This is a genomic window from Pedobacter sp. AC379, from assembly GCF_979258145.1.
In genome coordinates this window covers 288,358-519,043 of the sequence record NZ_OZ409839.1, presented here as the reverse complement: position 1 = coordinate 519,043, position 230,686 = coordinate 288,358, and the positions used below count along the sequence as shown (strand labels likewise).

The window sequence follows — 230,686 nt, the reverse complement described above, 5'->3', positions numbered from 1 at the left end:
AAATAAGCATAAACAGGTCCTTTTTGCTCGTAAGTTTTAAAGTTTTCACTCAAACCACCAACATTTGTTGCCACATGACCCATATAACGGTTAAACTGGCCAACAATTTCAGTATAAATTTCTTTTAAATCGCTGTAATCTTTACCTTTTTGATATGTCCATTTTTCTACATTAGGGAGAATACGTTTTAAGTTTGCAATACCATAAGTACTTGCTTTCATGGCATTGTCACCTAAATCTTCACTTTGTAAGCGTGGATCTAAAGAAGTTCCCTGGCGGCCATAGAAATATAAAGGGTTACCTGCATTTTTTAAAGTCCATTGGTCTAAAACTTCTTTTTCCTGCTCGGCAGTTTTATTTCCAGGAATCCATGAGTAGCCCCATTTTACAACCCATTTATCATATTCGCCAATTTGAGGATGAAGCTTGGTTACGCCATCGCCTGGTTGTGCGATATAGTTAAAACGGGCATAATCCATGATTGATGGTGCGGTACCATGTTTATCTGTAAAGGTTTTAGATCTTAAAGAATCAACCGGATAAGCATAGCTAGAACCAAAGTTGTGTGGCAAACCTAAGGTATGGCCAATTTCATGTGAAGAAACAAAACGGATCAATTCGCCCATTTGTGCATCTGTAAACTGCGCTTTACGTACTTCGGGGTTAATGGCTGCTGTTTGTACAAAATACCAATTACGCAATAAGTTCATTACGTTATGGTACCAACCGATGTGTGTTTCTAAAATCTGGCCGGTACGAGGGTCGCTGATGTGCGGTCCGTATGCATTGGCAATATCAGATGCAAAATAGCGCACAACCGAATATCTCGAATCTTCTACGCTGAACTGAGGATCTTGCTGCGCTGTTGGTGCTTCTTTACCTATTATGGCATTTTTGAAACCTGCGGCCTCAAACGCTACCTGCCAGTCGTTAATTCCCTGGATTAAAAACGGCACCCATTTTTTTGGTGTTGCCGGATCAATGTAAATCACAATCGGTTTTACAGGTTCTACCAGTTCGCCACGTTTATAGGCGTTGGTATCTTTCGGTACCAAATTCCAGCGGTGAATGTATGCGGTACGCTCTGCTTTTTGTGCATTGGTTCCATAATCTATTTGCGATTGACCAAAGAAACCTACTCTGTTATCCATTATTCTGGCTTTAACAGGTATTTTCGGCAACAATAACATTGAGGTATTAAACTCAAAAGTAACAGCGGCATTGCTGTTATCAGTTGGCGATTCGGCCGCACGATAAGTTTTCGCAGTTTTTACTTCAAGGTTTATCGGGAAAGTTTTAACGGTATCGATGTATGAACGCGTGGCATCGTACACGGTAACTTTATAGGCTTTACGCATCTGATCGGTTGCACCGATTGCCATTATATCACCATTATAAAAATCGGTAACATCAATCACTACACCTGTAGTATCTTTATTATAAGCTTTAATTTCAAAACTGGCTAAAATTTGCGCCAGATTGGAGTTTTGAACCGATTCGTACATATCGCTGTTCGGATCTGCTTTGGTTGAGTAACTTGGTACGCGGATATAAACCTGCTTGCCTCTACGCTCCCATTTCCAAACCTGTTCGTTCAGTTCTTCACCACCATATTGCTGGTTGCCCACTTTAACGCCTGCCGGTACTTTTGCCAAACGTGTAACCACAAGCATTTCACGGTTAATCATCGAATCTGGTATTTCAAAATACCATTTATCATCTACTTTGTGTGTTTTGAACAAACCGTTTGTTGTTCTGGCTTTTGCAGTAATTACCTCTGAAAATGGTTTAATTCCTTCTTTTTTAGGTGCTGCTGCTGTGGTGGCCGGAGTAGCTGGTGTGGCTCCTTTTGTGGTTTTAGACTTTTTCTGGGCATAGGCGGAGTTTGATCCGGCTACACCAAGTGCTACGATACCCGCTAACGCAAGTACCTTAAAGTTTTTCTTCATGTGTTTATAAAGTTAGTTTGCTTGGCAATAAGAGGTTAAAGTTAAAATCTTGTTACACCACAATTCTTTTGTAACAGGAAGATTACCTCTGTTAAATCCTCTTTTCGAGCCTTACTACTTTAAAAAAAACTTGTTTATCTCTATAAATTTCGAAAATTAAGCTCCGATCTGCTTTTGATTTAAATAATTCGGTAAGATCGTTTAACGAATATGCATCTATTCCCTTAAAGTTTACACCAATAATTTCATCATCGGGGCATAATCCGGCTTTTTCAGCAGGGCTATCTTCATCTATTTCTCCAATAATCAATCGTTTATAATCTTTTTGATCAAGGTAAATAACCATCCCTACCATATCGTGCTCAAAAGGAGTTTTACTCGCGCCATTGGGTTTAACGTAAATAAAACCATCCTGGTAATTGAACTGGATATTGAATTTCCGAAGCAGATCAGCCCCTAAATTTCCATTCCTTTTTGATAAATCAATTTTATTGGCAATCGTTTTAAAATCCGGAAAACCTGCAACTACATCTTTAAACACAAAACCGCCTACATTAAGTTTACTCAAACGGCCAACATAGCCTTTAATCTGTCCACTCAGGCTCATTCCGAGATTGGCTTTAATTTTTTTTTCGGGCAGAGGAAATTCTGTTCCGTTCAGCATTTCCATCGATAAGGCATGACTGGCACCTGTATCCATTAAAAACCTGGCTGTAACGGTTCCGCTATCTGGTATTTCTATACTTGCCAAAATATAGGGTTTCTGGTTTTCTATCTGGATGGGGATTTTTTTCCCTCGATATTTTATTTTCGCCTCATGATTGTAAATAATCAGCCTGTTTTCGCTGTACCGTACATCAACAATAAAACTGTTAAAAAAGCTGTAACCCAATAAACCATAAATTTTTAATCCCAAATGTCCTGATAAATTAAAGAGATCTTCTTTTAAAATTGCTGTTGGTATACGCTCTATAGCCGTATTGCCCACTTTAACATCCAAACTCTGCGATACATAGGCCTCTACGCTTTCTATGCCCAGGCCCGAAACCTTAATTTTACGGAGCATGCTAAAGTTTAACGAATCAATAATTGAAGGATCGGTTATAATCATTGGTCCAACACCGGTATCCAAAACAAAATCAAACGGGCCTTTGCCGTTTACATAAACCGGAATTACCATTAGGTTTTTAATGCACTTAAAAGCAATGGATTGTTTCTGCCGGTTTCTTTTGAATAAAAACTCCTGAGAGAAACCCGAAAATGCAAGAAATAAAAAACCCAGGCAAATGGTTAGTTTACGTAAACAGATTATTACACCGGGGCTATATTTGGTTAACATTAAACTAAATTTAATAAATTAGTTGCTTATTATTCCCACTAAATTTAGAACATGTTCAAGTTTAAAAATCAAAATTTCATTTTTCTGTCGTTTACGCTATTTATTTGTGTGTTAACCGGTTGCTCAACCAATAAAATTATTTCGAATAAGGTGGCGAAAGAATTTAAAAACTCACAGGTAATTAAACAATATCAGGTTGGTTTTGCACTTTTTAATCCTACTGATAAAAAAATGATTTTTGAGAAAGATGCCGACAAGTATTTTACTCCTGCCTCTAATACAAAACTCTATACTTTTTTTGCAAGCATGAAAATGATTCCTGATTTAATGCCTGCACTAAAATATGTTGAGCGGAACGATTCTTTAATTTTTTGGGGAACAGGCGATCCGGCATTTTTACAGTTTGCTGTAAAAGATAAATCGGCCTATAATTTTCTTTTGGCTTCTAACAAAAAACTGTTTTTTGCGCCGGGCCGCTATGCAGGTAATTTTTTTGGCGATGGCTGGGCCTGGGATGATTATGATTATTACTACCAGCCGGAAATTACAGAAATGCCGATTATGGATAATATGGTTACTTCTACCTATGCCTCTCCAAACAAAATTAATATAGAGCCAAAGGTTTTTGCACCTTGTTTCGAAATAGATTCTACAAAAACTACAGGCAATTTTCAAGTAACCAGAGATTTTTTAACCAACCGGTTCCATTATCCTGCCGTTGCTGTAAAACCAGGTTATAACCAACAAAATCCGTATAAAACCAGTACACAGGTTACCGTAGAAATACTTGCAGATACTTTGCATAAACCTGTAGGCATTATAAAGTATAAAATGCCAGCTGATGCTAAAACTTTACCTGGCGCAAAACGCGATTCGGTTTTAAAACATATGATGTTACCCAGCGATAATTTTATTGCCGAACACTTATTATTGGTTTGCTCAAACCAGATTGGAGATACCTTAAGCACAGCAAAAGCAATTGAGCACATTACAAAAAATTACCTCTCCTTTTTACCGGATCAAGTAAAATGGGTAGATGGCTCTGGTTTATCCCGTCAGGATTTGTTTACGCCCCGCGACAATGTTTATTTACTGGATTCTATTTATAAGATGGTAAATAATCCCGAAAAATTATTCGATATGCTTCCTGCGGGAGGAAAAAGCGGAACCTTAAAAAATGCCTACCCTAAAACCGACAAACCTTTTGTATATGGCAAAACAGGTTCGCTGGGCGGGGTACATAATCAAAGCGGGTATGTACTTACCAAAAAAGGCAAAACCTATATCTACTCTTTTATGAACAATAATTTTATAAAACCAACAGCAGAGGTACGGGCAGAAATGGTGAGGATAGTAACTTATATACATGATAATTTTTAATGCCAGATTTTAAATCCATTACCCAGCCTTTTTCTAACAGCATCAATATTGATGGTAAATCGTATTTATATTTTGGCGGAACTGCTTATCTGGGTATTCCTCAAAACAAGCCTTTTATCGATCTTTATATTGAAGGAATTAAGAAATATGGTTTAAATAACGGTACAAGTCGCACAAACAATATTCAACTGGGCATTTATGATGAAGCAGAAAATATAGCCGCGGTGAGGTATGGTACAGAAGCAGCATTAATTACTTCAAGTGGATATTTAGCAGCTCAGCTCACGGTTAAAGCACTATCCGAATCTTCAGAAGTGGTATATGCCCCAGGTAGTCATCCTGCGCTTTGGTTAAGCGAAAATCAGGTCAAAAATTTAGGTTTATTTAGTGATTGGGCGGTAGAAACGACTGAAAAAATAAATTTATCCGAAGAGAAAAATTGGGTTTTGATCAGCAATTCGATGAACAACCTCATCCCTGAAATTTATGATTTCAATTTTCTAAAAGAGATCCGAAAAGATAAAAATATTACCCTCATTGTAGATGATTCGCACGGGATTGGCGTAAATAACAATGGGATGGGTACGATCAAAAACCTCCCCAAACAAGAAAACATCCAAAATGTAGTGGTTGCCTCAATGGCAAAGGCATTGGGTGTTGATGCTGGTATTGTTTTAACTTCAAATTCAGTAATTAATAAACTTAAAAGTTCTAATACTTTTATTGGGGCCTCCCCATCCAGTGCGGCGGGGCTTTATGCATTTATCCATGCTGAAGAAATATACAACAAAGCATTAAACAAACTGAAAAACAACATGGCAATGTTCGAAACGGTTTCAAATCTTACTTGGAAATGTGAGCCGGGTTTCCCTGTGTATCTACTGGGTGATGTAAATTTTTCACAACATCTTTTGCAAAGGCAGATCCTGATTTCGTCTTTTCCCTATCCGAACCCTACAGACAAAATTTTAAACCGTATAGTGCTTTCCTCCTGGCATGAAAAAGAGGATATCGAAAGGTTGATAACAGCTATAAATTTTTAACCTTTCCTTATCCGATTAATTTTTCAATATTTATAACATGAAAAAACTGTTCCTATTCTTATCGTTAACGCTTCTACTTGCCAACATTGTTTCTGCACAAACCACTACCGTGTGGATTGTTAGACATGCTGAAAAAGATAAATCTAACCCACAAGATACCAACCCGAACCTTTCGGATGAAGGAAGAGTAAGAGCAGGAGATTTAGCCACTTATTTAAAAAAGGTAAAATTCGATGTTGCTTTTGCTACGCCAACAAAAAGAACGCATGAAACATTAGATTCATTGGTGATTCCGAAAGTAATTGATTATAAAGACATAAAATCGCTGGTAGATAGCATTAAAACAAATTACCTGGGCAAAACGGTGATGGTAGCAGGGCATTCCAATACCGTACTTGAAATTATTGAGGCCCTAGGTGGCAAAAAACCAAAAGAAGAATTAACCGATGATGATTACGACTATATTTTTGAATTATCAGTTAAGGAAGACAAAGCAAGGGTTAAAATGGAGCAATACGGCAGGCCACATCATTTGTAGTTTTGTGTTTTTGATAGGCGCTATTTCCAGCCCAAAGCACCAATAACTATTGAAAATAAATTGCTATAACTTTTCGAAAGGAATATCCATTAAATTGTAATTCCTCCAACCAGAAAAATCATAGTGCCACCACTCATTTTCCAGCACATTCATTTGGTATTTGGCCATAATCGCAATCAGGAAATCTCGGTTTTTCTTTGCCTCGGGTGATATATTTTGATAATTTGCAGCTGCAGCAGCCGAAAAACTATCATATGGTGTTGGCATCACCAATTCTTTCCCTGTTTTTAAATTAATTAATGTTAAATCTACTGCACAACCCCTATTGTGTTTAGAACCTTTTGCCGGGTTGGCTACAAAATTTTTGTCGCTTGCCTTTTTGTAAAACTCTACAGTAATGGCATACGGACGGTAACCATCGAATATTTTTAATCCGTAACCTTTTTTATTTAATTCTTTTTGGATTTTCTTTAACGATTCTACCACAGGCTTTCTGGCAAAGGCCCTTGCCTGTTTGTACATCACTTGTTGCATAAAGTTATTTTTGGTAGCGTAACGAATATCCAACTTAATATTTGGAATTGCTTTCTTAATTTCTATCAGTTCATTATCCGGATTTGTTTTTATTGATGCCAGGTATTGAGTATAAGAATTTACAACAACCAGTTTTTGCTCAGGTTTTGAGGTAGTTTGAGCAACCGCAAATAAAGAAAACGACAGAAAAAATATAAGGCAACTAACTTTCATAACAGAATTGGCTTGAGTTGGTCGTAATTACTGATTCGAAACCACCAATAATTCAAGATCTTTAAATGGCAGGTTAAACATATCAGCCAGGTCTTTATTGGTGCAGTTTCCCTGATAAATATAAAGCGCTTCACGTATACCCGGATTATTCCAAACCATATTCACTAAGCCCCCAAATTCGCCAATATCCAATAAAATAGGCGCAAAAATATTTGTCAGCGCATAAGATGCCGTTCTTGGCACGCGCGAAGCAATATTAGGCACACAATAGTGAATTACATCATATTTCCTGAAAACCGGATTGGTATGGTTGGTTACTTCTGAGGTTTCAAAACAACCACCCTGATCAATACTGATATCGATAACCACCGAATGTGGTTTCATCCTGGCAACAGTTTCTTCCATCACCACGCAAGGGCTGCGGCCATGTGTGGCGCGTATGGCACCAATCACTACATCGCAAGTTATAATGGCTTTATTTAATACAATTGGCTGCATTACCGAAGTAAATACCCTGCTGCTGCCCAAATTATTCTGTAAACGGCGTAAACGGTAAATAGAGCTGTCGAAAACTTTAACCTCGGCTCCTAATGCCAAAGCCGTTCTGGCCGCATACTCGCCTACAGTGCCGGCACCTAAAATAACAATTTCAGTCGGCGGAACGCCGGTAAAACCACCAAGCATTAAACCCTTGCCACCCGTAACATTGCTTAAATATTCTGCAGCAATTAAAATGGAGGTAGAGCCAACAATTTCACTCATGGCCCGCACTACACTCAATACATTACCCTCATCACGCAGGTTTTCAAAACACAGTGCATTAATTTTTTTATGCATCAACGCTTTTAAATAATCCTGTTTTAACGTTCCGGTTTGTAATGAAGAAATAAGCGTTTGGCCTTTGTGCATCATTTCGATTTCTTCCAGCATTGGTGGTGCAATTTTCACTAGAATATCGGCCTCGAAAACTTCTTTTTTATCGTATGCAATTTTTGCGCCCTGCTCGGCATATTCCGTATCAGAAAAATTTGCAGCTATTCCTGCCCCAGTTTCCAAAACAACCCTATGCCCATTGTTTACCAATAAGGCCACAGATAATGGTGTTAAGGCAATTCTATTTTCTTGAAAGGAAATTTCTTTTGGTATACCTATGTATAGATTATTTTTTTTATTTCGGGTTTCCAGCTTTGCCTCTTGTGTTTGTAATAAACCCTGACGAGCTATATCGGCCATTCCTTCGCGTAATCCTGTAGCCATGTTGAATTAAAATTTTGATAGTTTTAGGTTGTTCAAGGTAAGGAAAATCTGTTAATTTATTGATAACTAATTGTTATACCTTTGAAAGCCTGAATAATCTGCGGTTTTCATCCAGTACATTTATCTGTACTTTAATATAGTTTTCCGGTAAGATTTCCGCTACCCTTTCCGGCCATTCTATTAAACAGGTTCCATCACCATAAAAATATTCCTCGTAACCTAAATCATACGCTTCGTGAATATCTTTTATCCTGTAAAAATCGAAATGAAACACTGAACCGTTAGCACTTTCATACTCGTTAACAATAGAATATGTAGGACTCGAAACCACATCATCAACCCCCAGGTGTTTACAGAAAATTTTGATGAAAGTTGTTTTTCCTGCACCCATTTCGCCCTCAAAAATAAAAACCTTTTGGTTGCCGGCAAAATCTGAAAGCTGTTGGGCAACAGCAGGTAAATCGGCTAAATTATTTACATCAATATCCATTTTAAAAAAATAAAGGCAAAAGTAATACATAATTGCATTGCTTTTGCCTTACTATTTGTGATTTGTCAGCCTGAGCCTGTAGAAGCCCCTACCATCGCAACAGATCCTTAAACATGTTCAGGAAGACGATCCTATTGAAAATGAACGGCCTCATGTCTCAAATCTAACATCCAATCTCTAACACTATCTCGGCGAATACGTTACCACCGGAATAATCATTTCTTCTAACGAAATTCCGCCATGCTGAAAGGTTTCGTTATAATAATTTACAAACTGGTTGTAGTTATTCGGGTAAACAAAATAACTGTCTTCACGGGCAAAAATATAACTGCTGCTGATATTGATTTTCGGCAATAAAGCATCGTGCGGGTTTTTAATCAAAAACACCTCTTTGGCATTAAAATTAAGGTTTCTACCTTGTTTATACCTTAAATTCGTATTTGTACTCCTATCGCCAATTACTTTAACCGGTTTTTTAACACGGATGGTTCCATGATCGGTTGTAATGATCACTTTTACCTTTTTCTGTGAGATTTTTTTAAGCAAATCCCAAAGCGGAGAATGTTCAAACCACGATAGTGTTAACGAACGGTAAGCAGCATCATCATTAGCCAATTCCCTAATCATCTGCATATCGGTGCGGGCATGGCTTAACATATCAACAAAGTTGAATACAATAGCGTTAAAATCGTTCTGCAACAAATTATTGGTTTGGTCAACCAGATCTTTTCCCTGTTCGAAAGTTAGAATTTTATTGTAGCTGAATTTACAGTCTTTTCTTAAGCTGCGCTTAATGTTATCGGCCAGAAAAGCTTCTTCGTGCATATTTTTTCCACCTTCATCATCATCATTTTGCCAAAGTTGAGGAAAACGTTTTTCCATATCCAAAGGCATCATACCCGAAAAAATTGCATTACGGGCGTACTGTGTGGCTGTTGGCAAAATGCTGGTATACATATCTTCCTCATCAATTCTGAAATATTCTGAAATTAACGGGTTGATAATTTTCCATTGATCGTAACGTAAATTATCAATCAGGATAAAAAATACCGGTGTATTATCATTAATATGAGGAAATGCCTTTTTCTTCAACAACTCATTCGAAAGCAAAGGTGCTGTATCCTTATTCTTAATCCAGTCTAGGTAGTTTTCTTCAATAAATTTAGTAAACTGTGTATTCGCCTCTTGTTTTTGCATGGTTAAAATTTCATGCATCTGCGGATCATCCAGTTTTTCCAACTCAAGTTCCCAGAAAACAATTTTTTTATAAACATCAACCCACTCTTCGTAATTTAACCTGTCGCCCAAAGTCATCCCCAAACGGCGAAAATCCTGCTGGTAAGCCATAGAGGTTTTTTCGCTAACCAAGCGTTTATTATCAATCAGCTTTTTAATGGTTAATAAAACCTGTTTCGGGTTTACGGGTTTAATCAGGTAATCATCAATTTTGCTGCCGATGGCATCTTCCATCAGGTTTTCTTCCTCACTTTTTGTAATCAAAACAACAGGCACATCAGGATTTAAATTCTTAATGGCAGATAATGTTTCGATACCGCTCATTCCCGGCATGTTTTCATCAAGAAAAACCAGGTCAAAATGCGCTTTTCCAAATGCTTCGAGTGCGTCGTTACCGTTGGTAAATGTAGTTACATGATAACCTTTATCATTTAACAATAATATATGTGGTTTTAGTAAGTCGATTTCATCATCGGCCCATAATATCTTAGTTTCTTGCATGTTTTTGTAAAAATAGGTAAGTATTGCCTTTTAATTTTGGCAGGTAAATCAAACTATAAATAAAAATAGCAATTTTTGTACCGTATCTACCTATTTAACTATTTTTAACGATTGAATAAGAAGAAAATAATAAATGATCCGGTTTACGGTTTCATCAGCATTCAGTCTGAATTGGTATACGATGTAATTTCACATCCGTATTTCCAGCGTTTGCGTTACATTAAACAGCTCGGAATGACCCATTTGGTTTATCCCGGAGCTTTACATACCCGCTTTCATCATGCTTTAGGTGCGATGCACTTAATGAGTTTGGCCATTAATCTTTTAAAAAGCAAAGGACATAGCATTACACCCGGCGAAGAAGAAGCCGCCATTTTGGCCATTTTGCTGCATGACATAGGCCACGGACCTTTTTCTCATGCATTGGAACATTCGTTAGTTACCGGCATCAGACATGAAGATATTTCGGCAAAACTGATGCAGGATTTGAATGCACATTTTGATGGACGTTTAACACACGCCATTGAGATTTTTAACGGCACCTACCCTAAAAAGTTTCTACATCAGTTAATTTCCGGTCAGTTGGATTTAGACCGGATGGATTATTTAAACCGCGACAGCTTTTTTACCGGCGTAAGTGAGGGTGTAATCAGTTTCGACCGGATTATTAAAATGTTTAATATCTATGATGATAACCTTGTAATTGAAGAAAAAGGTATTTATTCAATAGAGAAATTTTTAATTGCCCGAAGGCTGATGTACTGGCAGGTTTATTTGCATAAAACAGTAATATCAGGCGAAATGATTTTAGTGAAATTACTGGAACGCGCAAAAGAATTATCGGTTAACGGAGAAAGTTTGTTTGCTTCACCATCATTAAATTATTTCTTAAAAAACGACATCAACGAGGCCAATTTTTTTGCTCAACATGAAAATTTGGAGCACTTTACCAATCTTGATGATCAGGATATTTACGCTGCAGTTAAAGTTTGGGCCAAACACCCCGATAAAATTTTGTCTACGCTGTGTAAAATGCTTACTTCCAGAAACTTGTATAAAGTAGAAATGGGTAACGAAAAAGCAAATAACGACCGCGTAAACTTTTTGCAGGATGCAGCCGTTAACTTATTGGAGGTTAACCCGGCAGAAGCCAGGTATTTTGTTTTTACGGATTCGATCCAAAACCGTGCATATAATGCCGGGGTTGGAAATATTAAAATTTTAATGAAAAATAACGATATTGTTGATATCGCAAAAGCGTCGGATTTATCAAACCTGGAGTCGTTGCAAAAAACAGTAGAAAAATATATCCTCTGTTACCCCAGAGGGATTTAAGCTTATTTAACAAAATATTTAACTTTTACTGCCGTTTTAAGTCTTATTATTGTGTAAAATATACACATCTTAACCGTAGCAGGTTTTTTTGTTCATATCAATTTAACATATACCTTTGTACGATGCAATTTACTGCCACGCAGATAAGTCAGTTTTTGAACGGTTCCATTGATGGCAACCCAGATGTAGCCGTTACCGAACTTTCCAAAATAGAAGACGGGAAAGAAGGCTCTTTGTCTTTTCTTTCTAATCCTAAGTACGAAAACTTTCTGTATTCTACCCAGGCGTCAGTTGTGATCGTATCTAAAGATTTCGCTCCTACCCAACCTTACACCAGCACATTAATCAGGGTAGAAAACCCATATAGTGCTTTTACCATTTTACTGGATAAATACAACGAGGCGATGAACGCTCATGCCGCACAATCTGGCATTGATAAGCTCGCCTTTGTGCATCCAACAGCAAAAATCGGTAAAAATGTGTTCATTGATGCTTTTGCATATGTTGCTGAAAACGTAGAAATTGGCGACGGTTGTAAGTTAAATGCACAAACATTTGTTGGTGCAAACTCTAAAATTGACGAAAACAGCACTTTTTTTCCTGGGGTAAAAATTTACCATAATTCAGTGATCGGTAAAAGAGTGGTTATCCATTCAAACACTGTTATTGGTAGTGATGGTTTTGGTTTTGCACCTCAAAAAGATGGTACTTACAATAAAATACCTCAAATCGGCAATGTAATTATCGAAGATGATGTAGAAATTGGTGCAAATACTACTGTAGATCGTGCAACAATGGGATCAACAATTGTAAAAAAAGGTGCAAAAATTGATAATTTGATTCAGATTGCGCACAATGTTGAAATTGGTGAAAATACCGTTTTGGCCGCACAATCAGGAATATCAGGAAGCACCAAAATTGGTCCCAACAGTGTTGTAGGCGGCCAGGTAGGTATTGCCGGACACCTCACTTTAGCCAAAGGCACGCAAATTGGTGCACAGGCAGGCATTAACTTTAATATTACAGAAGAAAATAAACAATGGCATGGCAGTCCGGCGCAACCTTTACGCAATTGGATGCGTGCCTCAGTAATTTTCAAGCATCTTCCAGATGTAGAGAAAAGAATAAACGCGCTCGAAGACGAATTGAAAAAGCTTATAGCTGAACTGGAAAAGAATACAATACACAATGAACGTTAGACAAAAAACGATTAAACAAGAAATATCGGCATCTGGTGTTGGTTTACACACAGGCGCTAATGTTACTTTAACATTTTGCCCCGCTCCCGAAAATCATGGCTTTAAATTTCAGCGTATTGATTTAGACGGACATCCGATTATCGAAGCCGATGCAGATAACGTAACCGATACTTCACGCGGAACAACACTTACCCAAAATGGTGCAAGCGTAAGCACCGTTGAGCATGTAATGGCATCTTTAGTAGGCATGGATTTAGATAACGTGCTGATTAAGTTAGATGGACCAGAAACACCAATTATGGACGGTAGCTCAATCCAGTTTGTTGATTTACTGGAGGAAGTTGGAACAGTGGAGCAAAATGCAGATCGCGAATATTTTACCATTCCACATAACATTACCTATACAGAAGAAGACAGGAAAGTAGAAATTGTGGCAATGCCGCTTGATGATTATCGCTTTACCTGTATGATCGATTATAACTCTCCTGTTTTGGGCAGTCAGCATGCTGGCATTAACACCATTGCAGAGTTTAAAAAAGAAATTGCTTCTTGTCGTACATTCTGTTTCTTACACGAATTAGAGTACCAGTTATCGCACAATTTAATTAAAGGCGGCGATTTAAATAACGCCATAGTAATTGTAGATAAAGAAGTTACCAAAGATGAATTGAGCCATTTGGCGAAGTTATTTAACCGCAAGGATATCGATGTTGCCCCACAGGGAATTTTGAACAACATGGAACTTCGTTACCAAAATGAGCCTGCGCGACATAAATTACTGGATATGATCGGCGATTTGGCATTGGTAGGCATGCACTTAAAAGGCCACATTATGGCTGCACGCCCCGGCCATGCGGCAAACGTTGCTTTTGCTAAAAAGATTAAAGCTGCCATTAAAAAAGAAAAAAACAAAAAAATACAAAAGGTTTACGACCCGAGTGCAAAGCCATTATATGACGTAGTTCAGATTATGGATATTTTGCCTCACCGCCAGCCATTTTTATTTGTAGATAAAATATTGGAACTTTCTAAAAATCATGTTGTTGGCGTTAAAAACGTAACCATGAATGAAGAGTTTTTCAAAGGGCATTTTCCGGGCGCACCTGTTTTTCCTGGCGTAATCCAGATTGAAGCAATGGCCCAGGTTGGGGGTATTTTAGTTTTAAGTACCGTTCCAGACCCTAGAAATTATTTAACCTACTTTTTAAAAATAGATAACGTACGCTTTAGAGCACAGGTGCTCCCTGGCGATACTATTGTTTTCCGTTGCGATTTACTTGAACCGATCAGAAGGGGTATTGCCCAAATGAAAGGTGTAGGTATGGTTGGCGAAAAAATCGTTGTAGAAGCCGAAATGATGGCGCAAATTTCAAAAATTAAACAAGCAGAACCCACGCAATAATGATACAACCGCTAGCATACATACACCCCCAGGCTAAAATCGCCGAAAATGTGGTGATTGAACCCTTCGTAGTGATACACAAAGATGTGGTAATTGGCGAAGGAACCTGGATCGGATCGAATGTAACCATTATGGATGGTGCACGCATTGGTAAAAATTGCCGCATCTTTCCTGGTGCTGTAATTTCGGGTGAGCCGCAGGATTTAAAATTTGCCGGTGAGGTAACCACTGCAGAAATTGGGGATAATACCACCATACGCGAGTGCGTAACCATTAACCGTGGTACAAAAGATAAATGGAAAACCACCATTGGCAGCAATTGCTTAATTCAGGCTTATTCACATATTGCACACGATTGTGAAGTAGGCAATAACTGTATTTTTTCCAATAGTACCACACTAGCTGGCCATATAACCATTGGAAACAATGTGGTTTTGGCAGGTTTGGTTGCCATACATCAATTTGTTAAAGTAGGTTCTTATGCTTTTGTAACCGGTGGTTCATTGGTGCGTAAAGATGTTCCTCCTTATGTTAAAGCGGCCCGCGAACCACTTTCTTATGCAGGAATTAACTCTGTTGGCTTGCGGAGAAGAGGTTTTACCAACGAACAGATTGACGAGATTCAGGAAATTTACCGTGTGCTTTTTGTAAAACATAATAACGTAACCAAAGCTTTGGACATGATCGAAGCCGAATTTAAACCAACTGAAATCCGTGACGAAATTGTAGATTTTATCCGTAATTCTAACCGTGGTGTAATGAAGGGTTTCGGAATGGGCAGCTAATCATAGAGCAGCAATACCAAGCTTAAAGCAAAACAAATATTCATGAGTGAGTTAACACTAGTCAGAACCGATTCAGATAATACCGATTTTAAATCATTGGTAGCATTGTTAGATCAGGATTTGGCGGTTAGGGATGGTGAAGACCATACTTTTTATGCTCAGTTTAATAAGATTTACGCCATTAAAGCTGTAATTGTAGCTTATCATCATGAAAATCCGGTTGGCTGTGGTGCAATAAAACCTTTCTCAGCAACAGAAGCCGAGGTTAAAAGAATGTTTGTGCACCCCGATTACCGAAAAAAGGGCATCGCGGCTAAAGTTTTAAACGGTTTGGAAAGCTGGGCTGCCGAGCTGGGTTTTGCTTCATGTGTTTTAGAAACTGGCAAAAAACAACCAGAAGCCATATCTCTTTACCAAAAATCCGGTTATCAGGTTACGCCAAATTATGGTCAATATGTTGGTATTGATAACAGCGTTTGCATGATTAAACCGCTTAACGCAAAATCTTAAACGGCCCGGCAAAAATGAAAATCTCATTAAACAACGTAGGCAGAAGATTTAATAAAGAATGGATTTTCAGAAATTTAAGCACTGAATTTTCTTCAGGCAGCAGTTATGCCATACTAGGGCCCAACGGCTCGGGCAAATCTACTTTATTGAGTGTTTTAACGGGCAGTTTATCACCCTCTGAAGGTGAGATTTCATTCTCTGAAAGCAAAGAAATTCCTGTAGAAAACATTTACAAATACATCGGTTTAGCTGCGCCGTACCTCGAACTGGTAGAAACCTTTACTTTAAAAGAAAGTATAGATTTTCATTTTAAGTTTAAAAATTTCGCCTCTGGGCTTGATGCCAAAAAGCTGATCGGCATATTGGGTTTGGAAAAAGCAGCAAACAAACAAATCAAGTACTTTTCGTCGGGAATGAAGCAAAGAACCAAACTAGGTTTGGCTTGCTGTGCCGATACGCCAATATTATTTTTAGATGAGCCAACAAGTAATTTAGACGTTCAGGGAATTAGTTGGTACCGCGAACTGATCGAAAATTTTGCAAAAGACAGGCTAACAATTATTGGCTCCAATCAAATACAAGAATACGACTTCTGCACAAATCAGATACAAATATCAGATTACAAGTAAGTTAAACATGCTTTAATCACATAAAGCTAAGTCTGTTTTGTCATACATTTGTATTATAAATATTTTTTTAAAAAAATATTTTTTAGTTCAATAAATATACTTACCTTTGCACCACCAAAAAGAGAAACAATTATTAATTTATCTCTTCATTAAAAGATCATATTTTCGGTTAGTCCGAAACAAAATATATAGCCCGTTAAAGGCAAAGAGTTTTTCATAGTTTAGTTTGAGGTTTAGGTTGATTATGCCTTTGGAGTGGTTCCCAAAGGCATTTCTTTTATACGGCCTTTTTCACCTCCCCTGGCCATATTGTAAACAAAAAACAAATCAATATAAATGACCCATGGAACAATGGATTACAGTTTTTCCTTTCCAAATCATGATTGATTTTTTTAACTTTGATATTTAAAATTAACAAAACATTATTTCAACATAAATGGCAAAGGCATCAGAAGTAAAAAGCGGAAATGTGCTTCGTTTTAACGGGGAGTTGGTAAGTGTAGAAGAATATATACACCGCACCCCCGGAAATTTAAGGGCATTTTATCAAGCCCGAATGCGCAATGTAAAAACAGGAAAAATTGTTGAGTACCGTTTCCGAACAGACGAGGAGGTAACCATTTGCCGTGTAGAAACCAACGACTACCAATATCTTTATGAAGATGGCGATTATTTGGTAGTGATGGATAACAATACTTTTGAGCAGTACAACATCCCAAAATTGCTTTTCGGAAATTCTATTAAATTTTTAAAAGAAGGAATGAATGTAACCATCGCTTTTGAAAGTGATGAACCAATTGTTGCGCAACTGCCCAATAGTGTAGAATTAGAAATTACCTATTCTGAACCTGCTGTAAAAGGCGATACCTCTACAAGTGCGCAAAAATATGCTACAGTAGAAACAGGTGCCGAAATAAGGGTTCCTCTATTTATTAATCAGGGTGATAAAGTGAAGGTTGATACCAAAACCGGCGAATACATGGAAAGGGTAAAATAAAACCATCCCGAATTCTAAAAATCCCCTCAATTCCCTAGGCCTTATCCCTTAAACCTTTATAGGTTTTTATCAAAATAATTTTACCTTTGCCGTCACGAAAAAATGAAATATAAATCCAATTTAGGATAACACAATATGGCTAAAGCATCAGAAATTAAAACAGGTAACATCCTTCGTATAAACAACGAACTGGTTACTGTTGACGAATGGAATCACCGTACACCTGGAAAAGGTGGAGCATTTTACACTGGTAAATTCCGTAACATTAAATCGGGCAGAATTGTTGAAGCACGTATGAATACCGACGAAGCTGTTGAAATTTGCCGCGTTGAAACCAACGATTATCAATATTTATACGAAGAAGGCGATTACCTTGTTGTAATGGATAACAACAGCTACGAGCAGTTTAACGTAGAGAAATCATTATTTGGTTCGGCCATCAAATTTTTAAAAGAAGGCATGAACATTATTGTTTCTATGGAAAGTGAAGAAGCAATTATGGCTCAATTACCAAACTTTGCTGAGTTTGAAATTACCTATTCGGAGCCAGCGGTTAAGGGTGATACCTCTACAAACGCTTTAAAAGCAGCTACTTTAGAAAATGGTGTTGAAGTTAAAGTTCCGATGTTTGTAAACCAGGGCGATAAAATTAAAATCGATACGCGCACAGGCGAATATGTTGAGCGTGTAAAATAGTTTAAACAAATTACTTAAAAGCCTCTAAATTAATTCTTAGAGGCTTTTTTGTTTCTTTATTCTCGGCGTGATGTAAACCTCGCAGATTTTTGAAACCGACGGGCTTTTAAAATATTTATCTTTGCTATTATGCTAAAAGCCGAAATCAGAAAGCAGGCGTTAAAAGACAGATTATTACTGAATGCCGAAATATATGGAAAACTTAATAAAGCTCTTTTAAACCAATTCAAATCGCTTGATTTCAGCAAGATTAAGACCCTTCATATTTTTTTGCCGATTGTAGAAAAAAAAGAACCTGATACATTTCTGCTGATAGAATGGCTGAATAAAAATCATCCGGAAATTAAAATTATCGTCCCTAAAGCTGATTTTGAAACGGCGTTGATGACAAACCATGAATACCTGGGCATTGATGACCTTCAGAAAAACCTTTATAATATTCTGGAGCCACAAAAAGGAAGCTTGCATAAAGGTGAAGTAGACCTGGTGATTGTTCCACTTTTAGCATTCGATAAAGAAGGTTATCGCGTAGGTTATGGTAAAGGCTTTTACGATCGCTTTCTTGAAGGCTTAAATGCTCAGAAAATAGGCTTATCTTTGTATCCTGCTATTGAAAAAATCGACAATGTAAATGAACATGACATTAAGTTGGATTTTTGCATTACACCTACAGAAATTATAAAATTTTAAGTTTACCGGCATGCCACAAGAAATCGTTATCAAAACTGAAAAACAATACGAAGACAATATGATTGCGGTGTTCGAATTACAGGAAAAGGAAGAATTAACAGCAGAAGACCTAAAGCAGATTGAGCTGATGTTGAAAGCCGGAGAAAAATACGAAGCCGAGCATTTGTAGAATTTTCTACTTATGAATCGTCATCCTGAATTTGTTTCAGAACCTACATTTCAAGACATAATCATTCAACTATTAAGAGAACAAGAAAGATGATGAAACAAGTTCAGAACCACGCAAAACAAGAAATATTCGGTGTTTCTGTGACTCCTTGGCTAAACCTAAGAAGTATATGCCTTTACAAAATCGCTCACCAAATAAGCAATTAATTTAGCCGTCAACCTACTTACCCTTCCATCAAGCATCCGCGTTGCACCTTCGCATATGTGCAAATAGGAAAATTTTTTAGCGGTAGTCAAAATTAGTTTTCTAATCTCATTAACGGTAAAACCTGAAGGTGTTTCAGCACTCGAAAGCACATTTTCAATACAATCCAAATCAATTTCCAGGCCAGCTGTTTGTCCAAGATTATTAATTAATCCGCTATAATCTGCTCCTGTTAAAATATCATCAAAAAACACCGCTTTCAATTTAGGATTCGTTGTTATCTGGTTTAAAATTTCTTCATTATTATAGCTTTGATGCAATCCATACATGAAATAGTTATCCAGGTAACTTTCATTTAAGGCATAAGAAAACGCATTGCCACTGTGCCTACCTTCAAGCTTTCTTAAATCAGCATGGGCATCTACATTCCAAACATCTATTGGTTGTTTATTTGCTAATGAAGTGCCTTTGATTATCGGATAAGCATTATTATGCCCCCCGCCTATTACAATCGGAATTTTACCCGCAGCAACAATTTTTTCAATTACCGGATAAACCAGGTTGTCAATTTCAGCTACTTTGTTCCTTAAACCATTTATAGAAGGATCTTCTGGCTCATTGATTTCAAAATGGCCCAAAACCAAAATTTCTTCACCACTTAAAAAACGATTGCTTTGGATATTAAGAAAAGCAACCAAACTTGTTCTCCAGGCGGATGCAGCACCAGCAATACCGGCATTTGCCCGCACGCCAATATCTTCAGGAATACCTAAAAACACAAATTTCGCATTGGTGTGCTCCAAATTGTTCCACGATGAAAAAACAGCAACATGCTCGCCAATTTTGCACTCTCCATCCCTCCGGATAATCAAATGATCAATGTCGCTTTGCGAATATATTTTAAGATTATCCATTATAAATTTTACCGTTTATAATCACAGTTTCTATTTGCGTTTCGCCAAAACTATAAGGTAAATAGGCAATAGAGGGCATCGGTTTTGTGATGAATAAATTGGCCCTTTTTCCAATTGCAATGCTTCCAAAATCCCTGCTTATTTCCATCGCCGCAGCACCATTTAATGTAGCTGCATTGATGGCCTGTTCAGGAAGCATTTTCATTTTAATGCAACCTAACGATACCACAAAATTCATGTTTCCTGATGGTGTTGAACCTGGATTATAATCTGTAGCTAAGGCAACAGGCAAACCTGCATTAATAAAGCTTTTGGCATCCGCAAATGGAATACCCAGGTAAAACGAACAAGAAGGCAATAAAGTTACAATGGTTTGGGAATTTTGTAACGTTCGAATGGTTTCTTCATTACTTTCTTCCAGATGATCTACAGAAACTGCTTTATTTTGTACTGAAACTTCTATAGCTCCGGAAACTGAAAGCTGATTGGCGTGTACTTTTGGTTTAAGGCCGTATTTTGCTCCCGCTTTTAATACCTGATCGGTTTCTTCGACAGAAAAAAATCCTTTCTCGCAAAAAACATCAATGTAATCAGCCAGTTTTTCTTCGGCAATTTGCGGCAACATTTCGTTGATAATTAAATCGATATATCCCTGGTGGTTATTTTTAAACTCAGCCGGATATGCATGAGCAGCTAAAAAAGTTGCCTTGGTTGGAATCGGGAAATGATTTTTCAGCCTTTTTATTACCCTGAGCATTTTAATTTCACTTTCAGTTGTTAAACCGTAACCGCTTTTAATTTCTACAGCACCAGTTCCCTGAAAAATCATTTGCCTTAAACGATTTGCTGCACTTTGGAACAAATCATCCTCGGATACATTTTGAAGCTTATTGGCAGAATTTAAAATTCCACCGCCCGCAGCTGCAATTTCCTCATAACTTTTGCCCTGTATTTTCATGGCAAATTCTTCCTCACGTGGGGCTGCAAAAACAATATGGGTGTGGCTATCGCACCACGAAGGGAAAACAAACCTGCCCTTGGCCGATACTTGAGCAGGAAGACTTGAAATATGAGGCGGGATAGCATCCATCATACCAAAATCTGTAATCACATTATCTTCAATTAAAAGCCAGGCATTTTGCAAAACAGGCAATTGATCCAATTCACTTCCGCGGAGCACCAATTTATCTTTAGGATGCACGCCTACCAGGCCTTTTATATCTGTGATTAACATTTGGTTAGGTTGAAGGTTAAAAATTTAATCTGTGTAAATTGCTAATTGAATTACAGTTAACCGATAAAAAATTAACCAGCTAACTCAATCCTTAATCGATTTCTAGAAGAACCGGACAATGATCGGAATGGATGGCGTCAGGCAAAATCCTTACGTTTTTCAGGCGATGCTCCATTGGTTTGGTGGCCAAATGATAATCGATGCGCCAACCCAGGTTTTTTCCTCTCGAACCCGCACGGTAGCTCCACCAGGTATAATGATGCGGATCTTTATTAAAATGACGAAAAGTATCAATGAAACCATTATCTAAAAATAACTGCATCCATTCCCTTTCCTGAGGCAGAAACCCCGATGAATTGGCATTTGATTTAGGATTATGAATATCTATCGGGGTATGGCAAATATTATAATCGCCACTCACAATTAGGTTTGGGATTTCTTTTCGCAATTCATCAATATACACATCAAAGAAACGCATAAATTCATACTTTTTAACCTGGCGTTCATCCCCGCTAGAGCCTGATGGCATGTAAAGGCTCATTAATGAAAAGTTATCAAAATCAGCCCTTAAAATGCGTCCTTCCTTATCAATCCATTCTTCTCCGCAGCCAAATTCTACATGATTGGGTTTAATTTTGGATAAAATGGCAACTCCGCTATACCCTTTTTTCTCTGCCGGAAACCAATAATGGTGATACCCTAATTGCTCAATTAACGCAATAATTTCAGGTATTTGAGATGGCAACGCTTTTACTTCCTGCAAACATACCATATCAGCAGCTGTAGCCTGAAGCCAACCGAAAAAATTCTTGGTACTTGCTGCCCTGATCCCATTAACATTATAGGAGATAATCTTCATTCCGTAAATTTCAATTGTTGTGGGCGGTAAATTTAGAAATTAATTAAATAAATGCTTAGTAATTGAGATTTGCTTTCGTTAAATTTGTTTATGAGCATTGAGGAATTAAAAATCGAGATTGCAAAAAAAGTTTTTGAAACGGACGATGAAAATCTTTTATCAGAGTTGGAGATGCTTTTAAACTACAATGAAAAAGTGGTGCTGGATGAATTACCAAAACATGTACAGGAAGGGATTAAAAGGGGACTAAAGCAGGCCGAGGAGGGCAAGTTAATTCCTTATGAAGAAGTTAAAAGGAGACTTTCTGAGAAATGGCATTAAACATTTCTTTTTCAGAAGAAGCCTATGAAACACTACTTTTAATTGGGATTTTTATTGAAGAAACATGGGGATATCATCAAGCCGAAAAATTTATCCAAACCGCTTATAGAAAAATTGATTTAGTTGCCATTCAGCCTTTCATTTACGAACCCATTTCGCTAAAATAAACAAGTGAGAAAAGGTGTTATTTCAAAATATACTTCTTTTTACTATCAGGTTTATCAGGAAGAAATTAGAATCCTATTCTTTTTTGACAACAGACAGGATCCTTTGATTACATAACCATTTTATCTTTCAACGATCCCTGCAGCAATTGTTTTTCCAACTTTTTTGCCTCTCTCCTTTTCAAAATAGTGATTTCCATTTTAACATCCTGTTTTGGTCGGTTATTTTTATCCGTCGCTAAAACAGCTATTTTATCAACCATATCCAAACCCACAACAATTTCGCCGTAAACGGTATAATTTCGGTCTAAATGTGGCGTACCGCCTAAGGTTTTATACACCACACGTTGCCACTCAGGAATTTTAAATTTGAGCCGCTTTTCTTCTACATTATTCAATTGCTGTTCGGTAAAAACCTTTCCCTGTACCAGGTAAAACTGGCTACCACTTGATGCTTTAGCTGGGTTAACATCATCGCCTTCTCTGGCCGCGGCTAAAACACCTTTTTTATGAAATAAACTATCATTAAACTCCGCAGGAATGGTATATTTTGGTCCGCCGTTGCCCAACAATGAATCTGGCTTGGCATTTTTAGAGTCTGGATCTCCACCCTGAATCATAAAATCTTTAATCACACGATGAAACAGAACGCCATTGTAATACCCTTGTTTGGTTAATTTTAAAAAATTATCGCGGTGTAATGGTGTTTCATTATACAACTTAATAATACATTCTCCGAATTCAGTTTTAATGCGTACGTATTGATTTTTAGGCTTAGCCGCAAAAGCAGAAAGCACAGAAAAAGCACATAGAAATAGTAATAGTTTCTTCATTTAAATTGGTTTGACGCTAAATTAAGCTAAAAAATGAAATTCAATAAATAAATACTGGCATTATTCGGTTTTTTTTCCTTTACCTTTGTATTAATGAAGTTAAAACAAAAAATAGCACTTTCTTTAGCTGTATTCTATGCAGTTAGTGTTATGGGTTTGGCTTTAAGTCTCCATTTCTGTGGAGGCAAACTAGAAAATGTTAAGCTTTTCAGCAATGAGTTATCGTGCAAATTCTGTAAAGATATTCCTGCAGAAAAGAAAGACGACGGTTGTTGCAAAAATACCCAGGTAACGGTTAAGGTTAAAGATAGCCATCAAACAGAGGCACAAGTACAAATGCCGAAGTTGTTTTCGATTCAGCTTTTTCTCCACCCTCCTGTTTTTGAGTTTCTAAGCAACATTTTTCCAAAGTCTTTTAGTAAAATTTCAAACAAGGCACCGCCTTTATCTTCGCGGATTGCACTTCACGTTTTCAATTGCATTTTTAGGAATTAGGATTTAAGCATCAGCTCGTCAATGCACGTTTTAGCGTTTTGACTGGCTCAATGTGACATTTTTTTAAAATTCTAATTCAAAAAATCATGAAAACAATAAAAATTTTCAGCATTCTTATGCTATTCTTCGCCGTTAGTGTTTCGGCGCAACAAATATCTTCAGCAGATTTACAGGTAACTGGTTTAACTTGTTCCATGTGTTCAAAAGCAACACAAAAATCTTTAGAAACATTAAATTTCATCAGCAGTGTGAAGCCAGACTTAAACAAAAATATTTTTGTTTTAACATTTAAAAAAGATGCCAATATCAATCTTGATCTCGTTCGTAAAAAAGTTCAGGATGCTGGATTTTCGGTAGGCAATTTAACAGCTAGTTTTAACTTTAACGATGTAAAAGTTGATGATAAAGGCCAGGCTATTGTTGATGGTAATGTGTACCGTTTTGTAAACGTAAAAGGCAAAACGCTTAGCGGCACAGTAAAGGCAAGTGTGGTTGATAAAGATTTTATTTCGGGTGCTGCATTTAAAAAACAGGCCAAAACAGCTAATTCAGATGCTTATGCTAGTGGCGCAGGTGTTGTAAATGGCAAAAAAACACGCATTTATCACCTCGTTCTTTCTTAAAATGAAACGGATATTAATGTTAGCGCTGGTATTTATCGGCGTTTATAATCTCGCTCATGCGCAAGAATTATATGTATTTACGGAGCCGGCGAGCAATATGCCCACCAAATCAATCGGTGTTAGAATTACCAATGAAGGGATGTTTAATTACCCCGGCTATGTGAGCAGAACGATTCCGGAGGTAATGATCGGCTTTAACAAAAACTTAATGATGCATGCACAAGCTTTCCTGTCTGATATGGATGGAAAATACCGTTTAGAAGGTGGAAGTTTGTATGCAAAGTATCGGTTTCTATCATTGGATGATACACACAGCCATTTTAGGGCCTCAGCATTTGGCCGGGCAAGTACCAGTAGAAGACCTACCTATACGCACGACATAAATTTGGAAGGCGATAACAGTGGTGTGCAGGGTGGATTAATTTTCACTCAGCTTTTGCACAAATTAGCACTTTCGTCAACTTTGGGTTATGCACACGCATTTGAAAATAATGAGCGGCAGATTGCCGGAATGCCTCAGCCGAAAAACATGTTATCCTATAGCTTGTCATCAGGTTACCTGATTTTACCTGTGGTTTACAAGGATTACAATCAGCCAAATTTTAATGTATATCTCGAATTGCTAGGCAAAACAGATCCTAGCAGTGGCCAATCTTATCTGGATATAGCCCCTGCCATACAAATGGTTTTGAACAGTAAAACAAGGATCGATTTAGGCTATCGTTTTCAGGCTACCGGAAATATGGAGAACCGATATACCAAAAACATGTACCTGCTACGTGCAGAATTTAATTTCTTTAATGTTTTAAAATAATAAAAAGATGAAAAAAATATTAGGATTAGTTGCCATCATAACAATCGCAACAACAGCTTTTACCTATGCACAAAGCAAAACAGATGCAGAATTAAATCAAGTACTAACGGCTTATTACGATGTAAAAAATGCATTGGCAACAGATAAGAAAGACCTTGCGGTAGAAAAAGCAAAATTTTTATCAGAAAAAGTGAATGCAGTCAATCATAAAGATCTTCCTGCCGATCAACATAAACTATTTATGGATCAAGCAGCCATTATCAAAAGTAAAGCAGCACAGCTTGCGGGATCGAATGATATAAAAACACAAAGAAAAGCTTTCGAAGGAATTTCTTATGCCATGATTAAGACTCTTAAAGGCTTAAAATTTAATAGCCAAACGGTTTACATTCAACACTGCCCGATGGCTAAAGCAAGCTGGTTAAATGAAAAAGAAAATATCGAAAATCCATATTATGGAAGTATGATGTTTGATTGTGGTGATGTTTCTGAAACCATAAAATCTAAGTAATGAAACTGCATATCAAAAATATGGTATGCAACCGTTGCAAAATGGTGGTTAAGGCTGAGCTGGAGCAGCTCGGCTTTACACCATTATTGGTTGAACTTGGTGAAGTTACGCTTGCCTATTGCATTTCAGCGGAAGATAAAAGCAAAATAGGGCAGAATTTGAGCCGTTTTGGTTTCGAATTGCTTGAGGATAAGAAAATGCAGGTTGCAGAACAAATTAAAACGACGATTATTAATTTGGTGCATTACACCAAAGAGCCGCTAAAAATTAATCTCTCTGTGTACTTAAGCGAGCAATTGAAAATGGAGTACAATACGCTCAGCACTGCGTTTTCGGAAGTGGAAAACCAGACAATTGAAAAGTATTTCATCGCACAAAAAATAGAGAAAGCTAAAGAAATGCTTACTTATGGCGAACTTACATTAAGCGAAATTGCTTATCAGCTAAATTACAGCAGCGTAGCACATTTATCGGCACAATTTAAAAAAGTAACTGGCATTACCCCTTCTGTTTACAAAGGTAACTCAACAGATAGCAGGAAAACACTTGATGAGGTATAATGCATAAAAAAATACATTGGTTATTGGTAAGATAGATCATGGTTGATGGCCTATTAGCTACCGTCAGTCAACTATAAGACTATTAACCAGTTAAAAGTTTTCAGTTAACAATTAATCCTCCGATTAACCCAACTCTAAATTTCTTACCATAAGTCAAGATTGATCGGCCGATCCTTAACTACATTTGTACTTAATAATTCACTAAATTATATCCTGATGAAAAAATTATTCTTATTTCTGATCGCTACATCTATCAGTGTGGCCTCATTTGCACAAACAAGTTGGAAAATAGATCCAATGCACTCATTTGTTAACTTTTCGATTAAACACATGGGCATTTCTTTTGTTGATGGATCATTTAAAAAATTCGACGGAACAGTTACTGCTTCGAAACCAGATTTAACAGATGCTAAAATCAACTTTACGGTTGATGTAAACAGCATTACTACAGGTGTTGAAATGAGAGATAATCACTTAAAAACTGACGATTTCTTTAACGCTCAGAAATTTTCAACAATGAAATTCGAAGGCACTTCTTTCAAAAAACTAAGTGGTAATAATTACGAATTAAGTGGAAAATTAACCATCCGCGACGTTACAAAAGATGTAAAATTTGCAGTTGTTTATGGCGGTACAGCTAAAGATCAACAAGGCAATACCAAAGCGGGTTTTGGTGCAACAACTACCATTAACCGTTTAGATTATAACATTAAATATGATCCAACAGGTGCTGGCGTTGCAAAAGATGTTGCCATTAAATTAAACCTTGAATTTGTTCAGGCAAAATAACACAAGATCGTCATTTAAAAAAAAGCTGTCACATTGAGTCTTTCGAAATGCACATAGGCACTTCGAAAGGCTCAGCATGACAAACATAACATTATGTCAACCTTATCTCAATTTAAAAACTTTACTCAGCGTTTGCCTCAAACCGATTTGATGCCAACCATATTTATTGGCCATGGTTCGCCCATGAACGGTATAGAAAACAATGAGTTTAGCCAGAGTTGGGCAGAATTGGCAAAAAATATTCCTGTGCCGAAAGCGGTATTAGTGGTATCGGCACATTGGTATACACATGGTACTTACATTACTGCAATGGATTTTCCGGGTACCATTCACGATTTTGGCGGATTCCCGCAAGCACTTTTTGATGTGCAGTACCCCGCGCCTGGAGATCCAGAATTAGCGAAAGAAATACCTGATTTAATTCATTCAACTCCAGTAGGCTTAGATCACGATTGGGGTTTAGACCACGGCACGTGGACAGTAGTAAAACACATGTATCCTGAGGCCAATATTCCTGTTCTTCAATTGAGCATTGATTATACAAAATCGCCGGAGCAACATTACGAAATTGCCAGGGAAATTTATGCCCTGCGTAAAAAAGGCGTTTTGGTGTTGGGTAGTGGAAATATGGTACATAATCTTCGCATGTTAAGTTGGGAAATGATTAATGGCGGAGGTTACGATTGGGCCAACGAAATGAACAATAAGTTTAAAAATTTAATTGCCAACGGCGATCATAAACCGCTGATTAATTACCGTAGCCTCGGTACAGATGCGATGTTGGCCATCCCTACGCCAGAACATTATTTACCACTCATTTATACACTCGGAATGAAAAATGATAAGGAAGAGGTTTCTTTTTTTAATGATAAAGCGGTTGGAGGTTCTTTAACCATGACTTCGGTTTTGGTAGGATAAGCTGGGGTTTAGGCAGAGTGAATCGTTAAAAGCCTGATTTTATTCTTTTTACCACCAATAAACTTTAATTTTCTTAACTCTTTAATTGTCAAAAGCCTATTTAGATAATTACCTTAAGGAAATTCAGGCTATTAAGGAAAATGCTATACTACGGATTTCTCCATTACAGTCAATATAACGACTGATTGCAGAATCACATTGGCTCAAAATTCTATAAAACTTTATGATTATTCTGTAACGCTTATCGCCTACCGAAGCGGTAAATTTGTATAAAGAATTCATAATCATGACACATACCTATCAACTTACCGGCATGACCTGTGGCGGTTGCGAAAATAAAGTAAAAAACAACCTGCTCCTTTTACCTGATGTTACTGCTGTCGAGGTTTCAAAAGATAGCAATTCTGCTACCATCAGCATGGATAAACACATCGGCTTAAACACCCTTCAACAAGCCTTAGGAGGCACAGAGAGTAAATATCAAATTTCTGCGGCACAACATAGCGAAACACTTGAAGAAGCAAAATCGTGGGCCGAAACGTATAAACCTATTTTAATAATTTTTGGATATGTTACCGCAATTGCCCTTATAGTTTCGTGGCAAGGCAAAAGCCTTAATTATATGGCTTTTATGCGCATTTTTATGGCAGGCTTCTTTCTTACATTCTCCTTTTTTAAAATGCTTAATTTAAAAGCCTTCGCCGAAAGTTATGCCATGTATGATATTGTTGCGAAAAAATTTAGTGCCTGGGGATACATCTATGCTTTTATCGAACTCGGTTTAGGCCTCTCTTTTGCATTAAACTTATCTCCAACCATTATTAACTGGGTTACACTTATTGTAATGACCATTAGTATTTTTGGTGTTTTGGAAAGTGTGTTAAACAAGAAAAAGATTCAGTGTGCCTGCTTAGGTGCCGTATTTAACTTACCCATGAGTACCGTAACCATTGTTGAAGATGCCTTAATGATTGCGATGAGTGCTGTAATGCTGATTTTGATGTAATGTTTATTGGCGTTTGTACCTAAACTCCGATTTTCGGCTTTTACCATTAAGCTCGCCTTCAATCCAGGCGAGCATTTCAATTTTTCCCTGATCCTGATAAACTATTCGCTGCGGAAAATCGTGTGTTTTATTTTCAAAAACATAGACTTTATCCTTAGATGAGATCAATTTAAAACATGTCTCTTTTCCTTCATTTTGTTTGGTTACAATTGAGCAATAGAAAGTTTCTTTCCCAATTTTTTTAATCTGAAGGGTTTCAGTAAGCAAGCTATCTCCCTTTGCATTTACGCTGTAGCTTTTACCGCTAAGGGTTTTATCTGGATTTAACTCCCAATGTTCAACAATTTTTCCTTTTGATGTTTGCATTTCCCATGAGCCAAGTACAAAAGCGAAAGTTTGCGAAAGATTTTTTTGTGCTTGTACATTAGTGTAAAAACAAATAAAAATTAAGATCACAAAACTGAAGTATATTCTTTTCATTTTATAATAGTATTTGTAATGTGCGCCAAATGATGTTTTCCGTGCCAGGCATACATCCCTAACATATTTGCCAATGTGAGTTCTTTATTTTGTGCCGGATGAATATATTTTCTTTGGTAATCTTCTACTTTCAATGTTTTTAAAAAAGCTACCCAGCGCTGATGCAAACCAGTTAATAAATCAATTGATAATTTAATGTCACCATTTTTAGCTTCTTCCGTTTCGGCCCAACGTTCTTCGTAATAGGGTCTTATTACCGGAATATCTTCGGTAAAGGCTTGTTTAAAACGGATGTATGCATTAAGGTGACTATCTGGAATATGATGAACCACCTGCCGCAAGGTCCACCCTTCGGGGCGATAAGTCTGGTTTAATTCGTCATCAGTTAGATTATTTGTCGCATCTTGAATTTGCCTTGGTAAAGCTTCGATTTCTCCAATCCAGGTATCAATTTGCTTTTGATCAAAAACTTTAGGCATTGAAAACTGACCGATCGGGTATTTAAGTTGTTCTAAATCCATGACAGCAAAATAGTTATTTTACAGAAATAATGAGTGATGTTTTTGACGCAGATAAATAGACGGAAATTTAATGCAATTCCGTGCAACCTACGCATCCTTGGCATTTATATGTTACCGCACAATTACCTCTATAAAGTTGTTATTAAGCCACAATTCTTACCACTTTATGTTATAAATCGAGTTAAATTGTAGTCATTTCATTAAAAATTCATTCATTTAAAGCATATTGCAGCAAAATTCAATAATAAAGGATGAAAAGATTGTTTTTTGTTGCCGCATTCATAATTCCCCTGGTTATTCATGCACAAACCATAAAAACAGATGTACTGGTTATCGGCAGTGGTGATGCTGCTTATTCCGCATCGTTTCAATCCTTTAAATCGGGCGTAAAAACACTTCTGCTCAATCAAAAAGATCAATTGGATTTAAATAAAATTGCTGGAACAAAAAAAACCTTACTGCCATTTTATCAAAGCTTTTTAAAGCGTGAAACTGAAAATGCGAAAAGCCTTGATATCCCCAAGCCCAAGCCAGATAAAAAAAAGCCTGTAAAAGTTATTGTTGACAGCACACAGCTTTTAAACGTAATTAACAACACCCAATATACAGCGATTCAGCGGTCGGGAAGTGGATGGGAAGTAAAGCTTACAAAAGAAAAAAGCATTAAAGCGAAGATTCTGATTATGGCTGATGATCCGGGGAAATTAATCTCTTCGCTAAAAACAACCAGCTTAAAACCTGCAACTTTAAGTGTATTAAATTACAGCGAAAATTTATATCGAACCACAATCGCAAGTAATTTCCAGCAAGGTGCTCACTATTTATCCTTATATAATTTGTTGATTCCTGATCAGGAAAACCTTTTATACATTCCCGCAGATCAATATGAAATTGGACCACCAGCAGGTGCAACCGCAGCATATGCATCATTTTACAATACCAAAACGAGTTTGTCAAATTTAAAAGGGATTCAGGGCGAGTTATTGGCCTACAAACATCCTTTAATGCCTTTTGATGATGTAAAACCGACAGACTCCAATTGGTTGGCCATTCAAAAAATAGGCATAACAGGCATTATCAAAGCTGAGCTTGAACAAAACAAAGCCTATTTTAAACCTGAAAAAGAAGTTACATACAACGAAATTAAACAACCAATTAAAGATTATTATTATAAGGCACAAATTTGGTTTGATGATCATCAGAATATCCCCATCGATTTGGAAAATACCATAAACATGGTTTGTTACGTAGGAAATAAAGCTGTTGATGCAACTAAAGCCGATCTTCAAAAAAAATGGTCTAAAAATTATAGGTTCACTTCTAAATACGACCTTAAAAAAGTGTTAACCAGGCGAGAATTTGCCGTAATCATTAACGAATACCTCGAACCATTTGATAGAATAAATGTAGATAAAACCGGAAGAGTAATCCGCTAATATTTAAGCATTGATTGGTACAGAGGTGATAGGTAATTTCAAAATTTCATCTCTGATAAATTAAAAACGACACTTGTAACATTTCCATTTCCTGCTAAAATTGGCCTGTCCATTCGTTAAATTGCAGGCAAACCAAAAATTCATGAAGAAATATTTACTTTTTCTTTTGCTCTGTACGGGCGAATATACTTTTGCGCAACAATTGGCGCCCTTAACTGTAGAAAAAATTATGCGCGATCCAAAATGGATGGGTATTGCACCCACCAACTTCCGTTGGACCGCAGATAGCAAAACGCTGTATTTTAACTGGAACCCGGAAAATAAAATTAAAGAGGATTTATTTAAGGTTTCGGCAACATCGTCCAAGCCGGTTAAAGCAGCGGAGAAAGAAGACGAAAAACTTTTGAGTTTAAACTATGCCTACAATAAAGATCAATCACTTGGCTTAATCGAAAAAAGTGGCGATATCTACCTGCAAAATTTTAAAAACAAAAAAGAAACCCGGTTAACCAGTACGCAGGAAAGAGAAAGTAACCCTATTTTTTTAACCAATGGGAATATCGTTTACCAATTAGGCGACAATTTATTCGAAGTTGATTTAAAATCAGCTGAAACTAAGCAGTTAACCAATTTTGTGAAGGGTAAAAAAGCCGGAAGACCGGAAACCAAATCTGTTACAGAGCAGGATAAATGGCTTAAAGCCCAACAAACGGAACTGTTCGATATTATTAAAAAAAGAAATGCAGAAACAAGGAACGGCACACGCGGAGGAAGAGGCCGCTCAGGAGCCGCTACTGGCGATACAAAACCGCTAAAAGAACTGTATACAGAAGATAAATTTTTAAATAGCGTAACCATTAGTCCCGATGGGCATTACATCACCTATAAATTAACAACACCTGCGCAAAACAACCACAGCACCATTGTGCCAAACTACATTACTTCTTCTGGTTATACAGAAGATATTCCTGGCAGAACAAAAGTTGGGGAAAGCGAAAATACCGCTCAGGGTTTTATCTACGATACCCAAAAAGATTCTGTTTATGCCATTCAAACCGCTACCATACCAGGTATAAAAGATCTTCCGGATTACCTGAAAGATTACCCAAAAGAGCTGGACACTTTAAAAAAGAAAAACGCAGATCGGCCTGTAAATTTCTTTGGCCCACTTTGGAATGATAACGGAAGTACAGGAATTGTTGTGGCCACATCAACCGACAATAAAGACCGTTGGATTTTAAAGTTAGACGCTTCAACAGGTAAATTCACTTTAATTGATCGCCAACGCGATGAAGCCTGGATTGGTGGCCCCGGCATTAGTGGCTTTTATCAGGGAAGCACCGGATGGATTGATAACAACCGCTTTTACTACCAAAGCGAAGCTACCGGATACTCGCACCTTTATGTAGTTAATGTAGCCACGGGAGATAAAAAACAGCTTACTTCAGGCAAATGGGAAGTACAATCAGTTCAGCTTTCGAAGGATAGAAATACATTCTATCTTAAAACAAATAAAGAACACCCAGGAATTACCAATTTATTTAAAATCAGCGTAAATGGTGGCGAGCTGGTTCAAATTACAACCATGAAAGGCTTGAATGAACTTACCCTCTCTCCTGACGAAAAATACATTGCCATTAATTATTCTTACATGGATAAACCCGGCGAACTGTATCTTCAACCTAATAAGGTGGGCGCAAAAGCCGAAAAAATAACACAATCTACCTCTGCAGAGTTTAATTCTTACAAATGGCGTCAGCCGGATATGGTAAGTTTTAAAAACCGTTATGGCGCCGATGTGTATGCAAGGGTGTATAAATCAAGCAATCCACACCCAAACCACCCTGCTGTGGTTTTTGTTCATGGTGCTGGCTATCTTCAAAACGTACATTTCGGCTGGAGCACTTACTTCCGCGAATTCATGTTCAATAACTTACTGGCAGATAATGGCTACACTGTAATTGATATCGATTATACCGGAAGTTCTGGTTATGGCCGCGATCACCGTACGGGAATTTACCGCCATATGGGTGGAAAAGATTTAACCGATCAGGTTGATGGCGTAAAGTTTTTGGTTGATAAATATGGCGTAAACCCTCAACATGTTGGGTTATATGGCGGTTCGTATGGCGGTTTTATTACCTTAATGGCCATGTTTAACGAATCGGATGTTTTTGCAAGTGGTGCGGCGTTACGTTCGGTTACCGATTGGGCACATTACAATCATGGCTATACTTCGAACATTTTAAACGAACCTTTTAACGATCCGATTGCTTACAAAAGAAGTTCGCCAATTTACTTTGCCGATAAGTTAAAAGGTAACTTATTAATGGCCCATGGAATGGTTGATGTAAATGTTCATTTTCAGGATATTGTACGCATTACACAACGCTTTATAGAACTTGGTAAAAACAACTGGGAACTTGCCGTTTATCCGGTAGAAGATCATGGCTTTATTGAGCCTAGCAGCTGGACGGATGAGTACAAGAGAATATTTAAGCTTTATGAAACTACGTTGAAGAAGTAACCTTATCATTTATCTGGCCGTCATTTATAATAACCAAACAAAGATGTTTCGTGCCTCAGCATGACAGCAGAAAACTGAAATAGAAGCCAATTATAGTTGCCTAAAACAATATAGTTTTCATCTATATCGTTATCAATAAATACAATAAATAATGAGTAAAACAGGGTTGATTGACTCCTCATTAAGCCTTACCTTTGTGCCTTAAAATTAAAGACAAAAATTATGGCAATAGTAGGTAAAAAATTCCCGAGTGTTAGTATTGATGCAATGTCAGACATGGGTGACGACTTGAAAATCAATGTATTTGAAGAAGCTGTAAATAAAAATAGTAAAGTGTTATTATTCTGGTATCCAAAAGATTTTACTTTTGTTTGCCCTACAGAATTACACGCTTTCCAAGCTGCTTTACCTGAGTTTGAAAAAAGAAATACAATTGTAATTGGTGCATCTTGCGATACCAACGAAGTTCACTTCGCATGGTTAAATACACCAAAAGATAATGGTGGTATTGAAGGTGTTACTTATCCAATTTTAGCAGATACACACAGACAATTGTCTGGCATCTTAGATATTTTAGATCAAGAAGTTAACTATGACGAAGAAGGAAATGAATCATTCTCTGGTTCAAATGTTTCTTTCAGAGCTACTTATTTAATTGATGAAACTGGTAAAGTTTTCCACGAAAGTGTTAACGATATGCCACTAGGTAGAAATGTTAAAGAATATTTACGTTTAATTGATGCTTATGCCCACGTTCAAAAACATGGCGAAGTTTGCCCTGCAAACTGGGAAGAAGGAAAAGAAGCAATGAACGCAAACAGAACTGGTGTAGCTGAATATTTAGCTGCTAACTAATTAAGCAAAACGTTATGTTTTTAGAATTAACAGAAGATAACCTTCAACAATATTTAGCCGATAACTCAAAAGTTATGGTTCAGTATGCTGCATCCTGGTGCGGTAACTGCAGAATCATGAAACCAAAGTTTAAAAAATTGGCTTCAGAAAATGAAGATGTGGCTTTCTTGATCGTTGATGCCGAAAAACTTCCAAACTCACGCAAATTTGCGAACGTTGACAATTTACCAACTTTCGCAGCTTTTGAAGGTGGCAGTTTGGTAGATCAGGTGCAAACCAACAAAGCAGAAGGCTTAATAGAACTATTTAACAAGATAAAGTAATGAAGATTCCGGTTATAAGACAATTATTTCAAAACACCACTCCAGCACAACTGGAGACCACTTTAGAGGTTTTAGAGGCTTTTTGCGAATTTAGAGGCGTTAGTGAGCACGAAGTGGATGTTGCAGGTGAAATGATTACCAATATTTGTGGTGCGCTTGAAGTTCACCAAATGGTAAGTGAGGGTGCAGCCGAAAAAGATGCATTAAATGCTTTTGGCCAAAAAGTAATGGGTTCGATTGATCGATAATCGTTTTTAAGCTTTAATCTGACTTTTTCAAATAAAAAATCCCTTGTTGATCAAATCAGCGAGGGATTTTTTTCTTCATTGCTAGGAGGAACTATGAAGCAATCTTTTATGCTATTATCAATTCTTGTTTTTTTGGAAAGCAAGGGCTGGTTTCCCTCCCGCCGATAGAAAACCTGTGAAGCAAGCATAACACAAGTAAATAAAAACAGATAATTAAATCGGCATCCGTCCAATCAGGTTTAGACGGCTGGGTTTTGTAATTCTGAACGAAATAAAACCCAATGCAATGAGCATAAATGTGATTATTAAAAATATTTTGATTCCGAAAGCTTAGAAATTTCTTAAGAGTTTAACTTCAACATGTGCTACTACGTGCAGACTCTTTTGTGGGGACACGGGCCTTGGTACTTAACCTTACATTAAAGAAAATAACTGCCAGAAAGCCAGCGTAAAACTTAAGCAAAAGCCAACTGTGGACACTATTTTAAGTAAATTTCCTTTTCTGGTTTGAACAAAAAATATTCCTGAAATAACCAAAAATACAATTGCGATACCGGTTAGTAATAAAGGATTTTGTAAAAAACCAGGAAATACTGAAAGGTAATTCTGTTTGATAACTTCAAATGAATTATCACTATCCGTTGCCCGGAACCACCAAATCATATCTACCATAATAACGGTGAGTAAAACCGATGCTATTATAAATTTTGTTTTTAGTTTCATATTTACAGATTGTTATCTTTTTAAATATAGCGAATAACAAAAGAAAATAAAAAAGGCCTTTACGGATACAGACCTTTGAACAATATTTTTATATCTCGCAGGTTTTAAAAACCTGCGAGGTACAAATGAAACTTTAAGCCAAATTTCGTCCCGCATTTACAATACCGAAAACCGTTCTTACCGCAAGTTTTTCTAAAGCATGCTGGTCTTTCTCGTTTTGATCATGCTGTAGTTTTTCTAAAGCAAAATGCTGAATCAATACCAATGGCAAAATAATTTTTTCGCGTGTAGCAATCGATTTTTTATCTACAGGATAATTCGCCATTAAAGTTGGCTGTCCGGATAGTTTTAAAAGCATCTCCTTCGCTAATTTGAATTCGTTGTGTAATTGAGTCCAAAAAGCACCAAACTCTTCATCTGCCGCCAAATGTGCTGTTATTGTGAAGTCTGATTTACTCATACTCATCATACAGTTATCTACAATGGTTTTCAAGTAATCAGAATCCTGGTAAACTTTAACTACTTTATCCCAATTGCCTGCATTTTCCTGGCTTTTCAGGGCCGTTCCCATTCCATAAAAACCGGGTACATTCTGTTTTAGCATACTCCAGGCGGTAACAAAACTAATGGCCCTTAAATCTTCAAGTTTCATTTCGCCTCCGCCATTTCTTTTTACCGGACGGCTGCTGATATTAGCTTGCGATAATAGTTTTAAAGGAGACAATTTCTCTAAATAACTTACAAATAATGGATGCTCACGGAGGTCGACAAAAGCCTTATAACTTTCTTCGGCCATTTCATCAAGCAGGGTTTTATTTTCAGGATCTAAAAGAATATTATGTTTTTCTTTCAGGCCTGATGTTAATCCGGCGTTTATCAATTGCTCAATATTAAATTCAGCACTTTCTACAGATCCGTATTGAGAACTGATGGTTTGCCCCTGAACAGTTAGCTGCATGTTCTTATTGGCAATTTCCTTACCCATCGAAGCATAAAAACGGTGAGTTTTACCTCCTCCACGGGCAGGCGGCCCTCCGCGGCCATCAAAAAATGCCAATTGAATATTGTGTTTAGCAGAAACCGCTGACAATGATGTTTTACCATTAAAAATAGACCAGTTGGCCATTAAATAACCGCCATCTTTGGTACTGTCAGAATAACCAAGCATAATGTCCTGCTTGTTTCCACGGCTGGCCAAATGTGCTTTGTAAAATGGGTTGCTATAAAGCTTATCCATAATTGCTGCAGCACCTTTTAAATCATTAACGGTTTCAAAAAGTGGTACAAAATCAATTGTTAACGATTCTTTACTCCAGCCATTCCAAAGGAAAAGCTCAATTAACTGCAAAATATCACTAGCCTGCTGGCAATTGCTGATAATGAAACGGTGACAGGCTTTTTCGCCATTACGCCTTTGAATACCTTTAATTTCTTTAATTACCTCGATGGTATCTTTTGTTAACGCATCAGGTTCTGTAGCGTAAACTACGGTTGCTTCTTTAAAAGAAATAAGGTTTAATTTTTCTTCTTCAGAAAGATTATCGTAATCTGCAGGATATAATGAAGAAATGGGTTTATTTTGGCGACAGTAAGCATGAACACTTCTTAACACGCGGCTATCCTGGCGGATATCCAAAGAAGCGAAGTAATTGCCATATAAATCTATTTTGCGGATCAAATCATTAACCAGATCAACAAACAGGCCTTCATGCTCGGCCAAAAGCGTTTCTTTAATTTTATTCAGGTTATCTCTTAACTCATCAGAAATATCATGTAATTCGCAGGTTTGATCAAAAGCATTCTGATAAAGTACATCGTGTAATTTTGCAATATTTTCCTCCACACCCCTAAAAGTGATGCGGCGTTTAATCACCCTGAAATCGCGGTAGTAACAACGGAACAGGATTTGACGCAGCATTTTAGATACTTCCAGAGTAGTATCTGCATGAATATTAGGATTCCCGTCACGATCACCTCCTGGCCAGAAACCCAGCTCAAGAATTTTTTTGGTTTCAAGGTTATATTCATCCAGATTCTGATCAATTTCTTCCTGGATATTTGCCGCAGCGAAATAAAAAGTATTTTCTAAAAACCAGGCAAGGTTTAATGCTTCATCAACTGGGGTTGGCGATTTTTTATTAAAAAATGGTGTTTTACCCAATTGCTGTAAAAGCGAATTCATCGAGGTAAGGTCGTTATCTCTGATGGCTTTGGTTAAATCGGTTATAATAGCCAATACGCTCCCGGGATAAAACTGCGTTGGGTGGGCGGTTAAAACCAGGCGAAGCGAAAGTTCATCAATCAGTTTCTCAATTTTAGCTAAAACAGGTTTGTTATCTGCATTTTTCTTTAAAATAAAGGCTAAGGTACTTTGCTCATCAGTAGTATTGAGTTTGGTAAAAGAAGCATCTTCTACGGCATCAAAAAGCACCACTTGGCGCTCTATATATTGGATAAAGCGAAAAAGCAGGTCAACAATGTCTTTACGATCGGTATAACTTGTATACTTAGCAAAAAACTCTTCGATAACCTGTGCGGGTTTTTCCCCATTTGCAATACCTTCTTCACAGCTTTTAAAGAATAGCGGAAGCAATGTTCCGGTATCTTTTATTTTATAAAAAGGTAAGGTGAGAAATAAACTGTTAAATAGTTCGAATTTTGAGATGACCTCATTATTAAAAATAGATTCTCGTTGCGTAGTTAAACGAAGTTTGGGCATAGCTTATGCGATAGTTTTGTATACCGTAATACTACAAAAAATGCATAAGGTATTAAAATTCTAAGGCTTACAATTTGGATAATTGTAGAATAAATTTTAATTTTAGAATCTTATTTGGTCACTATGTGGTTAAGTAAGAACATTTGCAATGTTTAAGGGCATTGCATTGATTGTTAATTTTTTGGGTTAAAACAGCCGATGTAATAAAATACACCGGCTGTTTTTGTTTTTTGCCAATATTTAGGCAATTTCTTTGCAAATTTTAGTGTGCATCTGTCACAATGTTTGCATTCTTCTTAAATTTTTGAAGATATAGCAAAGGTATTGAGAACAACATGATCAATCCGGCAACCCAATATGCATCGTTATAAGTGAGCAACATGGTTTGTTTAATTACCGAACCTTCAATCGCTTTCATTGCCATTAATTTCGCATCCATTAATGATGAACCTTTGGCCATAAAATTATGCACTAAGCCATTTAATTTAGCGGTAAAAGTTGGATTGTAGTCGTTTATGTTGGTAAGCAGATTATTTCTGTGGAAACCCGAACGAATGTGAATCAGTGTTGTTAATGCTGCGATACCGAAAGAACCGCCCAACTGCCTGCTCATATTATTTAATCCGGAGCCTTGTCCAATTTCCGGACCTGATAAGTCTTGCATGGCCAGGGTTGTTAACGGCACAAATAATAAGGCCATACCGAAACCTCTAATTACTAAAGGCCAGAAGAAATCGCCGGTTCCTGATGCAAGTGTTGATTTACTCAGCATCCAACAGAAAACGAAGAATAAAAACATTCCTCCTGTAGCCATAAACTGCGCCGGAACACCTTTTTTAAGCATGATACCGATAAAAGGCATCATTGAAATGGTACAAATACCACCTGCAATAAAAAGCTTTCCGGTTTGTAAAGGCGTAAAGCCTAAAAGGTTTTGCGCAAAAACAGGGAAAACGAATACCGAGCCGTACAATCCGAAACCTAATATAAAAGAGGTAAACATCCCGATTGAGAAACTTCGCTTTTTCATAATCCGAAGATTAACAATTGGGTACGCTGTGCTGGTTTCGCGCCAGATAAACAATAACAAACCAAATATAGAGGCTACTGCTAATGCGATAATGTAAGGTGTAGAAAACCAATCTTCGCTTTCGCCTTTTTCCAATAAGGTTTGTAAACTTCCAACCGCCACAGCCAGTAAACCAATCCCCCACCAATCAACAGGTTTTCCTTGCCCATCCTTGGGCGTCTCTCGAATAAAGGTGATGGTACAGTATGCGGCGAGTATCCCGACGGGAATATTTACATAGAAAATCCATGGCCAATCTGCTATTTCTAAAATATAACCTCCAATTGTTGGTCCTACGGTTGGTCCTACAACCGCACCTAAACCAAATAAGGCTGTTGCAATCCCCACATCTTCACGTGGCCATGTTTCAATTAAAATAGCTTGTGCTGTTGATATTAATCCACCCCCGGCCAAGCCCTGAATAATCCTAAATAAAATAAGTTCATTCAATGAAGTGGCGTTTCCACATAAAAAAGAAACTAAGGTGAAAACGATAATAGAGGTTAAGAAATAATTTTTCCGCCCAAAACGACTGCCCAACCACCCCGACATAGGCAGGATAATTACATTCGCAACGGCGTATCCAGTGGATAACCAGGCCACATCCTCCAGGGTTGCGCCCAGGTTTCCCTGTATTTGAGGGATTGCTACGTTTACGATTGTTGTATCAATCAGCTCCAATAATGAAGCTGTGATTACCGTAAATGTAATGATCCACTTTTTTAAACCTACTTCGGCCATTTTGAAATTATTTAGTAGATACTGATGCTTTAACGCTCATTCCTGGACGTAATTTGGCCAACAGCTCTTTTGATGGATGAATTTTGATTTTCACTGGTATACGTTGTACAACCTTAACAAAGTTACCAGTGGCATTATCAGGAGGTAGTAAAGATCCTTTTGCGCCAGTAATTGGAGAGAAATTATACACTTCGCCCTGAATTTTATCGTCTGGATAGGCATCAACTTCAATTTCTACTTTAGAACCTTCTCTGATTTTTTCCAATTGCGTTTCTTTAAAGTTTGCAGTTACATAAATGCTTCCGTCGTTAACGATAGAGAATAAAGATTGACCTGCCTGAACCAATTGTCCTTTTTGAACATTCTTTTTAGAAACAATACCTGTTGCTGGCGCTTTAATATCAGTATATGATAACTGAAGTTTAGCAAAATCAATATCACTCTGGCGTTGGCTAATAACATTGCTGCTTACAGCCAATTGCGATTGTGTAGTACCAACCTGTTTAACCGCAGCATTGTATTGATCGGTTGCTGCCTGGTAAGCTGCCTGTGCAGATTCTTTTGAGGCTTTAGCCTGATCGAAAGCTTGTTGGGTAATTGATCCGTCTTTTACAAGGTTTGCATAACGGTCATAATCTTTATTGGCCAGGTTTAATTTAACCCTTGCCGCAGCTACATTTGCTTTTGCAGTACTGGTATTTGCCTGGGTTGCGATAATTTGCGATTGCGCTACTCCAACACCTGCACTGGCTCCTTTTTGGCCAGATTGTGCCTGCTCTAATTTAACTTTATAATCATTATCATCAAGCTTAACTAAAACCTGACCTTCAGTTACATGCGTATTTTCTTCAAAATTAATATCCTTTACATAACCACCAACACGCGCAACAACAGGACTGATATCACCATCAATCTGAGCATCATCCGTATCTACGTGTTTGCTATAATAATTCCATTCTGTAATTCCGAAAATTACACCTATTACTAGTAAAACACCTAAAATGATGGGTACTACTATGTTCTTTTTTTTCTTTTCAGTTGTCATTGCTGTATTTATTGCGTTATTTTTCCTGTTGATTTTAATAGTGTATAGTAAGCCAAACCTGCATCTGCCTTAGCTATTTCTAAATTTATTTTTGCCTGGTATAGTAAGGTTTCTGCGTCGATACGGTCGGTTACAGAAGCTACATTGTTTTTGTATTTAGAGGCCAATAATTTATCGTTTTCTGTTGCCTGTGCAATAGAGGTTTCCAATACCTGGATTTTATTCATCGCTACCTGGTAACCTTGAAAGTTTTTATTGATATCTGTTTTTACCTGATCTGATAAAATATCTTTCTGAATGGTAATTTCGTTTTGCTGAATTTTAGCTTCGCTTACTTTATTTTTATTGGTCCACAGGCTACCGATATTCCAGGATACCGTTGCACCTAAGGTAATCGGCATTAAATATTGGTTTGCTGGTGGTATAAAGTTACCACTTGGATTTATGTAATATAAGTTTGCGCCAATACCAACGGTTGGTAATGTATTTGCTTTAATGGTTTTAATGTTAAAATCGGCAACTTTGTTTTGCACGTCAAGTTGTTTCAGCTCCTGGCGGTTAGCCATTGCCATACCGATATATTCATTTAAAGAATTAGCGCCTTTTAAGCCTAAAGTAGGATCGGTAATTTTAACTTCTGTATCTTCAGGCAAACCTAAAAGAATATCGAGGTTGTAATTGATTACTTTGCGGTTGCTTTCGATATCCATTTGCGTTAATGTAACATTAGCTTGCTGCAGCTGGAAACGCAATACATCATTTTTGGTAACTATACCTTGTTCGAAAAAACGTTGCGCCTGTTTAATCTGTGCTGCGATAGACTCTAAATTCTGATCAACCACTTTTCTGCTTTGCGATACCTTGTATAAAGCGTAATAGGTACTGATTACTGCATAAGTGATTTCTTCTTTACTTTTTTCGGCATCTAAACGTGCAACATCAGCCAAAAGTTTGGTTGATTCTTTTGCATATTTTAATTTACCACCTCCATACACCAACTCTTGTACTGCTGCAGTACCAACAAAAGCATCGGCTCTTTTAGGCAACTGTAAAGATGAGCCTCCGCCGGGTAAAGTGAAGGTTGTGGTAGGAATTTCAGCGTGGTTGTATAAAAAGCTTGCGTTTGCTGTTGGCAACACATTGTCTTTAACAACTTCTAACTGGGCAACAGCCTGATCGATTTTGTTTTGAGAAAGTTTTAAGTTTTTACTATTGGCTATGCCAAGTTCTATTGCCTGGTTGATATTTAATTCCTTCGTACTCTGTGCAAATAAAGCAGCAGGAATTAATGATGCCGCAAGCATTAATCTAATTGATTTGGGTATCATTTTTTTGTTGTTAAATAAACTGTTGTTAGATCTTGTAAGTGAGCTATTGCCCTGTCTTTAATAATTTTTTTATCTTTCGGATTGTTGAGGTCGAAGTTTGAGCAAGATATTACTTTATGGGGAGCAATAACAATATTGGTTATCGTACCCATAATGGTCGCAATTACCATCCTTACATCAACTTTGTTAAAACTACCATCTTCAATTCCATCCGTAATAATGCGGTCTATAAGCTGCATGTTATGACTCATTGCATCTTTAATCTTATCATACATTTCGGGCCTTTGGGTTAAAGAAAGTTCGCGATGCATCATTTTATGAAAAGCAGTGTTATTCAGTATCCTGTTTACATAACCCTCTATAACTCTGTGCAGTTTTTCTAATGCTGAAATCTTATCTTCATTGATGATTTTTAACTGAGATGCGAAACCTGCAATACGCTCGTTCATAATCTCTACAAAAACCCCTTCTTTTGAACCGAAATAATAATTTATCATCGCCATGTTCGCTCCAGATTCTTTGGCAATCTGGCGGGTAGAAGTTCCCTCGTACCCAGTTTCGCAAAACAGCTTTTCAGCTGCGTCGAGTATGGCCTGTCTTTTATCTACTTTTTCTGTTTTCATTTCTTTTTTGACGCCACAAAATTAATCAATCGTTTGATTAATTTCCAAATGTAAACACACTTCTTTTACATTATCTTGATAAAACCCTAATTTTAAGTGAAATAATTAACCTGAGAATGAAAATAAGATCAACTATGGTTGAAGATTTTGAAAATAATACTCAGATTTATATTTATGATAATAGAATGTGCATCTGACTACAATTAACAAATGCACATTTATATTGGCCGGAATTGATAATAAATTGGAATATTGAGGAGAATGACAAATTAAAATTTAAAATAAATATTAACTTTGCCTCCAAATAACAAAAACATGAGTGTACAAGAGAACAGCAGCAATAATTTCAACTGGTTATATTATGCTTTAGGCTTATTCTTCGGAGTTTTTACCGGAGCAGTAATTACGCAAAATTATATTTTCGCTTTATTAGGTGGTGTTTTAGGTTTGTTAACTGCAGGCTTATTTTTAAATGCTATCGTAAAAGGCAGAAAATACTAGTTTATTTTTACCGTTTACATCCCATTTTAGGATAAAAAATAATTTCATAGCAAATGAGAATTTGTGATTTTACCCATTGGTGTAGAAACATAATTACTCCATTGCCACAGAAAACAAAAATTTACAAATGAAAAATATCTTCATTGTTGTTTTCGCTCTTTTTTGTTTCAGCGCAAAGGCTCAGCAAGCCACTACTGCTGATGTAAAATTTCCTGCTGCAGATCCAAGTCCGGCAGATATTGTTTATTTCCCGCTTAATGCACCTAAAGCAAAGGCTGGAGATTTAGCAAAGCCGGTTATAAAAATTGTTTATTCGCGGCCACAGAAAAAAGGACGTGATATTTTCGGTGTTTTAGAACAGTATGGCAATGTATGGCGTTTCGGCGCCAACGAAAGTACCGAAGTGCGTTTCTACAAAAAAGTAACCATCGGTGGAAAAAAAATTAAAGCAGGTAATTATAGCTTATTCGCCATTCCGAATAAAGATACCTGGACTATAATTGTAAATAGTGAAACGGATAAGTGGGGCGCATTTACTTACGATCAATCAAAAGATATTGTTCGCGTAAATGTTCCGGTTAAAACCTTAATCAAGCCAATCGAGTATTTTTCTTTAACCTTTACCCCAAGTACTGATGGCGCTAAGTTGATTATTGGTTGGGATAAAACCCAGGTTGAACTGCCAATCATTTTTTAAGATAAAAAAAAATTAAAATCTAGAGTCCCGGCCTAAAAGCCAGGACTTTTATTTTTTCAGGCATTTGAGGTCAGTTTCTTGGCTTCGCCATCATAATCGATCGCTGAAAAACCAACTGCAGCTATAAGTCGGTTAAAGCGGAATGTGATTAAATAAGAAAAAAGAAATAATAACGCAAAAAAGCAAACTCCAATCCTGGCAGTTTGCTTTTTTAATCATTATTAACCTAAACAGGAAAAAACTTCTACAAATTGTCCTGCAAGAGCTTCAAAATTAGTTTCATCCTGATATAGAAAATATGCAAAAATCACTATTTATATTTTAATTTAACCTACCTTTCCTATAATGGTGAAGTGTTAAATGTTGCTTAAATAACCTGATGATGGACTGGGGCACCGAAACCTACCAGGCCCATCATTTCACGTAATGGATAACCTGTGCATTGCAAAAGTTATTTTGCCCGGTGCATCTGCATCATTTAATTGCTTAACGTGCACATAAAAGAATCTTGCAAACTTGCCCATTACTTCAATTAGTTGTATGCTGTAAAATTAACCTGAAATTGAACTCAGAGAATCACCCAAAAAGGGTGATTTTAGCATTATTTTTTAGCAAGGCATTGCTACAGGTTAGATAAACCACTTTTCTTTTGCTGTTTTTATAGCTTCTGATTTAGAATTTACATCCAGTTTGATATAAATATTTTTTACATGGCTTCTCACTGTTTCCTGATCAATAAAAAGATCGGTAGCAATTTGAGATTTCGTTTGCCCGTTTGCAATCCTATCCAATATCTCCGTTTCTCTTTTGGTTAAGGGCGAATTAAGGTTTTTTTGAAAAGATCGCATTACAATTCTGGCCACATTGGTACTCATTGCTCCGCCACCTGTACTTACTTCTTTAATTGCATCTATAATTTTTGCTGCACTCGAGTTTTTGGTGAGATAGCCCCCAGCTCCCAGGGTTAAAGCTTCGAAAACCAACTCCGGTGAATCGAAAACAGTTAAAATGATGATATTTGCCTGTGGCAGAGCTTTTTTAATAAAAGGCAAGGCTTGCAGTCCATTGGTTCCAGGCATTTGGATATCCAATAAAATCACATCCGGACAATCTGCATCGAGGTGTTTTTTAGACAAATCGTACGATGCGTAAGCATTTACAACAACAAAACCTGCTACATCATTTAACAGCGATTCGTAACCCATTCTTAAAATATCATCATCTTCAATTAAAACGATTCGTATATTTTGGCTCATTGTGATATTGGTTTTAGGTTAAGACGGATTTTAGGCTATTTTGTAACAGGAATTTTTGTCGAAATTGTAATGGCGGTTCCTTTCCCTGTAATAGAAGAAATCTGGAAGGTAGATTTTATGCGCTTACATCGGGTTTGAATGTTATTTAGTCCCCTTCCCCGTTCTACCGATTCAAGGTCGAAACCCGCCCCATCATCCGTGGTTAAAATGTTAATGGTATTATAATCCGTTTCAATAACCATTATCAGAACCTGTGTTGCTTTGGCATGTTTAAGTACATTATTCAGCATTTCCTTAAAAATCAGCGTTAGGTTTCTGTTAAACTCCATTGATAGATGTAGCTTTTGATATTTAACAAGTACACCCTCCATCTTAAAATCAATGCCTGTATTATGGAATAGATCTATCCCAAAATTTTTGATGTGCATTAAAATTTCAAAAAGATTATCGCTCTGCGGATCCAGGGCCCATAGAATATCTTTCGTTCCGGTATACAGCAAACCTGCATTTTCTCTAATAAGCCTAATCAGTTCTTTCTGCTCTTTCTCCGTTTCATTAACTTTTTTGTCTAAAATCTCCGATAACACATTAATCCGCGTTAATTTGTTGCCTATATCATCATGAAAATCCTCCGCCGTCTGCTTTCTGATCTTTTCCTGTTCTTTGAGCTTAACTTTTTCAAATTGATATTTCTTTCTTTCCCTGGTTTTAAAAATGAGATAAAAAATCAGCCAGATTAAAAAGATCAATACCAGAAAAGCCACGATTTTAAATAATATGGTATCGTAATATGGTGGTACAATAATAAAGCTAAACTGCCCGATGTTAGATTGCTGTCCATTTGCAATGGCATAAACCTGGAAAGTATAGCTTCCCGGCCGTACAGCAGAATATTCGATCTCGGTATTGGGTACTGGTTTACTAAAATCATTATCTATCCCAACCAGTTTGTACCGATAAAGTACACTTTCAGGATTGGTAAGGTAAACACCTTTAAAACTTATTGCAATGTGGTTTTGGCTATAATCTAATTTATAAAAACTGTTTTTTTGATTATTGATGTCTATAGAAAAATCTTTAGAGCGGTCGCTTTTATGGTAAACAATAACCTGTTGAATATGAATAAACGGACTGTTTTTATTCTCATTAGGTGCCACTATTTTACACTGTATCAACCCACTTATGGTACCCACCAAAATGCTGTTTTTATAGTTAATAATCGCATTTTGATTACACTCTACAATTAAAGGATGATCTCTGAAAACTTCATAACGCTGCTGTGTTTTATCAAACGTTAGTTTGTTTATTCCACGTCCGGTTCCTGCCCATAAATTATTTTTATGATCAGTTGCAAGGCTATAAATGTCGTTAGAATTTAAGCCATCGGCCACCACATAACGTTTAAAAGCTTTTGTTTTGAGGTTCCACGTTATAATACCATCACCAAGGGTTGCAAAAACCAGATTATCACCATGTTTGATGATACTTAGAATATGTATTTTGTTGAGCGGTTTAAGATGGAATGTTGTATCTACTTTTCTATTTCTGATCAGGGTAATGCCATTCGAAGTGCCCAGCAACACACTATCTTTGTTTAGCGGGAATGGAAAAATACAGGATGAATACTCATCAAAGCCTGTTATTCTCTCAACTTTTCCATCTTTTAAATAGGTTGATGATTTTAACCCATTGATCCATATTCCCCCTTCGTTATCCTCCGCAATAGCACTGTTATCATATCTTTCAGCTTTTAATATTTGAGAAAATTTTTGTCCGTCATACTTCCAAACGCCATTCCCATAGGTAGAAATCCAAATGTTTTTTGCCTTATCTGCAAATACAAAAAATATTTTTTTATCCTTAAAAAGAGGATTGTCAATAACGGTCAGGTCTTTTCCATCGTACTTAAAAATACCTTTATTGTAGGTACCGAACCAAAGGTTTCCTTTTTTATCGGCTGCAATTCCACTTATCGGATAGCCAACATTTTTGCCTTTAAATTTATTGTAATGAATAAAGGCATCTCCTTCATACTTATAAATTCCATCACTGAAACAGGAAATCCAGATGTTATTTTCTGCATCTTTAAAAATTTCATTAACCTGGTTGTCACTAAGTCCGTTTTCACCATTAAAATTTGTAACCAAGCCATTATTCCGGATCAGGTAAGCCCCTTTTTCAGAGCCAACCCAAATATTGCCCTTATCATCCTGCTCTAAAGAATAATAGGTATCAATATGAGGATTTTTAAAAAATAATTTCGTAACCCCTCTTTCCAATACATGTACTCCACTCCGGTACGTTAGCAGATAAATTTTATTTTTAACTTTTCTATCGAATAAAATCTTCGAAACTGATAATGCACTCAGTTGTTGCGGCAATTTCTGATAAATGATCCATTTGCCGTTTTGAAGTTGATAAATGCCTTTGTCTGTAACCGAAGCATAAAGGTTTCCAGATTGGTCTGTGTTAATGGTGTTAATGCTTTTATCCCCTATGGAATAATAAATAAGCCTTCCCTTTTCTACTTTAAAAAGTTTCCGCTCGGTTATTCCCCAAATTATACCCTGTTTATCTTTAAGTAAATGGCTAACTGGTTTACCAGAAAATAAGGTGCTTATTTTTCCTTTTTTTAAGATGTTGATTCCAGCTTCCGTACCAAAATAAACCTGGTTAAGGTTATCTTCCAGGATAGCGTTAATGGAGTTGGATGATAATCCATCGGCCTTGCTGTATGAAGTAAATACCTTGCCATCAAAATTACTTACACCCCCGTAAGTACCGAGCCAAAGTGTTCTATCTTTTGCCTGATAAATTACCATCACCTGAGATTGTGGCAGGCCATCTTTCAGGTTGTAATTGGTAAAATTATAGCTTTGAGCAAATAGCTTTAGGCTTAATAATAACAGTAAAGAAATTAGGAGATTTATCTTGATTATAGACAGTTTACTGTACATGTAATACAAAATAAGGATAATTACGTTCAAAAGCTATCCCCCGTTTTGGGGGATATTTTATGCATTGCCCATATACGGATCGGTTTGGGTAATTTCTCCTGTTTCTATTTTACCGGCATAACGTTGTTTAAAAATGCTATTACCTGGTTGCACGATGCTGAAATCGTACCAGTTGGCATTTTTAGCCAGGTTAAAAGCAACTTTATTGGTGCCTTTAGGTTTAATGCTCACTGTTTTTATCCCTGATTTATACTTATTATCTCCTATTTGCAACGTAATTACTGCTGTACCTTTGTTTTCTATTGAAAAAATTAAGCTTCCGCTAAGTTTTTTTGTAACCAGGCCAATCTGCTCCGGATATGCCTTAACCACAATTAAAGGGTTCTTTTTATTGCCTGAGAAAGATCTGTAAAAGCCATTTGGCCCATTGATAAACAGCTCATAAGCTTCGCTGTCAAAATCTTCTATATTGATGTTGTCTTTTAACACATCGCCTGCTTTAACTGCATAGGCCCAGGTTTTACCCACAACGCCTTTAAATTTACCGATGGTATTCATATTGAAAGGTGCACCAACCGTTTCTGTTTCACTACCAAACAATGTTTTTGCTGATTGAAAAGTCAGTTCGATTTCGTTGTTTACCACATTGGCATCAACCATTAAATGGTAAGGCAGTGCGCAGGCATTTTTGGTTCCACTTTCTTGTTTAGGTGCATGCGCTGATGTTTCAGAAGAAAAGGCTTCAAACTTATTAATTTTTGCTACTTCTGTTTTATTCAAAGCAGTTGGACCAACCTGTGCCGGTTTATTTTTTGCATTACCGATATTGGTTACTACGGCATCCCTTTTTAATGGCTCAGGAGATTTAATTTCTTCTCCATTATAAGGCCTGAAAACAGAAGTTAAATCACCGCAAATGTTTCTTCTCCAATCGCTGATATTATTGCTTTTAATTGCCTTTCCTGTTTTTTTAGCGAGCCATTTCTCTACAAACATTAATGATGAGGTATGATCAAAAACCTGCGAGTTTACAAAACCTCCTTTGCTCCAGGGCGAAGCTATTACCAGTGGAACCCGGTAACCCAGGCCTATAGGACTTCCTTTTTTTGCTTCAAAATCGGTAGCATAGTTTATTCCATTAGATACTTTTCCGCTGGCGGGATCATCTGGATTTGGAACTACAAACGGGGGTTGATGATCAAAATAACCATCATTTTCATCATAGGTTAAAACGAAAATTGTTTTTTTCCAAACTTCAGGGTTCTTGGTTAAAATATCCAAAGCCTCGCTTACATACCAGGTTCCGTATAATGGCGAGCTGGTATGATCAGAAAAACGCTGAGGCGCAACCAACCAGGAAACTGCAGGTAGCTTTCCACTGTCCACATCTTTTCTGAATTGATGAAAAATATCGCCTTTCGGAATGTTTACTGTTTCAGACTGGCCCTGATCATTTTTAAAAGTAAATGGTTCAAGATCAAGGTAATCCTTTTCAGATATATTTGTTGTAAAGGCTTTATCTATTAAGTTTTTCTCTTTTTGAGATAGTTTATCGTATTTCTCCTGAACTTCTTTAGCAGTTAAGGCCGGTTTAACGGTATTATCGCCATTTTTTCTAAAATAAGCCGATAATTTAACATTATGCCGGCTAATGTATTCTACAGGATTATCACCATAATTACCCAACCAATCATCTATTTCGCCCTCAGGGAGTTTTGATGTCCAGAGTTCATTTTGGTAAATTCGCCAATCAATGCCATTATCTTCCAGTGTTTCCTGAAAGGTTGGCCAATCTACAAATACATTATTTTGCGATTCTGCCTGGTCGTTATTTACTACAGCAATGCGGTTAGCACTCTTTTCTCCACGGATCGTTCCTGTAAAAAAGAACAGTCTGTTCGGCGTTGTTCCGGTAAGCGACGAACAAAAATGCTGATCACAAATGGTAAAGGCATCAGCCATGGCATAATAAAAGGGAATGTCATTCCGATCATAATAAGCCAAAGTCATCGGTGATTTTACAGGCAACCATTTATCATAACGACCGCCATTACGTGCAGCCACCTGATCGTTCCACGAATGTGGCAAACCACCTTGCCAGGTAATTTTTGTTTTGTTAATGTCTACATGAAAAGGTGCATAGGTATAACCCTGACCATCTTTTTGTAGCCAAACTTTGCTGCCATCAGGCTGAATGTGTGGGTGTGGATCATTAAAGCCGCGTACGCCTTTCATTTTACCAAACATGTGATCGAACGACCTGTTTTCCTGCATCAAAAAAACAATGTGTTCTGCATCGTAAAAGGTACTGCCCGGTTCAGGGTTAATAGACATGGCTTTTAGTACCGAACTGGGCAATGTATTGGCCATGCCCGTGGCTCCGGCAAATAAGGCCGCCTTTTTTAGAAACTCTCTCCGTGAATCCATAAATTATACAATATAGCTTAGATAACGCAAGTTAAATTTTTCAGTTGGCAATAAGCAATTTTCAGTTGGTGTTAATTATTTTCAAATTAGTTGCAAATTGCTTAGTATAAAACCATCAGGCAATATGCCCAACAATAAATCACTGCAAAAAACATTTAATTTGTTCTATTTCAGTTAATTAATGAAACAATTAACCTTTATAACATCCAATTGCGGTGAACTATACAACAAAATTATTTTTGAAAAACCCTCACATAATCAACCTTCATTGTTGCAGGAAAAATAGCATCATCTACCCCTTTTTTTCCGCCCCAACCGCCGCCTACAGCTACATTTAAAATTACATGGAAATTTTGATCGAACGGCCAGTCGCCAGAACCTTTTTTGGTATTTTTAAAGCTGAGGTATTTTTGATCATCAATAAAAAAATCAATGCGATCTGCAAACCATTCTATGGCATATATATGGTATTGGGTATATGGATTTTCTACTTTTAACGCCTTACCAACCTGGGTTTTAATTACATGGTTAAATTTTTCGGTATGTACCGTTCCGTGCACACTATCCGGTTCGTAACCCACATGCTCCATAATATCAATTTCGCCGCTTTTTGGCCAGTCGCCATATTTCCAATCAGTCGGCAATGCCCATATTGCAGGCCATAAGCCCCTGCCCTTTGGTAGCATGGCCCGAACTTCTACCCTGCCATATTTAAAATCAAATTTATTTTTGGTTACGAGCCTGGCCGAGGTATAATGGTTATTTTCTTTGTCGGCTTTTATTGCGGTGATGTTCAGATTGCCTTTTTTAACCACTGCATTCGCCGTATCGGCATCGGTGTAATATTGGAGTTCGTTATTTCCCCAGCCTTTTCCGCCAACATCGTAACTCCAGTTTTTAGCTAAAGGTAATCCTGCATTATCGAACTCATCAGCCCATTTCAGCTTCCAGCCTGCTGCTAAAGGAGTCTTTTTGAGCTCTTCGAAAGTTAATTCAGGCTCATTGGTGGTAATGTAATCAACCTGGTGTGCTAAAAGCCACTGAATTTCAGGAACAGTATTCACCGTCCAGGCGTTCACCGTTAAGCCCAATTTGTGGGCATTTTCAATCCATCCATCTTTTTGGTATATGCTGTAATGGTAATCAACACCCGTTAATTTATCGGCTTTCATTTGTTCTGCACTGATCTCACCCCTTAAATATGCAACTTTTGCATTTGGCAGCAGCTCCAAAACGCGTTTACAATAATCGTAGTCAAAACTAATGTACTCTGTCCATTCTACTACTTTCAGTTTCTGAACCATTTCGATACACTTATTCGTAACTTCAATACCACGTTCTTTGCTAATTAAAGAGGGTTTGATTTCTAAAATGAGCTTCGTTTTTTTCTGTTTTTTTCCTTCCAGTAAATAGGCTTCTAACGTTGGTATTTTTTCACCATTCGTCATGGTTTTAGTCAACAAATCCGCATATTTTACTTTCTCAATCGTTAAACCCTGAAATTCAGGATCATGATTAATCACCAAAACCCCATCAGCCGTCATCCATACATCGAATTCTGACCCATAGCAACCAAGTTTTACGGCTTCTTTTAAAGAAGCAATGGAGTTTTGTGGGAAATTATTTTTCTTCCACGCACCGCGGTGGGCAATTACCTGGTTTTTGTTCCAATTAAACTTTTGGGCGAAAGAAGCAGTAAAAATGAACAACATCAGTGTAGAAATAAGTACTCGTTTCATATTTAACATGATTATACAAAAAATCAAAAGTAGATTTTTATCAGAATACTCGTTTAAAATCTATGTAACCTTTGTATTAATAAAAACAAGATAATGGTTTTTAAATTAACTTAGTTATACGCAGAAAGACTATACTGAAAATGTAAATTATCACAAGTCAATATCCAATTATTTGTAAATTGATAGTGAATGATAAACATTATGAAATAAACGCGTTACCTTACTATGGTTTCTTTCAATTGATTAGAACTATTTTTACATTTACAGTGATATGGTGAGCAATAACTATAGTGAATTACTTAGAAAGATAGATGAGTTTATCCGCAAATTTTACCTGAATAAAATTTTGCGTGGTAGTATTTACGCTGCAGCCATTCTTTTAGCCTTGTATCTCATTGTTTTTTTAGCACTTTATTACCTCAATCCAACTGCTGGTTTTAAAACCTTTATCTTTTTTGCTTATCTCATCACCGGTATTTTGCTTGTAGGTTTTTTAATTGTTAAACCTTTGCTTGCAATGTTAAAGCTGGGCAAACACCTCACTTTTGACGAAGCATCGGTTATCATCGGAAATCACTTTTCCGATATTAAGGATAAATTACTCAACACCTTACAGCTTCATCGTTTATCCGAAAACCAACCCAATAACAATCACCTGATCATTGCTAGTATTGATCAAAAAATACTCGAACTCAAACCTGTTCCATTTTATACCGCAGTAAGCATTAATGATAACAGGAAATACTTAAAATATCTTTTTGTTCCGCTATCAATCATTTTGCTCATCGCTATTATTGCACCAGCCATTTTACGCGAAGGCACAAACAGTTTTTTTAAATACGACGAATACATTGCACCAAAAGCGCCATTCACTTTTGCAATTCTGAATAAAAGTTTAACCGTTACCCAAGGCGATGATTTAAGTTTAAACCTTAAATTATCAGGAGATGAGCTTCCATCCGAAGTTTATGTTGAAGATGGAAAAAACACTTATAAACTCCTAAAACAGAGCATTAGTAAATTCAATTACAGCATAAAGAACATACAAGCCGATAAAAAACTGATTTTTAAAGGAGGAGGCTTCAGTTCTTCTGTATTTACTATAACGGTACAACCCCGCCCTGAACTGTTAAACGCCACAGCAACATTAACTTATCCTGCTTATTTGGGCAAAAAACAAGAATTGATTGCCAATGTTGGTGATATGCTCTTGCCTGAAGGCACCAAAGTTACCTGGAACTTTAAAACAGGGCAAAGTACAGCCCTTTTGTTTGTTTTAAATGGGAAAGAAAACAACTTAAAAGTAACCGATAATGAATCTGCTTTTAATGCAACCATTAGGAGCAATTCTAAATATAGCATTACCCCTAAAAACCAATATGTTACGCTCAGAGATTCCTTATCACACCAAATTACTGTGGTAAAAGATCAATCTCCGGCAATTGCTGTAGAAGAAAAACCAGATTCAGTAAGCAATAAAGCCCTTTACTTTAACGGACAAGTTACCGATGATTATGGATTTAGCCGCTTAAGTTTCAAATACAATATTAAAGAGAACAGGCACATTGTAGCCACTGTTACCAAAAATATAGCCATTAAAAGCAATGCAACAGAAAATTCTTTTTTCTATTTCTGGGACTTAAAAACCGCTATGACCAAGCCGGGTCAGGAAATTGAATATTATTTCGAAGTGGCCGACAATGATGCAGTTAACGGCGCTAAAGTTACCCGATCTGAAATTAAAACGTTTAAACAGCCAACAAAAAAGGAAACTGCAGAACAGGTAAGTGCCAGCAACCAGGCTTTGAAGCAAAAAATGCAATCGGCTATCCGTTTGGCAAATACAATCGAAAAAGAAAGTAAAAAAGTAGCAGAAAGCCTGATTGATAAAAAACAAATCTCTTTCGAAGATAAAAAGCAAATTGAAGCCTTATTAGACAAGCAAAAGCAGCTTGATGAAGCTGTAAAAGAAATTAAAGAACAGAATGAAAAAAATATTCAGCAACAGGACGATCAGCAACAAAACGAGGAACTTTTAGAAAAGCAAAAGCAGATAAAAGATCTATTCGACAATGTTTTGGACGAAAAAACCAAAGATCTTTTACAGAAACTGCAAAACCTGATGAATGAAAAAAATAAGGACCAAACGCAAAATGAACTTTCAAAGATGCAGTTGGATAACAAAACCCTTAAAAATGAACTCGACAGGATTTTAGAACTCTACAAGCAGTTAGAATTTGAACAAAACCTTCAAACGGATATCGATCGCTTAAATGAACTCGCTAAAGAGCAAAAGGAACTCGCTGAGCAAACTAAAGATAAAAAGCAGGATAGTGAATCGTTAAAGCAGAAACAGGATGCACTGAACAAGGAGATGAAAGACCTTAAGGAAGACCTTAAAAAGCTTGAAGAAAAAAATAAAACACTGGAAAGACCAAATCCATTCGAAAATCCAGAAAAAGATGTTCAGGATATTCAAAAAGAGCAGCAAGACAGCAAAGATGCTTTAGACAAAAAAGACTCAAAAGGTGCCAGCCAGAAACAGCAAAAAGCCGGTGAGCAGATGGAAAAGTTGTCTAAAAAAATGAGCGATATGCAACAGCAAGGTGAGGAAATGGAAAACAACCTGAATGCCAAAGAGTTGCGCCGCTTGTTGGAGAACTTATTAACAACTTCTTTCGATCAGGAAAAGGTAATGCTTGCCTTAAAGAAAATGACTGCAGCTGACCCCTCTTATATCAGCAATGTTCAAAAACAGCGCAGCATTAAAGATAACCTTAAAACAATTGCCGATAGTTTATACAGCCTCAGTAAACGTGTACCACAAATAGAATCGACTGTAAATGAGGAAATGAACAAAATCAATTTTAACCTTGATAAAAGTTTAGAGCGCTTAGGGGATAGAAGAACTGCCGAGGCAAACCGTTTTCAGCAGTTAACTATGACATCGGTTAACAACCTCACCTTAATGTTGAGCGAAGCACTGAGCCAACTGCAGAATATGCAAAAAAATGGCAAAGGTGGTAGTGGAAAGAAACAAAAGCAAAGCATGAAACAGCTTTCGCAGATGCAAGACCAGCTGAATAAAAGTATGCAAAAGGCCCGTGAGCAGATGCAGAAACAAGGAGGCAACCAAGGTACTGTTGGCAAAGGGCAAATGAGCCAGGAATTCGGTAAAATGGCACAGCAACAGCAAATGATCCGCCAGGCTTTAGAAAAGATTAACCGCGAAGAAAATAAGGATGGTTCTGGAAAGATGGGCAACCTTAATGAAGCGATTAAAGAAATGAAACAGACGGAAAGTGATCTCGTTAACAAGCGTTTACAACAAGAAACTTTAAACCGGCAAAAAGAACTGTTAACCAAATTGTTAGAAGCAGAAAAAGCAGAACGCGACCAGGAAGAAGATGCTAAACGCGAAAGTAAAGCAGCCAGGGAATTTCCGCCATCCTACCAAAAAATGGTCGATCAGTTTAAAAAACAGCAACAAAATGGTAATGATATGTTGCAAAAACTTCCTCCAAGTTTAAATTACTACTATAAAAACAAAATTGCCGAATATTTGAAATCACTTAATATGGTACAATGATGTTTGGATTTACGATAGGGTTAGGTAAATCGTCCCGTCATTTCGAGCGGAACAAAGTGGAGTCGAGAAATCTTTTAACCTTGCCTACAATCTTTTTAATTAAAGATCTCTCCATTCCGTTGCACTCCAGTCGAGATGACGACAACTACTATAATATTTCTTAAATTTGCAGCAAATACCCCCTTATATGCCAGCAATATCCTTCTTCACTGAATCAGTAAGCTATAATCTTCCTCAAAAACTTAAAGTAAAAAAATGGATAAAAGCTTCAATTGAAAAAGAAGGATATCAACTACAAGAACTTAACTTTATTTTCTGTAGCGACGAGTATCTTTTAAGCATCAACCAACAGTATTTAAATCATGATACTTACACCGATATCATCACTTTCGATAATTCTGATGTCGAAAAACTAATTGTAAGCGATATTTTCATCAGCATTGAACGGGTCAAAGAGAATGCTAAAACTTTTAAAACATTAGAGTTTGATGAGGTTTGCCGTATAATGATTCATGGAACACTACATTTATTAGGCTATAAAGACAAAGAAAAAACCGCCAAAACCCTAATGACGGAGAAAGAAGATGAATATCTTGCCTATCGGGCACAAATTGGCTTAGTTTAATCTCTATAAACTCTTCAAGAATTAATAATTCTATTTTCCGTATTATCTACAATGCTGAACTTGTTTTAGCAAAGCTCCTGCTACCTTTCCATCTCAATTATTTAATGGCGTTCGTCTAAAAGTTAACGCTGTTCGTCGACTATTACCCCCTACTGGTATAATTAAGCAATATTTTGTGCAACATTTATTGGCTACAGCAGTCTTATAACAAAAAATAACACCAAGATTTAAAATTGATGATTGCAATCCAATCATCCTCGAAGATAAAGTTTAGTTTTAGTTAATGATTGAAGCAGCGGCGGAGCGATTCTAGCCGCTGTTTTCTTTTATAGATTGGCTTACTAATGATATATGAACTAAAACATCAATATTCTGCCATTTTTAACTGATACAGAAGCCCTTTACAATTTGATTATGCCGTTCCAAATATTTTATACTTACTTTTGCACTAATTTTCCTTTATAAAACCGAAATACAAAAAAATTGAGCACACTAATTGCGGCAGAAGGCTTAGGTCATGGTTATCATGACGAATGGCTATTTAAAAATTTAACCTTAGGTATTAACTCCGGTCAGCGTGTTGCGTTGGTGGGAATTAATGGTGCAGGTAAGAGTACACTTTTGAAACTATTAGCAGAAAGGTTCCCTCCGCTTGAAGGTAAAATTGTTAAAAATAAAGCTGTTAAAATTGGTTTTCTCGATCAAGAACCACAGTTTACTGAGGGTTTTTCAATCAGTGACCATATATTTTCTCTAGAAAATAAACAACAGCAGCTCATTAAAGAGTATGAGGAATTAATTGAGGATCCCAACCCGGATGAGAAAACACTTAATCGTTTATACGAAGAATTAAGTGAGCATAACGCCTGGGAATATGAGCATGAGATCAAAACCATTCTAAACAGAATGGGCATTACCCATCTTCAACAAAAAATTTCTACCCTATCCGGCGGACAAAAGAAACGTTTGGCCCTGGCTAAACTTTTAATTGAAGATCCGGAAATCTTGGTGCTTGATGAGCCAACCAACCATTTGGATATTGATACCATTGAATGGTTGGAAAAATTATTAACCACCGGGCAAAAAACAATACTATTGGTTACCCACGACCGTTATTTTTTAGATAATGTTTGCAACACCATCGTAGAGTTAGATAGAGGAAAAATATTTAACTATAACGGAAACTACGCCTACTTCCTGGAAAAGAAAAGTGAAAGAGAAGCTTTAGACGCAACGGTTTTACATAAAAACCAACAGCTATTAAAGAAGGAATTGGAGTGGATGAGACGCATGCCACAGGCACGTGGAACAAAATCTAACGCCAGAATCAATGCTTTTTACGATTTAGAAGAAAAATCAAAGAAAAAGACTGATAATCAGAGTATTAACCTCCAAATGAAGATGTCGAGGCAAGGTGGGAAGATTATTGAAGTAGAAAACATATCAAAAGCATTTGATGGCAGTGCTATTATAAATGATTTTAGTTACACCTTCAAAAAAGGAGACAGAATTGGTTTAGCCGGAAAGAATGGAACTGGAAAATCAACTTTGTTAAACATTATAACAAGCCAACTTACGACAGATTCAGGAAAAGTTGATACTGGTGAAACTACTGTATTCGGTTATTACAAACAAGGCGGCTTAACATTCGATCCAAAAGAAAGGGTAATCGATATTGTGAAATCGGATGCTGAATATATTAAAATGGCAGATGGTTCTGTAATCACTGCTTCTGCCCTACTTACGCTTTTTCTCTTTCCTCCAAAGAAACAACATGGTATGGTTGAGAAATTAAGTGGTGGAGAGAAGAAGCGTTTGAACCTGATGAAGGTGTTGATGCAGAATCCAAATTTTTTGATTTTGGATGAGCCTACCAATGATTTAGATATTGATACTTTAAATGTTTTGGAGGAATTCTTAGAAAATTTTCCAGGTATTTTAATGTTGGTTTCCCATGATAGGTACTTGCTCGATAAAATGAGCGATCAGCTATTTATTATGGAGGGCGAAGGAGTAGTTAAAATATACAATGGCAATTATTCGGAGTACCGTTTGAGTTTGGAGCAACCAAAAGTTAAACCAGAAAACAAGAAAACCACTGCTCCTATTGTTGAAGCTACACCTACCAAAGTAGTAAAAAAGTTGAGTTTTAAAGAACAAAAAGAATTAGAAGATAGCGAAAAAAGTATTGCAGATTTAGAAAATAAAATTGCTTTGCTTAACGAAAATCTAACTAAAATCGATGCGGCTGACTATGTAAAAATTCAAGAGGTTTCGAATGAGATAGAAATCCTTCAGTCAAAACTCGATGAGTTAACGCTGCGTTGGCTTGAGTTGTCAGAATAAGAAAAATATAATTTAAAGGTAAATTGAGTGTAGGTGTTTCACGTGGAACATATTATTTCACCAAATAAATAATTTGACTAGGACATGCGTATTCATTTATCACTATTGAATGAATTCATATAAAAATAGCCTTATTTTATATAATTAAATAAAGACTTAAAACAATTGTTTCACGTGGAACAATTAAATATACAAAAAAATGTTTGCAAAATACGATTTGATTGTTGTTGGTGCTGGTCATGCAGGCTGTGAAGCTGCCGCCGCCGCCGCCAATCTAGGATCTTCTGTTTTACTAATTACAATGAATATGGGTACAATTGCCCAGATGAGTTGTAACCCTGCCATGGGCGGTGTAGCAAAGGGACAAATTGTTCGTGAGGTTGATGCTATGGGTGGTTATTCAGGTATTATATCCGATAAATCAACCATACAGTTTAGAATGCTAAATAAATCTAAAGGACCTGCAATGTGGAGTCCGCGTGCTCAGATTGACAGGATGCGTTTTGCTGAAGAATGGAGGTTGGCTTTGGAGCGTACTCCGAATGTTGATATGTGGCAGGATAGTGTTGTTGGTTTGTTAGTGAAAGACAATACCGTTTATGGTGTTAAAACATCGTTAGGAACAGAGATAGAAAGTACTGCTGTTATTCTCACCAATGGAACTTTTTTAAACGGTGTAATGCACATTGGAGAAAAGAAATTTGGAGGAGGCAGAACTGCTGAAAGAGCATCAACAGGAATTACTGAACAACTGGTACAATTGGGTATGGAGGCAGGCAGAATGAAAACAGGTACTCCCCCACGTGTTGATGGTAGAAGTTTAGATTATTCTAAAATGGAAGAGCAATGGGGAGATGAAAATCCTGGCAAATTCTCTTATACTGACACGACGGTTTCAACTGATCAACGGTGTTGCTGGATTACTTATACCAATGGAGATGTACATGAAACACTGAAAGAAGGTTTTGAAAAGTCGCCAATGTTTACGGGTAGAATTAAAGGCTTAGGCCCAAGATACTGCCCATCTATTGAAGATAAAATTAACCGCTTTGCTGAACGCGACAGACACCAAATTTTTGTTGAACCTGAAGGATGGAATACCTGTGAAATTTATGTAAATGGTTTTTCAACTTCACTTCCTGAAGATGTACAATTTAAAGCGTTAAGATTAATACCGGGTTTTGAGCAAGCAAAAATGTTCAGACCAGGCTACGCTATTGAATATGATTTCTTCCCACCTACTCAGCTATCGTTAACACTGGAAACTAAACTGATCAACAATTTATTTTTAGCCGGGCAAATTAACGGAACAACGGGTTATGAAGAAGCGGCTTGTCAAGGTTTTATGGCAGGAATAAATGCGCATCAAAAAATTACGGATAAACATGAGCTGATTATGAAACGATCAGATAGTTATATTGGTGTTTTAATTGACGATCTTGTTACCAAAGGAACGGAAGAACCTTACCGCATGTTTACTTCACGCGCCGAACACCGCTTATTGCTACGACAAGATAATGCTGATATCCGCCTCTCTCCTATTGGCCATGAATTGGGTTTAATTTCTGATGAGCGATTAGACAACGTAAATCAGAAAATTGCTAAAGCTGATGCTTTAGTTAAATTTACTAAAAACCAAGGTATAGAAATGGCTGATGCCAATCCGATGCTTGAAAGTTTAGGATCAAGCCCGTTGAATCAAAATGTAAAAATCCATAGCTTGGTAGGCAGACCGCATGTTGGTTTACCTGATTTGATTAAAGTGAGTAAAGCGCTTGCTGCAGCAACCCAGGATTTAGATAACGAAACAATTGAGCAGGCGGAAATAAAAATCAAATACGAAAGCTATTTCGAAAAAGAAAATGAGATTGTAGCTAAAATGCTTAAAATGGAAGACAAGGAAATTAAGTCGGATTTTGATTATAATAAATTGGTTTCTATTTCAAAAGAAGCGCGTGAAAAATTATTTAAAATAAAACCACGCACTTTAGGTCAGGCTTCACGAATTTCTGGGGTATCACCATCAGATATATCAGTTTTAATGGTATATATTAATAAGTAGTTGATTATCAGTATTTTAATAAAAACAACCAAAGCTTTAAATAAAGCGATATAAGACAAAAAAAACATTTTTTAATATTACGATTCCAAAAAGTATAAAAATTCGTCAGAACGTTTAAAATATGCCAAATTTAAAAGCTCAGTATTTTAACCTTGCAAATTTAGTAGTTGTATTTACGCTTCTCCTATTTTTCGGTTGCGCTAGTATCCAAACTCCTCAGGGTGGACCAAAAGATAACAAGCCGCCGAAAGTTTTGAGTATGACTCCAAAAAATCAAACCAGAAATTTTAATGCTAAAAAAATCATTATTGAGTTTGACGAATATTTTAACATAAAAGATGAGTTTAAAGAATTCTCCATTTCTCCAGATCAGGAAAAACTTCCGGTTTTAAAGAAGCGCCAAAAAAGACTTGAAATTGCGCTTCAGGATTCCCTGGAGAAAAACACAACTTATACTTTAAACTTTGGAAAATCTATAGCCGATGTAAATGAAGGAAACGTTGTTAAAAACCTTTCGTATGTTTTTTCAACTGGTCCGGAAATCGATTCATTATCCATTAGCGGAAAAGTAATCAACTCGCTTAGCGACGAACCTGAAAAAGAAGTTACCGTATTTATTTTGCCTTTAGAAAGGGATACTATTTTTGGAAAGAAGCGTCCATCTATTTACACCACAACCGATAGTGCCGGAACTTATAAACTCAATAATTTAAGAAAAGGAACTTACAAAGTATATGCTGTAAAGGAAAGCAGCGGTGGAGGTGATAAAATATACCAGCAGATTTCTGACGAAATAGGATTTATAAAGGAACCTGTTGTTATTGATAAGAATTTAGAGAACATCAATCTTCAGATATTTAAGGAATTGGCACCAGAATTTCGTGTGTTAGACCGAAAACTGAACAATGATGGAAGTATATCAATTATCCTTAATCAGCAACTTAAAAGCCCTAAAATTACTGTTACCGATCCTCCTGCTGTTGATGTTGGAAAGTTTGTACACTTTACAAAAAATAATGACACTGCTAAAATATGGTTAAAAGACCTGGGCTTCGACTCGGTTAAGCTAGCCATCCAGGACCAAGGCAAAGTTTTACAGACTTTGAACTTTACAAAGGGCAGAAAAGATACTTATACGAGGGATGTTACCATTGCCGATAATTTATCAGGAGGTAAGCTAAATCCATACCAGCAATTAACATTAATATTTCCATTTCCCATCACAGTCGGAGATCCGTCAAAAATAATCCTGTTGGAGGATTCTGTTAAACGAACAAATTTCGAATTGGTAAAAGACAGTGTCGATTTTCTTAAATATTACATAAAATATCCCTGGAAGAATAAAAAAAGTTACGATATAAAATTAGGTGCAGGTGCATTCACAGCTATTTTTAATGCTAAAAATAAGGACGTTAATAAAAAATTCACTCTAGAAAGCCCTGATGCTTATACCACCCTTATATACAATGTAACAGTGCCTGATACATCTAAAAGTTATGTAGTTCAGTTCCTGAATGAAAAAAAGGATATTGTTAAAGCGTTTTCTATTAGTAAAAATTCTAAGATTACTTTTTCCAAATATCCTGCTGGCAAATACATGTTAAGAGTGGTTTACGACGATAACAAAAATGGAGTCTGGGATACCGGAAGTGTAAAAGGTGGCTACCAACCTGAAAAAGTTTGGTACCTGAAAGCTTTAATGGACCTTAAGCCAAACTGGGAACGGGAAGATGCATTGGTAATACCTCCACCACCAAATAAATAAATAAATAAAAGTCGTCACCCTGAATTTATTTCAGTGTCTTTAATAGCAAATAAGATGCTGAAACAAGTTCAGCATGACGGATACTATGTGGTAAACCAGCCCGAATACATGATGTAATTATCTGGCAACTTATTTAATAAAGCCCTTTGCTCTTCAGTAATGGGCTTTATTTTTTTAGCGGGCGTACCAGCATATAAATAGCCAGTTTCGCAAATTGTATTTTCCAAAACCACCGAACCTGCAGCTATAATGCAATATTGTTCTACTATGGCGTGGTCCATTATAATGGCTCCCATCCCGATTAAAACATTATCCTGCACAGTACAACCATGCACAATAGCATTATGACCAACAGATACCCGGTTACCAATGTGTGTAGCTGCTTTTAGGTAGGTAGCATGAATTACTGCACCATCCTGTATATTAGATTCATTTCCAATCGTAATGGCGTTTACATCGCCTCTAATTACGGCATTAAACCATACCGAGCATTTATCACCAATTACCACATCACCAACGATAGTGGCATTTTCAGCAATAAAATTGTCAGCCCCAATTTGAGGATATTTATCTTTTACGGGGAGTATTAATGGCATAACATGATTTTACGTCACCCTTAATTTATTCGGGTTCTTTTTAATTATTGTATATCTAATATTGCTGAAATAATACAGCATGGTGAGATCTTATTAAAAAACAGTATCTACCAATTCTTTAGCATGCTCCGGATAATCAGTAGTATAATGTAAGCCCCTACTCTCTTTTCTTTGCATGGCAGATTTAATTACAAGATAGGCAGTTTGAATTACATTACGCAACTCGCAAAGTTTAACTGATACCTTATTCTTTTTATAAAATTCTTCAGTTTCTTGGTATATTAAAAATAATCGGCGATGTGCCCTTTCTAAACGAAAATCAGAACGCACAATACCTACATAATCGCCCATCACCTTTTGTAACTCTCTTAAATTATGGGTCACCAATACGTCTTCATTGCTTTGTGTAACTCCTTTAGAGTCCCATTCAGGAATATGGTCAGGGATAACATTATTTTTAAATTTTTCTATAGCATCCTGATAAATGCGGTGTGCAAAAACAGTAGCTTCAAGTAATGAATTGGAAGCCAATCGGTTAGCTCCATGTAAACCCGTTGAAGAGCACTCACCGCAAGCATATAGATTTTTTATTGAAGACCGTCCGTATTCATCAACCAAAATACCACCACACATATAATGAGATGCAGGTGTAACCGGAATATAATCTTTCGTCATATCTATACCAATAGATAGGCACTTAGCATATATATTAGGAAAATGCTTTAAAATATCGGCTTTCTTACGCATGGTAATATCAAGATACACAAACTCATCACCCGATTTTTTCATTTCATTATCAACAGCGCGTGCTACAATATCACGTGGTGCAAGCGATTTTCGTTCATCGTACTCATGCATAAATTCTTCTCCATTTTTACGCCTTAAAACCCCACCGAAACCTCTTACCGCTTCTGATATTAAGAACGATGGATATTCTCCCGGATGATACAAAGCTGTTGGATGGAACTGAATAAACTCCATATTCCTAACTTTTCCTTTAGCACGATAAACCATCGCCATACCATCACCTGTTGCAATAACAGGATTTGTTGTGGCAGAATACACGTGGCCGGCACCACCCGAAGCCATCACAGTCACATTTGCCACAATCTTTTCCACATCGTTAAGCTCTGTGTTAAAGGCATATATACCATAACAGTTAATATCTTCTGTACGTTTATCCACAAACTCACCAAGGTGATGCTGGGTTATTAACTCCAGCGCAAAGTAATGTGTTAATATCTCTATGTTGTTATTCTCATGAATTTCTTTTAGCAAAACCCTTTCTATCTCATATCCGGTGATGTCTTTATAGTGTAAAACACGGTGTTCTGAGTGCCCTCCTTCCTTGGCCAAATCATAAAAACCGGCATTATCCTTATCGAAATTTATACCATAGTCAATGATCTCCTGGATGCGCTGAGGCCCCTCTTTTACAACGATTTCCACAATTTTTTCGTCGCATAATCCATCCCCGGCAATCAAAGTATCATCAATATGTTTCTCAAAAGAATCACCTTTATCCACAACAACTGCAACGCCGCCCTGGGCATATTTCGTGTTCGATTCGTCTTCATTAGACTTGGTTACAATTAATACCTTGCCAAACTTGGCAGCCTTAAGTGCAAAACTTAAACCTGCTATCCCTGAACCAATTACCAGAAAATCTACTTTTCTCATTAATAAAAACATTTACTTTATCCACGATGTTAACAACTAGTTAATAAATGTTAACTCCATGTCTAAATTATCCTAACAAATAAATTTGAATGTTTAAAGCTACTCTAAAAACACAATTTGCCACAATCTTTTGCGCAATTTTTAACCACCTTTACTTAAGTAATTAACTTTTTACCCACTTATAAACAATTAACATTCCGGTATTGATAAAATTTGAAAGGATTTTCGATAGTGCTGTAAATCAAACTTATGATATTAGATAAATGTAATCTAAATGTTAGTAAACGATTAATAACTTATCTAAACGAAAGAAATTTCTAAACTTGCCAACAATATTAACACACTAATAAACAAACAAGATTTATTTATTTAAAATAACTTATTAATTATTGAGACGTGGAAAGCTTTATCTTTGGCCAACGTCAAAATTCAAAAAAGGAAAATTTAAAAATGAACATAGATGTCTTAGAAGAAATCAACAAAAAAGGTTTCGCAGAAGAGGAAATTGATCCAACACTCGATCTTTTTGCGGAGATTGAGAAGTTGAAAAAGGAAAAGAATGCCATAATTCTTGCTCATTATTATCAAGAGCCTGACATACAGGATATTGCAGATTATATTGGCGATAGTTTAGGGCTATCGCAAGAAGCTGCAAAAACAGATGCTGATGTGATTGTGTTTGCCGGTGTGCATTTTATGGCAGAAACAGCCAAGATTTTGTCGCCCAATAAAACAGTTTTATTACCTGATGTAAAAGCAGGTTGCTCATTGGCAGATAGTTGCCCGCCACACCTGTTTAAAAAGTTTAAAGAAAAATATCCAGATCACCTGGTAATTACTTACGTAAACTGTACGGCCGAATTAAAAGCTTTAAGTGATATTGTTTGCACGAGTACCAATGCTGTTCAAATTGTGGAGAGTTTACCTAAAGATCAAAAAATCATTTTTGGTCCTGATCGTAATTTAGGTGCTTATGTGGCTAAAAAAACCGGGCGCGATTTAGTGCTGTGGAATGGTGCCTGTATGGTACATGAAATTTTTTCGCAGGAAAAAATTACAAAGCTTAAAGAACGCCATCCGAATGCTAAATTTATTGCGCATCCTGAATGTGAAGAAGTGGTTTTAAAGATGGCCGATTATGTAGGTTCTACTACAGGTTTGTTAAAATATACCATTACCAATCCGGCAACTGAGTTTATTGTAGCTACCGAAAGTGGAATTATCCACCAGATGGAGAAAGCAAATCCTACTAAAACTTTTATTCCTGCACCGCCTAATAACAGCTGTGCCTGTAATGATTGCCCTTATATGAAAAGAAATACTTTAGAAAAACTATATTTATGTATTAAAAATGGTTTACCGGAAGTAACTGTACCTGAGCATATTATTGAAAAAGCACGTAAGCCGATTCAACGTATGCTTGATATTTCTGCAGAATTGGGCTTGTAGAAAATAAATTGTCATTGCCGGAAGGAACGAGAGCCTGCCCCAACTTTTTTGGGAAGAAATCTTAATTAGTTTGCTGGTAGCAATAGTGTAAGATTGCTTTGTAACCCGCAATGAAGAAAAAATGAGTATATGGAAAAAAACAACATTCTTAAAAACTACTCCGGCTTATTATGGCTTTTGGCAGGTATAACTGTTGGAAGTATAGTAGGATTAATTTTTGGGAAAAGTGTTGAAAGTATAAAACCTTTGGGTGATATATTTTTAAACCTGTTGTTTACTGCTGTTATACCATTGGTATTTTTCGCCGTTTCATCTGCAATTGCGAATATCGATAGAACAAAAAAACTGGGTAGATTATTAACCATAATGGTATTGGTTTTTCTATCAACTGTTTTAATTGCCGCAATTTTGACCTTGGCAGCAACCTGGATTTTTCCGATCCACCAACAATTGGGAAATGCTGTTTTACCAGATGAACCTGAAAAAATACAGTCGTTTGGTGAGCAAATGACCCAACTTTTAACCGTAGGGGAATTTTTTGAACTAGGAAGCAGAAAAAATATGCTTGCATTGATTATTTTTTCAGTTTTGGTAGGTTTTTCTACGCTATATGCTGAAAAAGAAGGTGATGGTTTTAAAAATTTCCTCGTTTCTGGCAATGAAGTGATGAAAAAACTCATCATTTTAATTATGAAACTAGGCCCGATTGGTTTAGGTGCATATTTCGCTTATCAGGTTGGAGTTTTCGGACCACAACTCTTTGGTACTTATGCCAAAGCTTTAGGTTTATATTATGGCGTTGGGGCATTTTATTTTATCGTTTTTTTTACGCTTTATGCTTTTGTAGCGGGTGGATTTAAAGCCATAAAAGTTTTTTGGAAAAATAATATTGTACCCTCTTTAACTTCAATCGGAACCTGTAGCAGCATTGCCACTATTCCGGCAAACTTAGAAGGGACAACAAAAATGGGCGTGCCTGCGTACATCACCAATGTAACCATCCCTTTAGGATCAACATTACATAAAGATGGCTCCAGCATTAGCTCAATTATAAAAATTGCTGTAGTTTTTGCAATTTTCGGAAAAGATCTGGTTCACGTTGATACCATTATTTTGGCTTTGGGCATTACTGTTTTGGTTAGTATTGTTGAAGGTGGAATTCCGAATGGAGGTTATATTGGCGAATTATTGATGATTTCGGCATACCAATTACCACCAGAAGCCTTGCCACCGGCCATGATTATAGGTACCTTAGTAGATCCAATGGCTACCTTGTTAAATGCTACTGGTGATAACGTTGCAGCAATGTTAATTGCCAGGTTTACAGAGGGTAAAAATTGGATGCAAAATATTAAATAAATAGATTCGTCGCCCTGTCCCGATTTTACATCGGGATCAAGGTCTTATTTGTTAAGTTGCTGAAACAAGTTCAGCATGACGATAAATGAAATATAACTTATGTTTGAAAATAAAGAACGCACAGATATTAATGAATTAGGAGAGTTTGGTTTAATTAAACACCTCACCACTAATTTTAAAATTAAGAATGATTATTCGGTTAAAGGTGTTGGCGATGATGCGGCTGTTTTAGATGCTAAAGGAAAACAAATTTTAATTTCTACCGATTTATTGTTGGAAGGAATTCACTTCGATTTGGCTTATGTGCCTTTAATGCACCTGGGTTATAAAGCGGTGCAGGTAAACCTGAGTGATATTTATGCGATGAACGGAAAAGCCAGTCAAATTACTGTTTCGCTGGGTTTATCGAGTAAATTTCCATTAGAAGCTGTAGAAGAAATTTATAAAGGCATTGAACTGGCCTGTAATAAATACAACATAGATTTGATAGGTGGCGATACCTCATCAAGTAAACAAGGTTTGGTGATCAGTATTACCAGTATTGGTTATGCCGATGCGGATAAAGTTGTATATAGAAATGGCGCTCAGGAACATGATTTATTGTGTGTATCGGGTGATTTAGGAGGTGCTTATTTAGGTTTGCAAATTTTGGAGAGGGAAAAACTAATTTATCTCGAAAATCCACAGGTTCAGCCAGATTTGGAAGGTAAAGATTACATCATAGAAAGGCAGCTCAAACCAGAAGCACGGATGGATATTGTGGCACTTCTAGATGATTTAGGTATTAAACCAACCTCAATGATTGATGTTTCTGATGGTTTGGCATCTGAAATTTTACACCTGGCAGAACAATCTGATAAAGGAATAACCATTTACGAAGAGAAAATTCCTTTGGATCCTATGACTTATGAAACTGCACGTGAATTGGGGTTAGACCCAACAGTTTGTGCTTTAAGTGGTGGTGAAGATTACGAGCTATTATTTACGATCAGTCAGGAAGATTATAAAAAACTGAAACACGATGTAGATATTACGGTGATTGGCCATGTTACCGATAAAAATTCGGGCTGTAAAATGGTTTCTAAATCAGAAAAAGTACACGAGTTGAAAGCCCAGGGCTGGAATGCTTTTAATAAATAAAATTTATCAATAAAGAGTAAGTCGTCATTTCGAGCGAAGTGCAAAGTAGTCGAGAAATCTATATTAGCAGATCTCTCCATTCTCCTGCGTTTCGGTCGAGATGACGATTTTACTTTGTAAACATCATTGCTAGGAAAATATGAATTTCTTTAGCAATGACTATTTTTGCAAATGAGTCTTTAATTATGAAAATTATTTTTTAGCTCTTTTATAACGCTATCGTCATGCTGAATTTATTTCAGCATCTTTTCTGCAAGATATACCCTGATGCCGATGTAAAATAGGGACAGGGTGACGGCTCTAAGTTTAAATAATTACTCTACTCACTAATAAAAGCTAAATATTCTAGTCTTCGTTAACATCCAGATACTTCGTATCAATCTGTTTGGTGGTCTTCGCTCCCAGTTTTTTAATCTTTTCAGACGTATTGGTTAAATTTCCTGATCCTACTGAGAGTTTATTAAGCGCTTTATCATAAGCATCCTGTCCGTTTTTAATGTGTTTGCCGATATTTTCCATATCCGTAACAAAACCCACAAACTTATCGTACATACTACCGCTTAAACGGGCAATTTCCATTACGTTACGGTTTTGTCGCTCCTGTTTCCACATGCTGGCAATTGTGCGTAAAGTAGCCAATAATGTAGATGGACTCACAATAACCACTCTTCTATCCCAGGCAAAATTGAACAATTCTGCATCTTTTTGTACTGCAATACTAAAAGAAGATTCAATTGGTACGAATAACAAAACAAAATCCGGAGAATTAATTTTATATAAATCCTGGTAATTTTTAGAAGATAGTTCCTGGATGTGATTCTTAATGGAGGCCAAATGCTGTTTTACATATCCTTCGCGCTCTTCGTCGGTGTCGGCTGATACGGAACGCTCATAAGCAACCAGCGATACCTTAGCATCAACGATAAGATGTTTATCATCTGGAAGGTCAATCACCACATCGGGTTGGTATCTGCCGCCTTCGGCGGAGGTATGCGAGGCCTGAATGCGGTATTCCTGATCGCGCACCAATCCGGAGCGTTCCAAAACCTTTTCTAAAATTACTTCCCCCCAGTTTCCTTGCTTCTTACTATCGCCTTTCAACGCTTTTGTTAAATTATTGGCATCTTCCTGAATAAGTTTGCTTTGAATCTGCAACTCTGAAATAACACCTTTTAAAATATTCCTTTCGTCAGATTCAGCTTTGTAAACTTTTTCAACTTTATCTTCAAAAGCTTTAATGTTTTCTTTCAGCGGATTTAAAATGATGTCCAGATTGGTGCGGTTCTGCTCAATAAATTTCGTTGATTTTTCTTCGAGGATTTTATTAGCTATCAATTCAAAATCTTTATTCAGTTTTTCTTGTGATTGCTCGTAACTGGCCTTTTGCTCTGCAAGTTTTTCTTTCTCTGCCAGGTAAAAAGATCTTGTACTTTCGAGTTCTCGGTTGGCATCAGCCAGGCGGTCGCGTTCTGCCTGTAACTCCTCAATTAAACGTTGTTGCTCCTGCTTAAGCAATATGGTAATGTGTTCTTTTTCAGTCGATAAATTAGAAACACGCTCGTCTGCTTTGGCTAAACTGATTTTCAATGATTCATTTTCGCTTTTTGTTCTTTCAAAATCTTCTATCGAAACAATTGAAATGGCTGCCTGAGGATTCTTTAGAAATAAAAGAACCAAAACAATTAATATAACGATTAGTAAAGCAATACCGGCAATCTCCATAATGATAAAAATTTTAGCAAAAATGAAGATTTAAAATAGATATACCAAAAAATTTTAGTTATTATGAAAAAGGGATAACCGAAAAAAATTTCTATAATTGAACATTAGTATTTTATAAATGAACGCATTAACAGTCCTCATATCCTGCCCTGATCAGGTAGGTTTGGTTACCAATATCACCCGGGTGCTTGCAGCACACCAGTTTAATATTATTGCCATGCGCGAGTTTGTGGATGAGGTAAATAAATCATTTTTTACCCGCATTGCCTGTACCGGAATGCTCGAAGATGCAGAAAAATTAAAGGAAAAACTTTTAGAAAATCTTCCAAATGCCGCTGAAGTAAATTTAATAGCAGAGCAAGAGAAAAGGATTGCTGTTTTAGTAACAAAAGAATACCATTGTTTAGCAGAAATATTGATCAAAAACCAATTTAAAACCTTGGGGGCTAATGTACAATGCGTTATAGGCAATTATGAAAGCTTAAGAGATTTTACCGAAAAATTAGGTATTCCATATTTTTATGTAGATCACAGCGGTAAGGATAAAAGTGTATTTGAGGCTGAAATAAAAGAAATTATTAATCAGTTTGAAGTAGATTATTTAGTACTTGCTAAGTTTATGCGGATTTTATCTGCTGATTTTGTAAAAGATTATGCAGGTAAAATTATCAATATCCACCACTCGTTTTTACCCGCTTTTATCGGTGCAAATCCTTATCGGCAAGCCTTTGAACGTGGTGTAAAAATTATCGGTGCAACAGCTCATTTTGTTACTGATAATTTGGATGAAGGACCGATTATTACACAACATACCAATCATGTTGATCATAATTTCGGGGTAAAAGAAATGATTAGGGCGGGAAAAGAAATTGAGAAAAAGGTTTTGTTAGAGGCTCTGGAACTTATTTTCGAAGATCGTGTGTTTGTAAGTGGAAATAAAACGGTTGTGTTTAAATAAAAGTATTTTAATAGATTAAAAAGACGTCATTTCGAGCAGACCTGATAGCTATCGGGTGCAACGCAGTCGAGATGACGATGCTTTTTATATAGATCTTTAAAAAACCTAACTCAATGTTCTATGTGGTAAAAAACAGCTATAATTTATTCAACAATAAATTCGCCACATCCTCGCCTGTTTGCGCACCGATTGCTATTCCCATACCATTACAGCCGGTGGCACAAAATATACTGGTACGGACTTGGCTGATCGTCGGCTCCAGGGTTTTACCAAAAGCCATGATACCGCTCCAGCGATAATCGATTTCATAATTAACCTGAGGTAGAATTACATTTTTGAGTAAACTTTCCAGCGCTGCGTGAATTTGATCAGTTTGGCCAAATGAGGTTGTTTCTTCTGCTTTAAAATCAATATTTCTGCCACCACCCAATAAAATCCTGTTATTGATATTTCTAAAATAATAATAGCCTTTACCGTAATGAAACGTACCTTCTATTTTAAGGTGTTTAATCGGTTTGGTAATTAAAACCTGCCCCCGGCCCGGAACAATATCAATATCAGGCAATAAGTTTTTTATAAAGGCATTGGTGGTCATAACCAAATTTTTGCATGAAAAGGTTCCGTGGATTGTTAACAGACGCGTAAAATTTGTTTCCTCCTCAATTTTATCTACAGGGCAATTATTTAGTATAGTAATACCCAGCTGTTGTGTATATTGCAGTAGTGCGAACATCATTTTACCGCTATCAATCTGTGCTTCATATTGGTTTTCGATGAGTGTTGATGCGCCCTTTAAACCAAATAAACTGATTTTATCATCACTGCGCTTAAAAACATCCATCCCAACAATACCATTGATAATATGGTTATAATGTTCAATTTTAGATACACATGTAGTGGCCAACAAATCATCTTCGCTCTTAAATAATTCATAACCGCCTAAACATTGGTAATCAATGGTTTTATCACCCAGTAAGTTGCGCAGCTTAAGCAGCCCTTTCCATCGTCTTTCAATCAGTGTAGCAAGGCGGTCAGTATCAGCCATTTCTTCCTGCTCAATTAGTTCAGAAATGCTTCCAAAGCACGCAAAACCTGCATTTTTGGTGCTTGCCCCTGTTGGTAAAAAACCGCGTTCGAGTACTGCTATTTTTAATGAAGGCAATGAATTTTTTAGGTGTATTGCTGCATTTAAACCAACAATTCCACTACCAATTATAATGACATCAAAATTAAAAAACGATTCTTTTTCCCAGTATGAAAACGTGTTTGGCATAGCATAAATGTAAGTTTTTTAACGCTCAAATAATATAGGAACGCTTTTTGATATAGGCTAAATGAAAAACATACATAAGAAAATGGGAGTTTATTTAATATTAATCATCCCGGTATTATTGTTGAGCATGTTTGTACAATGGCGATTTAGAAATAAGTTTTCTAAGTATGCCGAAATGCAATTAAGCTCAGGTTTATCGGGCAAAGAGGTGGCAGAGCGAATGCTGCATGATAATGGGATATACGACGTGAAGGTGATGAGTACCGAAGGGCAATTAACAGATCATTACAATCCATCAGATAAAACCGTTAATTTAAGTACAGATGTATATTACAGCCGAAGCGTAGCAGCAGCAGCTGTGGCGGCACACGAATGTGGGCATGCCGTACAACAGGCAAAATCATATCATTGGCTACAGTTGAGAAGCAGCATGGTGCCGGTGGTGAGTATTTCATCCAATCTGTTACAGTGGGTTTTATTAATTGGTGTTTTGCTGATTGGCTTTACCGGAAACCCGATTGTTTTAGCAATAGGTGTGGTAGGACTGGCACTCGTAACCATATTTAGCGTAATTACCTTACCGGTAGAATTTGATGCCAGTAACCGCGCATTGGCATGGTTAAAAAATAATAACGGTGTAATGCAAACGCAGGAAGAAAATGCTCAGGCTAAAGATGCACTCTGGTGGGCAGCTATGACGTATGTAGTGGCAGCAGTTGGTGCATTAGCCAATTTATTGTATTACGCATCGATGCTTTTTGGTAGAAGCAGAGATTAGCGATATTTTAATTAGAAAAACACATGGCGGCCAGGATTATTTCTGGCCGTTTTTGTTCATTAGAGTTTACTAACTTGTTTCTAAAGAAGGTGTGATTTAACACCAAATTCCTGCTGAATTTATTTCAGCATCTTTTTAGCCAGATAGACCCTGAAATATATTCAGGGAGACGACGCTATTGGAAATTTTTATTAGGAAAACCAGTTTGTTGTATATGGGTAAGTTCCCTCTCCCGCTACTATTGGTAAAGATTTTTTACTTTTTTAAACTCAACGTCCTGCTGAATTTATTTAAGCATCTTTTTAGCCAGATAGACCCTGAAATAAATTCAGGGAGACGACGCTATTGGAAATTTTTATTAGGAAAACCAGTTTGTTGTAAATAAATAAAGTCCGCTCCGCTACTATTGGTAAAGATTTTTTACTTTTTTAAACTCAACGTCCTGCTGAATTTATTTAAGCATCTTTTTAGCCAGATAGACCCTGAAATAAATTCAGGGAGACGACGCTATTGAAAATTTTTATTAGGAAAGCCAGTTTGTGGTAAATAAATAAAGTCCGCTCCGCTACTATTGGTAAAGAATTTTACTTTTTCACACGCTAACGTCCTGCTGAATTTATTTCAGCATCTTTTTATCCAGATAGACCCTGAAATAAATTCAGGGAGACGATGCTATTGGAAATTTTTATTAGGAAAACCAGTTTGTTGTAAATGGGGAAGTTCACTCTCCCGCAGCCATTGGTAAAGATTTTATTTTTTCACACGCTAACGTCCTGCTGAATTTATTTCAGCATTTTTTTAGCCAGATAGACCCAGAAATAAGTTCAGGGAGATGACGCTAGAGATTAATATTTGTAAATTAATTCAGTTTATAAGGTGCTACCAATTGAAACTCTGGTATATCAACATCAAATTCTGAATCATCAATATCACGTTTCATAAGGTAGGTACCCTTCATGCTGCCCATATCCGTTTTTAAATTGCAGCCAGAAACATATACGTGGGTTTCGCCAGGTTGAATAACAGGTTGCAAACCTACAACACCTTCTCCTTCTACTTCTCTGCGGCTGCTGTTAGAATCGAAAATTAACCATTGACGGCGCATTAACTGTACAGCATAATCAGAAAGGTTTGAGATTTCTACGCGATAGGCAAACATAAAATGTTCGTTGGCCGGATTTGAATATTCTGGCTGGTAAAGTGTTTCTACCGAAACTTTAACCCCGTCTGTAATAGCTGTAACCATGATGATTTACGAATGTATAAAAAAACCTTTCAAAAATCAAGCCAGTACTTTAGTGGTATCATAGTCGGCAAATTTCTCTGCCACTTCTTCTAAAATACTGTAAATGTTGTTAATATCCGGCTCTGCAACCAAACGCATTCTGTAAGGTTTAAAATCTGGCAGGCCTTTAAAATAGTTTGCATAATGGCGGCGCATCTCAAAAATTCCGGTTTTAGGTCCCTTCCATTCCAGCGATTTATCCAAATGTGTACGGCAAACTTCAATTCTTTCTTCGATAGTTGGTCCGGCAAGATGTTCGCCGGTTTTAAAAAAGTGTTTTACTTCGCGGAAAATCCATGGATAGCCAATGGCAGCGCGACCAATCATAATGCCATCTATTTCATATTCCATACGCCAGTTTGCAGCTTTTTCCGAACTGTCTACATCACCATTGCCAAAAATTGGAATTTTTATCCGGGGATTGCGTTTAATTTCGCGGATGAGCGACCAATCAGCTTCGCCTTTATATAATTGTGCCCTGGTTCTGCCATGGATGGTAAGTGCTTGAATACCTACATCCTGCAATCTTTCTGCAACTTCATAAACATTTTTAGTATTATCATCCCAACCAAGGCGGGTTTTAACGGTAACAGGTAAATGAGAGGCCTTAACTACAGCATCAGTCATTTTTACCATTTTATCAATATCCTGAAGCAAGCTTGATCCCGCGCCTTTGCATACTACATTTTTTACCGGGCAGCCGTAGTTGATGTCAACAAGATCGGGCCCTGCAGCAGAAGCGATTTCTGAAGCTTCGCGCATATGTTCAATATCACCACCAAAAATCTGAATCCCGATTGGTCTTTCGTATTCGAAAATATCAAGTTTTTGAATGCTTTTAGCTGCATCACGGATTAAACCTTCCGAAGAAATAAATTCGGTATACATCATATCTGCCCCGTTTTTTTTGCATACATAACGGAAAGGCGGATCACTTACATCCTCCATTGGAGCCAACAGTAACGGGAACTCACCTAAATCTATATTTCCTATCTTAACAGACATTTTCTATCTTCAACGATTAATAAAACATACAAAGGTACAAATAATGAATTTTGTAACACCCATCCGAAAGGAAAGCCACCCACTTTTACAGATATTTTTACTTTGCCTTTACTGGGCTGCAGGAGCGGTAATCTGCACAGTATTAGGCTTTATTGTAATTGCAATGGTATACGGCACCTCCGTATTTGGTGAATTTGGGATGATTTTAAATGGTGACCCTAAGTTTATTACAGCATTAAAAATCATTCAGATTTTTAGTTCTACCGGGATGTTTATATTACCTCCTATCGTTTTAGCCTATACAGAAGGGCGAAAGCCAAGTACTTTTTATGGTTTTAATAAACCCTCTTTTCTCCTATTGATATTGGTTTTTATTATCATGATTGTGAGTATGCCTGTTATGGAATGGACAGCTGTACTGAATCAGAAAATGGTGTTGCCAGAGTTTTTGAAAGGACTCGAAAATTGGATGAAAATGAAGGAGCAGCAAGCGATGAAAATGACGATTCAGCTGATAACGGTAAGGAGTAATTGGGATTTTGTAGTCAATTTAATCATGATTGCCGCATTGCCGGCAATTGGCGAAGAACTTTTTTTTAGGGCCGGACTTCAGGGTTCGCTACAAAAAATGCTTGGCAATCATCATGTTGCAATCTGGAGTACTGCAATTATTTTTAGTGCCATTCATGTTCAGTTTTATGGTTTTGTACCGCGTATGCTTTTAGGTGCAGGCTTTGGTTATTTATATTATTATAGTGGAAGTATCTGGTATGCCATTTTAGCCCACTTTATAAATAATGCTTACGCAGTTTGTGCAGCTTTTTACATGCAGAAACACCATATGCCTTTAGATAAAGCTGACCAACCAATCGGTTTTCCGTGGTATGGCTATTTAATTAGTGCAATAATTACCATAGCTTTGTTCAAATTTTTTAAAGATAGCGCAACACGTGAGCGAAAATTGGGTTAAAGTATATACCACCAGCGATGCCTTTGCGGCAGAGGTATTAAAACAGGGGTTAACAGAGGCTGGCATCCCCGCGGTAACAATGAATAAACAGCTCTCGGCATATAATATTGGCGAAATAAATGTTTTAGTAAGTAAGGTCGATTTTGATAAAGCCATAGAATATATCGTTGAAAACGAAATTGATTAGTAAAAACATGACCTTATCCCCTACACCTTTTACCTCCTATCTTAAATGAAAACCAGGGCAATAACCGCTTTCTTTTTTACCATTGTAATGCTTGGCTCTATTTTTTTAGGGAGTTATACATTTTCTATTTTCTATCTTGTTTTAAGTGTTTTATCCTTATTCGAGTTTTATAAACTGATCAAAAATTCGGGGATCAGGCCACACCGTAACATTGGTTTAGTAGCCGGTTTCCTGATATTTTTAATGGCTGCAGGCTTACATTACCTTAAATATGATGTTAAATATTTGCTGCTGTGTATACCTTTAATTTTCTCTGTATTTATTACAGAACTTTATAAAAAGAATAAAATTCCTTTTGCCAATATCTCTTACACTTTTGTGGGCTTTGTTTATGTAACCATTCCATTTTGCTTTTTCCATGCTTTAGGGTTTTTAAAAGATTGGAATGAATATAATTTTCATTTTCCACTTGCATTTTTATTAATGCTTTGGGCAAATGATACAGGGGCTTATCTTTTTGGTGTAAAATACGGTAAAAGCAAACTGTTTGAGCGCCATTCGCCAAAGAAAAGCTGGGAAGGCTTTTTTGGAGGCATGTTTACCAGCGTTTTGGTTGCTTTTGCTTTATCGTTTTGGTTTACAGAAAATCCTGCCTGGGTTTGGGCTGGCATGGCCGTGTTAATTGCCAGTTTCGGTACTTTGGGTGATCTTGTGGAATCGATGCTCAAACGCAGCTTGGATACAAAAGATAGCGGAGGGTTATTACCAGGGCATGGTGGTTTGTTGGATCGTTTTGACGGCTTGTTACTGGCTGCTCCAGTTGTTTACGCTTATTTGTATTTAATTTTGTATTAAAGGTTTATCTATCGTCCTCGTTTTTAACGATAATGAATGAGATTCACATTTAAAATGTAGGTTTTTTTTATTAGCGATACAATCGCTATTCTCGCTAATCCTCGTTACTATTATTTGTTTCTTATGCTTTAGCCATTACTACGTAATATTCCCTTTCTACCTGGCCGGATGTTTTACTTTGAACCTGTTCTAACTTTTTAATAGAATCTTTAATTGTAAAACCTGCATTCTCTAATAAGTCTATTACGGTTTTTACCTCATATAGTGTAAATCCATAAGGGGTAAAAGGAAGGTTTTGCATAAAGGTTTTATCCGCAAAACATATAGTTAAAGTCCCTTTAGGCTTTAATACACGCTTAATTTCGTTCAGGTATTTGCTCGCATCAGGCCAAAAATAGATCGTATTAACAGTAAAAACTTTATCGAACATATAATTTTCAAATGGCAGCGTAACGCCATCGCTTAACTGAAAATGAACTTTTCCATTTGTAATATAATGCTGGTTGATCTTTTCGGCCTCAGCAATCATCGTTTCCGAAATATCGGCTCCGTAATACGTTATATTTTCTGCTTTTAATAATAATTGAGCGATATGACCGCCATTACCATGACCAATTTCTAAAACGGTTTCATTGCTTTTTAGCTGTAATGCATTAATTGCAGCATTAGTCATTCCGATGTTATTGGCATGCATCATCTCCCCTGTTTTAATGCCATGCTCACTTTCAGGGCAACTTAATTGTTTTGCAATATTTTTTAGCTCTTCTACTGAATGTTGATGTTCCATAATCAAAGCTAAAAATTAAGAATGGATGATTTTTACATCTTTTTAGATTATTTAATTACCTGAACAGGCTTTTTATTTTCATCGATGGCTACAAAAGTAAAATCGCCATGTACCGCCAATTCTCTTCCCTCGGCATACATTTGCTCAATATAAATCTCTACATTAACTTTTAAACTGGTGTTTCCTACATGATTTACCTTGCCAATAAGCTCTACAATGGTGCCCGCAGGAATTGGTTTTTTAAAATCTATTCTGTCGCTGCTTACCGTAACCATAATTTGGCGGCTGAAACGCGTTGCAGTGATAAAAGCTACCTCATCCATCAGGTGCATGGCAGTACCTCCGAAAAGGGTATCGTAATGATTGGTTGTATTAGGAAAAACGGCTTTAAAAATACTGGTTTTAGAGTTTTCTATTCTTTCTTCTAGAGTCATGGGATAAATATAGGGGCTGAAAAAAGCTTTGACAACTTTCTAATAAAGAAAGTTGTCAAAGTATAGCTTGGCCATAGAAAACAGAAATATAAAAACGCGTGTTTTCTGTGTTTCCGTGGCCAAATTTGATTAATTCGCCTGAAGATCTGCAGCCAAAACTTCTTCGGCTTTACGCATTTCTTTAGCAGCATCAACCATTTCTATTAAGGCTTTTTTAGTTTCGTCCCAACCCCGGGTTTTTAAGCCACAATCAGGGTTTACCCATAACTGTTCTGATGGAATAACAGCCTTTGCTTTTTTGAGTAACTGAACCATTTCTTCCCTTTTCGGAACCCTTGGAGAGTGAATATCGTAAACACCCGGACCAATTTCGTTTGGATATTTAAAATCGGCAAAAGCATCCAATAATTCCATTTGTGAACGTGAGGTTTCGATGGTAATAACATCGGCATCCATATCGGCTATGTTTAGGATAATATCGTTAAATTCCGAGTAACACATATGTGTATGGATCTGAGTAGCATCTTTAACGCCACTAGCCGAAATTTTAAAGGCTTTAACTGCCCAGTTCAGGTAGGTTTGCCAATCTGCTTTGCGTAAGGGTAAACCTTCCCTAATGGCTGGCTCATCAATCTGAATAATTTTTATACCAGCATTTTCAAGGTCGCAAACTTCATCGCGGATAGCAAGGGCAATTTGTGTACAAGTTTCTGATCGTGGCTGATCGTTACGCACAAACGACCATTGTAAAATCGTTACCGGGCCAGTTAACATACCTTTCATGTACTTTGAGGTAAGTGACTGAGCATAAGCGGTCCACTTTACCGTCATCGGTTCAGGTCGGGAAACATCACCAAAAATAATTGGCGGTTTTACACAGCGTGAACCATAACTTTGTACCCAGCCGTTTTTAGAAAAAGCAAAGCCATCAAGTTGCTCACCGAAGTATTCAACCATATCATTGCGCTCAAATTCGCCATGTACCAGTACATCAAGGTCTATTTCTTCCTGCCATTTTACCGCTTTTTCGGTTTCCAGAGCGATCAAATTATCATATTCATCAACCGTAAAAGTTCCGTTTTTAAGTTTGGCTCTCCAGCTCCGTACTTCGGCTGTTTGCGGAAATGAGCCGATGGTTGTAGTGGCATAACTTGGTAAATTAAGTTCCTGCTGTTTAATTTTTCTAGCAGAAAATGGACTTAAGCGTTCAGCATCCTGCTCTTTTAATCCTAAAACACGTTGTTTAACTTCAGGATTGTGGATGATTTTAGAAACTTTACGGTTACTGATGGCAATTTTGTTTTCCTCCAATTTTTGTTGGGTAGATGCAGGGTTCTCGTTGGTAATCAGTTTTTTTAAGGTAGCAACCTCTGTAATTTTTTGTTTCGCATAGGCTAACCATTGTTTAATTTTTGCCGATAAATTTTTTTCGTTGGTTTCATTGTCTAAATCAACCGGTGAGTGGATTAAAGAGCAAGATGGGGCAATCCAGATTTTATCCAAACCTCTTTTTTCTATGGCTTGATTAATGATGGAAATAGATTTTTCGAAATCATTTTTCCAGATATTTCTTCCATCTACCAAACCTAAAGAAAGAACGGTTTCTTCTTTTAATGAAGTTAAAACATCCGTTAACTGATCTTCAGCACGTACCAGATCGATGTGTAAGATATTTATAGGTAATGAAGTTGTTAAAGCTAAATTATTGCCCAAGCCCTCAAAATAGGTGGCCAAAACAATTTTTAACCGCGGAAAAGCTTTTCTGATCTCTTTATAAACGTATTCATAAGCCTTTTTGTCTTTTTCAGTAAGGTCTAACGTTAAAAAAGGCTCATCAAACTGAACATATTCTGCATTTAAAGCATCTAAGCGTGATAAAATTTCTATATAAACCGGAAGGAGGTTTTTAATAAGATCAATTTTTTCAAAACCAGCTTCTTTTTCCTTACCTAATAAAAGGTAGGAAACAGGGCCGATCAAAACCGGCTTTGTAGTAATCCCCAGCTGTTTTGCCTCATAAAACTCATCAATAATTTTGGTCGAGAAGAGTTTAAATGGCTGGTTTTTATAAAATTCAGGTACAATGTAATGGTAATTGGTATCAAACCATTTGGTCATTTCCATTGCCACCACATCCAAGCCTTCTTTTTGATATCCCCTTGCCATGGCGAAATAAAGATCGAGTTCTTCGTTTCCTTTTTTCAGAATCACCTCGTTATACCTTTTAGGAATCGACCCAAAAGTTAAGGAATGATCGAGCACATGATCATAAAAAGAGAAGTCGTTCGATGGAATAACATCAATTCCGGCTTCTTTTTGAAGTTTCCAGTTTTCGTGGCGAATGTTTTTGCCCACCTGAAGTACGTTTTTGTACCCAGTTTTATCTGCCCAATAATTTTCGCAGATTTTCTTTAATTCCCTTTGACTACCTATTCGCGGATAGCCTAGATTTTGCGTTAGCATCTCTTTTAAAGATTAAGTAAATAAATCGTTTAAAAGCTCAGATCAGTATTTTAATGGGTTTCTATTTATAAATAAAAAGGAAAGGTTACGGCACAGCCTGCCCGCTATCAGCAAAAAGCTTAAAGCAAGCATATAAAATTTAATTTTATTGTGTACAATCAGACCTGACCAATTACTTTATAACGCGAAAGCACCGTCAATTCAATATAGGCAGGTCTCCTGACTTATTCCCGATTTTACCGCCTTCCCATACCGGTTAAACGGCACAGTGGCATGAATGGTAAAACCGTTGTCTTTTTTATAGACAGAATTTACAGTTGCGCGACAGCTCGTGATTTGCACACGATTCCCTATTAATCCCGGGTGTATTTCCGGGAACCTGTATCGGTTGATGAAAAATAAAGTTAAGAACTTACATCAAGGCAAATGTATGGATTAGGATTTAAAACTTGTAACAAATTTACAGCAAGCTGTTTTTAGCACTTTTTCTCTATTATATTTGATTACCAACTAAACTTCTTATTATGATAAAAAACTACTTTAAAGGGCTCTGTTTAGCTTTTTTAATGGTAAATGGCCTCGCTGTGTTTTCGCAGGAGGTACCCACGCCAAAATCTCATTTTGGTTTTGATATAGGCGATGATTATCAGCTCGCTAATTATACTCAAACAGAAACTTATTTTAAAAAACTTGCCGCAAACTCCAACCGCATCAAATTAGTCGATATAGGTAAAACTGAAGAAGGCAGAAGCCAGTATATGCTCATTGTTTCCTCTCCGGAAAATCTAAAAAAATTAGATCGGTATAAAGAAATTGCGCAACAGCTGGCACATGCCGAAATTACGCCGGAGCAAGCAAAATCATTGGCACAAGAAGGTAAAGCCGTGGTATGGATAGATGGTGGTTTGCATGCAAATGAAGTGGTGGGTGCGCATCAGTTAATTCAGACTATTTACGAATTTGCTTCAAGGAATGATGCTGAAACAACACGCATTCTGGATAATGTGATTATTTTGTTTACGCATGCCAACCCGGATGGGCAAGAGTTGGTGAGCAATTGGTACATGAGGGATAAAGATCCTAAAAAAAGAACTACTTCTGGATTGCCCGTTCTGTATGAAAAATATGCAGGACATGATAATAACCGCGATTTCTTTATGTTAAACCTCAAAGAAACTCAGAATATCGGCCGTCAGCTCTTTGTAGAATGGATTCCGCAGATCATGTATAACCACCACCAGGCTGGTCCGGCAGGTACAGTTGTGGCAGGCCCACCCTACCGCGACCCATTCAATTATGTTTTCGATCCAACCATATTAACCAGTTTAGATGCTGTGGGTGCTGCCATGCACAATAGAATGAATGTAGAAAATAAACCTGGCTACACCCAGCGTGGAGGATCGGTTTATTCTACCTGGTACAATGGAGGGTTAAGAACCACAACTTATTTTCACAATATGGTTGGGCTTTTAACAGAAATTATAGGTAATCCTACCCCATCTGAAATTCCCCTGGTTCCATCGCGTTTATTACCTAGTGGCGATTCACCAAACCCGATTACGCCAAGAAAATGGTATTTTAAAAATTCGATCGATTATTCAGTTTCTTTAAATTATGCTGTTTTAGGCTACGCACAGCGTTATCGGGATGAATTATTATACAACATTTACCAAATGGGCCGAAACTCAATCGAGCGTGGTAAAAAAGATACCTGGTCTTTCTCTCCTAAGAAAATTGAAGCCATTAACAATGCTGCAAAAGGCACCTCCGTTGCAGGTGGAGATGCAGATTTTGGAGCAAGAAGGCAAATCAGTATGAAAGCTTTTGATACGGTAATGAAAGCCCCTTTAAACAGAGATCCTTATGGTTATATTTTATCTGCAGATCAACCTGATTTCAATACAGCCATCAAGTTTTTAAATGCATTGATCAGAACGGGTATTGTGGTGCAAAAAGCAACCTCATCTTTTAGTGTTGCCGGAAAAAATTATCCTGTCGGAAGTTATGTGGTCAAAACCGATCAGGCTTTCCGTCCGCATGTTTTGGACATGTTCGAACCGCAAGATCATCCAAACGATTTTAAATACGAAGGCGGTGCGCCAATTCCACCATATGATGCTGCTGGATGGACATTAGCGTATTTAATGGATGTGAAATTTGATCGGATTCTTGATGATTTCTCAGGTCCGTTTGAGAAAAATCCCTACGGACAATTATTAAAGCCTGAAAATAAATTAGTCGACGAATCAAGCTATGTATTAAGTGCGGCACAGAATGATTCTTACACGGCAGTAAATGATTTATTGAGAAACAAAGTTGAGGTTTACCGCTCCACAGAAAATGGCGATTTTTATGTTTCATCAGCAGGAAAATCGGTATTGGAAAAAGTAAATGTCAAACTAAAAATTGCTGCGGCTCCAAAAAGCAAAGTTAAAATATCAACTGCCAGAATTGCCTTATGGGATACTTATGGAGGTTCTATGGCTTCGGGCTGGGTTCAATTTTTAATGGAACAGTACCATTACAATGCAAGCGTAATTTATCCTCAGGATATCGATGCAGGCAATTTAAAATCAAAATATGATGTGATTATTTTTGTTGGTGGTGCAATCCCAGGAGTACAGGGAGGTGCCGGAAACAGATCTTTTGGCCCAAAGGCAGACGAAGTTCCACAAGAATTCAGAAACCGTTTAGGAAGAATCACTTCCGATAAATCGATTCCTGAATTAAAGAAATTTCTGGAAGCAGGAGGAAATATTGTAACCATTGGCAGCAGTACAAATTTAGCTTATCACTTAAATCTGCCGGTGCGGAATGCAATGGTCGAAATTGTAAACGGGGAGGAAAAGAGATTGCCTGCTGAAAAGTATTATGTTCCCGGAAGTGTTTTAAATGTTGGTGTAGATACAACCTTGCCAACCAATTGGGGAATGGAAAAGGAAGCTGATGTTTATTTTGATAACAGCCCTGTTTTTAAGCTCACTGGCGACGCCATTGCTTCTGGTAAGATAAAACCATTATTGTGGTTTGAAAACGCCTCACCGTTGCGCAGCGGATGGGCATGGGGGCAAGCGTATCTTCAGGATGGTGTAACGGCTTTTGAAGCAAAGGTTGGCAAAGGTAAGCTGCTTGCTTTCGGGCCTGAAATTGCTTTCAGGGCTCAAACACATGGTACGTTTAAACTGATATTTAACCAGTTGTATAAATAGTTATAATTGATTGACAAATCAAATATAAAGGTCGTCATTTCGACTGAAGCATAGTGAAATAGAGAAATCTTTGAACTGTTAAAGATTTCTCCACTGCGGTCGAAATGATGATATCTTGAGATGAAAATTTTATTAAGACACTAGGGCCACTATACTAAACGATAGTGGCTTTTTACTTTGGCTTTACTATAGTCAATTATTATCCACTTAATTTTGTGCTATGAAAGTAGAAATCTGGTCGGACGTAATGTGTCCGTTTTGCTATATTGGGAAAAGACATTTTGAACAGGCAATTGAAAAATTACCGTTCAAAAATGAAATTGAAGTAGATTGGAAAAGTTTTCAGCTCAACCCTGAGTACCACAATACCAACAATGAAACAATTTACGATTACCTTTCGAGAAGCAAAGGTATGCCCGTTGAGCAAGCCAAACAGATGACAAAACAGGTTGTTGATATGGCTGAAAATGCTGGTTTAACGATTGATTTTGATACAAATATACCTGCCAATACTTTTAACGCACATCGATTGATTCATTTGGCATCTAAACATAAACTTCAGGATTTAGCAGAAGAAAAATTGTTTGAAGCTCATTTTGTAAAAAGCAAAAATATTGGTGAAACCGACGTTTTGATTGATCTTGCCGTAGAAATTGGCTTGGATAAAGCAGAAGCCATGTCGGTTTTAAATGGAAATGAATTTGCAGAAGCTGTACGTTATGATATTTATGAAAGCCAGAACTTAGGAATTAGAGGGGTTCCTTATTTTGTTATGGACCGCAAATATGGCGTTTCCGGTGCGCAACCTGTACAGGCTTTCACAGATGCGCTTACCCAAAGTTTTACCGAATGGAAAGAAGCACAACCTAAAACTACAATAACCTCATTAAACAAAAATAATGATGCGGTTTGTGATGAGAATGGTTGTGAGATATAAATTTGTTTCCTAAAGATTAGTAGATCAAAGCAGATCTTTTTCTGTAAAGTTCCTTTAGATCTGAGTGACTTTTACATGAAAATACATAGAAAACCGTCATCTCGACTGAAGCAGCGCAATGGAGAGATCTATTCAAAACGGTCGTCTTTCCCGCGCAGGCGGGAATCTTAATGCAACCTCCGACCCTACTAAGGCATTACGATTCCCAATCAAGTTGGGAAGGACGATTCCTCTATACCTGCCACCATCACTTTTTGGTTCGGGAAGACAATAGCCCGGAATAAATGTTCCCATAAACCTATCATTCTTACTTACCGATTCTGATTTTTTAAAGGCGTTAACAGGTATTCTAAACCATTTACCCGTATTTCAAACATAGTAGCCATTAAATCGCCCAGTTTTCCTTTCGGAAAGCCCTTATCCTTATACCAAAGCAAGTAACTTTCAGGAATATTGCAGATCAGATAACCTTTATATTTTCCATAGGGCATTTGCATTTTCACTAAATCGAGCAATAAAGTAGGGTCTAACATTTTGTTTTAAAATAAGTGCTCATAATTGAAAAAACATTAATTCAGTCAACAGACTGACTCAATTAACGTTAATTCAGTCAATGAACTGACTGAATTAATGTTTTTTAATCAATCAGCTCTAAAGTTTCAATCGCTTCCTCAACGGTTTTTACATTATCGAAAGCAATCCTTAAGGTGTTTTTTACCTCTTTTAAATTACACATCCGTGGATGATTTTGTGCAAAAGTTAAAATTCTGGTAAAAGTATTTGAATCAAAATAAGCTGATTGTTTGTCGCTCAAGAAATATCCGCGCAAGCTGTTTTTCTTGAAACTGATTTTTTCAAAACCTAATTTTTTACCTAACCACTGTAACCGTACCACGCTGAGCATGGTTTTTACCTGAGGTGGAACAGGTCCGAAACGATCGGCTAAATGTTTTTCAAAAATAGCAAGCTCTGTTTCGTTATCAAGTTTAGAAAGTTCGGTATATAAATTATAACGTTCAGTTATGTTAGTAATGTAAGCATCGGGGATATACAATTCCAGATCCGTATCTACTTGCGTAAAGCCCACAAACGGCCGGGCAGGTTCATTTTCAAAAAGGCCCTTAAACTCTGCTTCTTTAAGTTCCTGAATGGCTTCATCCAGTATTTTATGGTACATCTCGAATCCGATTTCGGCAATAAAACCACTTTGCTCAGCACCAAGCAGGTTCCCGCTTCCTCGGATATCTAAATCGCGCATGGCCACATTGAAGCCACTTCCAAGATCAGAAAATTCTTCAATTGCACTTAAACGCTTCCGGGCTTCAGATGTTAGCGTAGATAATGGTGGCGAAAGTAAATAACAAAAAGCTTTTTTATTGCTCCGGCCCACCCTGCCGCGCATTTGATGCAGATCGCTCAAACCAAACATATGTGCATGGTTAATGATGATGGTATTTGCATTCGGGATATCCAAACCAGCTTCGATAATGGTAGTGGCCACTAAAACATCTTTTTCTCCATTAATGAAATCGAGCATTACATCCTCGAGTTGATCGCCATCCAATTGCCCGTGCGCAATACCAATCCTTGCTTTCGGTACCAATTTCTGGATCATTCCACCCAATTGCATCAAGTCGTTTACACGGTTATGTATAAAGAAAACCTGTCCGCCACGGTCTAACTCGAACTGAACAGCTTCCTGGATCAGTTTATCGTTAAAAACATGCAATTCGGTACTAACGGGTTGCCTGTTTGGTGGTGGCGTACTAATAATGGATAAATCTCTTGCGCCCATTAATGAAAAATGCAGCGTTCTTGGAATCGGAGTTGCTGTAAGTGTTAAAGTATCAACATTTACACGCACGGCTTTCAACCTTTCTTTTGCTGTAACGCCAAATTTCTGCTCTTCATCAATAATCATGATGCCGAGGTCTTTAAACTTTACATCCTTGCTCAGTAAACGGTGTGTGCCGATCAAAATATCAACTTTACCTGCTGCGGCCTCGGCTAGCGTATCTTTAATCTGTTTATTGGTTTTAAACCTGTTAATGTAATCTACCGTAACCGGAAAATCTTTTAAACGCGACGAAAAAGTTTTAAAATGTTGTAAAGCTAAAATTGTGGTAGGCACTAAAATAGCGGCCTGTTTGCCTTCAGCAACGGCTTTAAATGCTGCACGGACTGCAATCTCAGTTTTTCCGAAACCCACATCGCCACAAACCAAACGATCCATCGGGTGAGGCGATTCCATGTCTTTTTTTACATCCTGGGTAGCCTTTAACTGATCGGGAGTATCTTCATAAATAAAAGAAGCCTCCAGTTCGGTTTGTAAATAGCTATCTGGCGAAAATGCCGTTCCGGCCTGGGTTTTACGCAATGCATAAAGCTTAATCAGGTCTCGGGCAATATCTTTAACTTTTTTTTTAGTGGTTTTTTTTAGCTTGTCCCAGGCATCGGTACCCAGCTTATTCATCTTGGGCACACCACTATCTTTGCCGCTGTATTTGGCTATCCTGTTTAATGAGTTGATGTTTACATAAAGAAGATCGTTATCGGCATAAATCAAACGGATCATCTCCTGTGTTTTACCATTTACCTCAACCTTTTCCAGTCCGGCATATTTGCCGATCCCGTGATCGATGTGGGTAACATAATCGCCGGATTTTAATTCCCTTAAATCTTTTAGGGTAATGGCCTGACTTTTCTGATAGCCTTTTTTAAGCTTATATTTATAGTAACGGTCAAAAATCTGGTGATCAGTATAAAATGCAGTCTGAATCTGGGAATCTATAAAACCCTCGCGCAGCATGCTATTGATCGGTGTAAATTTGGCCGTTTTGTCAATGTCTTCTAAAATGGCATATAAACGTTCAACCTGTTTCGGTGAATCAGTAAAAATAAAGTTAACAATGCCTTCTTTTTCGTTTTCCTTGAGGTTATGAATTAACAGATTGAAATCTTTATTGAATGATGGCTGTGGCTTTGTTTCAAATTCAAAACGGTGATCTGTTTTATAAAAAAACTGCTTTCCGAATTCGATGATGGGAAAATCCTGAAGATGATCACCTAATAATTTCTCATCGGTAAAAGCAAATTTAGGATCAATCCATTCGGGATTTTGATTTTTATCTGCAGCAGGAAGCGCTTTCCATAGTTCGACAGCTTTTTTAAACCCGGCTTTTACAATATCCAAGGTAAACTCAACATCCTTAAACCAGAGTTGTGTATCCTGATCGATGTAATCGAGGATGCTGATATTGCTTTCGGTTAAAAATTTCGCCTGAACGTTCGGCACAATGGTAAGCGATTTTACATCGGTTACTGAAAGCTGACTTTCAATTTCAAAACTTCTGATACTTTCTACCTCATCACCGAAAAATTCGATCCGGAAAGGCAGATCAGAAGAAAAAGAAAAAATATCTACAATACCGCCGCGGATAGAAAACTGACCTGGTTCGTAAACAAAATCTCTTCTGTCAAAGTCGTAATCAATTAAAAATTCATTTATAAAATCGATACCAAGCTTAGCACCCAGGCTTATTTCCAGTGTATTCTTTTCTAAAGCCGATCGGTCGATTACTTTTTCTGCAATGGCTTCCGGATAGGAAACCACAATTTTACCATATTCAGAATCGTGGTTCAATTCATTCAATACCTCTGCACGGGCCAGTACATTAGCGGTATCTACCTGGGTAAAATCGAAAGATTTTCGGTATGAAGATGGAAACAGTAAAACCTGTTTATCCAAAACACTTTCCAGGTCGGATTGAAAATAGGCCGCTTCTTCCCTATCTGGTAAAACGAACAAAATAGGTTTGTGGAGTAAAAAATAAGAAGAAAGTGCAACAATAGCATCGGCAGAACCCACCAATCCCTTTAATTGTATCTTTGGGTTTTTGGTACTGTTTAACGCTTTGGTAAACTGGCTTACCCTATCGTCGGTTTTGTATCTGTTTATTAAATCGCGAATGTTCAAGGCACAAAAATAAGCTTATCTTTTAATATTAACCCGCAATTTGTGTAAAGGTTTTTTTAACTAATTTTGGCAGGGTTGCAGGTAAAAATCAAAAGACGAAAAAGAAATAAATTCTTTTTGTTAGATTCCATTACTCATTTGGTCGAAATATATGCCCTATTCGTCGATTAAGGGCAAAATGATGTAACAAAGGTAGTCGTATAGCCTCTAAATTGTATAAAAAGTGAAACAATGAAGCTATTATGATTTCCATTTAAATAAAAATAAATCGTAGGAACTTCATCACCAATGAAAATAAATGATCACCAATGAAATACATTAAAAGCTTTCCTATGGAACTATTTTTCTGGGTAGCAGCTTTGGTATTACTGGCAGCAGCAAATGGCCACGAGCATCATTTTACACTTTGTCCATTAGCCAATTTAGGGTTTGAGGATTGGTGTCCGGGATGTGGCATAGGCAGGTCGATCAGTCATATTTTACATGGCGAATTTACCGAAAGCTTTTCGGAGCATTGGTTTGGGTTTCCGGCACTTTTAATTATAGTTTACAGAATATACACATTGATAAAAAATAAAAAAAGATTTAAAATTTCAACCACTAATATATAGAAACCATGGATATATTTCAATCACCTCTAATGTCGTTACCAGGTATAACGCCAGAAGAATTTTCATACTTACAACAAGCTACTACCGGGTTAACGGAACAGCAGTTGCGTAATTTCTTAATGGTTTACAGCAGCAAAAGGAAAAACCCCTCAGATATGTTAATTTTCTGTTTAATCGGTTTATTTGCAGTTCCCGGCCTGCAACGATTTATCATCGGCCAGATTGGAATGGGTATTTTATACCTGGTAACCGCAGGTTTATGTTTCATCGGATCAATTATCGATGTTGTAAACCATAAAACACTTGCTTTTGAGCATAACCAGAAAATGGTTTTCGAAAGCTTGCAGATGGTTAGAATGGGCGGGTTTCAGTAAACCCCTCATTTTTAATGAGTCTTTTTTTGGGAATACATACAGAACAGCTTTAATGTTCATCCTGCCATACACTATAAGTCCGCACCCATGAAAAACCGGGTTTGCGGACTTTTTTTATCAGTTTAGATGAAAAAACACAATAAACTGCTAAAACCTCACACCACCACGAATAGATAGAAAGCTTGTATTTTGTGTAATTTGAATACCTACTTTCGCATATGTGCTAAGTTGTGGAACAAGGTGATAATTTAACCCAAAGTCAAATTCTCCAAAAGTTGAGCTCTTTTTTCTCCCCATATCATTTTTCAGAAAACTTTGACCTAATTTTAAATTGAAGAGTGGACTCAATTTTTTTTGATTCGCTAAAAGTTCAACATCTAAGCTAGGTGCCACTCCATTGGCATTGTTTAATTTAAGATAGCTTAAACCTATACCCATAAATAAAAAACGATTAAGAATGATACCGTTAATCAGGTTAATTTCATTTCCTCCACTTTTGCCAGTCAAGAAATCAGAGGTACTAGGTTCTACTCTCTCGTATCTTATGAGTTGCGAGCCATAATAAAGATGACCAAATTCTGCTTTGGCACTATATCTAACCTGACAATAACTATTGCAGGCTATCGAAGTAAATAATAATACTAGGAATGAAATTTTAAACAATTTTATTTTCATCGATGTGAGGGCGTTATCTAATTTAGATCACTAATTTAATTATTGAAAACATATTGCCAAGTTTAAATTTTCATTTTTAACACAAACGCCATTTTTTCTATCTTTAGAAAATGAAATTAGCTGAAATTACAAATTATCTCGAAAGCATTGCACCATTGAATTACCAGGAAGATTATGATAATTCTGGCTTAATTGTAGGCGATCCCAATATGGAAATTCGTGGCGCTTTGGTGGCTTTAGATTGTGTGGAGAAGATTGTTGATGAGGCGATTTCGACAGGTTGCAATTTGATTATTACCCACCACCCAATTGTTTTTAAGGGTTTAAAAAAGCTAAATGGTAAAAATTATGTAGAACGTGTGGTGTTAAAGGCAATCAGGAATAACATTGCACTTTACGCCATTCATACCAACCTGGATAGTATCCACACAGGTGTAAATGCAAAAATTTGTGAAAGATTAGGCCTAACAGGAACCAAAGTACTTTCGCCGAAGGCGGGGTTATTAAAGAAACTGGTTACGTATTGTCCGCAGGCCCAGGCAGAACAGTTGCGGTCTGCACTTTTTTATGCAGGTGCGGGCAACATCGGCAATTATAGCGAATGCAGTTTTAACGCTGATGGCTTTGGTACATTTAAAGGAAATGAAAATTCAGATCCTTTTGTAGGTGAAAAAGGTGTTCGCCATCGTGAAGCAGAAGTTCGTATTGAAATGGTTTACCCTACACAGGCCGAGCGTAAAATTTTGGTAGCCTTGTTTGAAAACCATCCTTACGAGGAAGTGGCCTACGATATTTATAATCTCGAAAACAAGCATGATTTAGTTGGTTCGGGCATGGTGGGCTGGCTTGAATATGATATGGATGCTTACGATTTTTTACATTTGGTAAAAGACCGCATGCAGGCTAAAGTGGTTAGGCATACCGAAATTATAGGTAAAAGGATAAAAAAAGTAGCGGTTTGTGGCGGATCAGGAAGTTTCCTTTTAAAAGAGGCGATTGCTGCGGGGGCTGATGCTTTTATTACAGCAGATTTTAAATATCATGAGTTTTTTGATGCGGAGGAAAAACTGATCATTGCCGACATCGGACACTTTGAAACTGAACAATTTACCTCAAATTTATTGCTTGAAATTATTCAGAAAAAATTTACTAACTTTGCAATCCGTTTAACGGAGCAAAATACAAACCCCATAAATTACTTGTTTTAATGGAACAAACCGTAGAACAAAAGCTAAAGGCTTTATACGAATTACAAAATATCCACACAAAAATTGATAAGATCCGCCAGGTACGTGGTGAATTACCAATGGAAGTTGCCGATCTTGAGGATGACGTTTTAGGATTAGAAACTAGAATTGCAAAAATCAAAGGCGAACTTGATGATCTTGAGGATTCAATCGTAACCCGTAAAAATACAATTAAAGATGCGCAAGCTGCCATCAAAAGATACGATACTCAATTAAAAGAAGTTAAAAACAACCGTGAATACGATGCTTTAACTAAAGAAATTGAGATTCAAGGTTTAGATATTCAGGTATCTGAAAAGAAAATTAAAGAACATGGTTTCGAAATCACTTCTAAAACAGAAATCTATGAAGCTGCCAAAGCTGAATTAGATGGCAGAAAGAAAGATTTAGAAGTTAAAAAAGGTGAATTGGATGTAATTACTGCCGAAACTGAAAAAGAAGAGCAAGATTTACAAAAGAAAGCTGACAAAGCGGAGCCTCAAATTGATGAGCGTTTATTGGTTGCTTACAAACGTTTGCGCAAAAACGCAATTAACGGTTTGGCTGTGGTAACCATCGACCGCGATTCTTGCTCAGGTTGTTTTAACCAGATTCCGCCTCAACGCCAGTTAGATATCCGTCAACGTAAAAAAATTATCGTTTGCGAACATTGTGGTCGTATTTTGGTAGATGAAGCTTTAACTCACGAAGTAACCGAAGCTTAATCCGAATCATAAAATTATTAGAACGTCCCGATTTAATCGGGACGTTTTTTATATACGCCCATTTTTTGTGTACACAAAACAAGAGTACATTTTTAGCGTTTTAGTAAATAATTGATGTTAATGTGAAAGCCCTGTTGCTTTGTGCGCATAATTAAACCGAAATAGAATCCCGAATGAATAAAAGCTTCCGTTTTTTTGTAACCTCTGCCCTGCTCATTTCTCCTCTGTTTTCATTTGCAAACTTCGATTTTAACAGCAATTGCCTAAATGCCTATAAAAGCATCTTCGAACTGAAATTGGGCAATGCCAGGGCATATATCTCTACCGAAAAAAAGCAACATCCAAATAACTCCATCATTCCGCTTTTAGAAAATTATGTAGATTATTTTACCGTTTTAACATCGGAAAGCAAAGCTGATTTCGACCGCTTGAAAGTGAATAAATCTGCCCGTTTGGATCAAATCAGCGATGATGATAAAAATTCGCCATATTACTTATATGCACAGGCAGAAATCAATCTGCAATGGGCTTTAATAAGGGGCCGTTTTGGAGAATATTTTAATGCGGCAATGGAAGTAAAAAAAGCGAACAGCCTTTTACAGGAAAATAATAAGAAATTCCCCAACTTTCACCTTAACCTTAAAGGATTGGGTTTAATTAATGCCGTTTTAGGTAATTTACCAGATGGTGCCCTTAAAACAGCACTTTCTACTTTTGGCATAAAAGGCAATCTCCAAAATGGACTGAATATGTTCGAAAAACTTGCCGATAACCTGCCTAAATCTTCCTATGAGCCATTTTATGAAGAAGTGGTGTTTTATTATGCCTATGTATTAACTGATGTAGCGCATAGCCCCCAAGCCTATGCCAAAACCATAAAATATACCGAAAGGATTGCCGATACCAGTTTGTTAAAAAGCTATTTACAAAGTTATGTATGCATTAAGAACGGCCACAGCGAAGAGGCCATCTCCATTTTGGCCAAGCGGCCTGAAGGTGGTGTTTATCAACCTTTCCCATATTTAGATTACCTTGAAGGTATTGCGCATTTGAATAAATTGGATCTTAATGCAGCTACGTATTTTAACCGCTTTTTACAAGCAACCAAGGGCGTTAATTTTGTTAAAGACGCTTACCTGCATCTCGGCTGGATAGCACTTCTGAAGGGAGATAAGGCCGGTTATACGGCCTTTGCGGCAAAGGCTGTTAAAAATGGCTATACCTATATGGAAAAAGACAAGCAGGCCAAAAGCGAAGCTGCCGCCGGAACGCCTACGTTAGATCTTTTAAAAGCCCGGCTTTTATTTGATGGAGGCTATTTAAGCAGGGCACTGCAAACGCTCAATGATAAGAAAGCAAGTGAACATACGAATGATAGAGATAAAACAGAGTTTAATTACCGCTTGGGAAGAATTTATGATGATTTAGGTAAGGATGACCAAGCTTTAGCTGCTTATCAGGAAACCATCAATGGAGGCAGAAACCTGAAATATTATTTTGCTGCAAATGCTGCATTGCAGATGGGTAAGGTTTACGAACGGAAGAAAAATACCGCTAAAGCAAAAGAGGCTTTCAATACGGCCATAAGCATGAAAAATCATGAATTTGAAAGCAGTATTGAAAGCCAGGCAAAAGCCGGGTTAAGAAGATTGACGAATTAAAAACGGTGTACAAAAGCATTGATGTGCATCCCTGCTCCAACTGAAGCAAAAACCGCTACATCACCAGCTTTAACTTTATAACCTTCTACCTGTTCTTTTAAAACCAGATCCAACAAAGTTGGTACAGTTGCTACTGAACTGTTTCCCAACCACGAAATCGTCATCGGCACTAAATTTTCTGGTACGGTATCTTTACCATAAAGCTTAAATAAACGCTTCATAATGGCGGTATCCATTTTTCCGTTGGCCTGGTGCACAAACACAATATTTACATCATCTACAGTTAAGCCAGCTTTATCAATAGCCTTTTTAATCACCTGCGGCACCTGAATTACTGCAAACTCATAAAGTTTACGGCCATTCATTTTTAAGTAAAGGTTTCCATTGGTTTCCTCCGGATGAGCACTTTTGCCCATGATTAAAAGGTTGCCGTGATTCACCGCATGGGTTTCGGTTTTATGGGCCAGAATACCTTTCTTTTCGTCTGATTCTTCTGCTTCAAAAATTACAGCTCCGGCACCATCCGAAAAAATCATGCTATCACGGTCGTGCGGATCGATAATGCGGCTTAAGGTTTCTGCTCCAATTACCATTACCCGTTTTGCATCGCCACTTTTAATGTAATAATCAGCCTGTATCGCACCCTGAACCCATCCCGGGCATCCAAAAATGATATCGTAGGCAACACAATCAGGGTTTTGGATGCCTAATTGTTGTTTTACTTTCGCTGCTAAAGCGGGTAAAACATCTGTACGGTTACTTCCCAACGGGATATCGCCAAAATTATGGCAGAAGATAATATAATCTAAGGTTTCTTTATCGATACCGGCGTTTTCTATAGCTTTTTCTGCAGCCTTGGCACCAATATGGTTGCTTAACTGCTCGGGGCAGACGTAGCGTCTTTCAACGATCTCGGTAATTTCAGAAAACTTATTAATGATTTCTGAATTCTCCTTCTCCAATCGGTTTCCATTCTCAAAAAATGTAGAATTTAAAAATTCACTACCTGAAATAATATTCTGAGGAATATAACTTCCGGTGCCGGTAATTACCGTATTTATTGCTTTGCTCATAATTATAATACCGCATACTAAAACGGTATGTAGTATAAAACTATCAATTATATTCGATAATCGAAAATAAATTTATTTTTTTAACAGCCCACCCTGTCATTTAACCAGAAAATGAAGATACTATTTTTTAAAGAATCATTAAAGCATATTTTGAGTTTTGCCAACGATACCTATAAATTTTTAAAATACCTGAATTGCAGTTTGAATCGAAGAATAGGCCACCACTAATGGCACTTTAATTTGATGTAGATTTTGTAATAACCTGATAAGAAGCGAGGGCATATCAATTTTCAAAGAAGACTGGATAAAATTTTTAGTGATTAATATATTTCTTAACTAAAATCATCAATCAAAAACACAAAAAGCTCTTTTGGGCCATGCGCTCCTAAAACCAATGTTTTTTCAATATCGGCAGTTCTGCTGGGGCCAGTAATGTTGCTGATCATTGATGGGATTTGGTTGCCATATTTATTCTTCAACAGCTGAAAAGCATCTTTTAGGTCTAACACCAACTGACTTGTTCTCGCGATTACAATGTGGTGGTGTGGGAAAATACTGAGCCTTCTTCCGGCGGCACTCTGGTTAGTTACCATTACGCTTCCGTTGCGGGCAACAAGTGCTTCGCAAAGGGTGATACCCACCTCTGCCTGTTCGAAATCTTTATCTGTTTGGTAAAAAGGAAATTCGTATTTGCTTAAAAACTGTTGGAGTTCTGGCTCCCAGCAATATATTTTGCGCCATTTAAATTTATCGGCCAGCTGAAGGATATTCTCAAAAAAATCGATCCCATCCTCGCAGAAAATGAAATTACCCGAAATGGCAGTAAGCTGTTCGGCAAACAATACCTCCAGCTCATCTGTATTTTTTTTATACAGTTGACTTTCTTCTAAATTTGGATAAGGGTTTTCGCGTTTCTCTAATAGTGCTTTCCTTATCTTTTTTAGTATTTGTTCCTTCGCTGTCGTATTATCCTTCATTATAAAAAAAAAGCTACCCTAATGATTAACTAGGGTAGCAAATGTAATAATAGAAATTATTTATTTATGCCTCTACCGGAGTAATATGTCCGGGAGTTCCATTTTCGCCTTGATTTTCGAATAAACGTTTACCAAAAATCACTTCTAAATCATCTTTAAATAAAACTTCTTTTTCGATCAGGATATCAGCAAGTTGAATCAATTTATCTTTATTTTCTTCCAATAAATTGATTGCTCTTTGATATTGACCTTCAATCAGTGCCGAAATTTCTTTATCAATGGTTAAAGCGGTATCTTCTGAATATGGTTTAGAGAAATTATATTCATTCTGACCCGACGAATCGTAGTAAGTAATGTTTCCTAATTTATCGTTTAAGCCATAAATGGTAACCATCGCTCTTGCTTGTTTGTTCACTTTCTCCAAATCGCTAAGTGCGCCGGTAGAAATGGTATCGAACATTACTTTTTCGGCTGCTCTGCCACCCATTGTTGCACACATTTCATCAAGCATTTGGTGCGGACGAACAATCAAACGTTCTTCTGGTAAATACCAGGCTGCACCCAGGCTTTGTCCGCGTGGAACAATAGTAACCTTAACAAGCGGTGCCGCATGTTCCAACAACCAGCTTACGGTAGCATGACCAGCTTCGTGAATTGCGATGGCACGTTTTTCACTTGGGGTAATAATTTTATTTTTCTTTTCTAAACCACCAACAATTCTGTCTACAGCATCTAAGAAATCCTGTTTATCAACTGCCGATTTGTTTTTACGTGCAGCAATTAAAGCGGCCTCATTACAAACGTTGGCAATATCAGCACCCGAAAACCCTGGAGTTTGTTTGGCTAAAAATTCGGTATCTAATTCTTCTGATTTTTTAAGTGGAGTAATGTGTACTTCGAAAATCTGTTTACGTTCAATAACATCTGGTAAATCAACATAAATCTGTCTGTCAAACCTACCGGCCCTTAATAAAGCTTTATCTAAAACATCAGCACGGTTGGTTGCTGCCAAGATAATAACATGTGTATTGGTGCCGAAACCGTCCATCTCAACTAAAAGTTGATTTAAAGTGTTTTCGCGTTCATCATTACCACCCATCACGCCGTTTTTACCACGGGCACGACCAATTGCATCAATCTCATCAATGAAAATGATACAAGGCGATTTATCTTTTGCTTGTTTAAATAGATCACGCACACGTGAAGCACCTACTCCAACAAACATTTCAACAAAATCAGAACCTGATAAAGAGAAGAATGGAACCTGAGCCTCGCCTGCAACAGCTTTAGCCAATAAGGTTTTACCAGTACCCGGCGAACCGACCAATAAAGCACCTTTAGGGATTTTCCCACCTAAATCGGTATATTTTTTAGGGTTTTTAAGGAAATCTACAATTTCCATTACCTCAGTTTTAGCTTCTTCTAAACCGGCAACATCATTAAATGTAATGTTCACCTGGCTTTCTTTATCGAATAATGTAGCTTTCGATTTTCCGATGCTAAAAATCTGACCGCCGCCGCCGGCTCCACCGCCCATTCTGCGCATCATAAAGATCCAGAAACCGATTAGAAGTAGTACCGGAAGAATAATGCTCAGGAACCAGCTAGCCAATGGATTGCTGCGGCTGGTTTTTTCTGCCAAAATACGTGGCTGGTTTGGAGGTAAACTTACTTGCGATTCTGCCAATTGTTTATCAAGACCGTCCATTGTACCTGCATTGAAATACACCACCGGGCTTGCATTACTGTTGTTTACATTAAAAGTGCTATTGCTTTTATAAGCATCATACAGCTTCTTTTTCTCTAAACTATCTTTCTTGATATAAACCTCTACCCGTACTAAATCATCTGATTTATAGGCAACAACTTTTTGAACGTCGCCTTTAAGCAACATTTGTTGTTCGAATTTTTGATAGGTAACTTCTTTACCACCATCGGTAGTAAATAAAAATTGTGCGGCAATAATGGCTATAATAATTGCTGCATAAACCCAAAAAATATTAAATTTCGATCCCTTTTGTGGTTTCTTGGGGATATTGGGTATTCTTTTCCCTTGTTTTTCGTTGGTATTTTGATTGTCGTTCATTTGTCTTTTTCAAAATGGTTCTAAAGGTTATGCGCTCTGATAATTTGTGCTTTCCGCATCCCCCCAAAGTTCTTCTATGCCATAAAAGTGGCGCTTTTCGGTTTTAAAAATGTGCACAACCACATCAAAATAATCTAGAATAATCCAATCTGCAGATTCGAAACCTTCTTTATGTCTTGGGTCGGCCTGGGTGGCCTTATATATTTCTTTTTCTACACTATCGGCAATAGCTTTAACCTGGGTGCCTGAGGTGGCACTTGCAATGATAAAGTAATCTGCTACTGAAGTATGAATATTTCTAAGATCTAACCGCACTATATCTTCTCCTTTTTTTCTTGAATGCCGTGTACGGCTAACTCAGAAAGGTATGTAGAAAGGGCTACTATTTTCTTTTTTACCATTAAAATGCTTTAATTTTGGAATTACAATATTATAAATTCAACACTTGCAAAATAACACTTTTTCGACACTATTTGTTGGTCAAAATTTAATCAAATTAAAAGAGGTTGATTCTACCAATAACTTTTTAAAAGATTTGGTGTCAAAATCCGAGCCATTAGCCGAAGGGACTGTAATTATGGCAGATAATCAGTTTGCCGGTAGAGGACAGCAGGAAAGCGTTTGGCAAACGCAGGCGGGCAAAAACATTAGTACCAGTATTTATCTAAAGCCATCCTTCCTGCCGCTCGATAAACAGTTTTATCTTAATATTGCCGTTAGTTTAGCGGTTAGCGATGCTTTATTATGTTTTGTGCCGGAGGGAATAAAGGTAAAATGGCCAAACGATATGTATTACCTGGATAAAAAACTGGGTGGAATTCTCATTGAAAATACACTGACAGGTTCTTCTATTAAATCATCAGTTATTGGCATTGGGTTAAACATCAATCAAAAGGAATTTCCTGATAACATCAGCCAAAGGGCTACCTCCGTCATTCAAATTTTACAAAAAGATGTGCTTTTAATGGATATTATGGCGAAAATCTTCACGTTTCTGGAGAAATACTACTTAATTTTGAGAGCAGGGAAATATACTATTTTACAAAATGATTACCTTGCCAAGCTTTATAACTTAAATGTTTGGGCATTATATAAACAACACGGCGAGGTTTTTGAAGGGAGAATAACAGGAGTTGAAGAAAATGGCAGGTTAACTGTTGAAACTAAAGACGGATTAAAGGCTTTCAACTTTAAAGAAATTGAATTTACACACACAAAATAAACACATAATGAAAAAAATCACCCTAGTGCTTTCGATGGTTCTTTTTACCATTGCAGGTGCCTTCGCTCAGATCGAAAAACCAGTAACCTGGGCTTATTCTGCAAAGAAAATAAGTAAAACAGAAGCTGTAATTTATTTAAAAGCAACAATTGAAGATAGGTGGCACATCTATTCTCAAAATGTTAAAGATGGCGGACCGGTTAAAACTACTTTTACTTTTTCCCCATCAAAAGATTTTAGCCTGGTTGGAAAAACAATAGAACCCAAAGCGATTGTTAAGTACGAAAGCACTTTCAAAATGAATGTAAGTTATTTCGAAAAATCAGTAATTTTTCAACAAAAAGTTAAATTAAATAAGGCAACAACAGTTGTAAAAGGAGTGGTAGAGTTTATGGTTTGTAACGATAAACAGTGTCTTCCGCCAGAAGAAGTTGAGTTTAGCATTCCGGTTAAATAGTTGAACCTCAAAATATTTACAAGCAGTCCTGAATTTTCAGGACTGTTTCTTTTTAAAGTAAAATCTGCGTGCTGAGGTGGTTTAAAAAAAACCGTTTATAAAATTATTCTTAATTTCACGGTTTCAAACACACACACACTTAAACACACAAATGAAAAAGGTTTTATTATTGTTATTAATGGCCACAATGTTTATTGCATTGCCCGCTGTTAAGAGTTACGCTATTGTAACCCAAGATACCACATCAACCGCTCCTCCCGATGATATTGTTTTTACCGAGGTTGGTTCTGCACAGGATAGTGCGGCGAATCATCTTGTAAAAGACACTGTAAAAAAAGATACAACGAAGGCAACCACCTTAAAGACAACAAAAACCACTGATTCTGAAAAACTAACCCTTTGGCAAACTTTTCTTAAAGGTTTATTTGGTGGGTTTTTGGCTTTTTTAATGCCATGTATATTTCCAATGGTGCCATTAACCATCAGCTATTTTACAAAAAGAGCAGGGAGTAGAAAAAAAGGGATAGGACAAGCAATAATCTATGGTATTTCGATAATCGTTATTTACGTCGTTTTTGGATTACTGATTACTTTAATTTTCGGTTCTGGGAAATTAAATGAATTGAGTAGCAGTGGATGGTTTAATTTTGCTTTCTTTATCCTGCTCATCATATTTGCCATTTCTTTTTTCGGCGCATTTGAAATCACATTGCCAAGTTCTTTTGTAAATAAAATTGATCAAAAAGCAGATTCGAGTAAAGGTTTAGGCGGTATCTTTTTTATGGCCGCTTCTTTAGCACTGGTATCATTTTCTTGTACAGGGCCAATCATCGGAACTTTACTTGTTGAGGCTAGCTCAAAGGGAGCTGTGCTCGGCCCTGCAGTAGGAATGTTTGGCTTTGCTTTGGCTTTGGCATTACCCTTTACCTTATCTGCAATCTTCCCAGGCTTTTTAAATACGCTCCCTAAATCTGGTGGTTGGTTAAATAGTGTAAAAGTTTGCTTGGGCTTCCTAGAACTTGCGTTAGCTTTAAAATTTTTATCTGCCGCAGATTTGGTATGGCATTGGGAGTGGTTTGATAGAGAGATCTTCCTTTGTTTATGGATCGTTATTTTTACTTTAATGGGCATTTATCTGCTGGGTAAAATTAAGTTTTCTCATGATAGCGATTTACCTTTCGTATCAGTGCCCCGATTATTTTTCGCCATTTTATCATTCTCATTTGCGGTTTACATTTTACCCGGATTATGGGGGGCACCAGTAAATGTATTAAGTGGATTAGCTCCTCCTCTTAATACACAAGATTTTATTTTAGGCGGCAACACTCAGGCATCAAACAGTTCTTCCAATTTTCCTGCTTCTGTAAAATATCAGGATGTTTTACATCCTCCACATGGCTTTAATGCATTTTTTGATTTGGAAGAAGGATTAGCATTTGCAAAAAAAGTAAACAAACCAGTGATGATCGATTTTACCGGACATGCGTGTGTGAATTGCAGAAAAATGGAAGATAAAGTCTGGATAAATTCAGAAGTAGGACGTTTAATTAAAGAAGAATTTGTTTTAATACAGCTTTACGTTGATGAAACATCAGTTAAAGTGCCGTCTAATCAAGTTCATTATTCTTCTATTTTGCGCAAAAACACAGAAACTTTAGGCGCGTGGAATGCAGATTTTCAGGCAACGAAGTATAATTCTAATTCTCAGCCTTTTTATGTACTGGCTGGTCATGACCTTAATGCTTTAGTTAAACCAGAAGGAGCAATCTTTGATGCAAAAGAATATGCACTATATTTGCAAAGCGCCTTAGATATTTTCAAAGGAAAGAAACAAACAAATGAATAAGATTAAGAATATTGGTGTTTTAACCTCTGGTGGCGATTCGCCAGGCATGAACGCCGCAATTAGGGCCGTTGTTAGGGGCTCTATTTATTATGATATTGAAGTAACCGGTTTTATCCGTGGCTACGAAGGGCTGATCAATAATGATTATATCTCTATGGACCGCAAATCTGTAGCAAACATCATTCAGCGAGGTGGTACCATACTAAAAACCGCCAGAAGTGAAGCTTTTAGAACCGCAGAAGGTAGAAAAACCGCTTATGCTAACCTGAAAGCTTTAGGAATTGATGCCCTGATTGTAATAGGTGGGGATGGAACATTTACGGGTGCCAATATCTTTTCAAAGGAATTCGATTTTCCTATTGTGGGTTTGCCTGGTACGATTGATAACGATTTGGCAGGTACTGATTTTACAATTGGCTATGACTCTGCCATTAATACGGTTATTGATGCTGTAGACAGGATTAGAGATACTGCAGAATCACACGACAGGCTTTTTATTGTTGAGGTAATGGGGCGCGATTCTGGTTTAATTGCTTTAAGAAGCGGTATTGGTGTAGGTGCCGAAGCCATTATGATTCCTGAAGCAAACATGAATGCAGACGATATTTTGCACAAACTTGAACATAGCCGTAAAGATAAAGCCTCAAAAATTATTATTGTGGCCGAAGGAGATGATACCGGTGGTGCTTTTAAAGTTGGCGAAATTCTTCAAGAGAAATACCCGCATTATGATACGAAAGTGTCGGTTTTGGGGCATATCCAACGTGGAGGAAAACCAACCTGTATGGATCGCGTATTGGCCAGCAGGTTGGGTGTTGCTGCTGTAGAAGGCTTAATTAATGGCGAAAGTGGTGTAATGGCTGGTCAGATAAACCGGGAAATTGTATTTACTCCTTTCGATCATGCTATTAAACACATTAACGCTGAAAAAGTGAGCGCAAAATGGTTGAAGCTAATTGATATTCTTTCGTTTTAAGCGAAAAAAATGAATTATAAAAGAAAAGTCTTTCCCGCACCGGAAAGACTTTCTTGTTTTTGCTTAGTTTTTCGCGATAAGCAATTTCTTAATCTTCTAAAATTACAGCTGTGCCATTGGCACTTACCATTAACATGCTGCCACCGCTCCCAACGGTTTCATAATCCAAATCAACTCCAACAATTGCATTTGCGCCTAACGCTGCTGCATACTGTTGCATTTCGTTAACAGCTGTATCTTTTCCCTCTCGTAAAACGCGTTCATAGGAACTCGATCTCCCTCCTACTATATCTGTTATCCCAGCAAATAAATCCTTAAAAATATTTGCTCCAATAATCGTTTCGCCGGTAACTAAACCGATATATTTTATAATTTTTCTGCCCTCAACTGTAGGCGTTGTGGTTACTAACATAGTTTCAGTTTTTTAATTAGAACAGCTTCTTTAAGAAATGTTACATTTTTTCGAATGTATTGAGAAAGATCTTTGAAAAATAAATTTATGTAATCGGGAAAGTTTTTGCATCAATATTAAAAATCAAGTTATGAGCGCATCTAAAACCTTCCTCACCCTCCTTTTACTTTTGGTTTCATTTTTTCTTCGGGCGCAAATGCCTGTATTAAAGGTACAACAGGCCGAAACCAGCGATCAAAAAGATGTGGTTAAACTTAAAAAGTTAGCCATTGATGTGCAGATTACCGGAAACATAGCCACAACGGTAATGACAATGACTTTCTACAATAACAGCAGCCGCATTTTAGAAGGCGAACTTACTTTCCCTATGCCAGAGGGCGTAAGCATAAACCGTTATGCTTTAGATATAAATGGAAAAATGCGTGAGGCGGTGCCGGTAGAAAAAGCCAAGGCAACAGAAGTTTTCGAAAGTATTGAGCGGCGCAGGGTTGATCCAGGCTTACTGGAAAAGGTGGAAGGAAATAATTTCCGTACCAGAATTTACCCATTGCCTGCTAATGGAAGTAGAACAATTATTGTGGGTTATGAGGAAGAACTGGGTTTTAGCAAAGGAAATGCTTTAAAGTATCATTTGCCTTTGGATTATAACCAAGCTATAGAAAACTTTACTTTGAAAACCACTGTGTATGAGAGTATTGTAAAGCCGGAGCTTGGTGAACAGCCCGATGGAAGTTTTGATTTAAAAGTTAACGGAAATACATATGTAGGCGAAATTAATAAAAGCAACTATAAACCAAAAAAGGGGCTCACAATTAATCTTCCAAAAAGGAATAATCTGCCAGAGGTACAAATGCAAAAAGCTTCATCTGGATATTATTTTCTTGTTAATGTTTTTCCTAAAATAGAAAGCCGCAAAAAGCAATGGGCAAACAATATTGGTTTAATCTGGGATGTATCGTTAAGTGGCCTTCAACGAGATACCGAGAAAGAAATACAATTGCTAGATTTAATGATCAGCCAAAAACAAAACTTAACAATACAATTGGGCCTGGTTAACAACGGCTTTAAATATGCAGGAACTTTCATTATCAATAACGGAAATTGGACTGAACTGAGAAACAAATTAAAAAGTTTAGTGTACGATGGCGGTACAAATTTCAGTGCGATAAATACGAGAGCTCTCCAGGCCGATGAGTATATTTTATTCAGCGACGGGCTATCCACCTTCGGTAAAAACACGGTAGCATTAAATAAACCCATTCATTGCATCAATACCGCGCTAAAGGCTGATTACAGCACTTTGAAATTCATCAGCATGAAAACTGGCGGACAATTTGTTAATCTGAATTCCATTTCTGTTGAAGATGGATTTAAACAACTGAACCAGCAAAATCTACAGTTTTTAGGAATTAAAAACGGCAGCAACGTTAGGCAAACTTATCCATCATTGAGGGTAAACGTAAACGGTCATTTTTCGCTTGCAGGTATTATGAACGAATTTAATACTGAGTTTATTCTGCAATTCGGCTTTGGAAATACGGTGGTTTCAGAACAGGCAGTCCGTTTAAACCCTACAGAACACACTTTAAGCAGTATTGATGTAAGCCGCGTTTGGGCACAAAAGAAAATTGCAGAAATGGATATCCGTTACGACGAAAATAAAGATGATATCAGTATTTTGAGTAAACAGTTTGGGATCGTTACACGGAACACCAGCCTGATTGTATTGGAAAATCTAGACGATTATATACGTTATGACATTACGCCTCCAGTTGAACTTCAACAGGCTTACAATGCTGTTTTAAAGCAACGCAGAACAGCCATTTTGGAGCGAAAGGAAGATTTGATAAATGCTGCCGCCGCCATGACAAAGGAGCTAAAAGCCTGGTGGAACACCGATTTTAGTTATAAAGAACCTGAAAAGAAAAAGGAAAGATATCCCGACCCGGGGCAAAGGGATATGATCGGAGATCCTACATTATATGGGTCTTCTGATACGAGGCCCAAAAGTAGCCGGGCTGAAGTTGCTAAAGTAGCTGAAATGGTTGTGCCATCGCCACAGGCTATCGCTGTTTCGCTACCTCCTCCTACCGGGGCAGCGAGACGGGCCGCAAAAAGCAACCAATTAAATGAGATTGTAGTTGTTGGCTACGCAACGCAACGAAAAGCTGTGGTAACAGGGGCGGTAACCTCAGTTTCGGATAATAAAGTTTTCGAAGGTTCGGGCAATGCGCTTACAGGAAAAGTTGCCGGAGTTAATGTAACACTAAAAGATAAGGCTAAGGTACCGCAACCTCAACCAACAATTTTACTACCCGAGTTCAAAAGCGATAAAGATTATATGAAAAGTTTGGTAGGCAAGCCAGATAGTGCTTACATGGCCTATTTAAAAATAAGGCCTAAATATATCAGTACGCCTATGTTTTATTTTGATGTGGCCAACTGGTTTTATCAGCAAAAGGATAGCGTTAGGGCGCTAACCATTTTGAGTAATATTGCTGATCTTGACCTCGAAAATGCCGATTTATACAAAACCCTGGCTTATAAACTGAAACAAACGGGTAATTATAATAACGAGATTTTTATTACTCAAAAAATACTGCAGTGGCGGCCTATGGATGCGCAAAGTTACCGTGATTATGCGTTGGCCTTGGCTGATCAGGGGCAATATCAGGCTGCTTTAGATAACCTCTACAAAGTACTTACTCAAAGTTATAATAGCCAGATTGCCGATAGAGATCAGGGGATTGAAGAAATTATAATATCCGAAATAAATAACCTGATTGTAAAATATGGCAATAAACTGGATACAAAAGGAATAGATAAGCGTTTGATTCAGCCTTTGCCTGTTGATGTGCGCGTTGTACTTAACTGGAATAAAAATGATACCGATATCGATTTATGGTTAACTGACCCAACGGGCGAAAAAGGGTTTTACGGCAATTCAAAAACAAAAATTGGTGGCAGAATCAGTAACGATTTTACTTCAGGTTATGGTCCGGAGCAGTTTATGATCAAAAAAGCAATAAAGGGAAAATATAAAATTGAGGTTAATTATTATGGTGACCGGCAGATAAATATCAGCGGACCAACAACTGTAACTGCAGAAATTTATACCCGGTATGCTACAGGCAAACAGCAAAGAAAAGTTATTGTATTGCCTTTGGCATCAGGAAATAGCGGAGGTAATTTTGTTGGTGAGTTTAATTTTTAAAAGGTGATAACATCAATTAAATAATTTAATGGATCAGAGTTGTCAATTTATAGCCAGTTTGCTGGAAGGTTGACAACTCTTTTAAAAATTAGATTTCTCCATTATCCTATACGTCAATCGAAACGACGGATCTTTTTCAAATTTAAAGCAGTAAACCTGCTACTTCCTCCCAGTTGTTTACCCGTTCGAATTCGGTAACCAGTAAATTATGAGGAGAGGTAAACAATAATGGCCTGCCCGCAAAATTTACAAAGTTTTTTGTACGGTCGTCTATTATAATGTCAACGTTTACAATTTTATTTCCGCAGAACATAATGTGTTGCCAATCAATAAACGGAAAATGCTCTGCCATCCAATCATACTTATCAATTAATGAATTGCGAAATTCCATAGCTGCAGAAACAATGTAAACATCATATTTTTCTTGTAGGGCTTTAATTACCCGCTGGCTGTCTTCTATCACTTCAAGATCGCGAAAAAAGCCCGGCTCATTGATATATTCAAACCATTTCTGGTTAACATCTTGTGGTACGTGGTGATAAATTTCGTTTCCGGCATCGATTTTTAAATCAAGCGGAACATTATAATCCCGGTTATATAATTTGATAAATTTTCCAACGGCATCGGCAATCACCTCGTCCATATCAATCGCAATTCTTTTCATTTTGTAGCTGCAAATATTTTGGCGCAAATATCCTGAAAACAAAGAAATTAAACTATGTTTTTAATTTACAGTATTTTAGTTATCTTTGCAGCCCCGCAGCATGTAGCTCCGGGAACTATGTTGAATACATAAATACAAAAGAAAATGGCAACTAAAATCAGATTGCAAAGATTCGGTAAAAAAGGAAAACCTTTTTTCCACGTTGTGGTAGCAGATTCTCGCTCTCCACGTGATGGTAAATTTATTGAGCGTTTAGGTTCTTACAACCCAAACACCAATCCTGCTACCATCGAAATTAACTTCGAAAAAACTTTAGCTTGGGTTAACAGTGGTGCACAACCAACTGATACTGCTCGTGCTATCCTTTCTTACAAAGGTGTTTTATACAAAAAACACTTAGAAGGTGGTGTTAAAAAAGGAGCTTTAACTCAAGAACAGGCAGATGAAAAATTTGCAACTTGGTTAGATGCTAAAGCAGGTAAAATTTCTGGTAAATCAGAAGGTTTAGCTACTTCTAAAGCAGATGCACGCAAAGCAGCTTTAGCAGCAGAAGCAAAGAAAAAAGAAGATAAAGCAGCAGCTATCGCAGCTAAAAATGCACCAGTTGCAGAAGAAGTTGTTGAAGAAGAAGCACCAGCTGTTGAGGCTGAGGCAACTGAAGAAGCTCCTGCAGCAGAAGCTACTAAAGAAGAAGGAGCAGAATAATTTTAATTATTTTGTTTTAAAAAATAGCGTTCCGAATTTCCGGAACGCTATTTTTATTTAAAGATGATATTTACAGTTCGTCATGCTGCCCGATGTCAAATCGCAATCAGCATCTTTCATTTTATAGATCCCGAAATTATTCTGGGTGGCGATTGAATTTGAATATGAAACACGAAGAAGCATTTTACATAGGTTACGTTACAAAAACGCGGGGTTTAAAAGGAGAAGTTCAGGTCTTTTTTGAATTCGACGATTATGAGCAACTGGAGTTTGATGTCGTTTTTGCAGATATGAACGGCAAACTGGTTCCTTATTTTGTAGCATCGGCAAAATTGCAAGCCAATAAAACGGGTTATTTTAATTTTGATGATGCAGACCATATTGATAAAGTACAACCACTTTTAAAGAAAAAATTATACCTCCCGCTTTCGCAAATGCCCGAACGGGAAGAAGGAGAATTTTTCTATACCGATTTTAATGGTTATGTGGCTATTGATGAAACCCTTGGCGAACTTGGCGAAATTATTGAAGTAAACGAATACCCGCAGCAATTTGTGGCAACGGTGATGTATAAGGATACCGAAGTTTTATTCCCCTTGAATGAAGATTTTATAGTGGAATATGATGAGGATAAAAAAACACTAACCCTCGATTTACCAGAAGGTTTACTCGATATTTATTTAGCACAATAATAACTGTAGCAAAAAACTTTTTCTGTGGTTTTTCGTTCTAGCTGTAATGAGGTATCTGTTTGCTATAGTGATCGTTTTGTTATTTGCTTGTAACCGGGCTAAACGAAATGATCAAGCCGCAAACAAACGCGTTTCAAACACACGGAGTTTAACCCAAAAGGATTCCATACAAAAGGTAGCCCTGGTTGCATTAAAGGCCTTAAAAGCACAAGATTATAGTGGTTTCGCATCTTGCTTCCATCCTACCGAAGGTGTCCGTTTTTCTCCTTATGGTTTTGTAGATTTTACCCATAAACAAACCCTGGCTAAAGATTTTTTAGAAGCCATAAATAAGAACTGGATATTAACCTGGGGGCATTACGATGGCTCTGGTGCAGCAATTAAACTCAGGGTTAAACCTTACATCCAACGCTACATTTACAATGCCGATTATTTAACGGCCGAGAAAAAAGCTTACGACTCATTTATCGGAGGTGGCAACTCTATCAATAACCTTAAAGAGGTTTATCCCCAACTGCATTTTACTGAATATTATTTTAAAGGCTTTGATAAAAAGTATACAGGTTTAGACTGGAGCAGTTTAAAGTTTGTATTTAAAAAATATCAAAGTAATTATTATCTCGTTGCCGTTATACACGATCAATGGACGGCCTAGCAGCGCAAAATTCGAGTTCAGACTAAAGACTTCAGACTAAAGCCTTACCTTTGCCCCATGCGTTTCGATATTATAACAGTTCTGCCCGCTTTATTAGAAAGTCCGTTTGCTCATTCTATTCTACAGCGCGCACAAAAAAAGGGCATTGCCGAAATTGTAGTACATAATCTGCGTGATTATGCAACCAACAAACAAAAAAGTGTAGATGATTACCAGTACGGTGGTGGTAGCGGCATGGTAATGAGTATTGAGCCTTTTGCAGCCTGTATTGAAAAACTTCAGGCAGAGCGCGAATATGATGAAATTATCTTCATGAGTCCTGACGGTGTTACTTTAAATCAAACTACAGCAAACGAACTCTCTATTAAGCAGAACATCATTATTTTATGTGGGCATTATAAGGGCATAGATCAACGTATACGCGATATCTTTGTAACAAGGGAGATCTCGGTAGGTGATTATGTTTTAAGCGGTGGTGAGCTTCCTGCTGCGATTGTGGTTGATGCTGTTGTGCGTTTAATCCCTGGTGTTTTAAATGATGAAACTTCTGCCTTATCGGATAGTTTTCAGGGCGAACTGCTCGATGCACCTGTTTACACACGTCCGGCCGATTGGCGGGGACATAAGGTGCCTGATGTTTTGTTAAGCGGCCATGAGGCAAAAGTGAATGAGTGGCGGCACGATCAAGCCTTGGCGCGTACAAAAAGCCGTCGGCCTGACCTTTTGGAATAGAAGCATTTAACACATTCGAATGTGGAATTCGTAAAGATTGTGGAAAAAATTAAAATAGGTTTTTTTATATCAAAAAAAATCCCTAATATTGCAATCCGATTTTCAAGGTAAAGAAAGTTGGTTTAATAGCTTAAAATCATGGATTTAGTAAAATTTGTTGAAGAGCAGGCCATCGCGAAAAAAGATTTTCCTGCGTTCAAGTCTGGCGATACAGTGAGCGTACACTATAAAATTCGCGAAGGTAATAAAGAACGTGTTCAAATTTACCAAGGTGTTGTAATACAACGTAACAGTGCAGGTGCTAATGAAACCTTCACCGTACGTAAAATGAGCAACGGCGTTGGTGTTGAGCGTATTTTTCCTTTTAATTCTCCAAACATTGAGAAAGTAGAAGTGAATAGCTATGGTAAAGTTCGTAGAGCGAAATTGTTCTATTTACGTGCTTTAACTGGTAAAGCTGCTCGTATCAAATCTTTGAGAAAATAATATTCTTTATTATACGATATAGCCTTCACGATTAATTTCGTGGAGGTTTTTTTGTTTATACCTTTGTTACATGTTAAACTCTGCTTTTTTCGACCAAATTATTTGGGGCAACACTGTAAAAGCCTATTTCCTTTTTGGAGGCATACTTTTTTTAGGTCTGGTTTTTAAAAACATTGTTTCGAAGCTTTTAAGCAGGTTACTTTTTAAGCTTTTCAAAAACTTTTCCAATCAATCTCATAATGATGCCTTTGTAGCCCTGCTGGTAAAACCGATCGAGGTTTTTATTCTGCTAGCTACGCTGTATCTTTCCATTAATCAGCTTAAACATCCGCTGGAAGTTGCTGTTTTTCATTACAGTAAATTAATTGGTAAAGTAAAAGAATTAATTCCGGTAACGATTGGCGATTGTATTGACCGGATATTTCTTTTTGGAATTATACTCTCAGTCTTTTGGATCATTTTAAGGATAATCGATTTTATCAGTCACGTATTACTCTATAAAGCTTCACTTACCGAAAATAAAGCCGACGATCAGCTGGTGCCGTTTTTAAAAGAATTATTTAAAACGGTTGTAATTTTTATTGGCTTTTTTACGCTTCTGGGTTTTGTATTTGAGGTTAATGTTTTAACGCTGATTACCGGTTTAGGGATCGGTGGTATTGCCATTGCCCTTGCTGCTAAAGAAAGCTTGGAGAACCTGATAGGCTCTTTTACCATCTTTTTAGACAAACCTTTTACTGTTGGAGATCTTGTAAAGGTGGATGGTGTGGAAGGAACCGTTGAAAAGGTTGGTTTTAGAAGTACAAGAATCAGAACTTCGGAAAAAACGATGGCTACTATCCCTAACAGAGGTATGATCGACGGAGTTTTAGAAAATCTGTCGCTCCGGAATTCACGTAAAGTATCCTTTATAATCGGACTTACCTACGAAACCAACTCGGAATCACTTAGAAGAATTATTACCGAAATAGAAAGCTATATAAACAACCACGTAGGTACAAGTGACGATGGTAACGCTTCTTTTAAAAGTTTTGGCGATTCGGGATTAAACGTAGAGGTTAATTACTTTGTAACGGTGCTTAATTACGCAGAATTCCTCAAAATAAGGCAGGAAATCAATTTAGAAATTATGGATATTGTAATCCGTAACAAATCAGATTTTGCTTACCCTACACAACGTTTAATTAGCGATAGGCCAACTGCTGCGGTAAATAAAGAAGAAGTAGGTAATGATGCTACGGATTAAAATCTATCAGTTATGCTTGCTTAGTCTGTGTCCTTGCAGACTACAGCTTATATTATTATCTAAAATTGATGGTATTAGACGTTTTAGATAATGGATAGAAAATATTTCTTGTTTGGAAAGCAAGTGTAGCGGTGCTATTGAAGTTTGTTCCTGCTCCAGCTTCTGCCGGTTGAAATATCGGCATCTCGCTTCGATCAGGTTTATATGGGAACTTTTGTTTTTCAAATCCTTTTTGAAGGTCGATATCATATAAAAGCCGTTCCAATATGAATCGGAACGGCTTTTTAATGTGTTTATATTGTTCTACTAACTTAATGTGGCCAAGGTGGTTATCCCACCTTTAACAACCTGGTTAAGTTCTACGTTTACTTTAGTTCCAACTGGAAGAAAAACATCAACCCTCGATCCGAATTTAATAAAACCGAACTGTTCTGTTTGTATTACCTGATCTCCCTCTTTTACGTACCAAACAATCCTGCGGGCTAAAGCACCAGCAATTTGGCGGAATAATACAGGCGTACCACTTTTATGTTCTACTACTGTTGTGGTGCGTTCATTCTCTGTTGAAGATTTTGGGTTCCAGGCGGCAAGATATTTACCAGGATGATATTTAAAGAATTTTACCACTCCCGAAATTGGGTTACGGTTGATGTGCACATTTACTGGTGACATAAAAATTGAAACCTGTAAACGTTTATCTTTAAAGTATTCTCCTTCTTCTGTTTCTTCAATTACCACTACTTTACCATCAGCAGGGCATACAACCAAATTTTCGCCTGAAGAAAAGCTGCGGGTCGGATTTCTGAAAAACTGAAGTACAATTATAAATAATGCGGCAGAAAAGATATAAATGAACCAGCGCAACCAGGTAATGTCATGGTATTTATAATCAACAATTGCGTTGATTACGAAAATAAACAATATGCTTAATGCAATGGTGGTGTAACCTTCTTTATGTATGGTCATTGTGTTAAAAATTATTGGGCAAAGGTGCGAAAAATAAATTAATCCAATCTAAAAATTATGCACCCGTTGCTCTATAAATGTCGGTTAGGTTCCGGCCAAGGCCATTATAATCTAAACCATATCCAACCACAAATTCGTTAGGTATTTCAAAACCAACATACTCCAGCTCTTCAATTTCGTACTTTAGTGCACTTGGTTTAAGTAAAAGTGAGCTTACTTTAACTGATGCAGGATTTTTTGCTTTAATTGTTTTTAAAATATGGGTTAGGGTTAAACCGGTATCTACAATATCTTCAACAATGATGATGTCTCTTCCTTCAATATTTTCTGGTAAACCAATCAGTTCTTTTACGTTTCCAGAGCTTGATGTTCCTTCGTAAGATGCTACACGCATAAAAGCAATTTCGCAAGGCACATTAATTTCTTTAATTAAATCGGCCATAAATAAGAAACTTCCGTTTAACACACCTATAAATAACGGGCATTTACCCTCATAATCTACATTGAGTTGAATGCCCAGTAAACGGATCCGTTTATTTAAAGTATCGTTTTCTAAAAATATCTCGAACTCTTTATCTTCTACTTTTATTTTGTGCATGCTGCCGTTAAATGGTTTAAATTATTGTTTGTAGAACTGTAAACTAAAAATTGCCAACTAATTACTGTTGCGTTTTTTCCAGTTCTTTCTGTCTTCTTCGTTCTTCCCTGCGCTCCTGTCTCAATTGTTTTTTTGTTTTGGTGGTATCTGCCGGAGTAGTTACCGGTTTGCTTGCAGTATCCTTTTTAGCTCCTCCACCAAAAAGGCGTTCGAAGAAACTTTTATTTTTATCATGTACAATTACAACAGGCAATCCATCTCCGTCATCATCAAAAGCATTGGTATCGATAACAGCAGTATCTGGAGCCAAATACCTACGTAAGCCTTCTCTTAAACGAACATTATAAAAACCATAACCAGAAGTATCGCTGGCTACTAGGCCCCTTCTTGCCATAATATTTCCCATAAACCTGAAATAGTTAAACATGTAAGGTTTTAAGCTTCCATCGGCCATAAATTTATACATAGATGCCTTTGGTTTTGGCACAATGCTGGCGAGAAACAATCCATCGCCAATGGTTAAATCAGCAGGTTGTTTTCCAAAATAATACCTTGATGCCTCTCCTATTCCATAAATGTTTTGGCCTAATTCCATAATATTGAAATAAACCTCCAACATCCGCTGTTTGCTTACCAGGTGGTTGTGCTCAATAAGCCAAACAATTAAGATCTCTTCTGCCTTGCGGGCCAGGGTTTTCTGCCGGCTTAAATAAACATTTTTAACCAGTTGCATACTGATGGTACTGCCACCGCGTTTAAATTTCTTTTCTTTAAAATTAACCGCAATAGATTTACGGATAGATTCTTCAACAAAACCATTGTGCGTAAAAAATGAAGGATCTTCTGCAGTTAAGACGGCATTGATGAAGTTTTTCGAAATAGCAGATAATGGGGTAAAGTTTGGGTTAGCTGGGCCAATGGTAATGTCGCGCATGGGCTTGCCGTACTCATAAGGCGTGTAAACGAATGGACTGTTTATTTTTTGTAAATTGGTTTTACCCCATTGTACAATTTTAAAGTTTACCGGAGTTAACGTAGAGCTGAACCGAACGCTATCAGGAATTTTCGTATCCAAATAAAAATTAAGGTTGTATTTAACTTTTCCTTGTACTTTTAGTCCTTCCAACGATTCGAATAAGCCTTGTGGAAACGCATCTAAAACGCCTTGTGCATCTTGTTCTTCGGCATTTAGCTTTAACTCATAAATTTTGTTTTTACCCAGTGTGTATTTAACGTAGGGATGAATCTGAGCATTTTTAAGGAATGCTGTTGAAGTGCTGTCGAGCGTAATGTAATTTGGTCCGACCAGAATATCTGCATCCAATTTTGCGTGTTGTACAATAATATCATTTGAAGCAATCCGGGGTTGATTGATCAACATGTTTTTTACCGACCATGAACCAGAAATTTTATAATCATCTCCACTGTATTTTGCGTTTTTAAGTTCTGTTTGAAGGGTGTCGAAGCTTAATTTTGCGTGTAATTTATTGTCCAGGTAGGGCAATTCGAGTTTTTTTCCATCCGCATAAGCCGTAAACCGCAACTCTTTACTGCCTGGATTTACATAACCATCAACATGCCAGGTAGATTCGCCATTATTTACATTTATTGCCGATTTTAAGTCGCCACCATCTATTGTTGCCATGGTTGCAAAACTTAATTTGGCGGTATCATGATCGTTTAATTTAAAAATCATGTTCTGTACATCCATATCATCAGGTATTTTATACAAAACCTGATTTAAAATATTGCTCGCTATTTCTGACAGGTTAACCTTGCCCTTGTTTTCTGTGCTGTCCTTCTTTTTTCTTTTTAAAATGAAATCGATATTCGTGGTAGAGTCTTTAAGCACCACACTCACAAAACCATCGTTCAGTTTTACTTCTGAGAGCTTTACATTGCCAAAAATAAGAGGAAGAAGCTTTACGCCTACACTTAACTCACCAATGTTGGAGAGGGTATCGCGCTCTTTGGGAACAACAGAAATGTTCGTCATTTTAACGGTACTAAGGCCTGTAAAGCCAGCGGAGCCAATTTTAACTTCTAAGCCATAATCTTTATCGGCTTTTGCTATTGCCTTCGCCACCATTTTTTTAAGAAGTGCTTCCCTTTTGCTATACGCTACCGCACCTAAAGCGATACAAACAACTAAAAAAACACCTAAAACCCAGGCTCCGATTTTTAAATATTTTTTGGGGATCTTAATTTTTGGTATTCGCATATAGTCGTTAAAATGGTTAATTGCTTAAACGTAACAATTAAATGTTTATTTCGTGTTAAAATTACAGTTAAAAAGCCTAAATAAAAGTATTTATGGCTATGTTTTGTTAATTTTGAATTTAAATTAATACCATGCAGATTAGCCCGCAACAAGTTTTAGATGCGCTTAAAAATGTTGAAGATCCCGATCTTAAAAAAGATCTGGTTACTTTAAACATGATTAAAGATTTACAGATAACGGATAACCAGGTCAATTTTACACTAGAGCTTACTACACCAGCATGTCCGATGAAGGAGATGTTGAAAAATGCCTGTACAAATGCAATCAAACATTTTGTTTCGCAAACGGCAGAAGTAATCATCAATGTAACGTCGAGGGTTACCCAGCCAACCAATTCATCATCGTTAGATAACATCAAAAACATCATTTTGGTTTCATCTGGCAAAGGTGGCGTTGGTAAATCAACAGTGGCAAGCAATTTGGCGGTTGTACTGGCTAAAGATGGTGCCAAAGTGGGACTAATCGATGCCGATATTTACGGGCCATCGGTACCCACGATGTTCGATCTTGTTGATGCCAAGCCTGGAGCTGAAGAAACTGCAGACGGGAAAACAAAAATTTTACCGATCGAAAAATACGGAATCAAGTTATTGTCGCTGGGTTTTTTTGCAGATCCAGGCCAACCTGTGCCATGGCGCGGACCAATGGCATCTAACGCGGTAAAGCAGTTGTTCAACGATACAAATTGGGGCGAATTGGATTATCTGATCGTAGATCTTCCACCGGGAACGGGAGATATCCACATTACCATAACCCAAAGTTTCCCTATTTCTGGCGCAGTGGTGGTTACCACACCTCAACAGGTAGCACTTGCCGATACCCACAAGGGTTTGGCTATGTTCAGGATGCCAGGAATTAATATTCCAATTTTAGGTGTTATAGAAAACATGTCGTATTTTACTCCTGCAGAATTGCCTGAGAATAAATATTATATCTTCGGAAAAGGTGGCGGTACTAAACTTGCTGAACGCTTTGATGTGCCATTTTTAGGTGAAATTCCGATTATACAAAGTATTTCGGAAGCTGGGGATAACGGAAAACCGGTTGCTTTGAACCAAAACCCTCTGTTGGATGTTATATTTGGTGATATTGCAAGTAAAATTGCACAGCAGATATCCATCAACAATGCGCAAATGGTGAATTGCTAAAAAATTACTATTTTTATAAATTAAAATATATATAATGAATTTAACAGAACAAGTAGAACAGGCATTGGAAACTATCAGGCCATATTTAAAGGCTGATGGAGGTGATGTTTCTGTTGAAGAAATTACATCAGAAGGAACGGTAAAGCTTAAGCTTTTAGGCAACTGTGGTTCTTGCCCGATGAGTTTCATGACTATGAAATCTGGTATTGAACAGGCAATTATGAAAGCCGTTCCACAGATCACTTCAGTTGTAGCCGTAAACATGGCCGAGCAGGATTAAGCTTTAACACTATTTAACAAGGAAGTTTTATTAATAAAATTACTTTTGTCTTAATGAGATATTGTATTGCCCTGATTTGCTTAATTTTTTCTGTAACCGCTTTTGCGCAACAAAAGCCGGCACAGGATAAACTCATCCAATTTTCTGGGATTATTACCGATATTGATAGTTCAAATGTGATTCCTTATGTTACCATCACCAATCTTTCTGCCAAGAGTAAAAGGGTTGGTGCTGATTATAGAGGGTATTTTACTTTTATTGTAAACCCTGGCGATACCATTTTATTTACCGCTATTGGTTACAAAAAATTTTCTACAGTAATTCCGGAAAGTACCCCTGATAGTAAGTACACCATTATGGTTAAATTAAAAGCCAATGTGATTGATTTACCATCAGTACGTGTTTTCCCTTGGGCCACAACAGAAGAATTTACCCGCGAGTTTTTATCAATGAAACTGGCGGATGATGATATGGCCATTGCCAAAAAGAACCTCTCCCGTTCCTCAATTGATGGTTTAATACAAACCTTACCGCGTGATGGGCAAGAAATCGGAAGTCAGAATTACAGGTATAATTTTGATAGGATGATCAATAAGAACATGGTGCAAACCAACCCCCTACTTAACCCTTTTGCCTGGGGCAAGCTGATGCAGCAGATCTTTGATGGCGATAAGAGCCGGACGAATTAGTCTGGGTACAGAGGTCCATTGCAAAAGATAATTATTACCTTAATTTTATTTTAGACGTATAAGAGCAATTAATAGCGACGAACCTTAAATAAAAAAGGGAAAATGTTTCCACTTTCCCTTTGATATCTTACATTAAAACTTATCTTTTCTTACTTTTATTCGGAAACTTCATTTTGTAATCCGTTTTGATATTTCCTTTCGAAATCGCATCCAGCTTGCTTTTAAGCATGGTTTTACGGAGCACACTTACTTTGTCGGTAAATAATTTACCTTCAATATGGTCGTATTCATGTTGGATTACGCGTGCTGGCATTCCGTCTACATCTTCAGTATGCTCTACCCAGTTTTCATCAAAATAAGTAATTTTGATATTAGGCTTGCGCATAATGTTTTCGCGGATATCAGGAATACTCAAACAGCCTTCGTTAAAACTCCAGGCTTCTCCGGTTTCTTCTAAAATTTCGGCGTTGATAAATACTTTTTTATAACCAGGTTTGCCATCTTCATCTTCACCGGTATCTACAATAAACAAACGGATAGGCAAGCCAATCTGAGGAGCGGCCAAACCTACACCATTTGCGTAATACATGGTGTCGAACATATCGCTGATCAATTGTTTTAGTTCTGGATAATCTTTATCAATATCGGTTCCTACCTTTTTTAAAACAGGATCGCCGTATGCTACTATTGGTAATTTCATTGTATAATATTTATGTCGTCCTTCATTACGGGTACGAAGCAGTTTTAATGCGCTGGTTGAACCAGCGATTGTTGTATTGTTGCTTTGTACCTTGCAATAACGAAAAAGTAAAGCAATGCACGAGCATTTTTTTACAAAAATAAGAATTATTCCTCTATTGGGCAGAAAGTAAAGATATTCAGGTGCTCAATATCTAATATTTCATGCACCACATCGGCCATTTCTTTGGTGGTAACTGCATTTATTTTCTCAAAAACAGTTTCTAAAGAATCTATTTTATTGTGATCGATCAGGCTTTTTGCCATCGAAATAATTAGTCCGATTCTATTTTCTTCTCCCAAGGCAATTTGCCCTATAAACTTGTTTTTTGCTTTTTGCAATTGAAGTTCATTTAAGGGATGTTCTCTAAGCCTTTTAATTTCTTTAAAAATTAGAGAAAGTGCTTTGGTCTGTTTTTCTTTATCTGTTCCAAAATAAATTGAAAAAATACCCGTATCGCTTAATGGAGAAAAATTAGATTCTATTGTGTACGCTATCCCATATTTCTCTCTAATCTGCAGGTTTAAAACCGAACTCATTCCGTTACCACCAAAATAATTGTTCAACAGCATTAAGGGTACCTTTTTCTCCTGATGGGTAGAATAAGCCTGGGTGCCCAAAATGCAGTGTGCCTGCATAATCGGTTTGTAAATGGTGGTATTGCTTTGTGATAGTACGGTTGGTTTTAACCTGGCTTTATCGGGATTATTTTCTTCAACATTGGCAAAATGTTTGCTGCCCTTGCTAACTACGCTGTTTAGGGTATAATTTCCTAAAATAGCCACTACAATTTCATTTGTTCGGTAATTGGCTTTTCTAAAATTAATTACATCTTCGCGGGTAAAATGCTGCACCGTTTCAGTTGTGCCCAAAATGTTGTTGCCAAGTGGATGCCCTGCAAAAAGCATGTCTTCAAAATCATCGTTAATGGCTTCTTCAGGTTGATCCAGGTAAGAAGAAATCTCATCCAGGATTACACTTTTCTCTTTATCCATTTCCTCTTCGGGAAAAGTAGAGTGGAACAGAATATCGTTGAAAAGATCTAAAGTTCTATCCAGATAAGGGTTTAAAAAAGAAGCATGTATGCAGGTGTATTCCTTTGTGGTATAGGCATTTAAATCAGCACCAACACTTTCTAAGCGGTTTAAAATCTGATTGGTACTGCGTTTTTCAGTTCTTTTAAAAATCAGGTGTTCGATAAAATGCGCTAAACCTGCTTTATTTTCCGGCTCATCGCGAGAGCCGGTATTTACGATAACGCAGGCGTGTGATATGGCAGAGGCCGAAGGCACATGCAATAAGCGTATACCGTTTGGCAAAGTGTGAACATTGTATTCCATTGAAGGGCAAAGATAAGGCTATTTGCTCACAATGACTCTGTATCTGGATATTGCAATTGTAAAGTGGAGATCAATTTATCTTTAGTTGGCCTTTTAAGTACCAAAAAAGCAAAATTTGCCGCAGCAAAAATCAAAAAGAACGAATTATGTGTGATAAAAAAACCAACAATGTTAAAAAGCGCACCTCCTTCCAGCATCGCTGAGCTAATGATAAATGCACTTTGATACATATTGATTTTTGTATCGACAGGTGCATTTTTATTAATTTTTGCCATTAAATTTCTATGAAAAAAGATACTTGCAGAAATCGTGATCAAACCCATGATCGGAAATATTGGGTTAAAGGGTGATGTGGTTTTAGGATTGGCATCGAAAAACATCATTTCGCGATTTAGAAAAATGGTTACCAATGCAAAAAGGAAAACCCCTGAGCATAAGGCAAGATGGATAATTTGGAGTGTTTTTAGTTTGGTGTTCATTGTGGGGTTTTAGCTTGATTTATATTTTAAAAAGGGTGGTCGTCATTCCCGCTCAGGCGGAAATGACGAACCGGGTAAAAAAATTATTTCGTTATCCCCTCCAGCGAGAACAAAAATGCCCACCGTAAGGAAACATCTTTTAAGTAATCGAAACGGCCTGATGCGCCGCCATGGCCAAATTCCATATTGGTTTTAAGCAATAGTACGTTCTTATCTGTTTTTGTAGCCCTTAGTTTAGCCACCCATTTGGCAGGTTCGAAATACTGCACCTGGCTATCGTGCAGGCCTGTGGTAACCAGCATATTCGGGTAGGCCTTTTTCTCTACATTTTCGTAAGGGGAATAGCTTTTCATATAATCGTAAGCTGCTTTTTGTTTAGGATTTCCCCACTCATCAAATTCATTTGTGGTCAACGGAATGCTTTCATCCAGCATGGTATTAATTACATCTACAAAAGGAACATCAGCAATAATTCCGTTCCATAAATCAGGAGCCATATTGGCAACTGCACCCATCAATAAGCCTCCTGCGCTGCCTCCATGTGCATATAAATGACCTTTAGAAGTGTACTTTTGATCAACAAGATATTCGCCTGCAGCAATAAAATCGGTAAATGTGTTTTTCTTTTTCATCAGCTTGCCATCTTCATACCACTGTCTGCCCATTTCCTGTCCGCCACGGATATTTGCAATAGCGAAAACGAAACCACGGTTTAAAAGGCTTAATCTGGGTGAAGAGAAAGTGGCATCGGTGCTTGCTCCATAAGATCCATAAGCGTACAACAGCAATGGCGCATGTCCATTCTTTTCGAAACCCTTTTTATAAACCAGAGCGATCGGAATCTTTGTTCCATCCTTTGCCGTAGCGAAAACACGTTCTGTTGCGTAATCATTAGGATCGTAGCCACCAATAACTTCCTGTTGCTTCATTAGTTTTTTATCCTTCTTATCAAGGTCGTAATCATAAACAGAACTTGGTGTGGTTAAAGAAGTGTAAGAATAACGGAGCGTTTTACTGTTGTACTCCGGGTTTGCACCTACTCCGGCAGCATAAACAGGCTCATCAAATTTGATGTAGTAATCGCCCCCATCATTTTTAAGTACGCGGAGCTCTGTCAAGCCGTTTTTACGTTCTGATAATACCAAATGATCTTTAAATTCTTCCCCATATTCGAGTAAAACATCTTTGCGGTTTGGAATAACCTCTTTCCAGTTCTCCTTTTCTGTTTTATCCAAAGGGCATTCCATCAGGCGGAAATTTTTGGCGTTCCAATTGGTTATAATATAAAATTTATCGTCTACAGGCAAAATGTCGTATAAAACATCTTTCGATCGGCTAGAAAACACTTTAAAAGCATTTTCAGGATGATCAGCATCAATCATTCTATATTCAGCGCTTAGTGTTCCCTGTGAGCCGATGAAAATGTATCGACCGTTTTTTGATTTCATTACGCCAATATAGTTGCTGTTGTCTTTCTCCTCATAAACTACCGCATCTGTTTTGGCATCCGTACCAAGTGTGTGTTTTTTAATTTTCTCACTTAAAAGCGTAACAGGGTTTTTTGAGGTGTAAAAAAATGTTTTATTATCATTTGCCCATGCTACTGCACTTTCGGTATTGGTAATGGCATCTTTAAGTATTTCTCCTGTTTCTAAATTTTTAATGTTAATGGTGTATTGGCGGCGAGAAACCTGATCCACACCAAAAGCTAAAAGTTTATTGTCAGGACTAACACTAAAACCTGTAGCACTATAATAAGTGTGCCCTTTTGCAAGGTCGTCAACATCTAGCAAAACCTCTTCAGCAGCTGATAAACTTCCCTTTTTCCGGCAATATTTAAAGTATTGTTGTCCATCTTCGGTTCTTGTATAATAAAAATAGCCGTTCTTTAAAACAGGTACAGATTCATCTTTCTCCTTTATCCTTCCCTTCATTTCTTTAAACAGATCAGCCTGAAATTGATCTGTACTTTTCATCATTGTGTTGAGGTAAGTATTTTCGGCTTTTAAATAATTGACAACTTTTGTACTATCCGGACCTTTTTTAAAGTAATCGATCATCCAATAGTAATTATCTACTACAGTATCGCCATGTATTACTCTTTGGTGAGGAATAATTTCTGCTACAGGAGCTTTGGCATCGGGCCACTTAATCGCTTTCATTTCTTTCTTTTGGGGGTTATTGCAAGCCATAACTGTACTAAGTACAATTAGGCTGGGTAAGATACGTTTCATAGCGGTTTGATTTAGGTTCAAATGCAATTTAGTCAAATAGTTCAATAGTTTATTAGCATTAGCTCAGGAGTTCATTTGTTCCGTGTTCAGTAGTAGTGGCGGGCAGGATAACTTGTTAATTGTTTAAATCGATTATGCTGCACCAAACGCCAAGCGCTCAATCCCAAACCACCTATTACCATTTTAGCAAAAATCCATAAAGCCTATAGATAATTATCCGAAATAGAAAAATTGATGTTAAATTGCCAAATCAAAATGCTTGAAAAGAAGGATGAAATTAGGCTACAAAAAAATAGTTGTTAAAGTTGGTTCAAATGTAATTACACAAGCGAATGGTTTGCCCGATGAAGCAAGGATTAAACACCTTGTAAACCAATTGGCAGATATTAAAAAACAAGGTATTGAAGTTATTCTTGTTTCTTCGGGGGCAGTAGCATCTGGTAGAAGCCTGATTAAGGTTTCTGAAAAGCAAGATGCGGTAACTACCCGACAGTTATTGGCTGCAATTGGCCAGGTGAAATTAATTAATACCTATGCTAATTTTTTTGCCACCCATGATATTCAGTGTGCGCAGGTTTTGGTTACCAAAGAAGATTTTCGCGACCGGGCACATTATTTAAACATGAAAAACTGTTTGCAGATTTTGCTTCAAAATGAGGTAATTCCTGTTGTAAATGAAAACGATGTGGTATCTGTTACCGAGTTGATGTTTACTGATAATGATGAGCTTGCCGGATTAATTGCTTCGATGTTAAATGCTGACGCGCTGATTATCTTATCTAATGTGAATGGAATTTATAATGGCGACCCAAAAATTGAAGGATCGGCTGTTATTGAAGAAATTAATGGCTCGGTTGCTAATTTGGCATCTTTTATACAAACAGGTAAATCGCAATTTGGGCGTGGGGGGATGATTACTAAATCTACCATGGCACAAAAAGTGGCGAAACTTGGCATAACGGTTCATATTGCCAATGGAACTAAAAACGATGTGCTTACGGAATTATTAAATAATGAATTGGTGCACACTCGTTTTGTACCCGAAAAAAGTAAATCAGGCAAGAAAAAATGGATTGCTCATTCGGAAACAGCTGCAACTGGTGTTGTGAAATTAAACGATGGTGCAAAAACCGTACTAACCTCAGGAAAAGCCACCAGTTTATTGCCCGTGGGGATTATCGAAATACAAACAGATTTTTTAAAGGGCGATATTATTAAAATTGTGGATGAAAAAAATAACCTGATCGGATTGGGCATCGCAGAATATGGTTCGGATAAAGCCAGGGAACGCATTGGACAAAAGAAACAGAAAGCGCTGGTGCATTACGATTATTTTTATTCGGCTATTTAGCAGGCTCATTCGTCATCCTGAACTCGTTTCAGGATCTTATTAATAGATGCTGAAATAAATTCAGCATGACGAACCTCTAATTAAAACAAAACAATGGATTACAAACAATACTTCGAAAAAGCAAAACAAGCAAGTCGTACCTTGGTTGGCGTTGGTAAAGAAACGACAAATGCTGTTCTAACAGATCTGGCTGAGGCTTTGGTAGCCAATACAGCATCAATTCTTACTGAGAATGTAAAAGATTTAGCAAAAATGCCTATCGAAGATCCAAAATACGACAGGCTAAAGTTAAGCACAGCGCGCATTGCTGATATTGCGAACGATCTTATAAATGTTGCAGGTTTAAACAGTCCTTTAGGTAAAATTCTTTCAGATAAAACGCTTGAAAATCACCTTCATATTCAGAAAGTTAGTGTGCCATTAGGTGTTGTAGGTGTAATTTACGAAGCGCGCCCGAATGTTACTGCCGATGTATTTTCACTTTGTTTTAAAACAGGAAACGTGGCTGTACTTAAAGGTGGAAGCGATGCAGAATTTTCAAATCTGGCGATTGCAAAAGTGATCCACGAAGTATTGGATAAACATAAAATTAATCGTGATGTATTAACACTATTGCCTGCAGAAAGGGCAGCTACTGAAGCTTTATTAAATGCAAGAGGTTTTGTTGATGTGCTGATTCCGAGAGGAAGTCAATCTTTAATTACTTATGTCCGCGAAAACAGCAAAATTCCTGTCATAGAAACCGGAGCAGGGATTGTTCATACTTATTTTGATGAATCTGGAGATTTGGAAAAAGGAAAAGTAATTATTTTTAACGCAAAAACCAGGAGGGTAAGTGTTTGTAATTCGCTTGATTGTGTGTTGATCAACAAGAACAGCCTGAACGATTTATCTGCACTTTTATCGCCTTTGGCTGATGGAAATGTTGAGCTTTATGCAGATGAAAAAAGTTATAATGCATTAAAAGCTACTTATCCTGCAGAATTGTTAAATCATGCTGCGCCAGAACATTTCGGCACAGAGTTTTTATCGTTAAAGCTTGCCGTAAAAATAGTTGAAGATTTAAATGATGCATTAAACCACATTGCAAAATACAGCTCGAAACACAGCGAAGCAATTATATCGGAAGATGTTGGTAATATTACTCAATTTTTAAATGAAGTAGATGCCGCTGCGGTGTATGCCAATGCTTCTACCGGGTTTACAGATGGGGCACAGTTTGGCCTGGGAGCCGAAATTGGGATCAGTACGCAAAAACTTCATGCCCGTGGCCCAATGGGACTTGAAGAATTAACCAGCTACAAATGGGTGGTGAGGGGAAACGGCCAAGTAAGGGGTTAATCGTTTTCATTACAAAAAAAGCACGATGGTTAATAGATTATGGTCAATGGCCGCGGAGCGATCAGCCAAAACGCTTTACAAACCAATCAGAAGATAATGGTTAATTGATTATGGTCGATAGCCTGGGAGGGATCAGCTATGAGCCAAAAAACCATGAACTATCGTCAGCCTGATTCACAATGGTCAATGGCCGCGGAGCACTCAGCTATGAGCCGAAAACCATGGTAAACCAATTAAAAGACAAATGGTAACTAGATATTTTCAATGGCCGCCAAACCATTAGCTATGAGCCAAAAAACCATGAACTATCGTCCAGTCTAATCACAATGGTTAATAGCCGCGCAGACCATCAGCTATGGGCCGAAAACCATGGTAAACCAATTAAAAGACAAATGGTTACTAGATTATGGTCAATGGCCGCCAAACCATCAGCTATGAGCCAAAAAACCATGGACTATCAACCAAAAAACCATGAACGAGCCCATACGCAATTCGCTACAATTCAAATACTTCTCCTCTTTCGGGAACTGCAACATTAAAACCATCTTCCTGTAATGCCGATGATAAGCTTTGCAGGCTCTTATCTTCACCATGAACCAAGAATACTTTTTTGGGTTGCCCCGTTTGTTTTATTGTTTTAATTAAATCGTTATGGTCGCCATGCCCGCTAAGCAAATCCGTTTGGCGTATTGTAGCATAAACCATCATTTCGCGGTCTTTAATCCGAACAATTGGTGCGCCGCTTAATAATTTATAGCCAAGTGTTCCTTTTGCGCAATAACCAATAAACAGAATGGTGCAGTAATAATTTTGAATGTTGTAATACAGGTGATCCTGAATCCGGCCACCTTCTAACATACCTGCTGATGAAATGATGATGCATGGATCAAAATAATTGGAAACATCTTTACTCTCTTTCATGGTGTGAACATAAGCCAAATGCTCAAATTCAAATTCATCACCCATGGTTTGGTAAAAATCCTTAGCCTCCTGGTTTACCAGGTTATGGTGTTTACGGTAAACCTCTGTAGCTTGAATAGCCATAGGACTATCTACAAAGATTTGAACTGGCGGCAACAGTTTTTTGGTGAAAATTTGATTTAAAGCAAATACCAAAGATTGTGTTCTACCAATACTGAATGCAGGAATAATCAATCTACCGGGGCTTTTTATACAAGCTTCGGTAATTTCCTGTACCAATCTTTCTTCCAAAGTTTGATCTTTAGTATGCATTCTTCCGCCGTAGGTTGCTTCACTTACCAGGTAATCAACTTCGGGCAATGGTTCGGGATTAACTAAAACCGGATAATTATCTCTTCCAATATCACCGGTAAAAGCAATTTTCTTTTCCTCACCATGGTCATTTATAGTTAAAACAGCGGCAGCTGCGCCTAATAAATGCCCAACAGGAACAAAAGTTAAACTAATATCGCCGTTTATTTTAAAAGGCTTATTAAAAGCAATAGTTACAAAACGATCAATCGTATCCATCACATGTTTGTGCAGATACAAGGGTTTTGGGCCACTAAAATTGCCTCGTTTGGTTCTGGGTTTTCGACCTGCCTTTCTTAAAAAAAGTTCCACAGAATCGAATAATAATATTGAAGTTAAATCGGCTGTTGGTGGTGTACAAAGTACTTGTCCATCAAAACCCAGGCGCACCAACGTAGGTAAATTGCCGGAGTGATCAATATGGGCGTGGGTTAAAATAACCAGGTTTATACTTGCCGGATCGAATGGAAACTGTTGGTTTTCTTCCTGGTAGGTTTCTTTCTCGTAATCTAACCCACAATCTATCAGTATTTTATAATGGCCAGCCTCCAGCAAGTGCATACTGCCTGTTACTTGTTGTGCTGCGCCCCAAAACGTTAACTTCATCTTCTTATCTGTACAGTAAATTCTTTAGCCGTAAAGTAGTATAATTGATGGGATTTTTAAACAATCAGGCGTAATTTTTTAATTATAGTCTGTCGTTTTCCCTGAATTTTAGAATCCTTAAGATTTCAGTTTTGGCTTCTTCTGAAAAATGTTCTAAATCAGCTTGTGTGATTGTTTTGTCTAAAAGCATAGCAATGACCGTATCAAAAAACCAGGAATTTTTGAGACCGTCATATCTTCTGGCGATATGTTTGTCAAAATCCTTTACTGTAGTAAATATCTTATAGTAATCATCCCTATTGTCTACAGGCTGTTGCGTTTTCCATTGATCCAAAACTTCAGCGAATTCGTGCATGCCTTTTATTAATTCTCTTTGTAAAGCTACCTCAAATAATTTTCGGGCAACCTTGTTATCTGCTTTTGAAAAATCCATCTTTATCAATTGATCCTATAAAGATAAGAATGTATGATATATCCGGTCAAGCTCAAAGTCAACGAAAAGATTTTTTATCTTTGTAAAAAAACATTCAGCATGCAAGAGCCTTTTGATATCGTAATCGGACCAATAAACTATTCAGTTTTCCCTGAAGGAAATGATTCTTACACCATTTTTAAAGATGGTAAGGAATATATTCAGATTCAAAAAGATACCTCTTCAATTTGGCTAAAAATGGATTATAAAACCGAATTGCCAATTTTTGAAGAAGATGAAGAAGTTAATGCCATCGGCCAGGCCATTGAAAAGTACGTGCCTGAAGAAGATGATGAGGATATAGAAGAGTTATAGTCACAAAAAAAAGGCCCGATTTTAAAATCGGGCCTTTTGCTTTACAATGTTTTTACCTGTTGCAATTGGCTGTCCATGTTTGCCCATCTTTTGATACTAAAATATTAAGATTACTTGCATCAATACTAATACCAGTTAAACCTGAGCCTATGCTCACATAATTGTTATCGCTTTTCTTTTCAAACTTTACACCTGTAATATCAGGAATGTTGTTACCAAAGTAAAAGTTATAAGTTTCGCCAACTTTACTCACAGTTACTTTGCCATCGCTGCTGTTAATTGTTGTTTGACCGTTTCTATAAGAAACTGTTCCTTTATAGGTACCCACAAAGAAATCTTTGTCGGCCGGATCGGTATCTTTTTTACACGATACCATTACTGTTAATGCTATTAATAGCATGCTGAAAATTTGGATTGTCTTTTTCATCTCTTTCACTTTTTTTATTTTATATAGGTAATAAATGTAACTGCCTAAAGACAATCACTATGCCAAACCGTTTTGATGGAAGGGTAAATAAGGAGAGAAGACATGATAGTAGAAAATTATTTTCACTTGTAAGCATCTGTAATACAAGGCGTTGATTAGTCGCTTAAAAAGCAAAAGACGAAAATCTTTTAAAGGTCTACCTGAAATGTATGGTTATCGTTTTTGGATAATAAAACTGTTCAGTTTAATTGAATAAAGTAGACAAAAATTATTTTTTGTTTAAAATTGCAGTTATTTTTTTATCGAGGTCTAGATTTTCTTTGTCATCAAAAGAATCGCCGGTTTTGTATGGTTTATAATTTTTATCAAGGCGGTACAACTGATAATAATTGGTTCCTGTAAAACCGTAACTTATAATTACGCCATGCTTTTTATCATAGCTTGGGTTAACAATTTTATCAAAATTTTTAACTTTAGTTAAAGTATATTTTTTACGATTAATTAAATAAAGGTTATAAAAAGAGTTTCCTCCCCTTGCTCCGGTATCTTCAAAAATTAATAAATCCTTAACCCCATCATTGTTAAAATCCTCATATTTAAGGTTATCGGCTATGTGGCGCATTTCAATATTTTTTTTCCAAAATATTTTGTCGGTTTTTACTCCGGATTTACCAAAGTACAGTATTGTGTTGCACAATTCTGAAAACGGTTCTTTTTCAGTAGTAAGGCATTGTAAAGCCAGCACATAACTTGTATTTTTAAAAGGATAAACGTATTGCCAGCTTCCTTTTGCATTTGACTGATTGAATATTTTTTGGGCAAATGAATGGCTGGTGATGAATATAAGGCATAAACAAAAGATCTTTCTCATGGAAGGTATGGTGAGCGTTAATAATAGAAATATTTGCCGTTGGCGGGGATTTTTAATTCAATTTGGCCAGGGATAAAACCATCCATTTTTGGAAGTGCTTTAAAAGGGTATTTGAAATTATAAAAACTATCTTTTGGGATCTTTGTTCCGTCATCGCAATCGCCATAGGTATAGGCAACACTCACTTGTTTGGTAGAGAAATTAATGTCGTATTTGTAATCAAAATCACAGGTATCGTAATCATCATAGGTAGAGCCGATCAGAAACCAATCGGCATTTTGATAGCGATAAACATTTTTCCAAGTACTATAATGCCTGCTGTTGTGGTTAAAGCTTTGTTCGGTTATTAGTGTATTATTTTTGATTTTTACCGAGAGATTTACCCCTGCATCAATACAGAAGCCACAATCTTTACTGCTTTTTAAAATGCTGCTATTGCTTTTCCAAAGTTTGTTTTTACCATTTATTTGTTTGCAGATGTATAACATTCTTTTAAATCCATTTTCTCCATCCGCTTTGTCAGTATCAAAAACAATTACCAATTCTTCAATGCCATCTTTATCTAAATCGCCTTTGGTTTGGGTAACCATTTTGTAGTTTTTGGGTGGAAAAAAATCCGGCAATGTTTGACTGTTGCTTTTTAGGGAAATGATGATTAAGCTTAAAAATATAAAAGGCAATTTTTTCATAGGGGGTATTTGCACGCCAATAAACTTAATGTTTATCAAGATAACAAATAAATTAAACGCTTTCTTAACAACATTTTATCCCGCCCAGCCATCTCTATCTAAACTCCGGTAATTAATTGATTCTGCAAGGTGTTCGAGTTCAACGTGCTCGCTTCCAGCCAAGTCGGCAATGGTTCGCGCAACTTTTAAAATTCTGTCGTAGGCACGGGCCGATAAGCCCAGTCGTTCCATAGCGGTTTTTAATAAAGTAGTGCCCTCGTTACTAATCTGGCATACTTTGCGCACCATTTTAGGGCTCATTTGTGCGTTATAATGCAAATCCTCCTGGTTAGCAAAGCGTAGGTCCTGAATTTCTCTCGCTTTAATTACGCGGTCGCGGATACAATCACTTTTTTCTGCACTTTGAGCGGAAGCCAATTCGTTAAAATTAACTGGCGTAACCTCAACATGAAGATCAATCCGATCTAAAAGTGGCCCAGATATTTTACTCAGGTATTTTTGCACTACGCCGGGGGCACAAACACAATCCTTTTCCGGATGGTTATAAAACCCGCACGGACAGGGGTTCATCGAGGCTACCAACATAAAGCTTGCCGGGTATTCTACTGAAAACCGTGCTCTGGCAATGGCAACTTTGCGGTCTTCCAAAGGTTGCCTCATCACTTCTAAAACGCTTCGTTTAAATTCCGGAAGTTCATCTAAAAATAATACACCGTTATGTGCAAGTGATATTTCTCCAGGCTGTGGATTTATTCCTCCACCAACTAAAGCTACATCGCTAATGGTGTGATGGGGCGAACGGTATGGGCGGATAGTCATTAAAGCATCAGCTGCCGAAAGTTTTCCGGCAACGGAGTGAATTTTTGTTGTTTCCAACGCTTCTGTTAAATTTAACGGGGGTAAAATTGTAGGTAAGCGTTTGGCTAACATGGTTTTACCGGCACCCGGCGGACCAATCAAAATTACATTATGGCCACCTGCAGCGGCAATTTCCAACGCTCGTTTTATATTTTCCTGCCCTTTAACATCAGCAAAATCGTGTTCGTAATTATTGATGTTTTTTAAAAACTCCTCTTTGGTATTAACCTTTACTTGTTCAAGCTGTTCTGTTTTATTAAAAAAACCTACTACCTGCGCAAGGTTTTCTACACCGTAAGCAATTAAATCGTTCACAATACCAGCTTCACGAACATTTTGTTTGGGCAGGATAAAACCATTGAATCCATCCTGTTGGGCTTGTATAGCAATTGGTAAGGCTCCTTTTATGGGCTGAATGCTTCCATCTAATGATAGCTCTCCCATTATAAAATAGTTTTCCAATTCATCAGCAGGAATTTGCCCTGACGCTGCTAAAATGCCAATAGCGATTGGCAGATCGTATGATGAACCTTCTTTTTTGATATCGGCGGGGGCTAAGTTGACAACAATTTTCTGTTTGGGCATGCGAAAGCCAGAAACGTTTATTGCACTGGCCACCCTTTGCAAACTTTCTTTAACTGCATTATCGGGCAGGCCCACCATGTAGTATTTGGTACCCGCACTAATATTCACTTCGATTGTTATGGTTAGTGCATTTACACCATAAACAGCACTCCCGTATGTTTTTACAAGCATTAAATTCTAAATAAGTAAATGGAGATGTAAACTATTCGGGATGAATATTGATCACAATATAGAGATTGTTTAGCTAAGGATCAAATTTTTTTAGGTTAAGTGCCAAATACAGCTTTTTCTGCTCAAATTACCAACCTAAATCAGCTTTTTCAGTTATACCAAACTAAAAAATCCCGACCATTACTGATCGGGATTAATATCTTCACGAAGAATAAGACCTTAGGCCCTAAACCTCTCTACCCTAAATTTTTAAACTATCTGCCAAATGGCATTTTAGGCATACCTTTCATCATTGCTGCTGCGGCTGCCGGGTTCGAAAACTGCTTCATCATTTTACGCATATCTTCAAACTGTTTAATCAGTTTGGTTACTTCTTCTACCTTGCTGCCAGATCCTTTTGCAATACGCAAGCGACGGCTTTGTTGAATGCTGTCTGGATTTTCTTTTTCAAACGGCGTCATTGAATTGATAATGGCTTCGATTGATTTAAAAGCATCGTCCTGTATATCTACATTCTTCATCATTTTACCCACACCAGGAATCATGCCCATCAAATCTTTCATGTTACCCATTTTCTTGATCTGCTGAATCTGGTTGTAGAAATCGTTGAAATCGAATTTATTCTTGCGGATTTTTTTCTGAAGTTCTGCAGCCTCTTTCTCATCGAACTGCATTTGTGCACGCTCAACAAGTGAAACCACATCACCCATACCCAAAATACGCGATGCCATACGATCTGGATAGAAAACATCAAGGGCTTCCATTTTCTCGCCGGTACCAATAAATTTAATCGGTTTATTTACTACCGATTTAATTGAAAGTGCTGCACCACCGCGGGTATCACCATCTAATTTGGTTAAAACAACACCTGTAAAATCTAATCTATCGTTAAATATCTTAGCTGTATTTACCGCATCCTGTCCCGTCATCGAATCCACTACAAACAAAATTTCGTGTGGATGGGTTTGGGCTTTAACCTCCGATATTTCGTTCATCAACGACTCGTCAATAGCCAAACGGCCGGCGGTATCGATAATGATTACATTATTTCCATTTTGTTTACCATGCTCAATACCTTCCAAGGCAATGGCAACAGGATCTTTTGATTCGCGGTTGGCATATACAGAAACCCCTACAGATGTTCCTAAAACCTCCAACTGATCTACAGCCGCAGGGCGGTACATATCACCGGCAACCAATAAAGGTTTTTTACCTTTACCTTTTAAATGCAGCGCCAGTTTACCCGCGAAGGTGGTTTTACCCGCACCGTTTAAACCCGCAATTAATATAATAGTAGGGTTTGCTTTGGTTTCTAACTCTGTAACCTCGCCACCCATTAAGGCCGCAAGTTCATCGTTCATTATTTTGGTAAGCAATTGCCCTGGAGAAACTGATGTTAACACATTTTGCCCTAAAGCTTTTTGCCTCACATCGTCCGTAAATGCTTTTGCTGTTTTATAGTTTACGTCGGCATCCAATAACGCTTTGCGGATTTCCTTCATGGTTTCTGCCACGTTGATTTCCGTAATGCTGCCTTGTCCTTTTAATACTTTAAATGCTCTGTCTAGCTTGTCCTGTAAATTATCAAACATCTTTTTTTAAGCTAAAAGCTTAATGCCAACGGGCAAAAAGCTACTTGTTTTTAATAAAAGGCAAATGTATTAAATTTTGCTTGTAAATCTTAGCAACTCAAAGTCAAAACTTTAGCTTGTTTACTATATTATTTAATGAGGCCGTGCAACATTTTGTTCTTTATGCAGTCTTATACCCAACTAACCTAAACCCATGAAACGCTTTATTCTCCCAATTTTAATATTCGCTTGTACTTACTGTAAGGCACAGGATATTGCTAAACAAAAGCAGTTAGATGCCAAAAGAACAATCCATATTCCTAAAATTGATGGTGTTTTAGATGATGAATGCTGGAATAATGTACCTATTGCTACAGATTTTATCGAAAATAAGCCCAACCCCGGAAAAATTGAAACTCAGGATAAACGTACTGAAATGAAGGTAATTTATGATAACGTTGCGATTTATGTTTATGCACGTATGTACGATAATCCTGATAGTGTTTCGCACGAACTGGTTTCGAGGGATAATATTGGTAATGCTGATTTTATTTCCATTATTGTTGATCCTTTTTATGATAAAATGAACGGTAACGGGTTTTTTGTTACCGCTGCGGGCGTGCAGTTTGATGCTAAATATTCACAGGTAGGTGATGAAGATGCAAACTGGAATGCTGTTTGGGAAAGTGCAGTTAAAATAGATGATAAAGGATGGACCTGTGAAATGAAAATTCCTTATTCGGCCCTGCGTTTTTCTGGTAAAGATGTGCAAAACTGGGGATTAAATTTTAGCAGGCGGATTCAGCGGCAAAACCTTCAAACTTTTTGGAATTTTGTCGATCCGAAAGTAAACGGATTTATAAATCAGGAAGGGCTTTGGATGGGAATAAGAGATGTAAAACCGCCATTGAGGTTGTCATTTTCTCCATACGTTTCGGCCTATGTTAATCATTATCCTGTTAATTTACCGGGTGTAAAAAATACAACTTCGCGTTTTAACGGTGGTATGGATGTGAAGTATGGCATTAATAACAGTTTTACGCTGGATATGACTTTGGTACCCGATTTTGGTCAGGTACAATCAGATAACAGGATTTTAAACCTTACCCCTTTTGAGGTAAAATTTAATGAAAACCGACAGTTTTTTACCGAAGGAACCGAACTTTTTAACAAAGGTGATCTTTTTTATTCCAAGCGGATCGGCTCCATCCCATCTTATTATAATTATAGCGAAGTAGGAGGAGATAAGGTAGTAAAAGATCAGACGGAAGCCAAAGTGTTAAATGCCACAAAAATTTCAGGGCGTACGGCGAAAGGCCTTGGTATCGGGATTTTTAATGCCATTACCAATAGCATGCAAACGGAAGTTGAAGATGCGCAGGGAAATCTTCGTGAGGTAGAAACGCAACCCCTTACCAATTACAATATTTTGGTTTTTGATCAGTCGCTAAAAAACAATAGTTCGGCAACGTTCATCAATACCAATGTGTTAAGGCAAGGTTCGGCTTACGATGCCAATGTAACTGCTTTACTATTTAACCTCAACAATAAAGGCAACAAATACTTTATAAATGGCGCAGGTAAAATGAGTTATTTAAAAGGTAAGGAAGCGGTTACCGGATACAGTTATGGCCTAAAGTTTGGTAAACAAAGCGGAAATTTTACCTGGAGTTATTCTCAGCAATATGCCGATGATAAATTCGATCCATCTGACTTAGGCTTTTTTACCAATAACAATTTTTTAGATCAGGTGCTTGATTTCCATTACAATGTTTATAAGCCCAGTAGTTGGTACAATCAGTTATTGAGCTATTTTAATGTTTTATATTCGCGGAGGGCAATGCCTTGCAGCTATCAAACTTTTTCTGTAGAAGGCGGCCCATATGTTCAATTCAAAAACCTATGGTCGGCAGAAGTAAATGGTGTTTATACCGCTGCAAGGAATGATTTCTACGAATCGAGAAACGGACAGGTATATAAGGCACCCGAAAGCTATGGCTTTGCTTTATACATTAACCCCAACCGTGCCAAAGCCTATAATTTGGGCGGAAACATCCGTTATAAAGAACAAGAACTTTTTAAGGGTAAGGAATATAATTTTTATTTTTTCCAGAACCTGAGGCTAAATGATAAAATTGCCTTTGGTTTAGACCTTAGTTTTAATCCAAACTACAATTATGTAAACTGGGTAACAGCACAGGGCGATAAAGCCATTTTTTCTAAATACGACCGCAGAACGGTAGAAAACTCTTTTGATGCGAAATATACCTTTACCAATTTAATGGGCTTTACGGTTGTGTTAAGGCATTATTGGAGCGATAGGCGCAACAAAGAATTTTATTTACTTAAGCCAGATGGCAATTTAACAGATTATGAAGGACCAGCATTAACAGGTACCGATAGAAATTACAATGTATTTAACATTGATTTAATTTATACCTGGCAGTTTGCACCAGGGAGCACACTTTCAGTTTCTTATAAGGATGCCGCCGAAACTTATGATACTTACTATACGCAGCGGTACAATAAAAACCTGAGCGGGATTTTAAATGCTCCGCAGAATAACAGCCTTTCGGTTAAGGTTTTATATTATGTAGATTATCTTGATTTAAAGAAAAAAAGGAAAAAGGTTTAAGCCACAGCTTATGATAAACGGGCGGCGTGCTAAATTTATTTCAGCATTTTTCTTGCCCGTAAGGCACTGAAATAAATGCAGTTTACGTTAAAGGATTTTCGATTTAATTAACGTGCTTTCCCCGGGCTTATACCAAATTTTTTACTAAAAGCATTACTAAAGTGTTGTACGGATGAATAACCCAGTTCTTCAGCTATATGCTTAATGTTTTTACTGTTATCGGCCAAAAGTTCTTTTGCGCGCATTAATTTATAATCGCTTAAATAGCCAAAAACTGTATTATTGAAAATTTCTTTAAAACCATGTTTAAGTTTAAACTCATTTATTCCTGCGGTTTTAGAAAGCTCGGTTAAAGATGGCGGATGGCTTGCATTGGCTAATAAAAATTCTCTTGCATAATAAATGCGTTCTTTATCATAGGCTGATTTGATGGTTGGACTTTCTGTTTTTTTTGCCGCCAGCTCAAAAGCCTGCGCTTGTAGGGCCAAAAGCTCTAAACATTTAGATTGAAGGAACAAGAGCTTTAAGCCGCCCGTAAAATGGCAGTTTATAATGTCGCTAATACAACTGTGCATGGCTAAACTGATCGGAAGGTTTTCTGCCGAAATCTCTACCGGACGGTTATTTGTAATATTTTCTGCAAAATTCTTTAATAAAGTACTGCTTTCACTGGTTAAATCGATAAAACGTGATCTTTCGAAATTTACCTCAAAAAATTTATGCGGTCCACCTAATGAAAATTCCGCCGTTCCATCAAAGTCAGGACTGTAGATAATATTATGCTGATTGGATTTAATATCCATGCGTTTATTGGTAAGGAAGTTTTCCATAATACCGCCGCCCATTAATGAAAAATGGAGCTCTACCATATCTGGCTCATCAAAAGATTTAATCCGCAAACGGCTTTTTTTTACCACTACATCGCCATAAACAATGTAAATACCCGAAAAAGCTATTTCCACAATCTCAGCGTCACCAAACGGAAAGCTGTATTTATCCCTCCTTTCAGTTACCAATGCCTGGTTAAGGGCTAAATTATCGAACTTGTTCCCAAGAAAATAACATCCTTCTTCGCCATCATAAATGTTTAGGCCCATAAAATCCTTTTGATATAAATTTTAATCCTTTTGATATAAAAAGATCCTGTTATCAGACAACTACTTTTGGGCAAAGTTACTAAACAAAAGAACATCATGCCTAAAATACCATCCTGGCTGGCCAATACAATGGAAAAAGTGATCAGCAATAAAATATACCAGGTAGAAGTTGTCGGAATTAATATGTTAAACAGCAACTTAAAGTGCGTTACGTTTAAAGGCGATTTTTTTGATGCTAACTTTATGCCTGGCAATGAAGTATTATTCAGGGTGAATGCTAACGAATACAGGCATTATACGCTTTCGGGCTTTGATGAAGCAAATGAAACCTGTGAGGTGATTTTTTACCTGAACAAACAGGGGCCGGGGCATAGTTTAGCGGTTAACATTAAAAAAGGAGATCAGTTGAAACTTATTGCTGATGGAGCAAAGGTAAAATACAATGAAGAGGCAAACCAACACTTCTTTTTTGGTGATGAAACCAGCCTTGGTTTGTATGAATCTTTTGGTAAAAAAGTAATGGATGAGGATGTAGAATACTTTGGCGTTTTGGAGCTTATGGAAGAAAACCTCAGTGCTGTAAATCAGCTTAAGTTATTGATAGATACTGTGCCCGCTGATGTGAACTCCCCGGCAAAAAATGCCATCAACTGGATGGATAACATGCATCCCATCTGCTGGGAAATGTGGCGGAATGCTACATTTTATTTAACTGGCCGGGCTAAATCGGTGCAAGCATTTAAAAAGTACCTCAAACAAAAAGGCGTAAGCTTTAGGCAGATTATTACCGCACCTTATTGGGAAATGGGTGAAGTTGGCGGGGGATAATATTTCTACCTCGGGAAAGTGAAACCGAAACCCAGGGCCAATGTTTGGCTGGCCTGGATCTTATTTGTTTGGGTATCTGCATCAAACAACAGAACCCCTGTTAAACTTGTGTTCATAAAACGGTTAATTTTTGCAGTTATGGCCACATCTAAACGATGATCTATTTTAGACCATTGAAAGTCTTCATATGGAACAAACATCTGATACCGGGCCTTCAGATTGGTATTTGTAAATACATCTTTATCAAACGCGCTTACTATTTGAAAAGCTAATTCGTTACGTATCTTTTTACCTAAATCGACCCCGTATACGCTAGACTTTAATTGTTTTGTTGGATCTGGATCAATGAAAAGTTTCTCGTCTAACACGAAAGTTTGACGTGCAGTACCTGTACCAATACGGGTAGAAAAATATTTAACTGGTTTGTACTCGAAACCTATCGATTCTGTTAAATAACCTGGCCCCATAAATTTTGAAATTAGGGTTGCGATTTCCTGGCCGTTTGTAACGCTATAAGAATAACCATTGTCAAATTGGGATTCAAAACTTAACGAACCGAAAAAGAACCAGCTTTTAGATAATTGAAAAGAGGCTTTATTATCCCAAAAAATACGGTCGTTGGTTTTCTTTTGAAGTTGATCTTTGTTTTTTATTTTACCGTACTGTAAAACAAGTTCACTTACATAGCTATAGCTGTTTTTATTGTATTCTGCTTTCCAGTTCACTAAACCACCAACGGCAACCGAGTTGGTACCCCCGCCCTTCCAGTTATTGCTAAACTGCGCCTGGTTAACATTAATGCCAATGCTGGTTCTGGTTTTCCAGTAATTAATTTTAGCGTTTACAACCAAAGGCTTAATTTTTACAGGCTCAAAATTTAACGGCCCTTGCCTGCTTGGCAGCGGACTGCGTTTTAATTTAATGTTCAGGTCTTTTGTATTGATCGGGATGGTATCAATTTCCTGTGCATATAATTTTGTAGAGCAGAAACTTAGAGTCAGGATGATGGCAGCTAAACAGTTCTTCATTACCTACAAAGAAAAAGAAAAATTTTAGAGATAAAAAGCATTTAACAAAATGATTGTCGGATTGGCAATTGAATTGAATGCGAAAACAGTTGTTTCAAAACTTTTTGATCCAGCCGTACCAGTTACCATATTTAAGGTAATTTAAGTCTGCTTCATAATCGTAAGCCTCCTTTTCAAAAACGATGTTCCGGTAGGCTAATTCATGTTTTTTATAGTGAAGGAGGTTAATTAAATAGTTAAGCAGGTAAGCAATGTAAAAAGGAAAAATAAGCAGTTCCAGTTGTTGGCGTAAATGGATTTTTTCGTGATTAATAATTTCAGGGTCACTTTTAAAACTTGCAGATTTTAATAAGATAAATGGAAATATGGCCATGCCTGCTGCAGGAAGCTTTTTAACAATGAGTATCGGTGCTCTCACAATTTCTCGATGGTTATTTTAGGCAGTGCAGGCAATTGCAATGCTTTCGGATTTAACCTGTAGCTTTTATAGGCATTTTTAATAAACTGATTAAATGAATAATCGGTAGCATCGAGTACAAATTGATAAGTTGGGCGGTACTGCTGCATAAAATCCGTTAGTTCATCATCTTTTATGCCTAAAACCTGCCGCACCAAATTGGCATTAAAACGGTAATCGATCAAATCTTCACGGTAATCTTTTTCGAGTACTTTTTGAAGGTGACGCGCATTTCGTCCCTGTTTGCTTAATAAGTTATAAATCGCATCTATACCAAGGCCTACCCCACCGTTGCCCAGGTTTAGTAAATCTTTACTGCTGCCCTTCATGGTTTGATAGCGGTATTCCTGTACGTTTTTTTCGTAAAGCTGTTGGGGTGTTAACCTTTTCCGCTGAATCACTACATCCCGAAGTCGTATGCCAAGTGTTTTAAGTTGAAAATATATTGCCGGCTGGCCCTTAAAAACCATTGTATCAACCCCATAACCCGATAAAGCTGCAACCAAAGTATCGCCTGGTATGGCAAAAGTGCTAAATTCACCTTTGGTGGTATTGTATAACCCATCACCCGTACGGATGTTGTAAATGTAAACCTTTGCCAGCCGTTGTTTGGTTTCTTTATCAATAACGATTCCCTGCACAGGTTTCGTTTGTGCATAAAGCAGCACAGAGCAGCTTAAGAGGGAAAAAAGGGTGAAAAGAAATTTCATCAGATTACAAAACTACAAATATCCGGCAGGCAATGTTTGTACTTAACATTATTTAACCTTAAGTATCTGCCCCAGTTTAATAGCATCCGTACTCATTTCGTTCAGCATTTTAAGTTGATCAACCGTTAGGTTAAACCGTTTTGCAATATTATATAAGGTATCGCCTTTTACAACGGTATAAGTGCCATCAGCAAGAATTGGTTTTGCGCCGGGAGGAGGTGTTTCGACAGGTGTAAATTTGGCTTTTTCCTGTGGAATATTTTGATTAATTTCAGTAAATACCCTATCCTCACGCGCAATTTTCTGCTTTTCGCTTTCTGATTGATCGTATTGATGAAGTTGATATTTCTCTATTGTATTGATCAAAAGATCAGGATATTTCGGATTGGTGGCGTAACCTGCGGTTTTTAATCCCTGCGCCCAGCTTTTATAGTCGTTTTTATCCAACTGGAAAAGAAAGCTGTAGCGTTTGCGTTTTAAAAATTCAGAATGATCCCTAAAAGATTCGCGGGCATCTTTATAAACCCTAAAACAATCATTTTTCTGGTCGTCGTCGCGGAAATAGTTTTTTCCTTTCCAATCCGATGTGCATTTAATACCAAAATGATTATTGGCATATTTGGCCAGATCGCTGTTTCCACTGCCCGATTCTAAAATTCCCTGTGCTAAGGTAATACTGGCGGGGATACCATTGGCATTCATTTCTTCTACCGCTACACCCTTAAATTCATCTATATAGCTTAAAGTATTATAGCTTTTGTACGAATTGTTATTGGCCTTATTGGCTGCTTTTTCGATCTGTTTGTTATTTTTGGAAAATTTCCGCGAACCGCACGAGCTCAAAAAGATAAGGATTGCCGCTAAGAAAATGAAATGATTGGATGAACGCATTCTTGGTGTATATTTAATTGTTTAAATCGGTTAACTGGTTAATTGTGAGCTGTGGTACCGTAAATTGTTGGAATGATTAAATTTCTATTGACTTAGCGCTTTGCTTAAAACTTCAACTTCTGCCCTGGCTTTAAGTTCGCTTTTTTTATGCCGTTTTTCTGCATCAATTTTTTAACTGTTGTACCTTTCTTTTTTGCTATGATACTTAAATTATCCCCCGATTTTACTGTATAAGTTGTAGTAGTTCTTCGGCTTCTTGTGCGGTGGCGAACCGGAGCTGCGTAAACCGGTTCTTCGTATCCTTCCGGTCTTTCGTCATATTGATAAAGCTCGTATTTTTTAATCAGTCCGATAACCTGACTGGACCAGCTTCTGCTGCTTGCATAACCACAGCGGCGGATTCCATATGCCCAGCCTTTATAATCATACTGATCATATTTTGCGAAAAGATTGTTAAAAGGCTCGCGTGTTTCCATAATTTCCACAAAATGACTGTAAGATTCATCCGCATTTAAGTAATCGCGATAAGAAGATCGGATTCCGGCATTGTTGTTCGGGCCTTTAACACCAAAATGATTATTCATTTGTTGGGCTATTTTGCTGTTACCTGCGCCAGATTCATGTATCGCAACAGCCAAAATAATACTTGCAGGTATTTTATGGTCGCGCATTAAACCCTGCGCATATTCTACATGTTCTGCAATATATTCTTCCGTGTCTTGCGCCTTTGCAACAATTCCTGATAAAAGGAAAAGACAAAAAGTAAAGATTTTCTTCATTTCATTTTTGGTTAATAGACCATGGTTTAATAGGTAATAGCCTTGACTTATACGGCCAGGAGCCATTAACTATAGGCCATCATCAGTTCTTCCTAATCACAAACAAACCATCCCGAACAGGCAAAATCAGTTTTTCAACCCGTTCATCTGCAGCTATTTTGTCATTAAAACTAGTAATATTCCTGGTGTCTTTATCTTGTTTCTCCTGAAGTACTTTTCCACTCCACAATACATTATCCACAATGATAATTCCTCCGGGGCGAACACGATCGAAAATTAAATCATAATAAGTGCCATTGTTTTTTTTGTCGGCATCAATAAAAACAATATCAAAACTTTCATCCAAGTCAGCTATGGTAGCAGTGGCATCGCCAAGGATGTATTTAATCTGATCATTGTAGGCAGATTTTTTAAAATTGCTGCGTACCATGTCTTCCAGTTCCTCGTTAATATCCAAAGTATACAGCAAGCCATCGCTGGTTAATCCTTCTGCTAAACATAAAGTTGCATAACCGGTAAAAGTGCCAATTTCTAAAATACGTTTGGGCGAAACCATTTTGCTGAGCATACTCAAAACCCTGCCCTGGTAGTGGCCGGATAACATGCGTGGCATTAAAACTTTAAGGTTGGTTTCGCGGTCTATCTGTTGAAGCAGTTCGCTTTCAGGCGCGCAGTAGGAAATTAATAAATCTTGTAAATCGTCGTTTATCAGGCTCATTTGTTGGTTATAAACGGTTACTTTCCATAAAATATTGTAAAATGATGGTTGCGGCAATGGTATCTACCCTGTCTTTATCCCTTCTATCCATTTTTTTTAAACCACTTTGCATAATTGCTTCATGTGCAAGTTTGGAGGTAAAACGTTCATCCACCCAGTGCCTTGGAATATCGGGAAACGATTTTTTTAACAAGGTAGCAAAGCCCTTTACATGTTGTGCCGAATCAGATGGTGAACCATCCATTTGCTTAGGATCGCCGAGTACAAAAGCCTCAACCTGTTCATTAACCATATATTTTTTAACATATTCGATTACATCTTTCGGATGTACGGTATCCAATCCGGTTGCAATTATCTGCAAGGGATCGGTTACTGCAATACCGATGCGTTTTGTGCCATAATCAAATGCGAGGATTCTTGCCATAAATGTTAAGCGTTAGGTGTTGGCGTAAAGCGTTAACCCATCTTTTAATTTTAAAAAGTTCAAAGGTAAGGTTTTTGAAATAATCGATAAACCTCGCAGGTTTTTAAACCTATGAGGTTTGTTAATGCATTACCGGAGCTTACTTTTCTTAAACCAGATTAACTTGACTTTGGTCAAATCTCAAATCTAATATCTAACTTCTCATATCTATTTCTTATTTTGCACCAAATGCAGTTTAAAGAAATCATCGGACAGGAAAGAGTAAAGCAACAATTGGTGCAAACGGTTAAAGAAAACCGCATTAGCCATGCGCAACTGTTTTTATCGGCGGCTGGTTCGGGTGCTTTGCCTTTGGCTATTGCCTATGCGCAATACATCAACTGCCTTAACAAAGGTGAAAATGATAGCTGTGGCGAATGCTCGAGCTGCAGAAAGTACGAACGTTTAATTCACCCTGACCTTCATTTTTCCTATCCTTTTTTTGCTTCGGCAAGTGTAAAAATTGCTGTAGATGTACTTGAAGAATGGCGCAGCATGGTAATGCACGATCCTTATTTTGATATTGATATCTGGCGGTCAAAACTTGACGCAGCCAATAAACAGGCCAATATCAACATTGCAGAATGCCACGATATTATTAAAAAACTGAGCTATAAAGCTTTTGAAGCCGAAACAAAGGTTTTAATTATGTGGCTGCCCGAATATTTGGATAAAGCCGGTAATGCCCTGTTAAAATTAATTGAAGAACCACCTGCAAATACCCTGTTTATCTTAATTGCGCAAAGCCAAGACCAAATTTTAACCACTATTTTATCGCGTACGCAGATTGTTAAGATCCCGAAATTATCATCAGAAGAGGTAACCGGGTATTTATTAAACGCAAGCGGATTAACTGAGCACCAGGCCATTGATTATTCCTTTTTAGCTGATGGGAATTTAATTGAAGCAAAAGCACTGGCTGCAGATACACAAAGCGATAGCTCGGGTACATTTACAGCCTGGTTAAGAATGGGTTTTGGCAACAAAGTACCCGATTTAGTGGAGTTTACCGATGAGGCGGCAAAGTGGGGAAGAGAAAACCAAAAGAATTTTTTAAAATATGGCGTAAACTATTTGCGCGAATGCTGTTTGATTTTAAGTGGTGCCGAAGAATTGGTAAAACTGCCGCCATTAACCTTTGAAACAGCAAAAAAGCTCAGTACGCACGTACTTACACTGCCCATGGCAGAAGCCATAATTGGCGAACTGGAAAAGGCGCATTACCACATTGAAAGAAACGCAAACCCGAAAATTCTGTTTTTAGATGTATCTTTACAATTGGTAAAAATTATCAAGTTTAAAACGCTCCCTGCGGGGACTCAATATATATACAATTAATATGGGATGTGGAAGTTGTTCAACAGGTGGTGGTTGCACCCCTAATGGATGCAAAAGTAATGGCTCATGTGGCACCGGTGGTTGCCAAACAATGGAAGTTCACGATTGGCTATCCAATTTGGATATGCCATCTAATTATAAACCTTTTCAGGTTACAGAAATTAAATTTAAAGGTTCGCGTAAGGAGTTTTTTCTTAATAACGACAATATTTATCTCGAAATTGGAGAACTTGTTGCTGTTGAGGGGCCTACGGGTGGTTTTGATGTTGGGCACGTTTCGCTAACAGGCGAATTGGTGCGCATCCAGATGAAACGCCGCAAAACTGCGCTTGATCAGGTAACCAAAAAAATATACCGCAAGGCCACAGAGGCTGATGTGGAAAAGTGGAACGCCGCCAAAGGGATGGAGTGGGAAACCATGCACAAAGCCCGTAAACTGGCGCTTGATCTTCGGTTACAGATGAAAATCAGTGATGTTGATTACCAGGCAGATAAAACCAAGGCCACATTCTTTTATACTGCTGATGGCCGTGTCGATTTTCGCGAGCTGATTAAAAAAATGGCCGAAAGTTTCCGCATCAGGATCGAAATGCGCCAGATTGGAATGCGTCAGGAAGCAGGCCGTTTAGGCGGAATCGGATCTTGCGGCCGCGAATTATGCTGCTCTACATGGTTAACCAATTTTAAAACCGTTTCTACAGCTGCTGCACGTTATCAAAACCTTTCGTTAAACACTTTAAAGCTTGCTGGCCAGTGCGGCAAATTAAAATGCTGCCTAAACTACGAGTTGGATACCTATTTAGATGCTTTAAAGGATATTCCGGATAGAATCGAAAACTTAGATACCGAAGCGGGTTATGCCCGCCACCAGAAAACAGATATTTTTAAAAAAATAATGTGGTTCAGTTACCAGGGTGACGAAAACTGGATTCCGGTTAAAGCGGCCCGTGTAAAAGAAATTATGGCCATGAACAAGGCGGGTAAAAAAGCACCAAATCTTAAAGAAGAAGCGGTTCAAATTGCTGCGCCGGTTGTGATCGAAAAATCTTTCGATTATGAGAATGTGGTTGGTCAGGATAGTTTAACCCGGTTGGATGAACGATCACGGGGTAAAAACAACCAGAACAGAAACAACAGCCAGAAAAATAGCCGCAATAATAACCAGAATAGAAGAGATAGAGTGCCTGCTGGCGATAAAAATGCCGGTCCAAATAACAGGTCTCAACAGCCTGCGCAAGGCGGGCAGAAACCTCAGCAAGGGAACAAGCCACAGCCTAACGGGCCGAAACAGCCACAAAATTCTGGGCAAAAGCCTCAGCAACAGGTTGTGCCTAAGCCACAGCATGTTAACGGACCTAAGCCGCAAAATATCAATAAGCAAAAACCACAGCAGCCCCAGGCACAAAAACCTGTAGTGAAAGCTGAGGGTGAGGCTGGAGCAGATGGTTTAAAACCTGAGCAAAGTAAAAATAAGAGCAGAAATAACCGTAGGAAGAACAATAACCGCCGAAATAATAACAATGGCTCAGAAAATAAACCTGCTACAGAGTAAAAAGCAATTGTTTTTGCTTGGTTTTTTATTGGTGATTTCGTTGTTTGTTGGCTGCACCACCAGTGTAATTGATAGTAATGTAGAAATTACCGATCGAAGGTGGAGCTACCGCAGGCATATTCTTACCTCGTTTGAAATTAAAGACAATACCAAAGCCTATAATATATACTTTAAACTTAGGCATACCGCTGATTATAAATATGCAAATATTTTTATTCTTGCACATTTTAAGGATGGTAAAAACACGGTAACCAGGCGGTATCAATACAAACTGGCGAAAAACGACGGTGAGTGGCTGGGCAGTGGATCGGGCAATCTATTTACCTATACCCTACCAATGCTTACTAACTATCATTTTCCTAAAAATGGCAAGTTTGAAATAGAGATTGAACAAAATATGCGTGATAATCCACTGTTGGAGGTGAGCGACGTCGGCTTAACTGTAAGTAAGTCCTCGGGAAATTAAAAAGCATCAGCCTGTGAAAATGTCGCTCTTCATATGAATCTTTTTCGGGTTGATCGAAATATTCCCATGTCTAACCGTCTACCAGCTCAATGCTGCTGAAAGAGAGTCAACTGCAAAAATAATGTAGTATATAAATATGCGGAAGGAGTTCTGAACCCAACAAGCCACAGAAACAGGAGAATAGTAACTATAAAAGATTATATTTTTGTTAGCATAGAGGTGAAAGTAGTACATAAAACAGACGAAACGGTTTAGATGGATTTTTCGCAAGTTTTCTTTTTCGGATGTCGTAAACGCGGTAGTATATTCAGTTTCGTTCGTGTATTACGCTACTGTCGTTGCAATAATAGGAAAAAATAAAACAACTTTATGACTTCAAAAAAGTTTGAAAAAACTATTGCTTATCAGCTATCTTTTTAAAATAAAGCCGAACTTTTTATAAATTACTGATGAAGTCTGAAATTCAATTTTCAAAGTAAGTTATAAATATTGCAGTAAACTTTCCAGTTTCATTCCGCGTGATCCTTTTAATAGCACCAGATGATTTTGCACAGGATTTTCTTGCAGATAGTTTTCTGCTTCGGCTGGGCTTTCGAAAAAAACGCCGTTAACATCGTTTTTAAACGTATAAAAATCTTTTCCGATAAAAATAATCTGATTCAGATCACTTTCAGCTGCCTGTTTTGCAATTAAGTCATGCTGCGCAAGAGATTCAGGCCCCAGTTCGAACATATCGCCCAAAATAGCCGTTTTTTTACTTGCCGATAATACCGCAATATTTTTTAAAGCTGCCGACATGCTGCTGGGATTTGCATTGTAAAAATCGCAAATAACCGTATTATTTTCTGTTTTAGTAAGTTGCGAGCGGTTGTTTTTAGGTTTATAATTCGATAAGCCATTATTTATTGCTTCAGGGCTCATGTCGAAAAAATCACCTATGCATATTGCTGCAAGAATATTTTCGAAATTATAACTTCCGGTTAAATTGGTTTTTACGGTAGATGATACATCATGATTTGTCCACTCCACTTCAATAAAAGGATCGCTGCTTTTTAATGTCCCTTTAATGGTATTGCCATTTTCAGTTCCATAATAAATTAACTTACTTAGGCCAGCAGCAGTACTCATTTCGAGTAAATAAGCATTATCCCTATTAATAAAGGTATAACCATGCGTTTCTTTTAAGTAGGCGTAAAGCTCGGCCTTTCCTTTTTTTACCCCTTCAAATCCACCAAAACCATCTAGGTGCGCCATGCCTACATTGGTAATAATGCCATGGGTTGGCTGGGCAATGGTACAAAGCAGTTCTATTTCCTTTTGGTGGTTTGCCCCCATTTCAATTACCGCAATCTGAACATCATCAGTGATGGATAATATAGACAAAGGAACGCCTATGTGGTTATTTAGGTTGCCAAAAGTCGCAAAGGTTTTATATTGCTCTGCTAAAACAGCATTTACCAGCTCTTTACTGGTTGTCTTTCCATTACTCCCAGTTAAACCGATCACCGGGATGTTTAACTGTTTGCGGTGTTGGCGTGCAAGATCCTGTAAAGCGGTCAAAACATCATTTACCAACAAAAACTGCTCGTTTACGGCATATTTTTCTTCATCTACAACGGCAAAAGCCGCACCTTTTTCAATGGCTTGGGCAGCAAACTCATTGGCGTTAAAAAGATCTCCTTTTAGGGCAAAAAAGATACAACCCGAACTGATATTTCTTGTATCTGTAGAAATAACGGGGCTTTGCAGGTAGTATTGGTATAATTTTTCAGTTGTGATCATGCTTATCGTAAAAAATATGATGTAAAATTAAGCTTTAGCAACAACAAAAAACAAAATTAGTACATTAGGTAAAATTATTTTCCTATGAAGAGACTGTTAACGTTCTGCCTAAGCTTTCTTAGTTCTGTATTATTTGTACATGCCCAGCTAAAATCTCCAGATGATTTTTTGGGCTATGAGCTTGGTTCGCACTTTACTCCTCACCATAAAGTAGCCGATTACTTTAGGCAAACTGCTGCGGCTTCTCCAAAAAACATTAAACTTATTGAGTATGGTAAAACCAATGAAGGAAGGCCTTTAATGGTTGCCATTGTTTCATCAGCGGAAAATATAACTAAGCTAGAGCAGATCAGAAATAACAATATCGTACTGTCAACAGGAACGAATAATAATAGTATCGATTTAGCAAATCAACCTGCCATTCTTTGGTTAAGCTACAATGTGCATGGGAACGAGGCAAATTCTACCGAAACCGCTATGAAGATGCTTTATACGCTTGTTTCGGGCATTAATAAGCCTGCCAATGAATGGCTAAAAAATACAGTTGTTGTTATTGATCCTTGTTTAAACCCGGATGGAAGAGACCGTTATGTTAATTACTTTAATAGTGTGGTGGGTAAAACGCCTAATTCCGATCCGTCATCAAGGGAGCATATTGAACCTTGGCCAGGTGGCAGACCCAATCATTATTATTTCGATCTGAACCGTGATTGGGCCTGGCAAACACAAATAGAAAGCGTGCAAAGATTGGCTCTCTATAACCAATGGATGCCACAAGTGCATGTAGATTTTCATGAACAGGGCTATAATGAGCCTTATTATTTTGCACCTGCAGCAGAGCCCGTACACCAGGATATTACGCCTTGGCAGAAGAGCTTTCAGGTTGTGGTAGGAAAAAATAATGCAAAGTATTTTGATGCCGAAGGGTGGCAATACTTCACTAAAGAGCGTTTCGATTTGCTTTATCCCTCTTATGGCGATACCTATCCTTTATATAACGGATCAATTGGGATGACGTATGAGCAGGGCGGAATAAGGGCAGGATTATCAGTAGTAACAAATGATGGGGATACGCTTACCTTAAAAGACCGTATTGCACACCACTTTACCACAGGAATGTCGACGCTTGAAGTAACTTCCTTAAACCATCTAAAATTATTAGAAGAATATAAAAAATATTTTCAGCAAGAGCTAACCACTGCTCCAGGCATTTATAAAAGTTACATCATTAAGCCCAGCAATTTATCACGGTTGAAAAAATTGGCTGAGCTATTAACAAAAAACAAGATTGAATTTGCTTATGGAGGAGATAAAACAGGAAAAGCTTACGATTATGATACGCAAAAGGAAGAATCCTTTACGATAGGTCGTAATGATTTGATTGTAAATGTTCAGCAACCGCGTGCCGTTTTGGCGAATGTTTTATTGGAACCGCAAACATTTGTAACCGATTCTAACACATACGACATTACCGCTTGGGCCCTGCCTTATGTATATGGATTAAAAGGTTATGCAAGTAAAGAGAGTATCAGAGGTAAATTCTCATCCTTGGAAGAACCAAAAACGGTTAACAATGAGGTAGATAAGCCCTTGGCATGGCTTTTTAGCTGGGGAACCAACGAAGATGCCCGCCTTTTAATTGCACTGCAAAAAGAAAATATAAAAGTGCGCCAGGCCGATCAGCCTTTTTCAGTTGGCGGTAAAGATTATCCTGCCGGAACATTGATTGTATTGCGGGCAGAAAATGAGAAATCACTTAAAGGCATAAAGGAAAAAGTGGCTTTAATTGCTAAAATGCTCGATAAACCGATTCAAGCAGTGAGCAGCGGTTTTGTAGAAAAAGGAAAGGATTTTGGATCTAATGTTTATCCGCTCCTAAAACAACCAAAAATCGCTATAGTATCTGGAATGGAAGTGTCATCTCTGGCTTTTGGCGAAGCATGGTTTTATCTGGAGCATGATTTAAACCTTTCACCGAGTATCATTAATGCAAAAGACATCAATAATTTGGATATCAATAAAGTTAATACCCTCCTATTGCCTGATGGAAGTTATAGTCCTTTTATTGGGGATGGTTTAACCGCATGGCTGAATAAAGGCGGTAAGCTTATTTTAATGGAAGATGCGATTGAAAGTGTATTGGAGAAAAAAGGCTTTGATATTAAAAAGAAAGAAGCCCCAGTAAAAAAAGATGAAAAACCGGAAGCCAATAAACTGCTTTTTAAGGATAAAGACCGTGACGACTTCGAAACAACTATACCAGGGGCAATTTATAAGATTAACCTTGATGCCAGCCATCCTTTTTCTTATGGCCTTGGTAAAGCCTATTATAGTTTAAAAACCGACCGCAAAATTTACGAACCTTTGATTAAGGGTTGGAATGTTGGGTTAATTAACGAAAAAAGTTTAATGGCAGGTGTGGTAGGAAAAAAAGCACGGGAAGAACTAAAAGCTGGACTGCTAATTGGCGTTCAGGATTTTGGCCGGGGTGAGGTTGTTTACCTGGCTAATGATCCACTGTTCAGAAATTTTTGGGAAGGTGGAAAAACGTTTTTTGGGAATATTCTGTTCTGTAGTTATTGATTTACAGTGTGTCAAATACTATGTTTTTAGTTTAAAAAGTAGATTATATCAGAATATCAGTTAATTAAATAGTGCCTTTGTGTCTGTTTAAAGTAGGTTTTGTTAAAATATGTTAAAAAACATTTGTTTCAACAAGTAGTTAATTTTACATTAGCGTACAATTAATATCATTAACTAACCTATTATTAACTATGAAAAAACTTCTACAAAGTTTGTTCGTATTGTTGCTAATTGTTACTACAGCAATGGCTCAAGATCGAACAATCACAGGTACAGTTACGGCTTTGGATGACAAACTTCCCATCCCAGGCGTTTCTGTAAAGGTTAAGGGCACTACTATTGGTGCATCTACCGACGCAAACGGAAAGTATTCACTTTCAGTTCCAGCAAATGCAACTACACTGGTCATTTCTAGCCTTGGTTTCGGCACAAAAGAAATTACTATTGGCTCATCAACTGTAATTAATGCAGTACTATCCTCCGATTCTCAACAACTTGGAGAAGTTGTGGTAACTGGTGCCTTGGGTATCAAAAGACAGGCAAAAGAAATTGGCTATTCCACTACTAATGTTAGTGCGAAAGATTTAACCCAAACCAATGTAACTAACTTGGCAAATGGTTTAACTGCGAAAGCTGCCGGCCTGCAGGTAAGTACTGTTAATAATGGTATTGATCCTCAGGTAAGGATTACCTTACGTGGAGCAAGATCAATCAACGGTAATAACAATGCCTTAATAGTTCTGGATGGAGTTCCTATTCCAAACGGAACGTTAAACTCGATAAACCCGAATGATATTGAGGATGTTACTATCTTAAAAGGATCGAGTGCATCAGCACTTTATGGTTCTGAAGCTTCAAATGGTGCTTTAATTATCACTTCAAAAAGGGGTACTACAGCAAATAAACCAATTATTAAATACGGTAACTCGTTTCAGATTAATAAAGTTTCTTATTTTCCTGATATTCAAACAAAATTTGGTCCTTATGGAGGAGAAACTGTTGCAGATGGTTTCCGTGATCCGGATACTGGGTTTCCATTATTTACTGGATATGAAAATCAGTTATATGGCCCGGCATACAATGGCGCAACCTATCAGTTAGGTGCTCCTATTGCAAATGGGGAGAAAAATATGATTACTTATTCTCCTAACGAAAAAAGCCCTATTGAAGCTTTTTTCAAAACAGGATTTACCGAGCAAAATGATCTTTCTTATCAAAGTGGTGATGTAGATAACAATTTCTACTTTTCTGCTCAAAATATTTACACAAAAGGTGTAATTCCTGATGATTTGTCTAAAAGAACTTCATTACGTGTTTCTGGTACTAAAACATCTGGTATTTTTAAATTAGATTATTCTGTTGGCTATACAAATGGGAATACGAGCACTTATGGAATTAATTATTCTACAAATGCAACTACTCAGATTTTGTATGCTAACTTATTCCAAATGCCAGCTTTTATCAATATTGCAGATTTAGCTGAAGGAGATAACAGTAAATTTTATAATCCAAATGATTACTATAGTGCCTATAATGTAAATCCTTTCTGGCAAATCAAGAATTCCAGAAGAGAAAATAAAAGTGATACTTTTTTGGGTAATATTAGCTTAAATGTAAAGCCTACAAAATGGTTTGATGCTACTTATCGCTTATCTCAAAATTTTGGTATAAATACCTTAAAATATACACGTAAAGAAGTGCAGTTTTCTGCTTATGCTGCAGGAGATCCGCTTGGTGTGAGTAATATTCCATCACGGTATGGTGCTTCTAGGAAATCGCCAGGTTTTGTACAGGATTATACTCAATATGGTGATGGTACTACAACTTATAATCCATTGAATAATCAAGGGTCATCTCGTTTACAACAGGATATTTTTGTTAAATTTAATCATACTTTCTTTGATGATTTCAAAACAGATTTATTATTGGGTAATACCATCTGGCAAACCAAAGTACGTATACAGAATGACCAGAGCGCAAACTTGTTAATTCCGGATTTTTATAATATTGGATTAATTTCAGGTGCGCCAACGGCTAATCAAAGTGAGTTTTTTGTTCGTCAAATTGGTTTCTATGCGTCCTTAAATATTGGGTATAAAGATATTGCATTCTTACAGGCTACTGCCAGAAATGATGATGATTCACGTTTATCTGCAAGTAAGCGTTCATTCTTTTATCCTTCATTATCTGGATCATTCGTATTTACTAATGCTTTTGAAGCTTTAAAGGGCAATAAGATCATTTCATATGGTAAGCTTAGGGCCGCAATTAGTAAGGTTGGTCAGGTGAGCGTTCCTCCATACTCAATCAATAACGTATTCTCTAGTACTCCTGGTTTTCCATACGGTGGTTTAGGTGGTTTATCGTTAGGTACAACCAATAACAATCCACTCTTAGAGCCTGAGTTTGTAAATGAAAAGGAAATTGGTATTGAGCTAGGTTTATTAAATAACAGGATTAACTTAAATGCTACCTATTACAAACAAAACAGCAAAAATCAAACATTAGGTGTTCAAACTTCAGCCTCTACAGGATTTAATACTGCAACAATTAATGCTGGTGAAATCGAAAACGATGGTTATGAATTTGAACTGAACGGAACAGTTCTTCCTGCAGGGCCGAATTCAGTTGGCTTGAAATTAGGCGGTAATTTTGGTATCTACGATTCTGAAGTTAAGTCGTTACTTCCAGGTAGTACACAATTTCAGATTAGCTCTGGTACCACTACATCTGTATATGCTGTTGTTGGTCAGCCATTCCCATCATTACTTGGAACAGATTATGCACGTGATCTTCAGGGCCGCGTAATTGTTGATGCAGGCGGTACAACTGCAGGTTATCCGCAATTGGGCTCAGGATTAACAAATTTTGGAAGAACGACTCCAAAATACGTTTTGGGATTGAATTTATCTGCTAGCTATAAGTTTATGACGCTTAGTGCAGTGGCAGAATATAAAAGTGGATTTGTAATTTTAAACTCTGTTGCTTCCACATTGGATTTCGGTGGGATATCTGCCACAAGTGCTTCAGCAGATCGTCAACGTTTTATTTATCCTAATTCAGTTATCCAAACTTCCCCTGGTGTCTACATTCCAAATACGACAGTTCCGGTTGTTGACGGTAATTATGGTTTCTGGCAATCATCTAACTATGGTGCAGCTGCCACTCCATTTGTAACAAGCGCTGCATTTTGGAAAATTAGGGAAATTGCTTTAAATTTTAATCTAACGCAGTTTATCAACAAAACTAAAGCAATCAAAGGATTGAACTTTGCGCTAACCGGTAGAAACTTATTCATGTTTAGACCAAAAGATAACCCTTATACCGATCCTGAATATAATTTGGATACTTCTAATGCAACCGGAGTAACCAATGCAAATCAAACACCGCCTTTAAGGATTTTCGGTGCAAATCTTCAGGTAACATTTTAAATGATAATTATGAAAAAGATATTTTCCATCATAGCACTTTCTGCAATAATCGGCATTACTGGTTGTAAGAAAGACTTTTTGAGCCTGGAAGTAAACCCCAATACACCTTCTGTGGCTACCCCTCAATTTCAGCTGTCGGGAACTTTAGCTGTTTCAGCTAATTTATATAATGCCAACGTAGTAGCAACTGGTAATGGGGCGATTAGCCTTACAACAGGTGGTTATCCGGCTACAGTTGGGGTTTGGATGGGTTACTGGACACCAAGTGGTAATTATGTTCCCAATTCGGCACTCAATACAAATAACTTCACCAATACCGCTTACCAAATATTTACCCAGTTTTACCTTAACCTATCAAATTATAATGATCTTGTTAAAAAAGGAACTGCTGATCCAACATTGGTACATTTTGCTTCAATAGGCAAAATTATGAAAGCTTTTGAATTTCAGACATTAGTTGATACTTATAATAATGTTCCTTATACTGATGCCTTTAAAGCGCCAGATGTCCTTTTTCCTAAATATGACTCAGGCGAATCTATTTATGATGATTTAATTAAACAACTTGATGCAGCGATAGCAGCAATAAAAGCTGCACCAACATCTGCAGTAAATCCCGGCACTTCAGATATTGTATTCAAAGGTACAATGGCCAACTGGATTAAGTTTGCTAATACAATCAAGTTAAGGTTAGCGATTAGACAGTGGAATAAGTTACCAGCTAAGCAGGCAGCATTAAAAACTGCTATTTTAGCCACAAGTGCTGATGGCTACGTGGATGAAACGTTCCAGGCTGCTGCAAACCCTGGCTATACTAATGATGATGCCAACAGTGGCAAACAAAGCCCTTTCTGGTTAAGTTACGGTGCTAATGCAACAGGCGCTGTTTCGCTTCCTGGTGATTATTATAAAGCTAATAATTATGCTATTACAAAATTGAAAAATACGAATGATCCCCGTTTGTCTAGATTGTATGCACCTGCCCCTGCCCCAACAGATCCAGCAGTTCCATTTTTTGGAAATATTTATGGATCTACAGCACCAAGCAATAATCCAAAAACAAGTGGCATAGGCCCTGGTTTACTTACAGGACCAACAATGAATGCGGTTTTAATGAGTTCTGCCGAATCATTGTTTCTACAGTCTGAGGCTGCTGTTTATAGCATACTTCCCGGAAATGCACAATCCTTATATGAAAAAGGAATTACTGCGTCATTTACTGCTTTAACAGTTCCTAATGCTGCAACTGCAGCAGCTACCTATTACGGACAGGCTATAAATAATGTAAGTTGGACGGCTTCAACAGATAAGGTTCAGGCAATTATCGTTCAAAAATGGACTGCTTTAAATGGTTATGGAAATCTTGAGGCTTACAGTGAATATAGAAGAACAGGTTTCCCGTCTGATATTCCGGTTTCTACTCAGTCTACTCAGCCAACAATTCCAAGTAGGATTTTCTATCCAGCAACAGAATTGTCTAACAACGGCGATAATGTTAAGGCTCAGGGAACAATTAATCAGTTCACATCCAAAATCTTTTGGGCTAAATAATTATAACTATGAAAACAACATATCATTCAAAAAAAATTATTCCTGTTATCCTTTTTTCAGCGATAATAAGTTTAAGCTCATGTCTAAAATCAAAAGATACCTTTGTCGATTTTAGTAAGGTAGGAACTACTATCGAATTGCCTTTGGCGGCGTTAAATCAGGAAACAGGTGTTAAAGTGGTTGCCAAAACATACACTTCAAGTACAACTGCGACTGATTTACCAGTTGTAGTCAACATTGCCTCTCCAAAGCCATTGGATAGAGATTTAAAGGTTACTTTAGCTGTTAATGCTAATGATGCGATTGGTAAACTAAATACGGCTGTTCCTGCAGGAGGTTATATTTTGGCACCTGCAAACCTTTATTCGGTTTCTAATTTACAAGTTACAATTCCAGCTGGCCAACGAACAGCCACAGCAGTTTTTAAAATTAATTCATCATTAATTGGAGCAGCAAATACCAAATATATATTGCCTGTCTCTATTGTTTCAGCAGATGGAGAATCAATAAGTTTGTATAGTACCGTTTATTACAATCTTTTGGTAAACTAATATAATTAACAATCTTAATATTGAAGCCTTCCAGAATTATTTCTGGAGGGCTTTTTTATTTATAGGAAAAGTTAAGCAATTGTTCCTTTCATTAATGATATGTCATTCTTGTATTATAAATAATGGATCTAATTTTTGAAGAAAGCAACTCAACTTTTTTAAAAAATCTTATTCTATACTCCAAATAGCGCTATGTAAACCTTATTCATCTCAAAAAAATCATTGCTTTATGGATAAAATTCCTTAAAATTTTCTACTAAGGTTTTAGTAGATTCTGGCACGGTTTTTTCGTGAATATTACCTAGTTAATAATCATCCAAAAGGCCTATTCTGCGTACTTAGGTGCCTTAAAATGTGAATTTTGCGTAAATAATTTCACAACTTGTGTATGATTTTCCCCAAAAAGCCTTTTTACTCATACAGTATAATTGTCAAAATAAAGTCATTATGTATTTAGGTTTTGTTAAACTTTGTTAAAATATAGCTTATCTCTACTATATTTAGCACTTCAAAAATCATTAACTAACCTATTTTCAAATTATGAAAAAACTTCTACAAAGTTTGTTCATACTTATGTTCGTTGCAATTTCTGCAATGGCACAAGAAAGAACAATTACTGGTACAGTTACATCTTCGGACGATAAATTGCCGATCCCTGGTGTAAGTGTTAAAGTGCAAGGCACACAAAGCGGTGCTGTAACAGATGCTGGCGGTAAATACTCAGTTAGAGTTCCAGCCGGATCAACAATCCTAATTTTTTCTTATATCGGATATGCTCAACAAAGCAGGACGATTAGTGGTTCATCAACAATTAATGTTGCACTAGAAGCCGACTCTAAATCTCTTAGTGAGGTTGTGGTAACAGGAGCAGGTCTGACTGCGCGTAAAAAAGAACTGGGTGCCGCACAAACAACTTTGAGTAATGCTTCTATAACGCAGGCCAAACCAACCAACGTTGTTTCTGGCTTGGTGGGTAAAGTTGCAGGATTAAATATCCAAGGTGTTGGTAGTGGTGTTAATCCAAACTATCGTGTTGTTTTACGTGGTATGCGTTCACTAACGGGGAATAACCAAGCACTTATTGTTGTGGATAATGTGATTGTGCCAAATACAATTTTAAGTAACCTTAATCCAGATGATGTTGAAAATATTACTGTATTAAACGGTAGTAGTGCAGCAGCATTGTATGGTTCAGCAGCATCAAATGGCGCATTAATTATCACTACTAAAAAGGGTAAAAAGGATGGGTCTTTCGATATCAAAATCGGAAATACTACTACTTTAGAGCAAGTTGCTTTCTTTCCTAAATTACAAAAAGAATTCGGGTCAGGATCAGATAACGATTTACAGATTTATCTTCCTTATGAAAACCAGCAATACGGCCCACGCTTTGATGGAGTAGTAAGGCCAATTGGTCGCCCACTGGCTAACGGTGCAATTCAGATGGTTCCCTACTCTTATACTAATAGTAAAGACGATTTCTGGGATACCGGTGTTACCAACTTTACAGATTTTTCGGTTTCATCTGGTAATGATAAAGGAAGCCTATATGCTTCTGCTCAATATATGAGGGCTTCAGGAACAACTCCTGGAGATAAATATAACAGAGCTACGGTGAAAATTGGAGGCACTAGAATAGTATCCGATAAAATAACCTTTAACTATTCTGCAAATTATATTCAAAATAGACAGGATCTAACTACCCAAACAGGTTCAATTTATAATACCTTATTAAATGCCCCTTCTCAAGCATTGATCACTGATTATAGTGATTGGAAAAATAATCCTTATGCTAATCCAAATGGTTATTATAATGCTTATTATAACAACCCTTATTTCTTGGCTGACAACTACAGACAGCTTACAAGAAATGATTATTTTCTAGGAAATGCAGAATTAAAATATAAGCCATTAGATTGGTTGGATTTTACTGGTCGTATTGGTTTAACTACGCAGAATCAATCATCTAAAAGTTACTCAGATATTTTTAAATACAGTGATTATACCAAATCTATCTCAGGATCAAGTGAGTACAAGCAACAAGATATTTTAGGCGGTGTTAGTGATAATTTAAATTATGAAACAAATATCGTTACTGATTTTATCGGTCATGCGCAGAAAAAAGTGAACGATTTTAAGTTTGATTTGACGGTTTTAGGTCAGTTAATTCAAAAACAGTCTAAATCTGCTACTGGTTCTGTGAATGGCTTAGTTACTGCTGGCGTATTCAATTTAAGTAACAGTACAAATAATCCAACTGCATCTGAAGGCAACTCTTTAACTAGATCTTATGGCCTGACTGGAAAATTAGATGTTGCTTTTAAAGATTATTTGTTTTTAAGCGTTACAGGACGTAATGACTGGGTTTCTGTATTAGCCCCAGAAAACCGTTCATTCTTTTACCCTAGTGCTACTTTATCATTCGTTGCTTCTGATGCTATTGAAGCAATTAAGGATATCAAAGAAATCGATTTTATTAAATTAAGAGGTGGTTGGTCTAAAGTTGGTCAAGTAAATATAGGGGCATACAGTTTAGTACCAACCTTTGGTCAAGGTGCTGGCTATCCTTATAATGGGCAGGGAGGATTATCTGTTGGAAATTTACTTATTTCAAAAGACCTGAAACCTGAGATCACTTCCGGTTTTGAATATGGTCTTGAGACAAGTTTCTTCCAAAGTCGCTTAAGTTTGACAGCAACTTACTATAATACCAAAACTAAGGATCAGACAGTTCCAACGGGTGTATCAAGTACAACAGGATACACTGGTTATTTGGTAAATGCAGGTCAAACTACTAGTAAAGGTTGGGAGACTAGTTTAAATGTCGTTCCTTTCAAAACCAATGATTGGGAAATAACTTTAGGTACTAATTATGCGTATTATGATAATAGTGTTGATTATATTAGTGCAGATTTAAGTCAATTAACATTAGGCGCTTATGGAGGAACAGTTGGTTCTTATGCCATTTCAGGACAACAATTTCCAGTTATTCAAGGTACAACTCATGTTCGTGATAGTCAGGGAAGAATTATTGTAGACAGAATTACTGGTTATCCGTCTGCCACAACTGGTATTAGTATTTTAGGACAAGCAAACGCTAAACATATTTTAGGTGTGAATGTTAATGTTCACTATAAAGGTTTCAATTTATATGGTTCAGGTGAATATCGTGGCGGAAATGTAATTTATAATGCTGCGGGTGGTACATTCGACTTTAGTGGTGCAGGAATAAATTCAGCGGCTTATAATCGTGATCGTTTTGTTATCCCCAATTCATCTTATTTAGATCCTGCTACCAATACATATGTTGCGAATACAAATATTACCGTTCGTGACGGTGGTCCGGGTTATTGGACAATCGCTGGACCAAGAACTGGTATTAACGAAAATTATGTAACATCTGGTGCATTCTGGAAAATTAGAGAATTGGCATTATCTTATGATGTTCCAGCTTCATTCTTGGCAAAATCTAAAGTTGTTAAAGCGGCAAGAATCAGCGTTCAAGGTAGAAATCTTTTCATCTTTTTACCTAAAACCAACGTATATACAGATCCAGAGTATAGTGATGGAAATGCATCAAGCAGTGGTAATGCTATTGGTTTAACAAACTTAAATCAAACTCCACCATCAAGATATTATGGAGCTACTTTAACATTAACCCTATAATAATAAAGACATGAAAAGAATTTTTAAATATATATTCGGATTTTCTATGTTGGTTTCTATTTATTCTTGTAAAAAGGATTTAGATATCAATACCAATCCAAATTCAGTTACTGTTGCTACTGTAGATTTGGTTTTGCCAAATGCTATTGTAGCTACAGCTAACAGCATGCCTGCCTATAATAGCATGGGTGCGCAACAAGTTGGCTATTTTACAAATGGAGGAGGTGTAAGTGGTTGGGGAGGAATTATCTCTTACAATTGGAATACAGGTGATTTTTCTGGTCTTTGGGCTACTACATATGATATTTTAACTGACGTTCAGTATGTAATTACAAACTCAGAAGGAAATGCGACTTTTAAAGAGTTTAATGCAGCGGCGAAAACCCTTAAAGCTTACAACTACGCATTATTGGTAGATACATATAACGACGTGCCATATAGTGAAGCGTTACAAGGTGATGGCAAATTGCAACCAAAATATGATAAGGCTACAGACATTTATAAAAGTATTGTGGATTTACTTGATCAGTCAATTACAACATTTAAAGCGACAGGTACAGGTGCAGGTTCCAAATTATTTGTAAGCGCGGACCCTTTGTTTGGAGGTAATTTAGGAAGATGGGCTGCCTTTGCTCAAACTCTAAAGTTGAGATTAGTGCTTAAGGGCCAAGGAAAAGTAACCTTTACCAATACTACTTTTGATAGTGCTGTTGGTTTCTTGACTGAAGACGCCATCGTTCAACCAGTTTATGCAAAAACAGATAATAAGCAAAATCCAATGTGGAATTCATGGGCATATAGCGCTTCAGGTACAGCGGTTGGTTCGGCTAGCCAATATGCTCCTAGTGCATACATCATGACATTTTATAATGGAACGAAGATTAGTGATCAGGCTAGAGCAAATGTTACTTATATTACTGGTACAACTACTCCTACAAATCAGTTAGGATATACCCAAGCTGATGCGGGTAGAGGACAAGCTCCAAGCTCATGGTTTAAAGGTACAAGTGCGACTGCTTATGACAAAATTGGTATCCTTAAAGGCCCAGATGCTGGTCAGCCTGTTATGCTGGCCGCTGAAAGTTATTTTTTACAGGCAGAAGCTAATGTTAAAGGTTTATTGGCTGGTACAGCCTCGACGAACTTTGATTTAGGTGAAAATGCTTCATTTAAATATCTTTACAAAGATAATACTGGTGCGGTTACCGCAGGGAAAGATCCTGTAGCTGATGCTACAACTTACAGAACTACGAATGTAGCAAACCCATTAGTAAACTTCGCCATTGCAACGACTGATGCACAAAAATTAGAGGCTATAATTACTCAAAAATATATTGCTTTCAATATGATTTTTGGCCATGAAGCTTGGAATGAATATAGAAGGACAGGCTACCCAACGATTGTTGTGGCGCCTAATCCAAATAGATTGACTTCTTTTGTTTCTATCGTATCAGAATCGACTGCACCAGATAAGTTACCAACAAGAATTCAATACCCGGCTAATGAATTTAAGTATAACGCATCGAATGTGCCAGCAATAAATAAATATTCAAGTAAAATATTTTGGGCGAAATAATTGATTTTGTTTAACATTCATAAAATAAATCATGAAAAAAATAATAAATTTATTAGTCTTAGGATTAATAGTAACAGGATTCAGTTCTTGTTTAAAAGATGATTCCATCATCGGTCCTGATTCACCCGGTGCTACTAAAAATATAGTAGAGTTTTTAAATCCGGATTTTATAGGTTCTGGAACAGCAAGCACATATGCTCTGTACGTAAAATCTTTTGATATTGCACCTTCAGCAACGACTGTTGTTCAGGTAAGTTATTCTGGTGCAGATGTAGCTCCAGAAGATATTGCAGTTAAAATTGGTTTAGATCCAGCCGCTTTGGCAAAGTATAATACTGACAATTCTATCACTTATACCGCTATGCCGACAAATTTATATAGCTTTTCGTCGGTAGATTTAGTGATTCCAAAGGGCCAGAGAACGGCAAGTATGACAATTACAGTTAAGCCAGATCAATTTGATTTTGCTGCTTTGTATGCATTGCCTTTAAAAATTGTTTCAGCCTCTTCAGGAGTTATAAGTGGAAATTTTGGTACAATAATTTTAGCACTAGGAGCTAAAAATAAATATGATGGTGCATACACTCCTCAGGCAGGGAGTTTTGTTCAGCGTTATAGCAGCCCTACAACACCAACACTTAATGATGCACTTAACGGTAGTACAGCCACAAATCCTGATGTAACCTTTACAACGATTAGTGCCAATACAGTCCAAATAGGCAACTTGAAATGGGCTGGTGGTACTTCTAATGTAGGTGGTATTGATAACCTTCAGGCAACAATAGATCCTGTAACAAACCTGGTGACAATGAAAGCTATTGGAAATGCAACACTTGCTAATATTCCCGGTTCGGTTAATAAATATGACCCAGCAACGAAAACATTTACGTTAAACTTCGATTGGAATCAAACAGCGTCTAAACGGGTTTATTCATTAGTTGCCAAATATAAAGGAGCTAGATAGAAAGTAATTAAGTTTATTTTAATGATTAAAGGAGCACTATGTGCTCCTTTTTTATTTAGTTAAAATTCTTTGATTGCGTTTTCATCAATGTTTAAGTGAAAATATCTGATTATTGTTAGCCTATATTTTTAATCATTGAGGGATCACGCTGCCGTTTGATTAAATACTTAATAGAAGTGTATAATCAAACTCAACCACCTAAAATTAAATTCCAACTACATTTTTATCAGTTATTTATGTAGTTTAATTGTCATAAAAAGGCGATAGATATTAAATTTTTGTATCATTTTGAAGACATATTGTTTTTTTCTGTAGATTGGTTTTTAATTCTTAATTAATCAAACAACTAATTTAAATTCATGAAAAAACTTTTACAAAGTTTGTTCGTGCTTTTGTTTGTTGCATTTAATGCAATGGCTCAAGAGCGGACAATTACAGGAACAGTAACGTCTGCGGAGGATAATGCTCCCCTGCCTGGCGTAAGTGTTAGAGCCATCGGCTCACAGGTTTCCTCAACAACCGGATCTGATGGTAAATTTACTCTTAGAGTACCCCCAACAATTAAGAGTATCCAATTTTCTTTTATTGGCTACGCAACAAAAAGTGTTAATCTTACATCTGCTAGCAGTATTAATGTAAGATTAGAAACTGATGCGAGAACTTTGCAGGATGTTGTAATTACTCAAGCCTACGGAACAACAACAAAAGGTAAGAATACAGGTTCAATTTCCACAGTTGGAGCAGCCGATATAGCACAAAGACCAGTAACGAACTTAAATAGTGCATTAGCAGGAGCGGCGCCTGGTGTACAGGTAAATGCAGGAAGTGGTCAGCCAGGTTCGGGTCCAACGATCAGGATTCGCGGTTTTGGTTCCATTTCTGCATCAAATAGCCCTTTATATGTCGTAGATGGTATTCAATATTCTGGAGATCTAAGCAACATTAATGTTGATGATATTGAAAGTATTTCATTATTAAAAGATGCAGCATCATCTTCTCTTTATGGTTCAAGTGCTGGTAATGGTGTAATTTTGATTACTACTAAAAAAGGTAGGCAAGGAAAAGATCAATTGGATTTCAGAATTATACAGGGCATAACCTCCAGAGGTATTCCAGAATATGAGACTGTTGATGCATTTCAATATTATCCACTTGCATGGCAAGCCTACCGAAATAGTTTGGTTTATCCGGTAACAGGAACTGGAGTTCCTTTGGCAACAGCAAATACTACTGCTACAAATGGGATTAAAGCCCTTTTGGGTAATAATCCCTTCAATGTTGCAAACAATGCAATTGTAGGAACAGATGGATTATTAAATCCAAATGCAACATTACTTTATGCTGATGATTTAGATTGGAGAAAACCTTTATTAAGAACTGGCCAAAGAAGTGATTATTCAATGGCCTATAGCGGCGCGACTGAAAAATCAGACTTTTATGCGTCTTTAGGATATTTAAATGAAAAGGGATACGTCATCAGATCTGATTTTAACAGAATTAACGGACGTGTAAGCCTCAATACAAAACCATTAAAGTGGTTCAAAACAGGTTTAAACTTAAATGCAAACATTACAAAATCCAATCAGGCAGACGCTGATGGAAGTGGTAGTATTGTTAACCCATTTAACTTTTCTCGTTATATCGGTCCGATTTATCCATTATATGCACACAACCAAACAACAGGCGATTTTATCGTAGATGCTAACGGTGGAAAAATTTATGATACCGGTAATTTGTTGACATCATTGGCTATTCCTAACCGCCCATCTGGTGCATATGCAGGAAGACATATTTTAGAAGAAACACTTTTAAATTCCACAAAAATTAAGCGTAATGTTTTGAGCGCAAGGACTTATGGAGAAATCACTTTCTTAAAAGATTTCAAATTTACTCAAAATCTAGGTGTAGATATTTCTAACTACACTTTTGGAGACTATCAAAATAAAATCGTTGGTGATGGTGCGCCAAATGGTAGAGCGAGAAACACATCCACAACCACTACAACATTTACTATTGAGCAATTATTAAACTATAATAAAAAAGTTGGATTGCATAGCTTCTCAGCTTTGTTTGGTCATAATAATTATGATTATACTTATAAATACTTAACCGGAGCACGTAATACACAAATCTTGGACGGAAACACTGAGTTAATCAATTTTGCAACGACTACCGATTTGACTTCTTATGTAAATGATTATAGAAAGGAAGCAATTTTTACTCGTTTAAATTACGATTATGACTCAAAATACTTCTTGTCTGGATCATTCAGAAGAGATGGTTCTTCAAAATGGGGCCCAGGACAGCAATGGGGTAACTTTTATTCTGCAAGTGCTGGTTGGTTACTGAGCGAAGAAAGTTTCTTAAAAGATGTAAGCTGGGTTAACTACTTAAAACTTAGATCTTCTTATGGATCATTAGGGAATGATGACCTACTTAATCCAGATGGTACAAGAAGTTATAATCTGGACAGATCATTATATGCTCTAGCTAATAACAATGCTGCAGAGCCAGGAATTCTTTTCCAAAGTTTGGCAAATCCTAATATTACTTGGGAGACACAAACACAAATTGATGCTGCATTAGAGTTTGGCTTATTTAAAAACAGATTGCATGGAAGTTTTGAGGGGTTTAATAAACAATCGTCAAATCTATTATTTAATGTACCTCTTCCTATATCTACAGGTTTGGGCATTGGCAGCAGTACTGGTACTTTTCCTAAAAATATTGGTAAAATGTGGAATCGGGGTATTGAAATCAATCTTGCTGGCGACATTATTAAAACTCCAGACTTTAAATGGGACATGAACATTAACTGGTCATTGGTTAGGAACAGAATTACTAAAATGCCCGAGGAAACGCCAACAATTATTGATGGAACAAAACAGTTATCTGTAGGTCAATCTAGATATCAATACTGGTTACGTCAATGGGCAGGGGTAGATCCTACTGATGGAGAAGGTTATTTCTTAATTAACCCGCTAAGCCCTGGATCAGCTGCTGACACAAGAGTGATTAATGGCCAAAGTTATACCATCAATCCCAATAATGCTTTATATGCATATTCAGGATCAGCAATTCCAAACTTTTTTGGTAGTGTAACCAATACTTTTACATATAAAGCATTCTCTTTATCTGTTATCATGAATTACCAGGTTGGTGGAAAAGCATATGATGCTACATACCAATCGTTAATGTCTTATGCTGGTTATGGAGGCTCCCTGCACGTTGATGCCATGAATTCGTGGCAACAAGTTGGTGATCCGAGTGCTACGCCTAGACTTGACGTGGGAAGGTCTACTTTTAACAATGCTACTTCTACAAGATTCTTAATTGATGCGTCTTATTTGAATATGAGGTCGGCAGTTTTAGCTTATAAATTGCCAACCCCATTAATTAAAAAACTGGGTTTAAGTAAGGTTAACGTATATGCCTCTGGCGAAAACTTGTTCTTAGTTTCTAAACGTAAGGGTTTAGATCCATCAGAAAGTTTCACTGGGGTAAACACAAATAACTATACACCAACGCGCATAGTTAGTTTAGGTTTAAATGCATCATTTTAATAGAGGGAAAATTATGAAAACGATTAATAAATTATTTTTTCCATTATTGGTATTAACACTAACAATGGGTGCCTGTAAAAAAGATTATTTAACAACAAGTCCTACTGATTCTGTTGATAAGAATTTGGTTTTTACAACAACAACCAATGCAATGGCTGCCTTAAATGGTATTCACAGATCTTTATATATTCAATATTCTAGGCAGGAAGAAGGTGGCCAGGGCGCTGTTAACTTAAACATAGATTATATGGGCGATGATATCGTAAATACGGTAAGTACTACGGCATACGGTGTGCATAAATGGATAACCCATAGAAGCGCATCGAACGCAAATAACTCTTTCATCTACACTTTTTATTATAGGATCATTGCTAATGCTAACCAGATTATCGATAATATTGATAACGCTGAAGGTGCTGCGGCAGATAAGAAAGCTATAAAAGCAGAAGCGTTGACATATAGAGCCTGGGCGCATTTTGTTTTGGTGCAAGTTTTTGGAAAACGTTATGATGCAGCTGGAAACAATACCCAGCCAGGAGTTCCGATTATGATAAGTTCGGAGGCAGAAAGTAAGCCCGGTAAACCAAGGGCTACTGTTGAGGCGGTTTATGCTCAAATCAACTCAGACCTTGATTTGGCCATTACCAATTTTGCTGGTGCCACAACCAGGCCTAATAAATCTCACTTTAATCTTAATGTTGCCAAAGGTATCAAAGCTAGAGTTGCTTTAACTCAAGGTAAATGGGCAATTGCTGCTCAAAATGCATTGGAGGCGAGAACAGGATTAACATTGATGACTAATGCAGAATACTTAGCTGGATTCAATTCATATGATAATCAAGAATGGATGTGGGGAAGTAGACAGCAAGAGGATCAGACCACTTATTTCTATTCTTTTTTTGCGTACTTAGGTACTTTTAACTCTACAGCGAACAGAACTGTTCCTAAGCGAATTAATTCAGTATTGTACAATCAAATTGCCTCTACAGATGTTCGTAAAGCATTATGGGATCCAACCGGAAGTAGTACTACTTTCTTAGCCTACAATCTTCCTGTTGGTGTAGTTTCAAACTCAACTGCAAGTTACAAGCAAGGTAAATTCAGAAATGCTGGAACAACAAGTGTGGGAGATGTTGTAAACATGCGTGTAGCTGAAATGTTTTTGATTGAAGCAGAAGCGAGAGCTCGTTTAGCTATTGCTGGAGCAGTTGCTGAAACTGTGACTGCGCAGTCTGTTTTATTTACATTAGCAAAAAATAGAAATCCAAATTACGTAATAACAACTAACGTTGGTACTACCTTATTAAATGAGATCTTGATTCAGCGTCGTATTGAATTATGGGGTGAGGGATTTAGATTCTTTGATTTGAAACGCCAGGATTTGCCATTGGATAGAACTGGTGGAAATGCTACAATCGCACTTTCGGGTGTTTTAAGTGTTCCTGCCGGTGGTCCAGAATGGCAGTGGGCAATTCCTCAATCAGAAATTGATGCTAACCCAGCAATCGGGCCTAGCGGGCAAAATCCATAATTAGAATTTTAAGATTTTCAAGGGCTGTTCAATTTGAACAGCCCTTTTTTTATGCTAATTTTCTGCAATGGATATAATTTTAGTGTTTGTGAGCGTTGATAATTAAGATTTTTATTAGCTTAAGTTCGTAAATAGACATTTTTTTAAGATATGTTAGTTTGTTTTAGCTTTAATTAGCTTTATTGTAGTTTTTAAATGGTTTTTTGAAATTTTTTGTATGTATCTTTTTATTTTAAGCTATATTTTTTGTAAAAAAGAGTTTTAAATAGTATTTTGTGTGAATCATTAACCGAACTAAACTAATTTTTTATGAAGAAAACTTCAAATGGCTCTATTTTGTGTCTTTTTTTTACGTCATTTCTCTTTTTTAATCACCAATTAGTGTTAAAAGTTCCCCCTAATTCAGATATTGATCTCTCGATCGACTGCTAATGCCTTATTACAAATTACTGTTAGAACCACAACAGTAAATTTTTTAAGAAATATTACATTATTGAACAATTAATACACCTGATCGAATCAGATAAATAAGGTGTTAATAAGCATTGAATGCTTAAGATAACAAAAAGGGTATTATAAGTTATTTGGTAATCATTTAAGAACTATTATTCTTAAACAGTATTGCGCACTTCGTATTGTAAAATTTGTATTACAATATAATAATCATATATCGACCATTATTAACTAAAACTAAACTAAATTTTTTATGAAAAAACTTCTACAAAGTTTGTTCATATTGTTGTTTATCGCCTCCTCAGCAATAGCACAAGATCGAACAATCACAGGAACAGTTACGGGTTTGGAGGATGGATTACCCCTCCCTGGAGTAAGTGTTAAAATTAAGGGTGCAACTGGCGGAACCACTACAGGTGCAAATGGCAAATATTCACTTAAAGTTGCAGGTAATACAACAACATTAGAATTTTCCTATATCGGCTTCCTGAGTCAAACCAAAACTATTGGCGGTGGCAGTATAGTGAATGTGCAACTTAAAAGTGATTCCAGAACATTATCTGATGTTGTGGTAACAGGTTATACTACGCAATCTAAAAGAGATGTTACAGGATCAATTGCGAGTGTGAGTGGAGAAAAACTTAAAAATCAGCCGGTTCAGAGTTTCGAACAGGCATTGGCTGGTAAAGCCGCTGGTGTAAACATTATTCAACCAAATGGCGTACTGAACAATCCTCCTGTTTTCAGGGTTCGTGGTTTTAACTCTATCTCATTAAGTTCTTACCCATTGATCATTGTTGATGGTATCCCGGTATTCACAGGTGATCAATCATCTAATAGTGCCGCGGGCAATGCTTTGGGGGATATCAACCCAGCAGACATCGAATCAATTGACATACTTAAAGATGCAGCGTCTTCAGCAATTTACGGTTCAAGAGCTGCCAATGGTGTTGTAGTAATTACCACCAAAAAGGGTAAGCAGGGAACAACTAAAGTTAATTACGAGGGTTGGGTAGGAACTACAAAAGCTCAGAATCTTACCCCTTTATTAAATGCATCAGAATATGTGCTGATCAAAAATGAATCAAGGACCAATAACGGTCAGGCTCCGGCATTCTTTTTACAAAATAAATCTGATGGCTCTCAGGTGGAAACCAATTGGTATGACTATGCTTACAGAACCGCGACTTCTCAAAATCATGCATTAAACTTTTCGGGTGCAAATGATAAAACCTCATATTATGTATCTGTTGGTTATAGTAATCAGGAAGGATTTATCATTGGTAACTCTTTTGAGAGAAAAAATGGGCGTGTGAATTTAGATCATAAACTGTTTAAAAACGTTACAATTGGAACTAATTTCTCATATAGTAATACTTTAAACCGTGCGCCAAATACAGGTTCACTCGCGGGACAGGCTTTTTCAACAGTAGGCTTAGGAAGGCTGGCCATTGTACTTCCTCCAAACGTAGCCGCTTACAATGAAGATGGCTCCTATAACATAAATGCTCCGGCAGGTTCGGTTGGTTTGGGTGCTAATACCATTGCATCGAATTATCCGAATGCGGCCGTATTGGTAAATGAAGATAAAAATACTTCAGAAAGCGATCGTATTATTGCTAATGCTTATGCTTCAATCCAAATTTTAAAAGGCCTAACTTTTAAAACCACCTATAGTTTAGATAATCTCAAAATTGATAACAACTCTTTTGTGAATCGTTTACAGGGAGATGGCTTTTCTTATAATGGTGGTGCTACAAGTAACTTTGTAAAAAATAGCAGATGGAACTGGTCTAATACTTTAAATTACAGTGGTGTTTTCGGTGATCATACTTTAGGCGCATTTATAGGTGCTGAAGACCAGTATACCAAATCACTTGGTTATGGTGCAACCAGACAAGGCGTAATCGATCCCTTTATTGAGGTTTTTCAAGGTGCATTTGGTGCCATTACCCCAGCAGGGTTAGTACAGGGAGATAATGCTTTCCGTTCTTTTTTTGGTAGCATCAATTACGATTTTAAGAAGAAATATTATTTAACCGGATCTTTCAGAAGAGATGGTTATTCAGGCCTTTCAGCGGGAAATCAATATGGTAATTTCGGTGGCGCTTCCGTTGGTTATGCCATTTCTGAAGAGAATTTTTATAAAGAGCTAGCCATCAGCAAGGTATTAACTCGTATTAAATTGCATGGAAGCTATGGAGAAGTTGGAAATATAAATATTGGTAATTATCCAGCTCTATTCCTTTACAGCCCAGGATTATATGGGTCATCCTCAGCGCTGTCATTTTCACAGGCGGGTAATCCTAATTTAAGGTGGGAAACAAGTAAAAAAGCTGATATTGGAATTAATTTAGAATTTTTGGGTGGACGTTTCTCTTTGGATGTGGATTATTATCATAATGATATAGACAACCTTGTTCAAAATGCTCCTCAGGCACCTTCTAAAGGTATTCCTGACAACGCCATCACAACAAACATAGGAAGGATGTATAACAAGGGGCTTGAATTTACATTAAATTCAAAAAACTTTGATGGTGATGACTTTGGCTGGACAACGAGTTTTACTTTCAGTACTTTGAAAAATGAAGTTACTGCACTGGGAAATAACAATGCGGATGTTTTTGGAGCTACTTCTCTTGAAACTGCTAATATAACACGTGTTGGCTATCCAATTGGCTCTATTTACACCGTACCTACTGCCGGTGTGGACCCTGCAACTGGTGAACGTATTTTTGTAAATAGATTTGGGCAAAAATTGAGATTTAGTTTTGGACGTGCTACAGCTGCGAGGTATCAATATCTTGATGGGCCAAACGCTGGACAGAATGCCCCAGCAATTGATGCTGCATTAGATGCAACAATCACAGGTCAGTCAATACCAAAATGGTTTGGCGGTTTAGATAATAACTTCCGCTATAAAGCCTTTGATCTAAGTTTAGGACTAACATTCTCCGGAGGTAATAAAATTTATTATGGATCGCAAGCTGGTCTTAGAGATCAACGCTTTTGGAACAACGACAAAGGAATGTTGAATAGATGGACCACGCCAGGTCAGATTACTGATATTCCTCGTGTTGTTTATGGTGACAATACCTCAAACGGATCAGCTTTTGCACAATCACAAAACGTTTTCACCGGGAATTTTTTAAAAGTTAGAAACCTGGCCTTAGGCTATACATTGCCAAAAACACTGTTAAGTAAATATGGTGTTTCGAATATAAGGGTGTACGCACAATCAAGTAATCTTTTGATTATATCTGGTTATCCAGGTCCGGATCCAGAAGTTTCTGTAAACGGCAACTCAACCACTACTGGAAATAGTGGTAACCTAGCTCCAGGTGTGGATAGAAACTCAGTGCCATCGGGTAGAACATTTACGTTTGGTATTAATGTTGGATTTTAAAATTAGAAATCATGAAAATTAAAATAAACAATAAAATAAAATATCTTTTTATAGCTGCTCCCTTGCTGTTTGCATCATCATGTAAAAAAGATTTCTTAACTACAGCTCCAGATACATCCTTACCAATTGAAGAGGCATTTAATAATCCGGATAGGATCCTTTCACAAGTAAATGGCATTTACGCTGGGGTAAAGAATGGCCAGTTCTATGGTGGGAGATATTTAATCTACAATGATATCCGTGGTGAGGATTTTATAGTAAATAAGCCTAATGGGGTAACAGGTTTAGATACATGGAGGTTTAACCTAGTATCAAATACTAATGAAGTAGTAAATTTATGGGGTGCAATTTATGCTGCAATTAACAGGGCAAATCTAGTTATTGAGGGCGTTAATGCTAATGCTTCCTTACTTACTCCCGCAGTAGCAAAACAATATATTGCAGAAGCTAAATTTCTGCGAGCATTTTGTTATTATAGCGCATTACAACTGTATGCCAAACCTTTTATTACAGATAATGGTGCTAGCTTAGGGGTTCCTTTAAGACTTAAAGGAGAGAAAGATTTAACTGGAAACGACTTAAAAAGAAGTACAGTTGCTGAGGTATATACACAGATTTTAAAAGATTTAAATGAAGCAGAGCCAGACTTGGCACTAACGCTACCAGCAACAGCAATATCCACTCGGGCTTCAAGAAATACAGCTATCGCATTTAAAACCAGGGTATATCTTACAATGGGAAACTTGTCTTCAGTCGTTACTGAAGGTAATAAAATTGTTAGTGCAACAACTCCATTTAAGGCAACAACAGGCACGCCTCTTCAATTAGAGGCTAATATTAGTAATATATTTGGTGGTGCCTATGTAGGTAATGCAACTGCTACTGAAGCTGCTTTATCATTCCCGATGACAGATTTAAATGCTCCAGGCACCCAGAACCAGTTGGCATATTATTACAATGTTTCTCCAAATCAGGCAGGTGGAAATGAAGAATATTTCCTAAATCCTACAGGTATTTTGGCCAATCCTGTATTCGCAACTGGTTCAACCGATGCCAGAAAGGGATTAACAACAGTTTCTGGTGCCAATACTTATTTGACTAAATTCAAAAAGCCTTCTCCTTATACAGATTATATTCCTGTAATCAGGTATGCTGAAGTATTATTGAATCTCGCTGAGGCTACCGTGGTGACAGATCCTGTAAGATCTATTGCATTATTAACAGCTCTAAGACAGCGGTCAAATCCAGGTTATGTATTTCCTGCAGCAGATTTATTGCCAGCCAATCTGAAAAACACAATCTTAACAGAAAGAAGAATCGAACTGTTAGGAGAAGGATTTAGATCTCCTGATGTCATGAGGCTAGGTGCAGGCTTTGCGGCGAAAAGTGGCACTCAGGGTTCAGCGCCAGCAATACCCTTCAACACGGCGGGTTATATTTGGCCAATTTCGGCAAATGAAGTGCAAAACAATAAATTGATTGTTCAAAATTAAAATTAATAGACCAAAAAAGGCTTGGAAATTTCCAAGCCTTTTATTCAAAAATAAGAATTAACAAGTAATCCTACTTGTTATCCACACTATATTTTCCAGGGCCGATAAAGATCAATCCAAAAAATACAATAGCCAGTTCAATCGCATGGCTAGCACCCGCCAATCCATCGCCTTTGCCAAAATGTACCAATGATGCGATAATCATAGTAAAAATCAATAAGATTAAAGCCGGACGAAAGAACAAGCCTACGATTAAAAGAAAGCCGCCAAAGGTTTCAGTTGCTGCCGCCATGAAGCCCCAAAATATTGGCAAAAAGTTTATGCCGATTACTTTCATACTACCGCCAAGTCCGGTCCAGCCATCAGGGCCGCCAGCAAGTTTTGGGAAACCATGGATAATAAACATTATCCCTAAGCCAATACGTAATATTAACAATCCGGTATTACGGTATTTTCCTAAATTGTCTAAAATTGCCATCTTATAAATATTTAAATTGAACGTTATTTGTTTCTACTTTTAAGTTTACCTCTGCACCTAATGTCATGCAAAGATTGTTATTAATATGTCCTGTTGGGAAATTAAAGCAAACAGGATAATCGTATTCCTTTACAATTTCCCAAATTACCTCATCAGCGGTTTGACCAAAAGAAATTTTTTCTTCTTCAATTTCATTAAATGCGCCCACAATCAGTCCTTTTAAATGACTGAGTTTGCCTGCCCGCTTTAACATGCGTAACATGCGGTCGATACTATATTCGTGCTCTCCAACATCCTCAATAAATAAAATTTTATCTTTGAAGTCCATTTCTGAGACTGAACCCTGTAACATGGCCAGTAAAGTTAAATTGCCTCCGATTAAAATTCCATTTACCTCTCCTGCCCTGTTTTTAAATGTACTTTCAAATTCATAAGTCTGCTTCTGCCCAAATAAAGCGTTCTCTAAAGAAATTAATGCTTCATTGGTTGATTCATCAAATGTATAAGGCATTTGAGCGTGCAGGCATTGTGTATTGCATTGTGCAATAAGATGCGACAGGATAACAGTAATATCACTAAAGCCTACAAACCATTTTGGATTTTTGTCGAATTCGTTAAAATTTAATCCGTCAATTATGCGGATGGCACCATAACCTCCCCGACCGGAAATTATCGCTTTTATAGATGAATCATCCAGAAATCTTTGAATATCGCTGGTTCTTAAATCATCATTTCCGGCAAACTGGTGATGGCTGGCGTATACACTATCGCCAATAACGACCTCAAGTCCCCAGCTTTTTAATATTTCAATAGCATGGTTTATAGGTTTGGGTAATTTCTTTGCCGGACAAACCAGGGCAATCTTATCTCCTTTTTTTAAATATGGGGGCTGCTTAATCATCTTCAAAACACTTATCTTTGCCAAATTAATAAAAATTGTTTTGGATAATAGTAAAATAAAAAGATATACCGTAACTGCAGCACTACCGTATACCAACGGACCGGTTCATATTGGACACCTTGCCGGTGTTTACATTCCTGCAGATATTTATGCGCGTTACCTGAGGTCGAATAAACGTGATGTGAAATTCATCTGTGGATCTGACGAGAACGGGGTGCCCATTACTTTAAAGGCCAAAAGAGAAGGAATTACGCCTCAGGAAGTGGTAGATAAATACCACAGAATAATTGGCGACTCTTTTAAAGAGTTTGGTGTTTCTTTTGATATCTATCACCGAACATCTTCACAAACGCACCATCAAACAGCTGCTGATTTTTTCGAAACCTTGTACGATAAAGGTGTTTTTACCGAGGAAATTACTGAGCAGTATTATGATGCTACAGCAAAGCAATTTTTAGCTGATCGTTATATTACCGGTACCTGCCCAAAATGTGGCAATGAAAATGCTTATGGCGATCAGTGCGAAAATTGCGGTTCAACTTTAAATGCTACTGATTTAATCAATCCTAAATCTACATTATCTGGCGATAAGCCAATTTTAAAAGAAACTAAAAACTGGTTTTTGCCGCTTGATAAATACGAAGATAGGTTAAGGACTTATATCGAAAGCCACAAAGAATGGCGGCCGAATGTTTATGGACAATGTCAGAGCTGGTTAAATGCAGGTTTGCAGCCAAGGGCGATGACGCGTGATTTAGATTGGGGCGTACGTGTTCCATTACGCGATGCAGAAGGAAAAGTGCTTTATGTATGGTTTGATGCCCCTATAGGCTATATTTCTGCAACAAAAGAGCTGTGTAATTACGCCAAGCTAGATGTATGGAACCCGAAGGCTGAGGAATATTACATCAGCAGCTATGAGAGTGATAAATGCGGTTGGGAAGAGTACTGGAAAAGCGACGAAACCAAATTGGTGCATTTTATCGGTAAAGATAATATTGTTTTCCACTGTATTATTTTCCCGGCGATGTTGATGGCTCATGGCGAATATACTTTAGCGGATAATGTACCTGCAAATGAGTTTTTAAACCTAGAGGGACAAAAAATCTCGACGTCTAAAAACTGGGCAGTTTGGCTGAATGAATATTTGAGAGAATTTGAAGGAAAACAGGATGTACTGCGTTATGTATTAACTGCAACCGCCCCTGAAACGAAGGATAATGATTTTACATGGAAAGATTTTCAGGCAAGAAATAACAATGAGCTTGTTGCAATATTGGGAAATTTTGTAAACCGTGTAGTGGTGCTTACGCATAAATATTTTGGTGGCACGGTACCAACCTGTATGCAGATAACCGATGTAGACCAGGCAGTTATTGATGAATTGGCTGGCTATCCTGCAAAAATTTCAGCATCGATTGAAAATTACCGTTTCAGAGAAGCTTTATCCGAAGTGATGAATGTTGCCCGTTTGGGAAATAAATACCTGGCAGAAACTGAGCCTTGGAAATTGATTAAAACTGACGAAGACCGGGTTAGAACGATTTTGCATCTTGCGCTACAAATTGCAGCCAATATTCAGATTCTAATTGAACCTTTCTTGCCTTTCACAGCTGAAAAATTAATGAAAATGTTGATAAACGGTGGCCATGACTGGGAAAATGCAGGTGGTGTTAACTTGTTGAAACGTGGTCATCAAATTGGTGAAGCTGTGCTCCTGTTCGATAAAATTGAAGATGCGGAGATCGACTTTCAAATTGAAAAACTTAATCAAAGCAAGGCAAGTAATGCAGCCAGTAATGTAGTTGCTGTTCCGGCAAAAGAGAACATACAGTTTGACGATTTTTCTGCGATGGATATCCGTGTAGCCACAATAATTGCAGCTGAAAAAGTTGAAAAAACCAAGAAACTATTAAAACTTACGGTAAATACGGGCATTGATGAAAGAACAGTAGTTTCTGGCATTGCTGAATACTATAAACCTGAAGATATTATAGGTAAACAGGTAAGCATGATTGTAAACCTGGCACCAAGAGAAATCAAGGGGATTTTATCTCAAGGAATGATCTTAATGGCTGAAAGTTCGGAAGGAAAACTGACTTTTGTTGCGCCTGCAGAAAAATTTCAGGAAGGTAGTGTAATCAGGTAATACTTGGTTTAACTGCAACAAAAAAGCCATTTGATGCAAATCAGATGGCTTTTTTTTATTAAACTTACAATAACTCCCTTTTAATTAGGGGTTCATCCGGTTGAAATAATCAGCAATAACCTCATTGTTTGCTTTTGCCCGATCGCCGCTTGTTCCAAATGTTAATTCTGTTTTACCTTCTTTCATCTGTTCAAAAACTGATTCTACAAAATCACTAACAGAAGGATGTACATTATGGATGCCTTTACCGCCTAAATCGGTATCCAAAGCTGGCGGGATCATTTCGATAACCTCAATTTTTGAATTTTTAAGGCTATGCCGTAAAGAGAGTGTAAATGAGCGCAAAAATGCTTTTGTGCCACAATAAACAGGAACCGCCGATAGCGGTACAAAAGCCAGTCCAGAGGTTACATTAATAATTGTATCCAATGAATCCAAACCTGTAAAAAGTTTTGTTAAATGGAGCGGAGCTAAAACGTTAGTGGTAATTTCATCTTCGGCTTTTTGATAAAAATCATTATCGTTAATATCCATCCAGTTCTGAATGCCAGCATTATTTACCAATACATTTAAGTCGTTATGATTTTCGGCAATCCAGTTATAGAGTTCATTTCGGTTGGCTTCAGTGCTTAAATCACAAACCTTAGTAATTACAGTGGGTAATTTTTTGGCAGCTTCTTCCAATGCCGACTCACGCCTTCCGCAAATAATTACTGTATTGTTTTCCTGTATAAATCTTTCCGCTAGTCCGAAGCCTATACCACTGGCGCCTCCGGTTATGAGTATTTTATTGTTTGCTAATTTCATATTCTAAATCATTTTGTTAAAACAAAGATCAAGCTATTTTAAAGATTTATTATGGTGAGTTGTACAGTTTTTTAACCATGACTAGAGGTATATGGTTTATTGCAGAATCTGGCTTTTGATAAGGCTTTTTAGCTAGACTTTTGTTAATTTTCTTTCTGTAGAGTTGTTTAAAATGAATTCTCTTGCGACAAAACTTTTGCTATATTTGCCGGAGCAAAAATAAAACGGTCCCGTAGTTCAACGGATAGAATAGAAGTTTCCTAAACTTTAGATATGAGTTCGATTCTCGTCGGGACCACTTTTACGTGTTTTAAAACGATTCAAAATCCTGTAAATCAAATGATTACAGGATTTTGTTTTTATCCAAAAACTATCAAAAACAGGTCGTTTTCGCTCACTTTGGTGAGTAATTCGGTGAGTTTTGGAAAGAATCGAATTTCTACCACGGATTGAGTTTAAAATGCTGATTGTCAGTGTGTTCGAATTTCGAACATCTTGTTTTAGTCAGGTTGCAAATCTAACTTTGTTAACCTAGTAATTCAAGCTTATGAACCAGAATTTTAGCTTGCTTTTCTATCTGAAAAAGCAAAAAAAAGAAAATGAAAATGGCCTGTTGCCGATTTACCTACGCATCACCGTAGGCGGGAAACGCTCTGAAATTTCAATCGGTAGAGAGATTGAGCCTGAGCAATGGGACAATCGCCGCAACAAGGTTAGGGGCACCAGGCAGGAAAGCCGTGCTTTGAACGATTACATGAATAGCATCATTTCCAAAATCAGGAAAATCCACACCGGTATGATAGACCGTGATGAAGAGATTGATGCGGAGACCATTCGCAACCACTATCTTGGAAAAGGTACAAAATCAAAAATGATTCTTGAAATTTTTCAAGAGCATAATGAAAAAGTGGCCGAGCTTATTGGCAACGGCTACAGTAAGAATACACTAAAGACTTACAAGAGTTCAATAAAGCATCTTGCTGCCTATATTCTGGCGAAGTATGATAAAGCAGATTATCCCTTAATCAAGGTTGACTTTGGATTCATTACCAGGTATGAGCATTATCTCCGGGTTGAGAAAGAGTGCATGGCTATCTCTGCGCAAAAATATATTGTTCATTTAAAGAAGATCGTATTTTTCAGCCTGGCAAGCGGATGGATTATCGCCAATCCATTTCTTCACTATAAACTAAAAGCCAAGCCGTCTCCAAGAACATTTTTGACTCAGGCAGAGCTTGATACCATGCGTACAAAAAGGCTGCATGTTCAGAGGAATATCCAGGTCAGGGATATTTTTGTTTTCAGCTGCTATACCGGTCTTGCCTATATCGATGTGCAAAAACTTAAAAAAAGTGAAATTCAGATTGGTGATGATGGCAAGGAATGGATTTTTACATCCAGGACTAAAACTGAAACGCCATCCCATATTCCTATCCTTCCTGAAGCAAAAGAAATCCTCGATCGATATAAAGACCATCCCATTTGCGAGATAAAAGGTTTGGCACTTCCGGTCTACTCCAACCAGCGGATGAACAGTTATCTTAAAGAAATCGCTGATCACTGCGGCATCACAAAGACCTTGACCTTCCATTTGGCCAGGCATACATTCGCAACAACTGTCACACTTTCCAATGGCGTGCCGATAGAAACTGTTTCGAAAATGCTAGGGCATAACAGCCTAAAAACCACTCAGCATTATGCCAAGGTATTGGATTCGAAAACGGGACACGATATGTCCGCACTGGCTGAAAAACTATCTAAGAGAGCAAAGCATAAAGAATCGAAAAAGAACAAGAGTGAAAAGATAAAAATCTTAAAGCTATATCAATATAACTAAAAATATTAACCACCAATCGGCAAATATTTCAGTATATTAGTCTATTTAAAGTTTTTTGGTAAATTTGTATTGATGAAAGGAACAAGACAAGCACGGGTTATACTGGTTCATTGGAAGCGATTCACCGGCATTGAGCTGGATGTTTTCTCCAGTCTCAAAAATTTCTGTGATAGTTATCCAGGTTATAGTTATCACACCCTTAGCAACCACTTGTCAAAAAAAAAACAGCCTTTCGAAACTGATCAGATCAAGATTGAACGCAAGCCGATTCTAACGAAATTAGAGCGCCCCGAGCTTCCCAAGGGTTTATTCTGGGACATGAAATATGCCGCAATAAACTGGCAGCAATCTTACCGAATCGTTATCGAAAGAGTATTGACTAGGGGCGATGAGAAGGATTTGGATATAATCATAGCATTCTACGGCAGAGAAAAAATAATTGACACACTGAAAAATGAAATCGGGTTTCTACCTGAATTAATAATAGACAAAGTATGTAAATATTTCCGGTTGACTAAAAATCAACTGAAATGTTATACAAAAACACAGTCACAAGAGAAACACTGGATTTAATCCAGAAATTAATGGATGATGCTAAGCTGGAACAATTTTTTCTGGTGGGCGGAACCGCATTATCACTAAAAATCGGGCACAGAATATCCATCGATATCGATTTATTTTCGTTACAAAAATTTGATCCCAACTTACTCCAGGATCACATCTTGTGGAATTATGGATCAAATTTAAAAGTGGTTGGCTCGGGTGCTCTGATGGGTTTGATTGAAGGGGTCAAAGTCGATTTTATCACACATCCCTATCCGCATGTGCAGCCCCTTGACAATGTGGAGAATATCCGAATGGCATCATTGCAGGACATCGCTGCTATGAAATTGAATGCCATTGTCGGAAGTGGAGAGCGTATTAAAGATTTTGTAGACTTATATTACCTGCTTGAAAAACTTAACTATTCCGAAATGCTCGATTATTACCGCCAAAAATATCCCAATGTAACCGTTGACATGGCTAACCGGTCTGTCGCCTATCATCAGCAAATCGATATGGAGGTACCCATAGATCTCCTGGATGGAAAACTTCAATGGGAGAAAGTCGCAAACAAATTGATCAGTATCTCGAATGAGTTTCGTCTTGCGGCTAAAACCATTCCTGGCAAACAAGCGGGGCTTGGGCTTAACTTTAATCGCAACAATGATACTGATAAGGGACATGGCATGACGAGATAATTTATAATTGTTTTTGAGTTTAATTGAAAGATAACCTAAGAAACGGTACAACAATTTACCCTTTCTTAGGTTATTTAGTTACACCCCACCAATTACTTTTTTGCGTAGATGCAAAATCGGAACGAAGGTGGATGGTGTGTACGGGTTCGATAGGCCACAAATGAGGGGTGGCCAAAATTTATATCTTTAATTTTTATTTTTTTCCTCGCCTGTTTTGCAGTTTCTTCTTTAGTAATCGCGCTTTGTTGAGTTCAGCCTCTTTGTTTCTGAGGGTCTGCTCCGCCTGCAGCAGTTGCTCTTGGTTTAGTATGATCTCTTTTGCAGCCCTAACCAAGCTATCCCTTGAGGATAGAAACCCCAGGTCTACCTTGCTTAAATATTCAGGATTATATGCCCTTAGATACAAGAGCTTATCGCTATCCAAAGCCAGGCTTGCGTTTCGGTTAAGTATATACGCGCTCAGTCCTGTTAGAACAGCTATGAACAAAAGGCCCGCAAAAATTCCTATAACCAAACCCTTGCTGTTTTTATCCAAATGGTGGTGGTGTCTAACAGGGATAATTGTTGGGACTTTTTCTATTTTCCGATTTAAACTAACCAACATTGACTTTAAATCCTCCGAATCCAATTTTCCATTAACATCATTTAACCCCTGTAAAATCTTTTTGAAATCATCACCATAGTCAGCAGGCTGGGTATTGATTAATGTCCGGACATTATCTTCCATCGCTTTGCTCTGAGTTGCCAAAGCTTCCAAAATCTCTCCAAAGTTATCTAATGATTCATCAACTGTTTTCATATCATTTTATTTAATTACCTACTCATTCCCCGGCGTTTACCCTTAGTCTGAGATTTCTTTTTTCTTTTAATAAATGGCTCTGGTTCTGTGGCAATGGTAGGAAAGTCACCTTGCAGCAAAACCTCCAGCACTGAGATTCCGGTATGACTAAATTGAATATTATCACGAGTCTCATGAACCAAATTCAGCATTGGAGAGGACTCTTTTAATCCCGTCGAAAAGTGGGAAATATCTAAGTTCGTAGCATTGAATTCAGTATTTAACTTGCTGTAGCTAAAAGACCTATCAATCTCAGAGCCTTTAAAAACGCAGCCGTCTTTACAAAAAGAAATCCCCTGAATCTCATGGCTATTTCCTTTGTATTTGAAAATAATTTCCACCCCATGATTTTTCAGTCTCTGCTCAAAATTTTTCCAGTTTCCCGCAACTACTTTAGCATATTTGATAAGGTCAAATATTTCATACTTAACCTTATCAACCCCCTTTAGCGCCTGTCTATTCACATGCATTTTGCCGGATGCTAAAAATAAACCGTGCGCCTTTGTTATTTCCCGGCATACCCTGGCATTTTTGTGGAACAAGTTTTTGTCAGAGATTGTCTTACCGGAATTCGAAACCCTGTTATATACCAGATGTATATGTGGGTGAGATTTATCTTCATGCCTGACAAAAAGAACCTGCGTATCTTTGATGCCGATGTTATAGAGATATTCCTTTGCTATTTCCAGCATTTTTTCATCGGTTAGCTTCAGTTTGTCCTGTTCACTGAAGTTTAGGGAAATATGGCCAACCGCTTTAGTTAGCTCCGGATTTGCGGAACGCTGGAAATTAAAATCCGCAATCATCCTTTTAACGTCAGCAATCCTGATGCCCAAACCATCAAGCACTTTAGCGGTATCCTTTTGAACTACATAGCGTACACAGCCACCAAAACTCCTTCCCGATGTTATTTTACCAATCATACTTCATTCATTGTTTTCATGTGGTCATCAATCTCCGAAATCAGATCCTGACAGCGCCTAGCCATAATCAGCAGACCCATTTGATGGGCTTTTTTCGTCAGCTGATTTAGATTGTTTGCCATGCCTGCAAGTATCCTGTAAGCAGAAATTTCTGCCTGACCAAATCTGGTCATTACCTTGGATGACATTACCGAATGCCTTATAAAATCACTTATGCCCATTCCGGCACGCTTTGATTTTTGTTCCAAAAGAAATCGCTCGGTGATAGTTAACCGCAGTCTTACCATACTTTGTCTTTTTATTTTTTTTGGCGGTCTTCCACCTTTTTTCTTTAGTCGAATTTCCATACTATCTTATTTAAGTCTTTGTGGCGGTAGCCACTTTCTGCGACCATCGGGAGTGGAAAGCAAGTTCTTTTTCCATGGGAAAAAGGTTTTTGTGGTAACAAAAACATAAACTTGCTCCCTCAAAGTTTTTAAAAAACCCTTTCTCTAAAATCGATTTATACAATTTCATTCATTTAAAAAAATCAAACTCCCTGAGGGGTTGAAAGATGGCATATAAGTAATGTAACCTGACCTGGATAAATCCGTGATACACTTATGGTAGGTGCTGGTTGATCTGATCTTTGAAATCCTCATTAGCTTTTTCCTGGTGACCACAACGGGATTCATCCTGCCACCACTGGCCCAGCACTGAACGATTGATGTAAAGAGACTAATATGTATGGGGGAAATCACCTGGTCTTCCTCTGCCTTGCGCAGGAAGACTGTTAGAGGTGTAGCCATTTTCATCTCAGAATATTTGGCGTTTTTGTAAACTGCAGGACTTTGTTGATTTCCTCCAAGCTGTAATACATGGTTCCACCAATTTTGGTAAAACTGAGCGTTCCGTTATTTCTAAGGGTTTGAAGGGTTCCAGCAGATATGCCCAATAATTTCCTAACCTCGTTGCTACGAAGCCATTTTTTATCAGTCGGTTTTTCTGGAGCCAGAAAAGCTTTAAGTTCTTTAAATAGATCTGATTTGAAATCCATCAAATCAGATTTCGTCATAATTTCTATAGACATAAGATTCAATTACTTTGGCGACATTGCCAATGCGAAATTGAATCATAAACGGGCCTTTTATATGACCACTTAATTGGTTTGGTCAAATCAAAACCGTTTTGTTTTATAGATTGGATATAATCGGTATGATTTTGAAGAGTTTGGTGGATTCTGATACATCAGAGCCTTTAATCAGCTTCCCGGTTTTATTAGCAGGAAAGTAATTTCTAAGGGTCTCAAGCGAAATCTCGCTTTCTCCATGCTGAAAGTATCTTCCAATCATCTTATACCAGGGGCTTTGGGATTGGGAGCGAGCTAATTTTTTACCATCGGGCGTTTCGAGTCCTTGAATTTGCTTTATCAAATCGATCAGTTGTGTTAGATTACCATCCAGCAGTCTTATTTTCTGGTCTGGCTCGTAACGACTAAGTGATTTGATTTGCTCTTTTAACTGTAGAATTTCTTTTTTAAGCTTTAATATCTCAATATCCTTTTCTGAAACAACTGTTTCTAAGGCCTTTTTAATGTGCCATTTGTCGAACTTTCCAACAACATCTTTAAATTTTCTTAATGCCTCGAGGCTCTGAATTGTATTTAATGCAGTTATATTTTTTTTATGGTAATGAGCGATCTGATCTTCAATTTTATCTGAAACATGCGTGAAAAATTCCTTCTCACTATTTAAATTATTGTCAAGAATAAACCAATGAAGGTGAAATTGATAGTAATCAGCGTAGTCTAACGGGTTGACCGTGAAGAATTTCTTGAAGAAAAAATTATCTCCCATTTTCCGGTCAAATTTAATCGGATTACCTATCTCAAATTTGTGGGGATTTTTATCAAAAGGATCTCTGAACTTAAAATATTCTTTCATAAAATAATTTTACTGTTTATTCCAAATTAAACATTTAAATTAAATGCAGCGAAAACGAACTGAGATAAATTCTCATTGATACAAATTCCAATACTTTGACTTTTGTATTAATGAGAAGCATTTAGAAAACTCACTCATACAATTCCACCATTTAATGAGGGGATTTTGAGAATATACTATGGCATCACAACAATTTCAATGCTCCCTGGGATTATAGAAGGATGTAAAACTTAAAATCAATTATACTAAGAAATAATCCCAGGAGCATAAATAAATCGTCAGTTTAAGTTTCAAGTTTAAGAATTGCCAAGTATTCTTACCTTTGAGTAAATTAACACTTTCTCATGAAATATTTATTTTTTGCCCTTTTCGTATTATTTGCCAGCTGCAAAAAAAGTAGTACAGAGCTGCTTCCCCCTCAGATTTCTTCTATCACACTTAATGGTTCAATCTCCAACGTAGTAATAGGCGAGGCTTTGCAACTCCAGGTATCTTATTCTCCTAGCAGTGCCCTGACACCCGAATATGAATGGTTTTCAGATAATCCAAATGTTGTAACGATTACATCAGATGGAAAAGTCTATGCAAATTCAATAGGAAGTGTAACAATAACTGTAAAGGTTAAAAAAAGTAACTTATCTTCTCAACAGAAAATAACTGTTATACCAGGAACGATAACTTCATTAACTTTAGATAAAACCCAGATTAACCTTTTTGTAAATCAACAACAACAAATTAATGTGTCGGTTCTGCCAATCTCGGCACTATTAGCCTCAGTAAAATGGATATCGTCTGACCCCTCAATAGTTCAAGTCTCCCCAGCAGGACTAGTTACAGCTTTAGCCCCAGGAAAAGCTGTTGTTAGTGCCACAAGTGATGATGGGATGATAAACGCTAATAGTAATATTGAGGTTGTTCCAGAAATTCGATATACAAGAAATATCTTTGATAAAATAAAAATCGACTTGTTAGATCAGTTAATATTATATAATGAGCAGCAAGGCAAAGCTCTTGCATTAGAACTTGCCGCAGGGAAAGTGGGTTACATTGTTCAAGCTGTCACTGTTGCTGGAATTACATATTTATCATCTAATCCTGGATATCCCGATGCAGAATTTAGCAAACTTAAAATACCTTCAGGAGAAATATTAAAGATAAATTCAAATTTTTACATGGAGCTTTTTCCAACCACTTCGAGATTAGGCACCCTAACACTTGATATTAATTTTCTTGAAAAATCATGGGAAATTAAAGGAACCCGAACAAAGGTATATTCCTACAAGTATTCCGATAATGTTACACTAAATGACCTTAAAGCTATTATTGACCAGAATATTAGTGATGTCAGGAGATATGTAACCACAGGTAACTAGGGAAAATATTTACTGCTTTTTCATTCCCTTGTCTCGGAATCTCATTAAAAATTTTATGCTACCGATTTTATATATGCAATAAACCATCATTAAAAAATGTCTTTAATAACATAAGATTTCGCTGACTTAATCAGTTTCATAAAACGGTGGTATTATGAGATTTTATTTTATCTTTAAAACTGTTTAAGGTTCAAAACGCGCATCGTCTCACAAACTTGTTTCATTAAACAAAATTTATTATAAGTTTTAATAAAGGTTTTATTGATACAATTATGAAGATTGGATATGCCAGAGTCTCTACAAAAGAACAAAATCTAAATTTGCAAATCGAAGCACTCGAAAAGGCAGGGTGCGAAATTATTTTTAAAGAAACGATTTCTGGAGCTACAAAGTTCCGCCCTGAACTCGATAAAATGATTGCTCAGTTCCGAAAAGGTGATGAACTGATTGTTTGGAAACTTGACCGCTTAGGAAGAAGCTTAAGACACATTATTGATTTAGTTTTGAGTTTAAGTGAAAAAGGAATTATTATCAAAGGTTTGACAGATGGTGTTGACACTTCAACGATCAATGGCAGGCTCTTTTTAAATATAATGGCTTCATTAGCGGAGTATGAAAGAGAATTGATCAGAGAAAGAACAAATGCTGGTTTGCAATCCGCTAGAGCTAGAGGTCGTATCGGAGGTAGACCTAAAGGCTTCGCCAAAGATACGATTGCCAAATTGATAGTTATGCGATCTGTTTATAAAGACCTGGATAAAACTCCAGAGGAAATTTATAAAGGACTTCAATTGACAAGACCAACCTTCTATAGATATGCAAAGATTCTCGATACCCACACCAATGAAGAAATAAAAAAAATGGTGAAACGGTAAAAACCATTATATCTCACAACATGCTCTTCGAAACCAAAAGAAGATCTTTAGCGTCTTAAGGAATTTATTACTTGATGCGATTAAAGCAAGGTGATCATATAATTCTTGAATTAGAGCAAAAGTATCCGCCCTACCAAGTACATCTTGATTAGCTAATTTTCTGGGTTTAGCTTTGGCAGCATGAATAATTCTAAAGAAAAGCGCAGTGCGATGAGATCCATGATCGAAGATTGGCAATCTAGTGGCAAGTCAAAGAAAGAATATTGCCTGGAAAAAGGCATCAATGAGGCCAGGTTTTATTATTGGTATTCCCGGATCAATGGAAAAGAAGATACTCCCCGGGGATTTATCCCGATAGAGAGGCATTCTGGTATCAGGGAGATAGAAGTTTTTTACCCAAACGGAGTAAAACTAAAAGTTAATGTCGACCTGCCGCTTTTAGCTCAGTTGATCCGTCTGTATTAAGATGTTCTCACTAGGATCTTCGCACCGTTTTTATCTTTATTCGGGGCATTGTTATATGCGTAAAAGTTTTGATGGGCTGTGCGGATTAGTCAGCTCCGGGCTGCAGCGCAGTCCCACTAGTGGCGAAGTGTTCGTCTTTTTGAACCGCAGTCGTACACACATCAAACTACTACATTGGGAAAGTGGCGGTTTTGTTCTCTATTACAAACGGCTGGAACAGGGCACTTTTCTTAGTCCAAAAGACGGAGGAAATGAAATGTCATGGAGCGATCTGGTACTGATGGTAGAGGGTATTCATGTTGTAAAGAGTATTCAGAAAAAACGTTATTCATTAGTGTAAAAACAGGCTTTTCTCTTGTTAAATCGCTGGTAAATCTGTATTTTTAGCGTATGGAAACGGCACTGGAAAATCTATCGAAAGAGGACCTTTTAAAGGTTATTTCCAGTCGCGATGAAAAAATAGATTCGCTAACTTCTCTGAACAGTTCGCTGGTGCAGGAACGGGATTATTTGAAATCACAGGTCGAAATGTTCAAGCGCATGCAGTTCGGACAGAAACGTGAGCGTTTTGAAGGTGATCCTAACCAAACGCTACTACCCTTTGAAGCCGATGCAATAGCTGTAGCCCAGCAACAGGAATCAATCAAAGAAAAGATTGAATACATACGCAAACGGCCAAACCACCATGGACGTGCAAAACTGCCCGAACATTTACCTGTTGAAGAAATCGAAATACACCCTGAAGGTGACCTTTCAGCTATGGTGTGTATCGGCAAGGAAGTTACCGAAGAATTGGAATGCGAGCCCGCACGATTCTTTATCAAAAGGTACATCCGCTATAAATATGCCGCTAAAAACGGTGAAGGCGTAAAGATCGCCGAGCTTCCAGAGCGAGTAATTGACAAAGGTATTCCCGGAGCTGGTCTGTTAGCTTCCATACTGGTGGATAAGTACGTTGACCACCTTCCCTTATACCGACAAAAACAACGCTTTGCAAGGGAAAATATACAGCTCGCTTCCTCGACCATCGAAGGTTGGACAAAGGAAGCGCTCTTTAAGCTCGAACCGCTTTACCAGCAGCTGGTCTTCGATACGAAATCAAAAGGATATTTACAGGTTGATGAAACACCCATAAAGGTGTTGGACAGCGATAAAAAAGGTGCAGCCCATCAAGGCTATTATTGGGTTTACCATGCCCCATTGGAGGGAACGGTACTTTTTGACTATAGCCCCACTCGTGGCCAGCTTGCGCCATTACCCATCCTTGGAAACTTTAAAGGTTATCTCCAAACCGACGGATATGTTGTATACGAAAAATATGCACGCAGCAAAGATATCACCCATCTGGCCTGTTGGGCACATGCCCGAAGGGAGTTTGAAAAAGCATTGGATAATGATAGATCCAAGGCAGAAAAAGCACTGCTGCTGATTCAAAAACTATATGCTCTAGAAAGAATAGCCAGGGAGGGGCAGCTGGATACTGCGCAGATCAAGGAACTTCGCCTTAAGGAATCTCTTCCTATAATCAATGAAATGGGTAAATGGATATTCCAGGAAATAAAGAGTACGCTGCCAAAGAGCCAGGTCGGCAAGGCCATGGCCTATGCTTATGCCAGATGGGATGCCTTGTCTGCATACCTGTATGACGGCTCGCTACGTATTGACAACAATCTGGTCGAAAATGCAATCAGGCCTATCGCCCTGGGCAGAAAGAATTACCTCTTCGCTGGAAGCCATGAGGCAGCGCAAAGGGCGGCAATGATTTACTCTTTTTGTGCCATATGCAAAAAACACGAAGTAAACAGGACCAGAACAAGCGCCTGCGGGAGATCGCCTGGATACAGTCGCACCGCGTCCGCGTTCCAGTGGCAAGTATCCTGGGGCTTGTCCAGCTTTGCGACCTAAATGATTCCCCCAATGCGGAGATCATTTCAAAGCTAAAAATATCGGCAGAACAGCTCGACAAAGTGATCATGGAGATTATCGGATTGACGGATGACCTGATCTGATCAGTTTAGAAATATAGAATAGGTTCGTTCTAATTAGGTATTGCTAGAACGTGGCACTATTTGTGTTGCTTTTATGGTGACGGTAAATTGCCGCCGACCACTTATATTAAAAACAAGTCAAATGGAAAAATTAGCATTACTGGCAAGGCTGGAGGCCAAACCAGGTAAAGAAAAGGAAGTAGCTGAATTCTTGAAAAGCGCGTTGCCTTTGGCCGAAGCTGAACCTGGCACCATTCGCTGGTATGCCCTGCAGATCGGGCCGTCTACCTTCGGTATCTTTGACACTTTCGCCGATGAAGCCGGTCGCGAAGCGCATCTGGGCGGCGCGATCGCCAAAGCGTTGATGGCGCAGGCTCCAGATTTACTTACAGCGACACCAGTCATTGAAAAAGTAGATTTGCTGGCTGTTAAATGAACTTTAAAATAAAAAGTCCTGATCCAGTGTTTCCACTGGATCAGGACTTAAACCTCTTGTAGGTGTTTCGATTTGTTGCGTTGGAAGCGTTAATTCCTAAGCAAAACGTTAAATTCGTTCGGAAAAAAAATGACCGCGATCGATAAATTAGACGATAAGGAACTTTCTTAAAATAGATACAGGATACTAAAAAGATGAGAAAGCCAGCAGAAATCACGTATAGTTAAAACGATACAACAAATGTCTCAGAAAAGAAGATAACTAACTCGATTTTCTTTTAGCGGTATGTAATTTCCAATAAGTCTTATAGATATATTTATACTATGATATCAGTATTAATTGATGTACTAAATCACAATAAAAAAGATTGTCTCAAAAAATGAACTTTAATTTGTCATTATATTTTATCATTTACTCATTATCAAAAACTAAAAATTGAGTTTGATTAATGAAATGAGTTTATGATTATATAGGAAAAAAGCGGAGTACAGCAGTATAATCGTAGGCAACTCTGCTAAGTATAATCCATTCTTAAGCCACGCCTCCTGAAAACTTATTAAATCTTAAGCCACGCCTCCTGAAAACTTATTAAATAATCAGGGAATAGTGATAAATTAAATTCTCAACACCTACTTTAAGATTTTGCACGTTATTTTATTAGTATTATATTTGTAATACGGAAATGGTGTCCTTCCGATTCAACCGCTTTTAAGAGCTAATGGCGCCTACAATAACCTATAGGTAATTAAACCTACAGGATCAAACTATTGTAGGTGAAAATATTAAAATCAACATTTCAACAATACATCTTATTTTCAACCATTCCGGTTGTGATGAAATTTTTCTGCTTCTCATCCCTTGAAAAAGGAATTCTACAATCTAAATCTTCTAATAAGAACTATTACCAAAGGCCTTGGTATAGGATTATCTCATTCTTGGTTGATAAGTCTTTCTGTTTAATAAGAATACATTTTTTGTGTCTGAGTTTTTTAAGGCAAAAAGATGAAATATTCCATTTACCAGTGCCAGCTAACCTTCGGAAAATGTTACTCTTATTGCAATTCATTTGTTATCAAACTGAACAAACACTAAAATTCAATATCAAACAAAAACTATGAAATTATCAAAAATTCATGCCCGCGAGATCTTAGATTCCAGAGGCAATCCAACTGTAGAAGTTGAGGTTACAATTAATGGTACCACATCAAGAGGTATCTCCCCATCTGGCGCCAGTACTGGCGAAAAAGAAGCAGTAGAGCTTCGTGATGGGGATCAGTCCCGTTACCAGGGTAAAGGAGTTGAGATTGCTGTATCTGGCTTAAATAAGGAGGTTAATAGCGCAATGGCTGGACAAACATTTGAAAGCCAGGAAGCATTTGATAAAAGACTGATTGAACTCGATGGAACGGAAAATAAATCCAGGCTGGGTGCCAATTCCATGCTTGCAGCTTCAATTGCTTTTGCACGTGCTTCTGCTAGTTCAAAACAAATTCCATTGTACAGACAGTTAGTAGAAAAGACCAATACATTATGCCGGTACCCTGCATGAATGTAGTCAACGGTGGCCGTCATGCCGATAATAATGTGGACTTCCAGGAATTTATGATTGCACCACACAATGCACCTACATTTAAGGAAAGCATCCGTATGGGTGAAGAAGTATTTCATACTCTTAAATCATTGTTAACAGGTAAGGGTTATTCTACAGGTGTTGGTGACGAAGGTGGATTTGCGCCAAACTTAAAATCCAATGAGGAAGCAGTTGAAGTCATCATGGAGGCAATAAAAAAGGCTGGTTATAAGCCTGGTGAAGATATTTCAATCTGCCTTGACCCAGCAACGAGTGAGCTATGGAAAGATGGTAAATACAGCCTGTTTAAAAGCACGAAAGAAAACTTTACCTCTGATCAGTTGATTGACCTTTGGGAGCAGTGGATTGATAAGTATCCTATCGTTTTACTGGAAGATGGTTTGGGTGAAAATGACTGGGAAGGCTGGAAAAAAATGACAGACCGCCTGGGCAAGAAAGTAGAATTGGTAGGTGACGATATTTTCTGCACCAATCCAGAGATCATCCAACAAGGTATAGATGCAGGTATTGGTAATAGTGTGCTAATCAAATTAAACCAGATCGGAACCATTTGGGAAACATTGCAGGCTGTTGAACTGGCACAGAAAAACAATTATCATTGTTTTATTTCCCATAGAAGTGGTGAAACAGAGGATACGACAATTGCTGATCTTGTCGTGGCCACCAATGCTGGTCATATTAAAACTGGTAGCGGTTGCCTCTCCGAGCGAGTATCTAAATTCAATCAATTGCTTCGCATAGAGGAAGAATTGGGTGGTCAAAGCTCGTTTGCAGGTAAAAATACTTTCAAAAAATCATAATCTATTTCCAAATCATATGAAAACAAAAATAAGAATAGCCCTAGCTGCCCTCATAGTATTTACTTCATTCGCTGCAATGGCGCAAACATTACCACAGACCGCAAAGTCTTATCTTCAAAAAAAATTTCCAAAAGAAAAAGTCAGCCGGGTCGAACGTGATGACAATAAATACGAGGTACATCTCAGCAGTGGTTACGAACTTGAATTTAGCAGTTCAGGGAAAATCTTAGAATTGGATGGAAATGGAAATATGATACCTGCAAGCATCCTGCCCGCCAAAATAAATGCTTACTTAAAAAAAAATTATGAAGGCGAAAAAACAGAAAAAATCGAACTCGAGTCAAACGGTTATGAGGTCAGTCTTTCTAATGACTTAGAAGCGAAATTTGATAAGTCGGGAACTTTTAGGAAAACTGATAACTAAGTATAAAATAACACATGAAAGCTCAAACAATCCGGACAGCAACCTTTCCGGATTGATTGTAGCTTTTGACATATCTATATAAGGCAGTATGCTTCACAATCGCAATTAATCACATCTTTTAGTTATAATGACAACAAACAATAAAATCCCTTTACATGAACATTACGCGATCATCAAACACCTGATCAGGTGGACAGTCCTGGTTTTACCGGTTGCTGTTGTAATTGGTAGCATTGTCGCTTTGTTCCTTGGGTTACTTAATCTGGCAATTCATTTTCGTTTTCAGCATACCTGGCTACTTTTTCTGCTACCGCTATCCGGGATAGTTATTCATTTCATCTATCAATCTGTCGGTAAATCTTCTGAAAAGGGAAATAATTTGATTATGGATGAAATTCATAGTCCAGGTGGCGGAGTTCCCAGCTATATGGCTCCTGTAATTTTAGTGACTACGGTAATTACTCATTTGTTCGGTGGTTCAGCAGGAAGAGAAGGTACTGCTGTGCAAATTGGTGGCAGTATTGCCGGTATAGCCAGCAGATTGCTTAAACTTAATGAAACCGACACCAAGGTGCTTCTTACCGCAGGAATTGCGGCTGGATTTGGCGCTGTGTTTGGTACACCACTTACCGGTGCCATATTTGCATTAGAGGTGCTGGCTATTGGAAGAATAGAATATAAGGCCTTATTACCAGCACTAATAGCCAGTATTGTTGGTGATTTAACTGTTTCAGCCTGGGGCATTCATCACACTGCCTACCATATTGATGTGATTGCTAAAAGCGCCTATTTTTTATCAGCATACTTACCAATAAATCTTTTACTGCTTGTTAAGATTATCTTTTCATCAGCTTTATTTGGTCTGGCAAGCTACTTATTTGCAATAATGGTACATCAAATAAAGGGCTTCTTCTTAAAGGTGTGTAAAATAAAATGGCTGATTCCAGTTTTAGGTGGCTTAATTATTATCGGGCTAAGCTATGCCATTGGGAAACCGGATTATTTAAGCCTGGGTATTGATGCAGAATATCCGGGTGCAGTAACCATTCCATCTGCTTTCCAAACTGGCGGGGCAGATACTTGGAGCTGGTTATGGAAGACCATTTATACAACTTTGACCCTTGGAACAGGATTTAAAGGTGGTGAGGTAACCCCTTTATTTTATATTGGCGCAACATTAGGCAATGCACTTTCGACCTTATTAAATGCTCCAGTTAGTTTGTTTGCTGCCCTTGGATTTATTGCAGTTTTTGCTGGTGCAACTAATACACCCCTTGCCTGTACGATTATGGGTATAGAACTTTTTGGTAGTGAATACACCATGTTTTTTGCGGTAGCCTGTTTTACAGCCTATTTTTTCAGTGGCCATTCGGGTATATATTCTTCACAGCGTATTGCGGTACCCAAAATATTTACGGGAACATAAAATATTGCCTTATCCTGTTCCGGTAAATTATCATAAAAAGGTGAAATTTTCATAAGACCCTTGACCAATGCAGTCAGCAACCTGTAACAAAAAACAACGCTTAAATTTTAGGTTTAAGTCATAAACTGCACTATTATGGTATATCGACCGTTTTCATTCCTCTCTTTTTTAAAGCATCAAGTACAGCAAAGAGAAAACAGCTCCTCAAAAAACGAAATTACTACTTACTTGTACTCTCTGCAATAAGAGATGAATATCGTTCCAGAACATTGATAAAGCAGTACTGCCAGTAGAACTCGGCTCCATTTACTACAGTAACTTATTGTATCAGCTTTTGCAGATGCGCTGAAGCCAAAACAAATATTACCTGTACATGATGTTTATGCAAAATACCTTTTTAGAACAACGCTATAAACTTATAGCGAGCATTTTGAAATTCCGGTATTATTTTTCACAAAATAAGCCTACCCGGAGATGTTATTGATATATGATGAATTTAACTTCCTATGTTGTTTTAATAAGGTAGAGCAATAAAAGTATACTGGCTATGAAAACTAAAGCGGTTAAAACTTTAACAAAAAGTGTTGAGTGGTAATACACCCCCTGATTCAGTTGTTCTTTCGTTGAATTATATCTTAAGTAAGAACAAATGATAGTAATTGCTCCCAAGGCAACTAGAAAAATCCCGATAATGCGGGAATCTCCGGTTTGGTGCAGTGGTACTTTACTCCCCAGTGCAGCACTGATCTGCTTGATAAATAGCGAGAATTTCATTACCACGAAACCAAATCCCATGATACCAATACTGGTTCTGATCCAGGCCAAAAATGTTCTTTCATTAGCCAAATGGTCTCCTGCATGCTGTTTGGTATTTTCTTGTTCTTGAATTTTCATCTTGTTCTGTATCGGTATATAAGCAACATATTTTGCATGTTATGTCAATATCGATGCCAGTTTGGAGATGATAACCCTGGTATCCCGGATGCAAGCAAGCCTGTTTGATTCAGTGCCGGCAGGATAGCAGGTAACTGCAATTTCTTCGATAAACGATAAGCCTGATAGGTCAATAGATTCTTTAACCTCTTGTTCAATGCTTTTCATTAGGATCATGATTAATCGGGGTTGATATGTTCTGATTTTATGAGCTAATTGCTCTATTCCACCCTGCCTTTGGTTCTTTCTGATTTTCACTGACGATTTATCAATAGGTGTACAAGTTAGATGTTCCAAAAAGCATCCAGTGCCCTTAAAGAACTGCAAAAAATCTTCTACAGATTTAAAATCGCCAAATACCTCACTAAATGCAAGATAAATTGTTCGAAACAGATTAGTATTTCCCAGGTAAAAATGTTTATCGCCACCTCCAGGAGCTTCAGAAACAAAGAGCAGCAGCACTTTAGCTGGCTGATATTTCCTCGAAATTTCGGTAACACTATACATTGTAGTTGTAGCTTTTAGCGAAGCGCATAAATAGTTCCGCCAGAGCGTCCGGCTGACCATGAAGCTGAATGAAATGAAACGGCCTTTCGATAACCATATCCTTGATATCTATGATGCGGCATTCATTGTTCTTGAGCTCTTTCAATATGGAGTGGATAGATAAAAAAGCCAGGCATTTGCTGTGAATCAGATAGGATTTAATGCTTTCGGTACTACCTAACTGCATTTCTATATTTAAGTCCCCCACCTTTATCCGGTGTGCTTTTAAAGCATATGCAATAACATCTAGTGTACCAGAACCAGGTTCACGAAGTAATAAATCATAATCCTTCAACTCATTCGGTTTGATTATTTCCTTTTTCATGGCATAATTGTGACCAGAACACACCAACACCAGCTCATCTTTTAGATATTGTTCGTATTTAATCTGTGGGTTCCGGGAGATGCCTTCAATGATTCCAAAATCTATTTCCTTAGCAATCAAACGCTGCTCTACATCTTCTGTATTTCCGGTAACCAGTTGGATTTGTATATCCTTAAACTTATTGTGAAACTGTGCCAATACAGGTGGAATGATATATTGTGCCACAGTACTGCTGGCACCAATCCTCAATATTCCTTTATGCTGTTTAGTAAGTAGATTCATATCATATTCCAGTTCCCGGTAGGTTCCAAAAATCTGTTCTGCGTAATGCAACAATAATTCGCCGGCTGGGGTGAGGCTGATTTTTTTGTTTCCACTGCGTTCAAATAATGACATTTTGAACTCCTGCTCTAATTCTTTAATGTGTTTGGTTACAGCAGGCTGACTGATAAATAACTCTGCCGAGGCCTTTGTAAAATTCAGCCTTTTAGCGACAGCATAAAATACTTGCAAACGGAAATCTATCATACACGGTTTTAGTAGATAAGCTAAGATACAAACAATTTGTTTCAACAGGTACTGACATCATAACCTTATGTTATCATCAATAACTTTTTATGCTTTTTCTGATGCGTAGAATAAATGCACATTTGTAACAGAAAAACATTGGTTATGAATAAGGAATCAAAAGAAAAAGAAATCAGACAAGCACTTATATATACAGCCAGGACAACGGCTATCATTGCGATTCTATTTGTTGCTTGTGGAACTATTTTCATCTGCACTTTATTCTTTAATGGGCAGCCAGATGTAGAATTGACAGCAAAAACCAAACAGGATGTGGAAACCGGTATAGCTGCTGTTAAAGTCAAAAGCCAGGTTGTACCTGCTGATGCCTGGAAAGCGCCTGATGAAAATACGATTCCGGCGGACACCAAGTACGGCCAGATGATTAGGTATGGCAAAGAATTAATAGCACATACGAGCAAATATTTTGGGCCAAATGGATCCATAGCCCGTATTACAAATGGTATGAACTGTCAGAATTGTCACCTCGAGGGTGGAACCAAACTGTTCGGAAATAATTATGCTGGTTTTATTTCCAGTTTTCCTAAAATGAGTGGCAGATCAGGAAAGGTTGAACCTGCATCGGCACGTATTGCAGAGTGCTTCAATCGAAGTCTTGCAGGCAAAGTACCAGACGAATCTAGTAAAGAGATACAGGCAATGCTGGCTTATATGAAATGGCTTGGAACTGGTGTAAAAAAAGGGGAGAAAGTATTTGGAACGGGAACCGAAAAATTAAAATACCTGGATAGGGCAGCGAATGTCAAACATGGAGCGATTTTATATACCAGTAAATGTCAAAGTTGTCATGGTGCAAAGGGTGAGGGAATACTCGATGAAGACAAACTAACTTATGTTTATCCGCCATTATGGGGCAAACACAGCTACAATGATGGCGCAGGGATGTATAGACTCAGTAACTTTGCGGGGTTCGTAAAGAACAATATGCCATATGGCGCCAGATATGGAGATGCGCAGTTAAGTGATGAGGAGGCCTGGGATCTCGCTGCTTTTGTGAACTCACAGCCAAGACCACATAAAGATCAAAGAAAAGATTACCCTGATTTGTTAAAAAAACCTTTTGATGCGCCATACGGACCATATGCCGACAAATTTTCTGAAAATCAGCATAAATATGGTCCATTTGCACCAATTGTAACCTCCGAAAAACAAGTAAAATTAACAACTAAATAAATTATCAAAATCTAAAATCATGAAAAAAATAACCTTAATCTGTACATTATTTTTGCTGATCGCAGCAACCTCGGCCACTTTTGCCCAAACTACACCTGCTAATTTTACAGGGGCAAAAGCCACCCTTAAAAATTATAAGGCACTGTATGTAATCAATAACGGTGATGAGAAAAAGATTGCAGGAACACTTCGAAACCTAAAAAATGCACTCGACGATCCCAGGTTAAAAGGGAAAATCAATGCAGAACTTATTGCCTTTGGAGATGGCGTAGCTGTTTACCAGAAGAACGGATCTTTTGAAAAAACATTATTAGAACTGCAGTCCAGAGGAGTAATTCTTGCACAATGCGAAAATACCGTCAGAGAAAGAAAGATCGAAAAAAATACCTTATTTGATTTTATCAGTTATGTACCCAGCGGCAATGGTGAAATCATCATCCGTCAATATCAGGGATGGGCAGTTGTACATCCTTAAACCAAATAATTAGAAAATCATGAAATATATAAATCACACCTTTTTAGCCACAGTTGCATTTTTATTGCTTTGTGGAAATGTTAAGGCCCAGGATCATCGCTTTGATCCGCCCTGGAATACTCCACCTGAAAGTAAAGTTCAGTTCACAGTACCTGGAGTAGACAATGTGCCTGATCTTTTTGGAGACATTAATGATCCCCAACTGGTGGTTTTCTTTGCCGGTAACCAGTTTATGTGCATTGACGAATTAATTGCAGCCTTTAAAAAGTCATATCCACAGTATCAGCGGGTATTTGCCGAAACGCTTCCCCCAGGCATTTTAGCCCAACAAATAAAAACCGGTAGCATTGTGGTGGGCAACATGAGAATTACCTTAAAGCCGGATGTTTATACAGCTGGTAAGAACCGGATAGACATGACCCCTGAATGGTTTAGCAAAACGACTTTATATGCTAGAAACAGGTTGGCAATCATGGTCCAAAAGGGAAATCCGAAGGCATTGAAGTCACTCAAAGATTTAGCAGATAAAGAGCTGAGGATCAGTATGCCAAATCCAGAAAATGAAGGGATTGGTAAACGTATTGAAGAAGCCTATCTGAAAGCTGGGGGAGAAACATTAAAATCTACCATCATGGAAGATAAAGTTAAAGATAAGACTACTTATCTTACCATGATCCATCATCGCCAATCACCAATGAGGATCCTATACAATGAAAGTGACGCCGCTCCAGTATGGTATACTGAGGCCTACTATCAGAAAATGATTGGCCATCCTGTTGAGCTCATTGAAATTCCTGAAAAAGAGAATATCCATGCGCAATATATAGCCGGACAGTTAAAAGATGCGCCACATCCGGCCGCTGCAAAAGATTTTATGGATTTTTTGATCAGTCCGCAGGCTGCTGCCATCTACAAAAAGTTTGGTTTTGATTTACCTTAAACATAAACACAATGAAAAATATATTTTTAACCATATTGTCAGTCGTTGCTGTAGTGACCATTGGGAATGCACAAATTCCAAATGATACTTTATATGTCTATGGTCCCGGTGGGCCGCTCGGACCGATCAATGAATGTGCGAAGGTTTTTGGAAAGCAGCATGATATCGTAATTAAAGTCACTGCCGGGCCGGATAATGAATGGATGCCGGATGCAATGAAACATGCAGATCTGTTCTTTGGAGGAGCAGAATACATGCTTTCAAAATTCATGTCTGACCACCCAAACATGATAGTGGCGAACTCTCGGACAGAGTTATATAAACGTGCGGCAGCGATCCTTGTACGGCCCGGCAATCCTAAAAACATCAAAAATCTGGGCGATCTCTGTAAACCAGGTGTGAAAATTCTTGATGTGAATGGGGCTGGGCAAATGGGGCTTTGGGAAGATTTGGCAGGTCGACAAGATCTGATTGCAAACATACAGCAGCGTATAGCAGGTACATTTGCAAATTCGGCATTGGGTATTGCTGCATGGAAAAATGATCCTCAATATGATGCCTGGATAACATTTGGCTCCTGGCATAACCGTTTACCAGACCTCACCTCAATGGTTAGGATTCCTGTTACACAAACAGTCTATAGAGGTACACCTGTAGTGAGGGGTAGCACTGGTACGCATAAGTCGGAAACTGAGGATTTTATCAAGTTTATGCAATCCGATAAAGGACATCTCATTTTCAAAAAATGGGGTTGGGAATAAATAATGTCTAAAAACTTATCTTCTATAACATGAAGTTATGGAAGATAAGTTTTAATGATTTGATCGGGGTTTATTAGTTATGGATCTTTGAATTAGAAAATAAAGACAATCAAAATCATGACACAAATCAAAGACAATTCAAATTCTTCTAAAATAAAGGCGGGTAACCTGCTAAACTTAAATTTAAACACCCGCAAAATTATCTTCATCCTGGCAGTTTTGCTGTGCCTCTTTCCATTTATGTCGCCTCCTTTAGCCTTATTGCTAGGATTAGTATTGGCGCAACTAATGGAACATCCCTATCTGCATTTAAATCACAAGGCCACAAACCTGCTGCTAAAAATTTCTGTTGTCGGGCTAGGATTTGGAATGAATGTATTCAGTGCAATGAAAGCAGGAAAAGAAGGCGTACTGTTTACCGTAGTTTCTATTTTCGGAGTGCTTATCATTGGTTTTATCCTGGGAAAAGTATTTAAAATAGAACGTAAAACATCTTTTTTGATATCAGCTGGAACGGCGATCTGTGGTGGAAGTGCTATTGCTGCATTGTCGCCTGTAATGAACGCAGAAGAAAAACAGATCTCCGTTGCAATGGGTACTGTTTTTATACTCAACTCGGTGGCCTTATTTCTTTTCCCCGCTATCGGACATGCGCTTAACTTGTCACAGTCACAATTTGGTATGTGGTGTGCCATTGCTATTCACGATACCAGTTCTGTTGTTGGGGCAGCCAGTAAATATGGTGAACAAGCACTACAGATAGCCACAACTGTTAAGTTAGCCAGAGCACTATGGATTGTTCCCGTAGCGTTTGGTACATCTTTCCTATTCAAAAGCAACAATAGCAAAGTTAGTATACCCTATTTTATAGGGCTATTTATCCTGGCAATGATCGCCAACACCTACTTACCTTTTATTAAGCCTTTTGCGCCCTACTTTGTAGCATTAGCAAAAGTAGGCTTAACTTTAACATTGTTCCTGATAGGAAGCGGACTCTCATTTACTATCTTGAAAGCAGTGGGGATAATGCCACTGTTACAAGGCGTAATTTTATGGATAGTAATTTCAAGTGCTGCATTATGGGCAGTTATATCTTTGGTTTAAAATACATTAGTTACTGATCATCACCAGCTTTTTTGAAAGATCATCAATAAGAACCACATGTTTATAATCGGCGCCACCTGTTCCTACACTCTTAATTATCCCCGAGGATTGACCGCTAAAAGCTCCTTTTTCATCGGTCTTAAAAGAATTGATGACATAATCTGCGTTAAACGTATCATTTGAGGAGTTGGTTAACGCTAAAGTATACGAAGTATTTGGCTCGAGTTTTTTAAAGTCCTGTTGGACAAGATCAGTCAAGCCTACGCTTCTTACGTTTAGCATGCCTGTGTAGGCTCCCCTGTTTTTCAGACCATTCAAAAGTATAATTTTGTCCTCAAATTTCCTGTAATAAATCTACAGGAGATTTGAAGTTCAATGCTTGATGTGGTCGATGGTAATTGTAATCCATCATCCATTCCTCTACTTTCTCCCTTACATCATCCAGGGAGTGAAATATGTATGCATTTAGCAATTCTCTTCTGATGCTTCCATTCAATCTTTCAATATACGCGTTCTGTGTTGGCTCTCCTGGCTGAATAAAAACTAGTTCAACATTGTTTTCCTTTGCCCATTCATCCAACTTATGCGAGATGAACTCCGGCCCATTATCCATTCTTATTTTTTTTGGAAGTGCCCTATATTGTTTCAACTCATCCAACGCTCTGATAACCCGCAAGGACGGCAGTGAATAATCTATCTCCATAGCTAGCATCTCTCTGTTGTAATCATCAGCGATGTTCAACAACCTAAATTTCCTTCCATTCCAAAGCGCATCGCTCATAAAATCCATGGACCATACCTCATTTATAGTTTCTGGTACAGACAAAGGCTTTTTGACTCTTTCTGGCAGCCTCTTTTTTGCCCTGCGGCGGATATTAAGCCTCATTGATGTATAAATCCTATAAATCTTTTTATGGTTCCATTTAAGCCCTTTTCGACGCAATCGGTAGTAACACTGCCAGAAGCCTATGGAGACGTGCTTTTCAACAAGAAGTGAAAGCGCATCAACTACTTCACTATCATCCCGTCGTTTATGTTGATAATAATGTTTGCTGCGGTTCAATCCAACGCATTTACAGGCCTGACGATGGCTTATCCTTTTTACCATTTCATCCACTAAATCCCTTTTTTCGTCAGGCGTTAAAGCTTTTTTTCTACAGCCTCCTTGAAAACTTCATGCACGAGGCTAAGATTAGCATACATTTTCTTTAAACGTGCATTTTCTTCCTCCAATGCCTTAAGTTTTGACAACTCTTTTACTTCCATTCCGCCATATCTCTGGCGCCATTTGTAAAAGGCTGCTGTACTTATTCCTAACTCTCTGCAGAGATCGTGCACATTCTTGCCATTCTCATGTTCCTTGATTGCCTTTACAATCTGGGATTCCGTAAACTTGATTCTTTTCATATTGCCAATTAAAATTAATAGTTTTTCTAATAGCCTCGCTGCGCTCGGTCTAGAATTATACTTTTAACTGGTCTGAATTTGGGGAAGTGCACACCTGATGACATTGAATTATCCTTATTCATCAATTTAATCACCTGACTTTTGTCTGCAAGATTAAGCGGGGTTAAATTTTCTTTTGAGGCATTTGCAGGGCTGGCATTAGCGGCGTACAACAATGCTTGCGGACATTGTCCAATAGCAATGGTTTTTACAACGGCCATTTTTACCAGATCAACCACTTGTACCTGGTCATCATTTTCTAATCCGACATATGCAAATTTACCATCTGCTGAAGTCCAGACGCCATGTGGCAATGATCCTGTCGCAATGCTATCAGTAAGCTTGAAATCTTGTGAAACACTAAATACTTTTAAGCTGTTTTCTCCGCCAATGGTTGCCAGCATCACAGGTGAATTATTAACTAAAGTAAAAGTGACATGGTTGGTAATTGGACCTGTATTTAGTACTGTATGTATAGTATTTGTCTCCGTGCTGATGACAGTGATCTTCCCTACATCCTTATGTGTCAATGCAATCCATTTCCCGTCAGGACTACAGAATATATTTGGAGAAAATGGACTAACTACTGGAATACGCTTTACAATAGCATAAGAAGTTGCATTCACTACATCCACTTCTGCAGTAAAGCTGGAACAAATATAAGCCCATTTTCCATCTGGAGTAAAAGCAACCATTCCCGGGCCGTCGGCTACTGGGATTTGCTTGATTTCAATCAGTTTATTTGCATCAATTACGCTGATATACGATTCTCCTCTTACCGATATCCATGCCTGTGATCCTGAAGGGTTAAAGGTTGCCTCATGCGGTGAACGTCCGATATAAACAGTTTTTAATACTTTATTTTTTGCTGTTGAAATAAAGGTTACTGAATTTGATCCAATGGAAACCGCTGCTAGTAATTGCTTTTTAGGGGAATAACCCAGGCCATGAACCAGGGCCTGTCCCTTATATAGAGGACTTAAGATATCAGGTTGGGGTTTACCAAGAACAATATTTCCTAATAGCGTTTGTGTTGAGGGATCTAAGACAGAAACCGTATTAGATATCTGATTGCCTGTATAAACCCTGTCTTGGGCATAGATTGATTGTGCTTTTGATTGTAGGACAAAACTGGATATAAATAGCGTAAACAAGGATATCTTTTTCATATGTTAATGGGAGGTTGTAAATGTCTTCATTTGTTGGATTTCTATCTGTTCATCTGAGATAATATTCTCGGCCAGTCTTTTTACATTTTTATTTTTTCCATACCGCAACTCAACTTTAGCCATGTCGATGGCAGCCTGATGGTGAGGAAGCATTATTTTTGCAAAGGACAGATCAGTATCCGTCAATTGTTTTTCTTCAGGCATTTGTTCCATCATCACTTTCATCATCTTCTGGTTAGCGTTTTGATGTTGGTTGCCTGTAGCGATAAATCCTTCAGGATGGCTGAGCAGGAGTTGCATTTGCTGAATCTGGGTTTGTTGCTCAGCTTTGATACTTTTAGCCAGCTGAATCATTTCTTTATTTTTTCCGGTCTTAATCTCTTCTTCTGCCATATCAATAGCACCCTGGTGATGTGGGATCATCATTTGTATGAAATCTCTGTCTGCAGATGTGGTAGCTGATATTTCATCCATCTTCATCATCATATGGGCCATTTGCCCAAGGAAGATATTTTTTTTAGTTGCCATTTGCATGTGTTCATGTTGTGCTCGTGCAGAGAAACTAGCAAATAGTAAAAGTATAGACGTGAATCTGATCATGGTTTGATGTAGAATATTAAATGTGATAAACTGTTTATGCCAGACAAGCCTTATGCGATAACCGCAAGATCCTGAAATTTGTTCTTATTGAGCTATATTACATCTACATCAATTGGCGAGATAAAATTAACCATGTAAGTTCTTCTGTCTAAATCATGCTCCATGGGTTGCGTTTTGCCATTTTGATCTGTCGCTCTAGCCATTAAACTATATCTTCCAGTCTTAGCAGGAACCACCCATTCAAATTCAAATAGCCGCCAGGCGAAACGGATAGCAGGACCAATTAATTTTGCTGGTTGCCATGAATTGCCTTTATCCGTGCTTATTTCTACTTTCGATAGGTTACTATCACCTGACCATCCTGCACCCCTTACTTGATAAGGTTTTCCAGCCGGCACCGCTTCAAACAATACCGGCCTTGATATTTCAGACTTAACCAATGTAGTGGTTACGGGCGTCAAGGTAGGTAGTCCTTCAACACGCTTCCAGTAAGCATATTCAATCGTCTGCCAATAGCCATCAAACGGCTTTTCAGATGCAGTAATTTTCATCAGCCATTTCACAGATGCCATACCATACCATCCTGGAATAATTGCCCTTGCCGGGAAACCATGTTCAGCACTCAATGGTTTTCCATTCATTTCATAGGCGATGATGATGTGATCCTGCATTGCTGTTTTTAAAGGAATGCTCCGGGCGAATTTGATTTTCCCTGGTGATTTCGGCTCTTCTGTAATCATCCCCTCATCATTCCCTTCCAAAATAATGTCTACCGTACCCACCTTTATCCCAGCCTTTTTTAACAATACGGATAAAGGTACTCCTGTCCATTCAGCATTGCTGATCCCACCTTGTTCCCATCCTAAACCCTTCACTTTTGGGGCGAGGTTAGCACGTCCGTTTCCGGCACATTCTATAGTAGCCATTACCTTTTTTGCAGGAAGCTTTTTAAGTTCGCTCAGATTGATCTTTATGACCTGATTGGTGTTGCCGCCAATCTCTAATTCCCAATTTGCAGCATCAATATTGGGGATGTTAAAATGACTCCTGATGAAGAACTGGTTATTTGGAGTAATCCTGTTTTTTAACGTAGGAAATGGAAACTCCATATTTAATGGCTTTTTCTCTCGCGTAATAAGTCCTGGAAATTCACTGTCTTGACTGGTTTGTTGAATCTCCTTCGCGGAAGCCCAGGATGGTATTGTCGCACCAGCTATCACCGGGATAATTCCAGTAACAAAATTACGTCTGTTTAACGTGTAGTTTTGTGATGTTTTGTCGTTTTTCATTTCAATAAATGTAAGTGATTACAATATAGCTAAAAATCTCTCATAGGATAACTTATATTCTTCCATTTTCTTGATGGTTGAAAGGAAACATCTGTAGACTTTACTTCATCGCTGGCCTGCTAGAAAAGACATAATAATTCTATAACTGTTTATCAAATACTCATCTCAATTTCTATCAAAAAATGGTAGATTTGTGATAAGCCAAAAAATCTATAGCGTAAATTTAGTCTCAAAAAAGGAAGGATTTTCATACCTGGTTATCCAGCTTTCTATGGCAGGTGAATTTTCCGATGTAAATGATCTATTTAAAGATGGGGAAGATTTAGTTCTTAGCGTGGGAGATTTTTTAAATTCAACCGATGAGAATGTTAAGGGTATGATCACTATTCTAAACTGCCTCAGAGACCTACAAGATTCAATAAATAATCAATAGCACTCAGATCAAAGATAAAATGAAAAAAAATGACATCTTAATCCCCATGACTCTGGATGAAATAGCTGATAATTTTAAGAATTTGGAATTTAAATACATATATGACTATCAACAATTTGACCATCCATTTTTTAAAGAATTATCGAATCTTTATAACGAAGAGCCTATTTTATTCAAATGTGTGTGCAGTGACAAAAAGCTATTTTCACAGTGCGTTGAAAACTTGGCACTTATTGATAAATTAGGAAATTCAAAGGAGTCTTTAACTAACCGAATTATAAAAGGCCTTCTGACGAACAAATTTTTGAATGCTAAACCTTCACCTATTAGAGAATTTTCAAACAATGCAAATTGGGAACGTTTTGGAAAAATTAGTATTAATAGAATTAGTCCGCTTGCATTTGAGGGAAAATTAGCAGAACTAGTTAGTAAAGGAGGGCTTTTCTTTAAATCAGATAAAAGTTTAAAAGATATAGTAGGACTTGCCCGGGGATTCAGTGATTCAATAATACAGGGGCAGTTAACATCCTTCATCATTTATCAAATAGAAGAGGGTTGGTCAGCTTACCACGGAAATATGGGTTATGATAATGCATTTATTCTCTTTGATGAAGACCAGGGTGGATTTTGGATTTTATCAAATACTGATTATGACTAAATTACTTCTGAAATAGGTTTAGCGTAAGCTTAGGGTGACCTACGAACAAGCTAGCTTTAGGTTATTTACTTAATTTGGCGCAATAAAATGTTTCAAGAAAATGGACATATTTGAAACTCTAATGAACGTCGCTTTGATTATTCAGTCTTGCTAATCTTGCTATCTTATTATTTTTTAAAAGTCAATTACAAAAAAAATCTCAAGCAAAAAGTGTGTTCATATTTTAGCTTGGTTTTCTTAAATCTTATTACGAATTTTAAGCCTTTAGATATTGCAAATATTTAGACTCAAATCTGTGGCGAGCAAAAGGTGAGTTTTGGATTAAAATATAGAAAAAAGTGCCCCTAGTTGTGCTTAAATGCATTGGGTTCGATTCTCGTCGGGACCACTTCCTTAGATTCAAACCAGAACATTGTCATGCAAATCGTTGATTTTCAAGGCTTTGTTTTGGTTTTTATGACACATTAAGACCCGTTTTCGACCATTCTGAATGGTTAATTTTAGTGAGTCGAAAATTGACTATTTTTTGTAAAACACTGTAGGTCAGTAAATTGATTGAAATATCAAAACCAGAATTATTCCGAAATGTTCGGGTGCTGGATTATTTTGTAAGATATTGATTTACAGCTCGTTCGACTGACGAACATCTTGATGACTCACTGGCTCAAATGTACATTTGTTTAATTTTAAATGTATCATTATGAGTTACAATTTTCATCTTTTATTCTATCTAAAAAGACCAAAAAATTTTATCAAGGGCGAGATGATGCCCATCTATTTACGGATTACCGTGAAAGGAAAACATTCGGAATATTCTGTCGGCAGGGAAATTGTTCCCAGCTTCTGGTCTGCGCTTAAAGGAAAAGGCACTGGCCTGCGCGAGGAGATCCGGGAACTTAATGATTATCTGGATACGCTGGCCTCAAAAGTTCGACGGTTTCATACCACTCTTGTTGAAAAGGAAGATGAGGTGACAGCGGTAGTCTTGAGGGATCATCTTACCGGAAAGAATACGTCTAACCACAGCCTGCTAAGAGTTTATCAGAAGCACAATGACAATATGGAAAAACTGATTGGTAAAGGATACAGTTATAGCACGTTTCAAACCTATCAAAGTTCCATCAGACATGTTAAACAATTTCTTCAGCTCAAATATGAGGTTCAGGACATTAACGTCAAAAAGGTGGATTTTAAATTTATCACCGATTATGAGCTATTTCTTAGAATAGATAGAGGAAATAATGCAATGTCTGCCCGGAAATATATTGTTCACCTGAAAAAAATCATGCTGTATTGCCTTGGTGCGGGGTGGATAGTCGGGAATCCATTTTTAAATTATCGCAATACTGCTAAAGCTAAGGCAAGGACTTTTCTAAATATGGAAGAGTTGGATAGGATCAAAAGCAGGGAATTTCCACTCGAGCGCTTAAACATTGTTCGTGACATTTTTATTTTCAGTTGCTATACAGGCTTGTCTTATATAGACGTGAAACAGCTTCGCCCCGATCAGATTACAAAGGGTGATGACGGTAATTTATGGATATTCATTAAACGGCAGAAAACGGAAACACCCTGTCACATCCCTTTGTTGGATGAGGCGAAAGTAATTCTTGACAGGTATAAGAATCACAGGATATGCAGATGGAGAAAAGTCGCGTTGCCAGTGCTCACTAATCAACGCACGAATGGTTACCTGAAAGAAATCGCCGATCTTTGTAACATCACTAAAGTGCTTACTTATCATCTCGCCAGGCATACTTTTGCAACCACTATTACCCTTTCAAATGGTGTTCCGATTGAGACCGTATCCCAAATGCTTGGTCATAATAGCTTGAAAACAACACAGCATTATGCGAAGGTTATCGATACTAAAGTTAGTACTGAGATGTCTGCATTACAGGAGAAACTTTTAAACCGAGATAAGGAAGAAGAAGATACTGGTGATATGAAAGTTATGAAGCTATTTAGATAAATTGCTTTCAGTGTAAACGGAAATCGGTTGTAATTTGTCTTGTCAATCTTAATCTAATTGCCAGTATTTGTATCAACACTAGGCAGATAATTTTCACACAAGGGTTTAAAAAATAAATAATTATTATACTAATAGTATTACTTTTTATGTTTTTTTAAACTGGTATTAAGATGTCTGCATTACAGAAAACTTCTAGAAGGATAAAGAGGAGGATGATGGTGATGTGAAGGTTATGAAGCTTTTTAGCTAGATTGTTAGCTATGTAGCTGTTATAGGCTTTGAATATTGAAGCAATGTTAATTTAGATTCTTCTTAGTTGAGTAAAATCATTAAAATATAGTTCATGGTGTAATCTTTTTAGGGAACATTTTTATGGCAACTGTGAGTTTTTATAATTATAGTGTTTTGAGGTATTATGGTAGCAAGGCAACTTAAGAGAAAAAACGGGCCCAATCAAATTTCCAACAGATTTAGGAAGTGCGAGTAGCAAGTAGACTTAAGTGGCTGATTATAAACAAGTTTTTTGATTATTTATATTTTGTTTTTATCTTTGATAATCTTCGAAGAAAATCCAAAAATTTTAAAAAATAAGCCTTTTTAAAGGGATCTCCATGCCCTTTATTCGCTTACTGTTTACCGAATGGCAACAAAGTTGCCATTCGGTAAACAGTATAAAAGGCACTTGCTGTATAGTCATGGCCCATCAAAGATGGGCCATGACTTATTCCTATACGTCAATCATTCTTCTTATGAGCCAAAAAAAGCTAGTATAAAGTGTCACAAATATTTCATAAATTTGTGGCAAAATAATTCATTTTAATATGAAATATTCAGCACATAATCAGATAGTTAACAAGATAATAAAGAATAAGCGCGGAAAGCTGTTTTTCCCAACCGACTTTTCGGATATTGGTAGTGCTGATGCGATCAGGAGCAGCCTGTACAGGCTTGAAAGGGATCATGTACTGGAACGGCTTGCGCATGGAATTTATTTGTATCCGAAGATAGATCCTGTTTTTGGTAGCCTCTACCCTTCTACTGAGGAGATAGCGGAAAGTATTGCTAGGCGTGATCATGCGAGGATTATTCCTACAGGATCTGCTGCTTTACATAAACTGAGGCTGACTACACAGGTGCCGATGAATGTTACTTATCTGACTGATGGTGCGCCCAGGAAAATCAAGATCGGAAAGCAGCGGATTACTTTTAAGCCTACAACGGCAAAGAAGCTGGCTACTAAAGGAAAGATCAGTACGCTGGTGATACAGGCGCTTTCAGAACTGGGTCAGAAGAATGTGGATAGCCAAATGCTAGACCGTTTGAAGTTGGTACTGAAGGATGAAGATAACAGGAACATTGAACATGACGCTAAATTAGCACCGGCATGGATTGCGGTGATATTGAATGAACTCTCTAAATCGATAGAAAATGATAAACTGGCTTAAATCAACGGCTGAACGTCAGAAAGAATTATTGGGACTGGCCAGTAACAAGACTGGTCTTCCCGCTTATGCGATAGAAAAGGATTGGTGGGTAACTTTGGCGCTGTATGCGATATTCCGGACTCCCTGGTCGGATCATTTGGTGTTCAAAGGCGGTACTTCTTTAAGTAAATCCTGGGACCTGATCGAGCGTTTTTCCGAAGATATCGATCTGGTTATTGACCGGTCGGTACTGGGTTTTGGGGAAGAGTTGAGTAACTCCAAGATTAAAGAATTGCGCAAGGCTTCCTGTGCCTTTATTTCAGGGGAATTTAGGGACGGGTTGGAAAAGGAGTTGCTCGATTTGGGCATCCCTGCAGATCTGTTTTCTTTAAAAGTGGCTGAAACGACAGAATCTGACCGGGATCCTCAGGTACTGGAGCTGTATTACGAGTCTGTACTAGAAAAAGGCGGTTATTTAAAAGAGGCTGTACTGATCGAGATTGGTGCCAGGTCGCTAAAAGAGCCTTCAGAGCAAAGGGAAATTAGCCCGATTATTTCGCAGGCTTTGGGCGATTTTAACATAGCTGGGGAACAGTTCAGCGTGCTTACTGTTCTGCCAGCGCGTACATTTTTGGAAAAGGTTTTTCTCCTACATGAGGAATTTTGTAAGCCTGCTGAAAAGATAAGAACAGAAAGAATGTCGCGGCATCTATATGATCTGGATAGGATTATGGATACTGAGCATGGTAACCAGGCGCTGCAAGATAAGGATTTATACAAGGGAATAGTGGAACATCGGGCAAAATTCAATGTGATCCGAGGAATTGGTTACGAAAAACATGGGTATCAGGATATCAGCTTTATTCCACCGGTTGAGGTATTGGGAGCTTGGGAAAATGATTATAAGGCCATGCAGGAAAGTATGATCTATGGTGACTCGAAAACGTTTAAAAAGTTGGTCGGACGTATGGAGGAACTGACCAAAAGGTTCCGAGATGTAAAATAACTTCTTTATTTCAGGAGGATAAATTGCCTGCTTTTTTGTTTTAAGGTTTATTCATACCAGCTGGATTTTGGTTTACGAAAATGGGAGTTTTCGGCGATGATCGCCGCAATTCTCCGTTTCGGTAAACCGAATTTGCGTGTCAATGCACCTATTATACCTAATTACTTATAAGCCAATTGATTTTTTAGATAAACAGTGATTAGCTAAATGATTGTTATTTCAATCATTTATGTTGATTAAGTTTGAAATAACAATCATCATACATCGAATGCAGTCATCCTTTTTTGTAAAAACGTTAGGAACAATTTCTGTCTGAAAAACCATAATATATTCGAATGTTATCAACTAAAGAAATGAAAATAAAGATAATTAGCGACCTACATCAAGAATTTGGAATCTCAGATTTGGATTTTAGCAATGCTGATCTCATTATCCTGGCTGGAGATACAAACCTGGGGACAAAAGGAATAGAATGGGTAAAGCGAAACATCCCTGATAAACCGGTAATATATTTATTGGGTAATCACGAATATTACAAGGGATCATACCCGAAGACACTCAACAAAATACTTGAAGCATCCAAAAACTCAAATGTAAATGTCCTTGAAAATAATATGGTTGAGTTTGAGGGCATAAGGTTCCACGGTGCAACTATGTGGACGGATTTTTCCTTATATGGAAATCCTGTGGAGTCTGGCATTATTTGTCAAGCCAAAATGAACGATTATGTGCAGATACGCAGAGATCCAGCTTATTCAAAGTTAAGAACAATAGATACCTATCAGATTCACCAGAAATCAAAATTTTGGCTGCAAGAAAGTCTGAAAGAATCACGCGGTTATAAGAATGTGGTAATTACCCATCATGCACCTAGCCTGCAATCAATACCCGAGCTTTATAGAGATGATATCCTGTCATCTGCCTATGCTTCAAACCTTGAAGATGTGATTTTGGAGCATCAGCCCTTATACTGGATTCATGGCCATATCCACACGCCAACCAGATATACTATTGGTAACACTGAAATTATCTGTAATCCACATGGCTATTTGAATGAGAAGTATAATGGCTATGAGAAAGATTTGATCATAGAGATTTAGTTTAAAATGCGGCTATCGTATTGCTATCAGCTGAGGTGAGCAATAGAAAATAATCCTTTCTTTTCGGCAGTATTCAGACTCTAGGGATCTGGTAAGTTAACATCTCATAATAACCCCTTACATCCGTTGAACACGTGATCAAGGAGAAACGTGCGATATTAGAAGTATATTTTTCAATATTGTCTTCAATCTTTAAATCTTCTTTTAATTGCGAATTCATGGCCAACACATAAATTATGTTTTTAGAAAAAAGAGTAACAAACTGATCTTTGTCCAAACCATCCAAGTCGCGTCCAAGTTCGCGAATCTGATCATATGCCTTTTCTAGAAATGTATAATCTCCTGAGCTCTTCGTTTCGCTGAGCCTTCGTGCAGAAATTAAGATCTGATTGGTCAACTCCCTTATTCTTGCGTCGAATCCTTTTTTAACATGTATCAAATAAACATTGTCGTTATCATAATGAATGATATCACAGATTTCTACCCCATCCACGATTACTGTATCTGAAACGATGTAACCTGGTAGAAGGTTATATTTCAAGTTATAGTCCCCTTCTCGAGCCGTTACAGATTTATCCCATGGTATATGCAGAATGCCTTTGGGCAAAGGAAACGCTTTTAGGACACGTTTTGCCTGATTCATCATGTCATTAACAAAGAGCTCTTTAAGTTCATACCATTTCGTATCGATCAAAAAGATCGGACGGCCCTGATAGGTAATCTCTGCGTTGAGATAAAACATGAATGAGCTAGTTAATGGATTTGTTGAACCAGTATAACTCAATACCCTTACTCCACTTAGAAAAACTTTGATATCAAATGCGTTATCTCCATATTTTCCATATGCATAGTTAAGCACTGTGGGGAAAATCTCGGATCGATCTTCAACTTCAGCAAATTGCTTGTAAATATCCCCATCTTTCTCCTTAAGCACATGTTTGCCTGCTTGGTAAAATTTCTCAATCTGATTTGGATTGCAAAAGTCATATTCAAACTTATTTCGGGAATCCATATCTGTACCACGCAGGTACGGGATATAGTTAAATATTTTTTGATGGAGAGCCTGCCTTAGATCCTCTACGTAGGAGTCGTCTGTAATTTCAATGTAGGAGCTTAGATAGTCTTTTGGTACCTCGCCCAACATCCAGCAGATTTCTTGGACAATGTTGTGCAAAATTTCAAAATCAATCTGTTTCCTAACTTGAATGCCTTTTCCAACTGTTATGTGGATTCGTTCAGATTTCTTTTTTTGAACAGCACTAAACCATGTCAGACTGGATTTAGCCGAAAGTTTTACGGTGAGCTCCTGGGGAACTTTTCCAAATTTGATATAATTGATCAGCTTATAATTATCACGGTACTGCTCATTTGCTGCTATCCGCTGGCCTGTTATGCCACGGGATTTCATCGATGTCAGTTCGTCGTCGACAATTTCAATTATGCGGTCGTAGGTGTTCAGTCCAAAAGATTGATCGATAAAGGGAAGAATAATTCTATATGCGCTACCGCCTGGTATAACGAAGAGCCCCATATCTGTTTCGATAAAAAGCAATAAGGAAATCTTTTGCTGGATAAAAGAGGTCTCATCTTTAAGGTCCTCTGGTATAAATTCAGCCCATTCTGATTCCTGTTCATCGGTATTTGTCAGGTATAAGTGGTACACAAAGTCCTTTTTTTCGAAGCGATTGGTTTCAATCTCTTGCGGTTGGTCTCCACCCATTTTATCAATTGATGTTCTGACGATGCGATTTATAACCGCCTTGATCCCAGTGATGGCTTTAAGATCCCTGTGTTTAAGATCAATTTTGTAAATGCTTTTGAATCCGTTCACTTTAGAATAAATATAAATGAAAGGATGAAAATGAATGCCGACAAGATACATTCAGGGTGTTGAATATTCATGAGAGATTTATTAGATAACCAAATATAGCATAATTTACAGATAATGCCTTAGCGTAAATGTCAGGTATGCTGTCAAAAAGTATAGGAAGCTAGCGGACTTGCAATAAAGCAGAAAAACCATGCTATGAATTATTTTTCTCGCATCCCATCTTGACCAGGCTTTCTGGAAAGTAAGGGTAAAAAAACTTCCTAAAATCCTTTTCGGCCGCCAACAGCCTAAAAGCTCGCTCCCTAAAATCTGCAAGATTAAAATGCTTATGAGCAAGATTAACCAGGCCTTTGTTATTATAAATCTGAATAATCGAAGGATAATCACTGGAAGTAAGAAAGCCCTCGATTTTCTCCATCCTTTCTTTATACCATCGCTCAATATCCAGGTCATTAAGATAATTCGCAAGATTATCCTTTACACCCTTTAGCGTTCCTGCTCTGGAAAGATGGGAAGTTTGGAAATAATAATTGATTCGGCCAGCGAGATAATTCGAAACCTGCACCTCTTTGTCCTTTTCCAGCCCGGAGACAATATCCGCCATCAGCCCCTCTACTACATTCCCACATAGCATTTTTGCCTCAAAGGCTCGCAGAAAGGCCTCATCAAAGAATAGGTTTTCTACCTCGGCCGCCGTAAAATGAAAGACGTTCTTTTTTTCAAGTAAAGAAAGATGGTCAGCATCATGAAAATCCGCATCGATCAGCCCGAGGGCCTGTGTGTCCCTACCCTGTATTTTATTGAAAGCCCTGGTATGACTGATCACCTCATGACAGCTTCCCACCGGCGTCACAACAAAGCCTGGAAAAAGCAGTGAATACATCCGCTCATCAACTTTCCCCCTTTCCCCCTCACAAAAAAGAACAGGCCTGCGGCTTCCCAATAACTCCAGCATCAGCGCCTCAGGAATCTCATTATCTGGAATAGGCTCAATCTCCCACTGATCGGGATGTATATAAGATTTCACCCATATCTTTTTTGCCGTCCCGCGGCTTACCGCAAAATCCAGGTCATGAGTGAGGTATATAAAAAGACAATCTCTACGGTCATGTTCAAGGATATCCCATAATCTCTTCAACACCGTCTTATGCAGAAAGGTCTCCGGCTCATCTACTACGATAAATCCATCCTGTGGCGCCTGCAGCACTTGTGCGATCAAAAATAGCACTGCCTTTTCCCCGTCGCTCATTTCCGTTGCAGCGTAGGTATGATTGCCATAAGAAACGGTAACATTCATTCCGTCTCTGCAGCTGATTTCGCGGTGTGGTAACAATCTATTCCAGATCGAAATTGTCCGATCCAACAAGGTATCATCCGGCGGTCGTAGCGCCATACCAGACTTAAATCTTTGTTTCGACTGATTCCTATAAAACTGGTTTTGAACATGCTGTTGCGAAAATAGGTTCTTAAGTGCCAGCTCAAACTCCTGCTGAAGCGAATTTATCTCAACGTCGGTCCTTGAAAACTTATCTTTTGATTGCGAGGCTTTTAAGTCGCTAAAAGTCTTCTCAGCGCTCGTAATTGTATTTAGCTTTGGAATACGGAGAATGCGCTGTGCTGCAATTACCAGGCCGCCTGTAGAAAGCTCCTTTCTGAAACGCCTCGAAAGACGGCTCTTGCCACTACCGTTCGCCCCTATCACCACCACATTATCCGAATAAAAGCCAATCTTCTCAAAAAACTCAAAATTGAACTTCATACTCTCAAGTGCCGATAATGAGTTCATGGCATTGCCGAGCAGTTTTGCACTGACCTTTTCCCTCCAATCGATTGATTGCTGTCCCATATATTCAGGTTCGACGACATTGATATGATTGGCCCCACTCAGAGCCGGTAGGTTCGTCCCAAGATAATGCAGATAATTCACTTTCACCTCTTTATCCTTTAGCTCAATTACCACCACAGAAAGAAAGCTTAAGGAAGCTGAAAATGCATCCATGATCCAGCCCTCGCAATTCAGCCGTTCAGCCATTAACAACTGGTTATTTAGTTCAGTTATAGTCCTGTTTACATCTTTAAGAAAATCTTCTTGAAAATTATTCATATGAGAAAGCTGGGATTAATTTAGTTGTTAGATATTACACACAAGAGAAAAGAGATGTCCTGCATTGCAAGTATAAATATATTTAAGGCAGATAGCAAAAGGAACATGAGAACCATTTGGCATTAAATTAATAGTTTTGAACATTGTAGCATTCTCTCTGCAAAGAAATTAGTAAAAGAAACCTGCACCCCAAAAACAACCGAAAACCATACTATTCTGGATCAGATTTCAAAAGATGGTGGTGGCAATTTATGGATATTCATCAAAAGGAATAAAACTGAAATGCCCTAGCATATTCCCTTATTGGCTTAGGTAAAAGTGATTTTTGACTGTTATAAATATGCTGGTAGAGAAAAGTTTCGTTGCCAGTATCACTAATCAGAGATACTTTTAATTAAAGTAGGCAGTGGAGGATGAGTATGACCAAACTTTGGATTTAATACTGGTTAGGATAGAAAGTTGGAAAGAGTTCGTCTAGAAATTACACGCGTTGGTCTAGTGGTTATTAGTGCTGGTATAATATAGGGTTTTTGCCTGCAACGTTTGATGTATGGCTGCGTCTTAATAACAAACAAATAGCAAAAACCTAAAATATTAACGATATGAAAACCTTAGCAAAAACAATATTTGTAGCAGCATTTACAGCAGTAGTATTAACTTCATCAATGGTAGCAACTTTTGCCGCTGAGCCAGTTAAAGAAGAAACAAAAACTTCTTCATTATCAAAATTCAACAGGATTTGGGTAAGCGGGAACGTTAAAATCATCTTAACCCAAGGTGACAAACAAAATGTAGAGGGTGCTAGCAACTATGATGCTGCAAAAACCTCAGTATCAACTGATGGAAAAACCTTATTTATCAATTCATTGGAAACAAGTCAGGTAACACTTAATATTACCGTAAAAGATTTGGAAAGAATCGAAGCTTATGGCCAATCCGTTGTGGTAACCAGCAATAATTTCGATGTAAAATACCTACAGTTATTTTTAGGACAAAGTGCTACAGCGAGAATTAAAACTACAGCAGGAAGCTTATATACTATCGTTAAGGATGATGCGGTGTTGAAATTAAACGGTACTGCTGATCACAGTACAATGATTGCTAGCAACATGAAAAATTTAAAATTAGCTGACTTTGCCAGTCTTAAATCAGAATCATATGCTTCTGAAAGCATGGAAGTGGAGCAAAATGCAATGATTTTAGCAAAATAAAACCTGTTTTAAAATGAATTAGAGCTGACCATTTGGGCAGCTTTTTTTGTTATCGCTGAGTAATAATTTATAGGTATTACCTTGATTCGCGAATTGCAAATACTTATCTTAATAAAGGTTTAAATGTAAAGGCTATGAAACTTTCGCTCTTTACGAGCGGTAAACAGAAGGAAGAACAAAAGATTTAATCTACGAGCATAATTTTTTTTAAGGTCTTAGATTTTTTAGCCAGTTACTCAAAGTTGAACCAGTAGAAACGAATCAGAAGACAACATCTAAAGTGTAAACCAAAAGCAATGGTATTTTCTAAAATGATCCGTAGTGATGTCGAGAGTGGCTATATTTAAACCATAAAACAGAGTTACGAAAAGCGTCGAATTTAGTGAACGTTTGAATAGCCTGCTAAAAACCAGCCATCAATATTATGTTAAGAGCTATGTATGTATTTGTGTTTGAATCCCTAAAGAAAGAAAACATTAAGACTGGAAAGAAAATATCCGAGGCGCTGGATGAAGAGAAAATACCATCTCAATTTACAAGCTTCCATTCCCAAGAAGAATTGTTCAAACTACTGGACAATGTCGCAGAAAAGATATATGATGAGGGTCTTTTTCCATTTATCCATTTGGACTGCCACGGCAATAATGAGGGAATATTTGCTTTGAATGAGAAGGATGAACAAGAATTGATTCCATGGAGATCGCTGATGGTTAAGCTGATTCAGATCTATAAGGCTCCAGATAAAAGTTCAGTAGTATGTATTTCATCCTGCGAGGGGATTACCGCAACTTCAATGATTGCAACCGCTAGCCCTTGCCCCTATTACTATATTGCCGGATCGTTAAAAAAAATACCTCCCAGAAAAACACTTGAGGCTTTCAAGCAATTTTATTTTGACATATGGGAAGGTAATGACATATGGGATACTGCGGTAAAAATAAACCACATGCATATTTTCAGGGAGATTGAATTTATGGCCATAAACAGGGATACCAGTTGGAACCTACTTGAGCAAGGTTATTTAAAGGACATTTCGAATCCAACATTCCTAGCGCAGCGGAAAGTATCATTAGAAAAGGAATATGCTAAACTCATGAACGAGATTAATGATGAACAGAAAGCATTTCTTGAAAAGGCATATACTGAGGAATGGCAGAGAAGAAAATTGATGGAATATAAGGAAATCTTTTATTCCTGATATGAGTTAACCCGCTTTATTACGATATTTATATCTAAATTTAAATCCCTAATTAACATCTCAATATGGCAAAAGACAACATTCAACTATACAGGCCTGTAACGGAATTTTATGGAATATCGCATCAGGATGGAGAGCTACGAAAATGGATTGACAGCGGGCAAGACACAAGTGATCTTATCATCAGTTGGCCCGGTATCTCCACCCCATTCGGCGAAAGCTTAGCGGACATATCAATTGCTGTGGCACAAAGCCATCCCAAAGCACAGATAGAAAGTGTCAAACGTATGGCCAACGATATCTACAACGGAGAAAAGATCGAGATGCACGACAGTATTTTGAGGATAGACCAGCAAAACCATGTTAAGGTGGGTTGGGTAAGTGCAAAAGAAAGGCCAGAAAATCAGGAGATTAAAATCTCGGTAGAATGGGTTGCTGGCTTCGATGCCAATTTGGTAAAGAATGCCATCATCAGCGAAAACGGACAGTTCCAGAAGATAAAGCTGGCTACGATCAAGAAAATTGAACGGAAACTCCCCAAGATAATGGAAAAGGCATATAACCTAATGCCCGAATCAGAACTCAAATTTCTTGAGTCGAAAATTAGCGTTAAATCTGAGCGCCTGGAAATGGTGGAAGAGTTATCTGAAACGCCAAAAGAAGATAGTGGAGGCCTAATTAATCTTTTTTACGGAACCAATAGAAACCTATTGAGAGATAGGAAAGAGGTTGATTTTGGAGATGAAGAAACTGATCAGCTCAAATACGGAAAATGTGTGGTCGGGATACCCGCAGGGCATGTCAAAGGAGAATTGGAGCGTCCGGGAAATCTTTTGTTCTGGAAAGGCTTCGAAAATAAAAACATTCACATTTCTCTTGAGGATTGCGCATTGATGGAGTTAGGGCACTTCAAGGAAATGTTTCAACAAAAACTTGCCGAAAAGGAAAAAAAACACGGTTTATTATTTGTGCATGGTTTCCGAACTACTTTCAAAGAAGCCGCATACCGCACCGCTCAGTTGGCATGGGATTTACCCTTCAGTGGTTTTGCAGGTTTCTTTAGCTGGCCCTCGGCAGGAAAATTGACCAAGTATTCAACCGATGAGGCTGCTGCAAGAAGCGCTGCATTGGTGCTGAGGGATTTCATCAAAGAAATCCTTGAGATCAATGAATTGGAACAGCTCCATATCATTGGGCACAGTATGGGTGGACTGGTGCTGACACTTTCCTTAAAAGAAATTACCACCGATCCAATAATGGCCCCTAATCTGGATAAAATCTTTCAGCTAATTCTCGGAGCGCCGGATATTGATAAAAAGGAATTTCAAAACATTATTATGCCAAGTTTTAACAAACTGGGCAAACGAAGAACAATTTATGCATCTGACCATGATTTCGCCCTAGGTGTATCCTCTTACAAAAGGAGTTTTCGTGAGCGTTTGGGCCAGGCGATTGAGGGCATATTTGTTGGTGTCGGTATAGATAGTATTGAGGCTTCTAATATTAGGTCGGTAAATAACCATAGCTACATATTTGAGAGTGATAAGGTTTTGAGCGACCTCCATTATCTGATTACACAAAATTTATCCCCGGCAGACAGAAGGTTACGCGAGGTTCGGAAATCTCCTATTAATTATTGGCTATTCCCCAAATAATCCAGAGGGAAAATTCACGAAGAAGAAGTAAGACAATATTAAGAGCAATGAAGACGGCAGACAGGCTTACCCCTACCAAGGACACCTTAAATAAACTTTTCGCACTTTCAGGAAATCAATGTGCTTTTCCGGGATGTAAACAGCCACTTTTAAATGAGAAGAATCGGTTTATCGGACAGGTATGCCATATTGTGGGTGCATCCAAAAAAGGTGAACAAGGGGACTCTCCCCTTACACCCGAGCAGAGGAGACATTTTGATAATCTTTTAATACTTTGCTATCCCCATCATATTGCCACGGATGATGTTGCAGAATACTCCGTATCACGGCTTACTGAAATGAAGGTCGTACATGAGGAACGCTTTCGCAACACCCTCGAAGGTTTTAGCTATCCGGGGACTGTTGTGGATGAAATGTACCGAAACGAAATGCGCCGGATGCGGGAAGAAGTTTCCCAAACTTTGGAAAATACAGAAATCCTAAAGGAAGGTGTAGTCCACAACCAGCTGGCAATTGAGCAATTGAGCGGTCAGCTTAATAATTTTATGACGCAGATGAACATTAATGCCGGAGGCGTGAACAGTGATTTCACCGAAGAAATTGATGACATCATGAAACTCAGGGAATCTAACGACCAAAAAGCAGGAATGATCGCCCTATCTCAGTTCAAGACACGAAATTGGGAAAAACTAAACCCTCATGACCGTTTTCGGACTATCGCCAATTTAGGTATTTTTAGCCTGGAACTTAACGAAACTCTTGAGGCTGGAAATTATTTTGTTGAGGCTTATGGGTATGAGCCTGGAAACATCAAGGCCCAATCCATTGGGGCTCTGGGTTATGCCATAAAGGGCATTGACGAACAAGCGATGGCCTTGCTTGATGAAATCTGGAAGTCAGCGCCAATGAGTACTGAAGCATGGTATGCCTTTATCATGATAAAAAGGGAGACATTACCCTTTCCCGAGCTTTTGTCAATTGTACCAGAAGAAGTACAAAATGATATCGAAGTGGCATCCGGTTTGAGCCTGGCAGCAAGTTTGAGCAGTAATCATTCCCAATCCATATTATTTGCCAAAACTGCCCTTGATAAGGCGACCACCAATATTTTTGATTTTAAGGCATCCCTCGCGACCTGTATCCTGCAGTCTATCCTTAAACCTTATGAATTGCTTTCCGGCCAGGTAAGTGTAGAAGATAAAGAAAAAGTCAAATATATAATAACGCTTTATAGCGAGGCTTGGAACGAAATTAAGGATTCCGGTTTAGCAAAATCCAGGGCTTGGTGGCTGATCAACCTAGGTGTTTCGCGCAAGTTCCTCCCTGATCCCACAGGCAGCTACAATGATATGGCTGAATCCTGTAGATATAACGAAACCTACCATTCATTACGACACTTGGCCATTGCGGCACTTGAGGCAGATAAAATTGAGGAGGCACTCCGGATCACTGATCGCATGATTGAAATCGGAGGTCAAGAGAAGCTGGAGGAGGTAACCCTGTTCAAGATTGAGCTTGTTGATAAAAAAGGTGAATCTGATGAAGCATTAGCGATGATTGAAGTGTTTCTAAAAGGCACACTTGAACCACAAAACCGTTACCATGCCATGATTAGGATGCTGGATATCTATGAACGGCAGGGGGAAATTGAGACTGCGGCAACTGTAAACGAGGATTTGCTGAATCAATATCCCGAAAAAATTCGGCCATATATTAAAAAAGGAAGGTATTCAGGTGATAAGGAGTTTTTAAAGGTGCAGCTTGACCAAGCTTATAAGAAAGTTGATAACCAATCAGAACCTTCAGAAGTCCATCTGCTCATAGAGTGGTTAGGTCGAACGGAAAACTATGAACGTGCAGCTACCTTACTGGAGGGCATAACAAATCAAAAGGTGTTATCGGATCATACCAAGGATCTATTGCAGCTATACTATCAAGCTGGGGAAACAAAAAAACTCTTGGTGCTTACCGAAAGCCTGTTGTCAAACTATGGCCCAACTGATTTACTTACTGAATACAAAGCTGTCATTTACCAGAATATCGGCGATTATAAAAATGCTATTGGCGCATGTCGGGAATATCTTGAAGTTTATCCTGATGACCAGGTAATCCTGACCAGATTGGGCATGTTATATGATAAAGATAATCAGCCTGGAGCACTCTCGAGTCTATTGAAGGGCATTGAAAGGGCAGATCAGACATTACCGCGTTTTGTGCAGCGGAACTTGGCCCAGCTATTTTATAAAGCAGGAGACTATGCCACCTATTTGAAGGTGATGTATGAAATCAGGCGACAGTTTATAGACGATCCTGATGCGCATAAGGAATACATTAATGGCATGACCAAAGAGATCCCGATAATATCCCATAATGATCCAAGTGTGGTAAAGATTGATGACGCGGTTCTAATCAGAATTGATGGGGCATCAACAGAAACTTTCGTATTTGAGGAACGGTCAGACCCAAGCGAGAACGATGGAGAGGCTTGCCTCGACGGGCCTTTGGCTAAGCTGCTGATGGGAAAAAAGGTTAGTGATCAGCTGACCATGGGAACGGGTGATGTTATTCGGCAAATTGAAATTCTTCAGATTGAAACAAAGTACAGATATGCCTTTCACGAAAGCATGAAGCTCTTGACTGGGAAATTCTTTCAGCAAAGTGGGGCCAGACATTTTCAGATGGGGAACACAGGTAACTTTTTAGAAGATTTTGGCTTTTTCTCTGAAATGCTTAAAGAAGGGCAAGAAATAGACAAAATTAACAGTGAACGGTTTGTCAAAGGCAAGATTGCCTTAGGTTCAATTGCTGTACAAAGAAAGTCTTCAGTTTTTCAGGTCTGGAAGGATTTTGTTCAGTACAGGGGAATGGGCGTAGATACAACCATGATAATAGATGAGCATACTGCTGCCCGCGAATATTTGAAAAATGGAAGCCCAATCATTTTTGATGCCATTACAATCGTAACGATTTTTAAGATTGGTGCGATGGAAGAAATTACCTTACTGGACAACAAAAAGCTCATCACGCGTTCGACATACGAGGAGATTACCACATATCTGGAAGAGCAAGATCAAATCCGGGAAAGAGGCATTACCCACATCAGGCTCGAGGGGGATAAATTGGCAAACAGATTGGAAACATCAGATGAAGTACAAACAGAAATAGCGGCGCTGAAAGGCTTAATCGATTGGATTGCCGCAGATATGACGATCGTACCCGTAGATGCAGCATTAAAAATCAATGCCCATGAGAAGAAAAAGTTTGATGATATGACAGGCCCCTCCTTTGTAGATTCAGCCCTTATGGCTGAGAGTCAGAATGCCCTACTGGTTTCTGAAGAGAGGTTGATCAGGTTATTCTGGTTGCAACAGAACGGTGTGCGGGGCTTAAATATTGCTGCAATTTTTGACTTTCTTCGAAAGTCCGGAAAAATATCTGAGAAAAAATATGATCTGCTTTATGAGGAGCTCTTAAAACTCAACTATAGGTTTATCCCTGTCGAGTGTAGGCTGTTGCTACATTACGCTGAAATCGAAGAATTTAATATTGGCACCTTATTTCAAAGGGCTTGTCTGGGCTTGATCGCTCCACTAACTCCCGGGGATCAATCGATAAGTATCACGGTTGATTTTTTTTATAGCGTTTACCAAACAATGTCCTTGATATTTACAGCCGAGAGTCTAAATAAGAGATCAGCACTCTTCAGCACCTGCATCGATGTACTAAAACATCGATTTCAACCTATATATTTAGAGAAGCGACTATTGGACTTGACAGAAAGGAGACTACGTTTTTTGCCGCGGGAGCTGGACGAAGTTAGGAAGATTATCGGCATGAATTTTCGCCATGATACGTTATAGGCTTTACAAGATGGCTTGCAAGATATGAGACAAGTGTATGATGTTTCAGGGTTGGAGGACATCAATAGAGCTTCTGTTTGCCTCCAAATGATAACACTATTTATCATTGTTGATTAAGTACCAAGGCCATTCATTGATAATGACATGACTGGCTTAGCTATTCTTTGGCACCTTTTTCAGATGATGCTCTTTTTAAGTTGCTCTGCTGGCTTGAAGGTTGCCTACAGACCCGAATAGTTGTATATTGCTATCAATTGTTAACAGTTCCTTGTCTGGTTACTGAAAGGGAACCCCACTCCATAATTTATTATGACAGAACGTTTTTTTAAATTTCGGGGGAGATTTGACTTTTCTCCACATCTATACGAGATCGGTAATCCAATATTCCCTAACAAAAAATTAGAGGATAATTTCTTTGCCTTGAAACTGTATAGTCTGCCCGATGGTGAGTATAAAGCATTTTACGGTTTTCACCTGAATCATTATCTGCAACTGATTATTCCGAACAAAGTACACCACATTCCGAGGCATAGTGCACCAGTTTGGTTCTGGCTTTAGCACTAACTTTAAACCATATCACTTTTGGACAAAGCGATATTCTGTAAACTTAATGATTTTTTTTATTTCTCATGGATTTGCCCGTAAGTGCAATTCTGTGAGCAGATGCTGACAGCCTGTCCATAATTGCATCTGCAAGTGTGGGTTCATCTATAAAGTTATACCAGTTATCCACTGGCAGCTGCGAGGTTATTATTGTCGCACCGTTGCCATATCTATCCTCCAGAATATCAAGTATTGCAATCCTGGCATCATTGCTCAGGGGCTTAAGCCCGAAGTCGTCTAATATCAGTAGCCTGTTTGAGGATATCCCCTTAATCCATCGGAGGTAAGTTCCATCGAGCCTTGCCTGGGCAAGAGCATCCAGAAACTTATTCATACTGAAATATAGCGTACGGAATCCAAGTAGGCAGGAACTGCGTCCCAGTGCACAGGCGAGGAAACTTTTGCCGCACCCGGTAGCGCCCGTAATGAGCACATTTTCACCACGTTCAATAAAAGTGCCGTCCGATAGTCTTAGTACCTGTTCACGGGTAATGCCACGCTCGGAGGTACAGAGTATATCTTCGGGAAGTGCATGATATCTAAGTTTACTGAACCTGAGATATTTTTCTGTTCTTGCATGCTCACGGTACTCGATTTCTGCCTGGACAAGCATGGCAAGCATTGAATGTGGGTCTTGGATTTCGTGTACTGGCAATTGTAGTGTTGCCTCATAGCGCCTGGCCATTCCGCTGAGCCTTAGGCTTTTCATCTGATCTGCTGTGTTCTGTGTATTCATATTGATCTTTATTAGTTGGTTTTGTATGCTTCGGCTCCTCTCACGTTCTGGTGTAGTGGTGTCTTATATTCTTTCTGTTCTGTTTCCTTGACCATGTCCATATTATTGTCAAGGATGTTTTTTATTACAGTGTATTTAAACCTGTGCCCGGTGAGTGCTCTTTTGCAGGCAGCTTCCATTCTTGCCGCCCCGTAGGCTTTCAAGAGCCGCATCAGTCCAGCGCAGCCAGCATATGATTGATGGATGACGGGATTGCTCTGCATCAGCTTCTGAATAAAGTCATAAGTGTTCTGACCTGCTTTTTCAGCCTGTTTCAGATAATATTCAGGATCCCATCCCTTTTCATCCGAAAAGGATTGATGAGCTTCAGGCATATGTTCCCTTACCGTGGTGAAATGGTGTTTTCTGAAACTCCGGACGTGTATGGCAATCCGCGTGCAATTATGAAAGATCTCAACGCTGTCCATACAATATGATATCCTGACCTCTTTGCCAATATATCTAAAGGGAACGCTGTAATAGTGCCAGTCCTCACCAATAACCACATGGTAATTCTTCTGAACTTTTGCCCTGGTGTAGTGCTGGATAAAGAAAGGTGATTCGGGAAGTGGCTGCAAAAGTGCGGACTCATTATTATGGAAGAGCTCATAGCGGCTGAAACTTTTGCGCTGGAAGCTAAGCTGGTGATGTTCATTCAGCTTAATCATGATCGCTGCATTCAATTCCTTAAGGCTGTAGAAGGTCTGGTTCCTAAGTTTCGCATAGATGCGCATGTAGGCTATCCTCACAAAGTTCTCTACGCTTGGCTTGTCCTTTGGCTTATACGGGCGTGCAGCAAAAAGCGCAATCTTGTTATGATTGGCCCATTGCTCCAGCATCTCGGTAAAGACAGGTTCATACTTTGAGCTTTTGGATACCCACTGCCTCATATTATCCGATTTTACGCCTTTGGGTACACCACCAATATAGATGAGTGCTTTGTTCAATGCTGATACAACCTGGGGTAACTTCGCATCTACAAGTGCTTCCACATAACCGTAACCGCTAAAGGGAAGAATGGCAAGAAACACCGGACAGCTAACGAGTTCTCCTGTAGAAGTATCCAGATAATGCAATGGCGCACCGGCAAAATCTACCTGCATCATCTCAGCTGGCTTATGCTCAAAATGCATAACGGCCTTCGAGGCCCGGTTATGTTCCTGCAGCAGATCACAGAATCTGGAATATTGAAACCCTTCCGGATAATTGGTAATATACTCTTCCCACAGCAATAACCTGGTTACGCCTTCTTTGGAGGCGAGCTGTTCATTGTGATATTCCAAATGTTCAAGGAAATGAACCCGCCTGGGGTCAGCATCCTCCATTACCTCTTCCTTTACAAGGCCAAGAATCTCATCGATATCCCTATCAGATAGCTTTAGCAAGCCATTAAAGGTCAAACCTGTCGATCTGAACTTTTCCAGGTAACTCGCGATCGTACGCCTGTTGACCCGGACCTCTTTTTCTATTTTCCGTTGGGAGACGCCCTGATCGAGGAAAATGAGTATCTGTCTAATCTTATTCATGCTGAGCAGTTTGTTCGCCATATCTACAGGGGTAAGCTTGATGCTTACCAAACCTATATAATTGACGGGTTAAACTATGCCCAATTGCATGATATGGTTAAATATAGTGGTGCAGTATGTGTCGGAATGGCAGAGAAAAATAATCCTGAAATGAACCAAAAATGGTGCACTTTGCCTCGGAATATTTTATTACCTCAAACAAAAACTGGTGTACTTTGGCTCGGAATGACTGGTGCACTATGCCTCGGAATGGGTGGTGTAGTATGGGTCGGAATATCCATGGATGAAACCCTTATAGCTATTTACAAGAAAGCTAATCTTATAAAATCAGACCTTCTTGAAACTTGTTGTCAACTTAGGTTTGAAACATATAAGCGGACAAATGGAATGCCAACAACCACAGTAAATATCAATGCTGTTCCTCGTAATCCTTTAAGAGATAACATTTGTAAACTGGCTGGACTATCTTACAATTTCCCAAATCAGCATAACGTGTTTTTGGATTATGGAAAAACGATAGCACGTGCTTATAAGAAATATTTTTCTAACCAATATGCACGACAGGTAAAACAAAGTGTTGTCGGACAAATGAAAATAGATAAAAACTATATTATTAAAGGTTCGCCATTTACAAGTGCTGTTGTCAATAAAGATTGTGCTATGGGCTACCATTTTGATCAAGCAAATACAAAGGATGGATTATCCTGTATGATAATTTTAAAGGAAAATGTTGCGGGAGGAGAACTCATTTTACCTGAATTAAACATTGGCTTTGCTTGTCAAGACGAATTTATTTTATTGTTTGATGGTCAAAAATATTTGCATGGTGTAACCGATATGGTAAAAGCACTAGGTGGATATAGATACACAATAGTTTATTATAACAATTCAGGAATGAGACTGTGTCTACCACCAGATTAGGAGCTAAAACATTCTCAAAGATGGTTGGAAAGAAACGAAAATTTATAAGTGATGAAAACTAAAAGAACAATTGAAGATAAAAAAAAAGAGGTTTTGTGCTTATTGGCGGAAAATTATGGAATAAAAACTATTGCTTGTAGAAAGGCTAGAATTGGAAGAACTCAATTTTACGAATGGTTAAAGATCGATGAAGAATTTGGAACTAAAGTAACGGAAATTGAAGAAAGCTTTTTGGACTATGTGGAGTCCCGATTGATAGAATTCATTGAGCTAAATGATAGAGCTTCTATAATGTTTTACCTCAAAGCCAAAGGTAAGTCGAGGGGGTATAACTAACTCTTAATATTACCCTTAAAATATTTATACAAGAAAATTTTAGAAAACAAAAAACTCGCTGGAACTTTCCAGCCTAATAACGAATACAATGAAACTCACTTATAGTATTAAACCAGTGCTTAGATTGTGTGCACTTCCCCAAATTCAGACCAGTTAAAAGTATAATTCTAGACCGAGCGCAGCGAGGCTATTAGAAAAACTATTAATTTTAATTGGCAATATGAAAAGAATCAAGTTTACGGAATCCCAGATTGTAAAGGCAATCAAGGAACATGAGAATGGCAAGAATGTGCACGATCTCTGCAGAGAGTTAGGAATAAGTACAGCAGCCTTTTACAAATGGCGCCAGAGATATGGCGGAATGGAAGTAAAAGAGTTGTCAAAACTTAAGGCATTGGAGGAAGAAAATGCACGTTTAAAGAAAATGTATGCTAATCTTAGCCTCGTGCATGAAGTTTTCAAGGAGGCTGTAGAAAAAAAGCTTTAACGCCTGACGAAAAAAGGGATTTAGTGGATGAAATGGTAAAAAGGATAAGCCATCGTCAGGCCTGTAAATGCGTTGGATTGAACCGCAGCAAACATTATTATCAACATAAACGACGGGATGATAGTGAAGTAGTTGATGCGCTTTCACTTCTTGTTGAAAAGCACGTCTCCATAGGCTTCTGGCAGTGTTACTACCGATTGCGTCGAAAAGGGCTTAAATGGAACCATAAAAAGATTTATAGGATTTATACATCAATGAGGCTTAATATCCGCCGCAGGGCAAAAAAGAGGCTGCCAGAAAGAGTCAAAAAGCCTTTGTCTGTACCAGAAACTATAAATGAGGTATGGTCCATGGATTTTATGAGCGATGCGCTTTGGAATGGAAGGAAATTTAGGTTGTTGAACATCGCTGATGATTACAACAGAGAGATGCTAGCTATGGAGATAGATTATTCACTGCCGTCCTTGCGGGTTATCAGAGCGTTGGATGAGTTGAAACAATATAGGGCACTTCCAAAAAAAATAAGAATGGATAATGGGCCGGAGTTCATCTCGCATAAGTTGGATGAATGGGCAAAGGAAAACAATGTTGAACTAGTTTTTATTCAGCCAGGAGAGCCAACACAGAACGCGTATATTGAAAGATTGAATGGAAGCATCAGAAGAGAATTGCTAAATGCATACATATTTCACTCCCTGGATGATGTAAGGGAGAAAGTAGAGGAATGGATGATGGATTACAATTACCATCGACCACATCAAGCATTGAACTTCAAATCTCCTGTAGATTTATTACAGGAAATTTGAGGACAAAATTATACTTTTGAATGGTCTGAAAAACAGGGGAGCCTACATATTGAAATAACCTACTGCTATCCCAAAAGTTTCTGGCTCTTAAATTGTTGGTTCCAGATGCCTTAACGCTTTTGCTAAATATCATAATAGAATAATATGGCACAATTCTTATCTCACATTGGACTAATCTAAATCATTCGAAATAGAAACTGAGGATTAACTCAGAATTAATTTTCCCCTTTTAATGGTGTTTTCTTTGCCGAGGCGATCGATTGTAGTTTAGTTCAGGGTAAGTTCCAAGTCTAGAATTATCGTTGCGCTCGGGCAATAATTTTGCTTGATTAGATTGGCCCTATCTACAGTAGTCACATATCCGTAGATTTCTGAAAGCCATCTTCAATATACAACGATGTAGGTGCTAACGATGTTAAATAAGGGTAACGTGGAAATATTTACTTAGTAGACCAACAATAATTGTTAATCGTTAAGGTACAAACATATGAATTACTTTAACAGATATTAGTGTAAATTGTATCCCCAAATTCCCTAGAGAATAGAGAGATTCTTTTTCAGTTCAGTAAATTTCAAGCCTTTCATCAATAATGCGCTAGTTACATGTGCGAAAAATGGTTTAAGATCATCACAGTAAACTGATTT

At 37.6% G+C, this 230,686-nt stretch carries 196 protein-coding genes, 1 tRNA gene, 3 pseudogenes and 2 riboswitches (2 of these 202 running past the window's edge); of the genes and pseudogenes, 115 read left to right on the top strand and 85 right to left on the bottom strand.

Annotation, left to right across the window (positions count from 1 at the left end; all coding sequences use genetic code 11):
• Together ACZZZW_RS02255 and ACZZZW_RS02250 are read right to left on the bottom strand one after the other, a co-directional pair.
• On the bottom strand, window positions 1-1,949 hold the 5' portion of the coding sequence (locus tag ACZZZW_RS02255) for a zinc-dependent metalloprotease (protein WP_463492165.1). It extends 565 nt beyond the left edge of the window; 1,949 of the gene's 2,514 nt are visible here — the first part of the coding sequence; it begins with the start codon at window positions 1,947-1,949; the stop codon falls past the left edge of the window.
• Window positions 1,950-2,040: 91 nt separating this feature from the next.
• Window positions 2,041-3,288 carry an aspartyl protease family protein gene (locus ACZZZW_RS02250; protein WP_055904113.1) on the bottom strand — a complete coding sequence of 416 codons (1,248 nt, stop codon included), beginning with the start codon at window positions 3,286-3,288 and terminating at the stop codon, window positions 2,041-2,043.
• A gap of 51 nt (window positions 3,289-3,339) precedes the next feature.
• Between ACZZZW_RS02250 and ACZZZW_RS02245 the strand changes: the two genes are divergently transcribed.
• The 3 genes from ACZZZW_RS02245 to ACZZZW_RS02235 are packed head-to-tail and all read left to right on the top strand — an operon-like array spanning window position 3,340 to window position 6,249.
• Window positions 3,340-4,668, top strand: coding sequence for a D-alanyl-D-alanine carboxypeptidase (locus tag ACZZZW_RS02245; RefSeq protein ID WP_055904110.1), 1,329 nt, complete (start codon window positions 3,340-3,342; stop codon window positions 4,666-4,668).
• Complete coding sequence (locus tag ACZZZW_RS02240; protein ID WP_463492164.1) at window positions 4,668-5,711, top strand: aminotransferase class I/II-fold pyridoxal phosphate-dependent enzyme; 1,044 nt, start codon at window positions 4,668-4,670, stop codon at window positions 5,709-5,711. Before ACZZZW_RS02245 ends, ACZZZW_RS02240 begins: the two co-directional genes overlap by 1 nt.
• A gap of 37 nt (window positions 5,712-5,748) precedes the next feature.
• Window positions 5,749-6,249 carry a phosphoglycerate mutase family protein gene (locus tag ACZZZW_RS02235; protein ID WP_055904104.1) on the top strand — a complete coding sequence of 167 codons (501 nt, stop codon included), beginning with the start codon at window positions 5,749-5,751 and terminating at the stop codon, window positions 6,247-6,249.
• Between the two features lie 63 nt (window positions 6,250-6,312).
• On the opposite strand, the gene ACZZZW_RS02230 is transcribed toward ACZZZW_RS02235, so the two are convergent.
• The 4 genes from ACZZZW_RS02230 to porX form a co-directional block, all read right to left on the bottom strand.
• Complete coding sequence (locus ACZZZW_RS02230; protein WP_055904101.1) at window positions 6,313-6,996, bottom strand: M15 family metallopeptidase; 684 nt, start codon at window positions 6,994-6,996, stop codon at window positions 6,313-6,315.
• A 27-nt stretch (window positions 6,997-7,023) separates the two neighbouring features.
• Complete coding sequence (locus ACZZZW_RS02225) at window positions 7,024-8,253, bottom strand: alanine dehydrogenase (RefSeq protein ID WP_055904098.1); 1,230 nt, start codon at window positions 8,251-8,253, stop codon at window positions 7,024-7,026.
• A 73-nt stretch (window positions 8,254-8,326) separates the two neighbouring features.
• Window positions 8,327-8,743, bottom strand: a complete 417-nt coding sequence (gene tsaE, locus ACZZZW_RS02220) for a tRNA (adenosine(37)-N6)-threonylcarbamoyltransferase complex ATPase subunit type 1 TsaE (RefSeq protein ID WP_055904095.1) — start codon at window positions 8,741-8,743, stop codon at window positions 8,327-8,329.
• A gap of 183 nt (window positions 8,744-8,926) precedes the next feature.
• The gene (porX, locus tag ACZZZW_RS02215) at window positions 8,927-10,480 is read right to left on the bottom strand and encodes a T9SS response regulator signal transducer PorX (protein WP_055904092.1); all 1,554 of its coding nucleotides are present in this window, start codon (window positions 10,478-10,480) and stop codon (window positions 8,927-8,929) included.
• Between the two features lie 111 nt (window positions 10,481-10,591).
• Between porX and ACZZZW_RS02210 the strand changes: the two genes are divergently transcribed.
• From ACZZZW_RS02210 to ACZZZW_RS02165, 10 genes are all read left to right on the top strand, one after another.
• Complete coding sequence (locus tag ACZZZW_RS02210; RefSeq protein ID WP_463492163.1) at window positions 10,592-11,815, top strand: HD domain-containing protein; 1,224 nt, start codon at window positions 10,592-10,594, stop codon at window positions 11,813-11,815.
• A 122-nt stretch (window positions 11,816-11,937) separates the two neighbouring features.
• Window positions 11,938-13,014 (top strand): UDP-3-O-(3-hydroxymyristoyl)glucosamine N-acyltransferase, encoded by a 1,077-nt coding sequence (gene lpxD / locus ACZZZW_RS02205; protein WP_055904087.1) that lies wholly within the window; start codon window positions 11,938-11,940, stop codon window positions 13,012-13,014.
• Entirely contained in the window at window positions 13,004-14,416 is a 1,413-nt protein-coding gene (locus ACZZZW_RS02200; protein WP_055904084.1) for a bifunctional UDP-3-O-[3-hydroxymyristoyl] N-acetylglucosamine deacetylase/3-hydroxyacyl-ACP dehydratase, read from the top strand. The genes lpxD and ACZZZW_RS02200 overlap by 11 nt, the downstream gene beginning before the upstream one ends.
• Window positions 14,416-15,201: an acyl-ACP--UDP-N-acetylglucosamine O-acyltransferase gene (lpxA, locus tag ACZZZW_RS02195; protein WP_029274294.1), complete on the top strand. Its 786-nt coding sequence runs from the start codon at window positions 14,416-14,418 to the stop codon at window positions 15,199-15,201. Before ACZZZW_RS02200 ends, lpxA begins: the two co-directional genes overlap by 1 nt.
• 42 nt (window positions 15,202-15,243) lie before the next feature.
• The gene (locus ACZZZW_RS02190) at window positions 15,244-15,711 is read left to right on the top strand and encodes a GNAT family N-acetyltransferase (RefSeq protein WP_055904081.1); all 468 of its coding nucleotides are present in this window, start codon (window positions 15,244-15,246) and stop codon (window positions 15,709-15,711) included.
• Between the two features lie 14 nt (window positions 15,712-15,725).
• Window positions 15,726-16,340: an ABC transporter ATP-binding protein gene (locus ACZZZW_RS02185; RefSeq protein WP_055904078.1), complete on the top strand. Its 615-nt coding sequence runs from the start codon at window positions 15,726-15,728 to the stop codon at window positions 16,338-16,340.
• 436 nt (window positions 16,341-16,776) lie between these two features.
• On the top strand, window positions 16,777-17,337 hold the full coding sequence (efp, locus tag ACZZZW_RS02180) for an elongation factor P (protein WP_055904075.1): 561 nt from the start codon (window positions 16,777-16,779) through the stop codon (window positions 17,335-17,337).
• A gap of 135 nt (window positions 17,338-17,472) precedes the next feature.
• A complete protein-coding gene (gene efp, locus ACZZZW_RS02175) occupies window positions 17,473-18,033 on the top strand; it encodes an elongation factor P (RefSeq protein WP_055904072.1) in 561 nt (186 codons plus the stop codon).
• 129 nt (window positions 18,034-18,162) lie between these two features.
• Window positions 18,163-18,723: a 5-formyltetrahydrofolate cyclo-ligase gene (locus ACZZZW_RS02170; protein WP_055904069.1), complete on the top strand. Its 561-nt coding sequence runs from the start codon at window positions 18,163-18,165 to the stop codon at window positions 18,721-18,723.
• Window positions 18,724-18,733: 10 nt separating this feature from the next.
• Entirely contained in the window at window positions 18,734-18,892 is a 159-nt protein-coding gene (locus tag ACZZZW_RS02165; protein ID WP_157255332.1) for a hypothetical protein, read from the top strand.
• Window positions 18,893-19,050: 158 nt separating this feature from the next.
• Here the strand turns inward: ACZZZW_RS02165 and ACZZZW_RS02160 are convergent, their stop codons facing one another.
• The 3 genes from ACZZZW_RS02160 to ACZZZW_RS02150 all read right to left on the bottom strand — a co-directional run bounded on the left by ACZZZW_RS02160 (window position 19,051) and on the right by ACZZZW_RS02150 (window position 22,103).
• On the bottom strand, window positions 19,051-20,010 hold the full coding sequence (locus tag ACZZZW_RS02160; protein ID WP_055904064.1) for a formimidoylglutamase: 960 nt from the start codon (window positions 20,008-20,010) through the stop codon (window positions 19,051-19,053).
• Window positions 20,003-21,244: an imidazolonepropionase gene (hutI, locus tag ACZZZW_RS02155; RefSeq protein ID WP_055904061.1), complete on the bottom strand. Its 1,242-nt coding sequence runs from the start codon at window positions 21,242-21,244 to the stop codon at window positions 20,003-20,005. The genes ACZZZW_RS02160 and hutI overlap by 8 nt, the downstream gene beginning before the upstream one ends.
• Window positions 21,245-21,335: 91 nt before the next feature.
• The gene (locus ACZZZW_RS02150; protein ID WP_055904058.1) at window positions 21,336-22,103 is read right to left on the bottom strand and encodes an exodeoxyribonuclease III; all 768 of its coding nucleotides are present in this window, start codon (window positions 22,101-22,103) and stop codon (window positions 21,336-21,338) included.
• A 90-nt stretch (window positions 22,104-22,193) separates the two neighbouring features.
• On the opposite strand from ACZZZW_RS02150, the gene ACZZZW_RS02145 reads away from it, so the two are divergent.
• Together ACZZZW_RS02145 and ACZZZW_RS02140 are read left to right on the top strand one after the other, a co-directional pair.
• On the top strand, window positions 22,194-22,424 hold the full coding sequence (locus tag ACZZZW_RS02145; RefSeq protein ID WP_055904054.1) for a hypothetical protein: 231 nt from the start codon (window positions 22,194-22,196) through the stop codon (window positions 22,422-22,424).
• Window positions 22,415-22,591 (top strand): hypothetical protein, encoded by a 177-nt coding sequence (locus ACZZZW_RS02140; RefSeq protein WP_157255331.1) that lies wholly within the window; start codon window positions 22,415-22,417, stop codon window positions 22,589-22,591. Before ACZZZW_RS02145 ends, ACZZZW_RS02140 begins: the two co-directional genes overlap by 10 nt.
• A gap of 107 nt (window positions 22,592-22,698) precedes the next feature.
• Here the strand turns inward: ACZZZW_RS02140 and ACZZZW_RS02135 are convergent, their stop codons facing one another.
• Window positions 22,699-23,421 (bottom strand): peptidylprolyl isomerase, encoded by a 723-nt coding sequence (locus ACZZZW_RS02135; RefSeq protein ID WP_055904051.1) that lies wholly within the window; start codon window positions 23,419-23,421, stop codon window positions 22,699-22,701.
• A gap of 93 nt (window positions 23,422-23,514) precedes the next feature.
• Between ACZZZW_RS02135 and ACZZZW_RS02130 the strand changes: the two genes are divergently transcribed.
• The 8 genes from ACZZZW_RS02130 (at window position 23,515) to ACZZZW_RS02095 (ending at window position 29,137) form a co-directional block, all read left to right on the top strand.
• Entirely contained in the window at window positions 23,515-23,916 is a 402-nt protein-coding gene (locus tag ACZZZW_RS02130; RefSeq protein ID WP_463492162.1) for an HYC_CC_PP family protein, read from the top strand.
• Between the two features lie 86 nt (window positions 23,917-24,002).
• Complete coding sequence (locus ACZZZW_RS02125) at window positions 24,003-24,539, top strand: heavy-metal-associated domain-containing protein (protein ID WP_055904045.1); 537 nt, start codon at window positions 24,003-24,005, stop codon at window positions 24,537-24,539.
• Between the two features lies 1 nt (window position 24,540).
• Window positions 24,541-25,353: a hypothetical protein gene (locus tag ACZZZW_RS02120; protein WP_463492161.1), complete on the top strand. Its 813-nt coding sequence runs from the start codon at window positions 24,541-24,543 to the stop codon at window positions 25,351-25,353.
• A gap of 7 nt (window positions 25,354-25,360) precedes the next feature.
• A complete protein-coding gene (locus ACZZZW_RS02115) occupies window positions 25,361-25,864 on the top strand; it encodes a DUF3347 domain-containing protein (protein WP_463492160.1) in 504 nt (167 codons plus the stop codon).
• Entirely contained in the window at window positions 25,864-26,424 is a 561-nt protein-coding gene (locus ACZZZW_RS02110) for a helix-turn-helix domain-containing protein (RefSeq protein ID WP_463492159.1), read from the top strand. Before ACZZZW_RS02115 ends, ACZZZW_RS02110 begins: the two co-directional genes overlap by 1 nt.
• A 216-nt stretch (window positions 26,425-26,640) precedes the next feature.
• On the top strand, window positions 26,641-27,213 hold the full coding sequence (locus ACZZZW_RS02105) for a YceI family protein (RefSeq protein ID WP_055904034.1): 573 nt from the start codon (window positions 26,641-26,643) through the stop codon (window positions 27,211-27,213).
• A 93-nt stretch (window positions 27,214-27,306) separates the two neighbouring features.
• Window positions 27,307-28,131, top strand: a complete 825-nt coding sequence (ygiD, locus tag ACZZZW_RS02100; protein ID WP_463492158.1) for a 4,5-DOPA-extradiol-dioxygenase — start codon at window positions 27,307-27,309, stop codon at window positions 28,129-28,131.
• A gap of 286 nt (window positions 28,132-28,417) precedes the next feature.
• Entirely contained in the window at window positions 28,418-29,137 is a 720-nt protein-coding gene (locus ACZZZW_RS02095) for a heavy-metal-associated domain-containing protein (protein ID WP_082458630.1), read from the top strand.
• Between the two features lie 3 nt (window positions 29,138-29,140).
• Here the strand turns inward: ACZZZW_RS02095 and ACZZZW_RS02090 are convergent, their stop codons facing one another.
• Complete coding sequence (locus tag ACZZZW_RS02090) at window positions 29,141-29,617, bottom strand: DUF6265 family protein (RefSeq protein WP_055904028.1); 477 nt, start codon at window positions 29,615-29,617, stop codon at window positions 29,141-29,143.
• Window positions 29,614-30,138: a YfiT family bacillithiol transferase gene (locus ACZZZW_RS02085; RefSeq protein WP_463492157.1), complete on the bottom strand. Its 525-nt coding sequence runs from the start codon at window positions 30,136-30,138 to the stop codon at window positions 29,614-29,616. The genes ACZZZW_RS02090 and ACZZZW_RS02085 overlap by 4 nt, the downstream gene beginning before the upstream one ends.
• Before the next feature lie 251 nt (window positions 30,139-30,389).
• Between ACZZZW_RS02085 and ACZZZW_RS02080 the strand changes: the two genes are divergently transcribed.
• From ACZZZW_RS02080 to ACZZZW_RS02060, 5 genes are all read left to right on the top strand, one after another.
• Window positions 30,390-31,574 carry a hypothetical protein gene (locus ACZZZW_RS02080; protein ID WP_463492156.1) on the top strand — a complete coding sequence of 395 codons (1,185 nt, stop codon included), beginning with the start codon at window positions 30,390-30,392 and terminating at the stop codon, window positions 31,572-31,574.
• A 142-nt stretch (window positions 31,575-31,716) separates the two neighbouring features.
• Complete coding sequence (locus ACZZZW_RS02075) at window positions 31,717-34,101, top strand: S9 family peptidase (protein WP_463492155.1); 2,385 nt, start codon at window positions 31,717-31,719, stop codon at window positions 34,099-34,101.
• A gap of 222 nt (window positions 34,102-34,323) precedes the next feature.
• Entirely contained in the window at window positions 34,324-34,956 is a 633-nt protein-coding gene (locus ACZZZW_RS02070) for a peroxiredoxin (RefSeq protein ID WP_025141704.1), read from the top strand.
• Between the two features lie 14 nt (window positions 34,957-34,970).
• Entirely contained in the window at window positions 34,971-35,279 is a 309-nt protein-coding gene (locus ACZZZW_RS02065) for a thioredoxin family protein (RefSeq protein ID WP_025141703.1), read from the top strand.
• Entirely contained in the window at window positions 35,279-35,527 is a 249-nt protein-coding gene (locus tag ACZZZW_RS02060; RefSeq protein WP_010599336.1) for a DUF6952 family protein, read from the top strand. Before ACZZZW_RS02065 ends, ACZZZW_RS02060 begins: the two co-directional genes overlap by 1 nt.
• Window positions 35,528-35,941: 414 nt before the next feature.
• Here the strand turns inward: ACZZZW_RS02060 and ACZZZW_RS02055 are convergent, their stop codons facing one another.
• The 6 genes from ACZZZW_RS02055 to ACZZZW_RS02030 all read right to left on the bottom strand — a co-directional run bounded on the left by ACZZZW_RS02055 (window position 35,942) and on the right by ACZZZW_RS02030 (window position 43,775).
• Window positions 35,942-36,250, bottom strand: a complete 309-nt coding sequence (locus ACZZZW_RS02055; RefSeq protein ID WP_463492154.1) for a hypothetical protein — start codon at window positions 36,248-36,250, stop codon at window positions 35,942-35,944.
• A 133-nt stretch (window positions 36,251-36,383) separates the two neighbouring features.
• Window positions 36,384-38,969, bottom strand: a complete 2,586-nt coding sequence (locus ACZZZW_RS02050; protein WP_055914426.1) for a phosphoenolpyruvate carboxylase — start codon at window positions 38,967-38,969, stop codon at window positions 36,384-36,386.
• A 262-nt stretch (window positions 38,970-39,231) separates the two neighbouring features.
• Window positions 39,232-40,779, bottom strand: coding sequence for a DHA2 family efflux MFS transporter permease subunit (locus tag ACZZZW_RS02045; protein WP_463492153.1), 1,548 nt, complete (start codon window positions 40,777-40,779; stop codon window positions 39,232-39,234).
• Between the two features lie 7 nt (window positions 40,780-40,786).
• Window positions 40,787-41,824: an HlyD family secretion protein gene (locus tag ACZZZW_RS02040; RefSeq protein WP_055914420.1), complete on the bottom strand. Its 1,038-nt coding sequence runs from the start codon at window positions 41,822-41,824 to the stop codon at window positions 40,787-40,789.
• 8 nt (window positions 41,825-41,832) lie between these two features.
• A complete protein-coding gene (locus tag ACZZZW_RS02035; RefSeq protein WP_463492152.1) occupies window positions 41,833-43,152 on the bottom strand; it encodes a TolC family protein in 1,320 nt (439 codons plus the stop codon).
• On the bottom strand, window positions 43,149-43,775 hold the full coding sequence (locus ACZZZW_RS02030; RefSeq protein WP_055914413.1) for a TetR/AcrR family transcriptional regulator: 627 nt from the start codon (window positions 43,773-43,775) through the stop codon (window positions 43,149-43,151). Before ACZZZW_RS02030 ends, ACZZZW_RS02035 begins: the two co-directional genes overlap by 4 nt.
• 315 nt (window positions 43,776-44,090) lie before the next feature.
• Between ACZZZW_RS02030 and ACZZZW_RS02025 the strand changes: the two genes are divergently transcribed.
• Together ACZZZW_RS02025 and ACZZZW_RS02020 are read left to right on the top strand one after the other, a co-directional pair.
• On the top strand, window positions 44,091-44,276 hold the full coding sequence (locus ACZZZW_RS02025) for a hypothetical protein (protein WP_055914408.1): 186 nt from the start codon (window positions 44,091-44,093) through the stop codon (window positions 44,274-44,276).
• 127 nt (window positions 44,277-44,403) lie between these two features.
• Complete coding sequence (locus ACZZZW_RS02020) at window positions 44,404-44,973, top strand: DUF2911 domain-containing protein (RefSeq protein ID WP_463492151.1); 570 nt, start codon at window positions 44,404-44,406, stop codon at window positions 44,971-44,973.
• A 629-nt stretch (window positions 44,974-45,602) separates the two neighbouring features.
• Here the strand turns inward: ACZZZW_RS02020 and ACZZZW_RS02015 are convergent.
• From ACZZZW_RS02015 to ACZZZW_RS02000, 4 genes are all read right to left on the bottom strand, one after another.
• Window positions 45,603-46,229, bottom strand: coding sequence for a response regulator transcription factor (locus ACZZZW_RS02015; protein ID WP_463492150.1), 627 nt, complete (start codon window positions 46,227-46,229; stop codon window positions 45,603-45,605).
• A gap of 35 nt (window positions 46,230-46,264) precedes the next feature.
• Entirely contained in the window at window positions 46,265-49,186 is a 2,922-nt protein-coding gene (locus ACZZZW_RS02010; protein ID WP_463492149.1) for a ligand-binding sensor domain-containing protein, read from the bottom strand.
• Between the two features lie 57 nt (window positions 49,187-49,243).
• The gene (locus ACZZZW_RS02005) at window positions 49,244-51,613 is read right to left on the bottom strand and encodes a phosphocholine-specific phospholipase C (RefSeq protein WP_463492148.1); all 2,370 of its coding nucleotides are present in this window, start codon (window positions 51,611-51,613) and stop codon (window positions 49,244-49,246) included.
• 233 nt (window positions 51,614-51,846) lie between these two features.
• Complete coding sequence (locus ACZZZW_RS02000) at window positions 51,847-53,352, bottom strand: glycerophosphodiester phosphodiesterase family protein (protein ID WP_463492147.1); 1,506 nt, start codon at window positions 53,350-53,352, stop codon at window positions 51,847-51,849.
• Between the two features lie 271 nt (window positions 53,353-53,623).
• Between ACZZZW_RS02000 and ACZZZW_RS01995 the strand changes: the two genes are divergently transcribed.
• The 5 genes from ACZZZW_RS01995 (at window position 53,624) to ACZZZW_RS01975 (ending at window position 63,739) form a co-directional block, all read left to right on the top strand.
• Window positions 53,624-56,941, top strand: coding sequence for a DUF4175 family protein (locus ACZZZW_RS01995; protein ID WP_463492146.1), 3,318 nt, complete (start codon window positions 53,624-53,626; stop codon window positions 56,939-56,941).
• Window positions 56,942-57,128: 187 nt separating this feature from the next.
• Window positions 57,129-57,566 carry an rRNA maturation RNase YbeY gene (gene ybeY, locus ACZZZW_RS01990; RefSeq protein ID WP_463492145.1) on the top strand — a complete coding sequence of 146 codons (438 nt, stop codon included), beginning with the start codon at window positions 57,129-57,131 and terminating at the stop codon, window positions 57,564-57,566.
• 483 nt (window positions 57,567-58,049) lie between these two features.
• Window positions 58,050-59,912: an ABC-F family ATP-binding cassette domain-containing protein gene (locus ACZZZW_RS01985; RefSeq protein ID WP_463492144.1), complete on the top strand. Its 1,863-nt coding sequence runs from the start codon at window positions 58,050-58,052 to the stop codon at window positions 59,910-59,912.
• Between the two features lie 199 nt (window positions 59,913-60,111).
• Entirely contained in the window at window positions 60,112-61,974 is a 1,863-nt protein-coding gene (gene mnmG, locus ACZZZW_RS01980; protein ID WP_463492143.1) for a tRNA uridine-5-carboxymethylaminomethyl(34) synthesis enzyme MnmG, read from the top strand.
• A 121-nt stretch (window positions 61,975-62,095) separates the two neighbouring features.
• On the top strand, window positions 62,096-63,739 hold the full coding sequence (locus ACZZZW_RS01975) for an Ig-like domain-containing protein (RefSeq protein WP_463492142.1): 1,644 nt from the start codon (window positions 62,096-62,098) through the stop codon (window positions 63,737-63,739).
• Window positions 63,740-63,822: 83 nt separating this feature from the next.
• Here ACZZZW_RS01975 and ACZZZW_RS01970 read toward each other — a convergent pair whose 3' ends face one another.
• Window positions 63,823-64,335, bottom strand: coding sequence for a gamma carbonic anhydrase family protein (locus ACZZZW_RS01970; RefSeq protein WP_055914375.1), 513 nt, complete (start codon window positions 64,333-64,335; stop codon window positions 63,823-63,825).
• Between the two features lie 93 nt (window positions 64,336-64,428).
• A complete protein-coding gene (nadB, locus tag ACZZZW_RS01965) occupies window positions 64,429-66,015 on the bottom strand; it encodes an L-aspartate oxidase (RefSeq protein ID WP_463492141.1) in 1,587 nt (528 codons plus the stop codon).
• Window positions 66,016-66,411: 396 nt separating this feature from the next.
• On the opposite strand from nadB, the gene nadA reads away from it, so the two are divergent.
• The 3 genes from nadA (at window position 66,412) to thiL (ending at window position 69,963) form a co-directional block, all read left to right on the top strand.
• Window positions 66,412-67,464, top strand: coding sequence for a quinolinate synthase NadA (gene nadA / locus ACZZZW_RS01960; protein ID WP_463492140.1), 1,053 nt, complete (start codon window positions 66,412-66,414; stop codon window positions 67,462-67,464).
• A 129-nt stretch (window positions 67,465-67,593) separates the two neighbouring features.
• Complete coding sequence (locus tag ACZZZW_RS01955; RefSeq protein WP_463492139.1) at window positions 67,594-68,823, top strand: dicarboxylate/amino acid:cation symporter; 1,230 nt, start codon at window positions 67,594-67,596, stop codon at window positions 68,821-68,823.
• 99 nt (window positions 68,824-68,922) lie between these two features.
• Window positions 68,923-69,963, top strand: a complete 1,041-nt coding sequence (thiL, locus tag ACZZZW_RS01950; RefSeq protein ID WP_055914366.1) for a thiamine-phosphate kinase — start codon at window positions 68,923-68,925, stop codon at window positions 69,961-69,963.
• A gap of 345 nt (window positions 69,964-70,308) precedes the next feature.
• On the opposite strand, the gene ACZZZW_RS01945 is transcribed toward thiL, so the two are convergent.
• A complete protein-coding gene (locus ACZZZW_RS01945) occupies window positions 70,309-71,685 on the bottom strand; it encodes a DNA recombination protein RmuC (RefSeq protein ID WP_055914363.1) in 1,377 nt (458 codons plus the stop codon).
• A 118-nt stretch (window positions 71,686-71,803) separates the two neighbouring features.
• Between ACZZZW_RS01945 and purU the strand changes: the two genes are divergently transcribed.
• Window positions 71,804-72,643 (top strand): formyltetrahydrofolate deformylase, encoded by an 840-nt coding sequence (purU, locus tag ACZZZW_RS01940; protein WP_463492138.1) that lies wholly within the window; start codon window positions 71,804-71,806, stop codon window positions 72,641-72,643.
• Window positions 72,644-72,779: 136 nt separating this feature from the next.
• On the opposite strand, the gene ACZZZW_RS01935 is transcribed toward purU, so the two are convergent.
• Window positions 72,780-73,916, bottom strand: a complete 1,137-nt coding sequence (locus ACZZZW_RS01935; protein ID WP_463492137.1) for an NAD(P)/FAD-dependent oxidoreductase — start codon at window positions 73,914-73,916, stop codon at window positions 72,780-72,782.
• An 82-nt stretch (window positions 73,917-73,998) separates the two neighbouring features.
• Between ACZZZW_RS01935 and ACZZZW_RS01930 the strand changes: the two genes are divergently transcribed.
• Window positions 73,999-74,694 carry a zinc metallopeptidase gene (locus ACZZZW_RS01930; RefSeq protein WP_055914355.1) on the top strand — a complete coding sequence of 232 codons (696 nt, stop codon included), beginning with the start codon at window positions 73,999-74,001 and terminating at the stop codon, window positions 74,692-74,694.
• An 859-nt stretch (window positions 74,695-75,553) separates the two neighbouring features.
• Here the strand turns inward: ACZZZW_RS01930 and apaG are convergent.
• Together apaG and dusB are read right to left on the bottom strand one after the other, a co-directional pair.
• Window positions 75,554-75,940: a Co2+/Mg2+ efflux protein ApaG gene (gene apaG / locus ACZZZW_RS01925; RefSeq protein ID WP_055914352.1), complete on the bottom strand. Its 387-nt coding sequence runs from the start codon at window positions 75,938-75,940 to the stop codon at window positions 75,554-75,556.
• A gap of 36 nt (window positions 75,941-75,976) precedes the next feature.
• Window positions 75,977-76,984 carry a tRNA dihydrouridine synthase DusB gene (gene dusB, locus ACZZZW_RS01920; protein WP_463492136.1) on the bottom strand — a complete coding sequence of 336 codons (1,008 nt, stop codon included), beginning with the start codon at window positions 76,982-76,984 and terminating at the stop codon, window positions 75,977-75,979.
• 43 nt (window positions 76,985-77,027) lie between these two features.
• Between dusB and ACZZZW_RS01915 the strand changes: the two genes are divergently transcribed.
• The 3 genes from ACZZZW_RS01915 to ACZZZW_RS01905 are packed head-to-tail and all read left to right on the top strand — an operon-like array spanning window position 77,028 to window position 78,996.
• Window positions 77,028-77,954 carry a CPBP family intramembrane glutamic endopeptidase gene (locus ACZZZW_RS01915; RefSeq protein WP_055914346.1) on the top strand — a complete coding sequence of 309 codons (927 nt, stop codon included), beginning with the start codon at window positions 77,028-77,030 and terminating at the stop codon, window positions 77,952-77,954.
• Entirely contained in the window at window positions 77,935-78,141 is a 207-nt protein-coding gene (locus tag ACZZZW_RS01910; protein WP_055914343.1) for a putative signal transducing protein, read from the top strand. Before ACZZZW_RS01915 ends, ACZZZW_RS01910 begins: the two co-directional genes overlap by 20 nt.
• 45 nt (window positions 78,142-78,186) lie before the next feature.
• Window positions 78,187-78,996, top strand: coding sequence for a phosphatidate cytidylyltransferase (locus ACZZZW_RS01905; RefSeq protein ID WP_055914341.1), 810 nt, complete (start codon window positions 78,187-78,189; stop codon window positions 78,994-78,996).
• Between the two features lie 121 nt (window positions 78,997-79,117).
• Here the strand turns inward: ACZZZW_RS01905 and ACZZZW_RS01900 are convergent, their stop codons facing one another.
• The 3 genes from ACZZZW_RS01900 to metE form a co-directional block, all read right to left on the bottom strand.
• On the bottom strand, window positions 79,118-79,783 hold the full coding sequence (locus tag ACZZZW_RS01900; protein ID WP_463492135.1) for a class I SAM-dependent methyltransferase: 666 nt from the start codon (window positions 79,781-79,783) through the stop codon (window positions 79,118-79,120).
• A gap of 47 nt (window positions 79,784-79,830) precedes the next feature.
• Window positions 79,831-80,217 carry an acyl-CoA thioesterase gene (locus tag ACZZZW_RS01895; RefSeq protein WP_025141655.1) on the bottom strand — a complete coding sequence of 129 codons (387 nt, stop codon included), beginning with the start codon at window positions 80,215-80,217 and terminating at the stop codon, window positions 79,831-79,833.
• 129 nt (window positions 80,218-80,346) lie between these two features.
• On the bottom strand, window positions 80,347-82,680 hold the full coding sequence (gene metE, locus ACZZZW_RS01890) for a 5-methyltetrahydropteroyltriglutamate--homocysteine S-methyltransferase (protein WP_463492134.1): 2,334 nt from the start codon (window positions 82,678-82,680) through the stop codon (window positions 80,347-80,349).
• Window positions 82,681-82,872: 192 nt separating this feature from the next.
• Window positions 82,873-83,078: riboswitch (cobalamin riboswitch) on the bottom strand.
• Window positions 83,079-83,204: 126 nt separating this feature from the next.
• On the opposite strand from metE, the gene ACZZZW_RS01885 reads away from it, so the two are divergent.
• Both ACZZZW_RS01885 and ACZZZW_RS01880 read left to right on the top strand, forming a co-directional pair.
• Window positions 83,205-85,889, top strand: a complete 2,685-nt coding sequence (locus ACZZZW_RS01885; RefSeq protein WP_463492133.1) for a M14 family metallopeptidase — start codon at window positions 83,205-83,207, stop codon at window positions 85,887-85,889.
• 220 nt (window positions 85,890-86,109) lie between these two features.
• Window positions 86,110-86,661, top strand: a pseudogene (locus ACZZZW_RS01880) (DsbA family oxidoreductase); the annotation flags it as partial.
• A gap of 476 nt (window positions 86,662-87,137) precedes the next feature.
• Here ACZZZW_RS01880 and ACZZZW_RS01875 read toward each other — a convergent pair.
• Both ACZZZW_RS01875 and mfd read right to left on the bottom strand, forming a co-directional pair.
• The gene (locus ACZZZW_RS01875; protein ID WP_029274918.1) at window positions 87,138-87,359 is read right to left on the bottom strand and encodes a DUF3820 family protein; all 222 of its coding nucleotides are present in this window, start codon (window positions 87,357-87,359) and stop codon (window positions 87,138-87,140) included.
• 104 nt (window positions 87,360-87,463) lie between these two features.
• Window positions 87,464-90,802: a transcription-repair coupling factor gene (mfd, locus tag ACZZZW_RS01870; protein WP_055914330.1), complete on the bottom strand. Its 3,339-nt coding sequence runs from the start codon at window positions 90,800-90,802 to the stop codon at window positions 87,464-87,466.
• A gap of 332 nt (window positions 90,803-91,134) precedes the next feature.
• Between mfd and ACZZZW_RS01865 the strand changes: the two genes are divergently transcribed.
• Both ACZZZW_RS01865 and ACZZZW_RS01860 read left to right on the top strand, forming a co-directional pair.
• The gene (locus ACZZZW_RS01865) at window positions 91,135-91,413 is read left to right on the top strand and encodes a DUF2752 domain-containing protein (RefSeq protein WP_463492132.1); all 279 of its coding nucleotides are present in this window, start codon (window positions 91,135-91,137) and stop codon (window positions 91,411-91,413) included.
• A 5-nt stretch (window positions 91,414-91,418) separates the two neighbouring features.
• A complete protein-coding gene (locus ACZZZW_RS01860) occupies window positions 91,419-91,787 on the top strand; it encodes a TM2 domain-containing protein (protein WP_055914323.1) in 369 nt (122 codons plus the stop codon).
• Between the two features lie 147 nt (window positions 91,788-91,934).
• Here the strand turns inward: ACZZZW_RS01860 and ACZZZW_RS01855 are convergent, their stop codons facing one another.
• Window positions 91,935-92,462, bottom strand: a complete 528-nt coding sequence (locus tag ACZZZW_RS01855; protein ID WP_463492131.1) for a hypothetical protein — start codon at window positions 92,460-92,462, stop codon at window positions 91,935-91,937.
• Window positions 92,463-92,572: 110 nt separating this feature from the next.
• Between ACZZZW_RS01855 and ACZZZW_RS01850 the strand changes: the two genes are divergently transcribed.
• From ACZZZW_RS01850 to ACZZZW_RS01840, 3 genes are all read left to right on the top strand, one after another.
• Window positions 92,573-93,670 carry a Nif3-like dinuclear metal center hexameric protein gene (locus tag ACZZZW_RS01850; RefSeq protein ID WP_463492130.1) on the top strand — a complete coding sequence of 366 codons (1,098 nt, stop codon included), beginning with the start codon at window positions 92,573-92,575 and terminating at the stop codon, window positions 93,668-93,670.
• Complete coding sequence (locus tag ACZZZW_RS01845) at window positions 93,670-94,413, top strand: zinc ribbon domain-containing protein (protein WP_055914314.1); 744 nt, start codon at window positions 93,670-93,672, stop codon at window positions 94,411-94,413. Before ACZZZW_RS01850 ends, ACZZZW_RS01845 begins: the two co-directional genes overlap by 1 nt.
• Window positions 94,414-94,586: 173 nt before the next feature.
• Window positions 94,587-96,074, top strand: coding sequence for a tetratricopeptide repeat protein (locus ACZZZW_RS01840; RefSeq protein WP_463492129.1), 1,488 nt, complete (start codon window positions 94,587-94,589; stop codon window positions 96,072-96,074).
• On the opposite strand, the gene ACZZZW_RS01835 is transcribed toward ACZZZW_RS01840, so the two are convergent.
• The 4 genes and pseudogenes from ACZZZW_RS01835 to rsfS form a co-directional block, all read right to left on the bottom strand.
• Entirely contained in the window at window positions 96,071-97,147 is a 1,077-nt protein-coding gene (locus ACZZZW_RS01835; protein ID WP_055914309.1) for a 3-oxoacyl-ACP synthase III family protein, read from the bottom strand. The genes ACZZZW_RS01840 and ACZZZW_RS01835 overlap by 4 nt on opposite strands.
• A gap of 332 nt (window positions 97,148-97,479) precedes the next feature.
• Entirely contained in the window at window positions 97,480-98,124 is a 645-nt protein-coding gene (locus ACZZZW_RS01830) for a LutC/YkgG family protein (protein WP_055914307.1), read from the bottom strand.
• Window positions 98,125-98,188: 64 nt separating this feature from the next.
• Window positions 98,189-100,210 (bottom strand): ATP-dependent zinc metalloprotease FtsH, encoded by a 2,022-nt coding sequence (ftsH, locus tag ACZZZW_RS01825; RefSeq protein WP_055914304.1) that lies wholly within the window; start codon window positions 100,208-100,210, stop codon window positions 98,189-98,191.
• A gap of 27 nt (window positions 100,211-100,237) precedes the next feature.
• Window positions 100,238-100,611: pseudogene (gene rsfS, locus ACZZZW_RS01820) on the bottom strand (ribosome silencing factor).
• A gap of 44 nt (window positions 100,612-100,655) precedes the next feature.
• On the opposite strand from rsfS, the gene ACZZZW_RS01815 reads away from it, so the two are divergent.
• The 4 genes from ACZZZW_RS01815 (at window position 100,656) to pfkA (ending at window position 104,711) form a co-directional block, all read left to right on the top strand.
• Window positions 100,656-101,432 carry a biotin--[acetyl-CoA-carboxylase] ligase gene (locus ACZZZW_RS01815; RefSeq protein WP_055914297.1) on the top strand — a complete coding sequence of 259 codons (777 nt, stop codon included), beginning with the start codon at window positions 100,656-100,658 and terminating at the stop codon, window positions 101,430-101,432.
• 7 nt (window positions 101,433-101,439) lie between these two features.
• Window positions 101,440-101,889, top strand: coding sequence for a protein-disulfide reductase DsbD domain-containing protein (locus ACZZZW_RS01810; protein WP_463492128.1), 450 nt, complete (start codon window positions 101,440-101,442; stop codon window positions 101,887-101,889).
• Window positions 101,890-102,040: 151 nt separating this feature from the next.
• Window positions 102,041-103,735 (top strand): protein-disulfide reductase DsbD family protein, encoded by a 1,695-nt coding sequence (locus ACZZZW_RS01805; protein ID WP_055914291.1) that lies wholly within the window; start codon window positions 102,041-102,043, stop codon window positions 103,733-103,735.
• The gene (gene pfkA, locus ACZZZW_RS01800; protein WP_055914288.1) at window positions 103,728-104,711 is read left to right on the top strand and encodes a 6-phosphofructokinase; all 984 of its coding nucleotides are present in this window, start codon (window positions 103,728-103,730) and stop codon (window positions 104,709-104,711) included. Before ACZZZW_RS01805 ends, pfkA begins: the two co-directional genes overlap by 8 nt.
• An 88-nt stretch (window positions 104,712-104,799) precedes the next feature.
• On the opposite strand, the gene ACZZZW_RS01795 is transcribed toward pfkA, so the two are convergent.
• Window positions 104,800-105,123, bottom strand: coding sequence for a heavy metal-binding domain-containing protein (locus ACZZZW_RS01795; RefSeq protein WP_029281519.1), 324 nt, complete (start codon window positions 105,121-105,123; stop codon window positions 104,800-104,802).
• 130 nt (window positions 105,124-105,253) lie between these two features.
• On the opposite strand from ACZZZW_RS01795, the gene ACZZZW_RS01790 reads away from it, so the two are divergent.
• Entirely contained in the window at window positions 105,254-108,337 is a 3,084-nt protein-coding gene (locus ACZZZW_RS01790; protein ID WP_463492127.1) for a VIT domain-containing protein, read from the top strand.
• Between the two features lie 142 nt (window positions 108,338-108,479).
• On the opposite strand, the gene ACZZZW_RS01785 is transcribed toward ACZZZW_RS01790, so the two are convergent.
• On the bottom strand, window positions 108,480-109,001 hold the full coding sequence (locus ACZZZW_RS01785) for a 5' nucleotidase, NT5C type (RefSeq protein WP_055914282.1): 522 nt from the start codon (window positions 108,999-109,001) through the stop codon (window positions 108,480-108,482).
• Between the two features lie 144 nt (window positions 109,002-109,145).
• Here ACZZZW_RS01785 and ACZZZW_RS01780 point away from each other — a divergent pair, with 144 nt between their 5' ends.
• The 6 genes from ACZZZW_RS01780 to ACZZZW_RS01755 all read left to right on the top strand — a co-directional run bounded on the left by ACZZZW_RS01780 (window position 109,146) and on the right by ACZZZW_RS01755 (window position 113,517).
• Window positions 109,146-109,706: a 30S ribosomal protein S16 gene (locus tag ACZZZW_RS01780; protein ID WP_055914278.1), complete on the top strand. Its 561-nt coding sequence runs from the start codon at window positions 109,146-109,148 to the stop codon at window positions 109,704-109,706.
• 164 nt (window positions 109,707-109,870) lie between these two features.
• A complete protein-coding gene (gene rimM / locus ACZZZW_RS01775; RefSeq protein ID WP_055914275.1) occupies window positions 109,871-110,398 on the top strand; it encodes a ribosome maturation factor RimM in 528 nt (175 codons plus the stop codon).
• Window positions 110,399-110,444: 46 nt separating this feature from the next.
• On the top strand, window positions 110,445-111,053 hold the full coding sequence (locus tag ACZZZW_RS01770) for a hypothetical protein (protein ID WP_055914272.1): 609 nt from the start codon (window positions 110,445-110,447) through the stop codon (window positions 111,051-111,053).
• A 57-nt stretch (window positions 111,054-111,110) separates the two neighbouring features.
• Window positions 111,111-111,785: a tRNA (guanosine(37)-N1)-methyltransferase TrmD gene (gene trmD, locus ACZZZW_RS01765; protein WP_055914269.1), complete on the top strand. Its 675-nt coding sequence runs from the start codon at window positions 111,111-111,113 to the stop codon at window positions 111,783-111,785.
• A 138-nt stretch (window positions 111,786-111,923) separates the two neighbouring features.
• Window positions 111,924-112,271 carry a 50S ribosomal protein L19 gene (gene rplS, locus ACZZZW_RS01760; protein WP_039474107.1) on the top strand — a complete coding sequence of 116 codons (348 nt, stop codon included), beginning with the start codon at window positions 111,924-111,926 and terminating at the stop codon, window positions 112,269-112,271.
• 70 nt (window positions 112,272-112,341) lie between these two features.
• Window positions 112,342-113,517 carry a mechanosensitive ion channel family protein gene (locus ACZZZW_RS01755; protein ID WP_055914266.1) on the top strand — a complete coding sequence of 392 codons (1,176 nt, stop codon included), beginning with the start codon at window positions 112,342-112,344 and terminating at the stop codon, window positions 113,515-113,517.
• A 55-nt stretch (window positions 113,518-113,572) separates the two neighbouring features.
• On the opposite strand, the gene ACZZZW_RS01750 is transcribed toward ACZZZW_RS01755, so the two are convergent.
• The 4 genes from ACZZZW_RS01750 to ACZZZW_RS01735 form a co-directional block, all read right to left on the bottom strand.
• Window positions 113,573-113,701, bottom strand: a complete 129-nt coding sequence (locus ACZZZW_RS01750) for a hypothetical protein (protein ID WP_255352072.1) — start codon at window positions 113,699-113,701, stop codon at window positions 113,573-113,575.
• 122 nt (window positions 113,702-113,823) lie between these two features.
• Window positions 113,824-114,483 (bottom strand): phosphatidylserine decarboxylase family protein, encoded by a 660-nt coding sequence (locus tag ACZZZW_RS01745; RefSeq protein WP_463492126.1) that lies wholly within the window; start codon window positions 114,481-114,483, stop codon window positions 113,824-113,826.
• Between the two features lie 55 nt (window positions 114,484-114,538).
• Complete coding sequence (gene hpt, locus ACZZZW_RS01740; RefSeq protein WP_055914260.1) at window positions 114,539-115,081, bottom strand: hypoxanthine phosphoribosyltransferase; 543 nt, start codon at window positions 115,079-115,081, stop codon at window positions 114,539-114,541.
• A gap of 61 nt (window positions 115,082-115,142) precedes the next feature.
• A complete protein-coding gene (locus ACZZZW_RS01735; protein ID WP_463492125.1) occupies window positions 115,143-117,302 on the bottom strand; it encodes a transglycosylase domain-containing protein in 2,160 nt (719 codons plus the stop codon).
• A gap of 131 nt (window positions 117,303-117,433) precedes the next feature.
• Between ACZZZW_RS01735 and ACZZZW_RS01730 the strand changes: the two genes are divergently transcribed.
• Genes ACZZZW_RS01730 through ACZZZW_RS01720 form a run of 3 tightly spaced genes read left to right on the top strand, consistent with a single transcriptional unit; the run spans window position 117,434 to window position 119,479 of the window.
• Window positions 117,434-118,510 carry an Mrp/NBP35 family ATP-binding protein gene (locus ACZZZW_RS01730; protein WP_055914255.1) on the top strand — a complete coding sequence of 359 codons (1,077 nt, stop codon included), beginning with the start codon at window positions 117,434-117,436 and terminating at the stop codon, window positions 118,508-118,510.
• A 34-nt stretch (window positions 118,511-118,544) separates the two neighbouring features.
• Window positions 118,545-118,790 (top strand): NifU family protein, encoded by a 246-nt coding sequence (locus ACZZZW_RS01725; RefSeq protein WP_029274884.1) that lies wholly within the window; start codon window positions 118,545-118,547, stop codon window positions 118,788-118,790.
• Between the two features lie 53 nt (window positions 118,791-118,843).
• Window positions 118,844-119,479: a peptidase associated/transthyretin-like domain-containing protein gene (locus ACZZZW_RS01720; protein WP_055914252.1), complete on the top strand. Its 636-nt coding sequence runs from the start codon at window positions 118,844-118,846 to the stop codon at window positions 119,477-119,479.
• A 139-nt stretch (window positions 119,480-119,618) separates the two neighbouring features.
• Here the strand turns inward: ACZZZW_RS01720 and def are convergent, their stop codons facing one another.
• From def to ACZZZW_RS01700, 4 genes are all read right to left on the bottom strand, one after another.
• A complete protein-coding gene (def, locus tag ACZZZW_RS01715) occupies window positions 119,619-120,179 on the bottom strand; it encodes a peptide deformylase (protein WP_055914249.1) in 561 nt (186 codons plus the stop codon).
• A gap of 146 nt (window positions 120,180-120,325) precedes the next feature.
• On the bottom strand, window positions 120,326-121,558 hold the full coding sequence (locus ACZZZW_RS01710; protein ID WP_055914247.1) for a M16 family metallopeptidase: 1,233 nt from the start codon (window positions 121,556-121,558) through the stop codon (window positions 120,326-120,328).
• Window positions 121,559-121,584: 26 nt separating this feature from the next.
• Window positions 121,585-122,037 carry a hypothetical protein gene (locus tag ACZZZW_RS01705; protein ID WP_055914244.1) on the bottom strand — a complete coding sequence of 151 codons (453 nt, stop codon included), beginning with the start codon at window positions 122,035-122,037 and terminating at the stop codon, window positions 121,585-121,587.
• An 83-nt stretch (window positions 122,038-122,120) separates the two neighbouring features.
• Complete coding sequence (locus ACZZZW_RS01700) at window positions 122,121-124,271, bottom strand: S9 family peptidase (protein WP_463492124.1); 2,151 nt, start codon at window positions 124,269-124,271, stop codon at window positions 122,121-122,123.
• 271 nt (window positions 124,272-124,542) lie between these two features.
• On the opposite strand from ACZZZW_RS01700, the gene proB reads away from it, so the two are divergent.
• Entirely contained in the window at window positions 124,543-125,622 is a 1,080-nt protein-coding gene (gene proB / locus ACZZZW_RS01695) for a glutamate 5-kinase (protein ID WP_055914239.1), read from the top strand.
• A 93-nt stretch (window positions 125,623-125,715) separates the two neighbouring features.
• A complete protein-coding gene (locus tag ACZZZW_RS01690; protein WP_463492123.1) occupies window positions 125,716-126,963 on the top strand; it encodes a glutamate-5-semialdehyde dehydrogenase in 1,248 nt (415 codons plus the stop codon).
• A 495-nt stretch (window positions 126,964-127,458) separates the two neighbouring features.
• Here ACZZZW_RS01690 and ACZZZW_RS01685 read toward each other — a convergent pair whose 3' ends face one another.
• Complete coding sequence (locus tag ACZZZW_RS01685; RefSeq protein WP_055914233.1) at window positions 127,459-128,841, bottom strand: MBL fold metallo-hydrolase RNA specificity domain-containing protein; 1,383 nt, start codon at window positions 128,839-128,841, stop codon at window positions 127,459-127,461.
• An 82-nt stretch (window positions 128,842-128,923) separates the two neighbouring features.
• Window positions 128,924-129,274, bottom strand: a complete 351-nt coding sequence (locus ACZZZW_RS01680) for a hypothetical protein (protein WP_055914230.1) — start codon at window positions 129,272-129,274, stop codon at window positions 128,924-128,926.
• 99 nt (window positions 129,275-129,373) lie between these two features.
• On the opposite strand from ACZZZW_RS01680, the gene ACZZZW_RS01675 reads away from it, so the two are divergent.
• Window positions 129,374-129,628: a hypothetical protein gene (locus ACZZZW_RS01675; RefSeq protein WP_055914227.1), complete on the top strand. Its 255-nt coding sequence runs from the start codon at window positions 129,374-129,376 to the stop codon at window positions 129,626-129,628.
• Between the two features lie 52 nt (window positions 129,629-129,680).
• On the opposite strand, the gene ACZZZW_RS01670 is transcribed toward ACZZZW_RS01675, so the two are convergent.
• The 5 genes from ACZZZW_RS01670 to ffh all read right to left on the bottom strand — a co-directional run bounded on the left by ACZZZW_RS01670 (window position 129,681) and on the right by ffh (window position 134,821).
• Window positions 129,681-130,055, bottom strand: a complete 375-nt coding sequence (locus ACZZZW_RS01670) for a hypothetical protein (protein WP_055914447.1) — start codon at window positions 130,053-130,055, stop codon at window positions 129,681-129,683.
• A 268-nt stretch (window positions 130,056-130,323) separates the two neighbouring features.
• On the bottom strand, window positions 130,324-130,926 hold the full coding sequence (locus tag ACZZZW_RS01665; RefSeq protein ID WP_463492122.1) for an XAC2610-related protein: 603 nt from the start codon (window positions 130,924-130,926) through the stop codon (window positions 130,324-130,326).
• A gap of 17 nt (window positions 130,927-130,943) precedes the next feature.
• Window positions 130,944-131,615: a hypothetical protein gene (locus ACZZZW_RS01660; RefSeq protein ID WP_055914220.1), complete on the bottom strand. Its 672-nt coding sequence runs from the start codon at window positions 131,613-131,615 to the stop codon at window positions 130,944-130,946.
• Between the two features lie 75 nt (window positions 131,616-131,690).
• Window positions 131,691-133,229 carry a YifB family Mg chelatase-like AAA ATPase gene (locus tag ACZZZW_RS01655; protein ID WP_463492121.1) on the bottom strand — a complete coding sequence of 513 codons (1,539 nt, stop codon included), beginning with the start codon at window positions 133,227-133,229 and terminating at the stop codon, window positions 131,691-131,693.
• 254 nt (window positions 133,230-133,483) lie between these two features.
• Window positions 133,484-134,821, bottom strand: coding sequence for a signal recognition particle protein (gene ffh, locus ACZZZW_RS01650; RefSeq protein ID WP_055914213.1), 1,338 nt, complete (start codon window positions 134,819-134,821; stop codon window positions 133,484-133,486).
• A gap of 193 nt (window positions 134,822-135,014) precedes the next feature.
• Between ffh and ACZZZW_RS01645 the strand changes: the two genes are divergently transcribed.
• Entirely contained in the window at window positions 135,015-137,435 is a 2,421-nt protein-coding gene (locus tag ACZZZW_RS01645; protein ID WP_463492120.1) for a DUF5916 domain-containing protein, read from the top strand.
• A 107-nt stretch (window positions 137,436-137,542) separates the two neighbouring features.
• Here ACZZZW_RS01645 and ACZZZW_RS01640 read toward each other — a convergent pair whose 3' ends face one another.
• The gene (locus tag ACZZZW_RS01640) at window positions 137,543-138,532 is read right to left on the bottom strand and encodes a helix-turn-helix domain-containing protein (RefSeq protein ID WP_463492119.1); all 990 of its coding nucleotides are present in this window, start codon (window positions 138,530-138,532) and stop codon (window positions 137,543-137,545) included.
• 96 nt (window positions 138,533-138,628) lie between these two features.
• On the opposite strand from ACZZZW_RS01640, the gene ACZZZW_RS01635 reads away from it, so the two are divergent.
• The gene (locus ACZZZW_RS01635; RefSeq protein WP_463492118.1) at window positions 138,629-139,360 is read left to right on the top strand and encodes a ferredoxin reductase domain-containing protein; all 732 of its coding nucleotides are present in this window, start codon (window positions 138,629-138,631) and stop codon (window positions 139,358-139,360) included.
• A 5-nt stretch (window positions 139,361-139,365) separates the two neighbouring features.
• Here ACZZZW_RS01635 and ACZZZW_RS01630 read toward each other — a convergent pair whose 3' ends face one another.
• The 7 genes from ACZZZW_RS01630 to ruvX all read right to left on the bottom strand — a co-directional run bounded on the left by ACZZZW_RS01630 (window position 139,366) and on the right by ruvX (window position 144,367).
• On the bottom strand, window positions 139,366-140,388 hold the full coding sequence (locus ACZZZW_RS01630; protein WP_463492117.1) for a DUF3078 domain-containing protein: 1,023 nt from the start codon (window positions 140,386-140,388) through the stop codon (window positions 139,366-139,368).
• A gap of 94 nt (window positions 140,389-140,482) precedes the next feature.
• Complete coding sequence (locus ACZZZW_RS01625) at window positions 140,483-140,806, bottom strand: hypothetical protein (protein ID WP_463492116.1); 324 nt, start codon at window positions 140,804-140,806, stop codon at window positions 140,483-140,485.
• Window positions 140,803-141,555, bottom strand: a complete 753-nt coding sequence (locus tag ACZZZW_RS01620; protein WP_463492115.1) for a hypothetical protein — start codon at window positions 141,553-141,555, stop codon at window positions 140,803-140,805. The genes ACZZZW_RS01625 and ACZZZW_RS01620 overlap by 4 nt, the downstream gene beginning before the upstream one ends.
• A gap of 48 nt (window positions 141,556-141,603) precedes the next feature.
• Window positions 141,604-142,446 (bottom strand): glucosaminidase domain-containing protein, encoded by an 843-nt coding sequence (locus ACZZZW_RS01615; protein ID WP_463492114.1) that lies wholly within the window; start codon window positions 142,444-142,446, stop codon window positions 141,604-141,606.
• A gap of 104 nt (window positions 142,447-142,550) precedes the next feature.
• Window positions 142,551-143,225, bottom strand: coding sequence for a glucosaminidase domain and LysM peptidoglycan-binding domain-containing protein (locus ACZZZW_RS01610; protein WP_463492113.1), 675 nt, complete (start codon window positions 143,223-143,225; stop codon window positions 142,551-142,553).
• Between the two features lie 82 nt (window positions 143,226-143,307).
• Entirely contained in the window at window positions 143,308-143,943 is a 636-nt protein-coding gene (locus tag ACZZZW_RS01605; RefSeq protein WP_463492112.1) for an O-methyltransferase, read from the bottom strand.
• Window positions 143,944-143,950: 7 nt separating this feature from the next.
• Window positions 143,951-144,367 (bottom strand): Holliday junction resolvase RuvX, encoded by a 417-nt coding sequence (ruvX, locus tag ACZZZW_RS01600; RefSeq protein ID WP_055914188.1) that lies wholly within the window; start codon window positions 144,365-144,367, stop codon window positions 143,951-143,953.
• 228 nt (window positions 144,368-144,595) lie between these two features.
• Between ruvX and ACZZZW_RS01595 the strand changes: the two genes are divergently transcribed.
• From ACZZZW_RS01595 to ACZZZW_RS01585, 3 genes are read left to right on the top strand one after another with little or no spacing between them, the layout of a single operon-like run.
• The gene (locus ACZZZW_RS01595; RefSeq protein WP_055914185.1) at window positions 144,596-145,744 is read left to right on the top strand and encodes a DNA polymerase III subunit; all 1,149 of its coding nucleotides are present in this window, start codon (window positions 144,596-144,598) and stop codon (window positions 145,742-145,744) included.
• Window position 145,745: 1 nt separating this feature from the next.
• Entirely contained in the window at window positions 145,746-147,296 is a 1,551-nt protein-coding gene (gene ricT, locus ACZZZW_RS01590; protein ID WP_463492111.1) for a regulatory iron-sulfur-containing complex subunit RicT, read from the top strand.
• Window positions 147,265-147,762 carry a gliding motility lipoprotein GldH gene (locus tag ACZZZW_RS01585; protein ID WP_055914182.1) on the top strand — a complete coding sequence of 166 codons (498 nt, stop codon included), beginning with the start codon at window positions 147,265-147,267 and terminating at the stop codon, window positions 147,760-147,762. Before ricT ends, ACZZZW_RS01585 begins: the two co-directional genes overlap by 32 nt.
• Window positions 147,763-148,242: 480 nt before the next feature.
• Here the strand turns inward: ACZZZW_RS01585 and ACZZZW_RS01580 are convergent, their stop codons facing one another.
• Window positions 148,243-149,544, bottom strand: a complete 1,302-nt coding sequence (locus ACZZZW_RS01580) for a UDP-N-acetylmuramoyl-tripeptide--D-alanyl-D-alanine ligase (protein ID WP_463492110.1) — start codon at window positions 149,542-149,544, stop codon at window positions 148,243-148,245.
• A gap of 84 nt (window positions 149,545-149,628) precedes the next feature.
• Here ACZZZW_RS01580 and ACZZZW_RS01575 point away from each other — a divergent pair, with 84 nt between their 5' ends.
• The 11 genes from ACZZZW_RS01575 (at window position 149,629) to ACZZZW_RS01525 (ending at window position 174,312) form a co-directional block, all read left to right on the top strand.
• Window positions 149,629-152,127, top strand: a complete 2,499-nt coding sequence (locus ACZZZW_RS01575) for a M14 family metallopeptidase (RefSeq protein ID WP_463492109.1) — start codon at window positions 149,629-149,631, stop codon at window positions 152,125-152,127.
• Window positions 152,128-152,318: 191 nt separating this feature from the next.
• Window positions 152,319-155,558, top strand: coding sequence for a SusC/RagA family TonB-linked outer membrane protein (locus ACZZZW_RS01570; RefSeq protein WP_463492108.1), 3,240 nt, complete (start codon window positions 152,319-152,321; stop codon window positions 155,556-155,558).
• A 9-nt stretch (window positions 155,559-155,567) separates the two neighbouring features.
• The gene (locus ACZZZW_RS01565; RefSeq protein WP_463492107.1) at window positions 155,568-157,109 is read left to right on the top strand and encodes a SusD/RagB family nutrient-binding outer membrane lipoprotein; all 1,542 of its coding nucleotides are present in this window, start codon (window positions 155,568-155,570) and stop codon (window positions 157,107-157,109) included.
• A gap of 8 nt (window positions 157,110-157,117) precedes the next feature.
• Window positions 157,118-157,660 carry a DUF1735 domain-containing protein gene (locus ACZZZW_RS01560; protein WP_463492106.1) on the top strand — a complete coding sequence of 181 codons (543 nt, stop codon included), beginning with the start codon at window positions 157,118-157,120 and terminating at the stop codon, window positions 157,658-157,660.
• Between the two features lie 540 nt (window positions 157,661-158,200).
• Complete coding sequence (locus ACZZZW_RS01555; protein WP_463492105.1) at window positions 158,201-161,326, top strand: SusC/RagA family TonB-linked outer membrane protein; 3,126 nt, start codon at window positions 158,201-158,203, stop codon at window positions 161,324-161,326.
• A gap of 10 nt (window positions 161,327-161,336) precedes the next feature.
• A complete protein-coding gene (locus tag ACZZZW_RS01550; RefSeq protein WP_463492104.1) occupies window positions 161,337-162,902 on the top strand; it encodes a SusD/RagB family nutrient-binding outer membrane lipoprotein in 1,566 nt (521 codons plus the stop codon).
• A gap of 31 nt (window positions 162,903-162,933) precedes the next feature.
• Entirely contained in the window at window positions 162,934-163,866 is a 933-nt protein-coding gene (locus ACZZZW_RS01545; protein WP_463492103.1) for a DUF1735 domain-containing protein, read from the top strand.
• A 359-nt stretch (window positions 163,867-164,225) separates the two neighbouring features.
• Window positions 164,226-167,429 (top strand): SusC/RagA family TonB-linked outer membrane protein, encoded by a 3,204-nt coding sequence (locus tag ACZZZW_RS01540; RefSeq protein ID WP_463492102.1) that lies wholly within the window; start codon window positions 164,226-164,228, stop codon window positions 167,427-167,429.
• Window positions 167,430-167,442: 13 nt separating this feature from the next.
• Complete coding sequence (locus tag ACZZZW_RS01535; protein ID WP_463492101.1) at window positions 167,443-168,960, top strand: RagB/SusD family nutrient uptake outer membrane protein; 1,518 nt, start codon at window positions 167,443-167,445, stop codon at window positions 168,958-168,960.
• A gap of 706 nt (window positions 168,961-169,666) precedes the next feature.
• Window positions 169,667-172,819 carry a SusC/RagA family TonB-linked outer membrane protein gene (locus ACZZZW_RS01530; protein WP_463492100.1) on the top strand — a complete coding sequence of 1,051 codons (3,153 nt, stop codon included), beginning with the start codon at window positions 169,667-169,669 and terminating at the stop codon, window positions 172,817-172,819.
• A gap of 11 nt (window positions 172,820-172,830) precedes the next feature.
• Window positions 172,831-174,312, top strand: a complete 1,482-nt coding sequence (locus ACZZZW_RS01525; protein WP_463492099.1) for a RagB/SusD family nutrient uptake outer membrane protein — start codon at window positions 172,831-172,833, stop codon at window positions 174,310-174,312.
• A gap of 70 nt (window positions 174,313-174,382) precedes the next feature.
• Here the strand turns inward: ACZZZW_RS01525 and ACZZZW_RS01520 are convergent, their stop codons facing one another.
• Window positions 174,383-174,790 carry a DoxX family protein gene (locus ACZZZW_RS01520; RefSeq protein WP_463492098.1) on the bottom strand — a complete coding sequence of 136 codons (408 nt, stop codon included), beginning with the start codon at window positions 174,788-174,790 and terminating at the stop codon, window positions 174,383-174,385.
• Window position 174,791: 1 nt separating this feature from the next.
• Window positions 174,792-175,691, bottom strand: a complete 900-nt coding sequence (locus ACZZZW_RS01515; RefSeq protein ID WP_463492097.1) for a S66 peptidase family protein — start codon at window positions 175,689-175,691, stop codon at window positions 174,792-174,794.
• A gap of 40 nt (window positions 175,692-175,731) precedes the next feature.
• On the opposite strand from ACZZZW_RS01515, the gene metG reads away from it, so the two are divergent.
• Complete coding sequence (gene metG, locus ACZZZW_RS01510) at window positions 175,732-177,840, top strand: methionine--tRNA ligase (RefSeq protein ID WP_463492096.1); 2,109 nt, start codon at window positions 175,732-175,734, stop codon at window positions 177,838-177,840.
• 84 nt (window positions 177,841-177,924) lie between these two features.
• Here metG and ACZZZW_RS01505 read toward each other — a convergent pair whose 3' ends face one another.
• A complete protein-coding gene (locus tag ACZZZW_RS01505) occupies window positions 177,925-178,647 on the bottom strand; it encodes an SDR family oxidoreductase (protein WP_463492095.1) in 723 nt (240 codons plus the stop codon).
• A gap of 226 nt (window positions 178,648-178,873) precedes the next feature.
• Here ACZZZW_RS01505 and ACZZZW_RS01500 point away from each other — a divergent pair.
• The 4 genes from ACZZZW_RS01500 to ACZZZW_RS01485 all read left to right on the top strand — a co-directional run bounded on the left by ACZZZW_RS01500 (window position 178,874) and on the right by ACZZZW_RS01485 (window position 181,725).
• Window positions 178,874-178,945: transfer RNA gene (locus ACZZZW_RS01500), tRNA-Arg, on the top strand.
• Window positions 178,946-179,194: 249 nt separating this feature from the next.
• Complete coding sequence (locus tag ACZZZW_RS01495; protein ID WP_463492094.1) at window positions 179,195-180,484, top strand: site-specific integrase; 1,290 nt, start codon at window positions 179,195-179,197, stop codon at window positions 180,482-180,484.
• A gap of 72 nt (window positions 180,485-180,556) precedes the next feature.
• Window positions 180,557-181,057, top strand: a complete 501-nt coding sequence (locus tag ACZZZW_RS01490; RefSeq protein WP_463492093.1) for a DUF6922 domain-containing protein — start codon at window positions 180,557-180,559, stop codon at window positions 181,055-181,057.
• The gene (locus tag ACZZZW_RS01485) at window positions 181,015-181,725 is read left to right on the top strand and encodes a nucleotidyl transferase AbiEii/AbiGii toxin family protein (protein ID WP_463492092.1); all 711 of its coding nucleotides are present in this window, start codon (window positions 181,015-181,017) and stop codon (window positions 181,723-181,725) included. The genes ACZZZW_RS01490 and ACZZZW_RS01485 overlap by 43 nt, the downstream gene beginning before the upstream one ends.
• A 193-nt stretch (window positions 181,726-181,918) precedes the next feature.
• Here the strand turns inward: ACZZZW_RS01485 and ACZZZW_RS01480 are convergent, their stop codons facing one another.
• From ACZZZW_RS01480 to ACZZZW_RS01460, 5 genes are all read right to left on the bottom strand, one after another.
• Window positions 181,919-182,524 (bottom strand): hypothetical protein, encoded by a 606-nt coding sequence (locus ACZZZW_RS01480; protein ID WP_463492091.1) that lies wholly within the window; start codon window positions 182,522-182,524, stop codon window positions 181,919-181,921.
• 14 nt (window positions 182,525-182,538) lie between these two features.
• Complete coding sequence (locus ACZZZW_RS01475; protein ID WP_463492090.1) at window positions 182,539-183,486, bottom strand: relaxase/mobilization nuclease domain-containing protein; 948 nt, start codon at window positions 183,484-183,486, stop codon at window positions 182,539-182,541.
• The gene (locus ACZZZW_RS01470) at window positions 183,483-183,833 is read right to left on the bottom strand and encodes a plasmid mobilization protein (protein WP_463492089.1); all 351 of its coding nucleotides are present in this window, start codon (window positions 183,831-183,833) and stop codon (window positions 183,483-183,485) included. The genes ACZZZW_RS01475 and ACZZZW_RS01470 overlap by 4 nt, the downstream gene beginning before the upstream one ends.
• A gap of 443 nt (window positions 183,834-184,276) precedes the next feature.
• Window positions 184,277-184,555, bottom strand: coding sequence for a helix-turn-helix domain-containing protein (locus tag ACZZZW_RS01465; RefSeq protein WP_463492088.1), 279 nt, complete (start codon window positions 184,553-184,555; stop codon window positions 184,277-184,279).
• A 103-nt stretch (window positions 184,556-184,658) separates the two neighbouring features.
• A complete protein-coding gene (locus tag ACZZZW_RS01460) occupies window positions 184,659-185,408 on the bottom strand; it encodes a hypothetical protein (protein ID WP_463492087.1) in 750 nt (249 codons plus the stop codon).
• Between the two features lie 344 nt (window positions 185,409-185,752).
• Between ACZZZW_RS01460 and ACZZZW_RS01455 the strand changes: the two genes are divergently transcribed.
• From ACZZZW_RS01455 to ACZZZW_RS01410, 10 genes and pseudogenes are all read left to right on the top strand, one after another.
• Window positions 185,753-186,781, top strand: a complete 1,029-nt coding sequence (locus tag ACZZZW_RS01455; RefSeq protein WP_463492086.1) for an Ig-like domain-containing protein — start codon at window positions 185,753-185,755, stop codon at window positions 186,779-186,781.
• A gap of 272 nt (window positions 186,782-187,053) precedes the next feature.
• On the top strand, window positions 187,054-187,656 hold the full coding sequence (locus ACZZZW_RS01450) for a recombinase family protein (RefSeq protein WP_463491496.1): 603 nt from the start codon (window positions 187,054-187,056) through the stop codon (window positions 187,654-187,656).
• Window positions 187,657-187,836: 180 nt separating this feature from the next.
• The gene (tnpA, locus tag ACZZZW_RS01445; protein ID WP_463492085.1) at window positions 187,837-188,121 is read left to right on the top strand and encodes an IS66 family insertion sequence element accessory protein TnpA; all 285 of its coding nucleotides are present in this window, start codon (window positions 187,837-187,839) and stop codon (window positions 188,119-188,121) included.
• 1 nt (window position 188,122) lies between these two features.
• A complete protein-coding gene (tnpB, locus tag ACZZZW_RS01440; RefSeq protein WP_463491500.1) occupies window positions 188,123-188,461 on the top strand; it encodes an IS66 family insertion sequence element accessory protein TnpB in 339 nt (112 codons plus the stop codon).
• Between the two features lie 50 nt (window positions 188,462-188,511).
• Window positions 188,512-189,924, top strand: a pseudogene (tnpC, locus tag ACZZZW_RS01435) (IS66 family transposase); the annotation flags it as partial.
• 327 nt (window positions 189,925-190,251) lie between these two features.
• The gene (locus ACZZZW_RS01430; protein WP_112658293.1) at window positions 190,252-190,545 is read left to right on the top strand and encodes a putative quinol monooxygenase; all 294 of its coding nucleotides are present in this window, start codon (window positions 190,252-190,254) and stop codon (window positions 190,543-190,545) included.
• Window positions 190,546-191,214: 669 nt separating this feature from the next.
• A riboswitch (Fluoride riboswitch) is annotated at window positions 191,215-191,280 on the top strand.
• Between the two features lie 379 nt (window positions 191,281-191,659).
• Window positions 191,660-192,094, top strand: coding sequence for a hypothetical protein (locus tag ACZZZW_RS01425; RefSeq protein WP_463492084.1), 435 nt, complete (start codon window positions 191,660-191,662; stop codon window positions 192,092-192,094).
• Entirely contained in the window at window positions 192,091-192,936 is an 846-nt protein-coding gene (gene eno, locus ACZZZW_RS01420; RefSeq protein WP_463492083.1) for a phosphopyruvate hydratase, read from the top strand. The genes ACZZZW_RS01425 and eno overlap by 4 nt, the downstream gene beginning before the upstream one ends.
• A 16-nt stretch (window positions 192,937-192,952) precedes the next feature.
• A complete protein-coding gene (locus tag ACZZZW_RS01415; RefSeq protein WP_116170610.1) occupies window positions 192,953-193,360 on the top strand; it encodes a PepSY-like domain-containing protein in 408 nt (135 codons plus the stop codon).
• A gap of 127 nt (window positions 193,361-193,487) precedes the next feature.
• On the top strand, window positions 193,488-194,786 hold the full coding sequence (locus ACZZZW_RS01410) for a voltage-gated chloride channel family protein (protein ID WP_056849799.1): 1,299 nt from the start codon (window positions 193,488-193,490) through the stop codon (window positions 194,784-194,786).
• 504 nt (window positions 194,787-195,290) lie between these two features.
• Here the strand turns inward: ACZZZW_RS01410 and ACZZZW_RS01405 are convergent.
• Genes ACZZZW_RS01405 through ACZZZW_RS01395 form a run of 3 tightly spaced genes read right to left on the bottom strand, consistent with a single transcriptional unit; the run spans window position 195,291 to window position 197,118 of the window.
• Window positions 195,291-195,680, bottom strand: coding sequence for a YidH family protein (locus ACZZZW_RS01405; RefSeq protein WP_056849798.1), 390 nt, complete (start codon window positions 195,678-195,680; stop codon window positions 195,291-195,293).
• A gap of 39 nt (window positions 195,681-195,719) precedes the next feature.
• Window positions 195,720-196,226: a hypothetical protein gene (locus ACZZZW_RS01400; RefSeq protein WP_056849797.1), complete on the bottom strand. Its 507-nt coding sequence runs from the start codon at window positions 196,224-196,226 to the stop codon at window positions 195,720-195,722.
• On the bottom strand, window positions 196,219-197,118 hold the full coding sequence (locus ACZZZW_RS01395) for a LysR family transcriptional regulator (RefSeq protein WP_008245460.1): 900 nt from the start codon (window positions 197,116-197,118) through the stop codon (window positions 196,219-196,221). The genes ACZZZW_RS01400 and ACZZZW_RS01395 overlap by 8 nt, the downstream gene beginning before the upstream one ends.
• 144 nt (window positions 197,119-197,262) lie before the next feature.
• Here ACZZZW_RS01395 and ACZZZW_RS01390 point away from each other — a divergent pair, with 144 nt between their 5' ends.
• The 5 genes from ACZZZW_RS01390 to ACZZZW_RS01370 all read left to right on the top strand — a co-directional run bounded on the left by ACZZZW_RS01390 (window position 197,263) and on the right by ACZZZW_RS01370 (window position 201,631).
• Complete coding sequence (locus ACZZZW_RS01390; RefSeq protein ID WP_008245462.1) at window positions 197,263-198,351, top strand: c-type cytochrome; 1,089 nt, start codon at window positions 197,263-197,265, stop codon at window positions 198,349-198,351.
• A 19-nt stretch (window positions 198,352-198,370) separates the two neighbouring features.
• The gene (locus ACZZZW_RS01385; protein WP_056849796.1) at window positions 198,371-198,826 is read left to right on the top strand and encodes a DsrE family protein; all 456 of its coding nucleotides are present in this window, start codon (window positions 198,371-198,373) and stop codon (window positions 198,824-198,826) included.
• A gap of 19 nt (window positions 198,827-198,845) precedes the next feature.
• Window positions 198,846-199,766 carry a molybdate ABC transporter substrate-binding protein gene (locus ACZZZW_RS01380; RefSeq protein ID WP_056849795.1) on the top strand — a complete coding sequence of 307 codons (921 nt, stop codon included), beginning with the start codon at window positions 198,846-198,848 and terminating at the stop codon, window positions 199,764-199,766.
• An 11-nt stretch (window positions 199,767-199,777) separates the two neighbouring features.
• Window positions 199,778-200,527 (top strand): substrate-binding domain-containing protein, encoded by a 750-nt coding sequence (locus ACZZZW_RS01375; RefSeq protein WP_008245473.1) that lies wholly within the window; start codon window positions 199,778-199,780, stop codon window positions 200,525-200,527.
• Window positions 200,528-200,644: 117 nt separating this feature from the next.
• Window positions 200,645-201,631 carry a YeiH family protein gene (locus tag ACZZZW_RS01370; RefSeq protein ID WP_056849794.1) on the top strand — a complete coding sequence of 329 codons (987 nt, stop codon included), beginning with the start codon at window positions 200,645-200,647 and terminating at the stop codon, window positions 201,629-201,631.
• A 6-nt stretch (window positions 201,632-201,637) separates the two neighbouring features.
• On the opposite strand, the gene ACZZZW_RS01365 is transcribed toward ACZZZW_RS01370, so the two are convergent.
• The 5 genes from ACZZZW_RS01365 to ACZZZW_RS01345 form a co-directional block, all read right to left on the bottom strand.
• Window positions 201,638-201,949, bottom strand: coding sequence for a hypothetical protein (locus tag ACZZZW_RS01365; protein WP_463492082.1), 312 nt, complete (start codon window positions 201,947-201,949; stop codon window positions 201,638-201,640).
• A gap of 16 nt (window positions 201,950-201,965) precedes the next feature.
• Window positions 201,966-203,038 (bottom strand): IS3 family transposase gene (locus ACZZZW_RS01360; RefSeq protein ID WP_463492068.1). Its coding sequence is split into 2 segments (ribosomal slippage): window positions 201,966-202,777 and window positions 202,777-203,038, totalling 1,074 coding nucleotides; the frame shifts between segments, so codons are not numbered across the junction.
• Between the two features lie 26 nt (window positions 203,039-203,064).
• Complete coding sequence (locus ACZZZW_RS01355) at window positions 203,065-204,246, bottom strand: beta-propeller fold lactonase family protein (protein WP_463492081.1); 1,182 nt, start codon at window positions 204,244-204,246, stop codon at window positions 203,065-203,067.
• A gap of 3 nt (window positions 204,247-204,249) precedes the next feature.
• Window positions 204,250-204,780, bottom strand: coding sequence for a DUF305 domain-containing protein (locus ACZZZW_RS01350; protein WP_056849792.1), 531 nt, complete (start codon window positions 204,778-204,780; stop codon window positions 204,250-204,252).
• Window positions 204,781-204,938: 158 nt separating this feature from the next.
• On the bottom strand, window positions 204,939-206,135 hold the full coding sequence (locus ACZZZW_RS01345; RefSeq protein ID WP_056849791.1) for a sulfite oxidase: 1,197 nt from the start codon (window positions 206,133-206,135) through the stop codon (window positions 204,939-204,941).
• Window positions 206,136-206,587: 452 nt separating this feature from the next.
• Here ACZZZW_RS01345 and ACZZZW_RS01340 point away from each other — a divergent pair, with 452 nt between their 5' ends.
• The 5 genes from ACZZZW_RS01340 (at window position 206,588) to ACZZZW_RS01320 (ending at window position 212,728) form a co-directional block, all read left to right on the top strand.
• Window positions 206,588-207,226 carry a hypothetical protein gene (locus ACZZZW_RS01340; protein WP_463492080.1) on the top strand — a complete coding sequence of 213 codons (639 nt, stop codon included), beginning with the start codon at window positions 206,588-206,590 and terminating at the stop codon, window positions 207,224-207,226.
• Window positions 207,227-207,926: 700 nt separating this feature from the next.
• The gene (locus ACZZZW_RS01335) at window positions 207,927-209,198 is read left to right on the top strand and encodes a site-specific integrase (protein ID WP_463492079.1); all 1,272 of its coding nucleotides are present in this window, start codon (window positions 207,927-207,929) and stop codon (window positions 209,196-209,198) included.
• Between the two features lie 821 nt (window positions 209,199-210,019).
• Window positions 210,020-210,643, top strand: a complete 624-nt coding sequence (locus tag ACZZZW_RS01330) for a DUF6088 family protein (protein ID WP_131539509.1) — start codon at window positions 210,020-210,022, stop codon at window positions 210,641-210,643.
• Complete coding sequence (locus ACZZZW_RS01325) at window positions 210,627-211,628, top strand: nucleotidyl transferase AbiEii/AbiGii toxin family protein (protein ID WP_131539508.1); 1,002 nt, start codon at window positions 210,627-210,629, stop codon at window positions 211,626-211,628. The genes ACZZZW_RS01330 and ACZZZW_RS01325 overlap by 17 nt, the downstream gene beginning before the upstream one ends.
• Before the next feature lie 353 nt (window positions 211,629-211,981).
• Window positions 211,982-212,728: a metallophosphoesterase gene (locus ACZZZW_RS01320; RefSeq protein ID WP_463492078.1), complete on the top strand. Its 747-nt coding sequence runs from the start codon at window positions 211,982-211,984 to the stop codon at window positions 212,726-212,728.
• Window positions 212,729-212,801: 73 nt separating this feature from the next.
• Here the strand turns inward: ACZZZW_RS01320 and ACZZZW_RS01315 are convergent, their stop codons facing one another.
• Both ACZZZW_RS01315 and ACZZZW_RS01310 read right to left on the bottom strand, forming a co-directional pair.
• Entirely contained in the window at window positions 212,802-214,610 is a 1,809-nt protein-coding gene (locus tag ACZZZW_RS01315) for a DUF6119 family protein (RefSeq protein WP_463492077.1), read from the bottom strand.
• 142 nt (window positions 214,611-214,752) lie between these two features.
• Entirely contained in the window at window positions 214,753-216,663 is a 1,911-nt protein-coding gene (locus tag ACZZZW_RS01310) for an AAA family ATPase (protein ID WP_463492076.1), read from the bottom strand.
• Window positions 216,664-217,265: 602 nt separating this feature from the next.
• Here ACZZZW_RS01310 and ACZZZW_RS01305 point away from each other — a divergent pair.
• From ACZZZW_RS01305 to ACZZZW_RS01290, 4 genes are all read left to right on the top strand, one after another.
• Entirely contained in the window at window positions 217,266-217,874 is a 609-nt protein-coding gene (locus ACZZZW_RS01305) for a GIN domain-containing protein (protein ID WP_463492075.1), read from the top strand.
• A 424-nt stretch (window positions 217,875-218,298) separates the two neighbouring features.
• Window positions 218,299-219,072, top strand: coding sequence for a hypothetical protein (locus tag ACZZZW_RS01300; protein WP_463492074.1), 774 nt, complete (start codon window positions 218,299-218,301; stop codon window positions 219,070-219,072).
• A gap of 65 nt (window positions 219,073-219,137) precedes the next feature.
• Window positions 219,138-220,727: an alpha/beta hydrolase gene (locus ACZZZW_RS01295; protein ID WP_463492073.1), complete on the top strand. Its 1,590-nt coding sequence runs from the start codon at window positions 219,138-219,140 to the stop codon at window positions 220,725-220,727.
• Between the two features lie 47 nt (window positions 220,728-220,774).
• Window positions 220,775-224,587 carry a tetratricopeptide repeat protein gene (locus tag ACZZZW_RS01290; protein WP_463492072.1) on the top strand — a complete coding sequence of 1,271 codons (3,813 nt, stop codon included), beginning with the start codon at window positions 220,775-220,777 and terminating at the stop codon, window positions 224,585-224,587.
• Between the two features lie 607 nt (window positions 224,588-225,194).
• Here the strand turns inward: ACZZZW_RS01290 and istB are convergent.
• Both istB and istA read right to left on the bottom strand, forming a co-directional pair.
• On the bottom strand, window positions 225,195-225,926 hold the full coding sequence (gene istB, locus ACZZZW_RS01285; RefSeq protein ID WP_055903061.1) for an IS21-like element helper ATPase IstB: 732 nt from the start codon (window positions 225,924-225,926) through the stop codon (window positions 225,195-225,197).
• An 11-nt stretch (window positions 225,927-225,937) separates the two neighbouring features.
• The gene (gene istA, locus ACZZZW_RS01280) at window positions 225,938-227,512 is read right to left on the bottom strand and encodes an IS21 family transposase (RefSeq protein ID WP_463492071.1); all 1,575 of its coding nucleotides are present in this window, start codon (window positions 227,510-227,512) and stop codon (window positions 225,938-225,940) included.
• Window positions 227,513-227,584: 72 nt separating this feature from the next.
• Here istA and ACZZZW_RS01275 point away from each other — a divergent pair, with 72 nt between their 5' ends.
• From ACZZZW_RS01275 to ACZZZW_RS01265, 3 genes are all read left to right on the top strand, one after another.
• Complete coding sequence (locus ACZZZW_RS01275) at window positions 227,585-228,412, top strand: hypothetical protein (RefSeq protein WP_463492070.1); 828 nt, start codon at window positions 227,585-227,587, stop codon at window positions 228,410-228,412.
• A gap of 51 nt (window positions 228,413-228,463) precedes the next feature.
• Complete coding sequence (locus ACZZZW_RS01270) at window positions 228,464-228,748, top strand: hypothetical protein (protein WP_463492069.1); 285 nt, start codon at window positions 228,464-228,466, stop codon at window positions 228,746-228,748.
• A 220-nt stretch (window positions 228,749-228,968) separates the two neighbouring features.
• A protein-coding gene (locus ACZZZW_RS01265; RefSeq protein ID WP_463492068.1) for an IS3 family transposase occupies window positions 228,969-230,041 on the top strand; the annotation gives its coding sequence in 2 pieces (ribosomal slippage) (window positions 228,969-229,230 and window positions 229,230-230,041; 1,074 coding nt in all).
• A 534-nt stretch (window positions 230,042-230,575) separates the two neighbouring features.
• Here ACZZZW_RS01265 and ACZZZW_RS01260 read toward each other — a convergent pair.
• A protein-coding gene (locus tag ACZZZW_RS01260; protein WP_463492067.1) for a radical SAM protein crosses the window boundary here: on the bottom strand, window positions 230,576-230,686 show its final stretch. It continues 1,038 nt past the right edge of the window; the window shows 111 of its 1,149 coding nt (coding positions 1,039-1,149); its start codon lies off the right edge, out of view; the stop codon is at window positions 230,576-230,578.

Excerpts from the sequence above, each read along its gene's own strand:
- porX (WP_055904092.1), bottom strand. The coding sequence starts at position 10,480 with ATGCAAGAAACTAAGATATTATGGGCCGATGATGAAATCGACTTACTA.
- ACZZZW_RS01560 (WP_463492106.1), top strand. The coding sequence starts at position 157,118 with ATGAAAACAACATATCATTCAAAAAAAATTATTCCTGTTATCCTTTTT.
- ACZZZW_RS01345 (WP_056849791.1), bottom strand. The coding sequence starts at position 206,135 with ATGAAAAACGACAAAACATCACAAAACTACACGTTAAACAGACGTAAT.
- ACZZZW_RS01655 (WP_463492121.1), bottom strand. The coding sequence starts at position 133,229 with ATGCTTGTAAAAACATACGGGAGTGCTGTTTATGGTGTAAATGCACTA.
- ybeY (WP_463492145.1), top strand. The coding sequence starts at position 57,129 with ATGCCAGCAATATCCTTCTTCACTGAATCAGTAAGCTATAATCTTCCT.
- ACZZZW_RS02085 (WP_463492157.1), bottom strand. The coding sequence starts at position 30,138 with ATGGATTTAGAACAACTTAAATACCCGATCGGTCAGTTTTCAATGCCT.
- ACZZZW_RS02230 (WP_055904101.1), bottom strand. The coding sequence starts at position 6,996 with ATGAAAGTTAGTTGCCTTATATTTTTTCTGTCGTTTTCTTTATTTGCG.
- ACZZZW_RS01425 (WP_463492084.1), top strand. The coding sequence starts at position 191,660 with ATGAAATTATCAAAAATTCATGCCCGCGAGATCTTAGATTCCAGAGGC.
- hutI (WP_055904061.1), bottom strand. The coding sequence starts at position 21,244 with ATGTTAATCACAGATATAAAAGGCCTGGTAGGCGTGCATCCTAAAGAT.
- ACZZZW_RS01895 (WP_025141655.1), bottom strand. The coding sequence starts at position 80,217 with ATGACTCTAGAAGAAAGAATAGAAAACTCTAAAACCAGTATTTTTAAA.
- ACZZZW_RS01630 (WP_463492117.1), bottom strand. The coding sequence starts at position 140,388 with ATGAAGAACTGTTTAGCTGCCATCATCCTGACTCTAAGTTTCTGCTCT.
- ACZZZW_RS02065 (WP_025141703.1), top strand. The coding sequence starts at position 34,971 with ATGTTTTTAGAATTAACAGAAGATAACCTTCAACAATATTTAGCCGAT.
- ACZZZW_RS01945 (WP_055914363.1), bottom strand. The coding sequence starts at position 71,685 with ATGGAGATTGCCGGTATTGCTTTACTAATCGTTATATTAATTGTTTTG.
- ACZZZW_RS01995 (WP_463492146.1), top strand. The coding sequence starts at position 53,624 with ATGGTGAGCAATAACTATAGTGAATTACTTAGAAAGATAGATGAGTTT.
- ACZZZW_RS01675 (WP_055914227.1), top strand. The coding sequence starts at position 129,374 with ATGCAAGAGCCTTTTGATATCGTAATCGGACCAATAAACTATTCAGTT.
- ACZZZW_RS02125 (WP_055904045.1), top strand. The coding sequence starts at position 24,003 with ATGAAAACAATAAAAATTTTCAGCATTCTTATGCTATTCTTCGCCGTT.
- ACZZZW_RS02160 (WP_055904064.1), bottom strand. The coding sequence starts at position 20,010 with ATGGATAATCTTAAAATATATTCGCAAAGCGACATTGATCATTTGATT.
- ACZZZW_RS01785 (WP_055914282.1), bottom strand. The coding sequence starts at position 109,001 with ATGAAAAGAATTGCGATTGATATGGACGAGGTGATTGCCGATGCCGTT.
- ACZZZW_RS01405 (WP_056849798.1), bottom strand. The coding sequence starts at position 195,680 with ATGAAAATTCAAGAACAAGAAAATACCAAACAGCATGCAGGAGACCAT.
- ACZZZW_RS01660 (WP_055914220.1), bottom strand. The coding sequence starts at position 131,615 with ATGAAAAAATTGCCTTTTATATTTTTAAGCTTAATCATCATTTCCCTA.
- ACZZZW_RS02200 (WP_055904084.1), top strand. The coding sequence starts at position 13,004 with ATGAACGTTAGACAAAAAACGATTAAACAAGAAATATCGGCATCTGGT.
- ACZZZW_RS01700 (WP_463492124.1), bottom strand. The coding sequence starts at position 124,271 with ATGAAACGTATCTTACCCAGCCTAATTGTACTTAGTACAGTTATGGCT.
- ACZZZW_RS01860 (WP_055914323.1), top strand. The coding sequence starts at position 91,419 with ATGGATATATTTCAATCACCTCTAATGTCGTTACCAGGTATAACGCCA.
- tsaE (WP_055904095.1), bottom strand. The coding sequence starts at position 8,743 with ATGGATATTGATGTAAATAATTTAGCCGATTTACCTGCTGTTGCCCAA.
- rimM (WP_055914275.1), top strand. The coding sequence starts at position 109,871 with ATGAAACACGAAGAAGCATTTTACATAGGTTACGTTACAAAAACGCGG.
- trmD (WP_055914269.1), top strand. The coding sequence starts at position 111,111 with ATGCGTTTCGATATTATAACAGTTCTGCCCGCTTTATTAGAAAGTCCG.
- efp (WP_055904075.1), top strand. The coding sequence starts at position 16,777 with ATGGCAAAGGCATCAGAAGTAAAAAGCGGAAATGTGCTTCGTTTTAAC.
- ACZZZW_RS01855 (WP_463492131.1), bottom strand. The coding sequence starts at position 92,462 with ATGAAAATAAAATTGTTTAAAATTTCATTCCTAGTATTATTATTTACT.
- ACZZZW_RS01375 (WP_008245473.1), top strand. The coding sequence starts at position 199,778 with ATGAAAAATATATTTTTAACCATATTGTCAGTCGTTGCTGTAGTGACC.
- ACZZZW_RS02010 (WP_463492149.1), bottom strand. The coding sequence starts at position 49,186 with ATGTACAGTAAACTGTCTATAATCAAGATAAATCTCCTAATTTCTTTA.
- ACZZZW_RS01465 (WP_463492088.1), bottom strand. The coding sequence starts at position 184,555 with ATGTCTATAGAAATTATGACGAAATCTGATTTGATGGATTTCAAATCA.
- hpt (WP_055914260.1), bottom strand. The coding sequence starts at position 115,081 with ATGCACAAAATAAAAGTAGAAGATAAAGAGTTCGAGATATTTTTAGAA.
- ACZZZW_RS02250 (WP_055904113.1), bottom strand. The coding sequence starts at position 3,288 with ATGTTAACCAAATATAGCCCCGGTGTAATAATCTGTTTACGTAAACTA.
- ACZZZW_RS01515 (WP_463492097.1), bottom strand. The coding sequence starts at position 175,691 with ATGATTAAGCAGCCCCCATATTTAAAAAAAGGAGATAAGATTGCCCTG.
- ACZZZW_RS02185 (WP_055904078.1), top strand. The coding sequence starts at position 15,726 with ATGAAAATCTCATTAAACAACGTAGGCAGAAGATTTAATAAAGAATGG.
- purU (WP_463492138.1), top strand. The coding sequence starts at position 71,804 with ATGAACGCATTAACAGTCCTCATATCCTGCCCTGATCAGGTAGGTTTG.
- ACZZZW_RS01935 (WP_463492137.1), bottom strand. The coding sequence starts at position 73,916 with ATGCCAAACACGTTTTCATACTGGGAAAAAGAATCGTTTTTTAATTTT.
- ACZZZW_RS01605 (WP_463492112.1), bottom strand. The coding sequence starts at position 143,943 with ATGAGCCTGATAAACGACGATTTACAAGATTTATTAATTTCCTACTGC.
- ACZZZW_RS02110 (WP_463492159.1), top strand. The coding sequence starts at position 25,864 with ATGAAACTGCATATCAAAAATATGGTATGCAACCGTTGCAAAATGGTG.
- nadB (WP_463492141.1), bottom strand. The coding sequence starts at position 66,015 with ATGAGAAAAGTAGATTTTCTGGTAATTGGTTCAGGGATAGCAGGTTTA.
- ACZZZW_RS02235 (WP_055904104.1), top strand. The coding sequence starts at position 5,749 with ATGAAAAAACTGTTCCTATTCTTATCGTTAACGCTTCTACTTGCCAAC.
- ACZZZW_RS01410 (WP_056849799.1), top strand. The coding sequence starts at position 193,488 with ATGACAACAAACAATAAAATCCCTTTACATGAACATTACGCGATCATC.
- eno (WP_463492083.1), top strand. The coding sequence starts at position 192,091 with ATGAATGTAGTCAACGGTGGCCGTCATGCCGATAATAATGTGGACTTC.
- ACZZZW_RS02130 (WP_463492162.1), top strand. The coding sequence starts at position 23,515 with ATGAAGTTAAAACAAAAAATAGCACTTTCTTTAGCTGTATTCTATGCA.
- ACZZZW_RS02045 (WP_463492153.1), bottom strand. The coding sequence starts at position 40,779 with ATGGCCGAAGTAGGTTTAAAAAAGTGGATCATTACATTTACGGTAATC.
- ACZZZW_RS01970 (WP_055914375.1), bottom strand. The coding sequence starts at position 64,335 with ATGCCATTAATACTCCCCGTAAAAGATAAATATCCTCAAATTGGGGCT.
- ACZZZW_RS01705 (WP_055914244.1), bottom strand. The coding sequence starts at position 122,037 with ATGAACACCAAACTAAAAACACTCCAAATTATCCATCTTGCCTTATGC.
- ACZZZW_RS01325 (WP_131539508.1), top strand. The coding sequence starts at position 210,627 with ATGATAAACTGGCTTAAATCAACGGCTGAACGTCAGAAAGAATTATTG.
- ACZZZW_RS01535 (WP_463492101.1), top strand. The coding sequence starts at position 167,443 with ATGAAAACGATTAATAAATTATTTTTTCCATTATTGGTATTAACACTA.
- ACZZZW_RS02165 (WP_157255332.1), top strand. The coding sequence starts at position 18,734 with ATGCCACAAGAAATCGTTATCAAAACTGAAAAACAATACGAAGACAAT.
- ACZZZW_RS01460 (WP_463492087.1), bottom strand. The coding sequence starts at position 185,408 with ATGAAAGAATATTTTAAGTTCAGAGATCCTTTTGATAAAAATCCCCAC.
- ACZZZW_RS01670 (WP_055914447.1), bottom strand. The coding sequence starts at position 130,055 with ATGAAAAAGACAATCCAAATTTTCAGCATGCTATTAATAGCATTAACA.
- ACZZZW_RS01400 (WP_056849797.1), bottom strand. The coding sequence starts at position 196,226 with ATGTATAGTGTTACCGAAATTTCGAGGAAATATCAGCCAGCTAAAGTG.
- ACZZZW_RS01585 (WP_055914182.1), top strand. The coding sequence starts at position 147,265 with ATGGCTCAGAAAATAAACCTGCTACAGAGTAAAAAGCAATTGTTTTTG.
- ACZZZW_RS01610 (WP_463492113.1), bottom strand. The coding sequence starts at position 143,225 with ATGAAGAAAATCTTTACTTTTTGTCTTTTCCTTTTATCAGGAATTGTT.
- ACZZZW_RS01575 (WP_463492109.1), top strand. The coding sequence starts at position 149,629 with ATGAAGAGACTGTTAACGTTCTGCCTAAGCTTTCTTAGTTCTGTATTA.
- ACZZZW_RS02025 (WP_055914408.1), top strand. The coding sequence starts at position 44,091 with ATGAGTGTACAAGAGAACAGCAGCAATAATTTCAACTGGTTATATTAT.
- ACZZZW_RS01930 (WP_055914355.1), top strand. The coding sequence starts at position 73,999 with ATGGGAGTTTATTTAATATTAATCATCCCGGTATTATTGTTGAGCATG.
- ACZZZW_RS02055 (WP_463492154.1), bottom strand. The coding sequence starts at position 36,250 with ATGAAACTAAAAACAAAATTTATAATAGCATCGGTTTTACTCACCGTT.
- ACZZZW_RS02150 (WP_055904058.1), bottom strand. The coding sequence starts at position 22,103 with ATGAAGATTATCTCCTATAATGTTAATGGGATCAGGGCAGCAAGTACC.
- ACZZZW_RS02245 (WP_055904110.1), top strand. The coding sequence starts at position 3,340 with ATGTTCAAGTTTAAAAATCAAAATTTCATTTTTCTGTCGTTTACGCTA.
- ACZZZW_RS02030 (WP_055914413.1), bottom strand. The coding sequence starts at position 43,775 with ATGAAAACAGAAAAAGTAGATAAAAGACAGGCCATACTCGACGCAGCT.
- ACZZZW_RS01475 (WP_463492090.1), bottom strand. The coding sequence starts at position 183,486 with ATGATTGGTAAAATAACATCGGGAAGGAGTTTTGGTGGCTGTGTACGC.
- ACZZZW_RS01840 (WP_463492129.1), top strand. The coding sequence starts at position 94,587 with ATGAATAAAAGCTTCCGTTTTTTTGTAACCTCTGCCCTGCTCATTTCT.
- ACZZZW_RS01865 (WP_463492132.1), top strand. The coding sequence starts at position 91,135 with ATGGAACTATTTTTCTGGGTAGCAGCTTTGGTATTACTGGCAGCAGCA.
- ACZZZW_RS01395 (WP_008245460.1), bottom strand. The coding sequence starts at position 197,118 with ATGATAGATTTCCGTTTGCAAGTATTTTATGCTGTCGCTAAAAGGCTG.
- ACZZZW_RS02145 (WP_055904054.1), top strand. The coding sequence starts at position 22,194 with ATGAGCATTGAGGAATTAAAAATCGAGATTGCAAAAAAAGTTTTTGAA.
- ACZZZW_RS01330 (WP_131539509.1), top strand. The coding sequence starts at position 210,020 with ATGAAATATTCAGCACATAATCAGATAGTTAACAAGATAATAAAGAAT.
- ACZZZW_RS01905 (WP_055914341.1), top strand. The coding sequence starts at position 78,187 with ATGAAAACCAGGGCAATAACCGCTTTCTTTTTTACCATTGTAATGCTT.
- ACZZZW_RS01835 (WP_055914309.1), bottom strand. The coding sequence starts at position 97,147 with ATGAGCAAAGCAATAAATACGGTAATTACCGGCACCGGAAGTTATATT.
- ACZZZW_RS01635 (WP_463492118.1), top strand. The coding sequence starts at position 138,629 with ATGCCTAAAATACCATCCTGGCTGGCCAATACAATGGAAAAAGTGATC.
- ACZZZW_RS01270 (WP_463492069.1), top strand. The coding sequence starts at position 228,464 with ATGAAAACTAAAAGAACAATTGAAGATAAAAAAAAAGAGGTTTTGTGC.
- ACZZZW_RS02000 (WP_463492147.1), bottom strand. The coding sequence starts at position 53,352 with ATGAAACGAGTACTTATTTCTACACTGATGTTGTTCATTTTTACTGCT.
- ACZZZW_RS01520 (WP_463492098.1), bottom strand. The coding sequence starts at position 174,790 with ATGGCAATTTTAGACAATTTAGGAAAATACCGTAATACCGGATTGTTA.
- ACZZZW_RS01385 (WP_056849796.1), top strand. The coding sequence starts at position 198,371 with ATGAAAAAAATAACCTTAATCTGTACATTATTTTTGCTGATCGCAGCA.
- proB (WP_055914239.1), top strand. The coding sequence starts at position 124,543 with ATGAAATTAGGCTACAAAAAAATAGTTGTTAAAGTTGGTTCAAATGTA.
- ACZZZW_RS02005 (WP_463492148.1), bottom strand. The coding sequence starts at position 51,613 with ATGGATTCACGGAGAGAGTTTCTAAAAAAGGCGGCCTTATTTGCCGGA.
- ACZZZW_RS01805 (WP_055914291.1), top strand. The coding sequence starts at position 102,041 with ATGAAAAAGGTTTTATTATTGTTATTAATGGCCACAATGTTTATTGCA.
- ACZZZW_RS01755 (WP_055914266.1), top strand. The coding sequence starts at position 112,342 with ATGTTAAACTCTGCTTTTTTCGACCAAATTATTTGGGGCAACACTGTA.
- ACZZZW_RS01355 (WP_463492081.1), bottom strand. The coding sequence starts at position 204,246 with ATGAAAAAGATATCCTTGTTTACGCTATTTATATCCAGTTTTGTCCTA.
- ACZZZW_RS01495 (WP_463492094.1), top strand. The coding sequence starts at position 179,195 with ATGAACCAGAATTTTAGCTTGCTTTTCTATCTGAAAAAGCAAAAAAAA.
- ACZZZW_RS01455 (WP_463492086.1), top strand. The coding sequence starts at position 185,753 with ATGAAATATTTATTTTTTGCCCTTTTCGTATTATTTGCCAGCTGCAAA.
- ACZZZW_RS01900 (WP_463492135.1), bottom strand. The coding sequence starts at position 79,783 with ATGGAACATCAACATTCAGTAGAAGAGCTAAAAAATATTGCAAAACAA.
- ygiD (WP_463492158.1), top strand. The coding sequence starts at position 27,307 with ATGTCAACCTTATCTCAATTTAAAAACTTTACTCAGCGTTTGCCTCAA.
- ACZZZW_RS01415 (WP_116170610.1), top strand. The coding sequence starts at position 192,953 with ATGAAAACAAAAATAAGAATAGCCCTAGCTGCCCTCATAGTATTTACT.
- ACZZZW_RS01490 (WP_463492093.1), top strand. The coding sequence starts at position 180,557 with ATGAAAGGAACAAGACAAGCACGGGTTATACTGGTTCATTGGAAGCGA.
- ACZZZW_RS02090 (WP_055904028.1), bottom strand. The coding sequence starts at position 29,617 with ATGAAAAGAATATACTTCAGTTTTGTGATCTTAATTTTTATTTGTTTT.
- ACZZZW_RS01680 (WP_055914230.1), bottom strand. The coding sequence starts at position 129,274 with ATGGATTTTTCAAAAGCAGATAACAAGGTTGCCCGAAAATTATTTGAG.
- ACZZZW_RS01530 (WP_463492100.1), top strand. The coding sequence starts at position 169,667 with ATGAAAAAACTTCTACAAAGTTTGTTCATATTGTTGTTTATCGCCTCC.
- ACZZZW_RS01595 (WP_055914185.1), top strand. The coding sequence starts at position 144,596 with ATGCAGTTTAAAGAAATCATCGGACAGGAAAGAGTAAAGCAACAATTG.
- ACZZZW_RS02225 (WP_055904098.1), bottom strand. The coding sequence starts at position 8,253 with ATGGCTACAGGATTACGCGAAGGAATGGCCGATATAGCTCGTCAGGGT.
- ACZZZW_RS01780 (WP_055914278.1), top strand. The coding sequence starts at position 109,146 with ATGGCAACTAAAATCAGATTGCAAAGATTCGGTAAAAAAGGAAAACCT.
- tnpA (WP_463492085.1), top strand. The coding sequence starts at position 187,837 with ATGAATAATTCTAAAGAAAAGCGCAGTGCGATGAGATCCATGATCGAA.
- ACZZZW_RS01955 (WP_463492139.1), top strand. The coding sequence starts at position 67,594 with ATGGAAAAAAACAACATTCTTAAAAACTACTCCGGCTTATTATGGCTT.
- ACZZZW_RS02240 (WP_463492164.1), top strand. The coding sequence starts at position 4,668 with ATGCCAGATTTTAAATCCATTACCCAGCCTTTTTCTAACAGCATCAAT.
- ACZZZW_RS01340 (WP_463492080.1), top strand. The coding sequence starts at position 206,588 with ATGAAAAAAAATGACATCTTAATCCCCATGACTCTGGATGAAATAGCT.
- ACZZZW_RS02095 (WP_082458630.1), top strand. The coding sequence starts at position 28,418 with ATGACACATACCTATCAACTTACCGGCATGACCTGTGGCGGTTGCGAA.
- ACZZZW_RS02080 (WP_463492156.1), top strand. The coding sequence starts at position 30,390 with ATGAAAAGATTGTTTTTTGTTGCCGCATTCATAATTCCCCTGGTTATT.
- ACZZZW_RS01320 (WP_463492078.1), top strand. The coding sequence starts at position 211,982 with ATGAAAATAAAGATAATTAGCGACCTACATCAAGAATTTGGAATCTCA.
- ricT (WP_463492111.1), top strand. The coding sequence starts at position 145,746 with ATGGGATGTGGAAGTTGTTCAACAGGTGGTGGTTGCACCCCTAATGGA.
- efp (WP_055904072.1), top strand. The coding sequence starts at position 17,473 with ATGGCTAAAGCATCAGAAATTAAAACAGGTAACATCCTTCGTATAAAC.
- ACZZZW_RS01770 (WP_055914272.1), top strand. The coding sequence starts at position 110,445 with ATGAGGTATCTGTTTGCTATAGTGATCGTTTTGTTATTTGCTTGTAAC.
- ACZZZW_RS01685 (WP_055914233.1), bottom strand. The coding sequence starts at position 128,841 with ATGAAGTTAACGTTTTGGGGCGCAGCACAACAAGTAACAGGCAGTATG.
- ACZZZW_RS01750 (WP_255352072.1), bottom strand. The coding sequence starts at position 113,701 with ATGCCGATATTTCAACCGGCAGAAGCTGGAGCAGGAACAAACTTCAAT.
- ACZZZW_RS01710 (WP_055914247.1), bottom strand. The coding sequence starts at position 121,558 with ATGGAATACAATGTTCACACTTTGCCAAACGGTATACGCTTATTGCAT.
- ACZZZW_RS02135 (WP_055904051.1), bottom strand. The coding sequence starts at position 23,421 with ATGAAGAAACTATTACTATTTCTATGTGCTTTTTCTGTGCTTTCTGCT.
- ACZZZW_RS01505 (WP_463492095.1), bottom strand. The coding sequence starts at position 178,647 with ATGAAATTAGCAAACAATAAAATACTCATAACCGGAGGCGCCAGTGGT.
- pfkA (WP_055914288.1), top strand. The coding sequence starts at position 103,728 with ATGAATAAGATTAAGAATATTGGTGTTTTAACCTCTGGTGGCGATTCG.
- ACZZZW_RS01620 (WP_463492115.1), bottom strand. The coding sequence starts at position 141,555 with ATGAAATTTCTTTTCACCCTTTTTTCCCTCTTAAGCTGCTCTGTGCTG.
- ACZZZW_RS01370 (WP_056849794.1), top strand. The coding sequence starts at position 200,645 with ATGACACAAATCAAAGACAATTCAAATTCTTCTAAAATAAAGGCGGGT.
- ACZZZW_RS01975 (WP_463492142.1), top strand. The coding sequence starts at position 62,096 with ATGCCAAATTTAAAAGCTCAGTATTTTAACCTTGCAAATTTAGTAGTT.
- ACZZZW_RS01830 (WP_055914307.1), bottom strand. The coding sequence starts at position 98,124 with ATGAAGGATAATACGACAGCGAAGGAACAAATACTAAAAAAGATAAGG.
- ACZZZW_RS01690 (WP_463492123.1), top strand. The coding sequence starts at position 125,716 with ATGGATTACAAACAATACTTCGAAAAAGCAAAACAAGCAAGTCGTACC.
- ACZZZW_RS02070 (WP_025141704.1), top strand. The coding sequence starts at position 34,324 with ATGGCAATAGTAGGTAAAAAATTCCCGAGTGTTAGTATTGATGCAATG.
- ACZZZW_RS02040 (WP_055914420.1), bottom strand. The coding sequence starts at position 41,824 with ATGACAACTGAAAAGAAAAAAAAGAACATAGTAGTACCCATCATTTTA.
- ACZZZW_RS01310 (WP_463492076.1), bottom strand. The coding sequence starts at position 216,663 with ATGAATAATTTTCAAGAAGATTTTCTTAAAGATGTAAACAGGACTATA.
- ACZZZW_RS01915 (WP_055914346.1), top strand. The coding sequence starts at position 77,028 with ATGAATTTTGTAACACCCATCCGAAAGGAAAGCCACCCACTTTTACAG.
- ACZZZW_RS01295 (WP_463492073.1), top strand. The coding sequence starts at position 219,138 with ATGGCAAAAGACAACATTCAACTATACAGGCCTGTAACGGAATTTTAT.
- ACZZZW_RS02060 (WP_010599336.1), top strand. The coding sequence starts at position 35,279 with ATGAAGATTCCGGTTATAAGACAATTATTTCAAAACACCACTCCAGCA.
- ACZZZW_RS01570 (WP_463492108.1), top strand. The coding sequence starts at position 152,319 with ATGAAAAAACTTCTACAAAGTTTGTTCGTATTGTTGCTAATTGTTACT.
- ACZZZW_RS01645 (WP_463492120.1), top strand. The coding sequence starts at position 135,015 with ATGAAACGCTTTATTCTCCCAATTTTAATATTCGCTTGTACTTACTGT.
- ACZZZW_RS01540 (WP_463492102.1), top strand. The coding sequence starts at position 164,226 with ATGAAAAAACTTTTACAAAGTTTGTTCGTGCTTTTGTTTGTTGCATTT.
- lpxA (WP_029274294.1), top strand. The coding sequence starts at position 14,416 with ATGATACAACCGCTAGCATACATACACCCCCAGGCTAAAATCGCCGAA.
- ACZZZW_RS01725 (WP_029274884.1), top strand. The coding sequence starts at position 118,545 with ATGAATTTAACAGAACAAGTAGAACAGGCATTGGAAACTATCAGGCCA.
- ACZZZW_RS02190 (WP_055904081.1), top strand. The coding sequence starts at position 15,244 with ATGAGTGAGTTAACACTAGTCAGAACCGATTCAGATAATACCGATTTT.
- ACZZZW_RS01305 (WP_463492075.1), top strand. The coding sequence starts at position 217,266 with ATGAAAACCTTAGCAAAAACAATATTTGTAGCAGCATTTACAGCAGTA.
- ACZZZW_RS01380 (WP_056849795.1), top strand. The coding sequence starts at position 198,846 with ATGAAATATATAAATCACACCTTTTTAGCCACAGTTGCATTTTTATTG.
- ACZZZW_RS01735 (WP_463492125.1), bottom strand. The coding sequence starts at position 117,302 with ATGCGAATACCAAAAATTAAGATCCCCAAAAAATATTTAAAAATCGGA.
- ACZZZW_RS01615 (WP_463492114.1), bottom strand. The coding sequence starts at position 142,446 with ATGCGTTCATCCAATCATTTCATTTTCTTAGCGGCAATCCTTATCTTT.
- istB (WP_055903061.1), bottom strand. The coding sequence starts at position 225,926 with ATGAATACACAGAACACAGCAGATCAGATGAAAAGCCTAAGGCTCAGC.
- ACZZZW_RS01350 (WP_056849792.1), bottom strand. The coding sequence starts at position 204,780 with ATGCAAATGGCAACTAAAAAAAATATCTTCCTTGGGCAAATGGCCCAT.
- ACZZZW_RS01300 (WP_463492074.1), top strand. The coding sequence starts at position 218,299 with ATGTTAAGAGCTATGTATGTATTTGTGTTTGAATCCCTAAAGAAAGAA.
- ACZZZW_RS01390 (WP_008245462.1), top strand. The coding sequence starts at position 197,263 with ATGAATAAGGAATCAAAAGAAAAAGAAATCAGACAAGCACTTATATAT.
- ACZZZW_RS02115 (WP_463492160.1), top strand. The coding sequence starts at position 25,361 with ATGAAAAAAATATTAGGATTAGTTGCCATCATAACAATCGCAACAACA.
- istA (WP_463492071.1), bottom strand. The coding sequence starts at position 227,512 with ATGGCGAACAAACTGCTCAGCATGAATAAGATTAGACAGATACTCATT.
- ACZZZW_RS01730 (WP_055914255.1), top strand. The coding sequence starts at position 117,434 with ATGCAGATTAGCCCGCAACAAGTTTTAGATGCGCTTAAAAATGTTGAA.
- ACZZZW_RS01480 (WP_463492091.1), bottom strand. The coding sequence starts at position 182,524 with ATGAAAACAGTTGATGAATCATTAGATAACTTTGGAGAGATTTTGGAA.
- ACZZZW_RS01850 (WP_463492130.1), top strand. The coding sequence starts at position 92,573 with ATGAAATTAGCTGAAATTACAAATTATCTCGAAAGCATTGCACCATTG.
- ACZZZW_RS01795 (WP_029281519.1), bottom strand. The coding sequence starts at position 105,123 with ATGTTAGTAACCACAACGCCTACAGTTGAGGGCAGAAAAATTATAAAA.
- ACZZZW_RS01430 (WP_112658293.1), top strand. The coding sequence starts at position 190,252 with ATGGAAAAATTAGCATTACTGGCAAGGCTGGAGGCCAAACCAGGTAAA.
- ACZZZW_RS01275 (WP_463492070.1), top strand. The coding sequence starts at position 227,585 with ATGGTTAAATATAGTGGTGCAGTATGTGTCGGAATGGCAGAGAAAAAT.
- ACZZZW_RS01545 (WP_463492103.1), top strand. The coding sequence starts at position 162,934 with ATGAAAAAAATAATAAATTTATTAGTCTTAGGATTAATAGTAACAGGA.
- lpxD (WP_055904087.1), top strand. The coding sequence starts at position 11,938 with ATGCAATTTACTGCCACGCAGATAAGTCAGTTTTTGAACGGTTCCATT.
- ACZZZW_RS02050 (WP_055914426.1), bottom strand. The coding sequence starts at position 38,969 with ATGCCCAAACTTCGTTTAACTACGCAACGAGAATCTATTTTTAATAAT.
- ACZZZW_RS01290 (WP_463492072.1), top strand. The coding sequence starts at position 220,775 with ATGAAGACGGCAGACAGGCTTACCCCTACCAAGGACACCTTAAATAAA.
- mnmG (WP_463492143.1), top strand. The coding sequence starts at position 60,112 with ATGTTTGCAAAATACGATTTGATTGTTGTTGGTGCTGGTCATGCAGGC.
- ACZZZW_RS01810 (WP_463492128.1), top strand. The coding sequence starts at position 101,440 with ATGAAAAAAATCACCCTAGTGCTTTCGATGGTTCTTTTTACCATTGCA.
- ACZZZW_RS01565 (WP_463492107.1), top strand. The coding sequence starts at position 155,568 with ATGAAAAAGATATTTTCCATCATAGCACTTTCTGCAATAATCGGCATT.
- thiL (WP_055914366.1), top strand. The coding sequence starts at position 68,923 with ATGTTTGAAAATAAAGAACGCACAGATATTAATGAATTAGGAGAGTTT.
- ACZZZW_RS01315 (WP_463492077.1), bottom strand. The coding sequence starts at position 214,610 with ATGTATCTTGTCGGCATTCATTTTCATCCTTTCATTTATATTTATTCT.
- dusB (WP_463492136.1), bottom strand. The coding sequence starts at position 76,984 with ATGTCTGTTAAGATAGGAAATATAGATTTAGGTGAGTTCCCGTTACTG.
- tnpB (WP_463491500.1), top strand. The coding sequence starts at position 188,123 with ATGTTCTCACTAGGATCTTCGCACCGTTTTTATCTTTATTCGGGGCAT.
- ACZZZW_RS02035 (WP_463492152.1), bottom strand. The coding sequence starts at position 43,152 with ATGATACCCAAATCAATTAGATTAATGCTTGCGGCATCATTAATTCCT.
- ACZZZW_RS01885 (WP_463492133.1), top strand. The coding sequence starts at position 83,205 with ATGATAAAAAACTACTTTAAAGGGCTCTGTTTAGCTTTTTTAATGGTA.
- ftsH (WP_055914304.1), bottom strand. The coding sequence starts at position 100,210 with ATGAACGACAATCAAAATACCAACGAAAAACAAGGGAAAAGAATACCC.
- ACZZZW_RS01555 (WP_463492105.1), top strand. The coding sequence starts at position 158,201 with ATGAAAAAACTTCTACAAAGTTTGTTCATACTTATGTTCGTTGCAATT.
- ACZZZW_RS01640 (WP_463492119.1), bottom strand. The coding sequence starts at position 138,532 with ATGGGCCTAAACATTTATGATGGCGAAGAAGGATGTTATTTTCTTGGG.
- ACZZZW_RS01845 (WP_055914314.1), top strand. The coding sequence starts at position 93,670 with ATGGAACAAACCGTAGAACAAAAGCTAAAGGCTTTATACGAATTACAA.
- def (WP_055914249.1), bottom strand. The coding sequence starts at position 120,179 with ATGAAATTACCAATAGTAGCATACGGCGATCCTGTTTTAAAAAAGGTA.
- ffh (WP_055914213.1), bottom strand. The coding sequence starts at position 134,821 with ATGTTTGATAATTTACAGGACAAGCTAGACAGAGCATTTAAAGTATTA.
- ACZZZW_RS01790 (WP_463492127.1), top strand. The coding sequence starts at position 105,254 with ATGAGCGCATCTAAAACCTTCCTCACCCTCCTTTTACTTTTGGTTTCA.
- ruvX (WP_055914188.1), bottom strand. The coding sequence starts at position 144,367 with ATGGCAAGAATCCTCGCATTTGATTATGGCACAAAACGCATCGGTATT.
- ACZZZW_RS01745 (WP_463492126.1), bottom strand. The coding sequence starts at position 114,483 with ATGACCATACATAAAGAAGGTTACACCACCATTGCATTAAGCATATTG.
- ACZZZW_RS01525 (WP_463492099.1), top strand. The coding sequence starts at position 172,831 with ATGAAAATTAAAATAAACAATAAAATAAAATATCTTTTTATAGCTGCT.
- ACZZZW_RS02170 (WP_055904069.1), top strand. The coding sequence starts at position 18,163 with ATGCTAAAAGCCGAAATCAGAAAGCAGGCGTTAAAAGACAGATTATTA.
- ACZZZW_RS02015 (WP_463492150.1), bottom strand. The coding sequence starts at position 46,229 with ATGAGCCAAAATATACGAATCGTTTTAATTGAAGATGATGATATTTTA.
- ACZZZW_RS02075 (WP_463492155.1), top strand. The coding sequence starts at position 31,717 with ATGAAGAAATATTTACTTTTTCTTTTGCTCTGTACGGGCGAATATACT.
- rplS (WP_039474107.1), top strand. The coding sequence starts at position 111,924 with ATGGATTTAGTAAAATTTGTTGAAGAGCAGGCCATCGCGAAAAAAGAT.
- ACZZZW_RS02140 (WP_157255331.1), top strand. The coding sequence starts at position 22,415 with ATGGCATTAAACATTTCTTTTTCAGAAGAAGCCTATGAAACACTACTT.
- ACZZZW_RS01335 (WP_463492079.1), top strand. The coding sequence starts at position 207,927 with ATGAGTTACAATTTTCATCTTTTATTCTATCTAAAAAGACCAAAAAAT.
- metE (WP_463492134.1), bottom strand. The coding sequence starts at position 82,680 with ATGCTAACGCAAAATCTAGGCTATCCGCGAATAGGTAGTCAAAGGGAA.
- ACZZZW_RS01720 (WP_055914252.1), top strand. The coding sequence starts at position 118,844 with ATGAGATATTGTATTGCCCTGATTTGCTTAATTTTTTCTGTAACCGCT.
- ACZZZW_RS01450 (WP_463491496.1), top strand. The coding sequence starts at position 187,054 with ATGAAGATTGGATATGCCAGAGTCTCTACAAAAGAACAAAATCTAAAT.
- ACZZZW_RS01550 (WP_463492104.1), top strand. The coding sequence starts at position 161,337 with ATGAAAAGAATTTTTAAATATATATTCGGATTTTCTATGTTGGTTTCT.
- ACZZZW_RS01470 (WP_463492089.1), bottom strand. The coding sequence starts at position 183,833 with ATGGAAATTCGACTAAAGAAAAAAGGTGGAAGACCGCCAAAAAAAATA.
- apaG (WP_055914352.1), bottom strand. The coding sequence starts at position 75,940 with ATGGTTACAGCTATTACAGACGGGGTTAAAGTTTCGGTAGAAACACTT.
- ACZZZW_RS01875 (WP_029274918.1), bottom strand. The coding sequence starts at position 87,359 with ATGTTAGACCCTACTTTATTGCTCGATTTAGTGAAAATGCAAATGCCC.
- ACZZZW_RS01665 (WP_463492122.1), bottom strand. The coding sequence starts at position 130,926 with ATGAGAAAGATCTTTTGTTTATGCCTTATATTCATCACCAGCCATTCA.
- ACZZZW_RS02020 (WP_463492151.1), top strand. The coding sequence starts at position 44,404 with ATGAAAAATATCTTCATTGTTGTTTTCGCTCTTTTTTGTTTCAGCGCA.
- ACZZZW_RS01580 (WP_463492110.1), bottom strand. The coding sequence starts at position 149,544 with ATGATCACAACTGAAAAATTATACCAATACTACCTGCAAAGCCCCGTT.
- ACZZZW_RS01485 (WP_463492092.1), top strand. The coding sequence starts at position 181,015 with ATGTTATACAAAAACACAGTCACAAGAGAAACACTGGATTTAATCCAG.
- ACZZZW_RS02120 (WP_463492161.1), top strand. The coding sequence starts at position 24,541 with ATGAAACGGATATTAATGTTAGCGCTGGTATTTATCGGCGTTTATAAT.
- ACZZZW_RS02105 (WP_055904034.1), top strand. The coding sequence starts at position 26,641 with ATGAAAAAATTATTCTTATTTCTGATCGCTACATCTATCAGTGTGGCC.